This window comes from Pseudomonas gingeri (genome assembly GCF_013386115.1).
In the GTDB taxonomy this organism is placed as follows: Bacteria; Pseudomonadota; Gammaproteobacteria; order Pseudomonadales; family Pseudomonadaceae; genus Aquipseudomonas; species Aquipseudomonas gingeri.
In genome coordinates this window covers 84,343-311,034 of sequence record NZ_JACAOR010000001.1, presented here as the reverse complement: position 1 = coordinate 311,034, position 226,692 = coordinate 84,343, and the positions used below count along the sequence as shown (strand labels likewise).

Sequence of the window (226,692 nt, the reverse complement as noted above, 5' to 3'; positions counted from 1 at the left end):
ACCGAACTGCGCAGCACGTAGTACGGCGCCCCGGTCTTCTCGTCGAGCAACTGGTCGGCGGAGATCAGGCTGACGGCCCCGGCGACCCGTGGCGTGCGGTTCTGGTTGAAGGCGGTGAAGAGAATGTCCACCGGCAATGCGCTACCCACCTTGTCCACCAGGTGCACCGGCAGATGCCCTTCCACTTCCAGGCGCTCGCCCTGCGGCACGATTTCCAGCAGGGTCTCGCCGGCCCGGACCACCGCGCCCTCGGTGTGCACACCGAGGTTGACCGCGATGCCCTCTGCCGGCGCGCTGATTTCACTGTGCTGCAGGTCGAAGCGGGCTGAAGTCAGTTGCTGCTCCAGGGTCAGGGTTTTCAGCTGGGCATCGGCCAACTGGCTGCGCACCTCCTTCTGGTACTCCTCGGCGTGCTGCGCCAGCTTGAGTCGCGACTCGAGGATCCCCTGCTCGACCCGACCGCTTTCGCCGGTGTTCTGCGCCAGGTCCTGTTGCACCTGGGATAGCTGGCGCTCGTACTCCATCAACCGGTTGCTGGGGATATAACCGTTGTCCGCGAGAGGCTTGAGGTTTTCCAACTGACGACGCAGGGAATCGGCACGGGCAGTCATGTCGGCACGGGCCCGGCGCATGCCGGCCAGTTGCGCGATGGCCCCCTCGATCCCGGCGCGGATACCGGCCTGCTCGCGGGCAAAGGCTTCGCGACGGCTACTGAACAACTGCCGCTGGCCTTCGAGCACCAGGCTCAGCTGCGGATCAGGATCGCCGCTCAGTTCCACCGGGAAATGCACCTGCGCCAGATTGTCCCGTTCGCTCTGCCAGCGCGCCTGACTGGCCCAGGCCATGCGGTACTGCGCCCGCAGGGACTGGACATCGGCCGAGCGCTGGGTCTGGTCGAGGCGAAACAGCGGCTGCCCCTGGTGCACCCGTTGTCCTTCACGCACCAGGATCCGCTCGACCACGCCGCCGCCCAGGGACTGCACGGCCTTGCGCTTGCCGGAAACCACCACGGTGCCCTGCACCGCGATGCCCTGGTCCAGCGGCGCGAGGGCCGCCCAGGCAAAAAAGCCGCCGGCGCCCAGCAGCGCCAGCCACCAGCCGGCCCGGGCAAAAAACCGTGCGTCCCGCTCGGGACGCTCCAGGGTGTCGTCGTGCTGCATCAGGCTGTCCGGGCTCATGCTCCGCTACTCCGTGTCGGCGCGCTGTATTGTCGGCTCAGGGTCAGCCCGGCCGGTGCCGGGGACACTTCACGAACCGGTTGCGGAGCTGTTTGAGGAGCTTGAGGGGTAGCGGCCTGCGCGGTGGCGGACAGTGCCTTGAGCACCTCGGCACCGGGTCCGAAGGCCTGCATCCGCCCCTCGTTGAGCACCAGCAGCTTGTCCGCCTGGACCAACGAAGTGGAACGGTGGGTCACCAGGATCACGCTGCTGCCCTGGGCCTTCAATTGCGCGATGGCGGCGGTCAGGGCCGCCTCGCCCACGGCATCGAGGTTGGAGTTCGGCTCATCGAGGACCACCAGCCGCGGGCCGCCATACAGTGCCCGGGCCAGTGCCACCCGCTGTTTCTGTCCGCCGGACAGACCGCTGCCATCGTCGCCGAGCACGGTGTCATAGCCCTGGGGCAGGCGCAGGATCAGGTCGTGCACCCCGGCCTGGACCGCCGCCGCGACCACCTTCTGCGGATCGGCATCGCTGAAGCGGGCGATATTCTCGGCGACCGTGCCACTGAACAGTTCGATCGACTGCGGCAGATAACCGATATGCGGGCCGAGTTCGTTGCGGTCCCAGCGATGGATATCCGCCCCGTCCAGGCGCACCACTCCGCCCAGGGTCGGCCACACGCCGACCAGCACCCGTACCAGAGTCGACTTGCCGGAGCCCGAGGAACCGAGGACGCCGAGCACTTCGCCGGCCTCCAGGCGGAAACTCACCTGGTGCAAGGTCGCCCCGCGCCTGTCCGGCGGCCCGGCGCTGACCTGCTCGAACGCCACCTGCCCCCTGGGCTCGGGCAGGCTCATGGGCGATGCACCTTCGGGAAACTCGCGCAGCAGATCGTCCAGGCGCCGATAGGCCAGCTTGGCCGTACTCCACTGCTTCCATACGGCGATCAACTGATCGATCGGGCTCAGCACCCGGCCCATCAGGATCGAACCGGCGATCATCATCCCGGCGCTCATATCGCCCTTGATCACCAGCAGCGCCCCCAGACCCAGCACCAGCGATTGCAGGCACAGGCGCAGGGACTTGCTCAACGAAGCGACGATTGCCCCGGTGTCGCTGGCCTGGTTCTGCCGGGCGAGAAAGCGCGAATGGATCTGGAACCAGCGCTTGCGCAGGGCGCCGAGCATGCCCATGGCCTGGATGGTCTCGGCGTTGTGCAGGTGGCTGGTGGCCAACTGGCTGGATTTCTGCGAGTAGCCGCTGGCTTCGCCCAATGGCTTTTTGGTCAGCGACTCGTTGAGACAGGCCAGTGCGATCAACAGCAGCGCGCCAACGCTGGCGAAGACCCCGAGCCAGGGGTTGAACAGGAAGATCACCAGCAGGTAGATCGGAAACCAGGGGGCATCGAAGAACGCGAACAACGCCGGTCCCGTGAGAAACTGGCGGATATGGGTCAGGTCGCCCAGCGCCTGGCCGGCGTGGCCTTCGCCACGAAACAGGTTGCGCTCGAACGCTGCCTGGTAGACCCGCAGGTTGAAGCGGCGCTCCAGCGCGCTGCCGATGCGGATCACGATAAAGCTGCGGATCGTTTCCAGCAGCCCGATAAAGGCAAAGAACCCGACCACCATCAGCGTCAGCATCACCAGGGTGGTTTCATTCTGCGAGGTCAGCACCCGGTCATAGACCTGGAGCATGTAGATCGAAGGAACCAGCATCAACAGGTTGATCAGGGCGGTGAAACAACCGACGCTGACCAGAATGCCCTTGTAGTCACCGAGCACTCGGACCAGTGGGGTGCCGGGCGTCATTTTCAACACTTTCATTTATCTTCCCTGATGTATTTACAGTTACCAACGGCCTGATCGGCCGTGCACCACGGTATTTCCGAAGAGCATCTTCAGAAGCCATGAGGGCGAAACAATTTGAAATAGAGCAACGGATAGCGGCGCGAATTAAACAGGTCGCGCCGAAGAGCGACTATAAGATTGCGCCCATCTTCCGGACCGTCCGACAGGGGTTCATGGTCATTGCACCTGAACATCCCCGATGAATAATCCGATGATTCTTTTCTTATATTGACTGACATGACTTCACAGCAGAACAGTTCCTTGTTCCCGCCTTGTTTTCCGACAACGTCCCTCTATCCCGGCGCAGTACGCAAGATCGTCGGCACTCGGACCGATCAGGGTTGCAGTCGCTCCAGCACCAGGACAACGCCACTCGCCAGGCGCGCCTGGTACAGGTCGTTCCCCTGCCGGTTCAGGTGCACGATACCGCTGCCCTCGACGCCATACAGCCAGAGACCATCGGGGGTCGGTTCCCAGCGCGCGGGACGCTCGCCAAGCCAGCCGGCCACGCACTCGAGGTCACCACCCAGGCTCGGCGCCTGGACCGCCAGCACCAGCTCGCAGGCCTGGGCGCGATCGTCCTCGCGATACAATCGCCAGCTCCCGGCCAGGGTTTCGGGACTTGGAAGAATCAAGCTTCGTGCCATGCAAAGTGCTCCAGATGCCATCAGCAATGCGGCCATCAGCCACGTCATGAATACACGGGGGAAAAGTCTGTCGATCATGGGCCCTCGCAACAAGACCGGGAAGCAGCGCTTGCGCGCTGCTCGTGAACATCGACTCAGGCCACGATATCCGTGACTGCCGCCTGCCCCACCGTGGTGACCAGGAAATCAGCCACGCCATGCCCGGAGAAGTCGATCGCCAGGGTGCCCAGGTTGGTGCCCGAGGCATAGGTCAGCACCGCATCGCCGGCATGCCCGGTGAAGGCATTGACGAAGTTCAGCGCCGAACCGTGGGTGATCCCCGACAGATCGATCTTGTCCTGGCCGCTGACAAAATCCATGATCCGGTCGGCAGCCTGCGGTTTCGAGTCGGAAACGGCCGCGAACACAAAGGTGTCGTTGCCCGCACCACCCCACAGTTTGTCCGCACCACCGGCGCCGTAGAGGATGTCGTTGCCGGCACCGCCACGCAGCTCGTTCGCCCCGTCGTTGCCGATCAGCAGGTCGTTGCCCGAACCGCCGATGGCATTCTCCACCGTGACGCCCTGGGCAATGGAGACGTTGCCGACCATGCCACCCACGTCGGAGAACGAACCGGCATGCAGGTTGATCTTCTGGTTCTGGGTGAAACCGGAGAAGTCCAGGGTGTCGTTGCCGCCCCCGTCCCAGACCGAGAACACCAGCTTGTCCGAGGACGAAGTGGCACTCAGGTAGTCGCGACCGGCATTGGCGTTGAAACCGTAGGTGGTATCACCGGCACGGGTGCTGTAGTTGGCGCCGTAGAGCTTCTGGATCGCCGCGATATCGTCCATCAGCGGGCCGGATGAGTAGGCCTCGACACCGCCCTTGCTGAAGTTCTGGCTGGTGTTGCTTTCGCTCCAGTAGCTCATGACGCTGTAGCCGCGGGTGTCCTGCCCGTAGGAGGCGTCATTGTAGGTCGGGTTGCCTTCGCCGGCGTTGTAGTCACCGGGATGGGACAGGCCCAGGGTATGGCCGATCTCGTGGGTCAGGGTCTGGCGCCCGTAGTTGTTCAGGCCCGGTGTCTTGTTGACGTTGTAGCCGCTACCGGTCAGGTACCAGGACTGGCCGTCGTAGCCAGGCTCGGTGCCCGGCAGGAAGGCGAACGCTGCCGCGCCTTCCTGGCCGCCGCTGTAGTTACCGAAGGTCATGTGACCATCGCCGCCCCTCGCTGCCTCGGTGAAGGTCACGTTGGCGACATCTGCCCAGGATTGCATGGCAAGGACCGCCTGTGACTTCTGCAACGCACTGAACTGGCTGAAACCGGTAACCCCCAGACCGCTGAAGTTCGAGGTCGGCGATGTCAGGAAGGTATAGGTCAGTTCGATCTTGCCGCTGCCGTTCAGATCGTGCCAGGCGGCACCGTCACGCAGCAATTGCGTGGCGGCCTGATCGACGGAGTAGGAGGGTTTGCCATTGACCGTGAGGTTGCCGCCACGATCATATTGATGGCTGAAGCTATCGATCTGGTTAAAGGCGGAACTTGTCCCGTTGGCCGCCAGTGCCGATTCCGAAGAAACAATAGCTTTCGCTTTGACTTTCGACATAAACACACTTCCTTGTTTGCAAGTGAAACAGTTTTTGTCCGATAGCGACAATCCCTTGGCGAGATCATCCTATCACTCGCCCTTTTTGAAGGCAGCGAGAAACTGACACATTTTGAAATCAATCGTCCAGCGCTTTTTTGATATCAAAGTGCTGTTTTTCGGAAAGATCCCGCAAACATTGCTTATGCACCTGAAAGTTTTTTCTGACAGTTTTATTCCTCACCAACAAGCAGACTTTCAGGAATATTCAAGCCGGAAAAACGCATAAGCGAAGTGCATCAATAAATGACCGACCAGTCATCCATGACTGCCTGGTTTTTATTGTCGCCCGCTCGTTCTTAGTGCATCCAGGGCAACTTCGCCCGTCAGGGCCGGAACCCGCACGCCGTCCGCGGTGGTCATGTCTTCGCCGGCGAGCAAGGCGTTGATGATCGCCTCCTCCACCGCTTCGGCCGCCGCGAGAAACAAGGGCGAGATATGGTCGTTGTTGACCATCGTCAGCGGGCTGCTGAACGGCAGGTCCTTGCGACCGTAGTCCGCCGGCGCGATCTGCTCGTTGCCGGTGGCGAAGGCAAGGAAGATATCGCCGCTGGAATCCTCGGTCCCGCCCCCAGTGCGAGCGATCCCGATCGACGCCCGTTGCGCCAGACGCTGGCATTGATGCGGCAGCAACGGTGCGTCGGTGGCGATGACCACCACGATCGAGCCCATGCCCGGAGTGCCACGCCGGGCGAAAGGCGAAGGGATGCCGGTCAACTGGCGCCCCACGGGATAACCGTCGATGCGCAGTTCCTGGCGTTTGCCATGATTGGCCTGGACCAGCGCGCCGACGGTCCAGCCCCCCTGTTCCGCCGGCAAGCGCCGTGACGAGGTGCCGATACCGCCCTTGAACTCATGGCAGATCATCCCGGTACCGCCGCCCACCGCGCCTTCGCGAACCGCCCCGGAGCGGGCATCCGCCAGGGCTTCCTCGACCTGGGCGGGACCGACGTGCTGGCCCCAGATATCGTTGAGCACCCCGTCATAGGTTTCCATCACCACCGGCATGCACCAGTACACCGCGGGGTCCTTGAGGCTGTCGCGCTCCTGCGCCACCAGGGCATCGCGAACCACCCCGACGCTGTGGGTGTTGGTGATCGCGATCGGCGTGGTCAGCAACCCGGCTTCGCGAACCCACTCCAGGCCCGTGGCATCGCCATTGCCATTGAGCACATGGCAGCCGGCGAAACAGGGCTGCTGACGCGCGGCAACGGCGCGTGGCTGGATCACCGTCACCCCGGTGCGCACCTGCTTGCCATCGATTTCGGCCTTGAGGGTGCTGTGGCCGACCCGGACTCCGGGGACATCGGTAATGGCATTGAGTGGGCCGGGGGTACCCAGGCCCAGAGTGATACCCCATTCACGTGCGCGCATAAAAACTCCAGATAAGCAAAATCGGTTACAGACAGGATTCGACGCCAGGTCGACCACAGTGGCACAGAAACGTCGCCCTATCTGCCTATAGTGCTATCAGACCACGATGTCGCCCAGGGTGATCTGGCCTACCGCCGTGATCAGGACATCGGCCTGGCCATTGCCGCTGACGTCGATGGCAAGGTGGCTGTCGCCAGTGGCTTGGGAATAATTCAGGAGCGCTTCGCCCGCGACACCCGTGAAGCTCTCGACGATGTTCAGCCCGACGCCACGGGTGATGCCGGAGAGATCGATCTTGTCCTCGCCGCTGACAAAATCCATGATCCGGTCGGCAGCCTCCGGCGCCGAGTCGGAAGCGACCATGAACATGAAGGTGTCGTTGCCCGCATCGCCCCACAGTTGGTCCGCACCACCCGCGCCATACAGGACGTCGTTGCCGGCACCGCCCCGCAGTTCGTTGGCCACGGCGTTGCCGATCAGCAGGTCGTTGCCCGAACCGCCGATGGCATTCTCCACCGTGACGCCCTGGGCAATCGAGACGTTACCGACCATGCCGCCCACATCGGAGAACGCGCCTGTGTGCAGGTTGATCTTCTGGTTCTGGGTGAAGCCGGAAAAATCCAGGGTGTCATTGCCGCCACCGTCCCAGACGCAGAACACCAGGGCATCCCACGATTGAAAGGCACTGAGGAAGTCCCGTCCGGTGTTGGAGTTGAAGCCATAGGTCGTATCGTCGGAACGGGTGCTCCAGTTGGCGCCATAGAGCTTCTGGATGGCCGCGATATCGTCCATCAACGGGGCGGAGGCATAGAAGGCCGCGTCATTGCGGGTGAAGTCCTGGCCGCTGGCGGTTTCGCTCCAGTAGCTCATCACGCTGTAACCCAGGGTGTCCTGCGCATAGGTGGCATTGCTCGCGTAGCTCGCCCCCGCACCGTTGTAGTTGCCGGGATGTGGCAAGCCGAGGACATGCCCGATTTCATGGGTCAGGGTCTGGCGGCCATTGTTGTTGAGCCCCGGACTCTTGTTGTCCTCGTAACCGTCGGCGATGCTGTACCAGGACTGCCCGCCCAATCCCGATATGTCTCCTGGCCGGATGGTCTGGGCCGCTCCGCCTCCCACCTTGTAGTCGCCAAAGGTGATATGGCCATCGCCGCCCTGCGGCGCTTCGGAAAACGAGATATGGGCGGCGTCCGACCAGGATTGCATGGCCAGCACTGCCTGGGCTTTCTGCAAGGGACTGAACGCCTGGAGCCCGGCGAGCCCCAGCGCATAGTAATCATCATTGGACAACAGCTGCGATGCGTTGGGGAAGCTGTAGGTCAGCTCTATCTTGCCGTTCCCGTCGGTATCTGCCCAGGGCGTCGAGCCGTTCGACAGATTTGTCGCGGCCTGCTCCACCGAGTAGAACGGCTTTCCATTGGCTGTCACGCCCCCGGCGCGCTCCGACTTTGCACTGAACTCACGAACGAGCGGAAGCAGAAGCTGATGGCTGCTTTCAACATGACCTACCTGCGGATTGACGACTTCAATGACTTTCGACACTTTCATACCCTATCAATGGAGGAATCCGGGAACTTGAAACGTTTCCTCAGACACCCCATTGAACGCCGCCACGGGTCCGCGGGCTTTTAAATACCGCCCGATACCCTCCTCCTTCCCGGCCCGCGAGCGGATTACCCCTTCGTTGCACAGATCTTCTAGACTTGGCCCTGGAAACCGGCGCTAACTGTCACCCTGCACTAATGCCCAACACCCCCAGGTACAGCATGTCCAGCAACGCCGACAACTGGATCGACCTGACTCAGGATCAGGACACCGGTATCGAAACCCTCCGCGCCCATTTCAAGGGGCACGCCTACGACGCCCATTGGCATGACAGCTACCTGGTGGGGGTCACCGAACAGGGCGTGCAGCAATTCAACTGCCAACGTACCCGCTACCACAGCGTGCCGGGCAATGTGTTCCTGCTCGAACCGGGCGAGATCCACGACGGCGATGCCCCCACCGAAGGCGGCTTCACCTACCGCACGCTCTACCTCGATCCCCACTGGCTGGAGCGGGAGCTGAGCGCGCTGTTCGAAGAAGCGCCGGCCAACAGCCAACTGTCCTTTGCCACGCCACTGGCAACCGGCGACAGCCGCCTGGCCCAGGCCACCAGCGCCGCCTTCGAGGCGATCCACAGCCAGGAACTGCGCATCGTCCGGCAAAGTGCCCTGGACCAGATGTTCGACGCTCTCACCCGCCATCTGCACTGGCGTACCCGCTATCGCGAAGACCCGCGCCTGCCGCGGGTGGCGCAGCTCGCCCGGGAATACCTGCATGCCCACCTGCAGCATGACCTGAGCCTCGACGACCTGGCGGCGGTGACCGGGGTCGATCGTTTTCGCCTGACCCGTGCCTTCAAATCGGCCTATGGCCTGCCGCCGCACGCCTATCTGGTGCAACTGCGCCTGGCCAAGGCGCGGCAGATGCTGGCTCGCGGCGAACAACCGGCAACGGTGGCCATGGCCCTCGGTTTCGCCGACCAGAGCCACCTCGGGCGCTGGTTCCTGCGGGCCTATGGCCTGACCCCGGCAGCCTACCGCAAGCGTTGCTCAAATCTTCCAGACGCCTGAAGCGGCAGCCGCGAAGATCGTCCCATCGATCTCTACGCGGAGCCCCTGCCCATGTTGTCCACCTTTCCGAGCCTGCTGCCCTTCCTGCTCTTTGCCTTTGTCGCCTCCATCACCCCGGGACCGACCAATATCCTCGTGCTGAGCAACAGTGCCCGCTACGGCCTGGTCGCGGCGCTGCCGATCATTCTCGGTGCCTGCGCCGCAGCCGCGCTGATCGTGCTGCTGGTGGGCAGCGGCGTCGGCCAGTCGCTGACCGGCATGCCCCTGGTGCAGGTCGCCATGCAATGGCTGGGCATCGCCTGGCTGAGCTACCTCGCCTGGCAGATTTTCAGCGCCCCGGCGAGCGTCATCGACGGTGGAGCGGAACCGGCAAGGCGCCTCGGACTGCTGGGTGCGGCCAGCCTGCAACTGATCAACCCCAAGGTGTGGATGATGGCCCTGGCGGTGGTCGGGGTGTTCGCCGGCAGCGGCGCCGAACGCCAGGCCCATGTGCTGTCGCTGTCCCTGGTGTTCTTCCTGGTGTCGCTGCCCTGCATGGGCCTGTGGGCCGTGCTGGGGGTCGGCTCGGCCCGGCTGTTTCGCTCGCCCCTGGCGATGCGGCGTTTCAACCGCTGCATGGCGTTGCTGTTGCTGGTTTCAGCCTGGCTGAGCCTGTGGGTATGACTTGCTGATATAACGGCAGGGAGTCGCTGCAGTGCAAAAGCCGGTCGCCCTGGTGCGCTTTTGCCAGCTAACGGCTGCGTAACGTGGCCGGACGGTGCATGAAGACACCGGCCTCGACAATAAACGACCTGCCGCGAGACCTTCCAACATGAAAAGACTGTTCACCAGCTGTCTGTTCCTCTGCGGTACCGCACTCCTGAGCAACCCGGCATTCGCCAGCGACGACGCCTCCTGCAAGAGCGTGCGCATGGGTGTCGTCAACTGGACCGACGTCATCGCCACCAGCGGCATGGCGGACGTACTGCTCAACGGCCTGGGCTATGAAAGCAAGCAGACCAGTGCCGTGCAGCAGATCATCTTTGCCGGTATCCGCGACAAGCGCCTGGATATCTTCCTCGGCTACTGGAAGCCGGCGATGGACAAGAATATCGAGCCGTTCGTGGCCGCCAACCAGGTCAAGGTCATGGCCAAGCCGAGTCTGGCCGACGCCCAGGCGACCCTGGCCGTCCCGCAGTATGTCGCCGACGCCGGACTGAAGACCTTTGCCGATATCGCCAAGTTCAAGGACCAGCTCAAGGGCACCCTCTACGGGATCGAACCGGGCAGCGGCGCCAACACCACCATCAAGACTATGATCGACACCGATCACTTCGGCCTCAAGGGATTCAAGCTGGTCGAGTCCGGTGAAGCCGGGATGCTCGCGGCGGTACAGCGGGCCGTCAATCGCAAGGAGTTCGTGGTCTTCGTCGGCTGGACGCCGCACCCGATGAACATCAACATGAAGATCGCCTACCTGACCGGCAGCGAAGATGTCTATGGTCCCAACGAAGGCGCCGCGACAGTCTCCACCGTCACGGCCCCGGACTACGCCGAGCGTTGCCCGAACGTGAACAAGCTGCTGGAAAACCTGACCTTCACCGCCGCCCAGGAAAGCCAGTTGATGGTGCCGATCATGGAGCGCCAGACACCCCAGGACGTGGCGAAGAAATGGTTGCGTGATCACCCCGAGGATCTGCAGCGCTGGCTGGCCGGTGTCACCAGCATCGACGGCAAGGATGGCGTGGCGACCGTGCAGGCCAGCTTGAAATAACCATCGGCACGGACATTGTGGGAGCGGGCTTGCCCGCGAATGAGGACCTTGAGACTTGCAGCGCCCATGATGGCCTCTTCGCTGGCAAGCCAGCTCCCACAGGGCCGGTTGGCTGAGCACAGGATTACAACCCGGCACGGACATTGTGGGAGCGGGCTTGCCCGCGAAGAGGACCTTGAGACTTGCAGCGCCCATGATGCCTCTTCGCTGGCAAGCCAGCTCCCACAGGGCCGGTTGGCTGAGCACAGGATTACAGCCCGGCACGGATATTGTGGGAGCGGGCTTGCCCGCGAAGAGGACCTTGAGGTTGCTGGAGCTTCGCGGGCCAGCCCGTTCCTGCATGAACCGCACTCCTACAGGCTTCGCGTCCTGTAACCATGGAACCCCAATGAGCAATTACCCCCTTTCTCCCGAACTGAGCGCCTTTGTCGACAAGACCCTCGGCTTCGGTTACCCGGACAGCAGCATCCAGGGCCTGCGCATCGGCTACAGCGAGATGTGCAAGGCCTTTACCCCTCCACGCCCGGCCGACATCGCGGTCAGCGAGCAGCGGATCGCCGGGGTGCCCGTGCGCCAGTACCGGCCCACCTCCCCTCGTCCAGCAGACGGCTGGCCTTGCGTGGTCTATCTGCACGGTGGTGGCTGGGTGGTGGGCGATCTCGACTCCCATGATTTCATCACCGCCGAACTGGCATCGCTGCTCAAGGCCGTGGTGGTCGCGGTCGACTACCGGCTGGCACCGGAACAGCCCTTTCCGGCAGCCTTCGACGATTGCCTGGCCGTCTGGCGCAGCTTGCGCAACGACGCCGAAGACTGGCAACTGGACCGCAACCGCCTGGCGATTGCCGGCGACAGCGCCGGCGGCAACCTCGCCGCAGCCGTGTGCTTGGCCTTGCGCGATGCCGGGGAGCCCCAGCCGCTGGTACAGGCCCTGATCTACCCGGGGCTGGGCGGTGATGACGGACTGCCGTCACGCAGCGAGTGCGCGGATGCGCCGTTGCTCAGCGCCAGCGACGTGCATTGCTACCACACGCTGTACCTGCCGGGCCCGGGCAAACCCTCGGCCTATGCCATGCCCTTGCAGGCCACGGATTTCCACGGCCTGGCCCCGGCCTTTATTGCCGTGGCGCAATACGATCCGCTGCGGGATGACGGGGTGTGTTATTTCGAGCGGTTGAAGCAGGCCGGCGGCACCGCCAGCCTGCATCTGGGCCTGGGACTGGTCCACGGCTGCCTGCGGGCACGGGGAATGGCCCAGGAAGTGGATCTGCTGTACGAGAAGCTGCTGGCGCAGTTGCGGCGCTATCTGAGCCTTTAGCGCACGCAGGGCGAGGATGGGATCGTTCCTACGCTCTGCGTCACGGATCAAAGTTTCGCGGGCAAGCCCGTTCCCACAAGAGCGTGGGAACGGTCCATCATCCGGCGCTTAGATAACGAAACGCGCCACCATCGCATTCAGGTCCACCGCCAGACGTGACAGCTCATGGCTGGCCGCACTGGTCTGGTTGGCCCCGGCGGCCGACTGGGTCGCCAGGTCGCGGATATTCACCAGGTTGCGGTCGACTTCCCGGGAGACTTGCGCCTGCTCTTCCGAAGCACTGGCGATCACCAGGTTGCGCTCGTTGATCAGGTTGATCGAGTGGGTGATCTGTTCCAGGGCGACACCGGCGGCGCGGGCCATTTCCAGAGTGGTCTGGGTCCGCTGGTTGCTCTGCTGCATCGATTGCACCGCCTCGCCGGTGCCGTTCTGGATCCCCGCCACCATCTGTTCGATTTCCCGGGTCGACTGCTGGGTACGATGGGCCAGGGCCCGGACTTCGTCGGCGACCACGGCGAAGCCACGACCGGCCTCACCGGCACGGGCCGCTTCGATGGCGGCGTTGAGCGCCAGCAGGTTGGTCTGCTCGGCAATCGCCCGAATCACGTCCAGTACCTGGCCGATATCCCGCCCCTGCGTCGCCAGGCCTTCGATCAGCACGGAAGTGTTCTGCACGTCCTGGGTCATGGCCTGGATCGCGCCGACGGTTTCCACCACCCGGTCGCGGCCTTCGCGCGCCGCCAGGTTGGATTGCTGGGACGCCTCGGACGTCGAGACCGCATTGCGCGCCACTTCTTCAACGGCACTGGTCATTTCGTTGACCGCGGTGGCCGCCTGTTCGATTTCGTTGTTCTGCTGCTGCAAGCCCCGAGAGGCCTCTTCAGTCACCGCGCTGAGTTCTTCCGCCGCGGAGGCAAGCTGGGTGGCCGAGCCGGAAATCTGTTCGATGGTCTTGCGCAGGCTGCCCTGCATGGCCGCCAACGCCGTGAGCAAACGCGCCGGTTCGTCCTTGCCGTCCACCTCGATCGGCTTGGTCAGGTTGCCACCGGCAATGCTCTCGGCCGCGGCCAACGCCCTGTTCAAGGGAGTGACGATGCTGCGGGTCAGCAGCCAGGCGAGCAGCACGGTCATCAATGCCGCGACGACCGAGACACTGATAATGCCCAGGCTTGCGTTGTCATACTGCTGGCCGGCTTCTGCCGAGGCAGCCTTGGCCCCGGCCTTGTTGATGTCCATCAACTGGTTGAGCTGCGCGCCCATCAGATCGGTGCCGGCCTTGATCTGGTTGTTGATCAGGTTGCGCATGTCATCGATCCTGTTCTGCCGCGACAGTTCGAGCATTTGCCCCTGGTCCCTGAGATAGGTATCGAGGGTGGCGGCGAACTCCTTGTACTTGGCCAGCTCCTCGCCCGCGGAAGGCAAATCGGCATAACTCTTCTGATCCTTGCGGATCTTGTCCGTGAGGAAGGTGATACGGGTGTCGGCTTCCTGCAAGGCCGCGGGCTCGCGATTGATCAGCACGCGAAACGACAGGATGCGCAAGCGCAGGACCCCTTCGATCACATTGCTCAGATAACCGACGCTCGGCAACTGGTTGGTGTTCATATCGACCGAGGCCTGACGGATGACCGTCATGCGCGTTTGTGCAAACACCCCCAACACCACCACCAGCAATGCGATAAAGGCAAAACCGAGAAAGGCCCGAGGGGCGATATTCATATTACGTAGGGACATGGGAAGCTCTCTCTGAACATTGGGGGCTGCTAGCGTCCATGCCATCTGTCCACCAGGTGGGAACACGACGATGCTCCGCCCGACGGTTAACGCCACGTCTGTGAAAAACTCGCGGGCTTATTACCGATATCGGCAGGACTTTATGTTTTATTCAGGGCGACGGGTAAAAATATTTTAAATAATTACAAGCGGTTGAGAAGTTATCTCTATGACGCCAAAAAGATGGCTATTTAATATTAGTCAACCGTTTCAGCAATGTAACTCTATAACGCATTAAACACTGTTATGGATCCAATAAATGCACCGCCAATAAAAAAGCGGGAACGGATCCAGTCCACTCCCGCCCTTTTAGGCAATGACCCGATACCGCGATAATTATTCGCCGGTCTTGATCTTGTTCCACAACCGGGTACGGATCCGGTCGATATTCAGCGGCATGGCCTCCAGCGCGAACAGCTTGCCCATCATCTCCGGGCTCGGATACACCTTGGTATCCGCCTTGAGCGCCGGGTCCACCAGGCTGTCGGCCGCCGAGTTGCCGTTGGCGTACTTCACATAGTTGCTGATACCGGCCATGACCTCCGGACGCAGCAGGTAGTTCATGAAGGCATAACCGGCCTTTTCATCCGGTGCATCGGCGGGCATGGCCACCATGTCGAACCAGATGGCCGCGCCTTCCCTGGGAATCGAATAACCGATATTCACGCCATTCCTGGCCTCCGTGGCACGACTGGCGGCCTGCAGGATATCGCCGGAGAAACCCACGGCAACGCAGATATCGCCATTGGCCAGGTCCGAGGTGTATTTGGATGAATGGAAATACGCCACGTAGGGCCGCACTTTCATCAACAGATCCTCGGCCTTCTTGTAGTCCGCCGCATTCTTGCTGTGGTGCGGCAGGCCCAGGTAATTAAGCGCCGCCGGCAGCAACTCGGGACCATTGTCGAGAATCGCCACGCCACACTTCTGCAACTTCTTCATGTTCTCGGGCTTGAAGATCAGGTCCCAGGAGTCCACCGGTGCATTGTCCCCCAGCACCGCCTTGACCTTGTCGATGTTGTAGCCGATGCCGGTGCTGCCCCACAGGTAAGGGAAACCATGTTCGTTGCCCGGGTCGTTGACCTGCAGCGCCTTGAGCAAGGCCGGATTGAGATTCTTCCAGTTCGGCAACTGGCTCTTGTCGAGCTTCTTCAGCGCACCGCCCTGGATCTGCCGGGCCATGAAGTGGTTGGAAGGAAACACCACGTCGTAACCCGATTTGCCGGTCATCAACTTGCCGTCCAGGGTCTCGTTGCTGTCATAGACGTCATAGCTGAAACCAATCCCGGTTTCAGTCTGGAAGTTCTTGGTGGTGTCCGGGGCGACATAGTCCGACCAGTTGTAGATCTTGACGGTTTCGCCCGCCTGGGCGAAGGACGCCACCAGCATCAAGGGAGCAATGGACATGCGGATCATGAGTGGATTCCTGTGTATGGTTTTTTTGTTGGCAGGCTCAAGTGATCAGGGATCAGAAAATCAGGACGTAAGTCTTGCGCACGGTTTCCTGGATATCCCAGATTCCGGTACTGTTTGCCGGCAACATCAGTGCATCGCCGGCTTCTATGTGCAGGGTTTCGCCGTTGTCCGGGGTGAAGGTGCAGCGGCCCTGGATAAAGTGACAGAACTCCTGGGCGACGATCTGCCGCCGCCAGCGCCCCGGGGTGCACTCCCAGATGCCGGTCTCGACACCGTCGTTGCGTTCGACACAGGTCACCGACGCCACGGAAACCTGCTCGCTGAGGGGCACCGCGACCGGGTTGGAGACTTCGAGGGTGGCCGTGGCGGTGTTCTTGAATTGCGTAATGCTCATGGGATCAGTCCTGCGGGTGGATGACCCGGCGCAATCGCGCCGGTTATTTCATGAAACCTTCCATGAACCCGGCCACGCCGCTGGCCAGCTTGCGGCGCCACGGCGGGGTGTTGGGATTGGCCAGGGTCTGGTCTTCATGGACAAAGCTGCGAATGATCGCGTTGTAGCCCAGCCAGCGGCAGGGCTCGGGCTCCCAGGCCCTCAGCGCCGCCAGGCCGCCCTGCGGGATCACCCAGGGCTGGTGGACCCGCTGGGTATCCCGCTGCAGGATCAGGTCGGCCAGGGTGCGCCCGCCCAGGTGACTGGCGCCGACGCCCTCGCCGCCGTAACCGCCGGCCAGGGCGATACCGTTGGCGCGGTCGCAGAGCATGTGCGGCTGGAAACGCCGCGACATACCGAGGTTGCCGCCCCAGGCGTGGGTGATACGGACTTTTTTCAACTGCGGGAACAGTTCGCCGAACAGATAGCGGCGCAGTTCGATTTCCTGCTCGGTCAGGTTGAAGTCATGCCGTAGCTGGCCGGCGAAGCGATACCCGCCACGGGCACCGAACACCAGGCGATTATCGGCGGAGCGCTGGCCGTAGGTGACCTGGCGACTGCTTTCGCTGAACGCCTGGCCCTGGCTCAGGCCGATTTCGTCCCAGGTCGCCGCCGACAGGGGCTCGGTCGCCACCAGCAGGCTCTGTACCGGCAACTGGTAGCGCCCCAGGGGGGGCAAGGTCACCGAGTAGCCTTCGACCGCCGGCACCACCCAGTGGCTGCGGACCTGGGCCCTGGCCGTGCGCAGGCCGCCGGAACGCCAATCGGTCACCGGGCTGTTTTCATAGATCGGCACGCCAAGGCGCTCCACCGCCCGGGCCAGCCCGCGCACCAGCCTGGCCGGCTGCACGGTGGCGATATGCGGCGCGAAGATCCCGCCGTAAGGTCGGGCAACACGGATCTGCCGGGCCAGTTGCTCGGGGCTCAGCCAGACATAGTCGGACTCGTTGAGGCCCTGCTTGTACAGCTTGTCCAGATAGGCGCGCAGGCTGTGTTCCTGCTCGGGGTAACGCGCGGCGCAGTACAGCACTCCGCCCTTGCGATAATCGCAGTCGATGCCCTCCTGATCGAGGACACTCTTCACCTCGTCGGGAATGCCGTGCAGCAGATCGAAGGAAGCCCGGCGCTGTTCCGGTGACAGGCCGGCGAGCAGTCGATCCTCGCCCAGCAGGTTGCCCATCACCCAGCCACCGTTGCGCCCGGAAGCACCAAAGCCGGCGGTCTGCGCCTCGACGATCACCACTTTCAGCTCAGGCGCCTGGCGCTTGAGGTAATAGGCGGTCCACAGCCCCGTGTAACCGGCGCCGATAATCGCCACGTCGACGTCCAGGTCCTGTTCCAGGCTGGCCCGCGGCGTCAGCGGCTCATCGAGCTGATCCATCCATAAACTGATATTTCGCCACACCGGCATTCCAGACTCCACAACCTGTAACAGATGGTGGTGATCCTAGTACCGCTGCTCAGAAGGTGTCTTGCGCGCGTGCACGCAGAGAAATTTGCCGGGCATAGGCCTTGGGCGACAGGCCCGTGTGCTCGCGAAAGCACTTGTAGAAGGCCGAGAGAGAATTGAACCCGGCGGCAAAGGCCAGTTCGTCGATACGCGCCGGCTGCTCCGCCTTGTCCAGCGCCGCCAGCAGATGTTGCAGTCGCGCCTGGTTCACATAGCGATAGAAACTCTGGCCGAGCACCTGGTTGAGCAGGTAGGAAATCTGGTTGCGGCTGTAGCCGCACTCCTTCGCCACCCGTTGCAGGTCCAGTTCGGGATCGAGGTAGGCTTGCTGGCGCTCGAAGTACTGCTGCAGATCGTCGGCCATGAAGCTCAGTTGCCGTGGCGACAGCCCCAGGCGACTGACCGCCGGCCGCAGCACGCCGGTCGCCGAACGGGCAGGCTGCTCATGCACCAGGGAAGCGTATTCGTTGACCCGCCAGATCAGCCCGTCACGCACGGTGATCGCCTCGCTGGAGCGAAACGACACCAGTCCCTCGCCGCCGCGCAGGGTGATCCTGTATTGAATGAAGGCCGTGTTGCCGTCCAGGCGGATACGGTCGCTGTGTTCCAGTGCCTCGTCGGACTCCCGGGGCATGCTGACCCGCACGTATTCACGCAGGTCCGCCAGGCCCAGCAGGCGGTTCTGGAAGAAGTCGTGGTACTGGATGTCCGGATGATAGAGGGCCATGACCCCGTCCAGGTCACGGTGTTTCCAGCACAGGTGGTAACGCAGGACAGTTTCGCCGGTGGCCCGGGTCTGGGCGGGGCCGTCATCGTCTTCGGACATGGAGCGCTCAAATGAGGGTGAGTTATGACACAGATCAAATTACACGAAAACAATCGCCGAACGGCCTGAAAAAACTCTCCTGTCCGTTGCGAACGAGTGCTATTTTTAGCACTCGGCCAGGTCGGACCATGAGGTCCTTCCGTTCCTACCCGCGAGCAAAAGGAAGCGCTCAATGAAACAGGTGGGCACCATGAGCAAAATCTTCAGCAAGGTCACCTTCCCCAATGCCTGCCAATTGATGCGCTGGCATTTTCACCCCTTGGGTTTCGAAGCCACCATGGACGCACCGGGCAGCCTGATCGCCCGTCTGTTCGACCGGGCCAGTGGCGAAACCCTGATCGCCATTGCCGGGATCCCCTGCGCCACGGTGATGAATGCCGCCGATGTGGAACGCATCATCGAGGCGGTCGAGGCCGAACTCGAGTCCTTTGTGCCCCCGCAGAGCCTGAAGGCGCTGGCCTGAAGCCATGATCTGCAAAGGGACCATGGGGACTGGCGTGGGAATTGGTGACAACCCTTCCCCATTCATGACCTGACGCGCAAATCGGCAAAGAACGCCTTGCCTCCGGCAATCCGATCGGATGCCTTGGGCGCGTTCGCCGCCTGGGCATCCTGCCCATCCAGATACCAATAGCAGTGCTTCACCGCCCGGGTGATCCCGACATAGGCCAGGCGCAGGATCTCGTCTTTCTGCGCGTTGTCGTACGGCTCGGCATCGCCATCCCTGCCCAGTCCCGCCATCCGGTAAACCTGGTTCTTGTAGGGTGAGCGGGTCAGGTGCAGGCAATCGCCGAGCAGGAACACCGCATCGGCTTGCAGGCCCTTGGAGCTGTGATAGGTCAACTGCTTGAGCCGGCGCTGCTCGAAAGGCAAGCTAGAATCAACATTAACTGTTGACTGAATATGCTCTTCAATCAATAACTTATCGCTACTTTTTCGAAATAGCATCAAGATACTGTCGCCATTCCGATAGTGCTCTGCCAGGCGCCGGCCCAGCGCCGCATCGTCCCGATCGAGGATATTCACCGGCAACACGTCCTTCGACGCTCCCGCAGCCCTGGCCTTTTTCCCGGCGATGGCCGGGGCCGCCCGCACGATATGTTCGGCCGCGTCGATGATGTGCTGGTGACTGCGGTAGTTGTCGCTGAGCATCACCCGGGTGGTCGCCGGCGACGGAAACTCCTTGCCGAACTCCATGAAGTACTTGGGCGAGCTGCCCCGCCAGCCATAGATCGACTGCCAGTCATCGCCCACGCACAGCAGGGATGAATGCTGCGCCCCACGCCCGACATGCAGGGCCGGGCCGCGTCGACGGATCTCCCGCAGGCTGGCCCGCAGCCAGGAGACGATCTGCGGTGAAACATCCTGGAACTCGTCGATCATCAGGTGCGACAACGGTCGCAGCAGCTCGTCGCTGAGCAAGGCCTGGTTTTCCGGGCTGTTCTCGCCGAACAGCGAGAACATCCGGTTATAGGTCATGATCGGCGGCGATTGCGCAAGCAGATGCGCCTCCAGGGCCTTCCAGAACAGACTCAGGGCTTCGAAGAAGAACCGGTCCGGGTCATCCTGGGCAAAACTCATCTGCCCCACGGCAACATTGACGTCCAGGCCAAGGTTCTCGATAAACCCGGCTGCCATGACAAAACAATCGAGCAAAGGCGCCGAGGCAAGCTCACCCTTGACCTTGTAATCGAAGCCGGGACCGGCCGTGGCATCGCCACCCAGGGAGGACAAAACCCGCTTTGCCGATTCGTAACTATCAAGCCATATCAAAGGCTTACGACAGAAAGCTTGAAACAGGGTGCGCTTCACCGCCCACTCCGCGCGCACCGTCAGGCGTGAGCCCGGACGCGTGATCTGCGGACTTTCCCGCGGGTCGAAACCCAGGACCACCCAGGCATCCAGCTCCGGGATATAGCCATGGCAATGAAAGGGCGAGCCATTGATATCGACCGTCTCGCGATTCGGCTCGATCCCTTCGATCGGCCAGGCACCAGCGCGAAACCACAGGTCCTCGACGGTATCGCACAGCTCCTCGTCGCGCCTGGAGGCGAGCTCGGTCACCGCCATGCGCTTCTGTACGTCCGGGTGATCCTGCTCCAGCTCCTTGAGTTGCAATGCATGCTTGTACAGCGGCACCAGGATTTCGCGGAAACGGGGTTCATCGCGATACAACCGGTGGTAGCAGGCATTGAGCTGCTGGCGCTGGGCGTCATTGATCCGCAGGTCGAAGGGATTGCTGTCGGCGCCCTCGTCCTCGAACAGCGTGCGCGCACTGAGGTTCTCGAACGCCTGCAACTGGGCAAAACCCGGCAGGCTGCGGACCATCGGCAGGATCCGCGAATGAAAGGTGCGCACCACGTCCCGGGCTTCCCTGAGGCTGAGGGAACGCCCCCATAACGCAAAGACCTCGATCAGCTTGGCAATGAAGTCCTTGCGTGACTCACGGGTAAAGGTCACCACGGTCAGCGAATCGAGTTCGAAACCCAGGTAGTGGGTCAGCAAGAGAATACGCAGGACCAGTGACGTCGATTTCCCCGCGCCGGCCCCGGCGATCACCGAAGTTGACGGCGTGTCGCTGAAGATCATCTTCCATTGCGCCGTGCTCGGCTGCGCATGGGCCGGCAACAGGCGGGCAACGTCCGCCTTGATGAGCTTCTTCAGCTCGGCCCCCAGCGGCAGGCGCCAGTCGTCGAACAGGTTGCCGTCGACCCCGGGCGCGCGGTGTTCCGCAGGGCGCGTATCGCGGATCAGCAACACCTGCCGCCCCTCTTCCAGGCCGTCGGCGCGCCCTTCCTGGTAACCGTATTCCACGCCGGCACTGTGGCCGCTACGGAAGCCATCCGCCTGCCCCTGCAACCAGGACGCCACGTGCTGCGCCCGCAGCCGGCTCAGGCCACTGCCCAGCAGGCGGGCCATCAGGCGCTTGAGCAGCGGCAACTGGGCCAGGGAGGAAAGTTCGGCGGGCGGTTCGGGGGTGTATGACGACACGCTGACTCCAGGTCTGAGGCTGTCCGGACGGGAGGCCTATGGTCGCTCCATTACGCCTGGAGTTCTAGTCAATTGCTTGTCTATCAGCTGTTTAGGCGACGAATTGAAAGTGGAGACATCATTGGAGGCACGGAAACACATCAACTATATCGATTGTTTTGAAGCATTATTTACGCTTTTTATCGATATTGGTTTGATCGATCATAGGACCATCATCAACCGGTCACCGTCCTGCCCTGGCCCGCGCCAGCCCACGACGAACCTGAACAGGAGAAGACTCATGCTGCAACTCAGGCCCTTCAACACCCTGGGCGGCGCTCACCACGGCTGGCTGGATGCGCACCACCACTTTTCGTTCGCCGAATACCATGATCCGCAGCGCATGAACTGGGGCAACCTGCGGGTCTGGAACGACGATGTGATCGCCCCTGGCACCGGTTTTCCGCAACACCCGCACCGGGACATGGAAATCATCACCTATGTCCGCGAAGGTGCCATCAGCCACGAGGACAACCTTGGCAACAAGGGTCGCACCGAAGCCGGCGATGTCCAGGTGATGAGCGCCGGCACCGGGATAGCCCACAGCGAGTACAACCTGGAATCGACACCCACCAGGATCTTCCAGATCTGGATCATCCCCAACGAAGCCGGCTCGGCTCCCTCCTGGGGTGCCAAGCCGTTTCCCAAGGGCGAGCGTGGCGAAGGTTTCGTCACCCTCGCCAGTGGCAAGGCCGGCGACGACCAGAGCCTGCGGATTCGTGCCGATGCCCGCCTGGTCGCCGCCAACCTGAAGGCCGGTGAAAGCGCCGAATACCGCCTGGACGGCAAGCGCCGCGCCTACCTGGTGCCGGCCACCGGAGTGATCGAGGTCAATGGCCTGCGCGCCGAAGCACGTGACGGCGTGGCCGTGGCCGAGGAAGAGGTGCTGCGGATCACCGCCGTGCAGGACAGCGAGATCATTCTGGTGGACCTGGCATAGAAGCCCTGATCGTTCCCACGCTCCAGCGTGGGAATGCCTCATCGGAGGCTCTGCGTCCGCTTTGTGACGCAGAGCGTCACGGGCTGCATGCCCACGCAGAGCGTGGGAACGATCAAAAATGCTCAAAAAAAAGGGGTGGGCGACGCAGGTCGCTCACCCCTTTTGCATGGCAGATCAAGCCTGGATCAGTTGGCGGAAATAGCTCCGTCCACCAGCACCTGGGCCTCTGCCACCAGGCGCTTGAGGTGATCGTCGCCGATAAAGCTCTCGGCGTAGATCTTGTAGATATCCTCGGTACCCGAAGGCCGCGCGGCGAACCAGCCGTTCTCGGTCATGACCTTCAGCCCACCGATCGCCTGATCGTTACCCGGCGCATGGCTGAGAATCTGTTGAATCGCTTCGCCGGCCAGTTGCGTCGAGGTCACCTGCTCCGGCGACAGCTTGCTCAGCAGCGCCTTCTGCGCCGGCGTCGCCTTGGCATCGACGCGCACGGAGAACGGTTCGCCCAGTTCGTCGGTCAGGCCACGGTAGATCTGGCTCGGGTCGCGCCCGGTACGCGAGGTCATTTCCGCCGCCAGCAGCGCCGGGATCAGGCCGTCCTTGTCGGTGGACCAGACGCTGCCATCCTTGCGCAGGAACGACGCCCCGGCACTCTCCTCGCCACCAAAGCCGAGGGAGCCGTCGAACAGGCCGTCGGCAAACCACTTGAAGCCCACCGGCACTTCGTACAGGCGCCGCCCCAGGCGTGCCGCCACGCGGTCGATCAGACCGCTGCTGACCACGGTCTTGCCGACCGCGGCATCGCTGCGCCACTGCGGACGATTCTGGAACAGGTAGTCGATGGACACCGCCAGGTAGCTGTTCGGCGCCAGCAGGCCACCGGACGGAGTGACGATACCGTGGCGGTCATGGTCCGGATCGCAGGCGAAGGCCACGTCGAAACGCTCCTTCAGGCCGATCAGGCCCTGCATCGCATGGCTGGAGGACGGGTCCATGCGGATCTTGCCGTCCCAGTCGACGCACATGAAACGGAAGGTCGGGTCGACCTCGGTATTCACCACCTCCAGGTTCAACCGGTAGTGATCGGCGATCGCCGACCAGTAGCGCACGCCGGCACCCCCCAGGGGATCGACGCCCAGGCGCAGGTTGGCGCCACGGATGACGTCCATGTCGATGACATTGACCAGGTCGGCGACATAGCTGTTGAGGTAGTCATGACGGTGCGTGGTGTCGGCCTTGAGCGCCTTCTCGTAGCTGATGCGCTGCACGCCGGCCAGTTGGTTGCCCAGCAGTTCGTTGGCCTTGGCTTCGATCCACTTGGTGATGTGGGTATCGGCGGGACCGCCATTGGGCGGGTTGTACTTGAAGCCACCGCTTTCCGGCGGGTTGTGGGACGGGGTGATCACCACGCCATCCGCCAGGCCGGAAGTACGGCCACGGTTGTAGCAGATGATGGCATGGGACACCGCCGGCGTCGGCGTGTATTCATCCCCCTGGGCAATCATGGTGTGCACGCCGTTGGCGGCAAAGACTTCCAGGGCACTGGCACCGGCCGGGGTGGACAGCGCATGGGTGTCGATGCCGACGAACAACGGACCATCGATCCCCTGGGACTGGCGGTACAGGCAGATGGCCTGGCTGATGGCCAGGACGTGCCATTCATTGAAACTCAGCTCGAACGAACTGCCCCGATGCCCGGAGGTGCCGAAGGCGACACGCTGGGTGGAGATCGCTGCATCGGGCTGGCCGGTGTAATAGGCCGATACCAGTCGCGGGATATCTACCAGCAGCTGTGCCGGTGCCGGTTTGCCCGCAAAAGGACTGAGTGTCATGCAAAACCTCTGGAAATCAAGAGTACGAGGGGGAAAGCGCGCAGTTTACTGGCAGTTCGACACTGGCGTTAAGGTATCTATCCCAGGGCGGGAAAGATTTTCTGCAGGCGACGCCCCCTGCCTGCCGGGGGCGTCGGCAAAGAAGAAGATGAAGTCAGCCGGGGTGTTTCAACGAGCCCGCGCCCGCGCCTCGCCGTAATGACCGTCCTGGCCATGTTCAAGGTCGTAGCGCAGTTCGGCGATCAGTTCGGAAATGGCCCGATTGCTGTCCAGCTTCGAGGCGCAGATCCCGGTCACCACCAGGTCCACCCGTTCGGATTTCTTGTCGAACACTTTCACGGTCAGGGACTCATCGGCCCCCAGGGTGCATTGGCAGCGCATCGGCAGGAAACTGCTTTCAATGATGTTGCGTAACTCCAGCGTTGATAGCGATAGCATGGCGACTCTCTCCGTTCTATGAGGCTGCCAGATTTTATTGTGGCAACGGCCAGTGGCCGTCTTACAACCCACGATTGGCCCGCTCCGCCCTATCCTGGACAACGAAACCACCTTCAAGACTAGGCCGTTTTTTTCCGACTGTTAAGGTTATTCGTCCGACAATCGGGCCGGTGGGTGTCTTTCCAATACAGCAGGAAACATGCCCGTCGAGATGAATAATTGTTTGCTGGAAAAACAATGACTTTGACCCACTAATAGCAAAGTGACGCTATGCAGAATGCAAGAAAAGTGCTTTGGCATAGTGCAATTTGCCCTTATCTTGGCAACTTGATCGGGGCACCCGGACAGAAACCACCGCAGCCCTCCGGCATACCGCCCGGACTGCGCCACTCACACGAGGGATAGCTCCCTCCTGACAGGGCAAGAGAGCTCATGAATTCGACGACTATCGCCGCCACATTCCTGCTGGCCTTGACCACTGCCGCCAGCGCGGTCGCCGCCGACAAATCGGACCTGGCCCCCTTCCCGAAAGCGGAAGACGGCTTCACCCGCACGGTCATCCGGGTACCGAAGATGACCAAGGACTCCGATCACCGGGTGGAAATCATCGCCGGCAAGACCCTGCCCGTCGACTGCAACCAGAAACGCCTGGGCGGCAATCTCGACGAGAAGAACCTGGAAGGCTGGAGCTACTCCTACTACCGCCTGGAAAGCGTCAGCGGACCGGTATCCACGCTGATGGCCTGCCCGCCCGGCGCCAAGGCCAAGAAAGACTTTGTCCCGGTGATCGGCACCGGCTACATGCTGCGCTACAACAGCAAGCTGCCGCTGGTGATCTACGCCCCGGACGACGTGGAAATCCGCTACCGCATCTGGACCCCGTCCAAGCTGACCAAGAAAGCCGTCAGTGAATAACCGCCAGGGAATGCCTGCATGATCACCTGCCACGTCAAGTACGTCATTGATCCATATCAACTGGCCGACTTCGAAGCCTACTCCAGGGCCTGGATCCGTATCGTCGAACGCCTGGGCGGTACTCATCACGGCTACTTCCTGCCCTCGGAGGGCGCAAGCAATATCGCCTACTGCCTGTTCAGCTTCGCCTCCCTGGCCGACTACGAAAGCTACCGCCATATCGCCCTGACCGACCCCGAAAGCGCCGCCCTGGTGGCTTCGGTGGTGGAGAAGAAGTTCATCCTCAGCTACGAGCGCAGCTTCATGCGCCCGTTGCTACCCTGACCAGCACCGCTCAGCTCAGCGCTACCCGCGGCTCGCAATGGGCCGCGCGTTCCGCGACATGACGCAGGCTGTCGAAGTTGATATTGGCGCCGGAGTTGATCGCCACCAGCGTCTGGCCCGTGAGCCGATTGAGCGTCACATACTTCCTGATACCCGCCACCGCCAATGCCCCCGAGGGCTCGGTGATGGACCGGGTATCGTCGTAGATATCGCGGATGGCACCGCACAGCTCGTCGTTGCTGACGGTGATGACTTCATCGACATGCCGGCGACAGACCTCGAACCCATGCGCACCGATCTGCGCGACCGCCACGCCATCGGCGAAAGTCCCGACCCGGGGCAGGACCACCCGCTCCCCTGCCTGCAACGCCAGTTGAAGGCAGTTGGAATGTTCCGACTCGACGCCGATGATCCGCACCTGCGGGCGCAGGTATTTGACGTAGGCGGCGATCCCGGCGATCAGGCCGCCACCGCCGACCGGAACGAAGATCGCATCCAGCGCCCCCTGGTGCTGGTTGAGCAACTCCATCGCCACCGTACCCTGGCCGGCAATCACCTCGGGATCGTCGAACGGCGAGACAAAGGTGCAGCCGCGCTCCTGTGCCAGGTTCAAGGCATGGGCCAGGGCGAAAGGAAAGCTCTCGCCGTGCAGGACCGCGATGGCATCGCGGCTGCGTACACCCTTCACCTTGAGTTCGGGAGTACTGGTGGGCATGACGATGGTTGCCTGGATACCCAGTGTCCGCGCCGCCAGCGCCACACCCTGGGCATGGTTGCCCGCCGAGGCGGTGATCACGCCACAACGGCGCTGGGCTTCGTCGAGCTGCACCAGTTTGTTGTAGGCACCGCGGATCTTGAAGGAAAAGGTCGGTTGCAGGTCTTCGCGCTTGAGCAGGATCTGGTTGCCCAGCGCCAGGGACAGCGCCGGGGCCGGCTGCAACGGCGTACGGATCGCCAGGTCGTAGACCGGGGCAGCAAGAATCTTGCGCACATAGCTGCCCAGCAACAGGGATTCGCTACTCGGTGATTCTCTACTCGATAGTTGACTGGCGGTGTCGGTACTCATGGGACTCTCCGGGTGATCGCTTGGCCTCGGAGACAGAAACAACAAACCCGCCTCGGAGGCGGGTTTGGGTAACAGATACAGGTCAGCCCGCCAGATAAGGAATGGCGGTAATAATGCTTGGCTGAGGAAGAACGTGGGTGCAGGTCATGGGTCGAAATTAGCCGGGAGCGCCGGGCAAGTCAATGGGGAGCGCCGACGCCTGCTTGCCTGGAATATATGAAACATATACGATTCATATATTACCAATCCGAGAGAAGCCCATGGGTATCGTCAAGATCTCCGATGAACTGCACGAACAACTGCGCATGGCCAGTGCCGCCATGGATCGCTCGATCAACGCCCAGGCCGAGTTCTGGATCAAGCTGGGCCTGCTGGCCGAGCTCAATCCACAGCTGGGCTACAACGATCTGGTCAACCGCCTGCTGCTGAACCGGGACGACCTGATCCGAGGGCGCAGTTGATGGCGGTCGGCCTGATCAAGACACCCGCCGAACTGGCGCTGATGCGTGAGGCCGGGCGCCTGCTGGCCCAGGTGTTCAACATGCTCGACGGGCTGGTGGCTCCGGGCCTGTCGACCCTGGAGCTGGATCGCCGGGTCGAGGCCTTTATCCGCCAGGAACTGCTGGCCCGTCCGGCCAGCAAGGGCCAGTACGACTACCCCTACTCCATCAATACCTCGATCAACGAGGTGGTCTGCCACGGCATGCCCGATGCCCGGGCAATCCTGGCGCAAGGCGATATCGTCAATATCGACATCACCCTGGAAAAGAACGGCTTTATCGCCGACTCCAGCAAGATGTACCTGATCGGTGAAGTCAGCGCCAAGGCCCGGCGCCTGGTGGACAAGACGTTCGAGGCGCTCTGGGCAGGTATCGGCGTGGTCAGGCCAGGGGCCCGGCTTGGGGATATCGGCCACGCGATCCAGAAACACGCCGAAGCCAATGGCTACAGCGTGGTCCGCGAGTATTGCGGGCATGGTATCGGCCGGCAGATGCACGAGGAACCGCAGGTCCTGCATTTCGGCCGGCCGGGCACGGGGCTGGTGTTGCGCGAAGGCATGGTCTTCACCATCGAGCCGATGCTCAACCAGGGCAGTGCCCGGGTGCGCGACCTGAAGGACGGCTGGACCGTGGTGACCCGTGACGGCAGTCTTTCTGCGCAATGGGAACACACCGTGGCCGTCACCGCCGATGGCTTCGAAGTCCTGACCCTGCAACCCGCTCCCACCCTACCCTTGTAGGAGCCGAGCTTGCTCGCGAACCGGCGAAGACGGCCATTCACTTCCATCTTGCGGCGCGCGCGCAGCGGTATTCGCGAGCAAGCGCGGCTCCCGCGCGGATCGGCGGCTCAGGTGGCCCGGTCGGTGTTCCCGGCCATCCGCTTGAGCCCGAGCACCATCAGCCCGGCTCCGGCAAGCATCGCCGCCAGGAACAACGGATAGGACACCCACCACGGCGTACCGGCGGTCATCATGCTGTATTCGGACATGCCACCGATGCTGGCAATCAGGTTGAGCGGCAGGAACACCACGTTGATCAGCGTCAGCTTGCGCAACAGGCCGTTGGTGCTGTTGTTCATGAGGTTGCCACGGGCATCGATCAGCGCGGAGAACACGTTGGAATAGATCTCCGCCTGCTTGTAGCACTGGTTGTTCTCGATGATCAGGTCGTCGATCAGGCCGATCGCCTGCTCGCTGAAGGCTTCCTTCTGGGCGTGGTTGCGCAGCCGCGTCAACACCGCGCCGTTGCTGTGCAGGGCGTTGATGTAATAGATCAGGCTTTCGCTGAGGTTGAACATCTGGATCAGATGACGGTTTTCCATCGACGCATAGAATTTCTGCTGCAGCTCGCGGGCGACCATCTTGATCACCTTCAGGTGCCCGAGGTAGTGATGGATATTGTTGAAGAGCATCTCCAGCAGTACATCGAGCGGTGTGTGCAGGGCCTTGCGGGTACCGAGGCTGTCGAGCTGGGCATCGTCGGTGGCGATCACCAGCAGGCGGTCGGCGCAGAACAGCAGGCCGCAGGACGACACCTCGAAGGACAGGCTGCCGGCCCCCGAGTAATTCAGCGGCCGCTTCCAGATCAGAAACAGGTTGTCGGGGTGGAACTCGATGCGCGACACCTCGTCCGGGTCGAGGGCCGAGGCCAGGGCGTGTTCGTCGAGCTTGAAATGGCTGTGCAACAGATCCCGTTCCGCCGCGTCGGGATTGCTGAACAGCATCACCCCGGCATCCAGGCGCTCGACCGCGCGCAGCGCGCCATGCTGCAACTCGAAGCTCTTGATCATCGCCGCCTCCCTACCAGGCCTGGCCGCGACGCTTGAGCTCCAGGCGCCGGACAAACTCCTCGAGCACCAGCCCATACAGGTCGTCCTGCAGGTAGGCGTCCTCGATCCCGGCATCCATGTTCGGGTTGTCGTTGACTTCAATCACCACCACCTTGTCGCCGGACTGCTTGAGATCCACCCCATACAGCCCGTCGCCGATCAGGTTGGCGGTCTTCACGGCCAGTTCGACCACCGCGCGCGGTGCTTCGTGAACCGCCAGGGTCCGGCATTCACCGTTGACATCCTGGCCCTTGGCCTTGTGGTTGTAGATCTGCCAGTGGCCCTTGGACATGAAGTACTGGCAGGCGAAGATCGGCTTGCGGTTGAGCACCCCGATGCGCCAGTCGTATTCGGTGTAGAAGAACTCCTGGGCCAGCAACAATACCGAGTGCTCGAACAGTTCGGCGGTGGCTTCCAGCAGCGCCTGCTGGCTTTCGACCTTGATCACGCCACGGGAAAAACAGCCGTCGGGGATCTTCAGCACCAACGGGAAGCCCAGGCGGTCGCCGACCCGCTCGAAGTCTTCCGGTCGTTCCTTGTAGAGAATCTCGGTGGCCGGCATGCCCAGCTTGTGGCTCTTGAGGAGGTCGGTCAGGTAGACCTTGTTGGTGCAGCGCAGGATCGACGCCGGATCGTCCATCACCACCAGCCCCTCGCTCTCGGCCTTCTTGGCGAAACGGTAGGTGTGGTTGTCGACGCTGGTGGTCTCGCGGATCAGCAGCGCATCGTATTCGGCGATCCGTCCATAGTCCTTCTTCTCGATCAGCTCGACGTCGATGCCCAGGCCCTTGCCGACCCGGATAAAACTCTCCAGCGCCTTGGCATTCGAAGGGGGCAGCGCTTCCTGGGGGTCGTGCAGGATCGCCAGGTCATAACGGGCCAGGCGACGCGAACGTGGCACCCGCCAGATCTTGCGACTGAAACTGTCGAGGGACTGGGCGAAGTGATCTTCCTGGTCTTCGCGCAACTTGTGCAAAGTTCCAGCCTTGACCCCTTCGATATGCCAACTGTTACTCTTCTTGAACTCCACCAGCAATATCGGACAGGGAAACACTTCAAACAACTGCCGGGCAAGTTCCTGCAGTGGCTCGATAACAGTAGTGCCAAAGTAAAGGGTCAGGGTAAACCCCTCGGTGTCCCGATAAAGATGATCGCCAAGGGCCTTGCCCAGGGTCTTGTCGAGGTCATCCAGGGCCAGCCCGTACAGCGCCTTGCGTGTCAGTTCGCTGATGGTCCGGACCGAGGGAATGACCTTGTGCCCACGGGCCTCGGCCAGCAGCGAACAGTAGTAGCCATGCCCCAGGTACTTGTAGCTGCGGCACAGGTTGATCACCTGCACGCGCTTGCCCGGCTCATTGACACGGGACTGCTCCAGGTACTCCTGCGCGGTGACGATATCCTCGCTGGGAAAGTACGACGCCCAGTCTTCCTTGCGCTCGACAATAATAACCAACTGACTGCCTGGATTGCTCGCCGGAGATAAATAAGTTGCCGTGGATATTGCTGTCGGCAAACTTTGCCCGGATACTTCGCGCCAATGACCTTGTACCGCTGACATAGAGATCGATCCGTTGAACAAGATGCTTTCTATTAAGCACGAAGTTTTCAGAAAGTCCCGTTCCGTTACGCAACTTTTACGGTGGTTATATGGATCTCGTCTTTCGCCTTGCGACAACCGATGACCTGGCTGCACTGCTGCAGCTGGAAGAGCATTGTTTCACCACCGACCGCCTGACCGCCCGCAGCTTCCACTGGATGGTCAGTCGGGCCCACGCCCGGCTGATCGTCGCCCAGCAGGTCGACGGGCAACTGGCCGGCTATGCCCTGGTGCTGTTTCACCGTGGCACTTCGCTGGCACGCCTGTATTCGATTGCCATCGCGCCCCACGCACGCGGCATCGGCCTCGGTAAACAGCTGCTGCAACGCAGCGAAGCCTGTGCCCTGGAACATGACTGCGCGTACCTGCGTCTGGAGGTACGCACCGACAACCACGCGGCCATCGCCCTCTACGAACACAACGGCTATCGCCGCTTCGGCCTGATCAACGACTACTACGAGGACCATGCCGATGCCCTGCGCCTGGAAAAACGCATCCTGCAGCATCACGCCAACCGTGAGGCGCAGGTGCCCTACTACGCCCAGACCACCGAGTTCACCTGCGGCCCGGCCTGCCTGCTGATGGCCATGGGCGCGTTGCAGGCCCAACGCCAGGCCTCGCGACGGGAAGAAGTACAGATCTGGCGCGAAGCAACCACCGTGTTCATGACCTCCGGGCACGGCGGCTGCAGCCCCCAGGGCCTGGCGCTGGCCGCCTGGCGACGGGGCTTCGGGGTGCGCCTGCAAGTGAGTATCAGCGGTCCGCTGCTGCTCAATGGTGTCCGTAACGAGCATAAAAAAGCCGTCATGCGCCTGGTGCATGACGGCTTCGAAGAAGAGTTGCGCCAGACCGATGTCGAGCAGGTGCTCGGAGGCGCCCTGGATCTGCCGCGCCTGCTGGCGGCCGGCGGCCAGCCGCTGGTGCTGATCAGCAGCTACCGCCTGACCCGCTCCAAGGCGCCGCACTGGGTGATCGTGACCGATTGCGACGAGGAATTCGTCTACCTGCACGACCCGGATGTCGACCACAGCCAGCACCGGCAGCCGCTGGACTGCCAGCATCTGCCGGTCAGCCACGGCGAATTCGACAAGATGAGCGCCTTCGGCAACAGCAAGCTGCGGGCGGCGGTGATCCTCTACTCCAGGCCCACCTTGTAGAGCGCGCCGTTCTCGGCATCGGTCAGCACATACAGGTAGCCGTCCGGCCCCTGGCGGACATCGCGAATCCGCGACTTCAGTTCGCCCAGCAGGCGCTCTTCATGGATGACCTTGTCGCCATCGAATTGCAGGCGGACCAGCTCCTGGGCCACCAGTGCACCGATAAACAGGTTGTGCTGCCATTTCGGGAAGCGATCGGCATCATAGAACGCCATGCCGCTGAGACCGGGGGATTTTTCCCAGACATGATGGGGCGCCACGGTGCCTTTCACCGTCTTGCCCTGGGCCTCGGGGATCGGTTGCAGCGAATAGTTGATGCCATGGGTTGCCAGCGGCCAACCGTAGTTCTTGCCGCGCTCGATGATATTGATCTCGTCACCGCCCCGCGGCCCATGCTCGTGGGTCCACAAGGTCCCGGTCCAGGGATTGAGCGCCGCTCCCTGCTGGTTGCGATGGCCGTAGGACCAGATCTCCGGGCGCACGCCCTGCTGGCCGACAAAGGGATTGTCGTCGGGAACCCGGCCGTCAGGAAAGATCCGCACCACCTTGCCTTGCAGCTTGTCGAGATCCTGGGCGGTCGGCCGTTCGTTGTTCTCGCCCAGGGCGATGAACAGGTAGCCGTCGCGGTCGAACACCAGGCGCGAACCGAAGTGATTGCCCACCGACAGCTTCGGCTCCTGGCGGAAGATCACCTTGAAATCGGTCAATTGCCCGAGGTCGGCCGACAGCTGCCCGCGCCCCACCGCCGTACCGGCCTTGCCGCCCTCGCCCCCGCCCTCCGCATAGGAGAGGTAGACCAGGCGATCTTCCTTGAACGATGGCGACAGCACCACGTCGAGCAAGCCGCCCTGGCCCTTGGCCCAGACCTGGGGCACACCGCCCAGGGGTGCCGACAGCTTGCCGTCGGGGCTCACCACCCGCAGGTTGCCCGGACGCTCGGTCACCAGCATGCCCTGCCTGTCGGGCAGGAACGCCAGGGCCCAGGGGTGCTTGAGCCCGTCGACGATTTCGCTGACGGCCACCGGCCCCGATTCGGATTGGAAGGTCTGCACAGCCGTATTGGCCGCCAGCGCGGGGAGGCTCATCAATGAGCCGGTGCACAAAGTCGCCAGGAGTGTTTTCAGCAACATGGGCATTTCCTTATGGAGGGAGAAAAAAACACTGCCGCCCACCCGCCTCAGCGGCGCTGGTTCGGATCGGCACGGGTCCCGGGCTGGATCGGCACCGCCATCGGCGCCTGCTGGTCACGCGGGTAACCATTGCGGATCGCCCCGTTCTCGATCGTCGAAGGGCGCGGCGTCGGTTGGGTACCGGGGCCGCGTACAGGCGGCGTGGCTGACTCGGAGCCTTGCCGGCTGTTGGGATTGGCGCGGCGAATCGGGCTGTTATAGGGGTTGTCGCTGTTGGGCAGGTTCTGCGCCAGCAGCAAGGTGGCAGGCGGTGCCGGATCCGCCACCGCGCCGTCGGCGGGGACGGCGACGACCAACAGGCCGATGACCAGCAAGGGGGTCAGACCGAAGACAAGTCTGTTCATGACGCCTCTCTCGAAGGATGAATTCATTATTGGCTGCAAACAGCCCATCAAGAATTGGATAACACCCTACGCCCGAGGTTCGCGCCACGGAAAAATTTCATATGACAGAATGCTTCAACAAATCGGCGGCAACATCGCGAAAAAGCTGGCCTGGCGGTGTCCCGACGAAAAAAGCACTGGACCAAACCTCTCACATTACGCCTGTTTTGCCACGGGCATAACCTGTCAACTTTGACAGTTATGCGCAGGTCTTTTTTACGTTATAACCCCCCACAAACACCCATGTTGAGCGCGTAGGGCCCTCAACATGCGCCGTGGTGGCTACGCCCTATCCTTGAAAAAAGGATAAATGCGATGCCTTATTTCCTGTTTCGCCCTCTCTGCGTTGTGTTTCTCTTCCTCCTGACCCTGCAAGGCGCTCGCGCCGCCTGCACCTTCGCTCCTCCCACCGCCGGCAACGATGACTACACCTGCGACAGCGGAACCGCCCCGACACTCGTCGACAACGCCGGCAACAACAGCCTGACGATGCCCACCGGCGGCACCGGCAGCATCACCGGCCCCGTGGTCTTCGGCACAGGCAACGATCGGGTCGTCATCGGTGGTGGCACGATCCACGGTGATGTCGATGAAGGCAGTGGAATCGACAATTTCACCATGACCGGCGGACAGATCCAGTCACTCCACCAGGGGGACGGCCTGGACACCTTCGAGATGAGCGGCGGGGTCATCGTCGATGAGTTCGAGGATGGCGACAGGGCTCACATGACGGGCGGGTCCATCGGGCGCGTCGACATGAAACTGGACGACAACCTGTTCGACATGGAAGGCGGCACGATCGTCGGCAACCTGGTGACCGGCTTCGGCAAGGACACCATCCTCGTCAAGGGCGGAACCATCGGCGGCAACATCAGTGTCAGCGGTGGCGACGATCAGATCCTGGTCAGCGACGGGACAATAAACGGCGAAATCCGCATGAGCGCCGGCGCGGACTTCTTCAACTGGCGCAACGCCGGCATCATCCGCGGGGCCATCCTGATGGGGCTCGACAATGACCGGGCGCTGCTCGACGGTCTCTCGGATGCGACCCTCTCCTCCAACCCCTCGGTGGATGGCGGAGAAGGCACCGATCAGTTGACGTTCCAGGCCAGTACGCCGATCAATGGCGCGCGCTACGTCAACTGGGAAACGGTGAGCCTTACCCAGGGCAGCCAGATGACCCTCAATGACAGCCTGGTCCTGGGAGACACCGGCACCGGCACGGGCACCCTGGATATCGATGCCAGCAGCAGCCTCAGCTCCCACAGCGGCGTGCTCAGGGCCTTCACCGCCGGGCAGAATGTCACCCTGACCAACGCCGGTACGATCAACCTCACCAGCGGCGGCGCGCAGGCCGACGACCGTTTCACGGTAGTCGGCAACTATGTCGGCAACAGCGGCCACCTGAAACTGCACAGTATCCTCGCCGGCGATGACTCACCCTCCGACCGGCTGGTGGTGTCCCAGGGTACGCTGTCCGGCACGACCGCCATCGAGGTCAGCAACCTCGGCGGCGGCGGTGCCGAGACCCTGCAGAACGGTATCCAGGTGGTCGAGGCCAACCAGGGCGCCACCAGCAGCGCCAATGCCTTCAGCATGGCGAGCCCGGCATCCGCCGGTGCCTTCGACTACTACCTGTTCAAGGGCGGGGTCACCGCCGGCACGGAAAACAACTGGTACCTGCGCTCCGCCGTGACCGGGCCGAGCCCGGAAGGGCCGGTCACGCCGCTGCCGACCCCGGTCTTCCCCGGCCTGCCGACGCCCGAACCCGGAGAAACCATTCCCTTCTACCGTCCCGAGGTGCCGATCGACGCAGTCGTCACCCCGGCCGCCGCGCTACTCGCGCAGACCACGCTGGGCACTTTCCATGAGCGCCAGGGCGAGCAGGACCTGTTGCGCGAAAACGGCGACCTGCCGGCCGGCTGGGCGCGCACCTTCGCCAGCCGTTCGCGGCAGAGCTGGTCGGGGGATGTGAACCCGAGCCTCGACAGCACGATCTGGGGCTTCCAGGCCGGTCACGACCTCTTCGGGTCGACCAGCGCGGACGGCTACCGGCAACATGCCGGGCTGTTCGTCAGCCATGCCCGCCTGGACGGTGACGTACGGGGTTTCACCGGTGGTTTCCAGGATCGCGAAGCCGGCGACCTGCGCCTCAACGGCGACAGCCTGGGCGCCTACTGGACCTTGATCGGCCCCACCGACTGGTATGTCGACACCGTCGCCATGGGCACGCGCTACAACGGCAAGGCCCGCTCCGACCGCGGTGTCAAACTCGACCTCAAGGGGCATGCCGTGACGCTCTCCGTGGAAAGCGGCTATCCGCTGCCGGTATCCGAGCGCTGGGTCATCGAGCCCCAGGTCCAGCTGATCGGCCAGAAGGTCTCGATGGACAACGATGACGACGGCATCTCGCGGGTCGGCTTCGACACCCAGGAATATCTGAAAGGTCGCGTTGGCGTGCGCGCCAAAGGCTCGTACGTCGCCGGCGAGGTGCCCCTCGAACCCTATGTACGCGGCAATCTCTGGCACGACTTCAAGGGACGCGATACCGCCACCTTCGACGGTTACCCGATCAAGACCGACCATACCGGCAGTACCCTGGACTTCGGTGCCGGCGTGGTGGCGAAACTGAGCCGCGATGTCAGCCTCTACACCAGCGTCGAGTACGGCAGCAATATCGATGCCCGCCAGCAGGAAGCCGTCTCCGCGACTATCGGTGTGCGCATGAGCTGGTAAGCCGCGTGCCTCGCCGCGCACAGGCGCTGTCACGAACGCAGAAAACCCCGGCGGTGCCGGGGTTCAAGCGCGTCAACGCATCGGTTATCGGCTGTTTTTCGCCGGCCGCACCTTGTGCATCGGCAGCGACACCACATAGGCCATGGCTTCTTCCCGGGTGCCGAACGAACTCAACCGATCCGCCTGGGTGCGCACCTTCCAGGGACCGCCGCTGGCGTGGATTACTTCATAGCCGTTGACATGCATCTTCGAGAGCAGAGAAACGCTCATAGCCACCTCCCTTCACGTAGAGATATCCGAGGATTGCCGCCCCACCATACACCCGGTCGAGGCCGATTGACCGGCCGTACGTCGCCGGACGCCCCGCCGGCTACCCACCACCAGACCCGAAAACCGCGTGCCCAGCCGCGCCATCGCGCACAAAAGCGCCGAATCAACGATCAGCCGCCATATAACTGTCGTCTCGCGTATGCGACAATAGGCGAAATGTCTGGCACCCACCCCGCATTCACATCACGGCAACTCGGCCCTCACGTGCGTAGCTTGCTGTCGACTTATGCCCGCTGGATAACCTCACGCTCCGGTTGGAGCGAGCTGGAAACGTTGCAAACGGATATCGAACGGGTATCTGCAGCCTCCGGCCACAGTTCAGTTATTGATAGGTAAGCTCCTTGATCTCCACAGCTAACATCACCAGTCGGTATAAAATGCATTCTGGTGATCAGTATTTGCTGGATGAAGGCAACGTGAGTAACCATCAATAGCGCACAAAAATGCACCCGCGAAGTCCAAGACTGGTCCCAGTAGGGAAATTTCTACACATGCCGAAACTGCATAACCAGCCCTCCCGGCGTCCTGCCGAACGAACACCACCACTTCAAGTGATACATCTCGTCGCCTCAACCTCGCTGAAACCCATGGCCTCGATTACTGTACATAAACCAGTTCAAAATAGGTCATGCGTCTGAACAGGCAGTTTTCCCAAGCCGTAAGAACACCGAAAAGCTGGTCAATATGGGCGCCCTAGTATTGCCGGAGCGTGATCAGGCTCGACACCAACTTCAGGTCAAATGCGAACGAGTGAACGTCCTGGGCCACCGCCAGAGCGGCGCCGATCAACGCCTGCGGCATACAGCTAAACCTCTGCCGGACGAACACGTTTTGAAAAAAACTTCATGGAGTCACTGTAGGCCCACAAGGAGGGAGTTTCCGGTGTTTACAACATAGCGGCATACCTTCCAGACGTCAGAGAATGATGCAGTGGTATGCGGATGACTTAGACGTGCTTGTTGCTGGAATCACACCTGATATCCGCTCAACCTTTGCAGATGGCGCGGGCGCTAGCCAGTGCCACCGGCGCCGCCTCCGGAATCAGCCAGGGTACTCACCTTTGATATTGTCGCCTTTCGAAGCTGCAGCGGTGCTGCCAGCTGTACTGAAGAAGCTTTTGAAGTGAGTAATGAAGGTCTCAGTCAAGTGGCCGTGATAATACGCATACACATAATCACTGATGGGCTCACCCTTCGGTGCGCGAATGTTGAAAATCAAAGCGTTGTCACCCACCGTTGGGCACATCCAAGCCTGCTTAGACACTTGGCTGGCCTTATGCGTGAAGTTGCCTTGCTTGTTTTCCTCCCAGGTCGTGATCTTGTCCTTCTGCGCATCCTGATTTACGCGTTTTTTGAAGGTATCAAGCAACGCTTGGGGTTTGCTCGTTGCAAAAGAAACGGACATTTCGAGCCTCCTGGCTTAGGGGTGAAGCCAACGTGATATCACCCGAAACTAAAGCGAATCAAGCTCTACTTAGTTGCAAGACTTTGCTGCAGCCTCTAGCGCTCTCTCGAACTCGATCCTCTGCCGGCGCTCCGCCAAAAGTGCCCTCACCTTCACTTCCAGGCTGTCGGATGTGGTACAGCTCTGCTCGACCAAGGCACAGAAGTCGGTGTCACTGCACTAGGCGCAGTAGTCAGCAGCCAGGGTGATGATGAAAGCCGGCACGTCGCCGAACCAATCACACATCTGCTGCTCCATCCGGGTTTTCTGCTGGCCACCTGCACGGAAAGCCACTAACTCGACCTGGCCCAGGATTGTGCGACCCTGCTTGTTGAAGCTCGACGATGCCCACATGACCCGGATGTCTGCATCCAGTAGGTGGGCGTGGTCTTCGTTGTGAATGCTGCCAGTGTCGACAAGGACCTCGGCGTGTAGCCATTCCCAAACCTCAGGCGCAGGAGTCAGGTGGATGCCGAAGTCGGATAGTTCGGACAACTCAAGTAACGATTTTGGCGGAAGCGGCCTTTGCACTTTTCGCCCTCTCGCTTGAAATAGTGGAGCGTTGCCGGTATTGGTAAGGATCAATTCACAGCAAGGAAGATGGTATGTCGGATCTTTACAAAGATTTGGTCGTTACTGATTTCAACGGGTACCCTGACCCGGTAAAAGCTCGCGAGGCAGCAGTAGCAGCTGCGCTGAAACTCATTGAGGCCAAGGTTTTGAATTCCAGTGGTGCGAATCAACTTCAATGGGAACTGAACAACTTGTCGGGATATGCCGACCTGATACAAGATGCACTGAAAGCTGAATGATCGATACGTGCCGCACTCACCTGTGGCACACCTATCCCGCCGTGACCAGTTCAATGATCACGGTGCTAACTGCGCCGCCAGTGCAGATATCCCATTTCATCGCAACGCGCACCGTATCCTCTGCGCTTACCCCCCTGTCCATTGCAGCAATGGCATATTGGGCGCCACTACCGATGGCGTCAGGGTTTTCCGGAGCGAGATTCTGCTTCCAGATGCCTGTCTTGTCGTCATTACCGACCATCATCAGCTTGCCGCCATCAACGACATAGCCTGAGCACTCAACAGGAACTGAAGATAGAGTTCCGAAAGGCGGCGATCAAAGCCTTATCATCGCATACGGCGCCTGATAGGAAGACGCTGCCCCCCCCCCCCCCCCCCCCCGACGATTTAGCACGTTGGTGCACTGTCAGAAACGATGTGATCGTTTCGGGTCTGGCGCGAGTCACAGGCAATCACGCCGTCTTTTTAGGTAATGGTCGTTATAGAGGTTTCAGCCTGGGCTTGAAATTTCGGCTTTATGTCAGTAAGTGATGTGGGATACTCAAAAGGGGTTACCCACTTATGGATATCGTATTCATCGTTCAACAGAGACCGCGAGTAAAGGCTCTGATACAGGCAAAGCGCCCCGGTCAGCCGGTAGATCCCCTTCCCCTTCCTGCGCACTGCTTTAAGGCAGTCGACACTAGGACCGGCGACTACCTTGGCGAGTTTGATACCGAGGCCGACGCCCAAGCCCTTTGCAACCGCCTGAATTCCCAGCTACCCCAAAACCAGCCACGATAGACGCAAAAAGTGACGTCACGATTTGGCGCATTCAAAAACGTGGCGCGGGTTATTAGGTTGCCTGGTTGAGGGCTTCATCCGCCTTGTCCGCAGCCTGGACCGCAGTGGTCGGGGTCTTGGTTACCTTGTCAGCGGCAGTGCCGGCCCTGCGGGTCAGCTCTTCCAGGCGCTTATCCCGCTCGTTCATCGCGGTGTCGTAGGCCTTGCGTATGTCGGCGATCTAGTTGCTCTGCTTTTCGGCGAGCGACCAGTACGCGGCTTGATAACCCAGCATCAACCCACCGCCCACCAACCTAACGGCGATGGCCCAGATATTAGTCCGGCGCCCCCCAGCGGCGTGCGATGAATTCCAATGCACATCTGTCCATCAGGCAATTCCTCCCTGCTTAGTGTGCAGGCGAGTTATCTCGTCATTCTGCTGTCACCCGATCAGTGAGTTGGGCGACCTGACTGGTCAGCGCTTCGATCTTGCCTTCCATACGGCCAACGGCAGCGGCAGGGTCGTTCCGTGGCGAGCAGATCAGCACGGGCCTCGGCCTCTTTGCACGCGGAGCGCTCCTGGTTCAGCAGTTTGTTCAGTCGCCTCAAGGTGCCTATGTCGGCACTGTACATGGCCCGCTCGGTCGCATCCTTCGAAAGGAACCTGCACAGCCAGAGCAGGCCGCCTAACACAACGGTGGCGCTACCGCCTAACTAGGTAGCGGTTCCTGGGCCGAGGTCTGTAGGATCCACTTTTTTCCCCAAAAAGCCCGCGAATGCGGGCTCTCGGGGCTTATGGGTAATTATTAATAACCTTCGTCATCAAATAACAGTCCTAGCGTAGGGGAGCCGACGATGATCGCTGATACTAAGGTGTCACCTTTAAACGCTCCAAGAATATACAGAGAAACCGCACTGCTTTTACGGAAGGCATCTTGTATATCGTCAAAAACCCTATCCGTCTCTTGGTTTTTATATAGATCAACTTTTATATAACCATATTTATCATGCTGAAAAAGAATCTTCCACTTTGTATCTGTAGCTTGAAGCTTTTTGACTAGAAAAAAATCATCAATACGACGTTTTTCTGTCGAAGATCTTTTCCTTTTGGAAAGGCTTTCGATCTCCGCTCCGTCAAGAGTAATTCCGCCAATGCGCATAAAATTTGCGTCGTGAGCACCCTTAATCACGGCGAGCATTGCTTTATTCAAATCAGAGCTCACCTGACTTAGTTTTACATTTTTCTCGACTATATCTTTCGCGAAGTCGTACTTAAGCTTTTCAGATGCAAGCTCCGCATTATTTTTAAGCTTTGAAAGCCCTATTTTTGTAAGACCTATGATCAACGCCACACCGAGCACAATTACAACCAACTCAGTTCCAGACATAGTTAACATTGCCTGCTCCGCAATTGCCCAAAGCTGATCGGGAATTAAGCTAGATATATCAGAACTGCCCTCAGAGACCTCAAACACAACTTCAAGATTTTGACGCTCACTTTCGGAGATGGATTTTGCTGATGTGTGATCGCCCAAGAGAGCAAAAGCTCGATTAATCACTCCCTGATATTCGATTAGGCCTTTCATGACGCCTGTGGGAAGAGTGCTTTTGTAGCGATCGCCCTTAATATTTATATCAAGACGCGGCCAGTTGTTGAACTCGAAGGATACGTCCTTCCCCGCGAATTCGCCTTTGCTCGCGAGCATCAGGTAGTGAAACGCATCTTCCTCCGAGCTAATCACCAGCTCCACTTGGTCTTTGTCTTCCATGATCGCTCAAAATTTATTTTAAAGAGGCCGGCAAATATCAAACCATTTGATTCGATGTCGCTTATGCGATAATTACACGCAAAATCGACATAATTGATAAATGCTCTCTCACTTTCTCACTCTTTGCAATGGCTTTTTGCTATGCCAGATAACTTTCGATTAAACCCTCTGCATCCAGCACCTCCTGAGCGGAAATAAGCACCTCGTTTACGTCATCCAGCGCCTTGCGGATCGACGAGCGCCATCGAATTGGTGATGCCGTTTCAGGCGGCCGGCAGCACTGCGGCGGAGCGCTTGCCCTCGGCCCCCACCACTTGCGGAATGGCCCGAGTCAGTACGGCACATTCACGAAAGCGTTTCGGCGCGGGCGTTTTTACCGAGTTCAGCAAACCCAGAATGGCACCGTGCTTGCGCTCCTGGTGCGTCGAGTACTTCACCGCCACGCCGCTCCGCCGGATCATGGCTTCCAGGGAGTGGAAGTCGCCAGGAGTGAAGCGCAACGCCATCTCGAAGCTATCGACAATCCTGAACTCCGCTGTGTCCGAGGAACTGATCCCGAAGGACCCGGCGGCGATCCTGGAGCTGTCCAAGCGCAACAAGAAAGAAATCGCCCCGTTCACCCTGGACGAGGCGAACGAGATCATCGCCAAGATGTACGAGCATGAACATTGGTCCAGCATGATCTATGCGACATTTTTTGAGTTTGTGTTTTTTACAGGAATGCGTCTGTCCGAGGCCCTGGCGCTACGCTGGGATGCTGTTGACGAAGAGAAGAAGACGGCCCATGTGTGTCGCGGGATAGCCTTGGGGGAAGTGGTGGAGCGCACGAAAACGGGCGGAGAGCGCTTCGTTTTGCTGAATGACCGCGCCATGCACGTGCTGCAATTTGCAAGGGAGTACGCGGAACGCCGGAAGAAAGGGAAGGGAGAGTGCTGGAGACGCCTTTCATTTTCCCGCCCTCGAAGAGCCCGGCGTGCGTGAAACAGACGCCCGACCTGCACAAACAGCGGGTCCCGACGCTGAAGGCGCTGAATATCCGTCGTCGGCCGCCATACAACTGTCGTCACACCTATGCGACAATATGCATTATGTCTGGCATGAACCCCGCCTTCATCTCCCAGCAGCTCGGCCACAGTGTGCAGATGCTGCTCTCGACTTATGCGCGTTGGATCAACTCAAGCTCAGATTGGGGCGAAATGGAAAAGCTCCAAATTGGTCCCAAATTGGTCCCCGCTCAAATAAGCGCACCCTAAGCTATTGATAGGTAAAGTAATTGATCTCCACAGCTAACATCACCATGCAGTTCGGCGCCAAGCCGCTCTTCGAGAACGTTTCGGTCAAATTCGGCAGTGGTAACCGCTACGGCCTGATCGGCGCCAACGGGTGCGGCAAGTCCACGTTCATGAAAATCCTCGGCGGCGACCTCGAGCCGTCCGGCGGCCAGGTCATGCTGGAGCCGAACGTGCGCCTGGGTAAACTGCGCCAGGATCAGTTCGCCTACGAAGAATTCAGCGTGATCGACACCGTGATCATGGGTCACGAAGAGCTGTGGAAGGTCAAGGCCGAGCGCGACCGCATCTACTCGCTGCCGGAAATGACCGAAGAAGACGGCATGGCCGTGGCCGAGCTGGAAACCGAGTTCGCCGAGATGGACGGCTACACCGCCGAATCCCGTGCCGGCGAACTGCTGCTGGGCCTGGGCATCGGCATCGAGCAGCACTTCGGCCCGATGAGCGAAGTGTCCCCGGGCTGGAAGCTGCGGGTACTGCTGGCCCAGGCGCTGTTCTCCGATCCGGAAGTGCTGCTCCTCGACGAGCCGACCAACCACCTGGACATCAACACCATCCGCTGGCTGGAAAACATCCTGACCCAGCGCTCCAGCCTGATGATCATCATCTCTCACGACCGTCACTTCCTGAACAGCGTGTGCACCCACATGGCTGACCTGGATTACGGCGAGCTGCGCCTGTTCCCGGGCAACTACGACGAGTACATGACCGTGGCGACCCAGTCGCGCGAGCAACTGCTGTCGGACAACGCCAAGAAGAAGGCGCAGATTTCCGAGCTGCAATCGTTCGTCAGCCGCTTCTCGGCCAACGCCTCGAAAGCCAAGCAGGCCACTTCCCGCGCCAAGCAGATCGACAAGATCCAGCTGGCCGAGGTCAAGCCATCGAGCCGCGTCAGCCCGTTCATCCGCTTCGAACAGACCAAGAAGCTGCATCGCCAGGCGGTCATCGTCGAGCATATGGCCAAGGGCTTTGACGGCGTCACGCTGTTCAAGGACTTCAGCTTCACCGTCGAAGCCGGCGAGCGCGTGGCGATCATCGGCCCGAACGGCATCGGCAAGACCACCCTGCTGCGCACCCTGGTCAACGAACTGACCCCGGATGCCGGCACGGTGAAATGGACCGACGCCGCCGAGCTGGGCTACTACGCCCAGGACCACGCCCATGACTTCGAAGACGACGTCAACCTGTTCGACTGGATGGGCCAGTGGACCCAGGGTGGCGAGCAACTGGTACGCGGCACCCTCGGCCGCATGCTGTTCTCCAACGACGAGATCCTCAAGTCGGTCAAGGTGATTTCCGGTGGCGAGCAAGGCCGCATGCTGTTCGGCAAGCTGATCCTGCAAAAACCCAACGTGCTGGTGATGGACGAACCGACCAACCACCTGGACATGGAATCCATCGAGGCGCTCAACCTGGCGCTGGAAAACTACCCGGGCACGCTGATCTTCGTCAGCCACGACCGCGAGTTCGTCTCGTCCCTGGCCACCCGCATCATCGAGCTGAGCCCGAGCGGCGTGATCGACTTCAGCGGCACCTATGACGACTACCTGCGTAGCCAGGGCGTGGTCTTCTAACCCCGCCCTCCTGTAGGAGCCGGCTTGCTGGCGATGGCGTCCGGACGGACGATGCAAGGCGTTGAGGCCTCATCGCTGGCCAGCCAGCTCCTACAGGGATCGTGCTGAACCTCCAGCTTCGCAGATCCAGAATAATTAGTTAGCCTGCTTTCTTTTATCTCGCCACCCCGCCATGATGAAGCTCTCCAACCGCCCGCCCGCGAACGAGCCCTCATGTCCGCCCAGCAACCTCCCCGCCAGCCCGGCAACCTGACTGTCACCCTGCAAATCGTTTCCATCGTCTTCTACACGTTTGTCGCCTTTCTCTGCATCGGCCTGCCGATCGCGGTCTTGCCCGGCTATGTGCATGAACAACTGGGCTTCAGCGCGGTGATCGCCGGACTGACCATCGGCTCGCAGTACCTGGCCACGCTCCTCAGCCGCCCCATGGCCGGGCGCATGGCCGATAGCATCGGCACCAAGCGTTCGATCATCTATGGCCTGTCGGGGATTTTCCTCAGCGGCGGACTGACCCTGCTGTCGACCCTGGTGCAACACCTGCCCCTGCTGAGCCTGGGCATCCTGATTGCCGGACGCCTGCTGCTGGGGGTCGCCCAGGGCCTGATCGGCGTGGGCACCATCAGCTGGGGGATCGGCCAGGTCGGCGCCGACCAGACCGCCCGGGTGATTTCCTGGAACGGTATCGCCTCCTATGGCGCCATCGCCATCGGTGCGCCACTGGGTGTACTGATGGTCGCCGAACATGGCTTCGCCAGCCTTGGCATCGCCCTGTCGACGCTGGCCGCCGGCGCCCTGCTGCTGATCCGCAACAAACCCTCGGTGCCGGTGGTGCGCGGCGAGCGCCTGCCCTTCTGGGCGGTGTTCGGACGCATTGCGCCCTATGGCGCGAGCCTGACCCTGGCGTCCATCGGCTACGGCACCCTGACCACCTTTATCACCCTGTTCTACATCAGTCGCGGCTGGACCGGCGCGGCCTATTGCCTGACGGTCTTCGGCACCTGCTTCATCCTCGCGCGGTTGTTCTTCATCGGCAGCATCAACCGCTTCGGCGGCTTCAAGGTGGCGATCGCCTGCATGAGCATCGAAACCCTGGGCCTGGCCCTGCTCTGGCTGTCGCCGTCCACCGCGGTGGCCTTGACCGGGGCCGGGCTGGCCGGATTCGGCCTGTCGCTGGTCTACCCGGCCATTGGCGTGGAAGCCATCCGCCAGGTGCCGAACTCCAGTCGTGGTGCGGGGTTGAGCGCCTATGCGGTGTTTTTCGATCTGGCGCTGGCCATCGCCGGCCCGGTGATGGGCGCGGTGGCGCTGAACCTGGGCTATGCGTGGATTTTCTTCACCGCGGCGCTGCTGTCGATCACCGGCCTGTCCGTCACCGTGCTGCTGGCGCGTCGCCCGACAGCACGCTGAGTCACTGGTCGGCGGTCTGCATACCGCCGCGGTTCGGCACGCTGAGGGTCTTGCTGAAGAAGCGTCCGGCCTCGGAGATCAGGTCGCGATGGATATCCACGCGGTTGACCCCTTCCGGATCGGTGCACAGGCCCGGCGTGGCCTTGAGCTGCTCTTCGCTGCAGGGTGCCATGAACACGAAGTGCCCGGCCCCGGCGATCATCTTGAACTGCGGTGCCACCGGCAGCTTGCGCGCCAGGGCCGCGGCATTCTTGTCGGGGAACACCAGCTTGTCGCCGTCGCCGCTGTACATCAGCACCGGCACATGCACATCGGCCAGGGTGTGGCGCCCGAACATCAGCCCCAGGGGCGCCATCAGCATCAATGCATGGACGCGCGGATCGGAAACCGGCTGCAGGTCGTCGCGATCGACGATCAGCTCACCCTTGGTGTTGCAGGCGTCCTTGTCCTCCGGACGCTCCTGGCAATAGCGCCGCAGGCGATCCAGGTTCGGTTGCGCACCGGAAAGAATCAGCGCGGTCTCGCCGCCGGCGGAATAACCGATCACCCCGACCTGCTCCGCCTCGACGTAAGGCGACAGCATCGGGTCGCCGAGGGTGGCGGTGATGGCTTCGGAAATCTGCATCGGCCGACCATAGAGGTTGCTCAAGGTCCCCAGGCGGCTGTGATCCTTGTAGTTGTCGCCCGGATGCAGCACTGCCACGACGATAAAGCCCTTGCGCGCCAGCGAGGTCGCCAGGTCATGCAGGGCCAGCGGCGTACCGGTATTGCCATGGGACAGCATCAGCAGCGGATAGCGGCCGATGGCGATGCGCGAGTCTTCGCTGGCCTGGATGGTGTAGCCGCCGATCTTGCTCGGCTGTTCGCGCCCGGTGGACGGATAGAAGGCAATCGCCTTCATCGGCTGCAGATCCAGCGGATCAAGAAACGTCAGGCGATGGAAACCCACGCTCCAATGAGCCGGGGGGGCTGCCTGCACCGTCATGAGGCTGCCGGACAAACAGATCAGTAACACTGCACAAAGACGCATCATGGGGATGCCCACCTTTGCTGCGTAATTAGCACACCAATTTCTCTGCCATTCCCTGAAACTGAAGCTCCACTTGAGACTTCGACTGACTGTTCGAGGTTTTTCAGAGCGCCTATGCCGAAGAGCAATCATCAGATTGCATAAGTCGCGCCAAACCATGATCACCAGACGCAAAAAACTCCGTACCTGATCATTCACATGATCAGAGTACAGAGTTTAGTGTTTGTTACCGGAAGTTTCTTGCCCGTTTACAAAAGCTTTACGCGGCGGCGAACAACGTGTCGTTGATCAGTGCCTGGGCGTCGCTCATGGCCTTGGCGCGAACCTCTTCACCGTAGCCCAGGCCGTGGGCGCGGACGAATTCGATGTCGGTGATGCCGAGGAAACCGAACAGCACCTTCAGGTAGTCTTCGTGAGCCACACCGGTCGGCTGGCCGACGTGCAGGCCACCGGAAGTCGACACGATCACCAGCTTCTTGCCACCGGCCAGGCCTTCAGGGCCGTTTTCGGTGTAGCGGAAGGTCTTGCCGGCGACGGCGATGCGATCGATCCAGGCCTTGAGCTGGGTCGGGATGGTGAAGTTGTACATCGGCGCGGCGATCACGATGGCGTCGGCGGCGAGGAATTCCTCGATGGTCGAAACGCTGAGCTCGGCTTCATGGCGCTGGGCCGCGTCACGCAGCTCGGCGGCGGTGCCACCAGCGACCAGGGTCAGGCTGGAAAAGTGGCTGATGGCGTCGTTGGCCAGGTCACGGTAAGTCACCACGCTCGAAGGCTCGGCGGCCTGCCACGCTTCAACCACGCGACGGCTCAGCTGGCGCGAGGCCGAGTTGTCACCGAGGATGCTGGAATCGATATGCAAGAGTTTCATGTGGGATCTCCAAGTGAGGATCGCCACCCGGCGATCAAGTTGAGATAATCCTACTTGTGAAACCAATGGCTGATTAGTCGGCTAAAATGCGATAGTTTGTCCCACTCATAGAACAACCGAGTAACGATCATGCAGGACCTCAACGATCTCTACTACTTCGCCAAGGTGGTGGAAGCAGGTGGCTTCGCCGCCGCCGGGCGTTTGCTGGGGATTCCCAAGTCGCGCCTGTCGCGACGCATCGCCGAACTCGAGGACCGTCTCGGCGCACGCCTGCTGCAACGCACCACGCGGCAATTGAAACTGACCGCCGTCGGCGAACGCTACCTGCGCCATTGCCAGGCGATGCTGCTGGAGGCGGAAATGGCCGACGAGGCCGTGGCCAGCATGTCCAGCGAACCCCGCGGGCGGCTGCGGGTATCATGCCCGGTGGGACTGGCCCAGGAATTCATGCCGTGGGTGATTTCCAGCTTCCTCGCGGCGCACCCGCTGGTCCAGCTGGAAGTGTTGATGGTCAACCGCCGCGTCGACCTGGTCACCGAAGGTATCGATGTGGCCCTGCGGGTCCGCGAACACGGCGACGAAGACCCGTTGCTGGTGACCCGGCGGCTGCGCCAGGCACAGACCTTCATGCTGGCGACGCCGGCCTTCCTGCAGGAACACCCGGTCAACAGCCTGGAGGATCTCAAGGACGCGCCGATTCTCGGCGCCCTCGAGGCGGACCGGCTGGTCCACCTGAGCCTGCTGGACGAGGATGGACACAAACGCGAGTTGAGCCTCGAGGCCCGTCTGGGAGTGGACGACTTTGTCGTGCGCAAGGCCTGCGCACTCGCCGGCCTGGGCTTTACCGTGCTGCCCATGTTGTACTGCGAGGAAGAGCTGGCCAATGGTACGTTTGTGCGGATCCTGCCCCAGTGGTCGTTGCCCGGCGGCTGGTTGCAGGCGGTCTACCCCCATCGACGCGGGGTATTGCCGGCCGTGCGGGCCTGGATCGATCACCTGGCCGAAGTATTCAAAGGATGCGGAGACAAGACCCTGTGAAAGAAGCAACGATGAACGCGGAGGCAGTGGCGCGTTTCTGCCTTGACCTGCCCGGAGCCCGGGAGGACTACAAATGGGGCGGCGTACGGGTGTTTTCCATTGCCGGGACCAAGATGTTCGCGCTGCTCAACCTGAGCGGCGACACCCTGTCATTCAAGGTCGACAAGGATCTGTTCCTCGGCCATATCGACCGTCCGGGCATCCGCCCCGCACCTTATCTGGCCCGTGCCTACTGGATCACCATGACGGCGCCCTACCCCCTGGGCACCGGGGAACTGCAGGAATTGCTCAAGCGCTCCCATCAACTGGTGGTCGGCAAGTTGCCCAAACGCACCCAGGTCGGCCTGCTGCTCTAGGCCTGGCGCTATAGAAAGGACAAGTGGGCCAGGCTGGCGCCAAGAAACAGCCGGTCGATCCAGAACACCTGGTGCAGCAGCACGATGGCCCAGAACACCAGTTGGAAGGACAGCTTGCGGGTCTTGTGCCGGAAGGCCTGCTGGGCGATCAGCGCTCCCGGCCAACCGCCCAGCAACTCGACGCCGTGCAGGACCTTCTCCGGCGTGCGCCAGGTGTCGTTGCGCGCCTTGCGCTTGTCGCTCCAGTAGAGGAAGAACGCCAGCAGGCTCGCGACGCCATAGCCCCACAATGGCCAGGAAACACCACCGGACAGCCACATCTTCAGCGCGCCGAAGCCCGGCAGTACGCAGAGCGCCAGCCAGATCGCCCATTTGAGCCTGAGGTGCTGCAGGCGGCCAGCGGACGCCGGGCGGTTGCGTTCCGGGGTCTGCGGGCCCCTCATCCCTTGGTCGACCAGTCGACCCAGCCGAACTGCCAGGTGGCCAGGATCACCAGGCCGAACACGATCCGATACCAGGCGAACGCCGCGTAGCTGTGGCTGGCGATGAATTTCAGCAGGCCACGCACGGCGATCATCGCGAACACGAAGGACGTCACGAAGCCCACGGCGAATACCGGCAGGTCGGCCATCTGGAACTGGTGGCGGAAGCCATAGCCGGAATACACCGCGGCGGCGACCATGGTCGGCATCGCCAGGAAGAACGAGAACTCGGTGGCGGTCTTGCGCGACAGGCCGAACAACAGGCCGCCGATAATCGTCGCCCCCGAGCGTGAGGTACCGGGAATCATCGCCAGGCACTGGGCGAAACCGACTTTCAAGGCATCTTTCCAGGTGATTTCATCGACGGTCTCGGCACGCACCACATGCTCCCGGCGCTCGGCCCAGAGAATGACCAGGCCGCCGACCACCAGCGCCGTGGCGACGGTAATCGGGTTGAACAGATAGGTGGCGATGACCTCCTTGAACAGCACCCCGAGAACCACCGCCGGCATGAATGCCACCAGCAGGTTGACGGTGAAGCGTTGTGCCGTGCGCTGGCTCGGCAGATCGCGCACCACGGTGAAAATCTTCTGGCGAAACTCCCAGACCACCGCCAGGATCGCCGCGAGCTGAATAATGATATTGAAGGCAATCGCCCGCTCACCGCCAAAACCGAGCAGATCCGCCACGATGATCTGGTGTCCGGTGCTGGAAATCGGCAGGAATTCGGTCAAGCCCTCGACAATACCCAGTATCAACGCCTGTGCGGCGGTCCAAAGATCCATCATTCCCCCTCAAGGCCCGCCCCTGCGGGTCCTTACAAAAATCGAAAGCCGCGGATCGGCCACTGGCGTCATTCCGCGTCGAGCCTGTCTCACCACCTGTCGCCAAACCGTGAAAAATGCCTGAAAAATCAGACATGAACTCAGGTTTGGCGGTTTCGGGCCGAAATCCTATCAGACATGCCTGTTTGTCGCTGCCCCGATAGTAGCCATAAGCAGGCTGGGCACCGCGGGGAAAACCTGCTGGTATGGACCCCGCGATGACACAACAACAAGAAAAGGGAATGGTGGTCTTATGAAAAGCTTGCGCAGTGTGTCGATCAGTCGACGCTTGTGGCTCATCCTGATTGTGGCGGTGGTGATGCTGCTGACCCTGGGCCTGTTGATGCTCAAGCAGATCCACGACGACCTCTATCACGCCAAGGCGCAGAAGACCCAGCATGTGGTCCAGACCGCCAGCGGGATCCTCGATTATTTCCACGGCCTGGAAACGGCCGGCACCCTGACCCGCGAGGCGGCGCAGAAACAGGCGCTGAGCGCGGTACGGGGGCTGCGTTATGACCAGAATGACTATTTCTGGATCAATGACCTGCGGCCGGTGATGGTCATGCACCCGGCCAATCCCAAGCTCGAAGGCCAGGACCTGTCCGGGATCAAGGACCCCGACGGTTATGCGCTGTTCAACGAGATGGTCATCCTCGCCAAGGCCAAGGGCGCCGGCATGATCGACTATCGCTGGCCGAAACCGGGGGCCAGTGCCCCGGTGGAGAAGACCTCCTACGTGCAGTTGTTCCAGCCCTGGGGCTGGATCATCGGTTCCGGCGTCTATATCGATGACATGCAGGCCGAATTCTACGGCCAGGTCCGCAACGCCTCGCTGATCGGCATCGCCATTGCCGCGCTCATGGCCCTGCTGGTGCTGTTGATCGGTCGCAGTATCGTGCGCCCGTTGCAGGAAACCGTGGATGCCATGGCCAATATCGCCAGCGGCGAAAGCGACCTGACCCGCAGCCTCGATACCCACGGCCAGGACGAAGTGACCCAGCTGGCCCGACACTTCAATGCCTTTACCAGCAAGTTGCGCGGCGTCGTCAGCCAGTTGCAGGACTCGGCCGGCGCCCTCGGGCAGTCCTCCAGCGACCTGGGCAACAATGCGGTCCAGGCCCAGGCGCGCAGCCAGCAGCAATCGCAGCAGATGGAGATGGTCGCGACAGCGATCAACGAAGTCACCTATGGCGTCCAGGATGTCGCCAAGAACGCCGAACAGGCCGCCAGCGAAATGCGTGACGCCGAGGCCCAGGCCCGCCAGGGCCAGTTGAATATCGATAACAGCCTGCAACAGATCGATCACCTGTCCGTCACCATCGACCAGGCGGTCGAGGTGATCCGGACCCTCGCCGCCGAGAGCACGCAGATCGGCAGCGTCCTGGAAGTGATCCGCTCCATCGCCGAGCAGACCAATCTGCTGGCGCTGAACGCCGCCATCGAAGCGGCCCGCGCCGGAGAGCAGGGCCGCGGTTTCGCCGTGGTGGCCGACGAAGTACGCCTGCTGGCCCAGCGGACACAGAAGTCCACGGCGGAGATCCAGTCGATGATCGAGCGCCTGCAGAACCACTCCGAAGCGGCGGTCAAGGTGATCGGCGACAGCAGTCGCGCCTCGCAACTGACCATCGAGCAAGCCGGGCTGGCGGGAGAAAGCCTGAACGCCATCGGCCAGGCCCTGCGCAACCTCAACGGCCTCAATGCCTCGATTGCCAGTGCCACCCTGCAGCAGGCCCATGTGGTCGAGGACATCAACCAGAACGTCACCGAGGCCGCGGGACTGTCCCACAGCACAGCGCTGGCCGCCGAGCAGTCGAGTGTCGACAGCAGCCAGCTCAAGGCCCTGAGCGAACAGCTCAACGGCCTGCTGAGGCAGTTCCGGATCTGATTCCTCTCGGGCAAGTCCCTGATGGCTTCCATGCACCTGTACGGAAGCCATCAACCCACTCCCCACTCCCCACTCCCCACGCCACTTCCCACTCCCTTCCCCACGACAGTCTGGTTACAATCCGCCCCCTCTTTTTCGATTCAAAGGAATCCCCATGTCCGGGCTTGAACTGTTTGCCGCCGCGCTCGGCGTGATCGCCGTCTGGCTGACGGTCAAGCAGAACCCCTGGTGCTGGCCGATCGGCCTGGTCATGGTGTTGCTCTACAGCTGGATCTTCTTCGACGTGAAGCTGTATTCGGACATGCTGCTGCAAGTGGTCTACGCGGTGCTGCAGCTCTACGGCTGGTGGCAATGGACCCGTGGTGGCGCGGTCCGCCACGGCCGCCAGGTCAGCACTCTGGGCGTGCAGCCCCTGCTCGCGGGGCTCGCCGCCGGTGCCCTGGGCAGCCTGCTGCTGGGCGCCGCCATGGCCCACTGGACCGACGCCGCGCAACCCTGGCTGGATGCCGCGCTGACCGCCTTCAGCCTGGTGGCACAGCTCTGGATGGCGCAGAAGCGTATCCAGTGCTGGCCGCTATGGATCGCGATCGACGTGATCTTCGTCGGCCTGTTCATCTATAAGGACCTGTACCTGACCGCCGCGCTCTATGCCCTGTTCACCCTGCTGGCCGTGCAGGGCTGGCGTGAATGGCGGACCGACCCGGCGCTGCGGGCATGAAGGTGGTGGTCCTGGCCGGCCCCGAGTCCAGCGGCAAAAGCTGGCTGTCGGGCGAGTTGCAGGCACGCTTTGGCGGCCTGCTGGTGGGCGAGTACGTGCGTCACTTCATCGACCTGCACCAGCGCGACACCTGCCTGGCCGATATCCCCGAGATCGCTCGCGGACAACTGGACTGGGAAGATGCAGCGCGTGCCCGGCAGCCAGCGCTGCTGATTCTCGACACCCACCTGCTGAGCAATATCCTCTGGAGCCGGGCCTTGTTCGGCGATTGCCCGGCGTGGCTGGAACCGGCCCTGCTGGCCCGGCAGTATGACCTTCATCTGCTGCTCAGCCCCGATGGCGTGGCCTGGACCGACGACGGCCAGCGCTGCCAACCGCGGCTGGACGAACGTCGCGACTTCTTCGCCGCCAGCCTGGCGTGGCTGACAGAACACCAGCAGGCGGTCCGGGTGATCGATGGCGATTGGCAACAGCGACGCCAGCAGGCAATGGCCGCGGTCGAACAGCTCCTGGGAAGCCACGGAAAAACCACGCCGGAAAGCTGAAAAGCCCCTGTTCAGGTAGCCGGGTGTCCGCTCATGTAACACCTGGCCGCGCCGCAAGCGACCAGAATCAACACTTGCGGGCCGGCACCGGATGAACTGTAAAGCGGCTGATACACCTCTCCCCCGGCCCCGGAATACGGGGCTGCGCCCACCTTCCTCGCTCACCCGGCCCTCGACCTGTCTCACCCTTGAAACAGGTCAAGCCATGCCTCGTTCAAGAAACTGCCCAATCCGTTGTTTTATAAATAAAAATAAAAAGCGGCACAGCTTCTGCTCTTTCCTTCACAACGCTGAACAGGGCCAGCGCACTGAAGAAGGAAAGCCACCGTGGGGACTCTTACAACAACAGGTTTTACCCGCACCTTGCTGATCGGCTGCGCTCTCGGTTCGCTGCTCAGCCTCACGGTCCAGGCCGACGGTAATGGTGTGATCGTACTCAATCGCGACGTACAGCCCCAGGCTTATGGCCGCCCTGCTCTGAAACCGGATCCGAATCCAACCACTGTCAACGCCAACCCTTCAGGTCGTATCAATTCGCTGACCAGCAACATGGAATTGAGCGACGGCGATATCGCGGGTATCAGCACGGGTGCCAATGTCAGCCGGGTGATTACCGTCCATACCACCAACATGCCTGGCCTGAGCAACCCGAATGGCATGCCTGGCATGGCGGCCGGACACGGTGGCGGCAGCGGCGCCAGCATCGCGAACACCGTCAACCGTGGCTTGTCAGCCGGCATGGGCGCACTCAATGCCATCGGCAAGGGGCAATGAGATGAATCGCTCGGTACTTTTCCTCGCCATGTTCAGCAGCTTCGCAGCCCTCGCCGATACCGGCGTGACCACCATCGACACCGCCGTGATCGACAACTCCGGTCAGCAGTACAAGGGCAGCGTGATGGTCAACCAGGCCGCCGGCGATCGGCAACAGCAGATCAACAGCCGCGCCATCGCCATTGGCACCAATGCCAGTGCGTCGACCGCCCTGACCCAGAAGATCAATACCGCGGCCAGCACGGCGATCGACGCCAAGGCGGCCATCCAGGGCAACTCTTTCAGCAATGGCACCGGCATGGTGGGCGTCAACCAGGCCGCCGGGGCCAACAACCAGATGATCAACGCCGTGCGCCTCAGCATCAGTGCTGCGCCGCAAAGCGTCGATGACAGCGCTCTGTCGCAACAGAACGTGGCGCTGTTACCAAACTCGGGTTCACCCTCCACCCAAGGCAGTCGCCAGGTCGTTACCAGCGACCAGGCCTTCACCGGCAGCCGGGGCGTGATTCAGGTGAACCAGAGCGCGGGGGTGGGGAACCGTATGGCTAACACCCTCAGTATCCGGGTCGCTGACTGACCCGTGCAGTGCAATTAGAAAGTACCAACACTTAACCAACTAATAAGCACGGAGATACACCATGAAACCTACAATGGCTCTTAAACCACTGGTGTTTGCACTGGCCGCCGTCATGGCAATGGCTGCACAGGCAGGCGGGAACGATAACCACGGCAATGGCCATGGCAACGGTCACGGTAACAACCATGACCCTAAAGGCCCTGACCTCAGCACCCTGCTGCAAATCACCGCCGGCGCCGGCGCCGCAGTGATCGATACCCAGTACAGCCACAACAACGCCGTAGTCAACCAGGGCACCAAGAACAACGCCAGTGCCAATGACTCGCTGAACCACTCCAGTGGCAACATGGGCGCCAACGTGGCAGCCGGCGATGGCAACCAACAAGACAACGCCGCCGCCCTGGCAACCGCCGATGAAAGCTTCATCTTCGGCACCGCGGTCGCCGCCAGCAGCGCCACCCAGACCAACACCAGCAACATCGTGCTCAACCAATCGACCAAGAACAATGCGTCGATGAACAACTCCGGCAACAACGGCTCCGGCAACATGGGCGTCAACATCACCGCCGGCAACTTCAACCAACAGAAAAACAACCTGGCTATCGCCGTCTCCGGCGGACGTGTAGCCACCGCCGCCGCCGCCGCCAACCAGACCGAAAGCGGCCTGCTGGTGACCAACAGCGGCGTGCAAGCCTATGAGAAAGAAACCCTCAAAGGCACCATCAACGTCAAAGGCAGCTACAAAGGCACTGGCTACGGCACCATCCAGGGTGACGACGATCACCATGGTGGCAACGGCCACGGCAACAAAGGCGGCGGTCATGACAACGATGACCAGAAGTTCACCTTCAAGGAACAAGGCTCTGTTGAGCTGGCCGGCTACTGGACCCAGCAAGTGCTGACCCCTGATGGCTGGAAAAACGTTGTCACCAACAACGCCAGCCTGAACAACTCGGCCAACTTCATGTCCGGCAACGCTGGCATCAACGTCTCGGCCGGTGTGGGCAACCAACAAAGCAACTCCCTGTCCATTGCTGCCGGTTGCAAAGCCTGCATGTAATCGCGACAGAACTGAGAGCCCCGGAAACGGGGCTCTTTTTTCCGCACCCGAAGGCGTATCGACCATGCGTATTCTTCCTCTTGCTCTGATGCTGTGCCTGTCCGGCCTGACCGAAGCTGCAACCATGGCAGTCCCCGGCCTGCCCGGCGCCGCTGTCATCTACAAGCAAGTGCAAAGCATCCGTGAACGGCGCTTTGCCGACCTGGTCGAGCAGAAAACCGATTTCAGCTGTGGTGCAGCCGCTCTGGCAACCGTGTTGCGTCAGGCCTACTGGCTGGACGTCAACGAGGAACAAATCATCAAAGGCATGCTGGCGACCTCTGACCTGAACCTGGTCAAGACCCAGGGTTTCTCCATGCTCGACATGAAACGCTACATCGAAAGCATCGGCATGCGCGCCCGCGGCTACCGGATCCCACCGGACAAGCTGACCAGCGTGACGATTCCGGTCGTGGTGCTGATGGACATTCGCGGCTACAAGCATTTCGTGGTGATGCAACGCGCGGACAAGGACTGGGTATATATCGGTGACCCGGTACTCGGCCATAAGCGTTACACCATGGCAGACTTTGAAAAGGGCTGGAATGGCATTGTCTTTGCCATCGTCGGCCCCGGTTATGACAAGACCAACGCCTTGTTGGACCCGCCGGCTCCGCTCACGGCGAAAAACAAGCTGGATACCTTCAACCCGGTCAAAGATGCGGAATTGATGGACTTCGGCTTTATCCAGAGCGATTTCTTCTGAGGTGCAATAACGATAAGGAGCAGGAAGCTCCGGGAGCAACAGATGAAAACTCCACAATGGCTGGTAGTGAGTTGTCTGGCAGTCGCCTGTTTGCCCGCGCACGCGGCGTTACCCTTCAAGCCTGTCGAAATAAAAGATCAGGAACTGTCCGAACTGCGTGGCCGTTATGTCATGCCCGGACGCATCATCAGCTTCGGTATCGTGATGGAAAGCAGTTGGAAGAACGCCAGCGGCGATGTCATCGGCGCAACCACTTCACTGCAAATCCAGCAATCGACCATCAAGCCGCAGTTCTATGTATCCACCTACAGTACCCAGGGCAACGGTTCCACTTCCGCCCCAGGCTCGGGCACGGTGACCGGTGGCGCGGGCTTCAGTACCTCCGCCGGGGTAACCCAGGTGGTCAGGGCTGCCGGCGATGGCAACAGCGCCTACAACAACGTCGCGATCAACGTCAGCGAAGCCAACCAGGCCCCTGTCAATGGCCAGCAGGTCGGACAGATCCTCAACAGCGGCGGCAGCATCAGCGGCTCCAGTGCCGCCGGCAATGTCACGGTTTCCGCCGTCTCCGGCGGCATTCAGATGGCCATCGCGGCCAGCAACAACCAGGGCAACTCATTGCAGCAGATCGCCCAGGGCGGCGTGCTGCAATCCACCGCGCTGTTGGGTGGCGGCAACCTGGTCAACAGCATGACCCAGCTCAACGTGGTGCTGCAAAACAACCTGGCGACCGTAGGTGCACTTGACTGCAACCTGACTCAGCTTAAAGGACTACGCAATATGGGATTCTGAACTACGCTCACCCTCGACCATTGGAAGTTAGTAAGGGACGGCTTATTTCATGCGATCGTTTTCTCTGCGCGCAGCAATATGTGTGGGCACCTTATTTCCGGCAGCGATGTTGCAAGCAGCGCCCGATGCCGAAGTAGAGGCCTTAAAACAAGAACTTCTGGAGCTGAAACAACGTTACGTTCAACAGCAACAGGCCCTCTCGGTGCTGGAGCAGCGTGTTCGACAGGTTGAAGACCAACCGCCGGCACCGCAACCCAAGCGCCTGGTCAAGTCCCCGGCGGACTTGAGAAAGGGTCAGGCGGTGGCGGGGGCCAGCGCAAATGCTTCCGGGGCGGCGGCAGGCACCTCCGGGGCGTCGTATGGTCAGTCGCTCAAGGAAGATTCGGCACCGGCCCAGAGTGTCTCCGACCTGTACAACGAAGCCAGCGGTTTCTTCGGCAATGGCAAGTTCAGTTTCGAGACGGGTATCACTTACTCGCGCTATGACACCAGGCAACTGACGCTTAACGGCTTCCTCGCCCTGGACTCGATCTTTCTCGGCACCATCAACCTCGACCGGATCAAGGCCGACACCTGGACCCTCGATCTGACCGCGCGCTACAACTATGAAAACCGTTGGCAGTTCGACATTAACGCACCCGTCATCTATCGCGAATCCACTTATCAATCCGGGGGTGGCAACGGTGGCAGCGCGGCGTCGACCGTGGAAGACACCGTCACCCGCGATCCGATCCTGGGCGATGTCAACGTCGGGGTGGCCTACAAGTTCCTCGATGAAACCGAAAGCCTGCCGGATGCGGTGGTCAGCGTCAGGCTCAAGGCACCTACCGGCAAGGACCCCTTCGGTATCAAGTTTGTCCAGTCCCCCAAAAGCAGCAGTCTGTTCGTGCCTGAAGACCTGCCGACCGGTAACGGTGTGTGGGCCCTCACCACGGGGCTTTCGCTGGTCAAGACGTTCGATCCGGCCGTGCTGTTCGGGACCCTGGCCTATACCCACAACTTCGAGGATTCCTTCAGCGATATCAGCGCCCAGCAAGGGGCCACGCAGCCGGGCAAGGTCAGTATCGGCGACAGCTTCCAGATCGGCGCCGGCGTGGCCTTTGCGCTGAACGAAAAGATGAGTATGTCGTTCTCCGTTTCGGACCTGGTCCAGCGCAAGAGCCGGCTCAAGCCTGATGGCCAGGATTGGCAGAGTGTTGTCGGCAGCGACGCCAACGCCGGTTACTTCAACGTCGGCATGACCATCGCCGCCACACCGAACCTGACCATCGTGCCGCAACTGTCCCTGGGGATGACGCCCGATGCCCCGGACTTCTCCTTCAGCCTGAAATTCCCCTACTACTTCTGACCCCCTGTCCATGGAAAAGGCCCGCAGCGTGCAAGCGCTGCGGGCCTGTGGGAGCGACTTGCCCCGGAAGCGCCCGGAGTCCTAGCGGATCTGGTGCTTGTGCAGCAAACGGTAGAAAGTCGGCCGGGAAACCCCCAGCACACGCGCGGCCACGCTCATATTGTCGCTGTGGCGATTGAGCACATCGCACAGGGCCTGGCGCTCGGCCTGATAGACATAATCCTCCAGGGTCCCCATCGGTGCGTTCGCGCAAGGCTCGCTGACCAGCCCGAGATCACGGGCCTCGATCTGCCGCCCTTCGGCCAGTACCAGCCCGCGCCGGACCCGGTTGGCCAGTTCGCGGACATTGCCCGGCCAGCCGTGACTGCCCATGGCAACCAGGGCTTCCTCGCTGAAACTGCGTGGGCGCCGTCCGGTTTCCTGGCTGTAGAAATGGGAAAAATGGTTGGCCAGCATCCCCACGTCGCCGTGCCGGTCACGCAACGGTGCCGTGACCACCTGCAGCACGTTCAGTCGATAATAGAGGTCTTCGCGAAAACGCCCGGTGCAGATCGCTGCCTCGAGGTCGACGTGGGTGGCCGCCAAAACCCGCACATCCACCGGGATCACCTGGCTGCCACCGACCCGCTCGATATGTTTCTCCTGGAGGAAACGCAGCAGATTGGCCTGCAACTCCAGCGGCAGGTCGCCGATCTCATCAAGAAACAGGGTGCCGCCATGGGCCTGCTCGATCCGCCCGACCTTGCGCTGGTGCGCGCCGGTAAACGCGCCCTTCTCATGCCCGAACAGCTCGGACTGGATCAGATGCTCGGGAATCGCCCCGCAATTGATCGCCACGAAGGGCTTGGCATGGCGCTGGGACTGGCGGTGCAAGGTGCGGGCGACCAGTTCCTTGCCGGTGCCGCTTTCGCCGCGGATCAATACTGGCGACTCGGTCGGCGCCAGTTTGCCGAGCAACTTTCGCAGTTCGCGGATCGAACGGCTGTCACCCAGCAATTCGTGTTCCGGCTGGTCGACATGAATGGAGCCTTGTCCACGCAGGCGCGCCATGCCGAAGGCGCGACCCAATGTCACCTGTACGCGGGAAACATCGAAGGGCAAAGTATGAAAGTCGAAGAACCACTCGCAGACAAAGTCACCGACATTCTGCAAACGCAGCACTTCCTGGCTGAGTACCGCGATCCATTCGGTGCCGCTGCGACTGATCAGCTCCTTGACCGCCTCGGGGCGCTCCAGGTGAAACGGTTGCAGGCGCAACAGGCCGACATCGCAGGAACGATCGGCGGCAGCCTCGAGATTGCAGCTGTCGACGTCCCAACCGACGCTGCGCAAGCCGGGAAGCAACTGGTGACAGTCGTCACAGGGATCGACGACAAGGAGACGTCTGAGCGGTGCGGCTTCTTGCATGACTGTTCCCTGGCGCCGGAATTATAAAATTTTATTAGAAACAGTAATTTGGCAAACCTGGCTGTAACACTAGCAAGAACTTGACGCAGACTTGTACCGTTTGATTATAAGGTCGATAACCAACTGCCCATGGCGTACATAACCGGGACAGCGGTTTTGTATCCCCGGCCGCGCAATAGAGCGTTATCGAATTATATGAACAAAAATGAAAAAAACTTTATTTCTTGTGTGACCTGATGCCCCTCAGCGGACATCAGTACAAGTAACCAGCCGCGACGGTGCGCCCAACCGACGGCTTACAACATCATTATCGGGCAACCTTGAGAGAAGACCCCATGAACGCCCCGCTCCGTTTCAACGAAGCACTCCTGATGGCCGGCAACGCATTCAAACCTTTCCAGTGCGTGGCCTGGACGGCACAAGACAAAGGCGACCTGAGCCTGACGGTGATCGATCGCACCAACAACAGCATCGGTCGCCAGCAGATCTCCTGCAGCGACTATTCGGACCCGGCGCAGCTGAAATCCCTGCTGGAGCAGGCCCGTGCCGAACTGAGCGAAAAAGGCTACGACCTGCAGCCGTGGACCATGTCCGCCTGAGCAACCCGTCGTTCAGGGTGATCGTTCCCGCCCTCGAGCCGGGAACGATCAGCACCTGATCCGGATTATTTGCTGGCGCTCAGATCGGTATTGCCGTCCCAGCCACCACCCAGCGCGGCAATCAGCTGCACGCTGGCGATCAGGCGGCTTTGCAACAGGCTCAGTACGCTGCGCTCGTTGCTCAGGGCGGTGGTCTGCACCGTGACCACATCCAGGTAGGCAATCAGCCCGGCCTTGTACTGGTTGTCGGTCAGGCGCAACGATTCGCGGGCCGCATCCAGAGCCTGCTGGCGGACCGCCGCCTCGTCCTCCATGACCTTGAGCTGTACCAGGTAGTTTTCCACCTCGCGGAAACCATCGAGCACGGTCTGGCGATACTTGGCGACGGTCTGGTCATACACCGCCTCGGTGCGTTCGACTTCCGCCGAGCGCTGCCCGCCATCGAACAGGGTCATCGCCAGTTTCGGCCCCACCGACCAGAAACGGTTCGGCAGGCTGATCCAGTCGGCATAGGTACTGCTGCTGTAGCCACCGGACAGGCTCAGGCTCAGGTCCGGGTAGTACGCTGCCTTTGCCACGCCGATCTTGGCGTTGGCGGCAATCACCGAGCGTTCCGCCGAGGCGATATCGGGGCGTCGCTCCAGCAGTTGCGAAGGCAGGCTCAACGGAATCCGTGGCAACCCCGGTATGTCGTTGGTGGCCGCCAGCTTGAACTCGGCCGGCGGCTGGCCCGTCAGGACGGCAATCGCATTTTCGAACTGGGCGCGCTGCCAGATCAGATCGATCAGGTCGCCCTGGGTACTTTTCAGCTGGGTCTGCGCCTGGGCGATCGCCGCCTTGCCGGAAACCCCGAAACGGTACTGGCTCTCCGTGTTTTTCAGCGAGCGCTCGTAGGCCTGGACCGTGGCTTCGAGCAAGCGTTTCTGCTCATCGATTACCCGCAATTGCAGGTAGTTCTGCACCAGCTCCGACTGCTGGCTCAAGCGCATGGCCGCGAGGTCGGCGAAACTCGCCTGGGCGCTGGCCTGGTCAGCTTCCAGGCCGCGGCGCAGCTTGCCCCAGACATCCGCCTCCCAACTGACTCCGAGCTGGGCGTTGTAGGTATCGCGAATCCCGCTCGCCGAACTGCTCAGGCTCGAGTTGCTGCTGCCGGTGCCCTGGCTGGAGCGGGTCTTGCCGGCGCTCAGGTCGACACTCGGAAAGAACGCCCCGCGCGAACTGCGCACCAGGGCCTGGGCCTGACGAAATTGCGCCTCGGACTGGGCCACGGTCTGGTTGCTGCTGTTGAGCTTCTCCACCAGTTCGTTGAGGGTGCGGTCGCCATACAACTCCCACCAGGCACCACGGCCCAGCGAATCGCTGGGCTGGGCCTGGCGCCAGCCGGCGGCTTCCTTGTACTGCGCCGGGGTCTCGGCGTCCGGGCGTTTGTAGTCCGGGCCGACGGCGCAGGCGCTGAGCAGCAGCCCGCACAAGGCCAGGCTCAGCAGGCGCGAGCCGCGCGCCGTCTCCAGACGTTGGGCAGCCAGTACGGGCGCATTGCAGTGTGAACGGTCTGTCATAGCGGAGTTTCCAGAGCACCATCGGTACGTACGCCGCGCCAGGCGTTGAAGCGATGGCGCAGGCGGTCGAGATAAAGGTAAACCACCGGAGTGGTGTAAAGCGTCAGGATCTGGCTGAAGATCAACCCGCCGATGATGGTCAGGCCCAGCGGCTGGCGCATTTCCGCGCCTTCGGCGCTGCTGAGCAGCAACGGCAGCGCACCGAGGATCGCCGCCAGGGTGGTCATCAGGATCGGCCGCAGGCGCAACAGGCAGGCGGCACGGATCGAAGCCAGCGGTTCCAGGCCGGAATGGCGCTCCAGTTGCAGGGCCAGGTCGATCATCAGGATCGCGTTTTTCTTCACCACCCCGATCAGCAGGAAGAGCCCGAGCAGGGAAATCAGGCTGAACTCGCCCCCCAGCAGGTAAATGCTGAGCAAGGCGCCGACACCTGCCGAAGGCAAGGTCGAGAGAATGGTCAGGGGATGGATGTAGCTCTCGTAGAGAATCCCCAGCACCAGGTAGACCGCCACCAGCGCCCCGAGAATCATGAACGGCTGGCTTTTCTGGGTCGCGGCGAAGGCGTCGCTGGTCCCGGCCATCTTGGCGATCACCGATTCCGGCAGGCCGACCTTGGCGACCGCCCGCTCGATCGCGGCGGTGCCCTGCTCCACCGTCACCCCGGGCGCCATGTCGAACGACAGGCTTTCCGAAGCGAACTGGCCTTCATGGTCGACCCGGTCGTCCTGCAGGCTGTTCTCGTAATGGGCGATGGCCGAGAGCGGTATGCGCTGCCCGTCGCTGCCGATCACCTTGACCTGGTTCAGGGTTTCCGGGTCCTGGGCATATTTCGGGTTGACCTCCATCACCACCTGGTACTGGTTCAGGCTGTCATAGATGGTGGAGATCTGCCGCTGGCTATAGGCGTTGTTCAGCACCGCCGTGACCATGTCCATATCCACCCCCAGGCGCTTGGCGGTGTCGCGGTCGACCACCAGGGTGGTCTGCTGGGCGCCACGGCCCTCCCGGGCATCGATGGCGGTGAGTTCCGGCAGGGCCTTGAACGCGGCGACCACCTTCGGATACCACTCGCGCAAGGCCGCCAGGTCGTCGCTCTGCAGGATGTAGGAATATTGCGAGGTGGTCTGTTCACGACCACCGCCGAACTGCAGGTCCTGGTCGGCCATCAGCATCAGCCGCGCACCGGGGACCTTGGGCATTTCGGTGCGCAGGCGCTCGATGACCTTCTGCGCCGAGACATCGCGTTCCTTGATCGGCTTGAGCCGCACCAGCATGAAGGCGTTGTTGGTGCCGTTGTTGCCGCCGATGAAGCCGGCCACGCTCTCCACCGCCGGATCGGCCAGGACCGCCTTGCGGAAGATTTCCATCTTCGGCTGCATGATGCCGAACGACAGCCCGTCGTCGCCACGCACGAAACCGATCAGTTGTCCGGTGTCCTGCTGCGGCATGAAGGTTTTCGGCACCACCACGTACAGGGCGACATTGACCCCGATGGTGACGAACAGGCTGAGCAGGGTCAGGCGCCGGTGACGCAGCACCCAGTCGAGGCTGACGGCATAGCCGGCGACCATCCGTTCGTTGACCTTCTCGCTCCAGCGCTGCAGGCGGGTCTGCCGGCCCTGGGCATGGGGCTTGAGCCAGCGGGCACAGAGCATCGGGGTCAGGGTCAGGGAAACCACCAGCGACACCACGATGGACGCCGCCAGGGTGATGGAAAACTCGCGGAACAGGCTCTCGATGATCCCGCCCATGAACAGGATCGACAGGAACACCGCCACCAGCGACACGTTCATCGACAGCAGGGTGAAACCGACTTCCCTGGCCCCCAGGTACGCCGCCTTCATCGGCGCGACACCCTCGTCGATATGCCGGGAGATGTTCTCCAACACCACGATCGCATCGTCCACCACCAGCCCGGTGGCGAGGATCAGTGCCATCAGCGACAGATTGTTCAGGGAGAACCCGTAGAGGTACATGACGGCGAACGTGCCCACCAGCGACACCGGCACAGCCAGGGTCGGGATCAGCGAGGCGCGGAAGTTGCCGAGGAACAGATAGACCACCAGTACCACCAGGGCCACGGCGATCAGCAGGGTCATCTCGGCTTCATGCAGGGTCGCCTTGATCACCGGCGAGCGGTCCATGGCCAGGTTCAGCTTGACGCTGGCCGGCAACACCGCCTGCAGGGCCGGCAACTGGGCCTTGATCTCGTTGACCGTCTGGATGATGTTGGCCCCCGCCTGGCGGTTGATCACCAGCAGCACGGCCGCGTCATTGTTGAAGAAACCGCTGTTGTAGCGGTCCTCGACACTGTCGTTGATCTTCGCCACGTCGCCCAGGCGCAGTGCCGCGCCGTTCTGGTAGTGGATGATCAGCGGTTCGTAGTCCTTGGCCTTCTCCAACTGGTCGTTGGCCTGCACCTGCCAGTTGCGCTGGTCGTCCTCCAGCGAGCCCTTGGGCCGGCGCACGTTGGCGTTGGCGATGGTGGTACGCACATCGTCCAGGGCCACGCCGTACTGGTTCAGGGCCTGGGGTTCGAGCTCGATGCGCACCGCCGGCAGCGAGCTGCCGCCGATCTGCACTTCGCCCACACCCGGCACCTGGGACAGGCTCTGGGACAGGATGGTCGAGGCCAGGTCGTAGAGCTGGCCCTTCTGCAACACATCGGAGGTCAGCGACAGCACCATGATCGGCGCCTGGGACGGGTTGACCTTCTTGTAGGTCGGCATGCTGCGCATGCCGCTGGGCAACAGGTTGCGCGAGGCGTTGATGGCCGCCTGCACCTCCCGCGCCGCGCCGTTGATATCGCGGTCGAGATCGAACTGCAGGATCACCCGGGTCGAACCCTGGCTGGACCGGCTGCTCATGGTGTTGACCCCGGGGATCACCCCGAACGAGCGCTCCAGCGGCGTGGCGACGGTCGAAGCCATGACTTCCGGGCTCGCCCCGGGCAGGCTGGCCTGGACCACGATCACCGGGAAGTCCATCTGCGGCAGCGGCGACACCGGCAACAGGCCGAAGCTGACGCCACCGAGCAGGACAATCGCCAGGCTCAGCAGCATGGTCGCTACCGGCCGGCGGATAAAGGGGCCGGAGAGGTTCATGTGTCCGCCTGCTCCAGGCGGCTGGGGTGCCGGCCCCAACGCCGTCCGAGACGGTCGAAGAACAGGTAGATCACTGGCGTGGTGAACAAGGTCAGTACCTGGCTGACCAGCAGGCCGCCGACCATCACCAGGCCCAGGGGCTGGCGCAGCTCGGCGCCGGAACCGGTCGCCAGCATCAGCGGCACGGCGCCGAACAGCGCTGCCAGGGTGGTCATCAGGATCGGCCGGAAGCGCAGCAGCGCCGCCTGGTAGATCGCCTGCTCGGGCGGCATGCCCTGGTTGCGTTCGGCGTCGAGGGCGAAGTCGATCATCATGATCGCGTTCTTCTTGACGATGCCGATCAGCAGGATGATCCCGATGATCGCGATCATGCCCAGGTCATTGCCTGTCAGGATCAGCGCCAGCAAGGCACCGACCGCGGCCGATGGCAAGGTCGAGAGGATGGTGACCGGATGGATATAGCTCTCGTAGAGCACCCCGAGCACGATGTACATGGTCACCACCGCCGCCAGGATCAGCAGCAAGGTACTCGACAGCGACGCCTGGAAAGCCTCGGCGGCGCCCTGGAACTGGGTCTGCACGCCCACCGGCATGCCGATTTCCTGCTTCACCTGGTCGATGATCTCGACCCCCTTGCCCAGGGCGATGCCCGGCGCCAGGTTGAACGACATCATCACCGCCGGGAACTGGCCGATATGGGTGATTGCCAACTGTGCCTGGCGTTCCTCGACACGGGCCAGGCTCGACAGGCGTACCTGGCCGCCACTGGTGGTCTTCACATGGATCTGGTCCAGGGCCGCCGGGCCGATCTTTTCCCCGGCCTGGGCCTGCAGCACGACGCGGTACTGGCTTGCCTGGGTGTAGATGGTGGAAATCTGCCGCTGGCCGAACCCGTCATACAGTGCATCGGTGATATCGGCGACCGATACCCCGAGTCGCGAAGCGGCGTCCCGGTCGATCACCAGGTACACCTGCAGCCCCTTGTCCTGCAGGTCGCTGGCGACATCGGTCAGCTCGGGACGCTGGGCCAGGGCCTCGACCAGCTTGCCGCTCCATTCGGCCAGCAACTCGGCATCCGGGGACGACATGCTGAACTGGTACTGGGTACGGCTGACCCGGTCCTCGATGGTCAGGTCCTGCACCGGCTGCATGTACAGGCGGATGCCCACCAGCTTGTCCAGGTCAGGCTGCAGGCGGGCGATCACCTGCGTGGCACTCAGGTCGCGCTCGCGATGGGGCTTGAGGTTGATCAGCAGGCGTCCGCTGTTCAGCGTGGCGTTGTCGCCGTCGACACCGATATAGGACGACAGGCTTTCCACCGCCGGATCGGCGAGGATCACCTTGGCCAGTTCCTGCTGGCGCTGGCTCATGGCCGCGAACGATACCGACTGCGGCGCCTCGGAAATGCCCTGGATCACCCCGGTGTCCTGCACCGGGAAAAAGCCCTTGGGCACCGCCAGGTAGAGGAACACGGTCAGCGCCAGGGTGCCGACGGCCACCAGCAGGGTCAGCGGCTGGTGCTTGAGTACCCATTGCAACTTGCGCCCGTAGGACTCGATCAGCCAGTCGATCCAGGCACCGCTGGCACGGTAGAACCGCCCCTGCTCCGCTTCCTTGGGTTCGCGCTTGAGCAAGCGCGCGCACATCATCGGGGTCAGGGTCAGGGACACCACCAGGGAAATCAGGATCGCCACCGCCAGGGTAATGGCGAATTCGCGGAACAGCCGCCCCACCACATCGGCCATGAACAGCAGCGGGATCAGCACCGCGATCAGCGACAGCGTCAGCGACACCAGGGTGAAGCCGATCTGTCTGGCGCCCTTGAGCGCCGCCTGCATCGGACTGTCGCCTTCCTCGATGAAGCGCGAGATGTTTTCCAGCATGACGATGGCATCGTCGACCACGAAACCGGTGGCGATGGTCAGGGCCATCAGGGTCAGGTTATTGACCGAGAAGCCCGCCAGGTACATCACGCCGAAGGTCCCGATCAGCGACAACGGCACGGCCACCGAAGGAATGATGGTGGCGCTGGCCCGGCGCAGGAACAGGAACGTCACCATTACCACCAGGGCGATGGCGATCAGCAGTTCGTGCTGCACATCGGTGACCGAGGCCCGGATGGTCTGGGTACGGTCGGTGAGCACGGTGACATCGATACCGGCCGGCAGGTTGTCGGTGATGCTCGGCAGCAGCGCCTTGATGCGGTCGACCACCTCGATCACGTTGGCCCCTGGCTGGCGCTGGATATTCAGCAGCACTGCCTGGTTTTCATTGGCCCACGCCGCCAGGCGTTCGTTTTCCGCACCGTCGACGATCTGCGCCACATCCTTCAGGCGCAGTGGCGCGCCATTCTTGTAGGCGAGGATCAGCTCGGCGTATTCCTTGGGCGAACGCAACTGGTCGTTGGCATCGAGCATCGACACCCGGGTCGGGCCGTCGAAGTTGCCCTTGGGCTGGTTGACGTTGGAGGCGCCGATCAGGGTGCGCACATCGGACAGGTTCAGGCTGTTGGCCGCCAGGGCCTCGGGATTGACCTTGATCCGCACCGCCTGGCGCTGGCCGCCGGCGATGCTGACCATGCCGACACCGCTGATCTGGGCGATCTTCTGCGCCATGCGGGTATCGACCAGGTCATTGAGCTTGGGCAGCAACATGGTCTTGGAGGTGATCGCCAGGGTCAGCACCGGGGTGTCCGCCGGGTTGACCTTGTTGTACACCGGCGGTGCCGGCAAGTCCTTGGGCAGCAGGTTGGTCGCGGCATTGATCGCCGCCTGGACCTGCTGCTCGGCGACATCCATGTTGATGTCGAGATTGAAGCGCAGGGTCAGCACGGACGCGCCGCCGGAGCTGGTGGACGCCATCTGCGTCAGCCCCGGCATCTGCCCGAACTGGCGCTCCAGCGGCGCGGTCACCGCACTGGTCATCACATCCGGGCTGGCGCCCGGGTACAGGGTCATGACGCGAATCGTCGGGTAGTCGACCTGCGGCAGCGCCGAGACCGGTAACAGGCGGTAGGCGATCACCCCGGCCAGGACGATCGCCAGCATGCTCAGGGTGGTCGCTACCGGGCGGAGGATAAACAGCCGCGAGAGATTCATGCGCCGACCTTTTTCGCCTTGCCGGCGCCAGCCGAAGCGTCATCACCCTTGGATTTCGAGCCGTGCAGGTGTTCGGCAGGCGTGCCCGGCACCTCCTGGCTGTCGTTGACCACCTCCACTTCGCCGCCGTCCTTGAGGCGATCGGTGCCTTCGAGGACCACGCGGTCGCCGGCGGCCAGGCCTTCGGTGACCACCGTGACGTTGCCGTCGCTGGCGCCGACTTTCAGCGGCCGGATCTTGACCTTCTTGTCACCGTCCATGGCGTAGACGAAGGTACCGTCATTGCCGAACTGGATTGCCGCGCTCGGCGCCAGCACCACGTTCTTCAGGGTGTCGGCGAGCAGGCGCACATTGACGAACTGGTTGGGGAACAGCGTCTGTTCCTTGTTCTCGTAGAGCGCCTTGAACTTCAGGGTGCCGGTGGTGATGTCGATCTGGTTGTCCAGGCTCTGCAACACTCCGGTGGCCTGCAGCTTCACGTCGCCGCGATCCCAGGCTTCGGCGGGCAGGTGCGCGCCGCTGCGAAAACGCGGCAAGACGACTGCCAGGTTGTTTTCCGGCAGGGTGAACGCCACGCTGATCGGCTGGGTCTGGGTGATCACCGCCAGCGCCTGGCTGTCATTGGCCGCCAGCAGGTTGCCGACATCCAGTTGGCGCAGGCCCAGGCGCCCGGCGATCGGGGCGCGGATCTTGGTGAACTCCAGGTTCAGCTTGGCCGCGTCGACCGCCCCCTGGTTGTTCTTGACCGTGCCCTGGTACTGCAGCACCGTCGCCTCGGCGGTGTCCAGGGTCTGCTTGGCGATGCTGTCCTCGGCATACAGGCCGCGATAGCGTTGCAGGTCGACCTGGGCATTCTTCAGTTGCGCCTGGCTCTGCAACAAGGTGCCCTGGGCCTGCAGCAAGGCGCTTTCGTAGTTGCGCGGGTCGATCTCGGCCAATACATCGCCGGCCTTGACCATCTGCCCTTCCTGGAAGTTGATCTTGACCAGTTGCCCCGCCACCTGCGTGCGCACATTGACCGTGTTGAGCGCCGTCACCGTGCCCAGCGCCTTGTAGTAGAGCGGGAAGTCGCCGACGGTGGCCGGGGCCACGCGCACGGGTACCGGCCCGGCCGCGGCGCCGAAACCGGGGCGCATCATGCCGCTCTTGCCGGTACGCCCGGCGGGATTGTGTTCGGTCTTGTGGTCACCGGCCGGCCAGAAATGCCAGCACAGCGCTGCGATGATCAGCAGGGTCAGCAGGCCGAACAGCCAGCGACGGGATTTGCGAGGAGCAGAGGATTGCATGGAATGATCAACCATTATGTGCGAGAGCTTCTTCCCTAGGAGGCTGAAAGATAAGCACTCAAGTGTTTCAAGCAAAGCGCCTTTACCGGCAATTTACCTTCGCATGACGTTCTTCAGCCTTCGACTAAGGCACTGAAGCACAAATAAAAACGGCCTGGACAGAGGCAGGCCGTCAATAATTGTAAAGGCGCTTACCGCAGTGCCGCGAGAGCCGCGGCGTAGTCGGGTTCCTGGCCGATATCGGCGACCAGTTCGCTGTGCAGCACCTGGTCCTGTTCGTCGAGGACCAGCACTGCCCTGGCGGTCAGGCCGGCGAGCGGACCATCGGCGATGGCCACGCCGTAATTTTCCCTGAATTCACCGCTACGCAGGGTCGACAGGTTGAGCACCTGGTCCAGGCCTTCCGCGCCGCAGAAACGCGCCTGGGCAAACGGCAGGTCGGCGGAGATGCACAGCACCACGGTATTGGCCAGTTCATTGGCCCGGGCATTGAAGGCCCGCACCGATCTGGCACAGGTGGGGGTATCGACGCTCGGGAAGATATTCAGCACTTTGCGCTTGCCGGCGAAGTTGCCCAGGGTGACATCCGCCAGGTCCTTGTCCACCAGGGAAAATGCCGGCGCCCGGGTCCCGGGACGTGGCAGTTCACCATCGACCCGGACCACCACGCCCCTGCGCGTCACTTGTGCCATGAACTGAATCCCCCTGAACGGTGTATGAAATAAAGTCGAAGTTAACCACGATACGGTGCGGCGACCTATGTGCAAACACAATTTGTCACACCAGCAGCCGGGCGGACTTGGCCGAAAAGCCCACGACAGAGCGCCGCACAACGAAAAACGGCCTGGACAAAGCCAGGCCGTCGGGCATCACCGCCGCCGTTACTTCAGAACAGCCAGGGCTGCTTCGTAGTTGGGCTCTTCGGCGATTTCCTTGACCAGTTCGCTGTGCAGGACGTTGTCGTTTTCATCCAGGACCACGACAGCACGAGCGGTCAGGCCGGCCAGCGGACCTTCAGCGATAGCCACGCCGTAGTTCTCGATGAACTCGCGACCACGCAGGGTCGACAGGTTCTGTACGTTTTCCAGGCCTTCGGCGCCGCAGAAACGTGCCTGGGCGAACGGCAGGTCAGCCGAGATGCACAGCACCACGGTGTTGGCCAGGTCGTTGGCCTGGGCGTTGAACTTGCGCACGGAAGTGGCGCAGGTCGGGGTATCGACGCTCGGGAAAATGTTCAGCACTTTGCGCTTGCCGGCAAAGCTGCTCAGGGTGACGTCGGCCAGGCCGCCGCTGACCAGGGAAAAGGCTGGCGCCTTGGAGCCGACTTGCGGCAGTTGACCGTTGACTTGAACCGGATTGCCTTTGAGGGTGACTTGAGCCATGAACGAAATCCTTCCAGACGTTTTTTTGAAGAGGCCGAAGTTAAACACGAAAGTGCCGGGCGACCTATGGGGACGCACAAATTGTCATACGATGCCTTGTTCGGCAAACCTGAAAAACAGCTTTTCAGTGTAGGATCGGGCGCGAAACACCGCCACCCTTCTCTGCGCCGGCAAAACTCGATACAGATCGACCTCTGCTCTGAAAAACCCTATCAGAATCCAGCTCATTCAATGCCAATCGGCGAAATATCTGATCCGTATGAATGAGCTTTTTCTGAGTCTGTTTTGTCCCGTCCTCCATTCCTACAGTTCACGGCATGCCAGGCCAGGGTGGCCTGGCGCGATTTTGCAACCGTGGAAGACTTGACCATGAGCACAGCACCAAACGGACAGGCCTACAACTACAAGGTGGTCCGGCAATTCGTCGTGGCAACGGTATTCTGGGGCGTGATCGGCATGGCAATGGGCGTGCTGATCGCCTCGCAACTGGTCTGGCCGGAAATGAACCTGGACCTGCCCTGGACCACCTTCGGCCGCCTGCGACCGTTGCACACCAGCCTGGTGATCTTCGGTTTCGCCGGCAGCGCCCAGTTCGCCGCCAGCTATTACACCGTGCAACGTACCTGTCAGGTGCGGCTGTACAGCGACGCCCTGGCGGCGTTCACGTTCTGGGGCTGGCAATCGGTGATCGTGGTGATGTTCATCAGCCTGCCGCTGGGCTATACCACCACCAAGGAATACGCCGAAATCGAATTCAGCGGCGCGGTGTGGATGACCGTGGTCTGGATCGCCTACGCCATCGTGTTCTTCACCACCGTGGTACGACGCAAGACCCGGCATATCTATGTCGGCAACTGGTTCTTCGGAGCCTTTATCCTGGTGATCGCCATGCTGCACGTGGTCAATCACCTGTCGATCCCGGTGAGCTGGTTCAAGTCCTATCCGGTCTACTCCGGCGCGACGGATGCCATGGTGCAGTGGTGGTACGGGCACAACGCGGTGGGTTTCTTCCTGACCACCGGTTTTCTCGGGATGATGTACTACTTCGTGCCCAAGCAGGTCGGGCGTCCGGTGTATTCCTATCGGCTGTCCATCGTCCACTTCTGGGCGCTGATCACCCTGTATATCTGGGCCGGCCCCCACCACCTGCACTACACCGCCCTGCCGGACTGGGCGCAGTCGCTGGGCATGGCCATGTCGCTGATCCTGCTGGCGCCGAGCTGGGGCGGCATGATCAACGGCATGATGACCCTCTCGGGCGCCTGGCATAAGCTGCGCACCGATCCGATCCTGCGTTTCCTGGTGCTGTCCCTGGCGTTCTACGGCATGTCGACCTTCGAAGGACCGATGATGGCGATCAAGACCGTCAACGCCCTGTCCCACTACACCGACTGGACCATCGGCCATGTGCACGCCGGCGCCCTCGGCTGGGTGGCGATGATTACCTTCGGCTCGCTGTATCACATGATCCCCAAGGTCTTCGGGCGCGAGCAGATGCACAGCGTCGGCCTGATCAACCTGCATTTCTGGCTTGCGACCATCGGCACCGTCCTCTATATCGCCTCGATGTGGGTCAACGGCATCACCCAGGGACTGATGTGGCGCGCGGTCAACGAGGACGGCACCCTCACCTACTCCTTCGTCGAGGCGCTGCAGGCCAGCCATCCCGGCTTTATCGTGCGATTTGCCGGAGGGGTATTCTTTCTCAGCGGCATGCTGCTGATGGCCTACAACACCTGGCGCACCGTGCGGGTGGCGGATGCCGCCGTGGCCCGGCAAGCAGCGCAGATCGCCTGAACGCACCGGTCATGGAACGCAGGGTGGCCTGTAGCCGGCCACCCGCCTGCTCACACGCGTTCGCGGGGGATCAAGCTCTGCAATTGCACGGCGAGGAAGTCGGCATCGAATGCGAAGATGTCCGGGTCTTTCAGGCCATTGGTCTTGCGCCACTGCCAGTCCCCGGTACCCGGCACGCCCACCAGTGAAACGCTGCCATGGCGTGCCGCTGTCAAGCCCACCACCGCCAGGGAAATCGCACCACCGGCGCCCATCACTTCCGGGACGAACTCCACCGGTTTGCCGGCGATATGAATGCTCAGTTTCTGCGTCTTGAAGGTCGAGGTTTCCACCGCGACGCCAGGGCCGAAGGCCACGTAATCCTCGCGCCGCACTTCCAGCAGGCCCGGTGCCTTGACCGGCTCCAGCCAGCGCTCGATATGATCGAACAGCTCGACGATCCGCGCCGTCCAGTGGGCCGACTGGCTGTCGAACAGTTGCTGCTTGTGCGCTTCGCTCTCGGCGTAGTGCCGAAGCATTTCCCCCAGTTGCCGTACATCGTCCATTGAACTGCTCCTCGGGTGAACCTGAATCGAAGCCACGATCATGGCAGATCGCATCCAGGGGCGTACGACTAACTCATGCAGAGCTTTTGCAAGAGAGTCGCCTGCGGTACTCGCCGGGTGTCACGCCCAGCACCTTGCGAAAGGCGCTACCCAGGTGCGACTGATGGGCGAAGCCGCAGTCCAGGGCGATCTCCGCCAGTGCCAGGTCGGAGTTCTCGATCAGTCGTCGCGCAGCCTGAACCCGGACCTCAAGCAGGTAGGCATGGGGAGTCATGCCGATGGCACGGGTGAAATCCCGCAGGAAACGCAGTTCCGACTGCCCTTGTTCGGCCGCCAGCCGCGCCAGGCTCAAGGGCTGCGCAAAGGCTTCGGCAAAGCGTTGCAGGATCGGCCCGAAATCACCTGATCGACGGATCGAAACCGGAGCCGTGTCACACAGCCCGACAAAGTCCAGTGCAGCGGCTTCCAGGGCCAGCGGATCGGTGTGCGGATCCAGCAGCAAGCGGCGCAGTTGCCGTCCGCAGGACAGGCCCCGGGCATGACCGGGAATCTCCAGGCGGCGCTGCGTCGGGGCCTGTTCATCCTCGAGCCGCCAGCGCGCCAGCAGGTATTCGCCGCCCCTGGCCGATTCGGAAAACACCTCGACGCCGGGCGGCGTCAGTGCCAGGGTGCCGGGCCAGGTGTCGAAATCCATACGCCGGTCGGAATTGATCGCGTGCACGCCCTGCTGGTGTTCCAGGGCAATGCCCAGGGTCTGCCATTGCACCGGGTCGCGGCCGCTGTAGGCCGAGCGCGGCAGCAACTGCAGGCACAGCCGCCCGTCCAGCAGATGCCGGGGAGGAACTGGAAGCACTGCAGGCCGTTGCCCCGGCATATGAAATTTCCTGATAGATGGGAACTGATGCAGCCGCGCAGACTGCGCAAGGCACCCTTTATCGACACCTTTTATCGACAGGAGCACCACATGCGTACCATCGGCCTTATCGGCGGCATGAGCTGGGAATCCAGCGCCGAGTACTACCGGATCATCAACCAGCAGGTCCGCGCGCGGCTCGGCCCGTTGCGCTCGGCGTCGCTGCTAATGTACAGCGTCGACTTCGGACCTGTCGAACAGGCCCAGCACGCCGGGCGCTGGGACGATGCCGGGCTGATCCTGCAGGACGCCGCGCGGCGCCTGCAGGCCGGTGGCGCCGAGTGCGTGGTGCTCTGCACCAACACCATGCATCGGGTCGCGGAGCAGATCCAGGCCGCGGTAGACATCCCCTTCCTGCATATCGCCGAGCCGGCCGGACACGCCGCCCTCGCGGCCGGGGCACGGACCGTGGGGCTGCTCGGCACCGCGTTCACCATGGAGCAGGACTTTCTCAAGCAGCGCCTGGTCGCCCAGGGCCTGGAGGTGCTGGTGCCTGAAGCCGACGAGCGCCAGGCCGTGCACCGGATCATCTACGATGAACTCTGCGTCGGCATCATCAGCGAACATTCGCGCCAGGTGTACCGGCAAGTGATCGCCGGACTGGCCGCCCGCGGCGCCCAGGCGGTGATTCTCGGGTGCACGGAAATCAGCCTGCTGATCAAGCCGGAGCACAGCGACCTGCCGTTGCTCGACACCACCGAGTTGCATGCCCTCGCGGCGGTCGATTTCGCCCTGAGCACCTGATATCGCCCCCATGGCGGATGCACCTTGCCAGAGCCGGCTTGCTGGCGATCGCGACGCATCCGTCAGCACGGATGTCGACCGGCAGATCGCTATCGCCAGCAAGCCGGCTCCCACGGTGACCCTGCCAGACGTCTGTCTTGCGCAGACCGGAATCCCGCTGATCGTTCCCCCGCTCTGCGTGGGAACGCCCTTCTGGACGCTCTGCGTCCGGGCAGCCCCCTGCCGTTCAGCCCAGGTTCAGCTATTGTCAATGAAAGCTGTTTAGTAATGAGTATCATTATGTTACAAATTACCATCCACTTTGTAACGGACGCGATTGCCGAATGCTGGTTCCCTTTCTGATCATGTTGCGCGAAGGCATCGAAGCCGCGCTCATCGTTGGCATCATTGCCAGCTACCTCAAGCAGACCGGCCGCGGTCAGTGGATGCCCGCCGTCTGGATCGGGGTCTTTCTCGCCGCCGCCCTCGCCCTGCTGGTCGGTGGCGGCCTGGAACTGATGAGCGCCGAGTTCCCGCAGAAACAACAGGAACTCTTCGAAGGCATCGTCGGCCTGATCGCCGTCGGCATCCTCAGCTCTATGGTGTTCTGGATGCGCAAGGTCGCCCGGTCCATCAAGCATTCCCTGCATGTTTCCCTCGATCACGCCCTGGCCGGTTCCAGGCACCAGGTCTGGGCGCTGATTGCCATGGTGTTCTTCGCCGTGGCCCGCGAAGGCCTGGAAACCGTGTTTTTCCTGCTGGCGGTGTTCCAGCAGAGCGAAGGCCCGGGCGCGCCGATCGGTGCCCTGCTCGGCCTGATCCTGGCGATTTTCGTCGGCTTCGCCATCTACACCGGCAGCATGCGCCTGAACCTGAGCCTGTTCTTCCGCTGGACCGGCCTGTTCATCCTCGTGGTCGCCGCCGGCATCCTGGCCAATTCGGTACAGGCACTGCATGAAGCCGGGCTGTGGAACCACCTGCAAGCCGTGGTCTTCGATATCAGTGCCACGCTGCCGATGGACGGCCCGACCGGTTCGGTGCTGGCCGGCATGTTCGGCTACCAGGATGCCCCGACCGTCAGTGTCGTAGGCGCCTACCTGCTGTACCTGGTGATCGCGCTGGTGATGTTTTTCATCCCCGCCGCACCACCGGCAACCAAGCAAACCTCTTCCGTTCCCAACCAGTAAGGTTACCCATGTCCAACCCTGCAACTGGCAAACCGCCCCAGGCCTTGCGCTGGGCGGTAGCCGGCTCGGTGATCGTGATGATCGCGGCCGGTGGACTGTTCTACTACGCCTCGCAACTGGCAGCGAGCAAACGCCAGGGTCATCACAACGAAATCACCGTCAGCATCCTGGCCCATAGCTGTGAACCGAATGCACTGACCGTTCCAGCCGGGCTGAACAGCTTCCGTATCCTCAACAAGTCGGATCGCGCGGTGGAGTGGGAAATCCTCGACGGCGTGCTGGTGGTCGAAGAACGCGAGAACATCGCCCCCGGCTTGAGCCAGGTGATCAACGCCAACCTCGCCCCTGGCGACTACGCGATTACCTGCGGCCTGCTGAGCAATCCCCGTGGCACGCTGCACGTGACCCCGACCGCTGCCTCTGATGCGGCCGCCCAGGCGCGTCCGTCGATGACCGCCTTTATCGGACCGCTGTCGGAGTTCCGCGTCTACCTGAGCACCCAGGGCAGCGCCCTGATCAAGGCGGTCGACGCCCTGCAACAGGCCATCGCCGCCGGCGACCTGAGCCAGGCCCAGGCGCTGTATGTGCCGGCCCGCGCCGCCTATCAGCGCCTGGCACCGGCCGCCCAGCGCTTTTCCGAACTGGACAACGGTATCAACGCCCGCGCCGACTACTACGAAAAGCGCGAGCAGGACCCTGGCTTCGGCGGCTTCCACCGCATCGAATACGGCCTGTTCCAGCAACGCAACCTCGATGGTCTGATGCCCACCGTGCAGCGTCTGCAGGCCGATGTGATCAGCCTCAAGCAACAGTTGCTGGCCCAGTCGCTGCCCCCGGAACAGTTGGTCAGTATCGTCGCCCGCAGCATGCACAGCATCGCCGAGACCCGCGGCAGCAGCGGCGAGGAAGAACGCTACAGCCATATCGACCTGAATGGTTTCGCCGCCAACCTGCAAGCCACGCGCAAGGTCATCGACCTGCTGCGGCCATTGCTGGCGAAGTCGGCCGCCGACCTGCTGCCCAAGCTCGACAACGCCGCCGTTGCCCTGGATGCCGAATTCAACGGCCTGCGCACCGCCGACGGCTATGTCGCCTATGACACCGTCAGCGCCGAACAGCGCAAGCAGCTTGCCGACAAGGCCAAGGTCCTGGCCGATGCACTCGATGGAATCGATCCCGCCCTTGGCCTTTCCGGCCTGTAATCAGCAGACGACCCGAACATGAGCGATTCATCACAGCGTAACAACGAGTTTTCCGCCGACCGCCGCCGCGTTCTGCTGGGCATGGGCGTAGCCGGCGCGGCCATTGCCGGCAGCGCCCTGAGTTGTCCGGCTATGGCGGCGTCACAGGGCCAGGCCAGTCAGGGCCAGGCCACTCAAGCCCAGGCAACTCAAGCCCAAGTAACGCAGGCCCCGAGCAGCGACAAGACCCAGGACCGCCACGATTTCCATGGTCAGCACCAGACCGGCATCGTCACGCCGCGTCCGGCAGCCGGCATGATCGTCGCCTTCGACGTCCTCGCCAGCGACCGCAAGGACCTCGAGCGCCTGTTCCGCACCCTCAACCAGCGCATCGCCTTCCTGATGACCGGCGGCGCGGTGAAGCAGGTCGACCCGAAGCTGCCACCGGTGGACTCCGGGATCCTCGGCCCGGTCGTCACCCCGGACAACCTGACCATCACCGTCTCCGTCGGCGACTCGCTGTTCGATGAGCGTTTCGGCCTGGAGGCCGCCAAGCCCAAGCGCCTGAGCCGGATGGTCGGTTTCCCCAACGACGCCCTGCAGCCGGACCTGTGCCACGGCGACCTGAGCATCCAGTTCTGCTCCAACACCCCGGACACCAACATCCACGCCCTGCGCGATATCGTCAAGAACACCCCGGACCTGCTGCTGGTGCGCTGGAAGCAGGAAGGTTCGGTACCGCCCCAGGCCCCGGCCAAGCCCGGCGAACCGGCCCAGAGCGCGCGCAACTTCCTCGGTTTCCGTGATGGTTCGGCCAACCCGGACTCCAACGACGGCAGCGCCATGGACCGTATCGTCTGGGTCCAGCCCGGCAGCGACGAACCGGCCTGGGCCGCCCATGGCAGCTACCAGGCGGTGCGGATCATCCGCAACCTGGTGGAGCGCTGGGACCGCACCCCGCTGCAGGAGCAGGAAAGCATCATCGGCCGGGTCAAGAGCTCGGGCGCGCCCATGGACGGCCAGAAAGAAACCCAGGTACCGGACTACGCCAAGGATCCCGAAGGCAAGCTGACCAAGCTCGATGCCCATATCCGCCTGGCCAACCCGCGTACTGCCGAAACCCAGCGCAACCTGATCCTGCGCCGGCCGTTCAACTACTCCAACGGCGTGAGCAAGAACGGCCAGCTGGAAATGGGCTTGCTGTTCATCTGCTACCAGGCCGACCTGGAGCAAGGTTTTATCGCGGTCCAGACACGACTCAACGGTGAGCCCCTGGAGGAATACCTCAAGCCGATCGGCGGCGGTTATTTCTTCACCTTGCCGGGAGTCACCGGCGATCAGGATTTCATCGGTCGCTCGCTGCTATCTGCAACACCACAAAAAACCACTGCTTAACCCTTAACTCACGGAAACGTCCCATGAAGAAGTCGCCTCTTGCTTTGTTGTTGGCCGTCGGCCTGCTGCACACTCCGCTCTCGGCTTTTGCGGCCACCGCGCCCCTGGACCTGGTGGGGCCGGTTTCGGACTACAAGATTTACGTGACTGAACAGCTCGACGAGCTGGCCAGCAAGACCCAGCAGTTCACCGACGCCGTGAAGAAAGGCGACCTGGCCACCGCCAGGAAGCTCTACGCACCGACCCGCGTCCACTACGAGTCGATCGAGCCGATCGCCGAACTGTTCAGCGACCTCGACGCCGCCATCGACTCCCGTGTCGACGACCATGAGAAAGGTGTCAAGGCCGAAGACTTCACCGGTTTCCACCGCCTGGAGTACAGCCTGTTCTCCGAAAACTCCACCCAGGGCCTGGGTGACCTGGCCGATGGCCTGGACAAAAACGTCAAGGACCTGCAGGCCCGCGTCGCCGGCCTGACCTTCCCGCCGGAGAAAGTCGTCGGTGGCGCCGCCGCCCTGCTCGAAGAAGTGGCCGCGACCAAGATTTCCGGTGAAGAAGACCGCTACAGCCACACCGACCTGTACGACTTCCAGGGCAACATCGACGGCGCGAAGAAAATCGTCGACCTGTTCCGTCCGCAGATCGAGAAGCAGGACAAGGCCTTCGCCGCCAAAGTCGACAAGAACTTTGCCGCTGTGAACAAGATCCTGGCCAAGTACAAGACCAAGGACGGCGGTTTCGAGACCTATGACAAGGTCAAGGACGCTGACCGCAAGGCTCTGGTGGGTCCGGTCAACACCCTGGCCGAAGACCTGTCGACCCTGCGCGGCAAGCTGGGCCTGAACTAAGTAAACAGAAAACAAACCCAGTAACCAACATCGGTTACTGGGTGTTCCAATTGCGTCTCAGGATCAAGGATACACGCCAACAGGAGCAGTGACGGACCTGGCATAAGACGACATCGCTTCTGCTCTTTCGCCCCATACCCTCACCATATCCGCGGTTCTCGCATTACCGAGCGGACGGCCACCGCTATCCAAGACAAAAGGTGTCGAATAATAATTGACATTATTCCCACACAGAAAAGTTGCCGACACCCCATTACTAAATCCAAACTTGTAATTATCAGTCCCTTCAGTATTGCAGTGCCCTCCACCAGCGTTATGCCCGATCTCATGACGAAATGCGGCTGGCTGGGCGGTTCTCTGAATGCTGTAGCGGCCAGGCGCATATGCAAAACCTCCGGCTGCATCACCCGTAGGCATATTAAAATACCCGGCAACCATATCGGCCCCGGACTCAGCAATACCATTCCTGAATATATTCGCTACCAAACCAAGGGTTGTCCCGGTCACCGGATAGTCCTCGTTGACAATCTGCGTACCTACCAATCTGAGCCGCACTGTATCGGCTCTTGAATTTCGCAATCCCAGGTTGGCACTTTCGACTTGCGCAAGGGCAAAAGCTGTCGAATCACCGACCCGGTCAGCGGCAGACCTCGAGAACCCAGCCAATACATCAACAATAATCCGTCCATTGCAATCATGATCGACCAGGCTATTAATCGACTTGGAATCAACAAAAGACACACCCTCATGCCGCGTATCAGACTCAACGGCATCCGGCGTGAGATAGTCATATTTCTCCTCCTTGATCCAGGTTTGCGCCCCGTCGGAACGCCCAATGACAGTTCCACGATTTTCCGGTGTATCAAGAAATGCAACAAAACTTCCGTCAACACGAAGAGCAACAACCAGTTCCCCAAAATCGCCATTGCCCTTCATCAAAGGCGCACTACTTACCTGATAATCTTCATAGACGTTTCTCAGTTGCAACATTGAGGGGCGCACGCCCTTCAACAACGGAGAGCTCTCCGCCGTAGGCGACTTCGAGAGTAATGATTGAATATCCAGAAAACGTCCCGCAGGCACTTTGCCCCGCCGACTCGTATCAGTCATTGCCAAACCGCCTATCGACACCACTGGCCCATTCCCTGTCCAACATCCGGTTGCTGCGGTACGCCACCAGGCATTCTCCCGCTCGTTGGTTGGATAATAATGGGCAGGCTGGGCAACACCATTGAATTTTGAAATAAAGCGCTTTGTATTGCCAAGCCCATGTACTGCGCCGATATAGGAGTACTCGCTCCAGGATTTCGGATCGTTGAAAGTACCGGCATGTATCCCACGAAAGAACCACCAGCCATTATCGACTCCAGCAGGCGGATAGTAACAGGTCGAACATGCACTACCGTTGAACCGGGCCTCATAGAAACCAGTATTCCCCCGATGTATCGCTCCTGTATAGGTTATTTCACTCCAGGACTTGGGATCATCAAAGGTGCCGGCATGTAGCCCACGAAAAAACCACCAGGAATTATCGGCCCCGGCAGGTGGATAGTAACATGTCGAGCATGCGCTACCGTTGAACCGAGCCTCATAGAAGCCATTTCCGCCCCGATGTATTGCCCCTATGAAAGTTGGTTCACTCCAGTGCTTTGGATCTGCATAAGTGCCAGCCGCCCTGACTCCGCCTGGGCCGTTTTCAGGCGTCGCCGTTTGCAACTCATGCGCGGATGAATCTGACAACGAAGAATCGGTGGATAGAGAGCAGCCCTGGCACAAAATCAATATTGCAAACGCACAAGAAATACCGACTTGCATAGTAACTCTCCAAGGGCTTTGAGCCTCTGTCACTTGGCTCTCTCGGAATCGTGCAGCGTTGGAGAGAAAGCCCTGTGACTGAAGTTACATACGCGTACGGTAATCATCTACTGTCAAAATTAACAGGTTTTTATATCATTTAATAATAACACTTAGCATCTTTGATGCACTCCGCTTAGCCAGATAACTCACCAGACAATCAAAGCATCCGATACAGCAGTCGCTCGATCTTCACCCGACTGACCCGCCGCAGGAACTTGCTCACCGCCTCCGGGTATTCCACCAGGGTATCCAGCTCCTTGAAACTGTCGATACGCCGCGTGTTCTCGAAAATCAGCTCCAGCTCCCGGGCCCTTGGCTCCAGCAGTTCGCTGCGCGGATCGTCGATCAGCAAGGCGTTTTCCAGGTCCAGGCGGAAGGCCCGTGGATTGAGATTGTTGCCGGTCAGCAAGGTATAGCGCTGGTCGATCCACATGCCCTTGAGGTGGTAGGTATTGTCACCGTCACGCCACAGGTGCAGGTTCAGCAGGCCACTGTCGATGGCCGCCTGATGACGCTTGGCGAAGCGCCGCAGGCTGATCTCGTACAGGTACGGCAGAGCGGCGATGACCTTGAACGGCTGGCTCGGCGGGATATAGAAGTCGTTGGCGGTCTTGTCGCCGACGATGATATCGATCTTCACCCCTCGCTCCAGGGCCCGGTTGATCTCCCGGGTCACCGCCAGCGGCAGGTTGAAGTACGGCGTGCAGATGGTCAGTTGCTGCTGGCTGGCGGCGATCAGTTCGCAGATCACCCGGCTCAGCGGGTTGTTCTTGCCCAGGCCCAGCAGCGGGCTGACCGACAGGCTGAAACTCGGTTCGGCGCCGGCCTGAGTGTCGTACTGGGCCTTTTTCAGGCGGCTGCGCAGATCACCGATACCGCCGCGCAGGCTGCGGGTGCTCGGCAGGCTCGGCAGGTCCAGGCGGCAGACCGCATGGGAAGCCAGCAGCTCCTTGCGAATCAGCCCCTGCATCGAATCGGCCAGGGCGCGGTTTTGCAGCAGGTGATAGCGGTCGAAGCGGTACTTGTCGAACTTGTGCAGGTAGACGTTGTTCAGGCTCGCGCCGCTGTAGATCACGCAATCATCGATCACGAAACCCTTGAGGTGGAGCACGCCGAACAACTCGCGGGTCTGCACCGGCACGCCGTAGATCGGTACTTCGGTGGTGTGGTCGCGGGTCTGCGCCTGGTACCAGGCGCTGTTGCCCGGCTGCTTGCCCGCGCCGATCAGGCCACGCTGGGCGCGCAGCCAGTCGACCACGACGACGATCTCCAGCGCCGGATGGGCCGATTTGGCCGCATGCAGCGCATCGAGAATCTCCTGCCCCGCCTCGTCTTCCTGCAGGTACAACGCTACCAGGGTGATGCGTTGCCGTGCCCCGGCGATCTTCTCCAGCAGGCAGCGACGGAACTCGGCGGCCGACGGCAGGATGGTCAAGGCATCGGCAGTCAACGGAAAACTGCGCAGTTTGGGCAACAGGGAGCGTTTGAAGAGCGACGGCATAGGGCTCGCTAAGGGTCGAATGCGAAGGACTCGAGAGCTTACACCATGCATCGCTTTTTGCGCTCGCCTTCCAGGAGGGCGTTGCTGCCAACCTCGAGATATTCAGCCCATTGCCCTGATAGGCAAAAACAAATTCCGACTGGCCCTTGTAACGGGCTACAAGTTGGCCCATCTAATGGCTCTCTGATATCAATCCTGCGTTTACGCTAAGGAAACCTGAAATGACCCGCTCTCTGACAATCGCCAAACGCCTTGGATTGGGGTTTGGGCTGGTACTTTCGCTGTTGATTCTGGTGACCCTGATCGGGGTCAATCGCGTGGGGTTGATCGACTCGACCCTGACCAACGTCAGTGACGACAGCGCGGTCAAGCAACGCTACGCCATCAACTTCCGCGGCAGTGTGCATGATCGCGCCATCGCCATTCGCGATGCGGTGCTGGTCCGCGACGGCGCCGGCCTGGACACCCACCTGCGCAACATCGAACGGCTGAACGCCGATTACCAGGCCTCGGCCCAGCCGATGGATGCGATCTTCTCCCACATGGGGGCCTCCGATGCCGAACGGCGCCTGCTCGATGACATCAAGAGCAGCGAGCGCACTACCCAGGCCCTGACCGCCCGCCTGATCGAGCTGCGCAAGCAGGGCGACATGGACAAGGCCCAGGCTTTCCTGCTGTCCGACATTTCCCCGGCCTACAAGGAATGGCTCAAACGCATCAATGCGCTGATCGACTGGGAGGAAGCCTCGATCGGCACGCAACTGGCCGACGTGCGCGCCACCGCCAGCCACTTCGCCACCCTGATGCTGCTGGCCACCTCCATCGCCGTGCTGCTCAGCGTACTGGTCTCGGTGCTGATCATCCGCAACCTCAAGTCGACCCTCGGCGCGGAACCGGAAGCGGTCGCCGACTCGATCCGCCAGCTGGCCAACGGCCAACTCGACGGGGTGATCGATACCCGCTACCCGGACAGCGTCATGGGCGCCCTGAAGACCAGCAACCGCCACCTGGCCGAAACCATCACCCAGGTACGAGCGGTGGCCCACGACCTGATGGGCTCGTCCACGCAACTGCTGGCCAGTTCCGACAGCAACAGCGAGCAGATGCGCGTACAGACCGGGGAAACCCAGCGCATGGCCACCGCCATCAACCAGATGGCGGCCACGGTCCACGAAATCGCCGGCTACGCGCAGAAAGCCGCGCTGGCCAGCAACGCCGCCGACCAGGCGGTGGAAAGCGGCAAGCAGATGGTGCAGACCACCTCCAGCGAGATGCAGCGCCTGTCCCTGGTGCTCGACGGCGCAGCCGAGTCGGTGGACCAGGTGTCCCACGACAGCCAGGCCATCGAAAACGTGGTGGCGGTGATCAATTCGATTGCCGAGCGCACCAACCTGCTGGCCCTCAACGCCGCCATCGAGGCCGCCCGCGCCGGCGAGGCAGGACGCGGCTTTGCCGTGGTGGCGGACGAAGTGCGTTCCCTGGCGACCCGTACCCAGGATTCGACCCGGGAAATCCGCGAAATGGTCGCCCAGTTGCAGTCCGGTGCCGGCAAGACCGCCGAGATCATGCGCAACAGCCGCGAAATGGCCCAGCAGACCGTCGAACGCACCCGTGTCGCCGAAGGCGCGTTGATCCGGATCCGCGAGGAAGTCGGCGCGATCAACGACATGAACGCACAGATCGCCAGCGCCTCCACCCAGCAAGGCGTCGCGGCCCAGGAAGTGAACCAGAACATCAACCGCATCCACGATGCGGCCATGGAGACTTCGGTCGGCTCCAACCAGGTGGCCCTCTCCAGCCGCGAACTCTCGGTACTGGCCGACAGCCTGACGCAGAAAGTCAGCTTCTTCAAAGTCTGATCTCCCCGCCATCACGGTTGCCAGGGACGGCAACGCAGCTCCCGACGGTTTATTTCGAGAACAGGGATTGACCATGGAGAACGATCGTTCTACCATCTCTCCCATGAACGAAAATATTCCGAATCAAACCCGCGACACCCTTCTGGATACCGCCGAGCGGTTGATCTACCAAAGTGGCATCCATGCCACCGGGATCGACCTGTTGGTGAAGACTTCCGGCGTGGCGCGCAAAAGTATCTACAAGTACTTCGGCACCAAGGATCACCTGACCGTCGAGGCCTTGCGCCGGCGGGACGTGCGCTGGATGCAGTGGTACCGCCGCGAAGTCGACAAGGCCGCCACCAGCGGTGAACGTCTGCTCAACCTGTTCAGTGTCCTGACGGGCTGGTTCACCTCCGAAGGCTTCCGTGGCTGCGCCTTCATCAATACTGCGGGCGAGACCGGCGATCCACAGGATCCGGTGCGTCTGCTGGCCAAGGAACATAAACAGAAACTGCTCGACTATCTCGTCGAGCTCTGTGAAGCACATGGCATCGACGACAAAGAAGCAGTTGCCCGGCAATTGCTGATATTGATCGACGGAGCCATTACCGTTGCACTGGTCATGGGCGACCACGGTGCAGCCGATAATGCGCAATGCATGGCGCGGAAGTTATTGGCGCTCTGACGGCGTCATGCCCCGGGAATAACCGCTCAATCTGGATGACGACTTCCCGGGCGTGACACCTTTCGCTTGAACACAGCGCGACAACTGGTCTGAACTCAACCTCATTGGAGACATTGAAATGTCATCTAACGCAGACGCTCGCCCGCCACTTCCGCCTTTCACCCGTGAATCGGCGATTCAGAAAGTTCGCCTCGCCGAAGACGGCTGGAACTCCCGCGACCCGGAACGGGTGTCCCTGGCCTATACCCTGGACACCAAATGGCGCAACCGCGCCGAGTTCGCCAACAACCGCGAAGAAGCCAAGGCCTTCCTCAGCCGCAAATGGGCCAAGGAGCTCGATTACCGGCTGATCAAGGAGCTCTGGGCCTTTACCGACAACCGTATCGCGGTGCGTTACGCCTATGAATGGCATGACGATTCGGGCAACTGGTTCCGTTCCTATGGCAACGAAAACTGGGAGTTCGACGAGAACGGCCTGATGGCCCACCGTTTTGCCTGCGTCAACGACCTGCCGATCAAGGCCGAGGAGCGCAAGTTCCACTGGCCGCTGGGACGTCGTCCCGATGATCATCCGAGCCTGTCGGACCTGGGCCTCTAATCGATTATCACCGATCGTTCCCACGCTCCGCGTGGGAACGTCTCCGTGGACGCTCTGCGTCCGCTTTGTGACGCCGAGCGTCGCCGAACGGGGTGACGATCTCAGGGCTTGAAATTATTTCGCCCACGAATGAATAAACTCCAGATATCGCGTGTTCAATCCACAACGCCACCGAGGATTGTCCATGCACACCGTCTCCCTGCCCCCGGGCAACGCGCCCACGCACCGCCATGACCGCCTGACCATCGGCCTGCACTGGCTGACCGCGGCACTGGTGATCTATCTCTTCGCCAGCTCGCAGATCTGGGCCCAGCTGGAGCGCGGCACGCCATGGCGCAAGGGCCTGCAATCGTTGCATATCTCCTGCGGCATCCTGCTGGCGCTGATCGTCATCGCCCGGATCCTCTGGCGTCTGTTCGCCGCACGCCGCCTGCCGGCATTGCATCGCGGCGCCATGAATACCCTGGCCAAACTCGCTCATCTGGCGCTTTATGGATTGCTGCTGGCACAGATCGGCCTGGGTTTCGCCTTTCGCTGGGCCCAGGGCGAGCCCTTCAGTTTCTTCGGCCTGGTGGACATTCCGACGCTGGTCAGCCTCGACCGTTCGCTGCGCCCGGTACTGGCCGGCCTGCACGAACAGGTGGCGTGGGTTATCGTGATCCTCGCCGGCCTGCACGCGATCATGGCCCTGGTGCATCACTACGGCCTGGGCGACGACACCCTGCGGCGCATGCTGCCGGGCGGCCGCCTGAAATAATTTTCAGATCCACCGAATAAAACCCGACGCCCAGGCGTTCTCCTTGTTGCCGACCCCGGAGCAGTACCCATGAGCCTTCGTAAAAGCACTTTCGCCGTTCCCTTCCTGATTGCCAGTTGCCTGGCGGCTTCGCTGTCGAGCAGCCTGGCGTTCGCCTCCGGCGAAGAACCGGCCACGCCGCCGAAAAAGTGCACCGAGCAGCAAATCTGGAACCCGAGAGAAAACAAGTGCGAGCCCAAGGTGACCAGCACCGCCACCGACGACGAACGCGCCGACTACGCCTACGTCCTGGCCAAGGACAAGCAGTACCAGGCAGCGCTGGACGTACTCGACACCCTGAAGGACCAGAATACCGCCAAGGCCCTGAACTATCGCGGCTACGCCACCCGCAAGCTGGGTCGCACCGACGAGGGCATCGGCTATTACTTGCAAGCCGTGGAACTCGATCCAAACTATGCCCAGGTCCGTGAATACCTGGGCGAAGCCTACGTGATCAAGGGCCGCCTGGACCTCGCCCAGGAGCAGTTGCAGACCATCAAGTCGCTCTGCGGCACCCAGTGCGAAGAATATGAAGACCTGGCAGACGCCATCGCCCATCCTACCCAGAGCTGATAATCGATAGACGCGGAGGTTGCCATCGCCAGCGACAAGGAAATACGAGCCGAGTTGGGCCAGCACCTGGCACGCCTGTGGCGTTATGCCCTGGTGTTGTCCCGACAACGACATATCGCCGAGGACCTGGTGCAGGCCACCTGTGTCCGGGCGCTGGAGCGTGGCGACCAGTTCGTCGCGGGCACCCGCATGGATCGCTGGCTGTTGAGCATCCTGCATTCGATCTGGCTCAACGAAGTCCGCTCCCAGCGCGTGCGCCGGGGCCAGGGACAGGTCGATGCCGACGAGGTGCTGTCCTTCGACGGCGAGCAGGTGGTGCAGACCCATGTGCTCGCCTCGCAGGTCATCAAGCGCGTCGACGCCCTGCCCGAAGCGCAACGCGAAACCGTGTTCCTGGCCTATGTCGAAGGCCTGTCATACAAGGAAGTGGCCCATGTTCTTGAGGTGCCGATCGGCACGGTCATGAGCCGGCTCGCCGCCGCGCGCATGAAACTGGCGGAGCACCCGCCCCTGCGTGCCGTGCCCACCTCAACCAGCGGAGAACGGCGATGACTGATCAGCTTTCTCACTACACGCCTTCCGATGAACTTCTGGTGGCCTTTCTCGATGACGAACTGGATATCGAGGAACGCACACGCGTGGAAATCGCCATCGCCGAAAACGAGGCCGTCGCCGAGCGCATCGAATGGCTGATCCGCAGTGACCTGCCGTTCCAGGACGCCTATGGCGAACTGCTCGAACAGGCTCCCCTGGCCAGGCTCGAAGCCATGCTCGACTCACTGCCGTCGGAACGCGCCAGGCCGCCCATGAGCCGACGCAGCTTCCTCGCGGTCGCCGCCAGCTTCATGGTGGCCGGGATCGCCGCCGACCGGCTGTTCCAGGTCTGGCAGGCGCCGGCACCACAGAGCGAAGTCAGCTGGCGCAGCGTGGTGGCCGACTATATGACGCTCTATACCACGCAGACCCTGGACAACCTGCCGGGCGACGAAGCCTCGCAGCGGGCGCAGTTGCAGAACCTCGACAAAGGCCTGGGACTGGCCCTGGAGCCCAGCCAGGTAGCCTTGCCCGGACCGCAGCTCAAGCGCGTGCAAATGCTGGAATACGAGCATGTGCCGATTGCCCAGATGGCCTACCTCGATCCGCAGCACGGCCCCCTGGCGCTGTGCATCACCCGTTCGAAGAACGGCGTGAAGCCGGTGACCGAGGAAGTCCGGCACGGGATGAACGTAGTATTCTGGGCTGGAAAGACCCATGCCTACATGCTGATCGGACGCAACTCCGCCGCCGAGCTGCAAGCCATGGCGAATGTGCTGCGCGAGCGTTTCGCTACCTAACCTGCGCCAGGTCGGGCAGCAGCCGTTTCACCCGGGAACAGCTACCCGGGGGAAACGGCGACCGGCCAATCACCTACCCTGTCCGGCGCCGAGTGCTGACAACACGGCGCACCTCCTGCGCAAGCCGGAAGAACTAGAGTCATCCTTGTATGCTTTACCCCGTGAAATTCAGCATCCGAGGACATTTGAATGCCCCACACTGACAGCCTGTTGCCCCTGAACGACCCACGTTGCGCGCTGATCGTGATCGACGTGCAGAACGACTTTATCCCCGGCGGCCAGTTGGCCGTTGCCGGTGGCGACGAGATCGTGCCGCTGATCAGCCGCCTGGCGAGCCGTTTTCGCAATGTCATCATCGCCCAGGACTGGCACCCCGCCGGTCATGCCTCGTTCGCCAGCAGCCATCCGGGGCGCGTGCCGTTCGATACCGTGCAACTGGCCTATGGCACCCAGGTGCTGTGGCCCGACCATTGCCTGCAAGGCAGCCGTGGCGCCGAACTGCATGCCGACCTGCACCTGCCCCATGCCCGCCTGGTGATACGCAAGGGCTGCAACCCGGGCATCGACAGCTACTCGGCGTTTGTCGAGGCCGACCGCAAGACCCCTACCGGCCTGGCCGGATACCTCAAGGAATGCGGGATCGAGACGGTGTACCTGACCGGCCTGGCCCTGGACTACTGCGTCGCCTGGTCCGCGCTGGACGCCAGGGCGGCAGGCTTCACCACCTTCCTGATTCCCGACGCCTGCCGTGCCATCGACATGGACGGCTCATTGCAACGGGCCATGGAGGAGATGGAAGTGGCTGGCGTCCGGTTCATCGACTCACTGAGCCTGGCGGCACTGAATCAGCAGTGCTGAGCCCACTGTCGACTGCCTGCGCCTGCTGCACCACGGCATAGACGCTCAACTCACTGAGAGTGACCCTGGACAGGACCTCCTGCGGTAACGCCAGCAAGGCCTGATGGGCCTCGTGCTTCAGGCGGGCAAACAGCAGGTCCTGGTCCCCGGCCCGGAAACGCCGGATAAAGTCCTGCAGCGCCTCGAGGCTGGTGCCATCCAGGTCAGGGGACTCTTCCAGGCTGAGGATCACCGCCTTTACCCCCGGCCCCTGCTGTCGGGCCAGGCGCTGGACACTGCCGAGAATGCGCTCGGCATTGGCGAAGAACAGCGGCTCCCCCGGCCGCAGGATCAGCAGCCCCGGCACCTCGCGGGCCTGCGGGTGCAGCTGGCAATCGACAAAGTCATGGCCGTCAGCCAGATGCCCCAGTACCTGGACCGCCGCCGAGGACATCTGCCGCAGCATCAGCAACAGGCTGATCGCCACCGCCGCCAGCAAGCCGTCCAGTACCCCGAGCAACAGGACCGCGCCTACCGCGCAGATCGCCAGGAATCGATCGCGACGCCAGGCGAAGTAACGCTGCAAGGGTTCCAGGCTGACCGCCCGGGTCAAGGCATGAATGACAATCGCCGCCAGCACCGGCTCCGGGGTCAACGCGATCAACGGCAGCAGCGTCGAGACAATAAGCAGCACCACCAGCGCGGCGACCACTCCGGCACAGCGTGACGTCGCCCCCGCGGCCTCATTGGCCGAAGTCGCCGAATACCCGGCACCGGCCGGCATGCCATGAAACAGCCCGGACAACAGGTTGGCACCGCCCAACACCAGCAGGTCGCGATTGGAACTCACCCGATCGCCATGCTTGAGGGCGAAGGCGCTGATGGAGCCATAGGATTCGGCATACAGGATCATTACCAGGGCAAAGCCCAGCTCCACCAGCTTCAACCAATCGGAGAAGCCCAGGCGTGGCAGCGACGGCACTGCCAATTGCAGGTCGATGACACCGATCAGGCCGACCCCATGGCTCGGCAGGTCCAGCCATTCGCCCGCGGCGACACCCAGTATCACCACCAGCAGGCCCCCCGGCAGGCGTCGGAAACGCCCGAAAGCCCACAGCAGCACCAACGCCACGCCGGCCACTGCCGCGCCGGCCCAGTTCCATCGGGGCAATTGCCCGAGCAGTTCGGGAATGAAGCGGATCAGGTCACTGTGCTCCGGATGGACATCGACGATGCTCGCAACCTGCTTGAGGATGATGGTCACCGCAAGGCCGAAGGCAAAGCCGCGCAACACCGGCTTGGCGATAAACGAGGTCACGCTGCCCAGCTTGAACAGCCCGGCAAGCAGGAACATCAGGCCGGTGATCAGCACCAGGCCGATGGCCATGGTCAGGCGCAGGGCGATGTCCGTTCCGGCCACCGACAGCGTCGCCGCGGCCAGTACCGCGGCGGACGACGAGGTGGCCGAGACGATCGCAAAGCGACTGGTACCGAACAACCCGTAGCAGAGCAGCCCGGCGAAGAGCGCGATCACCCCGGCCTGGGGCGGCAGATTGGCGATGGTCGAATAGGCCACCGCCTCGGGCAGCAGCAGGCCGGCGATCGACAGGCCGGCGATCAGGTCAGCCCCGCTACGACGAGGCTGGGCGGAAGGTGCAGCGGTATTTCCGGGTGAAGGTTCACGCATCGATGGGCCGGTCCGTCCTGGCAGGTAGCGGGCATCCTGGCTTCGCGCCAGTTGCAGGGCGGTCTCACGCTCCTTGTGCGCAAGCTTAGCGCTGAATCGTCCGGCAGACACTATCTCGCCACAAGGAAGAGGGTGTCGCTCAGCGCGCTGCCGCCAGCTTCCACACCCGGGCGATATCCCGCGCCCGCGCCGACAGCAGGGACGCGGCCTCGGCACACGCCTGTTCCAGGCTCATCGGTCCGGACGCCAGGGCAAACGCCGCATCGACACCGTGCTGGTACATTTGCTCATAGCCTTCGCCCAAGGTGCCGGCCAGCACGATCACCGGCACGCCATGCTGCCGGGCAATCCGCGCCACGCCAAAGGGCGTCTTGCCACGCAGCGTCTGGGCATCGAAGCGCCCTTCGCCGGTGATCACCAGATCAGCACCTTGCACCGCCTGCGCCAGGCCCACCAGTTCGGCGACCACTTCCACCCCCGGGCGGAACTGCGCGGCGAGGAAGGCCTTGGCGGCGAAGCCCAGGCCCCCTGCCGCACCGCTGCCGGGCTCGTCGCGGACATCATCGGGCAGCACCTCGGCGCACAGGTCGGCAAAATGCCCGAGGGCGGCATCCAGCTCGCGGACCTGGACCGGTGTCGCGCCTTTCTGCGGGCCGAAGATCGCCGAAGCCCCGTGCTCGCCGCACAGCGGGTTATTCACGTCGGCGGCGATTTCGAAACGCACTTCGGCCAGGCGCGGGTCCAGCCCGGCCTGCTCGATACGCTGCAGTTGCGCCAGGGCCCGGCCGCCTCGCGCCAGCGCCTGTCCCCGGGCGTCGAACAAGCCCAGGCCCAATGCCTGCAAGGCACCGGCACCGGCGTCGTTGGTGGCGCTGCCGCCGATGGCCAGGATAATCCGCCGGGCCCCGGCATCGAGGGCCGCGCCAATCAGCTGGCCGGTGCCGAAGGTACTGCTGATGCAGGCATCCCGTTGGCCGGGCGGCACCAGTTGCAAACCACTGGCCTCGGCCATCTCGATAATCGCGGTGTGGCTGTCCGGCAACCAGCCCCAATGGGCCTGCACCGGCGTTCCCAGGGGCCCCTGGACCGTCGCGTCACGCCGCTCGCCATTGCAGGCCGCCAGCACCGACGCCACCGTCCCCTCGCCACCATCGGCCATCGGGCACTGGATCAGTTGTGCCTGCGGCAGGACTTCGGCCAGCCCTTCGGCAATGGCCTTGGCCACGGCGTCGGCACTCAGGCTGTCCTTGAAGGAGTCAGGGGCGATGATGATTTTCATGGGGGCGTTCTCCGGTTCTTATGGCGTCCATGCTGCCAGTTGAAACTGGGAATGACGCCTGTCTGCTGCACAAGCATTGGCGGGCTTTATTGTTCATTTCTACAAACCCGGCTCGTCGTGCGGCAGCAACTGCACGCCCAGGTACAACGCCAGCATCCCGTCCAGGCGCAACGGATCGACGCCGCTGAGTTCGGCGATACGCTCCATGCGATAGCGCAGGCTGTTGCGATGGATGCCCAGGGCTTCGGCGCACGCATGGCTCTGGCCATCGTGCTCGCACCAACTGCGCAAGGTCGAGAGCAACTGGCCGTTGCCATCCTTGGCGATCACCCTGCGCAAGGGCTTGAGCAGTTCCTCCAGGGCATCGTCGTCACGATGCCGCCAGAGCATCACTGGCAGACGATAGCGGTTGAGCTGCAACACGCGGGTCAGCGGCACCACATCGCGACCGTAGGCCAGCAGGTCGCTGACCCGCCGGTAACAACGGCGCAACCCCGCCAGGCCATCGGCCTGTCCGCCCTGGGCGAGTCGCAGGACTTTCCAGCCCTGGCCGTCGAGCTTCTCCAGCAACCGCAGCTCATCCAGTGCCACCGTCGCCGGACGGCACCAGAGCAATGACGACTCCGAGGCACTGACACACCAACTGTCGGGGTATCGCGACTGCAGCCAGGTAATCAACGCGTCGACGTTCTGCCCCGGCTCCAGTTCGAACAGGCACGGAATGCGCGGCAACTGCGGCTTGAGCCCCATCTGCCGGGCTTCGTCGACCAGCCGCGGCGAATCCCCGGCATCGCCCAGGAGCAGGGCCAGCAGGTCATCGCTGCGCTGGCGCCGCCATTGCTGCTCGGCCTGCTGATGGCGCTGGCCCACCAGCATTTCGGCGGTCATGCGTACCAGCTCGGCGTAGGTGCGCAACTGATCCGGGTCGCCGGTGATACCCAGCACGCCGATCAGCCGCTGGTCGTGCAGCAGCGGCAGGTTGATCCCCGGTTGCACGCCCTTGAGGTGCTTGGCCGTCTGTACATCGATCTCCACCACCCGCCCATTGGCCAGTACCAGCTGTGCCCCTTCGTGCCGGGTGTTGACCCGCTCCTTCTCGCCACTGCCGAGAATCAGGCCCTGGCTGTCCATGACATTCACGTTGTAGGGCAGGATCGCCATCGTGCGGTCGACGATATCCTGCGCGAGGTCATGGTCCAGTTCGAACATGGGGAGCGGGTCCTTGGTCTAGATTGTTCAGTGGCACAGGGTACACCGGCAAACCCTGTGCACCGGCACAAAGACAGCAGGCCCCGGGGTGGCCGAGACTCACAGGGCGATCAACGTTACCCTTGCATCGCAAAAAATCATAATAAAGAGAGACCGCCATGTCACAGAGCGCCGCGTTGCCCCAGGCCACCGCTGACTTGAAAAATGCCGTATACAAGCGCATCACCCTGCGCCTGATCCCCTTCATCTTCATCTGCTACCTGTTCAACTACCTCGACCGGGTCAACGTTGGATTCGCCAAGCTGCAGATGCTCGACGCCCTCAAATTCAGTGAAACCGTCTACGGCCTCGGGGCCGGGATCTTCTTTATCGGCTACGTGCTGTGCGGCGTACCGAGCAACCTGGCCCTGAACCGCTTCGGTCCACGGCGCTGGATCGCACTGATGATGATCACCTGGGGCCTGTTGTCGACCTGCCTGCTGTTCGTCACCACGCCAACCCAGTTCTACACCCTGCGACTGTTCACCGGTGCCGCGGAAGCCGGGTTCTTCCCGGGCGTGGTGCTGTACCTCTCGCAGTGGTTCCCGAGCTTCCGGCGCGGTCGCATCATGGCCCTGTTCATGTCGGCGATCCCGGTTTCCGGCCTGCTCGGCAGCCCGTTTTCCGGCTGGATCCTCAACCACTTCGCCGCCGGCCAGGGCGGCCTCGCCGGCTGGCAGTGGATGTTCCTGCTGCAGGGCATCCCCACCGTACTGCTGGGTGTCGCGGCGTTCTTCCTGCTGGCGGACAAGTTCGCCAACGCCAGGTGGCTGACCGCCGAAGAGCGCGCGGTGCTCGAAGCCGACCAGGCGATCGATGCCGCCAACAAGCCGAAAACCATCAGCGACTCCCTCGGCGAGGTGTTCAAGAACCCGGCCATCTGGGCGTTCGGCCTGATCTATTTCTGCATCCAGAGCGGCGTCTACGCTATCAACTTCTGGCTGCCGTCGATCATCAAGAACCTCGGTTTCAGCGACAACCTGGTGATCGGCTGGCTCAGCGCGATTCCTTATCTTTTGGCGGCGGTGTTCATGCTGCTGGTGGGACGCTCCGCCGACCTGCGCAAGGAGCGTCGCTGGCACCTGGTGGTGCCGATGCTGATGGGCGCCATCGGCCTGCTGATCGCGGTCAACTTCGCCACCCACCCGGCCATCGCCATTCTCGGCCTGACCATCGCCACCATGGGCGCCCTCACCGGCCTGCCGATGTTCTGGCCGGTGCCGACCGCCCTGCTCAGTGCCGGTGCCGCCGCCGGCGGGCTGGCCTTGATCAACTCGATGGGCCAGATGGCCGGTTTCCTCAGCCCGTACCTGGTCGGTTGGGTCAAGGATGCCAGCGGCTCCACCGACGCCGCGCTGTATGTGCTGGCGGCCGTGATCGTCGGCGGCAGCCTGCTGGCCCTGCGCATGACCCGCGGCCTGCGCGCCCAGTAATCCCCACGCCATGAAAAGGACCTGGTAACCGGCATCGCCCGTTATCAGGTCCACACACCGTCAGATATTGGCAAGATAATTGAGGGATTGCCCGGCGACGGGCTTCTGGTATCTGATTGAGACTTTTCCGTCAGCGCAAAAGGACGACAATCATGAGTTATCGCACCCTCGGCCAGTCCGGGCTCAAGGTTTCCACGCTGACCCTGGGCAGCATGATGTTCGGCGAACAGACCGATACCGAAACCTCCCTGCGGATCATCGACAAGGCCTGGGACCAGGGCGTCAATTTCATCGACACCGCCGACGTCTACAACGCCGGGCGTTCGGAGGAAATCGTCGGTGAAGGGGTGGCCCGCCACCGGCACGACTGGATCATCGCCTCCAAGGTCGCCATCGGCCCGGCGGATGGCGTACCGAACCGCAGCGGCCTGAGCCGCAAGCACATCTTCAATGCCATCGAGGCCAGCCTCACCCGCCTCGGCACCGATTACCTGGATATCTACTACCTGCACCGCGAGGACCACAATACCCCGCTGGAGGTCACCGTATCGGCCATTGGCGACCTGCTGCGCCAGGGCAAGATCCGCCATTGGGGCCTGTCGAACTATCGCGGCTGGCGCATCGCCGAAGTGATCCGCGTGGCCGAACGGCTCGGGGTCGACCGGCCGGTGATCAGCCAGCCGCTGTACAACATCGTCAACCGCCAGGCCGAGACCGAACAGATCACCGCCGCCGCGGCCTACGGTCTCGGCGTGGTGCCCTACAGCCCGCTGGCCCGTGGCGTGCTCAGCGGCAAGTACGCGCCGGATGTCGCGCCGGACGCCAACAGCCGCGCCGGCCGCCAGGACAAACGGATCCTGGAAACCGAATGGCGACCGGAGTCCCTGCGCATCGCCCAGCAGATCCAGCAATACACCCAGGACCGCGGCGTGGGCATTGTCGAATTCGCCATCGCCTGGGTCCTGAACAACGCGGCGGTCAGCTCGGCGATTGTCGGTCCGCGCACCGAAGCACAGTGGGACAGCTACACCAAGGCGCTGGCGGTACAGATCAGCGCCGAGGATGAAGCCTTTATCGATTCGCTGGTGACGCCGGGGCATGCCTCGACGCCGGGCTTCAACGATGTCAGCCACTTCGTTTCCGGACGCAAGCCGCTGAATCAGTAGCCTGTCCGGGCGAGCCGGCTACTGGGAAGTCGGCATCGCGAATTCGGCCCCCTTGGCGATGCTGTTCGGCCAACGCTGCATGATCGATTTCTGCCTGGTGTAGAAGCGCACGCCTTCTTCACCATAGGCATGCATGTCACCGAACAGCGAACGCTTCCAGCCACCGAACCCGTGCCAGGCCATGGGCACCGGAATCGGCACGTTGATGCCGACCATGCCGACCTGGATCCGCCGGGCGAACTCGCGGGCGACATGACCGTCGCGGGTATAGCAGGCCGTGCCGTTGCCAAACTCGTGGGCATTGATCAGTTCCACCGCGTCGGCAAAGTCCTTCACCCGTACACAGGCGAGCACCGGGCCGAAGATTTCCTCCCGGTAGATCTTCATCTCGGGTGTGACGTGATCGAACACGGTGCCGCCGAGCCAGAAACCGTTTTCACAGTTGTCGCCGGCTTGCCGGCCATCAAAGCCACGACCGTCGACCAGCAACTGCGCACCTTCCCGGATGCCCTGCTCGATGTAGCCGGTGATACGCTCGCGCGCCACCTGCGAGACGATCGGCCCCATTTCGGCGGCCAGGTTCATGCCATCGAGGATCTTCAGCGTCTCCGTGCGCTCGACCAGTCGCGGCATCAGCCCGTCGGCAACATCTCCCACCAGCACGGCGACCGAGATGGCCATGCAGCGCTCCCCCGCCGAACCGAACGCCGCACCCATGAGCGCATCGATGACCTGGTCGATATCGGCGTCGGGCATGACCACCATGTGGTTTTTCGCGCCGCCCAGGGCCTGGACACGCTTGCCGTGGCGCGCGCCGGTCTCGTAGATATGGTTGGCGATCGGCGTCGAGCCGACGAAGCTCAAGGCCTTGACTTCCGGATGCTCCAGCAGCGCGTCCACCGCTTCCTTGTCGCCCTGCACCACGTTGAACACGCCGTCCGGCAGCCCGGCCTCCTTGAACAGCTCGGCGATCAGCAAGGCGGGTGTGGGATCGATGGGGCTGGGCTTGAGGACAAAGGTATTGCCGCAGGCAATGGCCACCGGGAACATCCACATGGGCACCATCACCGGGAAGTTGAAGGGCGTTATGCCAGCAACCACGCCCAGGGGCTGGCGCACGGTCCAGTTATCGATGTTGGTGGAGACCTGCTCGGAGTAATCGCCCTTGAGCAGTTGAGGGATGCCACAGGCGAACTCGACCACTTCGATACCGCGGGTGACTTCACCCTGGGCATCGGTGAAAACCTTGCCGTGTTCGGCGGTGATCATCCGGGCCAGCGTGTCGCGGTTCTTGTTGAGCAGGTCGAGAAACTTGAACATGATCCGCGAACGACGCAGGGCCGGCAGATTCGACCAGGCCGCAAACGCAGCGGCCGCGGACCGCACCGCGGCATCGACCTCTTGCGACGAGGCCAGGGCCACCCTGCCGGTCACCGATCCGGTGGCGGGGTTGGTGACGTTTTGCGTGCGCCCGGAAGTACCTGGCATCACGCGACCATGAATGTAATGGGCGATATCGGCTGGCTGATTGCTCATGACGGGAGTCCCCTGTGTGGTGGTTTCTTGTTGGAAACAGCGAGGCGGTCTTCCGGCGAAACGCCCGGTCAATGGCGACCTGGTTCGTCGGAGTGCCCCGCGAAGACAACATAGGAGCCACGCCAGATCATGTAAAATGATGATTAATGATCCATTCGATCACTTATCATGAAGTCTCTGGCCCAGCCATTTCGCCCTTTCGGCCAACCGTCGCTGCCAGTCCCCGGCCAGCCCGGGAATCGCGGCCAACGCCAGCAACTCCTCTATCAGCGGCCGATGAGACAGTTGCACTTCCCAGAACCTGTCGATGGAAAACCGATCCGTTTGCCGCTGCACAAGTTCGATCACGTCGCCTTCGCGGATAATCCCGGGTTCGAGCACCCGGTAATACCAGCCGGTAATTCGCTCATGGGCCACAAACATCGACATCTGTTCGACGCCAAAACGATGATTGATCTTCCAGCACGGACTGCGCGGTTGCGACACCTGCAAGACTGCACCGCCCATCTGGAAAACATCGCCGATATGCACATTTCTTTCGCTCAGTTCCACCGCACAGATGTTTTCTCCCAGACTGCCGGGATTCAACTCCTCCACACTTTGCGGATAAGCCAGTGCCAATCGTGCATAGTTTTCCATCGCATATTGATGAACGGCCTTTTCCGGCCCGCCATGCACCCGGGTATCCGCGTGCTCGTCACCCACGATGCCCTGGATATCCACGCGGACCGGGCCCGTCACTCTTCGTTTGAAGATTCCGCTGCGCTGCCCTTCGGGCTGTAAAGTCCCTGTTCCGCCGGCAAAGATACTTTCGATTTTCGAAGTCAGTTTCATCTTTTAACTGCCCGCCTCGCCCCTGTTTTCCGGCACTTTACTAATCACCATCAATCTAGTAAATTGATGGATAGTGATGACATCCATCACTTCTAATAATAGGTGACATTACTTATGGAAATGCGCCAGCTGAAGATTTTCTGTGCGGTTGCGGAGCTTGGCAGTTTTACCGCGGCGGCAATCAACGTGAATACCGTCCAGTCCAATGTCACCATGCGGGTGAAAGAACTTGAAACCGAACTTAATCGGGATCTGTTCATTCGCAAGAAAAGTGGTGTAGTCCTGACTTCAGCCGGTGAAACATTCCTCGGTTATGCCCGACGCATATTGCAACTCACGGATGAAAGTCGCAGCGCCCTGATGGATACCGGCGTGCCGAGCGGAATGCTGCGACTGGGATCGATGGAGACCACCGCGGCGATCCGCCTGCCGCAAGTCCTGACCCGCTACCGCGAGCGTTTTCCCGAGGTACGGCTTTCCCTGCTGACCGGCACAACCGCCGAGCTGATCAAGGCCATCGAGACCCATCGGCTCGACGGCGCTTTCGTTGGCGGGTTCCACCAGAATTCGGCCCTGGCACAGGACGTCGCATTCGAAGAGGAACTGGTGCTGGTCAGTAGCAGCCACTTCGACTCGCTGGCAACGCTGATCGAACAGATGCCCCAGCAAACCGTGCTGGTTTTCCGCACCGGCTGTTTCTATCGCTCGACCCTGGAGAACTGGTTCTATCAGGTCGGCCTGGTGCCCAACCAGATCATGGAGCTGGGCACACTCGACGGCATCCTCTCATGCGTGGCGGCGGGCATGGGCGTGACCCTCCTGCCCAGGGCCATCGCCGAGAGCTGCAGCGTGCGGCATGCCATTCACTGCCACACGCTGCCGGCCGAATTCGCCAACGTCTCGACGGTCTTCATCCGTCGCAGCGATACCATGCTCACCTCTGCCCTGAGCGCCTTTATCGAACTGGCGCAGGAGCACATCAACCGGCCAACGATTCAGTAAGCCTGACCGGCGCCTGATCAGCGGGCGCCAGCCCCTCGACCAGCACGGCCATGCGATCCGCCGCCGGCCCGACACGATGGATTTTCCCCACCCCCTGGCCGGCATACAGCGATAGCTTCCTGGCCATGCGTGGCGGATCGATCTTGCGGGCGCCCCCGCCCATCAGGCGCAACGGATTCCATTTGTCACGATTGGCAATGACCCGGTGCGGTGTCCCGTACGTCCAGCCAAAGGAATAGCCGGTGCGGTACTCGGTATCATCCGCGGTCGCCTCGACAATCTTCTGCTTGTAGAGCTCATGGGCATTGGACTCGTTACAGGCGACAAAAGCCGTGCCGACGACAACCCCCGCCGCGCCCAGCGAGAGCATGGCGCGGACATCCTCGCCGGTGACGATCCCCCCGGCGGCCAGTACCGGCCGCCCCTGCGCGACGGCAACCAGCGCCGGCAACAGCGACATGATCCCGACCGTGCCCCGATTCAGGTGCCCGCCGCTTTCGCTGCCCTGTGCCACGATGATGTCAGCCCCTTGCTCGATGGCCTGCCTGGCCAGCGCTATCGAGCCCACCTGCACCATCACCCGCATGCCGGCGGCCTTCGCCCGGGGGATCATATCGGCAGCGTAGTCCTCGGCATAAAACAGCGACAGCAGCCGGGGCCTTTCCTGCAGGAGCACCTGGAACTGCGCTTCGAATACGTCGGGGCCACCAAACTGCGGGACGAGATTGACGCCAAAAGGCCGGTCGGTCAGTGCGCGTGTCTCATGGATCCAGCGACGCAGGACCGATGGCGCCAGCCTGAGTCCGCCAAGAACCCCCATCCCGCCGGCATTCGCCACCGCGGCAACCAGTTCGGGGCCGGAAATAGCCGCCATGCCACCGAGAAAGATCGGATAACGAACGCCGCAGAGTTGGGTGACTGCATTGCCGGAAAAATCAAAGTCGACTTTATTCATGATTCACAACTCCACCTTTTTTCCAAGCATCCGCTTCAGCGTATTGTTTTTCAGCTGGATGTGATTCTTGACCGCGCCGAAGACATGCAATGCCAGGCCCGCAAGAAACGCCGACGCGCCGATATTGAAGAGCACATCGATGACATGCCTGACTTCTTCATTGACGGGAATAAGTGCTGGAATCGAGAAGCCGCCAGGCAAACCGACCACTTCTCCCGCCGCTGATCGACTTGCCCAGACGGCGATCGGCAACAACACCATCGCCAGGGCCAACGCGACGGCCACCGATCGACTGATGATCAACTCGATGGGATTGGGTGTACCCGTGGGCAGAGGATGATAGGACGTGATTCTGGCCCAGAAGCGATAGAGCGATACCAGGAAAAGAACCAGGCCCAGCAGGTTCTGAACCCGGACAAGTTCCACTTGCAGCGCACTGTCGGATACCCGGGAAATAGTCAGGCCCAGGCACAGGATCAACAGCAGCGCTACCGCCACCACCCAGTGCAGAACGATTGTAATGGGCGAAAACCTCAGGCCATTGTCGCGCAATTGCATGACCGACTCCTTATTGTCAGTTGTATGGATAACCCACAGGCGGTCCGGATAACGGCACAAACCGCCTGGTCCGTGCCTTAGTGGCTGACTGCCCTGGTTGCGCCGATGCCGGTCTGGGCGCGAACCACCTGATCGTCGAACAGCCCCCGCTCGATGACGGCCCCGGCACTGCGATCGGTGACCGAGCCGAACCAGGTGAAGAAGAACGCGACGTTCATGGAAATGATCGCGGGATAGTCGAAGGGGAAGATCGCCGTGGGATTGCCCAGCACCTTGACCCAGACCGCCGGAGACAGGATCACCAGCCCGACCGCGCTCACCAGGCCGGCCAATCCGCCCATCAGCGCACCACGCGTCGTCAGGCCCCGCCAATACATCGAAAGCACCAGGATCGGGAAGTTGACCGACGCCGCCACCCCAAAGGTCAGGGCGACCAGGAAGGCGATATTCTGGTCCTTGAACACGATGCCCAGCACCACCGCAACGATGCCGATGCACACGGAGGCGATCCGCGAAACGCGTCGTTCATCGACGGCATCCGCGCGGTTGTTCTTGAACACCATGACATACAGGTCGTGGGAGATCGCCGAAGTGCCGGCCATCGTGAGCCCGGACACCACCGCCAGGATCGTGGCGAAGGCCACGGCAGAGATGAAACCGAGCAGCAGGTCGCCCCCCACCGCCCTGGCCAGGTGCATCACCGGCATGTTTCCGCCGCCGATGAGTTTCCCGGCCAGGTTGCCGTTCTCGAAGAAAGCCGGATCCTGGCCGACGATCACGATGGCAGACAACCCCAGCAACGCCACGATCACGTAGAAGAAACCGATGAAACCCGTGGCGACAAACACCGACTTGCGGGCCTCCTTGGCATCCGGAACGGTGAAGAAACGCATGAGGATATGCGGCAGGCCGGCGGTGCCGAAGACCAGTCCGACCGCCAGGGAAACAAGCGCGAGGGGATCCGCGACCAGTTTGCTGGGCAACAGGATGTGCTCCCCCTCGCGATGAGCGGCAACAGCTTGCTGGAACAGCGTTTCCAGGGAAAATCCGAACCGGCTCAACGCCAGGCCCGCCAGCACGACCCCGCCCAACAGCAGCAGCCCGGCCTTGACGATCTGCACCCAGGTGGTGGCGACCATGCCGCCAAAGGTGACGTACACCGCCATCAGCAAGCCGACGGCGATGACCGCATAGTGATAGGGAAGACCGAAGAGCAACTGGATCAATTGCCCGGCCCCGACCATCTGCACCACCAGGTAAAAGCACACCACGGTCAGCGAACCAAAGGCCGTCAACGTGCGGATGCGTCGCTGATCCAGCCGGAAGGAGGCAATGTCGGCAATGGTGATGCGCCCCAGGTTCCTGATGCGCTCGGCAAACAGAAACAGCAGCAGCGGCCAGGCCACGAAGAAACTGATGGAGTAGATCAGACCATCAAAGCCGTTGAAGTAGATCATGCTGGTGACCCCCAGCAACGCCGCCGCCGACATGTAGTCACCGGCCAGCGCCAGGCCGTTCTGGAACCCGGTGATGCCGCCACCGGCGTTATAGAAGTCATCCATGGACCGGGTCTTGGTTGACGCCCAGTAGGTGATCCCCAGCGTCGCGACGACGAAGACCAGGAACATCGCAATGGCGGTGAGGTTGACCGGCTGCCTGTCGACGCCCTGCAACGCGTCCGCCGCATGGGCACTGCCCGCCGCGCACAGAAAGCTCATCAGGCCCAGAGACTGCAAGAGGCGGCTCATTGCTCGGCTCCCTGGCGAATCTCGGCGGTCAGCTCGTCGAACTCGCCATTGGCCCGCAGGATATAGAGGCCTGTCAGCAACCAGGCCCCCACGATAAACGCCAATCCGAGCGGCCAACCAATGTTGATGATGCTGGTGGCGGAAATCTTCCTTGCGAGAAGTTGTGGCATAAAAGCCGCCACGAGGATGAACAGACAAAAAGGGACGAGCGTGGCCGTCGTGAGAGAAACCAGGAACTTTCGCCGCCGTGATACCAAATCCTTGTAACGAGGGTGGTTCCGAATTCTTATTGATTCAGTCTGGATATTCACGTTGACTCCGGGGTGCTGTGGGAAGTTATTGTTCCGCAGCCTCGGACTCGATGACTCGATCCGCCACTGGCTACGGTTTATCTGCCCGCTCAACATAGGACCCGGCGGCAAATCATGTAAAATGATTATTCATGATGGCTTTGATCGTTTTCAGTGAAACAGAACTTTAAAGTTCCGTGATTGCTTACACCAAGTATCAACTCATGTTTCAGTACCAACATTTATCCAGATTCCAGCCATCAATATAATTTGCCCATGAAAACGCCTGCGCTGTTGCGGTGACCGTTTTATTCATGAGGTAGATCTGCATGGCGCGTACCCTCGATATTCTGCAATCGGCCTTGTCCGCCTTCCCCCGCGTGACGCTGCTCGATGGCCCCACCCCGATTCAGAAGCTTTCACGGCTGAGTGCGATGCCGGCGCTCAAGGGCTGCAATCTCTATGTAAAACGCGATGACCTGATGGGCCTCGGCGGTGGCGGCAACAAGCTGCGCAAACTCGAATTCCTGCTGGGACAGGCGCTTGCGCAAGACGCCGACACGCTGATCACCTGGGGCGGAGCGCAATCCAATAACGCCAGGCTCACCGCGGCGGTCGCCGCCCGCCATGGGCTGCATTGCGTACTGATCCTGAGCCCCTCCCAGGTTCGCGGGGACGACGATTACCAACTCAATGGAAACGTGCTGCTGAACGATCTCTTTGGCGCGACTGTCCAGCCTCTGCCCGCAGGAGCGACACCTGCAACCCATGCCCGGGAACTCGCCGAACAACTCCGGCGCCAAGGCAGAAAGCCCTTCCTCATGCCCCTCGGCGGCTCCAGCCCCGTGGGCTGTCTCGGCTACGCCGCAGGCGCGGCCGAACTGCTCGCGCAGAGCCATGCATTCGGGGTCGAGTTTGACCAGATCGTTGTCCCCAACGGCAGCAGCGGCACCCATGCCGGTCTGCTGGCGGGTCTTGTCGTCGCCGCTTCGCCGATCCGCGTGAAGGGATACTCGGTGCTGGGTACCGCGGAACAATCGCGCGAGACGACCCTGGAGAAAACCCGCCAGGTGCTCGAACTGCTCGACAGCGATGCCGATCTGCCCCGCAACGCGATTCATATCGATGACTCGCAAAGAGGCGCCTCATACGGCGCCCCGACCCAGGCGATGCAGGCAGCAACCCGGACCCTGGCGACCCGGGAAGGCTTGCTGGTCGATCCGGTTTATGGCGGCAAGGCATTGGCCGGACTGCTGCAATCGGTCGCCGACGGCGAGCATTCGCCGGGCAGCAATATCCTATTCATCATGACCGGCGGCATACCGGGCATTTTCGCCTACCGCACAGCCTACGGCTGACCCGCGGCGCTCCTCAGCGGTAAAGTCCCGGTCTGCGGTGCTGGATAAATTCTGCCGAAAGCGCCATCCTGCGCGCCTTTTTCCAGCGCGGCGCCGGCTTTACCGCGCCCGACACGCCAAGGACACGCCCCATGCACGACCTGCCACTGAACGACGCCGACTTCGAATTTATCGAGGACACCCTGCTCAAGTACGGCGACGATCACAGCGTACTCAATCCTTCCGAGCTCGACGGCTACCTCACCGCGCTGGTCTCCGGCCCGACCCGGGTGGATATCGCCGAATGGTTCCCGGCCATCTGGGGTGGGCAGAACCCGGCCTGGGAGAGTCCACAGGAGTGCAAGCAGTTCATCGACCTGAGCGTGCGCCACATGAATGCCCGGGCCACCCAACTGGCGACAGATGCCGCAGCCTTCAAGGCCCGCTTCGAAGAAACCGAACACCAGGGGCAACCGCTGGTCCTGGCCGAAGAGTGGTGCTTCGGCTACCTGCGCGGCATCGGGGTCAGCCAATGGCCCGAATTGCCGGCCGCCCAGGCACAGTGGCTGGACGCGATCAGTTTCTGCGCGGAACAGGATAATTTCGAACTGCCGGCCAACTTCGATGTGCCGCTGCACCGCCAGCGCGTTGCCGCGATCGAACCGGCAGCACGCGGACTGCATGACTACTGGGCCGGGCGGCGCTGAGCAGATTTCCTCACCCATACTGGCCGCCGGCCAGCGAACAGCCTGCAGGTGCCCTCAGGCATTCTTTTTCTGCAGGCTTCTCATTTGCAGTTTCGCCCTCTGAACGGCGGCCATCTTCTCCGGCCGCTTCATGCGCTTCCATTTGCGGATGTCGTCCTTGGTGCGGCCACAGCTGACGCACAGCTCGCCGCTGAGCTGGCACACTGAAATACAGGGATTATCGATCTCCTTGGCCATGCCTTAGCCTCGCCCGGGACGCTTGCGCGCCAGGCGCGGCCGCCAGCTTCCGGCATTGTCGCGCGGGCAGGCTGCAGTCAGGGTGGCGACCAGCAGCCCCTCGGTACGGGCCTGGTCGCGTTTACTCGGCAGCATCGATGAATCCTTGTGGCGAACGACATCAAAACGCCCATCATACGCTACCGACAATCGTCATGGCGCCACGCCACCTGTGGAATGCCTTGCTGCGCCATTTCCAAATATCAAAACCACGTAGATCGCAACAATCCCACCATTACTAAATATTTCTTCATGTCATCAGAAAGAAATATTTCAGGCATTAAATCGCTATCAGTCTGACTTATGAACCCTTTCACCCAACCCTGTGCATCGAGGTATTGCCGTGATTTTGCTGACAAAAAAACGCCTGTCGGTCCTGCTGGCTTCTCTCTGCCTGAGCGGCGTTGCTCATGCCACCGACGTGACCGGTGCCGGCTCCAGCTTCGTCTTTCCGGTGCTGTCCAAATGGTCCCAGGACTACAGCAAGACCTCCAGCAACCGCATCAACTACCAGTCCATCGGCTCCGGTGGCGGTATCGCCCAGATCAAGGCCGCGACCGTGGACTTCGGCGCTTCCGACGCCCCACTGTCGGCTGACGAACTCAAGGCCGGTGGCCTGGGCCAGTTCCCCAGCGTGATCGGCGGCATCGTGCCGGTGATGAACATCGAAGGCGTCGCTGCCGGCCAACTCAAGCTCGACGGCGAAACCCTGGCGAAGATCTTCCTGGGCACCATCAGTTCCTGGAACGACCCGGCCATCGTCGCCCTCAACCCGGGCCTGAAACTGCCTGACGCGAAGATCACCGTCGTGCACCGCTCCGATGGCTCGGGCACTTCGTTCAACTTCACCAACTACCTGGACAAGGCCAGCGCCGACTGGAAAGCCAAGATCGGCTTCGGCACCACCGTGCCTTGGCCGGTCGGTGTGGGTGGCAAGGGCAACGAGGGTGTCTCGGCCTACGTGAAGCAGATCAAGAACTCGATCGGCTACGTCGAATACGCCTACGCCCTGCAGAACAAGATGACCCACGCGCAGCTGAAGAACGCCTCCGGCAAATTCGTCCAGCCTAACGCCAAGGCCTTCCAGGCCGCCGCCGATACCGCCGACTGGTCCAGCGCCAAGGACTTCAACCTGATCATGACCAACGCTCCGGGCGACGCCGCATGGCCGATCACCGCGACCACCTGGATCATCATGTACAAGCAGCCGAAGAATGCCGAGCAGAGCGCGGCCGCCTTCAACTTCTTCAAGTGGTCCCTGGAAAACGGCCAGCAACAAGCGGCCTCGCTGGACTACGTAGCCCTGCCCGATTCGCTGGTCAAGCGCATCGAAGGCTACTGGAAATCCGACTTCACCCATTGATCCAGCCCGCCTGAAACCTCTCGTCGTCCGGCCGCCAGCGGTCGGATGACGGGACTTGAGCAGAGTAATAATGAACGACACCGTCCAGCCCCTGGCCCTGTCCACCTACAGCAGCGATACGGCCAGTGATGGCCGGGCCGCCCGCGACCAGCGTCATGACCTGTGGTTCAAGCGAACCATGTTCGGCGCCGCCATGCTGGTGCTGGTACTCCTGGCAAGCATCGCGGCTTCGACCCTGTGGGGCGGCAGCCTCGCCTTCAAGACCTTTGGTCTCGACTTCCTGACCAGCACCGAATGGGATGCGGTCAACAATCACTTTGGCGCGCTGGTGCCGATCTACGGCACCCTCGTGACCTCTTTCCTGGCCTTGCTGATCGCGGTGCCCGTCAGCTTCGGCATCGCGATATTCCTCACCGAAGTCGCGCCGCCCTGGCTGCGCATGCCCGTGGCCTCCGCCGTCGAGCTGCTGGCCGGGATTCCCTCGATCATCTACGGCATGTGGGGTCTGTTCGTGTTCGGCCCGTTCATGGCCGATCACCTGTCACCGTGGATCAACGACTACCTCGGCGCCTTGCCGGGCATCGGCCCGCTGTTCCAGGGCCCGCCCCTGGGCATCGGCATGCTGACCGCCGGCATCGTCCTGGCGATCATGATCATGCCCTTCATCACCTCGGTGATGCATGAGGTGTTTCGCAGCGTTCCCACCACCCTCAAGGAGTCCGCTTATGCCCTGGGCGGCACCACCTGGGAAGTGGTCTGGGACATCGTCCTGCCGTACACCCGTTCGGCGGTGGTCGGCGGGGTGTTCCTCGGCCTCGGCCGGGCCCTGGGCGAAACCATGGCGGTGACCTTCGTACTGGGCAATGCCCAGCAGTTCTCGGCCTCGCTGCTGATGCCGAGCAGCTCCATCGCATCGATCATCGCCAACGAATTCAGCGAAGCCTATACCGACCTGCATCGCTCGGCGCTGATCGCCCTGGGCTTCCTGCTGTTCATCGTCACTTTTATCGTCCTGGCATTGGCGCGACTGATGCTCATGCGACTCTCACGCAAGGAAGGTCTATGACGGGCAATGAGCGTCTTTACCGGGCCCGCGCCTTCAAGAACCGTCTGGCGATGGTCCTGAGCTGCGGCGCCACGCTGTTCGGCCTGACCTGGCTGGTGTGGATCCTGCTGACCACCATCATCAACGGCTTCCAGGCCCTCAACCTGCGTCTGTTCACCGATATGACACCCCCGCCGGGCAGCGAAGGCGGCCTGGCGAATGCCTTCTACGGCAGTGCCCTGATGTCGGCGATCGCCCTGCTGATCGGCACCCCGATCGGCCTGATGGCCGGGGTCTGGCTGGCCGAGTTCGCCCGGCACTCGCGCCTGGGCAGCATCGTGCGTTTCATCAACGACATCCTGCTCTCGGCGCCGTCGATCGTACTCGGCCTGTTCGTCTACACCGCGGTGATCCTGCCGTTGAACCTGCTGACCAACCACCAGGTCGGTTTCTCCGCCATTGCCGGGGCCCTGACCCTCGCCCTGCTGGTGATTCCGGTCGTGGTGCGGACCACCGACGAAATGCTCCAGCTGCAACCCTCGACCATGCGCGAGGCGGCCCTGGCCCTGGGCGTACCGCAGTGGAAACTGACCCTGCAGATCGTCCTGCGCGCGGCCAAGGCCGGCGTCGTCACCGGGGTGCTGCTGGCCCTGGCGCGCATCACCGGCGAAACCGCCCCGCTGCTGTTCACCGCCTTCGGCAACCAGTTCTGGAGCAGCAACCTGCTCAAGCCGATCGCCAGCGTGCCGGTGGTGATCTTCCAGTACGCCATGAGCCCGTTCGAAGACTGGCACTCCCTCGCCTGGGCCGGCGCCCTGGTGCTGACCCTGTTCGTACTGCTGCTCAGTTTGCTTTCCCGATTGATCCTTTTGCGCAATAGGCTGACCTGATGAAGACCCGTGACCTTGCCAGCGAGAACACCAAGATCCGTGTTCGTGGCCTGGAGTTTTTCTACAACAACCAGCGGTCGCTGAAGTCCATCGACATGGATATCCCGGAGAAACGCATCACGGCGATCATCGGGCCTTCCGGTTGTGGCAAATCGACCCTGCTGCGGGTGTTCAACCGTATCTACGCGATGTACCCGAAGCAGGAAGCGCGTGGCGAAGTGTTGCTCAACGGCGAGAACATCCTCGCCCCCGGCTATTCGATGAACCGCCTGCGCAGCCATGTCGGCATGGTGTTCCAGAAGCCGGTGCCGTTTCCGATGTCGATCTACGAAAACATCGCCTACGCCGTGCGCCACCACGAAAAGCTGTCGCGCCACGAAATGGATGAGCGGGTCGAACAGGCCCTGCACGGCGCGGCGCTGTGGAACGAGGTCAAGGACAAGCTCAAGCAGAGCGCGCAAGGTCTCTCCGGCGGCCAGCAACAGCGCCTGTGCATCGCCCGCACCATCGCCCTGCGCCCGCAGGTGCTGCTGCTGGACGAACCGACCTCGGCCCTCGACCCGATTTCCACCGGGCGCATCGAGCAACTGATCACCGAGTTGAAAGAGCAGTACACGGTGATCATCGTCACCCACAACATGCAGCAGGCAGCCCGGGTATCGGACTACACGGCGTTCATGTTCATGGGCGAACTGATCGAGCATGACGAGACCGATTCGATCTTCACCCACCCGAAAATGAAACAGACCGAGGACTACATCACCGGTCGGTTCGGATAATCGGTCATTCTCACATTCGAAATAAAAATGGCACATGGATAAAGAATAATTCGGCCACCGACAACTCCAGACCATTGCCCTCTGAGGGCAATGGTTGCATCTGAGTAAAATCAAACATATGAATAATCTATGTAACCATCAGATTGGCAATTGGGGTTGTTGACTCGAACACAGCCAGGATCAGAAAGCCTCCGGCGTACTGAGGCGCTGTAAACTCATATTCGCCGTTGCCTAGAGGGACAACGGGTACAGTTTCATACTTGTCGTTCGCTTGAAACCTCAACCCAGTGAGGCCGCGAAGATGCGGACTGCTGACTTTGGCTCGACTGCCGGCGGCAGGTCTTGGTGGATCAAAGGTTAGTGTTGGAGCGATTTGTTCTGATTTACTCATGACATGAATCTCCATTGTTTTTTTAAAATTCGACTTTCTGTTGCTCAGCACGATGCCACCGATCCAGTTCATAGCAACTGGCCAGATATCAATCCACTTTCGCATTTCCAAGTATCTTGAGAGGGGCACCTGTATTGAGGCTATGCCATAAATACCAGGGTGACTACTGTCAGAAATGACAGGTCTGTATAAGTGGAAACTTTAAAAGTTGCTCAACACTCGCATGTTCGCAACGGCCAAAGGCTGCTTTAATGAGTCCATTCCAGGCCCAGTCGATTCGCGCCGCGAGGCGGCGCGGATCGGTTCCTCGATCCACTCGAAAGGTAGCGCACCGATGGCACGTCTCACCGCGAAGGACTTTGCCCCTGAACTGCTCGAACTCTACGATTACTACGTCCACGGCAGGATCAATCGCCGGGAGTTTCTCGACCGCGCGGCAAAATTCACCCTTGGCGGCATGGCGGCCGCCAGTGTGCTGGCGGCGCTGAGCCCGGACTATGCGCTGGCCGAGCAGGTGCCGTTTACCGATCCGGATATCGTCGCCGAATACATCACCTACCCGTCGCCCAAGGGCCACCAGCAGGTCCGCGCCTATATGGTCCGGCCGGCCAAGGCCACGGGCAAGGTACCGGCGGTGGTGGTGGTGCATGAGAATCGCGGACTCAACCCCTATATCGAGGACGTCGCCCGGCGTGTCGCCAAGGCCGGCTTCGTCGCCCTGGCGCCCGATGGCCTGTCATCGGTCGGTGGCTATCCCGGCAACGACGAGAAAGGCGTGGCCCTGCAAAAGAGTGTCGACCCCGAGAAACTCATGAACGACTTCTTCGCCGCCATCGAGTGGTTGATGAGCCATGGCGCGACCACCGGCAAAGTCGGGATCACCGGGTTCTGCTACGGCGGCGGGGTTGCCAATGCGGCGGCCGTGGCCTATCCCGAGCTGAGTGCGGCGGTGCCCTTCTATGGCCGTCAGCCCAAGGCCGAGGACGTGCCCAGGATCAAGGCGCCGCTGTTGCTGCACTACGCCGAATTGGACAAGGGCATCACCGACGGCTGGCCGGCCTACGAACAGGCCCTGAAGGCCGCCGGCAAGACCTATGAAGTGCATATCTACCAGGGAGTCAATCACGGTTTCCACAACGACTCGACCCCCCGCTACGACGAAGCGGCGGCCAAGCTCGCGTGGGACAGGACAGTGGCGTGGTTCCGTCGCTACCTGGCTTGAGGCGCCGGCCGCTCAGCCGGCGCGCGCCTGATCAAAGACGAAAGCGATCCACCGATTGCGAAAGCTGCCCGGCCAGGGCGGACAGCTGATCGGTGGTCGCGGCGGTCTCGCCGATCACCCGGCTGTTGCCCACCGACATATCGGCAATCATTTCCACCTGATGGGCAATTTCATTGCTGGCCAGGCTCTGCTCGCCAATCGTGCGGGAGATATCGTTGACCAGTTGGCTGGTATTGAGCGTGGCGTCGAGGATCTCGCGGATGGCGCGTTCGACATCGGCGGTCACGGCCATGCCCCGGTCGACCTGGGCAACACCCGCCTCCATGCTGGTGACCGCCTCGCGCGTGCTTTGCTGGATGCGCGCGACCATGCTGGCGATTTCCTGGGTCGAAGCGCTGGTGCGCCCGGCCAGGCTGCGCACCTCGTCGGCGACCACGGCGAAGCCGCGACCCTGTTCACCGGCCCGGGCGGCCTCGATGGCGGCGTTGAGCGCCAGCAGGTTGGTCTGGTCGGCAATGCCCTTGATCACCTGGATGATGCTGAAAATCCCCTCGGACTCCTTGTCCAACGTACGGATCACCTGGGCCGACTGCTGCGCCGAACGGGCGATCTCGTCCATGTCGCTGACCACCTGGTGAATCACCCGGCCACCGTCCTTGGCCAGCGCCTCGGCCTGGTTGGCCATGCCCAGGGCCCGCTCGGCATGGCGGGTAATCTCCTCGATACTCGCGGTCATTTCACTGGCCGCCGCCGCCATGGTGCTGGCCGCATCGCTTTGCTGCTGGCTGCTGCCCGCCACCTGGTGGCAGCCATTACTCAGTTGCTGGCTCATGCCGCTGACGCCATGGGCGTTGCCGCGGACCACCTCGATCATGCTGCGCAGGTCCCGCTGCATGGTCGCCAGGCTGCGAATCAGCAGGCTGGCTTCGTCCCGTTGCTGGGGTTCGACAATGGCTTCGCTGAGGTCGCCATGGGCAATCCGCTCGGCAATCCGGCTGGCGGACTGCAACGGCCCCATGATGCTGCGAATGACCCAGTAACCCTGGACAAGCAGCAACAGCAAACCAGCGACCAGGACACCGGCGAGGGTGAGGTTGGCGTGGCTGATCGTCCGCTGGGTGCCCTCCCCGGTCGATTGCGCATTCGACTCGATCAGGCCGCTGAGGCTGGACATCTCGTCCTCCAGCTGGCTGAACGCCGCGTTGAACGAAGCCAGTTGCTGCTGGGCGCTCTGCGGGTTGTCGAGCGCCAGCCCGACGATATGCTCGGCGGCATTGATATAGGTTTCAAGGCTCGGCTTGATCTTGTTCAGAGCCGCCTTGAGGCTGTCGTTGACCGGCAGCTTGAGGTTTTCGTCGAGCACTTCGCGAAAATGCGTGGCGTGCTCGGCGATGGAACTGCGCACCTCGGCCTTGCTACTGGTGCTTTTTTCCAATCCGACGAGCATCGCCGACAGGACATCGGCACGCAGGGCGTCATGCATCATGTCGCCTTCGAGGTGATTGCGCAGGGCCGTCATGCTGACCTGGCTGTCATCCGTCGCGCTCGCCATCCGCACATTGCCCAGGTAGCTGGCCAGGCTCATGACCAGCACGGTGAGCAGGCTGGTGCCGATCAGCAGGAACAAGCGCAATTTTATGGACATGGTAAAACTCTCCGTGAGGCAACCCACCAGCGACGGTCGCCGACTACCTGCGTGAAAAGGTTATCGGCCCCGCCTGTCGCTTATTTAAGCCTATTTCCACGGATTGGCCGCCGTTATCGAGGCGGCGGAAGTCATTTCGCCTTGTCGTCCCGGGGTTTGTAGAACAGGAACTTGTCGGTCTCGGCGGTCTTGATGTACTGCTTGACCCAGTCCGGGGTCACGCTGCGGTCATGAAAGTACATGGCGCCGTGGGTGCGATCCTTGAGTTGCTGATTGAGGGCCTTGCGCGCGATTTCCTTGGCGACCGTGTAGCGGTCCTCCTCCTGCACCTCGTCCGAACGCCCGTCGCACCACCAGGAAAACTGGCAGGCTTTCTTCTCGGAACCCTGCTTGACCACCTCGCAGATCGTCCCGGGAAAGCCTTCATGGCCCAGGCGGTTCAACACCACGCTGGCGACTGCTTCCATATCGGCCGGCTGACCGCCCTTGGCTTCCCAGTAGATGGTCCGCGACAGGCAGGTAATGGTGTCGGCCACCGCCGCGTCGCCCGCCGGGTCCACGACTTGCGCCTCGACCTTGGTCAGGGTCGGCGCCTTGGGCTCCGCCGCCGGGCTCTCCTTGTCGGCAGCTTTCTGCTCCAGGACCTGCGCCTTGTCGATGGCGACTTCCGGTTTCGGTTCCGGCTCGGCCGCGATGACCGATCCCGTGGCAAGAGCCGTCGCGAGACAGCCGGCAATCCAGATAGGGCGCATGGTCCGATCCTGTTGAATGAACCCTGCCCAAGGAGTGTCGCCGCGCCGCGGCCGGGCAGATTATCCGAGGCTGGCTGGCCGATTTGACCTCGGCGCGGACAAATCATTCCCCGCTCCGCCCGAGATAAAAGGCCTTGCCTGCCATGGGGCACTATCGCGCATCATGTGCGCAGTCCGTTCGAGGGAAATATCCATGCGCGTCCTGTTTTCCACCCTGCGTTCTGCCGTACCGCCTGCCGGCCTGGTGCTTGGCCTGACCCTGGGCCTGACGCTGAGCAACAGCGCCCTGGCCAGCGAAGAAACGCAACTGCTGCAGTCGATCAACAGCTACCGTGGCCAGGTACAACGCTGCGGCAACCAGGCCTCCCTGGAGTTGCCCCCGCTGGCCGCCGACCCGCGCCTGATCCTGCCGCCCGACAGCGCCGGCGACCTGCAACAGGCGCTGGCGCGTGCCGCGTACCCGATGGTCAATGTACAGGCAATCAGCCTGTCCGGGCCCCGCGATGCCAGCGCGGCCATGAAGGCGGTGCAGGAAAGCTTCTGCCGGGTGGTACTGGACCCGCAATTCGTCGATATCGGTGTCAGTCGCCAGGGCAACGAGTGGCGGATCGTCCTCGCCCGCCCGCTGCTGACCGCCCGCCTCGGCGATACCCAGGCCGAAGGCCAGAAGCTGCTGGAGCTGATCAACAGTGCCCGCGCCCAGCCGCGCCAATGTGGCGCCCAGGCCTTCGCCGCGACCACGCCGCTGGTGTGGAATGCACTGCTGGCGACGGCCGCCGAAAGCCATAGCCGCAACATGGCCAACAACAACTTCTTCGATCACCAGGATCGCGACGGCCATACCCCGGGCGACCGGGCCGAACTGGCGGGCTATATCGCCCAGCGGATCGGCGAGAACATCGCCGCCGGACAGGACAGCGGGCGCAAGGTGGTCGACGGCTGGCTCGCCAGTCCCGGCCACTGCGCCAACCTGATGAATCCGCAATTCCACGACCTGGGCGCCGCCTACGCGGTCGACCCGAAGAGTGACTCGGGGATCTACTGGACCAGCCTGTTCGGCAGCCAGTAGGCCCGCGGCCTAGCCAAGACGCTCCAGCACCAGGGCGCGGGCCTGGCGTGTCATCTGGTCGAGGTGGCGGTCGCGCTTTTTCTCCGCCTCCGCCATCGCCTTCCGGCCGTGCTGCTGCAACAGGTAGGCATGGATCTGCCGCACCTCCAGGGTGTTGTAGATCGGGGCCACATCAAGCACCGCCACCAGCCCGTCGGTGCCGTGGTCACGGGTGTTCATCACCACCTGCGGCCCGCGCGCGGCCAGGACCTGGAAACCCATTGCCTCGAAATACGGCACCTTGCCCACGGCGCAGGCCAGTTCGGCATGGGGGTAATGGCCGACCATCTGCCGCAACATCGCCCGGGCGATACCGCGTCGACGCCGGTCGGCCTGCACCGCCATGTAGGCCACGGCACAGGCCTCGGCATCGTCCCTGACCGGCAGGTACAGCAGGAAACCGAGCACCCGCGACGGATCCTCGTCATCCAGCGCCACGATCAACTCCGCCGGAATCCCCTTCGACCCGTCCATCGCCTCCAGATAGAGATGCACTTCGTAGCCGACCCCGTATTGATACAGGTTGTACAGCGGGTTGCTCGGCGTCAGGGCGACCATGCTGATATCGGTGAAGTAATCCACCACCATCTGCAGGATCTGGCTCTTGATCGATTCGGGCGGCGGGGTTTGCAGGCGGGTAAGCGTGTACATCGACAATCGGGCTCCGGGCAAAGGCGTGTCCGGGCGGAAGGGTCGAGGCCCGGACGCGGGCATTGTAGCGCGTCCTGAGCCAGGGCATTAACGCCGCGGCAAACCGCCAGAAAAACAGCATATTCAAAAAGTATCAGGATTGGCTTTTCAGGATATTTTTATTATGGAAATCCGCCTGCTAGCATCGGTTCCACAACAACAAAGAACCGCTGCATTGCGAAGGTTTGCCAGACTTATGCCCACTCGCCTCACGACCCTGCTACGCGTCCTCGTGCCCGCTGTCGCCATTGCCGGCACCTTGATGACCGGTGGTTGCGCCTCCCCGGAGACCGGGCAGAGCAACCGCTCCCAGCAAACGATCCAGATCGGCCCCCAGGGCGCCCGTTATCCGTTCGTGGTCTTTGCCAATCACGACCTGCAGGCATCCGAAGCGCAGATCGAACAGGCGGTGGTGATCCTTCACGGGGTCAAGCGCAACGCCGATACCTACTTCGCCACAGGCCGCAAGCTGCTCAAGCTGGCGCAACTGCCGAACCGGCAGACCTTGCTGCTGGCCCCCAACTTCCTCACCGAAGCCGATCGCCGCGCCAGCAATGACCTGCCCCTGTGGCGCAAGGACAACTGGATGCAGGGGGAACCCTCGGGCTTCGGCCTCGGCGGTGTCAGCTCGTTCCAGGCGCTGGACGATGTGGTGCGCTACCTGGCCGATCGCCAACGTTTCCCGGCGCTCAAGCGCATCACCCTGATCGGCCACTCCGCCGGTGCCCAGTTGATGCAGCGCTATGCCGTGCTCAATCCCCAGGACGAAGGCCTGCGCCAATCCGGCATTGCCATCCGTTACGTGATTTCCAGCCCGTCCACCTATGTCTATTTCGACGCCAACCGGCCCCAGGCCCAGGGCTTCGCCCCGGTCGTGTCGATCATGTGCCCCAGCTACAACCGCTATCGCTACGGGATCGACGCCGCCCCCGCCTACCTGCAGGTCCAGCACCTGAGCGCCGAGCAGCTGTTCCGCCGCTACGCCGGTCGCGACGTCACCTACCTGGTGGGCTCGAAGGACAATGACCCGGCCAACCGGATCATGGACAAATCCTGCGGCGCCGGCATGCAGGGCGCGACCCGGGTCGAGCGGCAACTCAACTACCTGGCCTACGAGCGCTTTCTCGGCCAGCACTGGAACATCGCCGTGCAGCATCCGCAATTCCAGGTGCCGGGCATCGGTCACAGCGCCAACGGCCTGTACACCTCGCCCCTGACCGCCGAGCGACTGTTTCCGGCGCGCTAGGGAGCGGGCGGCAGGGCCGCCCCCGTTCCCCTGAACATCCCGTTATCTCCCAAAACAATTAAAAAATCCGGGAACCACCCTCATCATGAAACGGATACGTGCTTCTGCCCCTGCGCAGCCGATCTGCCGTGGTCGTCATCTGACGCTGCTGGCCGCCACCCTGCTCACGCTCCATGCCCAGGCCGAGACGCTGCCCTCGTCCGGCACCCTGTTCGATGCCAACCGCTCGCAGCTCAGCCCTTCCGAGCGCGTTCCCGCGCCGGCCCGGCAGCGTGTGCAGATCGAGGCGCCGGCCACGGAGCCGAATCGCCCCGCCGCGGCCGCTTCCAACCTGAAGGTCAAGGTCAGCCATTTCACCCTGAGCGGCAACCAGGCATTCAGCGATGCGCAGTTGCAGGCGCAACTGAAACCCTTCCTGAACCGGGAACTGGACCTCGACGGCCTGCGCGACGCTGCCGCCAGCATCACCGCCCTGTACCGCGAAAACGGTTACCTGGTGGCCCGCGCCTACCTGCCGCCACAGAATATCCAGGCCGGCAGCGTAGCTCTCGCCGTGCGCGAAGGCGTGATCGGCCGGGTCCGCGCCGAACCGGCGCCCGATGTCCGCCTGAGCGCCGGCATGCAGCAACGCTTTGTCGACGACCTGGTACCCGGCACCGTGATCCGTGAAGCCGATCTGGAACGGGTGCTGTTGCGCCTGTCGGATATCGCCGGGGTCTCGGTGCGGGCGGTCCTCGCCCCATCGGCCCAACCGGGGGCCGCCGACATCGTGCTGAAGATCACCGAGATGACCGCCTGGACCACCCGTGCCAGCATCGACAACTACGGCAACTACTACACCGGCGCGAACCGGATCTCGACCAGCGTCAGCCTCAACGACGCCCTCGGCCTGGGCGAAAGCCTGTCCCTCAATACCCAGAACTCCCTGGAAGGCCTGAGCATCCGCAGCATCGGTTATCTGCAACCGCTGGGGGCCAGTGGCGTCTCCCTCGGGCTCAACCATGCCACCCTGGACTACCAGATCGGCAAGGAACTCAAGGACGCCCAGGCCAGCGGCTCGGCGGATATCGACACGATCTACCTGACCAGCTCGTTGCTGCGTAGCCGCAACAGCAATATCAACCTGTCCCTGGCGGACGAATGGCGGCGCTTCGAAGACCGCACGGCGGCGACCCAGGTCAGCAAATCAGCCAATTTCCGCAGCATCACCCTCTACGGCGACTGGCGCGACGGCTGGCTGGGCAGCAACCTGTGGAGCCTGCGCTACGGCCGCGGGACCCTGGACAAGGACACCGCCGCCGACGCCGCCCTCGACCGGGTCACGGCCCGTGCCGCCGGCGACTACACCAAGGCCAATGTGTCCTTCAGCCGCCTGCAGCAACTGGGCAACGGCTTCTCCCTGCTCGGCTCGATCACCGGGCAATACGCCGACAAGAACCTCGACGCGTCGGAAAAGCTCAGCCTCGGCGGTCCCGACGGCGTACGCGCCTACCCGGTGGGCGAAGCCGCCGGTGACGAAGGCGTGCTCGGCCGCCTGGAACTGCGCAAGTACCTGGGCCGCTTCGCCGATTCGCAGGTCGAAGCCGCGCTGTTCGCCGACGCCGGCCGGGTCACGGTGAACAAGCAGCCCTGGGACAACAGCGAAAACCAGCTCAGCCGCTATGGCTACGGTGTCGGCCTGAACGTCTACCACAAGGACCTGGTGATGAACGCCAGCCTGGCGTTTTCCCCCGGTGCCACGCCCACCGCCGACCCGCATGAGGCACGACGTTTCTGGCTGTCGATTTCCGGTTCGCCCCAGGCCTTTGTCGGCCTGGCCAGCGATATCGGCGGCAAGGGCGAGGATTTCGAAGAACCCTCGACCGACTTCATCCTCTACGGCTCCGTCGGCCTCGTGCCCGAATACGTCGACCGCCATGGCGCCACCCCGGCGGCTGCGGCCGACCAGAACAAACTGGCGACCGCCAACGGTCGCAACATGGCGAGCTTCACCCGCGTGCGCGACAACGTCTCCTATATCGGCGCCCACAGCGGGATTCCCCTGGCCTACGACTGGGACTTCCTCTGGCAACTGGAATACGGCCTGTCGCTGAACTATGCCGACCACAGCGACGTGTCCGTGCCGGACGACAGTTCTTCCCACAACCAGTTGCGCAATACCGGCGTGGCCCTGGCCAACCCGGACAGCGGCACCTTCCTCTACGGCATCTGGGACATGCCGATGAAGGAAAGCATGACCGGCCTCGACCCCTTTCACGGCCGGACCAGTGCCGCTCACTACAACATCATCGGTTCGCCCGGCTTCAGCACCAGCATCACCCGCAACAGCGGCCCGGTGGGCACCGCCTCGGAATCGAACAACGACGACGCCGCGTTCAACCGTCGCCAGTCCGGCGTATTCGCCTACTGGACACCCCAGTGGCACGGCCTGCAGATGAAACTGGCGTATTCCAACAACGGTGAAAAAGCCGCGCCGGACGTGGACGAAGGCTACATCTACGGCGGCAGCCTGACCTACGAGAACGCCGGTTTCACGGCCATCGCCGCCTATGAAAAACACGTCAACTACTTCGGTATCGCCAGCATCGGACGCAATGCCCGGGGCGTGGGCAGCAATACCCATGTGACCGCCAACACCTCGTCCGACGACTTCAGCCTGCGCTATGGCCTGGCCTACGACTTCGGGGCGACCAAGGTCTCGCTGATCGCCGACGACCTGTCCTACTCCGAGGATGGCGTGGTCAATACCAGCAACACCTCCAGCGATGTGTCGCGCTATCGCCGCCAGGCCTGGATGGTGGGCCTGACCCACGACGTGACCCGGCAACTGCAGTTGCGCGCCAGCTACGCCAAGGCCCTGCCGGGCGAGTGCACGATGATTTCCGGGAACAACCGCGAATGCTCCACCGCCGGCATGGGCGCCACCCAGTACGCCGTCGGCTTCTCCTACAAGCTGAACAAGCAGACCGAGCTGTTCAGCCAGTACGTGCTGCTGCAGAACAACTCGCTGGCCAACTACAACTTCGCGATTTCCGGAGTCTATGCGGCCAGCGGTTATTCCCCGGGTACCGGGACCACGATCAGTGCCCTGGGCACCGGCATCAACTATTCATTCTGAGGAGGCGACCATGAAGACGCACAAGACCCCAGGAATGACCCGCCCGGTGCTCAACCCACTGAGCTGGGCGATCTTCGCCGCCGTCTACAGCCTGGTGCCCCTGTCGGCCTGGGCGCTGGACCCCAACGCGCTGCCGAGCAACGGTCATATCACCGCCGGCAGTGGCAGTATCAGCAGCAGCGGCAATGTGCTCAACGTCAACCAGAGCAGCGATCGCCTGTCCACCACCTGGGACACCTTCAATATCGGCAGCGCCGCCCAGGTCAATTTCTACCAGCCCGGCGCGTCGTCGGTGGCGTTGAACCGCGTGCTGTCCAGCGACGCCTCGCAGATCTTCGGCAAGCTCAACGCCAATGGCCAGGTGTTCCTGATCAACCCCTCCGGCGTGTTGTTCGGCGCCGGCTCGGCGGTGAATGTCGGGGGCCTGGTGGCCAGTACCCTGAACCTGTCCGACGCCAACTTCATGGCCGGCAAGAACCTCTTCGAAGGTAACGCCGGCAGTGGCACGGTGATCAACCAGGGCCAGATCAAGGCCGCCGACGGTGGCTACGTCGCCCTGCTCGGGGCCCAGGTACGCAACGAAGGCACGGTGGTCGCCAGGCTCGGTTCGGTGATGCTCGGCGCCGGGGAAAAAGTCACCCTGGACTTCAACGGCGACGGCCTGATCAACATGGCCGTGGACAACCCGGCACTCAACGCCAGCGTGATCAACAGCGGCGCACTGCAAGCCAACGGCGGCCGGGTGATGCTCTCGGCCAGGGCCAGCAACTCGATGCTCAACGAGGTGGTGAACAACAGCGGCGTCATCGAAGCCACCAGCCTGCAGCAGCGCAATGGCACGATCATCCTCGACGGTGGCGACAGTGGCGTCGTGGCCAACAGCGGCAGCCTCGACGTGTCCGGGCGCAACCCGGGGCAAACCGGCGGCAACGTGACCCTGACCGGCCAGTATGTCGGCCTGTACGACGGCGCCCGTATCGACGCCTCGGGGGCTGCCGGCGGCGGCCAGGTGCTGGTCGGTGGTGATTTCCAGGGCACCGGCCCGCTGCACCAGGCCGACGCCACCTACATGGATGGCAATGCCAGCATTCATGCCGATGCCTTGAACAGCGGCGACGGCGGCAAGGTGATCCTCTGGTCGAAGGACAGCACCCGCTTCTACGGCAATATCAGTGTCACCGGCGCCGGCCAGACCGGCAAAGGTGGCCTGGCGGAAACCTCGGGGCATGCCCTGGACGCCTTTGGCGTGGTCAACCTCAGCGCTGCCTCCGGCATCGGCGGCACCTGGCTGATCGATCCGTTCAATATCAATATCACCAGCGGCGCCAGCTCCGGAGCCACCAGCAGCAACCCGTTCACTTCCAGCGGCTCGGCCAGCTCCAACCTGAGCTCGGCCACTCTCAATGCATCGCTCTCGGAAGGCGCGAACATCCTGGTCTACACCACGTCGGTGGGCGGCACGTCCGGCGATATCAACGTGCTGGACAACGTCAAGGCGGTCGGCAACGCGAGCCTGACCCTGCAGGCCCATCGCAATATCGTGATGACCAACACCAGCATCAGCAACGCCAGCGGCAAGACGCTGAACGTCTCGCTGCTGTCGAACTTCAACAACAGCGGCAACGGCTCGGTGCAACTGAGCAACGCCAGCATCCGCACCAACGGTGGCAACCTGACCATCAGCGGCGCGGCCTCGCCCACCGGGTCCTTTGCCAGCACCAACGTCAGCAATGGCTTCGGTGTGTCGCTGAACAACAGCCAACTGCTCACCAGCGGCGGCGACATCCTGATCCGCGGCGCCACCTCCTCGACCCTGGCCAGCGGTTCCACCGCCGGTGCGGTACAGATCGGCGGCGCCAGCCTGCTGGACGCGGGCGGCGGCAGCATCGCCATCGTCGCCAACCAGGCCAGCACCAGCGGCACCGGCGATGCCTTCGTGCTCACCGGCGGTAGCCAGATCGTCACCAGCGGCGCCGGCTCGATCCGTATCGACAGCAGCAACCTGGGCAGCGGCAACGGCACGCGGATCTTCAGCACCAGCAACACCATCGCCGCCACCGGCTCGGGCAATGTCACCCTCAACGGCAGCGCGACATCCGGCCAGGGCGTGCTGATCTGCTCGACAGCCGCCGGCTCCACCCAGAACGTCCGGGTCGGCAGCGGTACCCTGACGGTCAATGGCAGCAGTACCAGCGGGCGCGGGGTCAACCTGTCGGCCTCCGGCAACGGCGTGGTGAACCTCCAGGCCACGGCCGGCGGCAAGCTGCTGGTCAGCGGTGACAGCGGCGGCTCCTATGGCACGATCCTCAACGCCACGGGGGTCGGCTCTTCGATCAACCTGCTGAGCGACGGCGATATCAGCCTGTCGGGCAACACGTCCGGCGGCACCACGCCGGCATTGGCCCTGGTCAGCTCCGGTAGTGGCAGTGCCGCGACGCCGGGCTCGCGGATCAATATCGGCAGCAGCGCCGGCAACGTCACGCTGTCGGCCAACAGCACGGTGATCAACAACACCAGTGGCTCGTTCCGGGCGATCTTCTTCGATGCCAGCGGTGCCTATGGGGCGATCAACGTCAGCACGCAAAGCGGCCGGTTGACCCTGGACGGCACCAGCGCCTCGGGACGCGGCATCGATCTCGCCCCCTCAGGCAGTAACGCCAGCGTCAACCTCTCGACCACCACTGGCGATCTGCTGCTCAGCGGCAACAGCACCAACAGCTTTGGCGGCTACGGGATCTTCTTCAACTCCACAGGCGCTTCCCAGGGCGTCAACGTCTCCACCACCACGGGCAATATCACCCTGCGCGGCGACTCGGTGGGCACCTCGGACGCCATCGCGCTGGGCGGCAGCGGGATCGCCTCGACCAACAGCATCACCTCGCAGAGCGGCAACATCAGCCTGCTCGGCAACTTCCACTCACCCAACAGCGGCGAGCTGGATCACGGCATCGCCATCCTCAGCGTGACCAACATCATCCAGACCCACGGCAACGGTAATATCACCCTCGACGGCCGTGCCGCCGACCAGGGCAACGGCATCGACTTCTACGGCAACGGCCGGGCGCTGGTCAGCGTCGACGACGGCCAACTGACCCTGCGCGGCAGCAGCGGCTACGCCGACGGCATCGGCATGGCCACCGGGATCAACCGGATCCAGGCCACCGGCAGCGGCTCGGTGGCGCTGACCGGCAGTTCCACCTACGGCAACGGCATCAGCCTCTATCCCTCCGGCAACGCCAGCTCGGCGACCCTGTCGACCGTCAGCGGCGACCTGACCCTGACCGGCACCAGCGGCGCCGCGGGCAAGGCCGGGATCCTCATCCGCGCCGCATCGGCGGGTCCGGCCAACGGCGTGAGCCTGCTCTCGGGCAGCGGCAACCTGCGTCTCAACGGGCGTACCGACGGCGGCAACTCGGGCATTGCCATCGTCGGCAACAGCAACAGTGCCTACACCCTGATGCAGACCGGAGGCAGCGGCCAACTGAGCCTCGACGGCTACAGCGCCGGCGGCTACGCCCTGAGCTTCGATGGCGGCAACAACAGCCTGCTGGCCGCCGACGGCGGCGTGCTGGTCAGCACCGAATCACCCGCCGGACGCTTTATCAGCCATACCACCGACGTCACCACCTTTGCCGCCAGCGGCAGCGGCGCCGTGGTGTTCCGCCAGGGCGGCACGATCAGCAACCGCCTGACCGACCCGACGACCGCCTCCGCCAGCGATGCCATGCAAAGAACCATGAACGATGGCTTCTGGGCCCGTCCGCTACAGGACAACAGCCGCCTGACGCCCCTCGATGGCCTGCGTGACCGGCCCGGCATCGACCTGGCCAGCTTCGACCAGACCTCTGTTTCCAATCCATTCGACAACCGTGTAGAGAGACCCCACGACCATGAAGAACCTTAAGCCGACCTGCCCTCCGTTTCGTCTCAGCCGGCTGGCCCTCGGACCGTTGCTGATGCTGGCCATGGGCGCGGCGAATGCCGCCGACGCCAAGGAGCCCCATGACTATTTCTATTTCCTGGGGGAAATGAACAAGGCTTCGACCGTGATGGTGATCGACAACAAGATCGTCCCGCCCGACCTGGGCAAGAAGATCGTCTCGGCCGTCGAGCAGGTCATCAATGAAGGCAACCGGCCGGGGGCCGAGCGGCCGGCCGACTACCTGAAGTACGAGCCGCTGATCCTCGCCATCGCCGGTCCCGACGGTTCGCGCATGCACTCCGGACGCAGCCGCCAGGACATCCTGTCCACCACCCGGCGCCTGATGCAGCGCGAGCGTGTGTTGAGCCTGCTGGACTCGATGAACAAGTCCAAGGCCGTGTTCCTCAAGCTGGCCGCGGAGAACCGCGATACCCTGGTCCCGGCCTACACCAACGGCGTCCAGGCCCAGCCGACCACCTACGCCCACTACCTGCTGGCCTTCAGCGCCGTGTTCGACCGCGATGCCGAGCGCCTGCGCCAGGCCTATGCCCGTCTCAACCTCAGCCCACTGGGCTCGGGAGCCCTGGGCACATCGAGCTTCCCGGTCGACCGCAAGCAACTGGCCGAACTGCTGGGCTTCGACGGTCCCGTGGAAAACTCCTATGACGCCGCGCAACTGGGCGCCCTGGACACCGGCATGGAGCTGACCGGCATCTGCAGCAATGCCGCGACCACCATCGGCAGCCTGGTGCAGGACATGCACACCCAGTACCACCAGCCCTACCCGTGGATCATGATCACCGAAGGCCGCCTGACCGGTACCAGCAGCATCATGCCGCAGAAGCGCAACCCCTACGGCCTGAACCTGCTGCGCCTGCAGGCCAGCGATGTGGTCGGCGGCGCCATGACCTACCAGTTCGAAGCGCACAACGTGACCCCGGGCATGCCGGACTACAAGCGCGACCAGGTGGAAAAGACCCTGGACCTCACCGCCAGCTCGTTCCAGATGCTCGCCGACCTGATGAGCAACCTGCAGATCGACAAGGATCGGGCCCTCCAGGAAATCGACGCCGACTACTCCACCACCACGGAACTGGCGGACGTCCTGCAGCGCGACTCCAATGTGCCGTTCCGCGTCGGCCATCACTTCGCCTCGGACCTGGTGACCTACGGGCGCACCAACAAGATGAAACCGGCGGACATCCCCTTCGCCGAGGTCCAGAAGATCTACGGCGAAGCGCTGAAGGCCTTCGATATGCAGAATGTGCAGTTCCCGCTGACCCAGGCGCAGTTCCGCAAATCCCTGACCGCGCAGAACATGATCGAGTCGAGCAAGGGACTCGGCGGCCCGCAGCGTGCCGAAGTGGATCGGATGCTGGCGGCGGAACAGGCCAGCCTCGGCGTCGACGAAAACTGGGTCAAGGAGCAGAAACAGAAACTGGCGACGGCTTCGGCTAATCTGGACAAGGCGTTTTTTGCGCTGGGCCGTTAAGGGTGGATCGCGGCGCCGGCAGGTTCGGGGGATGATCCTCGAACTTGCCGGCGCCCTTGAGGCCGCCTTCGCGGGCAAGCCCGCTCCCACAGGATTGTTGCGTACCTCTGTGGGAGCGGGCTTGCCCGCGAAGGGCCCCCAAGGAGTCCTGGACCATGCAACAGGTACCTCCACATAAATCCCGTGGGAGCGGGCTTGCCCGCGAAGAGGCCCCGGCAGCCACCACAGCACCGGCAAATACACGCTCTTTCACCAAAGGCCCATTCGATGCCCGAAGACAACTATTCGCTGGAGCACTTCGAGTTCCTCTGCTACTCCCGCAACCATGAAGCCGCGGCGCGCGAGCTGGTGCGCCTGCTGCTGTTGATCGATCGCCACTACGGCAAACTGTCCAATACCTTTTCCCTGGCGGTATCGCCGGCCCTGCCCGCCGCGGAACTGGAGGCCCACGCCCTGACCCGCCTGACCAGCGCCATCTCGGCGCTGTTCTCCGATCCCGGCTTTCGCATCAGCCCGGATGGCTTCGGCCAACTGATCCATTTCCAGCGCTGGCTGTCGTCACTGTTCGCCGCCAGCGCCTTCGTCAACGCCGACCACCTGCTGCAATCGTTGAATACCCTGGGGCCGACGGCCGAGGACTTCCAGGTCAGCAGCACCGACCTGGTGAAGTTCTGCGTGCTCTACTCGGCGGAATCGGAAGTGCCGCTGGATGTCGAACTGCTCTGGCGGCAGAACCGCGATATCGCCGCGGCGTTGTTCATGGCCTTGCTCTCCCCCCGACTGATCGGCACCCAGGCCGCCCACTCCAAGCGCGAGGCGCTGCTGGCCTGGCTGCCGCGCCGGCTGGAGGAAATCGACAGCCTGGACACCCTGCCCGTGGGCATCCTGCACGATGCCTACATGCACTGCAGCTACGCCGACCTGCCCCAGCGCCATGACATCAAGGCCTCGATCAACCGCCTGGTGGAACGCAAGCTCGCCGCCGCGGATATCCTCGACCTGCCGACCGCGGCGCCACGTCCCGCCACCTCCGGCAAACCGGTGATGCTGGTCCTGCTCGAATGGTTTTCCGCCGGACACTCGATCTATCGCACCCACTCCAGGACCCTGGAAGCCGCCCGCGCGGATTTCCAGCTGGTCGCCATCGGCTACCAGGCCAATGTCGACGATGCCGGCCGCGAGGTCTTCGAGCACTTTGTCGCCTTCGACGAGCCTGACGACCTCTATGCCTGCCTGCGCCAGCTCAGGAACGTCGCGCAGGCATGGGCGCCGCAGGTGTTCTACATGCCCAGCGTCGGCATGTTCCCGATCACCCTGTTCGCCAGCAACCTGCGCCTGGCGCCGTTGCAGGTCGCCGCCCTCGGGCATCCGGCGACCACCCGCTCGCGGCATATCGACTACATCAGTGTCGAAGAAGATTTCATCGGCGACCCGGCCTGCTTCAGCGAACGGCTGTTGCGCCTGCCCGCCGACGGCCAGCCGTATCGCCCATCGGCCCATGCGGTGCCGCTGCCCAAGCGTCAACGCCAGGACTCGCCGCTGGTGCATATCGCCATCGCGGCGACTACGATGAAGCTCAACCCGCGCTTTCTCCTGGCCTGCCAGAAGATCGTCGAGCTGACGCCGCGACTCCATGGTCGCGAAGTGCGCCTGCACTTCCTGATCGGCCAGGCCCAGGGCCTGCTCTATCCGCAGGTGCTCCGGCTGATCCAGCGCTACGTGCCGCAGGCGGTGGTGTATGCCCACCAGCCGTACCAGGACTACCTGGCGATCTTCAACCAGTGCGACCTGTTCCTCAGCCCCCTGCCCTTCGGCAATACCAACGGCATCATCGACGCCCTGACCGTGGGTCTGCCCGGGATCTGCAAGACCGGGCCGGAAGTGTTCGAGCATATCGACGAGGGCTTGTTCCGCCGGGTCGGCCTGCCGGACTGGACCATCACCCATACCCTGGAAGAGTACATCCGCGCCGCCTGCCGTCTGGCCGGCAACTTTGCCGAGCGCGAGGCGCTCTATCGCCAGCTGGAGCGCCCCGAAGCGCTGCAGAGGCTGTTCAGCGGCCGCCCGCAGGCGCTCAGTCAGGCGCTGTCGGCCCTGCTGAAAACGGCGCCTTGAGTTCACGCCGCAGCACCTCGCGGTCAAGGGCGTTATCCCAGCGGGCAATGGCCACGCAGGCCACGCAGTTGCCGATGGCGTTGGTCAGCGAGCGGCATTTCATCAGCCGCTCGACGCCCAGCAGCAGGACCACGCCTTCGGTGGGCAGGAACGGCAGCGCACCGAGGGTGGCGGTCAGGGCGACAAAGGCCGAGCCGGTCACGCTGGTGGCGCCCTTGGAAGTCAGCGAGGCCACCAGCACCAGCATCACCAGTTGGGCCAGGCTCAAGGGAATCTCCTGGACCTGGGCCAGGAAGATCACCGCCACCGCCAGGTACAGGTTGGTGCCGTTGAGGTTGAACGAATACCCCGCCGGCATGACCAGTCGCACCACCGCCGGCGAACAGCCCAGGCGCTCCATCCTGGCGATCAGGCCCGGCAGCGCGGCAATCGACGAGGTGGTGAACAGCACCAGTGCCAGCTCGTCCTTCACATACAGCAGCAGACGCCAGAGACTGACGCCCGCGAGCTGGCTGACCAGTCCCAGGACCAGCACGATAAAGACCACGCTGGCCAGGTACAGGGTGGCGACGAACTTGAGCAACGGCACCATCGAGCCGACCCCGTACCGGCCGATGGTGAAAGCGATGGCGCCGAAGGCCGCCAGGGGCGCCAGCTTGAGAATCAGGTTCATCAGGCTGAACAACAGTTCGAGCAACAGCTCGATCATCTGCCGTACCGGTGCCCCGCGCTCGCCGCTCCAGGCCAGGGCGACGCCGAACATCAGGGCGAGCAACAGCACCTGCTGGATATTGCCCTGGGCGAAGGCGCCGAAAAAACTGCCCGGGATGGTTGCCAGCGTGGCCTCGGAGAACTGCCACTGCCGCCACTGGGCGAGGAAATACTCGCTCGACGAGGTCAGGCTCGACAGCTCATCCAGGGGAAATCCCGGCCCCAGATCGTTGCCCGGATGCAGCAACAACGCCGCCGCGACACCGATCAGCAGCGATAACAGGGTCATCAGGGCGAAAAACAGCAAGGCCTTGCCGCCGATCTTGGCCGCTTCGGCCTGGCTGCGCATGCCGGCGATACCCGAGACCACCAGGGCGAACACCAGCAGGCTGATGGGCATGCCGATCAATCGGACGAAACCGTCGCTGAGGGGTTTCATTTCCACCGCCAGCGCCGGATGCCAACGCCCGAGGGCGATGCCGCAGGCGACCGCGATCAGAATCTGTACCACGCCCCGCTTGAAGAACCCCAACCCCATCCGCCGCACCGTCGCCTGTCGATCCTCGCCCATGGTACTGGCATACGGGCCAGCACTCACGCCCGATTTCGCACATGGCCGCGCGACAGGCCTGCCGTTACAATCGAGGCGGTTCGAAGGTACTGGCAACAACAGCCCCTCACACTAAAAGAAGCCCCATGGAACTCCGACACCTGCGTTACTTCCTGATGGTCGCCGAAGAACTGCATTTCACCCGTGCCGCCGCACGCCTGAACATGCAGCAGCCGCCCCTGAGCAACCAGATCCGCCTGCTGGAAAAGGAACTGGGCTTCGACCTGTTCAAGCGGCATCCCAAGGGCGTCGACCTGACCGCCGGCGGGCAGGTGTTCCTGCAAGAAGCCCGGGCCATTCTCAATCGGGTCGACGAGGGTTCGAAACGCGCGGCACGGGCGGCCCAGGGCCTGGAGGGCAAGCTGTCGATCGGCTTCACCAGCTCGGCGGCCGCCCACCCGCTGATTCCCGGGATGATCCGCGCCTATCGCGGGCTCTACCCCAACGTCGAGCTGCTGCTCAGCGAGGGCAATGCCGGGGAACTGACCGACGAAGTGAACCTGGGGCGCATGGACCTGGGTATCCTGCGCGCACCGGTGAGCCGCCCCCGGGGCGTGACCCTGTACCGGCTGCTCAACGAAGAAATGCTGCTGGTACTGCCGGTGGGACATCGCCTGCTGCCGGCGGACGTCCAGGTCAACGGCCTGAGCCCGGACGAAATCGACGCCATGCCGGTGATTGCCATCGGCGACCTGGCCGACGAGTCGTTTATCCTGGTGCGCCGCCACGGCGCGCCGGGCATGTACGCCAAACTGGTGGAGGCTTGCGAGCGCGCCGGCTTCACCCCGAAGATCGCCTTCGAAATCGAGCGCATGCTGACCAACATCAACCTGGTGGCCGCCGGTGCCGGAATCTCGGTGGTACCGGCGTCCATGCGCAGTTTTCATCGCCACAGCGTCGTCTACTGCCGGATCGGCGAAGCCAGTCCACGGCTGGTGGCCCCGATCACCCTGATCGTGCGGACGGAGGACCAGGACCCGACCCGGCAGAACTTCATCGAGCTGGCCCAGGACCTGGGGCGACAGTTCCGCCGCGAACAGCTCCCCCGCCCCTGAGTCGCCCTACAGCGTCAGGAACAACGCCGACGTCCAGACCCGCGACTGATCGCGCTGCCGCGCACAGATGAACAAGGGATGCTCGCGGCCCGGTTCCAGTTGCAGCTCCGCCAGATCGATACGCCCTTGCAATTCGCGGGGCAGCGGCGCGGCGGTGGTCCGCTCCAGGGAAACCTTCAGTTCGGCCCCCGGCAACTCCTCGATCACCTGCGACTGGGCCAGCAGCGTTTCCCCGGACACCTGGATCAGTACCGAAGGCGCGTGCACATAAGGCTGCGGCTCGGACGGGTCGCCGACCTTGATATAGTTGTCGATGCGACTGCGGATCTCCAGGGTCGCACCGGCCAGTTGCGACAAGTCGATTTCCAGGCTATCGGTGTCGCCGTTGGTATCGGTGCGAAAGGCCAGGACCGTCGCGTCCTTGCGCCACACCGTCTGCTCCGGATGATCGAGCCCCAGGGCGCGAAAGCCGTTGATGACCGCCCCGGTGATGCGGATTTCGCCGCTCCAGTAGGCACCCCGGTAGCGATCCTTGATCCGCGCACCGCCCAGGCGCAGGCGAATGCGCTGGTCGGAAAAGCCCAGTTCCTGGTGCAGGTTGCGCGACCAGATCAACTGCTCGCCATCGAACAGGTCGACCTGCTCCCAGCCCGCCTCACCCAGCAGGCGGTAGTCGAGCAGCGCATCGGCCGGCGCCTTGAACACCTCGCCCATGAAGTTCTCGCCCTGGCGCAGGCTGGCAAACGAGCGCTCGCCGGTGGTGGCAAAGGTCCGCCGGGCGCGCAGCGCCTTGCCGACACTGGCACGGTCGAAACGCTCGGCGAGCACGCCGGTCAGGCCGCCGCGGGAACCGAACACCGCGGTGGCCGGGACCCCGCCACCGCAGCGCCCCTGATGCTCGTCGCTGTTGGCCGCCGCACCGACCCGATAACCCCGCTGCAACGCCTCGGCATATACCCAGTGGAATTGCCCCCAGGCCGAGCCGACTTCGATCAGCCGCTCCAGCTCCGGATGGTGCCAGTCGAGGTTGCAGCGGCGCCCCCCGACATGGGGCATCATCAGGTGGCCTTCGGGGTCCTTGGCATAGGCGGCGTAGAGTTCGTCCACCGGCCAGGCGCCCGGCTTGATGGTGCCGGCGGTGAACTCGTTCCATTCGAAGGAGCGCACCAGCCGCCCCTGGTTGTCGAAGGGGAATTCAGGCTTTCGATCGTGCAGGAACACCACGTTGCGGTCGCCTCCGGCGCAGGAGTTGCCGCACCATTCGGTTCCCGGATAGCAGACAAAGCGACCCGTTTCGTTGAGTTCGTGAATCAGCCTCACTGCCTGGTCCCAGCGCTGCTCGGTGATATTGAAGTCATTGGCGGTGTAGCCGAGCACGTCGAGCCCGGCGACATCGCGGCCGTAGCTGAGGTTGTAGAGCGTGTCATTGGTGCCCACGGTGTCATCGGAATGCACATGCAGGTCGGCATACAGCGGACGCAATGCGCTGCCGGCCGGATCGACCGTGACAAAGGCCTGGGCCCCACGAACAAAAGGGGCATGCACCGCGGCCGACAATCGCCACTCACCCACCGCCTCGAACGCCACGCCCTGCAACCGGGCAATCGCCCAGCCTTCGCTCGCCAGGCGGAACGCTTGCTGGCGCTGCTCGCCGTCCGGACCGCTCAGGGTCAGCAGGCCATCGAGCGGCAAGCCGCGGCAGGTATTGCCCCAGGCATCGTCGACCCGCAGCAACACGTCGAACGCCTCACCGGCACCGACCAGCCGCGGCACGATCAGTTGTACGCCATGGGCCGGCCCCGGGACGATATCCAGCAACGGGTCGCCCGGCACCTCGGCAAACTTCGAACTGCCCAGCGGGTCGATGAACAGGCGAAAACGGAAGTCCTTCTCGACGAAGCTCTGCACCCGCGTGCCGGCCCCGCCCTGGCGGCGATCGCCGAGGCGGATGATGACCCGGTCGCCGGGGTTCAGGTAGCCGTCGACGATATCGATGATGATCGCCTTCTGGAACGGCCGCTCGTGGCCCTTCTGGTCGAAGCGCACCTTCAGGTGCTGCACCGTGGCCCGGCTCTGGCCCGGCACCAGCTCGCCGGCCTGGTACTCGGCGCTGACGTAGTTGGGGCCGGTCGGATTCGAGGTCTGGAACAAGGCCCAGTCGGAGTAGAACTTGAAGGCCAGCTTCAGCCAGGCGCCGTCGGCCAGGCCGCTGCCGCCGACCTCGTAGACCAGGGTGATCTCGTCCCACTGGCCGGCCACCAGGGTGTTGCGGTCACAGCTGACATGACCCAGGAACGGGCGCTGCTTATTGCGTTCATACAGGCCTTGCGGGGCAATGTAATGCCCGGCTTCGCGGGGATCGAAAACGTTGTTCACATGACACCTCGTACGGGTCTTCGCGGAATCTTCAATAGGGACTGGCACGCTCTATTGCACGCGCCATTTCTGGTAGTGACGCTCGATGCGCCGGAACACGAAACTCTCCATCAGCCAGGCGATCAGGCCGATCAGCACGATGCCCAGCAGCACCTGGCTGCTGTTGCCGATCTGCCCGCCGGTGGCAACCATCCAGCCGATCCCCTGGGAGGCGCCGATCATTTCCGCCGCCACCAGCGCCCGCCAGCCCTGGCTGAAACCGATACGCAGGGCGGCCGTGACAAACGGCAGCGACGCCGGCAGGTAGACATGGGCGAGCAGTTGCCAGGGATTGGCCCCCAGGGTGCGTGCCGCGCGGACTTCGCCGCCGCGAATGCTCTGCACGCCCTCCTGGATGGTCACGGCCATGGGAAACACCGCGGCGATAAAGATCACCAGGACGATGGACACATAGCCCAGGCCGAAAATGATCATGATCAGCGGTGCCCAGGCGATGGGCGGGATCGCCATGAACAGGCTGTTGAGCGGCGATATGAAGTCGCGAAAACGCGAAGACAGACCGCCCGCCGTACCCAGCAGGACCGCGACCAGCACCGCGGCACAGAACCCGCCCAACTCTTCGAGCACACTGGCCCGCAGGTGCTGCCACAACGAACCGTCGCCCAGCCAGCGCAACGTTTCGCGGGCCACGTCCCAGGGCTGCGGCAGGATGTAGGTGGGAAAACGGCTGGCCAAGGCCACCCAGATCAACAGCAGGACGGGCAGCGAAGCCCAGCCCCAATTCGGTTTTGGCAAGGACATGACAGACTCAGCGCGAGGCTTTTTCCAGGTAGGTGGTGTCGACGATCTGCTCGGTCTTGAGCGGTGCATCGATAAAGCCCAGGTCAAGGGAGTAGTTCATCAGGCGCTGGATAAAGCGGATATCGGCGTCCTGCAGATCCGCCGACCAGCCGAGCCGGCTGCGGGCCTGGGCAACGATGGTTTCCGGGGCGATGGTGCTGCCGTCCGGGCCCTGCACCGCTTCGAGCTTGAACGCCTCGGCGATGATCCGGTTCGACTCGGCCGGATGCTCGTTGAGAAAGGCAATTGCCTTGCGATGGGCCCGTAGCAGCCTGACCACATCGTCAGGGCGTTCCTGCAGGGTTTTCGGCAAGGCGATCACCACGTACCAGGGGTATTCGGGCAAGGCCTGGTTGACATCGAACAGCACCCGGCTCGAACCGCGCAGCAGCGACTGGCTGACGAAGGGCTCCCAGGAAAAGGCCGCGTCGACGATGCCACGCTCAAGGGCGGCATTCATGTTGCCCGGCGGCATGTCGATGATGTTCAGGTCGGCATCGGGATTCAGGCCGGCCTTTTCCTTGAGCACATAGCCCCTGAGCAGCACGTCCATGCCGCTGCCCTTCTTGACCCCGGCGAGCTTCTTGCCCTTGAGTCCGGCCAGGGAGGTGATCGGGCTCTTGCTGTCGACGATCACCGCCGCCTGGCCGTAGTTGACCTTGGCCAGGATGCGGCTCTGCAAGCCGCGGGAGAACCACTGGTACACCGGGGGCGTGCCGACGTAGGCGACATCCAGCTCACCGGCCGCCAGGGCCTGCTGGATCACCGGCCCGTCACCGAGGGCCCTGAGGTCCACCGTCAGGCCTTCCTCGCGGTAGTAACCCTGCCTGTCCGCGATCAGCGCCGGCGCATTGGCCATGGCAAACACATAGCCCACCCGCAACGGCCGGCTCTCATCGGCAACGGCCGACAGACTGCCGGCCACGGCGACCACGGACAATGAAAGGGCAAGCAGGGTACGTTTGATCATTGGATCGACTCGATTTCAGGGGAGAGGGAAACAGCGGGGCAAACACGGGCCTCGGACAGCGCCATGACCTGGGAAATACGCTCCATCAGCTCATTGCGGTAATCGAGGAAAGCCGGCAGCCGACGAGTGTTGCGATTGGAGCGCGGGCGCGGCAGGTCGATCCGCAGTTCGCTGTGGATGCCGCCGGGGGCGATATTCAGGACAATCACCCGGTCCGCGAGGAACACCGCCTCGTCGATATCATGGGTAATGAACAACACCGTCTGGCCCAGTTCGGCCCAGATCCGCAGGGTTTCCTCGTTCATGCTGTTGCGACTGATCGCATCCAGCGCGGCGAAGGGTTCGTCCATCAGCAGGACCTCCGGCTCCAGCGCCAGGGTGCGGGCCAGCGAAACGCGCTGCTGCATGCCGCCGGACAACTGATGGGGCAAGCGCTGGGCGGCCTGCTCCAGGCCGACCAGGCGCAGGTACTGCATGGCCTGTTCGCGCTGCCGCGCCTCGCTGGTATCACCGGCCATGCGCAAGCCGAAGCGGACATTCTCCAGGGCGGTCAGCCAGGGAAACAGTTGCGGCGCCTGGAACACATAGCCGAGTTCCGAACGCTCCGGGTGCACCGTGGTCTGGTTCAGGCGGATCTGCCCCGCCTGCGGCCGGACAAAACCCGACAACAGGTTGAGCAAGGTGGTCTTGCCGCAGCCGGAAGGCCCGAGGATCGCGACGAACTCGCCAGGGGCGGCACTCAGGCTGAAGGAGGAAAACACCCGATGACCGTTGGGATAGCTGAAACTGATGTCATCGACCATCAGCGCCGCGGCCGACCGCGGGGCACAAGGAAAGAGTTCTGGCATGGCAAGTGTCGTCAGGTCGTTTACAATGGGAATGCCTGACATAATACGTATTAATACAAGTCATCCCAATAACCTGTTTTTATAACCTTAGAAGCGAAGTCTCGGTCCTCGCTTCTCCGGCCATGGAATCACTCAGTGTCTACGTCCATTCTTCGCGACAGCACGACCTCGCTCTACGAACAGATCGCCCACCAGCTACTCGGGGAGATCCAGCGCGGCGACTACGAACCCAGCGGCAAGCTGCCCTCGGAGGCCGAACTGGGCCAGCGCTTCGCGGTGAGCCGCGTGACCATCCGCCTGGCCGTGGGCAAACTCAGCGACGATGGCGTGGTGGAGCGCAAACAGGGCAAGGGCACTTTTGTCGCGGCCAAGCAGGTGCGACATGGCCTCGATGCCCTGCGCAGCTTTCATGAAGCCCTGCTGTTGCAAGGACTGAAGCCGAGCATGCGGGTCCTCGACCATCACCTGCAGGCGGTTCCCGAGGCGTTGCGCGGGCTGTTCGGCGCGGCACAGGATTGCCTGCTGCTGGAGCGCCTGCACTTTGTCGACGACGAACCCATTGCCCTGGGCCGCAGCCACCTGCCCGCCGAACTGGCAAGCGTGGTCTGGAGCGAGGTCGAGCACCGGCCGATCTACTCGATCCTCGAGTCGATCACCGGCTCGCCGGTGACCCGTGCCGACATGGCGATCCGCGCCCAGGAGGCCGACAGGCACCTGGCCAATGCCCTGCACGTCAAACGCGGCGCGGCACTGCTGGTGATGGAGCGCACCTCGTATTTCGCCGATGGTCGCTGCTGTGACCGCACGACCTTTTTCATTCGTCCGGAGCGCTACGCGTTTGTCCTCAGCGGCGTGTTCAAGTCCAGCCCGGGCGCCTGATCACGACCACCCGCCAGGTCCGCTCCCGGGCCTGGCGACAGGCTTTCGACGGAGCCGCGCACTAAGACCCAAAAAGAATTAATAAATAAAAAATCAGTATTTATCGTTATTAAAACAACCACGTACTCTCCCCTCATACCGACACTGGAGAGTCCCCATGCATCCGACCGATACCGTTATCGACCTCGCCCGCTATCGCAAACGCAAGCAGGCGCAGCAACTGGCCCGGACCCTGTGGGAAATGTATGCACGCAATGCCGGCTACCAGGCGTTCCAGTGGGTGCAGAGCGCCCGTGCCACCGAGCCCCGTCACGCGTGAATGCGCAGGAGCCCTCGCGGTTTCTGGCGAGCGCCGACGAACCGCCGCTGGACCTGAACAACCTGCAGGCGCTTGAAGAAGACCCGATCTGCGCACGGGTCGCCCAGAACCTGCAACGCCTGCGCGGCAAGCATCATCTGTCCCTCGATGCCCTCGCCCGTCAATGCGGGGTCAGCCGGGCGATGCTGGCGCAGATCGAGTCCGGCCGCAGTGTGCCGTCGATCAAGGTGCTGTGCAAGATTGCCAAGGGCCTGAAAGTATCCGTCGCGGCCTTTCTCGAACATCGTGCCTTCGAGGGTGTGGCGGTCCTGTCGGCGAACAAGAGCAAGCGCCTGGTCAGTGCCAACGGCGCCTTTGTCAGCCGCGCCCTGTTCCCGTTCGATGTGGCGCGCCAATCGGAATTCTACGAACTGCGCCTGAGCCCGCTGGGCGAGGACGAGTCCGAGGGACATGGCCCCGGAGTCCAGGAAAACCTGGTGGTGGCCCAGGGTGTACTGGAGATCAGTGTCAATGACCAACGCTACCTGCTGTCCACCGGCGACTCGATCCTGTTCTACGCCGACCAGCCGCATCGCTATCGCAATCCCGCCGACAGCGAAGCCGTGGCGTACCTGGTGGTGACCTACCCCGAACGCCTCGACTGACCCACCGACAGCCACGAAAAAGCCCGGCGAGGATCACTCCAGCCGGGCTTTTTTTACTGCCGGATCGATCAGCAGGTGCAGCACATCATCGGCATGCCGTTGCAGCTCATCATCATCGGCATGCTGCAGTCGTTCATCAGCTTCATCATCAGGGCGCAGCAGCTTTTCATCATGTCCATGTTCATGCCGGCCATCGGCATGATCTTGCACTGCATGCCGTCGGCCAGCATCGAGCATTCCATCACGCATTTCATCGACGGCATCGGCATGCCCATCATCGGCATCGGCATCATGCTGCCCATCATCGGCATGGCCATGGCCGCTTGGGACATGCACATCATGCTCATGTTGGCGCAATGCATCATCATCGGCATGCCGCAGTCCATCATCATCTGCATCATTTGCGCGCTGTTCTTAAACATGGCCATGTCCATGCCCGCCGCCGGCATCATCTTGCACAGCATGCCGTCGCCCATCATTTCGCAGCTCATGGTCGCCATCATCATCGGCATCCCCATGGCCGGCATCATCGGCATGGTGTTCATCGGCATTTGCATCTGCATGGCATTCATCATGGTGAAACTCCCTGATAGTTCGATAGTTGGACGAAGCTGATGGGGCGGATTCTAGGGAATGCCAGGCGCACGGCAAGACGGCGATCCAGCAGCCGGAACGGATGTCGGAGCGAGTTTTATGCTGCCCTTTGCGGGCCGATATCCGTCCTGGCGGTCATATCGCTTTCAAAGCAGACAGACAGGCAGTTTCAACGGCGGATTACCCGCTTTGGATATGCCCGTACGAGCTATTCAAATAGCCGAAGGAAATAATCAATCTAAACAGCTCGAACTTTTCCGGTTTCCTCAGCGCCGATGGGCCAGGGAACGCACCAGTCGATCCCCGAGGCTTTGCACACCCTGCACCAGAATCACCAGGACGATCACCGTGGCGACCATCACCTCGTTGTTGAAACGCTGATAGCCATAGCGGATCGCCAGGTCCCCCAGGCCGCCCCCGCCGATCACTCCGGCCATGGAGGAGAAGCCGATCAGCATCACCAGGGTCAGGGTAACGCCCGCCAGCAAGGCCGGCAGCGACTCGGGCAACAGGACCTTGAAAATCACATGGCGGATATCGCCGCCCATGGATAGGATGGCCTCGATCCGTCCCTTGTCGACCTCATCCAAAGCGTTTTCCACGATACGGGCGAAGAATGGAAAGGCGCCGATGGTGATCGGTACCACGGCGGCGGTGCTACCCAGGGTGGTGCCGACAATCAGTCGGGTCAGCGGGATCAGGGCGATCAGCATCACCACGAATGGCAACGACCGCCCGAGGTTGACCAGCGCGCTCAGGCCGCCATGCAGGCGCGGCAGCGGGTACAGGCCATGGCGACGGCTGATGAACAGCAGGACCCCGAGGGGCAGGCCGATCAACAAGGTGAAGAGCCCCGCCAGCAGCACCATGTACAGGGTCTCGCCGGTGGCGTTGAGCAACAGCTGGAAAATCTCGTTCCAATCGATGGTCCGGGTCATAACTGGGCCAACCTCAAGCGCGGGATCCGCACCTCATCGTCGAAGCGCGGCTGCGGGGCCGGTAGCAGCGAGCGTCCCAGGGCCGAGTCCGGGTCGGCCAGCAAACGCGCCAGCGGACCGGACTCCAGCAGTCGCCCCTGAGCCAGGGAAGCGGCGTGGTCGCAGATCGATCGGATGACATCCAGCTCATGGGTGATCAGCACGATGGTCAGCCCCAACCGGCGATTGATATCGCGCAGCAATTCGAGAATCGACGCCGTGGTTTCCGGATCGAGGGCACTGGTGGCCTCATCCGAAAGCAGATAGGCCGGGCGTGCCGCCAGGGCCCGGGCAATGCCGACCCGCTGTTTCTGCCCGCCGGACAGTTGCGAGGGAAAGGCCTCGGCCTTGTCCGCCAGGCCCACCAGTTCCAGCAGCTCGCAAACCCGGGCCTGCCGTTCAGCCTTGCCGGTGCCGGCGATTTCCAGCGGCACGGCGATATTGTCGAAGACATTGCGCGAGTGCAGCAGGTTGAAGCCCTGGAAAATCATGCCGATACGTTGGCGCTGGCTGCGCAGGTCCCGATCGGACAGGGTCGTCAGGTCCTGGCCGTCGACCACCACGCGCCCGGCGCTGGGGCGTTCGAGCAGATTGAGGCAACGCAGCAAGGTCGACTTGCCGGCACCGCTGCGACCGACGATGCCGTAGATCGCCCCGTCGGGGATGTCCAGGGACACCCGGTCCAGTACCGGCGCCCCTTCGCCATAGCGCTTGCTCAACTGCTCGACGCGGATCATGGCTTGCGGTCCGCGACGGTCACCGGAATCACCGAGCCCGAATAGGTATCGGTGATGAATTTCGCCACCTGGGGTGAGTTGAGGTCCTTGGCCAGTTGCCTGATCCGTGGGTCATCCTGCAACTTCGGCGTCGTCACCAGGATATTCGCGTAGGGATTGTCGACGGCCTTTTCCAGGCCAAGGGCGTCCCTGGCCGGCGACAGGCCCGCCTCCAGCGCGTAGTTGCCGTTGATCACCGCCAGGTCGACATCGTCCAGGGCGCGGGGCAATTGCGGCGATTCAATCTCGAGAATCTTCAGCTGTTTCGGGTTCTCGGCAATGTCCCTGGGCGTTGCCTGGTCGGTAGCCGGGTTGTTGAAGCCGGGCTTGAGCTTGATCAGGCCGTTATCCTGCAGCAGGTACAGGGCACGACTGAGATTGGTGACATTGTTCGGCAACGCGACGGTGCCCTTTTGCGGCACCTGGTCGAAGCTTTTATGTCGGTGCGAGTAGATTCCCAGCGGCTCGATATGCACGGTCGCCGCCACCGCGAACTTCTGGCCGAGGGCCTGTTCCTGGGAATTGAGATACGGCAAGTGCTGGAAGTAGTTGGCGTCGACGTCGCCATGGGCCAGCAGTTCGTTGGAGTTCACGCCGTTGGGAATCTCGATGACCTTGAGGTTCAGTTGCGGATCGATTTTCTGTACATAAGCGAGGATCTGCGCGTGGGGGACCGGGTCGGCCGCCACTCGCAACGGTTCCGCGGCCAGGGCGCCGAATGAAGCGAACAGGCCCGCCACGACCGCCAGGGTCAATCCGGTTTTTTTCAACATGCTGGTAATCCTTGAGCTGATGACAGGGTCAGGCGCTGACGGCCTTGGGGGCCAACACCTTGGGCGTGGGGGCATCGGCGTAGAAACTCCGGGCGACATCGGGGTGCGAACGCAGGCGACCCTTGAGGTAGTTCCAGCCGACATCACGCAACAACGGGTTGTCGGGATCGCTGGCCGGGCCCCGTGCCTCGCGCAGCAGCGCGGTCGGCAAGGGATACAGCGGCACCACCGCATCCAGTTGCGCACCGAGGAAGAAGGCAATCGACAGGCGCTCGCTTCCGGCCGGCGGTGACTGCACGCGATGCACCGTGGCCCGCAGATAACCGTTGGTGGCCAGTTCGAGCAATTCGCCGATATTCACCACCAGGGTGTTTTCCCGGGGCAGCGCATCGATCCAGCGGCCCTCCTCGATCTCCACTTGCAGGCCAGCCTGCCGGTCCTGCAGGAGGAAACTGAGGAACCCGGAATCCTTGTGGGCACCGACGCCCTGGTTGCTTTCGTGCGCGGTACGACCGGGGTAGCGGATCAGCTTGATATGTTCATTGGGCTTGTCGCCGTAAAGCGGATCGAACGCCCCTTCCGGCAATGACAGCGCCTGGGCAAAGGCCCGCAACAGGCGCAGCGACATCCGGGTCATGGCCTGCTGCCAGTCGAGCAACAGCGGCTTGAGCTGGGGCAGCGCCGCCGGCCACAGGTTCGGCCCTTGCAGGCGGGCCCAGGTCGGCGTGTGTTCATCCAGTGCCAGGGCTTCGCGTTCGGCGCCGATATCGAACTGTTCGCGCAGATCCGGTTGACCGCGGGTGATCTCCGAGGCCGCGCGGTTGTAGCCGCGAAAGTGCGGTGAATGGATCATGCCGACGGCCTGCTTGTCCTCGTCGGGCAAGGCAAAGAACTGCCGGGCATGCTCCTGGACCTGCTTGAGCAGATCGCTGTCGATGCCGTGTCCGGTCAGGTAGAAAAATCCGACATCGCGTGCGGCGTGACGCAGTGCGTCGAGAAAATCCTGGCGCTGCCCGGCGCTGCCATCGAGCGCTGAAAGGTCCAGGAGCGGCAACGCGGTGATATCCAGCGGCTGCGGCATGGTTCACTCCCTGTGGTCTGCAAACATTCGTCCTGATATCCGACACCCCGCCGCGAAGACTTGGGCAAGGCGTTGAAATCCCGTTGCCGACAAAACTATCCGATCTTAAAAAACCGCAATAAATATCTTTTTCGCATTAGCTTAGGTTCACCCCGACTTGCCCGTTACTGGCACGGAAACGGCCTGCCACTACCGACACCACCGCGTCCAAAGGCTCTGGAATGCCGGTTGTAGAGAGCGCCTGAAAAAACCACTTATTCATAAAAAGAATAAAATCATTCTTTTATATTCTTTTGTTGTTTATTCATCGTGCTGCAAGACTCGGCGCCAGAATCATCCATCAAGTGTTGAGATCACCATGAAAAAATTGACTGCCCTCACTGCCCTCACTCTCGCCGTTCTCTCGGGCCTGGCCCATGCCGACCGCCTGGAAGACATCAAGAAATCCGGCGTCCTGCGCGTCGCCTCGTTCGACAGCAACCCGCCTTTCGGCTTCATCGATGCCAAGAGCAAACAGATCGAAGGCCTGGATGTCGACTACGCCAAGGCCATTGCCGATAAGCTCGGGGTCAAGCTCCAGTTGCAACCGACCAACCCGGCCAACCGCGTGCCCCTGCTGGTGGCCAACAAGGTCGACCTGGTCCTGGCCAACTTCACCATCACCCCGGAGCGCGCCCAGCAGGTCAACTTCAGCATTCCCTACTTCAGCTCCGGCCAGCAGTTCCTCATCAAGAAAGGCACCCTCAAGTCCCAGGACGAGCTGAACAAATGGCGCGTGGGCGTGGACAAGGGCACCGTCAACGAAGGCGTGCTGCGCGAGAAATTCCCGGGAGCCAAGGTGGTCGCCTATGACGACACCCCGTTCGCTTTCACCGCCCTGCGCAACGGTAACGTCCAGGCGATCACCCAGGACGGCCCGAAGCTGATCGGCCTGCTGGCCAACGTACCGGACAAGGACAAGTACGAAGTTCCACCCTTCACCATCTCCAATGACCTGATCGGCGTCGGCCTGCCCAAGGGCGAGACCGCCTTGACCGAGCTGGTCAACCAGACGCTGGTGGAGCTGGAAAGCAAGGGTCAGGCCCAGAAGATCTACGACGCCTGGTTCGGCCCGGATACCAAGACCCCGCTGGCCCGCCTGTACAAGATCGGCGACAAGAGCTGATCGCCCTCCCCGCCGTACACCCACAGCCCGCGCGGTTCTCCGCGCGGGCTCTTTGTATTCTGGATGGACACCGTGATCGATGTTTGGTGAATTGCTCGGCCCGCAATACCTGAAATGGCTGTTCGATGGATTTGTCCTGACCGTGGCGTTGTCGGCCGTGGTCTGCCTGGTCGCCACCGGGCTGGGTTTCCTGGTCTGTCTGGCGCGTCTCGGCCGCTCGCGGCTGATCGCCTGGCCGGCGCGCGCCTACCTGGCGTTGTTTCGCAATACGCCGCTGCTGGTGCAATTGTTCTTCTGGTATTTCGGCGTCAGCGCCCTGTTGCCCGAAGACCTGATGATCTGGCTGAACCTGCCCCACGAAGCGACCGTGGCCGGCGTGGACATCAGCTGGCCGTCGTTTGAATTCATCGCCGGTTTCTGGGGACTGACCCTGTATACCTCGGCATTCATCGCCGAAGAGTTTCGGGCCGGCGTCGCCTCGGTACGCCCGCAGCAGCGCGAAGCGGGTATCGCCCTGGGTCTGCGGCCGGCCCAGGTGTGGCGTTATGTGGTACTGCCGCAAGCCTTGCGCACGGCGCTCGGTCCCTTGCTGGGACAATACATGAACGCACTGAAGAACTCCTCGCTGACCATGGCCATCGGCCTCGCCGAACTGTCCTATGCCTCACGCCAGGTGGAGACCGAGACCTTCAAGACCTTCCAGGCCTTTGGTTTCGCCACCCTGTTGTACATCCTCGGCATCGTGCTGATCGAAACGGCCGGACAATGGATCCGCCAGACCAGGCGCTATCGTCAGGGAGCGGCATGAGCCATGGACTTTTCCGTTATCAGCGACAACCTCGACTACTTCCTGATCGGCGCCTACCCGGAAGGCCCCCTCGGCGGCGCGGCGCTGACCCTGCTGCTGAGCGTGCTGTCCGGCACTGCCGCCGCGATCCTCGGCCTGGTGCTGGGCATCGCCCTGAGCACCCTCAAGGGCTGGCCGCGGGGGATACTGATCACCGTGCTGGGTTTCCTGCGGGCGATCCCGGTACTGATGCTGATCTTCTGGAGTTACTTCCTGCTGCCGATCGTCTTCCATGTGGACATACCGGCGCTGTTCACCGTGGTCTGCGCCCTGTCGCTGATCGGCGGTGCGTACCTGGCGTACTCGGTCCACGCCGGTATCCAGAGCCTGCCGGCCGGCCAGTGGGCGGCGGCCCGTGCCCTGGGCATGCGTCCCGTCCAGGTCATGCGGCTGATCATCCTGCCCCAGGCCCTGCCGATCATGCTGCCATCGTTCCTCAACCAGTGGATCTCACTGATCAAGGACACCTCGCTGGCCTATGTGATCGGCGTGGGGGAACTGTCCTTCGTGGCCACCCAGGTCAGCAACCGGGTGATGGTCCATCCCACGGAGATTTTCCTGTTCGTGGCGCTGGTCTACTTCCTGATCTGCTCCAGCCTCGATCTGCTGGCCGGTTTCGCCACCCGCAAACAGCAGGTGAAACGCAGCTGACTCGAGTGTTCCCGGAGCGCAGCCCGGGAACGATCACCCCTTGCCCTGTTGTGTAGCCGGCGACTCCCGAGCCGGCTCCTTGGGACCGATCAAGCACCAGAGCAACAGGCCCAGCAGCGGCACATAAATGATCACGACGATCCAGAGTCCCTTGGTGCCTGCCCCCTGCCCACTTCTCCAGACACTCCTGATGGCCCACAACTCGACCAGCAGCAACACCACCGCCAGGGCGATCCAGACATATTCGATTTGCATGGTTTTCCTCCCGTATGTCCTGCGTTAGGTAGGAGGCGCTGGCGAGGGTTCATTAGTTTTTTGTCCGATATCGGGCACGTCCTGGGTATTCAGGAACTGCGTCAGCGACGCTCCCAGCTCGTCGAACACCCGTGCGATGCGCTGGACCCGTCGCATGTCCTGGTGCATGGCGATCCACACATCCACCAAAAAATCCACCTGTGCGGGCAGCACACGGACCAGGCCATGACGCCGCGCCAGCTGGCTGGAACAGACGCCGATCCCCAGTCCCGCACGCAATGCCGCCAGTTGCGCAAGGTGGTCGTCGGTGCGAATCAGCGTGCGCGCCGGCATGCAGTCGAAGCCACGTTCACGCAGAAACTGCAGCTCCACCAGATTGCGGTCCGGTCCGATCAGCGGGTAGTGATCCAGCTGCGCGACGCTCTGCGGAGTGCCCTGCTCGGCCAGCAGTTCGGCTGTGGCATACAGGCCGACCCGCAGGTCGCCGACCTTGCGCGTGACCACGGCGGCCTCGGTCGGACGGCGGATACGCACCGCCACATCGGCCTCCTGCCGGGACAGGGCCTGCAAGCGGTTCGACACGCTGAGCTCAACGGCCAGTTGCGGATGGGCCCGCCGCAGCGTGCGCAACATCGGCGGCAGGACCTCGACGCCCAGCAGCTTGCTGCTGGTCAGGCGCACCGTGCCACCCGTCACGTCGGCATCCGCCGACGCCGCGCGGTTGAAGGCGTTGGCCGCCATGGCCATCGCCTCGACATGGCCGATCAGGTCCTTGGCCATGTCCGTCGGCAACAGCCCGGCCGGCGAGCGGATAAACAGGCTGACACCGACGCTCTGCTCCAGCGCCTCGATCCGCCGCCGGGCGGTGGCCTGCGCGATTCCCAGCAAACGAGCCGCTCCCGACAGACTGCCGGTTCGCAATACCGCCAGAAAGGCCCGCTGGGTTTCCCACTGTAGTTGAGGCGTGTTCATACATTTCCTGTGAGCCGCTGGGCAATTTTGGCTGATTTTCTTTCGTGAGGCGCGGCCTCATGCTGGTCAAGCATATCCCACGGGGCTTATACCCCAGCGCTCATGCCTCGTCCGCAACCTGAATACTGAAGGAGTTTCCCCATGTCCCTCGCTGGCCATTGCCGCTGTCGCGCCGTGAGCTATACCCTGGCTGCCGATACTCCACTGGCGGTCTACGCCTGTCATTGCCGTGATTGCCAGACCTGGAGCGGCAGTGCCTTTACCCTGCACGCGCTGCTGCCGGGAGATGCCCTGCACTTCAGCGGCCCACTCGGCGAATATGCCTATGACAGCAACGGCGTGCACTCGCGCCACTACCTCTGCGGCGTGTGCCATACCCGCCTCTACAACACCACCAGCGCCGCACCGGGCCTGCACGTATTGCGCGCCGGCACACTGGACAACAGCCCCGCCCTGCAGCCCGTAGCGCATATATGGGTGCAGCACAAGCAAGCCTGGCTGACGCTGCCCGAGGGCATTCCGAGTTGGCCCGACAGCCCCACGCCAGAGGCATTTGCAGCGGCGCTGAGCCAGTAACGCGCATGCCCGCCTTGTGTGGTTGAACGATCCACGACGGGAAAGGGTGATCAAGCGGGAATAAATGGGCTGGGCCGCGTATTTCCTTGTCCAGGCAGCATGCCGCCCTTTCAGCCCTGCCAGCCCAATCCCAGCGCCTTGTGCAACGAGGCAAAGTCCTTGAGCAGTTCGCTGTCGCCACTGACGCGGTTCTGCTCGGCATCGAAGCGCGTGCGCTCGGCATTCAGCCAGTCCAGGGTACTGGCGGTGCCGGCGTCGTAGCGTTCGCGGGTCAGGCTGGCCGCACGGGCGGAGGATGCTTCGATGTCCCGCAGCAGCACCACGTTTTCACGCTGATGGCCGTAACGGGCCAAAGCCACATCGGCGTCCCGCAGCGCACCGAGGACCACGCCACGGTAATGCGCGCGGGCTTCGTCGAGGCCACCTTCGGCACTGTCGACATTGGCCGCCACGCGACCGAAGTCCAGGGCATTCCAGGTCAATCGCGGGACCAGCAGCCAGGTGGCGCTGTCCTTGCGCATCAGGTGCGAAGGCTCGGCGGCGCTGAAGCTCAGATCGCCGGTCAGCGACAGCTTGGGAAACCAGTCGGCCTTTTTCTCGCCGACCTGGGCGCTGCTGGACGCCAGTTGCCGCTCGGCGACGCGGATGTCCGGGCGGGACTTGATCAGCGCCGCCGGATCGGCCACCGGCACGCTCGCGGGGATACTGGGAAGCCCGCGCGGCTGGCCGAGGCGGCTGTCCAGCTCGCCCGGCTCGAGGTCACAGAGCACCGCCAGTTGATCCAGCGACTCGATGATCTGCGCCTGCAACGGCAGGCGCTGGGCACGGGTGGTCTGCCACTGGGTGGTGACTTGCTCCAGTTGCAACTGCGAAGCGACGCCACGGCTGCGGCGCTGCCGGGTCAAGTCGACCACTTGCGCCTCCAGGCTGGCCGAGGCGTCGACCAGGGCCAGGCGGGTTTGCTGGTCGCGCAGGCCGACATAGGCCTGCACGACTTCCGCAGCCAGTTGCACCTGGGCATCGGCCAGGGACTCGGCCGACGCGTCGGCGCTGGCCGAGGCCGCCTCGATGGCGCGACGCGTACCGCCGAACATGTCCACTTCCCAGCTGGCATCGAAGTCCGTCAGGTACAACGACAGCGGCCCACGCCCGCCCCCACTCTCCTGCCCCGTCAGGCCGGACAGATCGGGGGAACGCAAGCGGACCGCGGTGGCATTGGCACTCAGCTTCGGTTGCCCGGCCGCCTGCTGGCCGTGCAACCCGGCCCGAGCCTGGCGCAGACGTGCCTGGGCGACGTGGATATCCGAACTGTCGTTGAGCGCGGTTTCCACCAGGCTGTCCAACTGCGCATCCCCCAGGGTCCGCCACCAGTGGGCGACAGCCGGAGCCGTGGCGGCACCTGGGTCCGCATGGGCGAAACGCCCGGCCGTCTGGGTCTTTTCCGCCACCGCGGGCGCACCGTGGTAATCGGGGCCGACGGTGCAACCGGCAAGCAGGCCCATGACCAGGGCCGAAATCAGGGTTCTGTCGATCATCGTGCGGGGCTCACCGGAAGAGGTGGTTTCTTGAGGAAAAGGGCCAGGGGAATACACAGCGCCAAGGCGATACCCAGCAGGTAGAAACAGTCGCTGAAGGTGATCACCGAGGCTTGCAGGGCAATATCGCGACTCAACTGGCCGACCGTCTGCACTTGCGCCAGGGCCTGGTCACCGGTCTGGCCCATGAACGCCGCGGCCTGTGCCGCCATATGGTCCTGGCCCAGGGTGCTGTTGGCCGTCAGCGATTCGCGGATCATCGCGTCGTGATAGCTGTTGCGCCGATCGATCAGCACACCGGTCAGGGCCAGGCCGATGGAGCCGCCGATATTGCGCGACATGTTGTAGAGCCCGGCCGCCTCGCCCTTTTCGTTGACCTGCACCGCCGCCATGCTGAGCTGGTTGAGCGGCATCATCGCCAGTATCTGGGCGAAACCGCGTACCAGTTGCGACGCATCGAAATCATGACCGACGCTGTCGGCCGTCAGGTTCAGGCTCATCATGCAACTGATCACGAACAGCACCAGGCCGGTGCCGACCAACCAGCGACTGTCATACCGCTGCATCAGCCGGGGCAGGAACGGCATCAGCAGAAAGGCCGGTATGCCGGACAGCAGCATGATCGAGCCGGACTGCTGGGCGTTGTAGCCGGAAATGCTGCCGAGAAACTGCGGCAACAGATAGGAAACGCCATAGACCGCCGCCCCCACCGTCGACACGATCAGGATCACGCTGGCATAACGCGGGTTGCGCATCAGTTCGAGCTTGACGATCGGCTTGGCCGCACTGAACTGGCCGAAGGCGACCAGGACAAAGCCCAGCAGCATCAGCAGGCTCAGGCCGACGATCAACGAGGACTCGAACCAGTGTTCACGCTGGCCCTCCTCGAGGATCACCGTCAGCGCGCTCAAGCCCAGGGCCAGGCCGAGAATACCCAGCCAGTCGGCCTTGATGAACTGCTGGAAGTCGGCTTTTTCCGGGCGGATGCCGGTCCACAGCAAGGTGACCAGGGCCAGGCTGATGGGCAGGTTGAGAAAAAAGCACCAGCGCCAGCTGGCGTTCTCGGTCAGCCAGCCACCGAGCACCGGCCCCAGCAACGGTCCCAGCAGTACGATCAGGCCGAACATGGACATGCCGATCGCCATCTGGTGCCTGGGCAGTCGCGTACCGATGATGGTCTGCGCCGTGGGAATCATCGCGCCCCCGGCAAAGCCCTGGCCGACGCGCGCGAGAATCATGCCCGTGAGGCTGGTGGACATGCCGCAGAAAAATGAAAACAGCGTGAAGGTCATCGCCGTGCCCATCAGGAACCGGCGCAGGCCAAAGACCCGGGTCAACCAGGCCGCCAGCGGGATCATGACGATCTCCGACATCAGGTAGCCGGTGGAGATCCAGGTGCCCTCCGTGCCCGAGGCACCGATCTGGCCCTGGATCTGCGGCAGGGCCGAGTTGGTGATGGAAATATCCAGCGTGGCCAGCAAGGCGCCCAGGGCACCGGCTGCGACCGCGATCCAGTCGGTCACCGAGGCATTGGCCTCCAGGGCCGGCTCGGGCGTAGCCGCGACCGTCGCGCTGTCAGCCATGGTGGCGGGTGTCCACGTCGACGGTCACCGACAGGCCCGGCATCAGCACGGCACGCGCCGAATCCGGGACATCCAGCTGGATCCGCACCGGGACCCGCTGCACGATCTTGGTGAAGTTGCCCGTGGCGTTCTGTGCCGGCAACAGCGCGAACTGCGAACCGGTGCCGGGCGAAAGACTGTCGATATGACCGCTCAGGTCTTCGCCACCCAGGGCATCAACGTGAACCGTGACCGCCTGGCCGGGTTGCATATGGTGAATCTGGGTTTCCTTGAAATTGGCCGTCAGGTACAGCGCCTGCACCGGCACCACGGTCAGCAGGCGCGTACCGGGCTGGGTGAACTGACCGACCCGCACACTGCGGTCGGCCACCCGGCCGGACAGGGTGCTGACGACGGTGGTGTCATCCAGGTCCAGCTGCGATTGCCGGGCACTGGCCTGGGCCACCGCCAGTTGGGCGCGGGTCTGCTGCAACTGCGCCTTGAGTGTGCCGATGCGGGTTTCGGCCGCCTGCAACGAGGCCTGGTGCGCGACCAGGCCGGTGCTGGCCTGGGCCAGTTGATTGTTGAGATCGGCCAGGTGCTCTTCGGTCTCGGCCCCGGAGCGGGCCAATGGCGCATAGCGCTTGACCTGGGTCTGGGCGTGCCGCAGGTCGGCGTTGGCACCCTCGAGCTGGGCACGGACCTGGGCAATGCTCGCCGCCTGCTCCACCAGTTCGGCCTCGGCCCTGGCCACATCGGCCTGGCGCGAGGCCACGGTGGCCTGGGCCTCGTCCAGCGCCGCCTGATACTTGCGGTTGTCCAGGCGCACCAGCGGCTGGCCGACGCTGACGGTTTCGTTGTCGCTGACCAGTACCTGGGCGACATAACCGCCGACCTTGGGCGCCACGGTCATGCTGTCGGCCTGCAGGTAAGCGTCATCGGTGGTTTCGACGAAACGCCCGCTGAACCACCAGTGCGCGCCCCAGCCGAGCAGCGCCGCCACCGCGAGCACAGCGAGTCCGATCAAGGCCCGTGGTGGCTTGGCCCGGCGCCCGGGAGGGTTGTTTTCAGACACGGGTTCGAGGCGGTCAAGCTGACCGATAGGTTGATCGACGGACATGCCGCGCTCCAAAATATTCCAGTTGGTAAAAAATGCGGCGATGGCGAATTTATGTCAAGTGATATAATTTGTCCGGGCATTCTTTTTTCAGGCTTACCCATGGCACGACATCGACCAGCAAAGGAAGGCGGCTACCAGCGCGGGGAAGACACCCGCCTGCGGATTATCGAGGCCGCCGTGGACCAGTTCGCCACCCACGGCTTCGAAAGCGCATCGACGCGCCAGATCGCAGCGGCTGCGGGGGTCAATGCGCCGGCGTTGCAATACTATTTCGACAACAAGGAAGGGGTTTACCTGGCGTGCGTCGAGCACATCCTCGCGCAGCTCTGGGCACAACTGACGGACGAGGTTTCGGCCGCCGAGGAAGCGCTGGAAGATCCCCACGCCGATGACCGCACCTTGATTGAGCGTTACCTGGATGTTCTCGGCGTCTTCCTGTCGTTCATTCTCGAGACCCCGGAATCCGCCGACTGGCGTCGCTTCATGGCCTGCGAGCAGGCCGGCATGGGCCCGCCGTCGGCCGCCACGCTGATGGAGCAAGGCCTCAACCAGCGCCTCTCGCACGTTACCCGCTCCATCGTCGCCCGCCTGACCGGGCGACCCGTCGATGACGAAATCACGATAATCCGGACGATGGCCTTCAACAGCCAGAGCATCGTCTTTCGTGTGAAGCGGGCGCCCATTCTGCGGGCCCTGGGTTGGGACACCATCGACCAGCAACGCATGGAAACCGTGCGCGAGGTGATGCTTTCACAGAATCGCCTGACGTTGCTGGCGCTGGTCCACGAGCGCGACGCGCTGGAGTGATCTTCACTTCACCCACCGTGGCCCATTGCTGGTGGTGTTCAAGCGAACTCGACAGACACCTCCGACCAGAGGCTGACCAGGCGCCCACGCTGCCTGAAGAACTCGATCTCGCGCTGAATCCCCGAACTGAGTTCCCAGCCCGGCAGGTCGAGGACGATCAACTCCCCCATCATCTCCATGAACAGCGCATCCACCGGAGCCCACAGCTTGCCGATCGCCTGGCTGTCCTTGCCGACAAACGCCAGGTTGATCGGATGGGACATGGACACCTGGCTGAATACCGCGTGCCCGGCGTCGATGATCTGGGCGGCGACCCGGTTGCACTGGATAAAACGCTCATGAACCACGGTGGCCTCGGCATGGCTGTACGGACAGGCCAGGAAAATCTTGCGCATGAAAAATCTCTCGTCTGATGAATGAATGGCCGAAGCAAGGTGTCGGTAGAACAGGCTTCAGCGACCGGATATCCATCACATCCCATGCCATTTCTTGGTTTTCATGTTGATTTGAAAGACACTCCCACTTAAATTGGTCACTTTCATCGACACACCCGTCGGCGCGAACCCGCTGGCCGGAGCCAGCGTCGCGTGGAGACGATTGTGCATTTCCCCGTTCCCGTGCCGCCGCTCGGCGCCCCTTGCCAAAGGCCTTTCCGGAGGCTGGCCGGCAACGTGTGCAGCGGTAACAACCCGCGCCCATCCAGGTAGCAACCGGAGCCCGCCATGCGCCCCAACGAAAGACGACAACACATCCTCGAACTGCTGCGCCAGCGCGAACGGATTTCCGTGGATGAGCTGGCCAGGACGCTGCACACCTCCCAGGAAACCATTCGCCGTGACCTCACCGAACTGGCGGAAAATGGCCAGGTCACCAAGTTCCATGGCGGCGCTTCCCTGCCCCCCAGCGGTGAACACGAAAACGCCTTCCAGACCCGCATGAACGAGTTCTCCCAGGAGAAGCGCGCGGTAGCCCGCTACGCCGCCGGGCTCTATGCCCCGGGCGACAGCATCCTGATCGATACCGGCACCACCACGCTGTTCTTCGCCAGGGAACTGGCTCGCCTGAACCGCATCACCGTGATCACCAACTCGTTGCTGATCGCCGAGGCCATGGGCGTCAGCGGTAATCGGGTATTCATGATCGGCGGCGAATTCCGTCCCGAATCCAACCAGAACAGCGGCTCCCTGGCGCTGGAACAGATCGCCCGCTTCAACGCCGAACATGCGGTAGTGACCATCGGCGCCCTGAGTGCCGACGGCGCCTTTGACTTTTCCATCGAGGAAGCCGAGATCGCCCGCGCCATGATTGCCCGGGCGCGCTACCTCACGGTGATTGCCGACTCGTCGAAACTGGGCCGTCGCGCCCTGTTCCAGGTGTTCCCGCTGGAGCGTATCGATCGGTTGATCATTGACCGCAAGCCGGTCGGCGAATTGGGCGAAGCCCTGGCCAGGGCCCAGGTGGAAGTTCACGAAGCACCGCTGTTGCAGCGCACGGAATGGATCTGAAAGTCTGCATCGATCCCTCTTGTCCCCTGTCCTGTATATGGACACAAGAGGGATCGAGCAGCTTTATCGCGGTCAGCCGAATCCGTGGGTCTGACAATGCCAGTCCCGGAATGACAACTTCACGTATTGACGGTTTCAACTAACCTGGGGCGAGAAACAGCAAGTCCGACTGGTCTCGTTCAATGCAGGGGCGGCATCCGCTCCAACTGTCTGCGACGGGTCATCCATACAATCGCAAAGATCACCGCGCCCACCGCCATCGACGCCAGCACATACATCTGTGCCACGCGGAAGTCGCTCGGAATGATGAACACGCACAACTCGACAGCGAGCCAGACGCAGGCCCCGATCACCACCGGCCACTCCCACTTGCCCAGGGTGAAATCATCGGCGTGATGGACATGCTTGTGCCGTGTGGCGATATACAGGATCACTGTCCCGCTGTAGAGCAAGGCCGGGAACAGGGTGGCGGCGCCTAGCATCTCGGTCAGGGCATCGGGGCTGTTGTAGAAGCTCAGGACCACCAGCACGCTGACCAGCGTGACAAACACCGTCGCCCACGACGGCCCGCCCGTGGCGCGCGGCACCCGGCTCAACTGCTCGGAAAACGGCAGGCGGCCATCGCGGGCCATGGAGTGCACCAGACGGCTGTTGCTGGTCATGATCACCAGGCCGCAGGCGAAGATGGCCACGCAGACCACCACCAGGATCAGCTTGCTCATGGTCTCGCCAAGGGTGATACGGATCACATCCGCCACCGGTGCCGAGCTCTTGGTCAGCTCGGCGACCTGATCACCCAGGCCCATGCTGATCACGATCAGGAAGAAGGTGCCCATCACGCCACTGATCAGCACCGCGTTGGCCATGGCCCGCGGCACCACCTGCTTGGGATTGTGGGTCTCCTCGGCCATGTTCGCCGCCGCTTCCCAACCCACCAGGGTAAAGGCACCGAGCAGCCCGGAAAGCATGAACGGACCCAGCCAGCCGTAATAGTGGTCGCTATGGACGATACCGGTGGAGAACAGATTCGACAGGTTGCCCTTGCCGAAAAAGCTCACCGCCACGCCGATGCCGACGATCAGGCCGATCACCGCGATCACCTCGGCGGCCACCGCCATGTTGTTGATCCTGGTCAGCAGCGGTGTCGACCAGATGATCAGCGCGCCCTGGATCAGGAACACTACCGCCGCCGTCAAGGCTCCGGCCTGTGGCGTGTAATCGAGCCCCAGCAAGGGGAACAGCGCCACCTGCGCCAGCCCATAGTCCACCGCCACGGCCACCATCATGGTGAACGCAAAACTGGCCCAACCGAACCACCAGCCCACCACCGGATTGACCAGGCGACTGGCCCACTGGTAACTGAACCCCGACAGCGGGATCTTGCTCGCCAGCAGGCCGAATACCAGCGCCACCAGCAAGGTGCCCAGGGTCACGATGGGCCAGGTCCAGATGCCGATGGGCCCGCTGGAAACCAGGACCGAGCCATAGGTTGAAAACAACCCGGTGGTGATCGAGATAAACGAGAACGCCACGGCAAAGGATTCAAACTTGCCCAGCGAACGTTCGAACTGCGCCTGATAGCCGGCGCCTGATTCCAGTGAATGGGTCGCCCCAGCGGCCACAGCTTCCTGTGACCTTGATATAAAGTCAGACATTGGAGTGTCTCCTCAAAGTGTCTTATTGATGTACTTCGCCCTGTTCGACAGGCCGTTCGTATAACGCGGCAGTTGCTCGACAGGAGCTGAAACGGACGACGCACTTCGCATGCCATTATCTTTTTTGTTGTGGTTTTGCCTCTTTCAAAACAACGATGTGGTCACTTACTTGTGGGAGATCTCCATGAGTTCGGGCAGCACTTTCCTGGGCAACCTGCCTGCGCAGGTCGCCAGGGGGCTTGTGGTTCACTCAGCGCCAGTTACGACAGCGACTGACCGCGTCGGCAAAGGTCTCGCGCCAGGCCAGCGCGGTGTCGACGCCAACCCTGGGGTGAAACTCGGTACAGGTGTTGCGCGGCGCAACCAATTCGCGGCCGAGGCCACGGGCCGCCAATGCCGCGCAGCCGAACGCGGTCAGCTCATCGAAGCGCTGGGTGACGATGCACCGCTGCAGGGCATCGGCGAGGAACTGGGCAAAATAGGGGCTGCGGGCCAGGCCGCCGTCGATGGACAGGCGATCGGTGACATTGAGGAAGCCGTCCATCGCGCTGATCACCTCGACACTGCGCAAGGCCACGCCTTCCAGCAGCGCCTGGCACATATCCTGGCGTGACGTCCCGGCGTTCATGCCGATCCATTGCGCCGCGGCACTGCGATCCCAATGCGGGCAGGCCAGGCCGGACAGTGCCGGGACAAACGCCAGTTGCCGGGAAATCGCCGGCGGCCGGTCAAAGCCCGCCAGCTCGGAAAAGTCCTCGAACAGACCCAGGCGCCCTGCCCACTCGACCGCCGCGCTGGCGTCATAGACGCCACCGTCCATGGCATACACCGGCTTGCCGTCGATCTGCCAGGCAATGGTCGCCAGCAGGCCTTTTTCCGGCGCGCGAATGATCTGTTCACCGGTCACGGTCAGGGCGAACGCCCCGGTGCCGAAGGTGATTTTCGCGTCGCCCGATTGCCGGCAGCCGTGCCCGTACAACGAGGCCTGCTGGTCCACCACCGAAGCAGTCACCGGCGTGTTGCCGATCTCGCCGAACGAACCGACCGTGTCGCGGATCGGCGGCAGGGTTTCCATGGGCACGCCGAACAAGGCACAGAGCTGCGGGTCCCATTGCCCGCTCGCCAGGTTCATCAACGAGGTGCGCGACGCGGTGGTGACATCCGTGGCGAAGACCCCGGTCAGACGGTCGAGAAAATAGGCGTCCGTGGTGCCCAGGCGCAAACGCCCGGCCGCCAGCGCCTGCTGGGCGGCCGGCAGGTGCGTGAGGATCCAGCCCAGCTTGCTCGCGGAAAAATACGGATCCAGCGGCAACCCGGCACGCTCCAGGGTCAACGCCTCGCCCCCCTCGCGGCGCAACTGCTCGATCTGCGCCGAGGTGCGGTTGTCCTGCCAGACGATCACCGGTGACAGCGGCTGTCCACTGAGGGCATCCCAGGCCAGGCAGCTTTCGCCCTGGTTCGCCAGGCCGATGGCGTCCACCGGACCGGTGGCCTCCAGGCAGCGTTCGATATTGGCCAGCAACTCCAGCGGGTCATGTTCGACCCAACCCGGTTGCGGATGATGTTGCTGGTGGCGCAGCGACAGGAGGATGTCGGCGGCACCATTCTGGTTGACCACCAGCACGCGGGTGCTGGTGGTTCCCTGGTCCAGGGCGGCAATTCGCATTGTCATGCTTTCCTCGGTAATGCGTTCAATCATGATCGACGACATCGACGTCCAGGTGCTGGACGCCCGTCGGCCACTTCAAGTGAGCAATCGGAATCAGTACCCGACGCTCGGGCAAACTGGTCAATGAACGGGCCCAGATTTCCTTGCCGTCGGCCAGCACCCGCAAGCGCCCCTGCGCCGCCTGGCTGACCCGCAACTGCAAATACTTGAGGCCGCGGGTGGTGCCGGTCGCCAGGCGTTGCGGCACGCAGAGCTTGAGCGGGCCGTGCACGACAATCGCCACCGAACCGCCGGGAACCGGTAGCTCGCCCCGCAAATCCCTGGCCAGCAGTTCGGCAACCCGTCGGCCTTCTCGGTATGACCAGCCGGCGGTTTCAATCGGACGCAGCAGGTTGCCGGCGGCGAAATAGGCCGGGTCGGAACAGCGGGCAAACTGGTCGATCACCGGCCCGCCGCTGCTGCGATCGAGCTTGAGATGACTCAGGCGCACCAGGCTCGCTTCCGGCACAAAGGCACCGGTCAGCAGGACACCGTCACAGGCAAAGGTCCGAACGCTGCCGTCGGCCAGTTCCACCCGCGCCGACTCCACGCGTCCGGTGCCCTGGATATCCAGCAGCCGCGCGCCGAAATGCATCGGTACAGCGCACAACAGAGGGAACAACGACAGCGGCCAGCGTGCCGTCGCCCGGCTATTGGCCTCGATCATCGCCACTGGCCGGATCCCGGCGCGGCGACAACTGAGCACCGCCGACAGGCTGACCAGTTCGGTACCGATGATCAGCGGACGTTCGAACGGCTTGAGCTGCTCCAGGTAGAGGTAGGACTGCAGGGCGCCGGTGTTGATCACCCCCAACGGCCGGTCACCACCGAGCAGACGGGCCGAGCGCGGCGTCTCCCGGGCGCCGGTGGCCAGCAGCACGCGGCGGGCCTGGAGGCGCAGGGAACCCTGCGGGCTGACGATCTCCAGCAAACCACCGTGTCCCAACCGCGTCACCGTGTGCTTGAGACGGATCTCGACACCGGCCGTCAGTGCCTCGCGGATATTGCGCCGGGCGTAATCCGGTCCGGACAGGATCCGGCCGTACTCCCGCAGACCGAAGGGCGGATGCCCGCAGTGTCGCGGAATGCCCCCGGCCTCGGCTTCGCGCTCGATGATCACCACGCGCTGGACACCACGGCGCTTCAAGGCCACCGCCGCCGCAAGCCCCGACGGCCCGCTGCCGATGATCGCGACATCGACCGTTTCAGTCTCACTGAACATGAATGCAACTCCCCGTGGACAGTGGCACGGCGAGTCGACCCTCGCTCAATTGCGCCACCCGTGCCGAACAATAGAATCCCTGGCAACGCCCCATGCAGGCCCGCGTGCGGCGCTTCAACCCGCCCAGGTCGCCAGGCGGCAGGAGGCTGTTCAGGGCCGTGGTGATTTCCCGGGCGGTGACCAGTTCGCAATGACAGACCATCTCGCCATAGCCGGGGCTCTGGTAGTCCCGCGGCAGGTGTTCCGCCAGGTTCGGCAGCCGCGGCCAGAGCACGGTCGCCGGTGGGCGATGGGAATGCGTGCTGCCATACAGTTCGAAGACATGCCGGGCTATACCCAGCGCCGCGGTCAGGCCGGTGGAACGGATCCCGCCGACGGTAATCCAGTTGCGTTCGGCCACCTGGCGAATGCGGTATTCCTTCTTGTCGCTGGCCGGGCGCAGGCCGGCATAAGTGGCGGTCACCGGCATGCCGGCCAGCGCCGGAATCCGCTCGACCGCCGCCGCGACCAGTTCCGCCAGCATCAGCCCGTCGAGGCCGGCATGGATACGGTCGTCCTGCTCCTCGGCGGTCGGCCCCACCAGCAGGTTGCCGAAGACCGTGCGGGTCAGCACGATGCCCTTGGTCCGTTCGTTGGGGACCGGCAGGACGATGGTCTGCAGCAATCGCGCGGCGGCCTTGTCGAAGACCACGAACTGGCCCTTGCGCGGATGGATGCTGAAATGACTCTCCCCCAGCAGGCGCTCTTCCAGGCAGTCGCCGAACAGGCCCGCGCAATTGATGACAGACGTTGCCCGCACAGGCCCGCGACTGGTCTGCAGTTGCCAGGCCAGGCCGTCGAAGTCGCCACCTTGGACCTCGGTCCCCAGAACCACCCTGGCGCCGTGCAACAGGGCCTGTTGCAGGTAACCCAGGGGGGCCGACCAGGGATCGATGAGGAACTCCCCCGGCACCTGCACGGCACCGAGCGCCTTGTGCGACAGCTCGGGCTCCAGTTGGCGGATCCGTGCCGGCTCCAGCAACTCCACATCATCGACGCCATTGTCCCGCGCCTGCCGGGCAATGCCGTCGAGCTTACCCAGGTCATCCGCGGTCCAGGCCACGACCATGGCGCCGGTCCTGAGCACAGGCAGGTTCATCTGCTGGTGGATATCGAGGTACTCGTGGTAACCGGCCTGCATGCAGGCCAGTTCGAGGCTGTCGCGGGGCGCGTCGAACCCGGTGTGCAGGATCGCGCTGTTACCTTTGCTGGCCCCCGACAGAATATCGCTGGCCTTTTCCAGCAACAGTACCCGGGCCCCCTCCAGGGCGAATCGGCGAGCCATGGCACACCCCACCACGCCGCCACCGATCACCGCGACGTCGTAGGTATCTGCCTTGCTCGGGAATGCATCAATCATTGTCTTGACCTGTCTCGTAATGCGGCATCTTCAATGAGCAAAACAGGTGCAGTGACTATGCCACCCTCCGTTTTTTTGTGGTTTTGTGGAAAGCAGGCGGTTTTATTCGGGCATCCCTGTGCCACTGGAGAGGCCGGTTCTTCATGCATTGAAAAAATCGGGGGTGATAACAATCGGTCAAAACCACTTGTTTCGACTATTTCTTCCTTTATAGGCAGGATGACCCGAACTCATCGAACACCCTTTCTGTGGCTGTTTCGCTCGATCAAAGCTATTCGGGCAGTTCTTTTTATGGTCAATCATTTCAACAAAACAGTCACTTATCAGTCATCCGCTACGTTGTTACCCAAAAATGCACAGCGTTGTTACGAGCGCACCCATCCAGTGCGATTTTGTCTGCATACCCTCGAACGGCAAAGGTTTACCGGTATCCAACCTGCGGTTTCAGGACGGCGGCATCCACACACCTTCGAGCATGGCCTGTTCGGTTGATCGGTCATATCACAGCCAATCAATGACCGAATCAGGTAAAAGATAGCGGCAATTCAACGCCGCAAAAAAACACTGGCACAGTCCCTGCGATTTCCCCCTCCGCGAACAACAAACAGGAGGAACCACCATGCGCAACTTTGCAATCATCGAAGCCCCCTCGGTCCTGGGGCATATCTCGACCCACCTGGGCGTCGCCCATATGCCCGAGGCACTGCTCAATGCCGGTCTGGCCAAGCGCCTGAATGCCCGCCTCGCCGGCCGGGTCGAGTCGCCGCCGTGGCGGATCGAGCGTGATCCGCAAACCCAGATCATGAACCCCCATGCCATCAACGAGTATTCGATCACCCTGGCCGATGCGGTTGGCAAGGTGATGGACAATGGCGAGTTCCCGGTGGTGATCGGTGGCGACTGTTCGATCCTGCTCGGCACCATGCTCGCACTCAAGCGTCGCGGTCGTTATGGCGTGCTGTACCTGGACGGCCATGCCGACTTCTATGAAGCGGACAACAACCCGATCGCCGGGGCGGCCTCGGCCAGCGACCTGGGTTATGCCACCGGTCGCGGCCCGGCGGTGGTTGCCGATATCGAAGGCCAGCGGCCTTTGCTGCGCGACGAGGATGTCGTACTGTTCGGTTATCGTGACGGAGCGATCCAGGCGCGCAATCGCGGCCAGCAGTTGCCCAGGGACCTGATGGCGCTGAACCGCCAGGAAGTACGCATTCTCGGCACCGAGAACGCCGCCGAGGAAGCCGTGGCCCACCTGACCCGCGAAGACGGACCGGAAGGCTTCTGGATTCACGTCGACGTCGATGTGCTGGACCAGGGCATCATGTGGGCCGTGGACCATCCGCAGCCGGACGGTTTCTCCTGGGAGGACCTGGGCACCACCCTGCGCACGGCCATGAGTTCACCCAGGGCCATCGGCATCCAGTTCACCATCTACAACCCCGAGATGGACCCGGGTGGCTTGAGCGGTCGCGGGCTGGCCGCGACCATTGGCAAGGCCCTCGGCCAGTTCGCCAACCGCTGACGGCCTGTACGGCAGAGGCGGTGGCATGGGCCGGGTCGCAGATCACAGGACAACACCATGACCACCGCCGACCGCAGCAATACCGTGCACTACTGGCGCTCGCCGATCCTGCCGGGCGCCGACATGCTCACGGCCCAGTACCATGACCAGCGCTTCGCCCCCCATTGGCACGATGCCTATACCCTGTCGGTGATCGAAGACGGCGCCCAGCGTTATGACTATCGCGGCAGTCGATGCGTGGCCGAGGCCGGCGCCGTGCCGGTACTCAATCCTGGCGAGGTGCACACCGGTTCCGCCGCCACCGAATCCGGCTGGCGTTATCGCGTGTTCTACCTGCCCGTCCCCTTCGTGCAATCGGTCATGGACGCCGTGGCCGGGCGTACGACGCCTCTCCCCTGGTTTCGCGAAGACATCATTCGCGATCCCGACCTCACCCTGCTGATGGGCGCGGCACACCGCGCCCTGCAGGCCAACGTCGATCCGCTGCAGGCCGAGCACCAGTTGCTCCAGGCGATCTCCACCCTGCTGCTGCGGCATGCCGGACAACGCCCGGTGCTACCGCACCTGCCGCGCGACGGGCAGCGTGTGGCCGCCATGCAGCAGCGTCTGCTGCAAGACCTGACCGAACCGGTGTCCTTGAGCGAGCTGGCCCGGGAAGTCGGCTTGTCGACCTTTCATGCCGCCCGCCTGTTCACCCGGGCAACCGGCCTGGCCCCCCATGCCTGGCGCAATCAGATCCGCCTCAACCGGGCGCTGGAAGGCTTGCGCAAGGGCATCGCCGCCACCGACGTGGCGACCGACAGCGGCTTTGCCGACCTGAGCCATTTCACCCGGCATTTCAAGAAAGCCTTTGGTGTGCCGCCCGGGCGCTGGCGCTGAAGTATTTTTTTCATAATCGCAAGAACGTTCAATCCCACGGCTCGCCCGCTCCCTAGCATTTCGTCAAGACAGGCCATCACGCACAGCCTTCGTGCATGACCTCGATCCCTCACACGAAAGCTTGGAGAACGCGGCGTGAACAGCCCCCGAACAGCCCATTGGCAAACCACCTTGCTGGACCCGGCCCCCCAGGCCCCGAGCGGCTTCAAGTCCCTGAGCACACCGACGTACCGCGGCTCGACCACGCTCTTTGACCGTGCCCGCGATGTCCGCGACGACTGGTGCCCCGAGCGCGTGCCCTATGCCTACGGCTTGCACGGCACCCCGACCACACTGGAACTGGCCAGACGCATTGCCGCACTCGAAGGTGCCAACCACTGTTTCATCACGCCTGGCGGCCAGGCCGCGCTGGCCCTGATCTACTTGGCCTTCTGCAAGAGCGGCGATCATGTCCTGGTGCCGGAAAGCGCCTATGGCCCGAACAACGACCTGGCCCGCGACCTGCTCGCCCGCCTCGGCATCGAAGTACAGCCCTACGATCCGCTGATCGGCGCCGATATCGCCGGCCTGCTGCGCGCCAATACCGCGCTGGTGTGGTGCGAAAGCCCGGGCTCGGCAACCATGGAAGTCCAGGACATCCCGGCCATCGTCGCCGCGGCCCGGCAAGTGGGGGCCGTGGTCGCGCTGGACAACACCTACTCGGCCGGGGTGCTGTTCGACGCATTCGGGCACGGCGTGGATGTCTCCACCCAGGCCCTGACCAAATACATCGGCGGTCACAGCGACCTGTTGCTGGGCTCCGTCAGCACTTGCAGCCCCGAGCACTACCAGGCCCTCGGCAATGCCCGTTCGCTGCTCGGCCTCGCCGCCTCCCCCGACGACTGCAGCCTGGCCCTGCGTGGCCTGCAAACCCTGGCCGTGCGCCTGACCCATCTGGAGCAGGCCACCCTCGCCGTCGCCCGTTGGCTGGGCACCCGCCCGGAAGTCGAGCGGGTCCTGCACCCGGCCCTTCCCGACTGCCCCGGACATGAACTCTGGAAACGCGACTTCAGCGGCTCCAGCAGCGTGTTCTCGGTGGTCTTCAACGAAGCCTTCAGCGGCGAACGTCTGCTGGATTTCATCGATCAATTGCGCCTGTTCCACATCGGCTACAGCTGGGGTGGCGTGACCAGCCTGGTGGCACCGCACTTCAACCTGCGACGCGAACACCGCACCTACGGCGAACGACTCGTCCGTTTCAACATCGGCCTGGAAGCCATTGACGACCTGATCGCAGACCTGGAACAGGCATTCGCGACGCTGCACCTCTGATAGCTGCCATTTGACCCGACCCCAAGGCGCTTTCCGGCCCGCATTCGCTGGCCGGACCCACGGCGCCCGTACAAGAAAAACACCTCAGGAGGTTTGAATGAACACGTTGAAATCCACCCTCGGCGCCCTGGTCGCCGCCTCGATACTCGGCACCTGCGGACTGGCCCAGGCGGGGGCGACCCTCGATGCGATCCAGAAGAAAGGTTTCCTGCAATGCGGCGTCTCCGACGGCATTCCCGGATTCTCGGTGCCCGACAAGAACGGCAAGCAGACCGGCCTCGATGTCGACTTCTGCCATGCTCTCGCCGCCGCCGTGTTCGGCGACGCGGCGAAAGTGAAGTTCACCCAGCTCAACGGCAAGGAACGCCTGGCCGCCCTGCAATCGGGCGAGATCGACGTGCTGTCGCGCAGCACCACCTGGACCAGTTCCCGTGACAGCGCCATGGGCCTGGTGTTTACCGGCGTGTCCTATTACGACGGCGCGGGCTTCATGGTGAACAAGAAGCTCGGCGTCACCAGCGCCAGCCAGCTCGACGGTGCGGCCCTGTGCATCCAGGCCGGGACCACCACCGAGCTGAACGCCTCGGACTTCTTTCGCAGCCATGGCCTGAAATACACCCCGATCACCTTCGACACCTCCGACGAAACCGCCAAGGCCCTGGAGGCCGGGCGCTGCGATGTGATCACCGCCGACAAATCCCAGCTCAACGCCCAGCGCAGCCAACTGACCACGCCGGCCGACTACGTGATCCTGCCGGAAACCATCTCCAAGGAGCCCCTCGGCCCGTCGGTGCGCAAGGGCGATGAAGACTGGTTCAGCATCGTGCGCTGGACCCTGTTCGCCATGCTCAATGCCGAGGAAGCCGGTGTCACCTCGAAGAATGTCGAACAGGAAGCCAGGTCCACTAAAAATCCGGATGTGGCCCGCCTGCTCGGTGCCGATGGCGAGTACGGCAAGGACCTCAAGCTACGCAAGGACTGGGTGGTACAGATCGTCAAGCAGGTGGGCAACTACGGCGAGGTCTTCGAACGCAATTTCGGCAAGGGTACGCCGCTGGCCATCGACCGCGGCTTGAACGCCCTGTGGAACAACGGCGGCATCCAATACGCCCCGCCAGTGCGCTGATCGAATCAGCGCCTGGCGAGCCTATACCTCTTGCCGTTAATCGGCCTGGAGCTCTGCTTCTGATGGGAAGTCGAGCACGATACCGAGCTTGGAAAGCTGCTCCGTTGTCATGCTGTACGTCGGGCTTTCTTTACCGAGCAAACGATCCAACGCCTGGAGGCAAGCAGTATAGGCCGGCTTGATTTCATCGGGGACGTAATGGAAGCCACCTTTGGCATAGTCGCGAAGTATTTCTTTGCCGACGTCTTTGTGTAGTTGCTCGACACCGTCCTTCGGAAAAACAAGTCCGAAGTCCACAGGAACGATGTCCCCCTTCTCGGTCTTGATAAAGTTCGAAGGGTGGGCATCGCCCATCATGAAGCCTTTGTCGTACAGGCCTTTCACCACTTGGCGCGTTTCCGATGAGTTGGGAGACTTTCCTTGCACAAATGGCATTCGTATACAGTTGCCAGCACGCGTGGCTACCGCGGACTCACCTGCTGTCTGCCAGTAGCTGTTGCACATATCGACTTCATGCCGCGCCGCCCCCGGATTGAACGGTGTCACTTCCTTGATGATCATGTCGCCGCTACGGTACACCCGCCCTCTTGATCCCTGCCCTATCAGTTGAGGCTTGTTGTTGTCGTGCCTATCCAGAGGAGTTGTTCCTGGCGCCTGTCGCTCCAGTACATGCCGCTGGCCGTGCTGGAGCATCTGCTCCTGGCCGGTCTTGCGCTCGCTGAGGGGGATCGGCGAAACCGGAATACCTGTAGCGCCGACAGGGTGTGAATCGGCTTTCTTGCGCAGAGCAAGGCCTGTCCTGTGCAGCTTGCAAGGGTGTGGATCATTTTTCACTCTTGATACATTGGCGAAGCCCTTCCGCGGACCATGGTTTTCCTTTTGTTTTTCCGCAGCGTTTTGCAGAGAAGTTGCATAGCCGATTATTTTCTTGATATCGCCGAACATGCAGTACTCACAATTGAAAGAGGTTGTATCGGCGCCATGAAAATACAAAGTCCGATATCCCTCTTGCAGAAAGCGCCAATGGCCTGGCCCTTTTCCCGCACAGGCAAGTGACTTTTCGTGAACGTCGTCCAGCCCGTCACGGGCAATATTTTCTTTGGGGAAAGAAAGGAATATCTGTCTCGCCAGCCGCCCGCGTCGGCGTCACCCTTTGTGCCGCAAGCCCACTTATTGCAGAGGTTATCGGCATGCTCAACGGTAAAACCGCATTGATCACCGGCGGCTCGTCAGGCATCGGACTGGCGACCGCACGCCTGATGCTCGCCCATGGCGCCCGCGTCGCCATCACCGGCCAGGACCCCGAACGCTTGCAGGCAGCGCTCGGTTCGCTGGGCCCAGGCGCCCTGGCGATCCGCGCCGATGTTCGGCGCAAGGTCGACATGCAGTCGGTGGGTACACAGATCGAGCACGCGTTCGGCAGCCTCGACATCCTGTTCGCCAATGCCGGCGTTGCCTATGGCACACCGCTGGCGAGCACCGACGAGGCAATGATCGACCAGCTGCTGGCGGTCAATGTGAAGGGGGTCTATTTCACCGTGCAGTCCCTCGTACCGCTGATGCCCAAGGGCAGCTCGATCATTCTCAACACCTCCTGGCTCAACCAGATCGGCGCCCCCGGACGCTCGCTGCTGTCAGCTTCCAAGGCCGCGGTCCGCTCTTTTGCCCGCACCCTGTCCGCCGAACTGCTGGACCGGCAGATCCGCGTCAATGCCGTCAGCCCTGGTTCCATAGCGACCCCGCTGCATCGCCAGGCCGGGCAGACGGAACAGGAGTTCGAGGCCTATGCGACAAAGGTCGGCGACCAGGTGCCCGTCGGCCGCATGGGGCGGCCGGAGGAAATCGCCGAGGCGGTCTGTTTCCTCGCCAGCGACCGTTCGCGCTACATGCTCGGTGCCGAGATCGTCGTCGACGGCGGCCGGGCGGAGTTGTAGTCCATGGGGCAAGCCAGGCTCAAGCGTCGATACCTGGGGATACCTGCCCGAGTAGCCAGTCGCGAAACGCCTGGATCTTCGCCAACCCCTCCACTTCCGGGCGATAGACGATGTAATAGGCGAACGCCAGCGGATGGCTGGCCTCGCCAAAGGGACGGATCAGCCGCCCCGCCGCCAGGTCCTCGCGCAACATCACGCTGCGCCCCAGGGCCAGTCCCTGTCCGTCGATGGCGGCCTGCAGGACCACCGCCGAATTGTTGATGCGCAGCCCGTGCTCGGCATTGATATCGCCATATCCCGACGCATCGAGCCAGGTGCGCCATGTCGGATAGGCCGGGTCGCCGGCCATCGACAGGTCGTGGATCAGTGTCGCCTCGGCCAGGCGTCGCGGCGGTAACAGTCCGGCTTCCAGCAACGGATAGCCGGGCGCACACACCGGGTACATCTCTTCGTCCATCAGTTTGATCGCGGTCAGCCCGGGCCAGCGCCCGGTGCCATAACGAACGCCGATATCCATGCCTTCGGCTATGAAGTCCACGGGGCGCAGGTTGGTGTCCAGCAGCACATCGGTCTGCGGGTAGGCCAGCTGGAAACCCTCGATACGCGGCAACAGCCACTTGGCGGCAAACGCCGGGCTCACCGTCACCGTAAGGCAGGCGCTGAGGGAGCCCTCTTTCAAACGCGCCAGGCCGACGCCCAGGCGCTCGAAGCCCTCGCGAATATCCGGCAACGCCTTGCGCGCGACATCGGTCAGCACCAGGCGTGCCGAACCGCTCGAGGCGCGATTGAACAGCGCCACGCCCAGCCAGGACTCCAGGGTTCGTACCTGCTGCCCCACCGCGGCGGAGGTGACATGCAGTTCGGCGGCGGCCGCCGAAAAGCTCTGGTGCCGGGCCGCCGCTTCAAAGGCCCGGAGTGCGTTGAGGTAGGCAGGAGCGCTCATAGGATAAAGATTTTCTTTAATGACTGAAAAAAACTTCTGGTTTGTGAGTGCTGTCGGCAAAGCGAAGAATAGCCACCAGGCCAAGGCATCTCGGCAACCAGGTGCAAGAGTAGAACGGTCAAGGCTATTCCACCAACCCAGCACGGGGCAACAACATGAAAAGATTTTCTTCCAAAGTAGCCATTATCACCGGCGGCGGTTCAGGCATCGGGAAAGAAGTCGCCCGACGCCTGGTGGCCGAAGGCGCCAGCGTGGTGATCGGCGGCCGTGACGCGGCGAAACTGGAACAGGCCGCGGCACAGATCGATCCTACCGGCAAACAAGTACGCTTCCTCGCCGGCGATATCGCCAGGCCCGCCACCGCCAGGGACCTGGTCGAGCTGGCGAGCGCCGAGTTCGGCGGCGTCGATATCCTGATCAACAACGCCGGCGTGTTCAATCCCAAGCCCTTCCTGGAACTGGACGAGCAGGAATACGACGGTTTCGTCGACATCATCCTCAAGGGCAAATTCTTCATGGCCCAGGCCGCGGCCAAGGCGATGCAGCAACGTGGCGGTGGCGCCATCGTGCAGACCGGTTCGCTGTGGGCCCTGCAAGCCATCGGCGCAACCCCCTCGGCCGCCTATTCGGCAGCCAACGCGGGTGTCCATGCCCTGACCCGCAACCTGGCCATCGAGCTGGCGTCGTCGAACATCCGTATCAACACCGTGGCCCCTGCCGTGGTAGAGACGCCGGTGTACAACACCTTCATGGACAACGAGCAGGTCAAGGCCGTGCTCCCGACCTTCAACGCCTTCCACCCGCTGGGCCGCAACGGCCAGCCGGGGGACGTCGCCGAGGCGATCCTGTTCATGGCCTCCGAGCAGGCGTCGTGGATTACCGGCACCGTGCTGCCAGTCGATGGCGGCGTCACTGCCGGCCGTATCTGAGCCAGGCACCTGAGCCAACGACCAGAACAACGGGAGAACACCATGCTCGACTGGAATGAATACCGCGAAACCCTGCTGGGCCGCGTGGGCGACCTGGCGAAACTGTCCCCCGATACCGTGCGCGGCCTGCAGGTGCTGGATGGTGCCGGCGCGAAGACCGGTCACCTGGACGCCAAGACCCACGAACTGATCGCCCTGGCCGTGGCCGTGACCACCCGCTGCGACGGCTGCATCGCCGTGCATACCAGGACGGCGGTCAAGCATGGCGCTTCCCGCGAGGAGATCGCCGAGGCCCTGGGCGTAGCCATCGCGCTCAATGCCGGCGCGGCGGTGACCTACTCCGCCCGGGTGCTCGACGCCTACGCGGCCCTGGAAAACAGCTGACGGCAGCCTGCCGACACCCGCCCGTATCGCCCCGGCATCATGGGGCCATGCGGGCTTTCTGGTTCTTGACCCGGAGCAGCGCAATGAACAGCGGCAAGGTGGCGATTATCGGCGGTGGCCTGGGCGGCCTGTATACGGCTTATCGATTAGCGCGCATGAAGGGGACGACTCGGCATTGCGCCATGTCCTTTAGGCGATACTCATGGACTTATTGGCGTTAGTCGGCAATCGTCAGACAGGTTAAAGTCCGTGTCATGTTTCTTGCTCCCGGACAACCCAGCCGATGACCCGCCCTCGTTTCCTCCCCGACAACTTCACCCTGACCCTGGTCAGCGTGGTGATTCTCGCCAGCCTCCTGCCCGCCAGCGGCCAGGTCGCCGTCGGTTTCGGCTGGCTGACCAATATCGCCATCGCCCTGCTGTTCTTCCTGCACGGTGCCAAGCTGTCGCGCGAATCGATCATCGCCGGTGCCGGCCACTGGCGCCTGCACCTGCTGGTGTTCGGCCTGACCTTTGTCCTGTTCCCGCTGCTGGGCCTGGCGCTCAAGCCGCTGCTGTCGCCGCTGATCGGCGACAAGCTGTACATGGGCATGCTCTACCTCTGCGCCCTGCCGGCCACGGTGCAGTCGGCAATCGCCTTTACCTCCCTGGCCCGGGGCAACGTACCGGCGGCGATCTGCAGCGCGGCGGCGTCGAGCCTGTTCGGCATCTTCCTCACGCCGTTGCTGGTGACCCTGCTGCTGAATGTCCATGGCGACGGCGGCTCGACCCTCGATGCGATCCTGAAGATCAGCGTGCAACTGCTGCTGCCGTTCATTGCCGGACAGATCGCCCGGCGCTGGATCGGTGCCTGGGTGGGACGCAACAAGAGCTGGCTGAAATTCGTTGACCAGGGTTCGATCCTGCTGGTGGTCTACAGCGCCTTCAGCGAGGCGGTGAACGAAGGCATCTGGCATCAGATCCCGCTCTGGGACCTGGGCGGTCTGGTGGTGGTCTGCGGCGTGATACTGGCCCTGGTGCTGCTGGCGTCCACCGTGCTGGGCAAGGCCTTCGGCTTCGACCAGGAAGACCGTATCACCATCCTCTTCTGCGGTTCGAAGAAAAGCCTGGCCACCGGCGTGCCGATGGCCCAGGTGCTGTTCGCCGGCAGCACCATCGGCGTGCTGATCCTGCCACTGATGCTGTTCCACCAGATCCAGCTGATGGTCTGTGCGGTGCTGGCGCAGCGCTATGCCAAGCGTCCGGAGTCGGTCAGCGAACTGATGGGCCAGGTCGATCCTTGACGCCTGGCAACCGCCATAAAGCCCGACCGAATGGCCGGGCCCGGGTGGAACGGCGCGATCAGGCCGCCCCGGCCTCTTGCCTGAGGCTGTTCATGTCGATCACGAAGCGGTATTTCACATCACCCTTGAGCATGCGCTCGTAGGCCTGGTTGATGTCCTGGATAGCGATCATCTCGATATCCGAGACAATCCCGTGGCGGGCACAGAAGTCCAGCATGTCCTGGGTTTCACGGACCCCGCCGATCAGCGAGCCGGCCAGGCTGCGGCGCTTGAAGATCAGGTTGAAGACCGTCGGTGACGGATGCGGGCTGTCCGGGGCGCCGACCAGGGTCATGGTGCCGTCACGCTTGAGCAGCGCGAGAAAGGCGTCCAGGTTGTGCGGCGCGGCCACGGTATTGAGGATGAAGTCCAGGGAATTGGCGACCTTGGCCATCTCGTCCGGGTTCTTCGATACCACCACTTCATCGGCGCCCAGGCGCAGGCCGTCTTCGCGCTTGTTCGGCGATGTGGTGAACAGCACCACGTAGGCGCCCATGGCGTGGGCGATCTTCACCGCCATATGTCCCAGGCCGCCCAGCCCTACCACCCCGACCCTCTTGCCGGGGCCGACTTTCCAGTGGTGCAGCGGCGAATAGGTGGTGATACCGGCACACAGCAGCGGTGCGACAGCGGCCAGACTGGCATCGCCATGGGAGATGCGCAGGACGAACTTCTCCTTCACCACGATGTTGTCCGAGTAGCCACCAAAGGTGTTTTCCCCACCGAACACCGGGCCGTTGTAGGTGCCGGTAAAGCCGTTCTCGCAATATTGCTCCTCGCCTTCCGCGCAGGACGCACAGTGCTGGCAACTGTCGACCATGCAGCCGACACCCGCCAGGTCGCCGACCTTGAACCCGCGCACGTTGGCGCCCACGGCCGTTACGCGGCCGACGATTTCATGCCCCGGCACCGAGGGGTACAGGGTGTTGTTCCACTCGTTGCGCGCCGTGTGCAGGTCGGAATGGCAAACGCCGCAATAGAGGATATCGATCTGTACGTCATCCGCGCCCGGCGCGCGACGTTCGAAGGTGAATGGCTTGAGCGAATCCTTCGGGTCCTGAGCGGCGTAGCTGTAAGTCTTGACCATCGCGATCACCTCTTGATTCAGACGTTGAACAGGAGTTGACCAGCATAGACGCTGGACCGTTCAGGTGAATTTGCCGCGCGCCAAGGCCACGACCAATCGGACCGTCGGTCGCCCTGGCGCGCGGCAGGCAAGCCCGCGATGGCCGCTTTCCAGCAGCTCTCCCGGGACATACCGGCCTATTCCTCGAAGATCGCCACCGCCCGCACGAAGCCGGCCGAGGCATGCCTGATCTTGTAGGGGAAGCAGGACACTTCGAAGCCATGGGCCGGCAGGGACTCCAGGTTGGCCAGTTTCTCCATCTGCCCGTAGCCGATCTCGCGCCCGGCCTTGTGCCCTTCCCAGATGATCGAACTGTCGCCGCTGGCGGCAAAGCGTGCACGGGTATGGCTGAAAGGTGCATCCCAGCTCCAGGCATCGGTGCCCACCACGCGGACACCGCGTTCGAGCAGGTACAAGGTCCCCTCGCGCCCGATGCCGACGCCCGCCTCCAGGTAACCGGGCTGGCCGAACAACGCCCCGGCCCGGGTATTCACCAGGACGATATCCAGCGGCTGCAACGTGTGGCCGATACGCGCCAGTTCCGCCTCTATCTGCGCGGCGCTGACCACATCGCCGTCCGGCAGGTGCCGGAAGTCCAGTTTCACCCCGGGACGCAGGCACCATTCCAGTGGCAGCTCATCGATACCGTACGCGGGTTTGCCGCCATCGGTGGTCGAGGCGTAGTGCCAGGGCGCGTCCATATGCGTGCCACTGTGGGTGGTGATGGTCAGGCGCTCGGCGGCCCAGGCTTCCTGTCCCGGCAGCTCTTCGAGACGCAGGCCGGGAAACATCGCCAGCAGTTCCGGAGCGCCGGCCTGGTGATCGGTGTATTCGATCTTCGGCAACAACGGCGGCGGATCCGTATAGGGATTGTTTTCCAGGGTCACCGAGAGGTCGACCAGGCGTCGTTTACGCGGTGTCATGGCCGCACCTCCCCGGCCGGCAAGGTGGCGTCGACAATACGCTGGTCGATGGCACCGAACACCGAGTCGCCGGCACGGTCGTAAGCCTCGATGCGGATACGCTCGCCAAAGCGCATGAAACCTGTCTGCGCCTGCCCCTGTTCGATCATCTCGATGGCGCGGCGCTCCGAGATACAGGCCGAACCGACCGCCCGGTCGACGTTGGATACCGTACCGGAACCGATGATGGTGCCGGCTCGCAGACGCCGGGTCCGCGCCGCATGGGCGATCAGATCGGCAAAGCTGAAACTCATCTCGGCACCGTCCGGCTGGCCGAACCATTTCTGGTTCCAGGTCACCGTCAGCGGCAGGCACACCCGCCCGTCACGCCAGGCACTGCCCAGTTCCTGCGGGGTCACGGCCACCGGCGAAAAACTCGAGGAAGGCTTGGCCTGGAAAAAGCCGAAACCGGTGCTGACTTCGTGCTGGAGAAAGCCGCGCAGACTGACATCGTTGACCAGCATGATCAGCCGTACATGTTGCAAGGCCTCATCGACCGGGCAGCCCATGGGGACCTCGTCGACAATGACCGCGAACTCTCCCTCGAAATCGATGCCGTGGGCCATGTCCGGCAGCGGGATATCGTCGCAAGGGCCGAGAAAATCGTCACTGGCGCCCTGGTACATCAGGGGAATGCGCTCATCGGCCAGCGGTGGCAGGTTGAAAGCCTTCTGCAGCAGATGGGCATGATTGAGAAACGCCGAGCCATCACACCACTGATAGGCACGAGGCAAGGGCGCGCTGACCTGCCTGGGGTCGAACGCAAGGCACTCGAGCGCCTCGCCCCGGTTCAGCGCCTGATATTGCCGGCCCAGGACCGGCGCTGCCTCGGCCCAGTTTTCCAGCGCCTGCTGCAAGGTGCCGAAGCCTTGGGCAAGCACCGCCTGGCGCAGATCCCTGGAGACGACCAGCAACTGGCCGTCCCGACTACCATTGTTCAAGGTAGCGAGTTTCATGGAGCAATCCTCGATGGAGTGAAAAGGCTGGATGCAACAGCCCGCCTCCGGTCCGCCGGACGCGGGCGACAAAAACTCAGTGCAGGGCCATGTCGTCCGGCACCTGGATCGGGTCCAGCAGCCGCAGGCCGGCCAGGAAGGGCGCGATCAAGGCAAAGGCCGCCGCGAGCAACAGCCCCCAGCCGATCATCGCCACCGCCCCCACCCGCCCATCGGCCAGGCCGGTCAGGGAGATGACCAGCAAGGGACTGACAAACTGCCCGCCGAAAAAACCCGCATTGAACAGGCCGGTGCCCTTGCCCCGGTGTTCGAAACTCAAGGTCGACAGCGCCCAGCTGAGTACCGTGGGCAGCGCCAGGCCACCGCCCAGGCCGTTGATCAGTACCGCGATCACCACGGTGCGGTAGTCCACGGCATTGACCAGCAGCAACAGGCCGACCGCGGAAATCAGGAAGGCCAGGGCCAACAGCATGCCCGGTCCGAAACGGCTCAGGCGGCGAAAGCACAGGGCACCGACAAACACCGCCGAATGGCCAAGGCCGATCGCCATGCCGATGCGTTGCGGCGAGTCGATCCCGATATGCTCCAGGAGAAACCCGGTCTGGACCGGTACGATGAAGAAGCCCAGCGAGGCCAGCAGGGTCATCAGGCAAATCACCGACAGCGAACGCCAGGGGAAACCCTCGCCCTGTGGCCCGGGCCGGGCCTGTGCGGCCTCGGCCCGAGCCTGCAGAGGCGCCCTCAACGCCAGGTGCATCAGGGGCGCCAGCAGCAGGCCGACGATGTACACCGCAAAGGGCACGCGCCAGCCGTGCTCGCCGATAAGGCCGCCGAGCATGAAAAAGGCGGTGGCCGACAAGGACGTGACAATGGTCTGCCAGGAGAGCAGTTGCACCCGCTCACGGCCGTCGTAGTAGTCGCCGATCAGCGCCGTGCAGCAGGTCATGATCGCTGCCTCCGCCAGTCCCAGTCCGGCCCGGCTGAGCAGGATCGCATCAAGGTCGTCGAGCAGCATGGGCAACGGACCGCAGATGCCATACAGCAGCATCGCCAGTACCAGCAGGCGCTTGCGTCCGAGGCGGTCGGAAACCCACCCGGCGAACGGTGAAAACAGCGCGATCATCAGGGCCGGCAAGGTCAGCACGATCGGCACCAGCACGCCGACATTGGCGTTACCGGCAAAATGCCCGGCGATACGCGGCAGCACCGGCGCGATCAGCACGCCACCCAGCACCGGCAGGCAACTGCCGAGCAGCAGCAACACGCCCGATCCGGTCCGGCGTGGAACGGCTTGCGACGAGAGCAGACTCATAGGTTTTTTCCTGTTGTTGTTATCGATGAATCGGACAAAGGCCGTGGTAACAGAAAGTGCGCCAGCGCCGGCAGCAGCACCAGGGCACCGATCATGTTCAGCAGGAACATGAAGGCCAGCAGAATGCCCATGTCCGCCTGGAACTTGATCGGGGAAAAGGCCCAGGTCGCCACGCCGACCGCCAGGGTCACGCCCGTCAGCATCACAACTTTGCCGGTGAACAGCAGTGCGTGGTAGTAGGCCAGGGACAGGCTCTCGCCGGCCCGCTGGCGCGCCAGCAGGATGCTCATGACATACAACGCGTAATCCACGCCGATGCCCACGCCGAGGGCGATCACCGGCAAGGTGGCGACCTTGACACCGATGCCCAGCCAGACCATCAGGGCCTCGCAGAGAATCGACGTGAGGGCCAGTGGCAGGATCACGCAGACCACCGCCCGCAGCGAACGGAAGGTCAGCAGGCAGAGCAGGATCACCGCGCCATAGACCCACAACAGCATGTCGTGGTTGGCCTGCCTGACGACGATATTGGTGGCCGCCTCGATACCGGCGTTGCCGGCGGCCAGCAGGAAGCGGACCTGCGCGTCGTTGTTGGCCTGGGCGAAGGCCTCTACCTCGTTCACCAGCCGGGTCAGCGTCACGGCCTTGTGATCGCTCAGGTAGGTGTACAGCGTGAGGGTATTGCAGCTCTGGTTGAACAGTTCCCGCGGCGCCCGCCCGGTGATGGAGTTGAGCAGCGCCTGGTTGCGGGTCAGGTCATACCATTTCGGATTGCCCTCGCTCATGCCCACCAGCAGGCTGCGATTGAGACTGGCCAGCGAAGCCGTCGACTCCACGCCGGGCAACTGGCGCAGACGCCACTCCAGGGCGTCGAGGCGCATCAGGGCCGCGTAGTCGGAACAGGTGCCGTCGGGCGTGCGCACGATCACCGCGAACACATCGCTGCTGGCGCCGTAATGGGCGACCATGAAGCCGTTGTCGCGGTTATAGCGCGAATCCGCTCGCAGTTCGGGGGCCCCGGCATCGAGGTCGCCGACCTGCAGTTGCAGGCTGACCCAGTAGCCGCCAACGGCCAGCAGCCCGCTGACCAGCAGTGTCGCCGTCGCCCAGCGACGCCGGGTAAAGCGATCGAGGAACACCCATAGCGGCTGCTTGCGCCCCTGCTCCGCCAGCGCTTCACTGCGCAGGCTGCGGGCCGCGGCGCGGGGACTGACACCGCAGTAGCTGAGCAGGATCGGCAACAGGATCAGGTTGGTGAACACCAGCACCGCGACACCGATGCTGGCGATCAGCGCCAGGTCCTGGATGACCTTGATATCGATCAGCATCAACACCGCGAAGCCCACGGCATCACACAGCAGCGCCGTGAGTCCGGCCAGGAACAGCCGGCGAAAGGTAAACCGCGCCGCCACCTGCCGATGCATGCCGCGCCCGATATCCTGCATGATGCCGTTCATCTTCTGCGCGCCGTGGCTCATGCCGATGGCCAGGACCAGGAACGGCACCAGCACCGAGTAGGGATCAAGCTCGAATCCCAGCAAGGCCACCAATCCCAGTTGCCAGGCCACCGCCACCAGCGAACAGCTCATCACCAGCAACGTGCTGCGCAGGCAGCGGGTAAACCCGTAGAGCATCGCCGTGGCGATCAGGATGGCAATGGCGAAGTACAACAGGACCTGTTGCAACCCCTCCATCAGGTCGCCCACCACCTTGACGAAACCGGTGATGTGGATCTGCAGGCCCTGGGCCTGGAACTCGCCGCGCAATTGCTCCAGCTGCCGGGAGAGCGCGGCATAGTCCAGGGCCTTGCCGGTGTTCGGATCGTTCTCCATCAGCGGCACGAAGATCAGGCTGGAGCGTGCATCCAGGGCGATGGTCTGGCCGATCTCCCCGGAGCGCGCGGCATTGCGGCGTACGTTTTCCAGGCTGGCCGCCGAACCGTCGTAGTCGTCGGGAATCACTCGTCCGCCTTCCACGCCCTCCTCGGTCACGGCCATCCAGCGCATATTGGGGGTCCACAAGGATTTCATGAAGGGCCGGTCGACGCCGGGCAACAGGAACACCTTGTCGTTGAGGCGGGCCAGCAGATCCAGGTAATGCGCGTCGTAGATGGAATCGCCCGGGGCTTCGACGGCAATGCGCACGGCGTTGCCCAGTCCGGTGAGCTCCTGCTGATTGGCGAGGTAATTGGCAATATAGGGGTGACCCGTGGGAATCATCTTGTCGAAACTGGCGTTGAGCCCGAGGCGGCTGCTGGCGGCCCCCAGCCCCAGGGTCAGCAGCAGGCACAGCCACAGCACCAGGCCACGGTGATTGAACAGAGCACGCTCGATCAGCGAGCCGGAGCGGCTGTCGAAGGTCGCCAGATCATGCTCGGCGGCGCTGAGGCCTGCGACGGGTTTGGAAAGACACGTCATTGCAATTTCACCTGTTCCAGTCGTTTGATACCCCGGGCCCCGACCACGACCCAACGGCCGTCCGGCGCACGGGTCAAGGACGCGACAGCCATGCCCGCCGACGGCGACTGCTCATGCAGCGGCCCGCCTTCTGTAGCGGACAGCAGGCGTCCGGACTGATCGGCCAGCACCACGCCGCCGCTCTCCAGCGACCGCGCCGCCACCAGGCTGCTGCCGAAAGGGTTATCCAACGGCGTCCAGTGCTGTCCCTGGTCGCTGCTGCGCCAGGCGTTGCCGCGCAGGCCGGCCACCAGCACATCGCCGTCGGCGGCCAGGTTCAAGGTGAAAAAGCTGCCCTCATAGGGGCTGGGCAAGCGCACGAAATGCGCCCCGGCGTCTTCCGACATCAGCACCAGGCCTTGCTCACCGGCGAGATAGATACGCCGGCCCTGGCCGGCAATCGCATACAGATGATTACCCGCCGGGTTATCCAGGCGATCGACCCAGGACTGCCACGTGACGCCGCCATCCACGGTATGCAGGATCAACCCGAAGGCACCGACCACAGTGCCCTGCCGTTCATCACTGAAATGCACCGCCAGCAACGGCTTGTCGGCACCCTCGGCGACAAGACCCCGGGCCACCTTGAGTTGTCGCTGGTACTGCGGGTTGTCGCCCGACGGGTCCGCCACGGCATCGAGCACCCGTTGCGCAGCCGCATTGCCGTCCAGTTGCACGCTCCAGCTTTCGCCGCCATCGGCGCTATGCAGCACCATCCCCGCATGCCCCACCGCCCAGCCCTGCTCTGCCGTCGGAAAACTCACCGCGGTCAGGCTGACGCTCGTCGGGACGGCCGCCTGGCGCCAGTGCTGGCCGCTGTCATCGGAGAGCAGGATCAGACCGTGCTCGCCCACGGCCACCAGACGCTGTCCGGCCCGGGCGATATCGATCAGCACCGCCCGGGTCGGTGCACTCACCGACAGGGCCGGGCGCAACAGCACATCGCTGACCGGTGCTTCGCCGGCCCGGGCGGCCAGGCTGATGCCCAACATCCCCAGCGCCAGCCAATGGAAAGGCCCGGTCATCAGCGCACACCGTCGGCCGCCAGGCCGTCCGGGCTGAAGTCGCTGTCGGGAAACGGCTTGACCACTTCGTTATGCACGCGCTTTTCCGTGACCACGTTGTGCGCCATCCAGGCGCCGGTCTGCAGGTCGTACTGACCGTAGAGGCCGCGCACCAGCCCCGGCAATTCCGGCATCAGGTAAGGCAGTTGAAAGTAGGTGCGCCAGAGCTTCTGGTTGGCATCCCAGCTGTCGCCCAGCACTGCCATCCAGGTGTCTTCGTCCACATAGAAACGCCGCTTGGGCATGCTGTGGCGCTTGCCGGCCACCAGGTTGCCCTCCACCACCCAGACGCGGTGCAGCTCCCAGCGCATGTAGTCGGGATTGAGAAAACGCTCGCCGAGAATCGCCTCGTCCCGCGTCGGTTGCAGGATCATGTTGCTGTTGTAGGGAATCAGCATTTCCTGCTTGCCGACGATCTTCCAGTCGTAGCGATCCAGCGGTCCGGTGAACACCGAGACCTCGTCGAAGTTGGCCACGCCGGAACTGGTCGGGGTCGGCGTGTCATAGGACGACACCGGCAGTTTGCGCACCCGCCGCTGGCCGGCCAGGTAGACCCAGGACTGCGGTCCGCCACTGGCATAATCCAGCGGTTCGCGCCCCAGCAACGCCTCGCCCGCCCGCTGCGGTGGCCCGAGGTTGACCAGCCGGGTCATCCAGTAGACGCCCTTGTATTCGGATTTGCCGTTCTCGAAGTAATACGGCATTTCCCGTTGCGCCTGGACGGTGCTGGACAGGATGCGCTGGCCGCTGGCGGTGATGACGTAGACGTTGTAGTCGTTCTTCCAGGCGACTCCGCGCCAGCTCAGGTGATGGTTCCAGATCACCTCGGCGCCGGACTTGGGAATCGGGAACGGGATCCCGCCGCTGGCACCTTCCAGGGTATTGCCTTCATGGGTCAGATGGGCGCTGGTGGCATTCTTCAGGGTATTGTCGTAGACCCACTGCGGCGCCGCCGCCGTGCGCCGGGAAGGATAGACGTCGATCCGGTAGTTGGGGTACTTGGCGAACAGGGCTTTCTGCCCATCGCTGAGCTTGTCGGCGTACTGTGCCAGGTTCTGCGCGGTCACCGAATACAGGCGCTTGTCGCTGGCGAAATAGTCCGGGATCCGCGGCCCCGGGCTGATACCGGCCGGGACCTGGTTGAAGCCGTGCTCCCAGGCCGGAATGCTGCCATCGGCATTGCCGGCACGCTCACCGCCCAGGGGCGTCAGGCTGGACCTGAGCAACTGGGCCTCGGTATCGCTGGCCGCCCAGGACGCGGGCGCGACGGCCAGCAGCAGGCCCGACAGCAGCCACGGATGCAAGGAATCGAGTTTCATGAAACGCACCTCTGGTTATTGTTGTTCTGGAGCAGTCGTTCAAAACGAACGCTGGACGGTGAACGCGAGAAAGTCCCGGTCCTTGAGCGGCTGTCCATAGGTGTTGGCGTTGTTCGCGTCGAGAAAGTTGTCGCTGCCGCCGATGTAGTGCGTGTAGTTGAGGCCGGCCTTCCAGGTCTGCAGGTATTCCAGTTGCAGACCGATGCTCAGGTCGCCGCCCTTGTCGCCCACGCCATTGTTGAACTTGCTGATCACCGACGAACGCCCCTTGGGGTTGTAGCCCAGCCCCAGCGGCACACTCAGGTCGACACCGGGATAGACCTGGAAGAAGTTCGGCGTGAAGCTCATGCGCAGGCCCCAGGCATCGCGCTCGCTGTTGGGGTCCAGCGCGGCGGCATTCCTGGTGATGCTGGTGCGCCGATGCCAGGCCACTTCGCCGGCCAGGCTGGCCGAGTCCCAGAAGCCGTTGCTGTTGAACGAGTAGAGGCTCGAGAGTTGCGCATGCAGCGAGTTGCCCACGGCATACAGGGCGTGGCTGTCGTTGTCGCCAAGGCCGCCCGGGTTGGCCTGCGACAGGCTGACCAGCGGTGTATTGCGACGCACCGAGACTTCGCCGGCGACGTTGGCATCGCCGACCGAGGTGCTGAAGCTGGCGCCAAAGGCACTGATCCCTTCGGCGTATACCAGCTGGTACTCACCCAATTGGCCGGTCAGCACGTTCGGTCCGCCACTGTTGGCGCGGGTATAGAGCATCGGGTCCTTGGCGTGATAGCGGATCGCGTACAGGCCAAAATCGGTGTTCCAGTCCTCGGGCGAAAAACGCAGTGACAGCCCGTACTGGCCGCGATCGCTGGCCTTGATGTCCTTGCCGTGGAAGAACGCCAGGGGCTGCCGGTTGGGACCGATGGGCCCACCGACGATCAGCCGCTCGCCACCTTCGCCGACCACGTCCGAGGTCGAGAAGTAACTGCCCACGGCGGGGATACGGTTCTCTTCCCATTCGAACTGGTAGTAGGCCGCCACGGAAACATTGGGCCGCAACTGGATCTGCCCGGAGAACTGGTTGACCGGGCGGATCAGTTCCTTGAAGGGGGTATTGGGCACCGACGTGGCCTTGATGATGTCCACCGGTGCCTGCCCGCCGGCGATGCCATTGGCGCCGAAGAACAGGCTCTCGCCCCACAGCACCGTGTGTCGTCCGAGCCGGAAGCTGCCGGGCAGTTCGCCCAGGTTGCCCTTGCCGAAGACAAAGGCATCGAGAATCTCGGCGTCGCTGCCATGCAAGGTGCGGGTGTCATCGGTAAAACGGTCGTAGGCGACCGAGCGCTGGTTGGCGGTGGCCGGCGAATCGTTGTCGTTGCGCCCTTCGTAGACGCTGTCATACCAACCGGCACCGCTGATCCGCGCACCGAAATTGTTGTAGCGCGCATCGAATTCGGACAGCACGTTCAGGCGATTGGAAATCAGGCCCTTGTTGAAGTTGCGGTCGCTGTCGTCCTGGTTGACCGACCCGACCAGCTTGCTGTCACGCTCCTTCAGGCGCCAGGCGGCGTTGTACTTTAGGGTGTTGTCCCAGCGCAGATGCAGGTCGGAATCACCGGTATCGATCTCAAACGCCGTCGCATGGGGCGCGACACTGATGGCGGCGAACGCCGCAGCCATGGCAGCCAGCTGCCGGGGCGGCCAAGCGCCCGTCAAACTCTTGCGGTTCATCATGCCAACCTCTGACTTGTTATTTTTGTCGTGAAAGGTCTTTGCGAACCTGCATTCCCTGCAGTTCTCGAGGCGATGATAGGGAGCGCGGAGGAATCCGAACAATCGATTATCGGGATGCCATCCATCTAAAAAAAGTGATACAAAGCGGCGTGCTCAAGCGGAGGAATACCGATGCGCTTTCATCACCTGGACCTGAACCTGCTGGTGGTTCTCGATACCCTGCTCACCGAACAGAACATCACCCGCGCGGCCTCGCGCCTGAATGTCAGCCAGTCGGCCGCCAGCGGCCTGCTGGCACGGCTGCGGGAGTATTTCGACGATGAGTTGCTGGTCCAGGTGGGACGCAAGATGCTGCCGACGCCCCTGGCCCAGGGACTGGCCGAACCGGTGCGGCGGGTGCTGCTGGATATCCAGTCGAGCATCGTCAACAAACCCGAATTCGATCCGTTGACCTGCAAGCGGCATTTCAAGCTCATCGCCACCGACTTTGTCACCACGGTGATCCTCAGCCCGCTGGCGCAGCGCCTGCAACAACGCGCGCCGCACATCTCCATCGACATCCAGCCGGCCGCCGACAACTACAACCAGATGCTGACCCAGGGCGAAGTCGACTTCGTGATCATGCCGGACCTCTATCTGTCGGACCTGCACGCCAAGGAACTGCTGTTCGAAGATGACTACCAGTGCGTGGTCTGGCGCGACAACCCGCTGGTGGGCGAGACATTGAGCCTGGAGCAGTACCTGCAACTGGGCCATGTCGCCGTCAACTTCGGCAACAACCGCGAGCCGAGCCTGGGAGAACGGACCCTGCTGCGCTACGGCAAGGCCCGCCGGGTGGAACTGACCACCAGCAGTTTCAATACCGTGCCGCACCTGTTGGTGGGGACCCACCGCATTGCCGTGATGCACCGGAGCCTGGCGACCCTGTACGCCGGTTTCCTGCCCCTGAAAATACTGCCGCTGCCCTTCGAATTCCCGTCCCTGCGCGAATTCACCTTGTGGAACAAGATCCTCGACAACGATCCGGCCCACCGCTGGATGCGCTACCTGCTCCAGGAAGTGGCCGCGCAATATTTCCAGTCCGTGACACCGGTGCCGGGCGAGAGCCGGCCAGTGTAAAGATTGCCTCGATATCCCGGGCGATGACTCAGCGCAGACTCACCTGACGCACGAGAAGGCAACCCTGCGGCAAACGCTCGCGAAAGGAAGTTGCCGGTCACGATCAGCGCCGTGGCGCCGAGGTGGACCTGCTACTGCGGCAGCGCGACACCTGACAATTCAGCGCAGGCCGAGAGAAAGCGCTCCTGCACCTTGAAATCCTGGGCCGCTTTCATCGCCGTGGCGGGTCGCTGGTGGTAGAAATAGCCGCCGGTCACCTGGGTCTCGGGGTCAATGCCGGCGGCCAGCCAAGCTTGCGTGCGCGGCGCCAGGTCAAGGTCATCCGGGGCATCGGGCCCGCCCATCTTCGTCGGGACCCAGCCGGGCTCAAGGCTGTTGGACAGCACATCGGGCCAGCGGCGGGCCACCGCGAGGGCCAGCAACACGTTGTGCAGCTTGGAGTCGGAATACGCCTGGGTGCCGTTCCACGGGCGCTTCTTCCAGGTCAGGTCCTTCAGCGACGGGTCGCCACAGCAATGCAGCCGCGAACTGACATAGACCAGTCGCTCCGGGCGATTCACCAGTGCCGTCAGGATGTAGGGGGCCAGGGCGTTGATCGCGAAGACATGCGGCAGACCGTCGACGGTGGCAAGGCGCCTGGGCTCCTGGTAGCCGACCGCGGCGTTATGGATGATGGCGTCGAAGTCTCCGAGTGCATTGATACGCCCGGCCAATGCCTTGGTTTCGGCGATGCTCGACAGGTCGGCACAGAGTACCGTTTCGGCACCCGGCACCTGTGCCAGGGCATGTGTCCCACGCGCCTCGTTGCGAGCGTGCAGCACGACCCTGTGGCCCTGCTCCACAAGCAATCGTGCGGCCATCTGGCCGAGTCCGTCGGAAGAACCGGTGATCAGGATGCGTGCCATGTTCATTACTCCTCTGTGTACGAATTCAGCAGTGTTCCGGTGCGGGGCAGCGGTACAGGAGCAATTCTGGAGTTCCGGTCATGGACTTGCGATAGCATGAAAGACATATTACTGATGCTGGCGAGTCACCAATGATTACCGGGCAAACAGCTTGACCACGCTGGTCATGTTGAGCTCACCCAGGCCTTGTTGACTGGCCGAGCTGAACACCTGGCGCGCCGCCTCGATGGTCGGCGCAGCCGCCGCCCCGCCCGCCGCGCTCACCGCGTAGCCAAAATCCTTTTCGATCAGGGCCACCGGGAACTGCGGCGCGAAATTGCCGGCCGTCATCGACGCCGCGCTGCGTTGGGACGCGACGCTGGAGACAGACGTGGCGCCGACCGCCTCGAACGCCTTGCCCAGGTCCACGCCATGGGCGCCAAGGATGCCGAAGAGCTCGGCCAGGGTGGTCACCTGCACGCCGAGCAGCGCATTGGTCGCCAGCTTGACCAGCGCGCCGGCACCCAGTGCACCGACATGATGAATCGAAGAACCCATGGCCTGCAGGACTTCCCGGGCAGCCTCAACCGCGGCGGCTTCGCCACCGACCAGAAACACCAGTTGCCCGGCCTCGGCCTGGGGACGCGAACCGGAGACCGGCGCATCGATCAGCGACAACCCCCTGGCCCGTGCCGCCTGCCCCAGGTCCAGCACCCACTCGTGGGAAACCGTGGAGCTTTCAATGGCGATGCTCGAAGCGTTCATCCCGGCAAACGCCCCGTGTTGCGGGTGCAGCCAGACATCACCCGATGCCGCGTCATCGCGCACCATGCTCAGGACGATGGCGGCGCCCGTCGCGGCCTCTTTCGGCGTCGCGGCAAAAGAGGCGCCGGCCGCGACCAGTTCTCCGGCCGCCTTCTCGGTGCGGTTCCAGACGGTGACGGTGTGCCCGGCCCGCAGGAGGTTCAACGCCATGCGCGAGCCCATGACCCCAAGGCCCAATACAGCGATAGTGGTCATTACCTGATCTCCGATGTTTGCTGGACGCCAGTTCCCTGGAGCCTCTGCATCAGTACGGTTGAAGTTTCCCGGATATGGTGGGTGATCAACTCGACGGCGGCGTTCGCATCCTTGGCCAACGCGGCATCGCGCAGCGCCTGGTGTTCACCGTCGAGGTTCCTGGAGGCGGCCGTCATGGCCACCGACAACGCCCGATAACGCGAATATTGCTCGAACAGCATGGTGCGCATGCGCAGCAGCCAGATGTTGGGACAGGCGCTGACCAGGGCCTCATGAAACGTCTTGTGGACGTCGTGCCAGGCCCTGGCGTCGTAGTGACTGCCGGAGTCGGGACCGGCCGCCCTGGAGAGTCCGTGGTAAGCCGACACCAACCGTGTCTCCCAGGCGACATCGCCGTTTTCGATGGAGTGGCGCAGGCAGCTGCCCTCCATCTCGATGCGCGCCTGTGTCAGGTCGGCCAGGTCGTCAAGGGAGACCGGCGCAATGCGAAAGCCCTTTTGTGGCTCCGCGATCACCAGTTCCTCGGCGGTCAACCGCGACAGCGCCTCGCGCACCGCGCCACCGCTGGCCTGGTAGTGCTCGGCCAGTTCCTTGACGTTCACCCGGTTGCCCGGCTGCAGCACGCAGGACAAGACGTCCTTGCGCAGCTGTTCGTAAGTCGCCTGGGTCAGGCTTTTCGCTGGGTTTTCTACAGACATGGAACCTGGGCTCTCGACGAGTGGGCAATCTTCTTTATTGCATAAAATATATTTTTATCCATAAACTGGATTTTAGCAAGCACCCGTCACCCCACCCTGCAACTGACAGTCGAGGTAATTCATGAAGCTTTGCCGTTTTGGCCTGCCCGGCCAGGAGCGTCCCGGCCTGATAGACGCCGAGGGACGCATCCGCGATCTCTCGGCGCATGTCGTCGATATCGACCCCGCGGTACTTTCCCCGCAATCACTGGAGGCCCTCGCCAGGCTGGATATCAGCGCATTGCCACTGGTGGAGCCGGGTGTCCGTTATGCAACCCCCGTGGCCCAGGTGCGCAAATTCATCGCCATCGGGCTGAACTACCGCGATCACGCCGAGGAAGCGGGCATGGCGATCCCCGCCGAACCGATCATCTTTCACAAGGCCATCAGTTGCCTCAGCGGGCCGAATGACGACATCGTCCAGCCGCCCCACTCCACCCAACTGGACTGGGAACTCGAATTGGGCGTGGTCATCGGCAGCGAAGCCCGCTATGTATCCGAGACCGAGGCGCTGGACCATGTGGCCGGCTACTGCGTGGTCAATGATGTTTCCGAGCGGGCCTTCCAGCTGCAATCCACGCAGTGGGACAAGGGCAAGGGTTGCGATACCTTCGGTCCGGTCGGTCCCTGGCTGGTGACCCGCGATGAAATTGCCGATCCCCAGGATCTGCGCATGGGGCTTGAGCTCAACGGCGAGCGGCGCCAGACCGGTCATTCGAAAACCATGATCTTCAGCGTCGCGCAGATCGTCTCCTACTGCAGCCGCTACATGACCTTGCAGCCCGGCGACGTGATCTGCACCGGCACACCACCCGGCGTGGCCATGGGCATGAAACCCGAGCCCCGCTGGCTGCAACCCGGTGATGAACTGCACCTCTGGATCGAAGGACTGGGCGAGCAACGTCAGCGCGTGGTTCGCGCCTGATCCGGCAGTCGCCCGCCAGCCCCGCGAACGCTGGACAGCTTCCCTCTGAAATGGCTGTATTGCACAACCATTTCAGAGAAGGCCGTCAGATGAGCAGCGATCCATCCCTGGTCACAACGATCCGGCCCACCGCTGGATGCGCTACCCGCTCCATGAAGTGGCCGCGCAATATTTCCAATCCGTGACACCGGCGCCTACCCCATCGGCACCGCAATGAGCAGGATCGCGCTGCCGTGGGTCGCCGTCGAGGCCACGACCCCGTAGCGCATGCGCACCAGCGCGCAGGCCAGCCCTTCGAGCAGGGTAAAGAGCAGTACCGGCCAGCCGAGCCGGGTGACGGTCAGGGCGAGGAACGAATGGCAGGCCGAGAACGCCACGGCACTGATCAGCGCCGCTCGCAACGCCGTCACATGCTGTTCGAGATAGCCCTGCAGAAAACCGCGAAACAGCACTTCTTCCAGGGCGTTGGCCCCATAGGCCAGCACCGCCATGCCGATCAGCCAGTGCCAGTAACCCGGGATCGCCACGGCTTCGATCTCCTGGTAGAAGCGCAGCGGCAAGCCGATCAGGCAGCCGGCCGCGATCCCCACAGCCAGGCCTGCGGCTCGATTGCCCTTGAAGACCACCAGCAGTCGCCACAGCTCGGGCGCCAGACGCGCGAGCAGGCCAACCAGCCCCAGCGACAAGGCCCCCAGCACCGCCAGTACCCACGGATTGGCGATAAATCCGATCTGCAAGCCGGCGCTGAGCGACCACAGGCCCAGCGGCGTCATCGCATCGCGCATCAACACGAAGGCCAGCAGCAGGACCACGATACGCAGGCGCGGCAGGCTCCCGGGTATCAGGCCGAACCAGAGGCCACAGAGAACCAGGCCCGGAATCAGGTAGATCCCATAGTCGAGCAGTACGGCAAGACCCTCGTAGAACATTCGGCTATCCCTGGCGTCGGTGTTGGGCGAGAGCCCGCCAGTGTAAACGATTGCCTCGATGCGCGACGCTGCCGCCACTCCCCCCGCCTGCCCCGGTAACGCTGGACAGCTTTTCTCCGAAATGGTTGTATTGCACAACCATTTAAGAGGAGGCCGTCAGATGAGCAGCGATCCATCCCTGGTCGAAGCGATTCGCTCCGCCTCGCGGACCATGGTCCGCGAGTTGGGCTTCATGCGGGCCACCTTGGCCGGCACCGACTATTCGGCATCGGCGGTCCATGCGCTGCTGGAGATCGAGGCTGCCGGCGCGATGACCGCGGCCCGGCTGGTCCAGGTGCTGGGCCTGGAGAAATCCAGTGTCAGTCGGATGATGGGCAAGCTCATCGACGCCGGCGAACTGCGGGAAGCCGTCAGTGACGAAGATGCCCGCGCCAAGCAACTGTTGCTGACCGGGCAAGGCCGGCAGACCGTCGCCCATATCCACCGCCATGGTCGCCAGCAGGTCATGTCGGCACTGGAGCACCTGAACCCGTCAGAGCAGCAAGCCGTCGCCCAGGGCCTGGCGGCCTACGCCCGGGCGCTCGGCGCATTCCGCCTGGACAACGGCGGGGCCGCGCCCCGTCCAATCACCCTCAGCTCGGGCTACAGGCCGGGCCTGCTGGGACGCGTGGCTGAAATGCATGCGGCCTTCTACTCCCGGCACTCCGGCTTCGGGCAGTTCTTCGAAAGCCAGGTCGCCCAGGGCGTTGCCGAGTTTGCCGGGCGCCTGGAGCAGCCCTGCAACGAAGTGTGGGTGGCCCTGCACAACGAACGTATCGTCGGCTCGATCGCCATTGACGGGCAGGACCTCGGCAACAACGAAGCCCACCTGCGCTGGTTTATCCTGGACGACGGCTGCCGGGGCAGCGGGATCGGCCGACAGTTGCTCGGTGAAGCCCTGGCCTTCTGCGACCGCTTCGGTTTCGCCGCCACCCGCCTCTGGACGTTCAAGGGCCTCGATGCGGCACGACGGCTCTACGAAGCCCATGGCTTCCAACTGACCCAGGAAGAACCGGGCAGCCAGTGGGGAAGCACGGTCACCGAACAGCAGTTCACCCGCTACCCGATCCCGGTAGCATCCCGATAGCGCCCGGCCCTGCGAAAATTCCGCTCCAGGGCTTACAATCGAGGGACTTCACCGCACACCAGACAGGCTAGTCCGTATATGGCGCTCGACCCTCCCACGTTGTTGACCCTCTCGATCGCCCTGGCCGCCGCCGCCGCGCTGTACCTGGCCATCGAATGGCGCAGCATTCGTGAACCCTCGCTGTTGTTCTGGAGTGCCGGGTTTGCAACGATCACCGTGGGATCGACCCTCGCCCTGCTGCGCGGCAGCGGCCTCCTGCTGATCGGCATCTGGTTCGCCAACGGCCTGCTGGTGATCGCCCACGGGCTCTTCCTGATGGGGGTCGCACGTTTTACGCAGGCACGCCTGTCCCGTGCCTGGTACCTGGTCTTCGCTGTCTGGCTGGCCCTGCTGTTGTTGCCGGAAGAGCCGTCCTGGTCGAAAGTCATGTTGCTGGTCAACTCGCTGCTGGTCGCGCTGTTGACGCTCAGGGCCAGCTTCCTGCTGCGCCCCCATGGCCGATCCCTGAGCGTGGGGGCGGTCCAACTGCGTTATGTCCTGCTGGTTCATGGGCTGTTCTATCTCGCCAAGGCGATCTCGGCGGTCATTCCGGGCACCCTGATCGATCTGGCCGCCTTCCGGGGCGAGATCATCCAGATTTCGCTGGTCGAGGGGGCGATGGCGATCATGCTGATTGCGCTGTCGATGACCGGCACCGAGCGTTACCGGCGGGAGAAGCGCATCGCGCGACTGGCGGCCCGTGACCCGTTGACCGCGCTGTACAACCGCCGCGCCCTCGAAGTGCGCGCACCGCGCCTGCTGGATGAGGTCTCCGGGGCTCGGCCGGGCGCCTTGCTGCTGATCGATATCGACAACTTCAAGCTGGTCAACGACCTGTATGGCCATACCGCGGGCGACCGACTGCTGGTCACGCTGAGCGAGATGATTCTTTCGGCGTTGCCCGACGGTGCGCTGGCGGCGCGCCTGGGCGGTGACGAATTCGTCATCCTGCTGGGCAACGCCTCGAATGAACGCATCGTCGAACTGGGCAGCAGGCTGCGGGAGCAGTTCCACCAGACAGCCTCACAGACCTTCGCCACGCCCGCGGCGGTCACCCTGAGCATCGGCGCCAACCTGTTCGACCAGGCGCCCGCCAGCCTGACGGCCCTGATCGAGCAAAGCGACGCCGCGCTCTATGAATCCAAGCGTGGCGGCCGTGACCGCATTCGCCTGGTCGACCAGACGCTGGCGAGCAGCGGATTGCTGCGCACGCTCTGACTCGCTGCCTGCGGGAAGGGCTGCGCCGGCTCTGCGTCCTGCGAATGCGCGTCAGGCAAAACGCGCCTGGTCAAGGTCCGCGATCAGCCCGGGGCCCGTCGGGTGCCAGTCCAGGCGGCTTTGTGTCAGGACGCTGGACGCTGGCATATCCAGGCCGACGAACATCTCCAGCCAGCCAAAATGCGTCACCGCCTCCAGGGCCGTGATCGACACCACCGGCACCTTCAGACCCCGGCCAATCGACTCGGCTATTTCGCGGCTGCTGACCCCTTCTTCGCCGACAGCGTGATAACGCGCGCCCGGCTCGCCTTTCTCCAGGGCCAGTCGGTACAGACGCGCCACATCCAGGAGATGACAGGCCGCCCAGCGGTTGCGCCCCGCTTCCACGTAGGCCGAGACGCCCTTTTCGCGAGCGACGGCAACAAGGGGGGTGATCAACCCCTGCCGGAATGGATTGTGGACCTGCGGCAAGCGCACCACCGAGATATTGAGACCGGCGTCCAACAGCACATTTACAGTCAGTTCGGACCCGGTGCGCGGATTGGCGTGGCGGGTATTGCAAACGTCCTCGGTCGCCAGTTGACCGGGCGCAGCACTGCCCAGCGATGCCACGGAGGTGATGATCAGGGGACGGTCGGAGCCGGACAGGGCCGAGCCCAGGGCCTCGATCGCTCGCCGGTCCTTGGCGCAATTGGCGGCAAACCTCGAAAAATCGTGATCGAACGCCGCATGTATCACGCCATCGGCTTCAGCGGCACCGGCACGCAGGCTCTCGGGGTCCTCCAGATCACCACGGTGCACCTGGGCCCCCGCCTCGATAAGCGCTTGTGCTCCGACTTCCGAACGGGCCATGCCCGTGACCTCGTGCCCGGCCCGGATCAACTCGGGGACAAGGGCCGAACCGATAAAGCCGGTCGCACCGGTGAGAAATATTCGCATGACAGCTCTCCTGGGTGGTTTCCCATTCACTATCGGAGCATTCTTTATCCCGTTAAAGTAGTGACATTATCCTATTAAAATGATTAACAGGTTCCCCTATGCCCGTCAGTGCAAGCAGTTCTCTCGGCGAGTTCCTGAGAAACCGGCGAACCCGCCTCGATCCGGCAAGCCTGGGGTACTCCGGACGCAGGCGCACTCCCGGACTGCGCAGGGAAGAAGTTGCCCAGCGCGCCAACATCAGCCCGACCTGGTACACCTGGCTGGAGCAAGGCCGTGGTGGCGCGCCATCCGCCGCGGTGCTGAACCGGATATCCGGGGCCCTGATGCTGACGGATTCGGAACGCGAGCACCTGTTCATGCTGGCGCTGGGACGACTGCCCGAAGTTCGCTATACGCCCGTCGAGGGTATCAATCCCAGGCTTCAGCGCCTGCTCGATGCATTTCCCGTCAGCCCGGCGATCATAAAGAGCGCCACCTGGGATGTGATCGCCTGGAACCGTGCCGCCGCCGTCGTGCTGACCGACTACGGCACGCTACCCGTCGGCCAGCGCAATATCCTGCGGTTCCTGTTTTGCAATCCGGCAGTGCGCGCCAAACAGCATGACTGGGCGAGCGTCGCCCGTTTCGTAGTGGGTGCGTTCAGGGCGGATGTGGCGCGAGCCGGGCTGGCCTCCGAGGCCGGTGAACTGGTGGACGAGCTTTGCAGTATCAGTGCGGAGTTCGCCGACCTGTGGCATCACCACGAGGTGCATGGTCACGGCGACGCAGAAACCGTCAAGCGCCTGCTGCACCCTGAGTTGGGACCGATCGAGCTGGAGTACTCGGCGTTTTCCATCGATGGCCGGCCGGACCTGGGAATGATCGTCTACACCCCAGTCGATCGCACGACGGCCGAAAAGATCATGGGGCTGGTCGACCGGGCCCTGGCAAACTGAAACAGCATCGTCACGACCGTGACCTTGAGTGTCGCAGGCACTGATTGCCCGCATCCGGTTGCGGCCGGGGCGATACCGACCTATGTTCCAAGCGACAGGTTTTCTGCAACCTGCTCCCCTCATCCGCTGTCCATCCACTACGAACTTCCCGTAATGAGGTGACCCCATGCCGAACAACTCCCGCCCCGCCGTCCTCGAACTGATCGGCAATACGCCGCTGGTACGCGTCAGCCGTTTCGATACCGGTCCGTGCACGTTGTTCCTCAAGCTCGAATCCCAGAATCCCGGCGGCTCGATCAAGGATCGTATCGGCCTGGCGATGATCGACGCCGCCGAACGCGATGGCCGCCTGCGCCCCGGCGCGACCATTGTCGAAGCCACCGCCGGCAACACCGGCCTGGGCCTGGCGCTGGTCGGCCGGGCCAAGGGCTACCGGGTGGTGCTGGTGGTCCCGGACAAGATGTCCACCGAGAAAGTCCTGCACCTCAAGGCCATGGGCGCCGAGGTGCATATCACCCGCTCCGATGTCGGCAAGGGCCATCCCGAGTACTACCAGGATGTCGCCGCCCGCCTGGCCAGGGAGATTCCCGATGCGTTCTTCGCCGACCAGTTCAACAACCCGGCCAACCCCCTGGCCCACGAAACCAGTACAGGCCCCGAAATCTGGGCACAGACCCAGCACGATGTCGACGCCATCGTCGTCGGGGTCGGCTCGGCCGGCACCCTGACCGGGTTGACCCGCTTCTTCAAGCGCGTACAGCCCGACCTGGCCATGGTCCTGGCCGATCCGCTCGGCTCGGTGATGGCCGAATACAGCCGCAGCGGCGTCATCGGTAGCGCGGGTTCCTGGGCCGTGGAAGGCATCGGCGAGGACTTCATTCCATCGATCGCCGACCTGTCCAGCGTGCGCCAGGCCTACTCGATCAGCGATGAAGAAAGCTTCGACCATGCCCGCCAGTTGCTGCGCGCCGAAGGCATCCTCGGCGGCTCGTCCACCGGCACCCTGCTGGCCGCGGCACTGCGCTACTGTCGCGAGCAGACCGAGCCCAAGCGCGTCGTGACCTTTGTCTGCGACACCGGCACCCGTTATCTGTCCAAGGTCTACAACGACCAGTGGATGAACGATCAGGGACTGCTGCAGTACAAACGCTACGGCGACCTGCGCGACCTGATCGCCCGACGCTTCGAGGACGGCCGGGTGATCAGCGTGGGACCGGACGATACCCTGCTCACCGCCTTCCAGCGCATGCGCCTGGCGGATGTCTCGCAATTGCCGGTACTGGTGGACGGCCAACAACTGGTGGGCGTGATCGACGAATCGGATATCCTGCTGGGCATGCATGACGATGCGACACACTTTCGTTTGAGCGTGTCCAGCGTCATGACCAACAAACTGCAAACCCTGGCCCCCGCCGCCAGCCTCGCCGAACTGCAGGCCGAGCTGGCCCGCGGGCTGGTGGCGATCATTGCCGACGCGTCGGGCTTCCATGGCCTGATCACCCGCGTCGACCTGCTCAATCACTTACGGAGATCCCTTGCATGAGTCAGCACGACAAGTCCGCCGCACCCCGCGCCTTCGCTACCCGGGTCATCCACGCCGGGCAGTCGCCGGACCCGACCACCGGGGCGCTGATGCCGCCGATCTATGCCAACTCCACCTATCTGCAAGACAGCCCTGGCGTGCACAAGGGCTTCGACTACGGGCGCTCCCACAACCCGACGCGCTTCGCCCTGGAGCGCTGCGTGGCCGACCTCGAAGGCGGCAGCCAGGCCTTCGCCTTCGCCTCCGGCCTCGCAGCGATTTCCACGGTGCTCGAACTGCTCGACGCGGGTGCCCATGTGGTCTCCGGCAACGACCTCTACGGCGGCACCTTCCGCCTGTTCGACAAGGTGCGCCAGCGTAGCGCCGGGCATCGTTTCAACTTCGTCGACCTGACCGACCTGGCTGCCTTCGAGGCGGCGCTGCGGGACGATACGCGGATGGTCTGGGTCGAAACGCCGAGCAACCCCCTGCTGAGCCTCACCGACCTGGCCGCCATCGCCCGCCTCTGTCGCGACCGCGGCATCATCTGTGTCGCCGACAATACCTTTGCCAGCCCCTGGATCCAGCGCCCGCTGGAGTTGGGTTTCGATATCGTGGTGCATTCGACGACCAAGTACCTGAACGGCCACTCGGACGTGATCGGCGGCATCGCGGTGGTCGGGCACAATGCCGAACTCGCCGAGCGCCTGGGGTTCCTGCAGAACTCGGTGGGCGCCATTGCCGGGCCATTCGATGCTTTCCTTACCCTGCGCGGCGTGAAGACCCTGTCGTTGCGCATGGAGCGCCATTGCAGCAACGCCCTGGAGCTGGCGACCTGGCTGGAGCGCCAGCCACAGGTGGCGCGGGTCTATTACCCCGGCCTGGCGTCGCACCCGCAGCATGAACTGGCACGCCGGCAGATGCGTGGCTTCGGCGGGATGATTTCCGTCGACCTGAAGAGCGACCTGGCCGGCGCCCGGCGCTTCCTCGAAAGCGTGCAGATCTTCGCCCTGGCCGAGAGCCTGGGCGGCGTGGAAAGCCTGATCGAACATCCGGCGATCATGACCCACGCGACCATTCCGGCGCAGACCCGCGCGCAACTCGGTATCGGCGATGCGCTGGTGCGCCTGTCGGTGGGTGTCGAGGATGTCGAGGACCTGCGGGCCGACCTGGCACAGGCGCTGGCCCGGATCTGAGCCCCGCCAGGCCGCCCTGCCGGCAGGGCGGCCGTCGCAAAAACGGGACGGCCAAGTGTCGTCGGCTAGACTCCACGTGTCCCCCCTCTCGTGGAGAACCCGGATGATCAGCAAAAACACGATTTGTCTCTGGTACGACGGCACTGCCCTGGAGGCCGCGACGTTCTACGCCGGGACCTTCCCGGACAGCGCCGTGAAAGCCGTCCACCGAGCCCCCGGCGACTACCCCGCCGGCAAACAGGGCGATGTCCTGACCGTCGAGTTCACGGTGCTGGGTATCCCGTGCCTCGGCCTGAACGGCGGGCCGGCGTTCAAGCACAGCGAAGCGTTCTCGTTCCAGGTGGCCACCGACGACCAGGCCGAAACGGACCGCTTGTGGAACGCCATTGTCGGCAACGGTGGCCAGGAAAGCGCCTGTGGCTGGTGCAAGGACAAGTGGGGGCTGTCATGGCAGATCACCCCTCGCGTGCTGACGGCGGCGGTCACCCACCCCGACCCGGCGACCGCCAAGCGTGCCTTCGACGCCATGATGGGCATGGGCAAGATCGATATCGCGAAGATCGAAGCGGCGCTCAAGGGATGACCGTCGTGGCCTGGGGCCGGGTGCCAGGGCAATAACGGCAGCATCCGGACGCCGGGTTCTCACCTGCATATGACAACAACCCGATCCGTACCCATACTATGCCGGGACCAGGTCCCCTTACCTCAAAAGCCCGCCGCCAAGGAAGCTCAATTGCACGACTCAAGCTATCTGGAAACTCTGCGCGCCCGCTTCAATTGCGCAGAGAAACTCGACTATGTCTTTTTCTGGGGACACCAACGAAGCAAGAGTGGCATCACCGCTTCCTGCTTCAGCCAGTGGTATCCGGCCGAGTTCATCGTCGACGGGCAACGCTACCTGACGGCCGAACATTTCATGATGGCCGAAAAGGCGACCCTGTTCGGCGATGAGGAGATCCGTGCCCAGGTCCTCCTGGCGCCCACCCCCAATGCCGCCAAGGCGCTGGGCCGCAACGTTCGCGGCTTCAACGAGGAAGTCTGGCTGCAACAGCGCTATGCAATCGTCGTCCGCGCCAACCAGGCCAAGTTCACCCAGAACCCGGAGCTGGGGGCGTTTCTCGAGCAGACCGGCTCCGCGATCATTGTCGAGGCCAGTCCGGTCGATCGCATCTGGGGGATCGGGCTCGCCCAGGACGACGAAAACGTGAACAACCCCAATCTGTGGCAAGGCCTGAATCTGCTGGGGTTCGCGTTGATGCAGGTGCGCGACGCACGCTGACGGTGTCCATGGGCAGTCGGAGACGACAAAGCCCGGCCATACCCCGAGCATCGGCACCAGACGAATCACCGGCTCTGTATCACAGTGTGTCTGAACCACCTTGCGATACCGGGGCTTTCATCCGGCCCCGGATTGGACACAGGCCAGATACTTCACGGCGTTCAAATGCAGGCAAGGTTTGAAGGGGTCGATCCGAACCCCTGGCCGAGACTTGCAACGGAGACGTCACCATGAAGATGGCACTGCACAACCACCCGACCGATAAATCCCGCCGCCGTCTGGCCGGTTCGTCGATCCTTGCCCTCGCCCTGCTCGGCACGTTCGGCGTGGCCCACGCACAAACGAGCGACGCCGTCCAGCCAACCGCCCCCCGTGCTGGCACCACCTATGCCGCCCCCTCTCCATTCGGCCCGCTGAAACACGTCAACGCCGGGCTGCTGGACGTGGCCTACGCCGAGACGGGTCCGGCCAACGGCCCGGTGGTGATCCTCCTGCACGGCTGGCCCTATGACATCCACAGCTATGACGAAGTCGCGCCCCTGCTGGCGGCAAAGGGTTATCGGGTGCTGATGCCGTATGCCCGTGGTTATGGCGATACCCACTTCCTCTCCGACAAGACCCTGCGCAACGGCCAGCCGGCCGCGCTGGCCAGTGACGTCATCGATTTCATGGATGCCTTGAAAATCAAGCAGGCCGTGCTCGGTGGTTATGACTGGGGCGCACGTTCGGCCGACATCGTCTCGGCACTGTGGCCTGAACGGGTCAAGGCGCTGGTCTCGGTCAGCGGCTACCTGATCGGCAACCAGGCGGCCGGCAAGAACCCACTGCCGCCCAAGGCCGAGCTGCAATGGTGGTATCAGTTCTACTTCGCCACCGACCGCGGCCGTGCCGGGTACGAAAAGAACACCCACGATTTCGCCAAGCTGATCTGGCAACTGGCTTCGCCGAAATGGGCGTTCGATGACGCCACCTACGACCGCAGCGCCAAGGCCCTGGACAACCCCGACCACGTCGATATCACGGTCTTCAACTACCGCTGGCGCCTGGGCCTGGTCCAGGGCGAGAGCCGCTACGATGCCCTGGAGCAGAAACTGGCGACGGCACCGTCCATCGGCGTGCCGACCATCACCCTCGAAGGCGATGCCAACGGCGCACCGCACCCGGCCCCCGAGGACTACGCCAAGCGTTTCACCGGCAAATACGAGTTCCGCCTGATCAGCGGCGGCATCGGCCACAACCTGCCGCAGGAAGCGCCGCAGGCGTTTGCCAAGGCCGTGATCGACGCGGATCATCTCTGACCCCCATGTGATCCGCTGCGTGATCCCTCAGCTTGCGGCATCGCAAGACCGGACGGCACACCCGCCGTCCGGTTTCGTTGCAGCTTGCGGGGTTGCCGGGGCACAGGTGGATGGCCGGATCTCTTTGAGCCGCAGACATGGATTGTCCTGCGGCAACTCGCTGAACAGCCATGAGGGATCGATCAGCAGATAGCCGTTGAGACGCCTGGTCCTGCGCGGCTCCTGCATCTCGCAGGCCCAGATATTCAGGCCATCCGCTCGCTTGCGGTGCAGCTCCAGCCTTTCGAAACAACGCTGGATCCACTGCCAGTCCCCTACGCCCTGCTCCTTGGCTATTCGCCCGACGTCGGGATGCTCCCGGGCATAGCGCTGAAAGATCTTCGGTGTCACCAGCAAGGCCGTGCCGGCCACGCCGTGGACCTTGGCGTTGGCCTCGTTGACGGCAATCGCCCCGCTCTGCACGCCTTGGCGGAGCCACGTCATGAAGACCTGCCCCAGGTCCTCGTCGCTCACTCCCTCATCGGTCGATTCCAGGCGAGGCAAACGCTCGGGAGGCGCCGACGGCCTCGGCCCCCCCGGCTCCCGGGCAGGCGTCACGGCCTGCTCCAGGGCGCGCGAGGCCTGGTCGGCCTGGACGAGTATCTCCGAGAGAATGCCCGCCTGTTCGCAATGCCCGCTCAGGGCATGGATCAGCGCGGCCAGGGGTTCGGGGTAGGCGCTCAACCAGTCGAGGATCGTGACGGGCAGCACCTGCGCATACAGCAGCGCCGTCGCCGCACCGTGGAGCATCTGCGAGTGCGCCTTCGAATACCTGAAACGATACTCACGCCGGATGGGACCATTCCAGGGATGCCACACCGCCCCATCCGCCAGATGCACGTCCATGTCGACGACGATCCTGCCGACGTCGTGCAGCAGCGCCACATACGCGATGCTGGCGCTCCAGGCTTCGGCTTGCAGCGCCTGGGTTTGCGGATCGGCCCCCACCGGCAACAGATGCGACTGGCGGATCTTCAGGGCATAGGCCATGGTTTCCAGGCCGTGATCGAGCATCCCACCGAGGTAGGCATGGTGGCGGCTTTGCGAGGCCGGTAATTGCTGGACCAGCTCGGCATAGCGCTCGATGGGGCGCAGGTAGAGATCGGCAAACTGATTGCGCGACAACGAGGTGCGCTGCCAGATGTGCTCCAGCAACTGGCGTCGGCGAGGCGTTGACAACAACTCGGCGGCCGGCTTCGGCACAAGATGGCCAGGCGTGGAGATGGCCCCGGAAGTGGCCGCCTTTTTCGACTTCGATCGCCAGAACATTCGGCGCGTTATCCCTGTTGGAGAACCAACCCGTCTTTTGCCCCTCAGCAGGGCCGGGTTCCAGGGCAAAACAGATCTGCGCCGGCGTGGTTTATCAGCGCAGGGCAAGCGAACGGCACCACGCCAGGGTCTGCCTCAAGCCACCGGGGCCGATAGATCGGCAGTTGGCGGCGTGTCCTTGGGCATGACCTGCGCCAGGGCCTCGCGCAATTGCAACTGGTTATAGGGCTTGAGGATCCGTGGCAGTTGCAGGGCCATGCCCTCCAGGTGCTGGGCATATCCGGTGACCAGGATGATCGGCAGCGCGGGATACAACTGGCGCACCGCCTCGGCCAACTGCGCCCCATCCATCTGCGGCATGGCCACGTCGGTGATCATCAGGTCGATATCCGGGTGTTGCCCGAAGCACTGCAGTGCCTGGACACCGGAAACCGCACAGATCACCCGGTGCCCCAGGTCCTCCAGTAGCAGCATGGTGCTGTTGAGGACCAGACTGTCATCGTCGACCACCAGGACCGTCAGGGACTTGAACACAGGGCCGTGCGGTTTCTCGGGCAGCAATGGCAGCCGCGTGATGCCATCGGTCGCCATCGGCAACCAGAGTTCGGCAGTGGTGCCCTGGCCCTTGCTGCTCTTGAGCACCAGCCGCCCGCCCAGTTGCTCCGCCAGGCCGTGGACCATCGACAGTCCCAGGCCGGTCCCCTTGCCCACCCCCTTGGTGGTGAAGAACGGATCGGCCGCGTAGGCCAGGGTCTGCTCATCCATGCCTTCGCCATCATCGATCACCGACAGGCACACGTAGTCATCGTGGGGCAGCGTACCGGTCCTGCCGCGTACCTCGGCGTTGATCCGGATAGTGCCGCCCGCCGGCATCGCATCGCGGGAATTGCTCACCAGGTTGAGCAATGCCAGCTCCAGCTGGTTGACATCGACATCCACCGCCGGCAGTTGCTCGGGCAGTCGGGCCTGAACCACCACCTGCGGCCCCACCGAACTGCATAACAGTTCGAGGAGATTGGCCACCAGTTGCGGCAGGTGCACGGCCTCGGTCTTGAGTTCCTGGCGCCGGGCGAAGGCCAGCATGCGCTGGGTCAATGAGACGCCACGGGCAGTGCCGAGCAACGCGTTGTCCACCAGCCGCAAGAGTTTCGGATCGCCGTCGACACGCTTGTGCAACAGTTCGAGGTTGCCCTGGATGACGGTCAGCAAGTTGTTGAAATCATGGGCGATACCGCCGCTGAGTTGGCCGATGGCCTGGAGCTTTTGCGACTGGAACAGCGCCTCGCGCGCCAGTTCCAGCTTTTTCTGCGCCTCGACCGACTCACTGATATCGCGGGTGATTTTGGCAAAGCCGATGATCTCGCCGGTATCGGCGCGGATCGGGTCGAGTATCACATGGGCCAGGAACCGCGAACCGTCCTTGCGGACCCGCCAGCCCTGCTTCTCGAACCGCCCTTCGCTCGCGGCGATATCCAGGGCCCGCCGGGGCTCGCCGTTGGCGCGATCCTGCTCGGTGTAGAACAGCGAGAAATTCTGGCCGATGACTTCCTGCGGCGTATACCCCTTGATGCGCTGCGCGCCGAGATTCCAGCTACTGACCCGCCCTTCGCGGTCAAGCATGTAGATGGCGTAGTCGGTAACGCTTTGCACCAGCAGGCGAAATTGCTGCTCGCTCTGTTTCAGGCTTTGCTCGGCGAGCTTGTGGTCGGTCAGGTCGCGGGTGATTTTCGCGAAGCCCAGCAGGCCGCCCCGTGGATCGCGAATCGGATCGATCACCACATGGCACCAGAAGCGTGTGCCGTCCTTGCGGACCCGCCAGCCCTCGCCTTCGAATCGACCCTCACGCAGGGCAGTGTCCAGGGCCCGCGCGGGAAGTCCGTCGCGGCGGTCTTCAGGGGTGTAGAAGCAGGAGAAATGCGCACCGAGGATTTCCGTCTCCTGATACCCCTTGAAGCGCCTGGCCCCACTGTTCCAACTGACGATAATGCCCTGGGGATCGATCATGTAGATCGCATAGTCGATCACCGCATCGACCAGCAGACGGAAACGATTATCATCGAACTCGTTTCGAAACGCAGGTTGATCGGACATGGGGGGCTCCGCCGTTATTTTCCGATACATTACACCGGCCCCGCCGACCTGGCCTAAAAAACCGCATCGGCCTCACAGCCGGACAAGATGCCACCGCGCCGGCCTGCTCCTGAAAATGCCGCCCTCTGCGATCCAGTTTCCTTGCGGCACCCACCGCCCTGATTTGCCACCGTGTCCTTATCACTGCGTGAGGACACCTGGATGTTTTGCTTTTCTACCCGGCCATTGGTCGTCGCTGTAACACTCGCTTTTCCGTTGACCGCCGTGCTGTCGGGCTGCGCATCGCCCGAGATCCCGGATGCCCGGCCCGCGCCGGAGGTGTCCGAGGAGCGGGCGTTGCGCGCCGAGAGTGCGGGCTTGTTGCGTATCGATCGCTATACCCTGGCCGACACCAGGCCACGCAGCGATCAGCTGGATCTGCTGAGCCAGGTCATCGATATCCGCATCCCCGAGGGGGCGAAGCCGACGGTCCAGGAAGCCATGGGCCATGTGCTGCGCCAGTCGGGATATGGGTTGTGCCCGGCGCCCGCGGGGGGCGCCGGCGATATCCGGGTGTTGTATGCCCATCCGCTGCCCGCCGCGCATTACCGGCTGGGACCGGTCACGGTGCGCAATGCCCTGCTGACATTGGCGGGCCCGGCCTGGCGACTGGAGGTGGACGAGTACGCCCGCCGGATCTGCTTTGTACGCCTGACACGCTTGCCGACAAGCGCAATGCCCTTGTCCGCGGCGTTACCGGCGGGAGATCGATAATGGCGCGCCCTTGCCGAAACGCACTTGTTCAAGGCGCGACCCTGGCCCTGCTGGCGGGCATCGCGCTGTATCTGGGCGGCAAGCTCTCGACACTGTCGACAGAGGTGCATTCGCGCCCCTCGACCGGTCATCTGGAAAGCCTGCAGCAGCAGTTGCAAACGGTCGACGCCGAGCTGGAGGCCTTGCGGCAATCGAGCGCTGCGTTCCAGGCCGAGTCCCGACGCGCTGAACAGGTTCTCCTCAAGCGCCTCGGCGCACTGGAGACGGGCAACCGCTCCGTCGATACCCTGGCCTCGGGCCTGGCCGCGCTGGGCGCCCGGATGGAAAACAGCGAAGGCACCCTGCTGACGCTCAAGGCCCGCCTGGAAAGCCGCCCGGTGGCTTCCGCTCCCGCCCTCGCCACGGCCTCAGTGACATCGGCCGGTGGCGAACCCGCAGCCCGCTCGAAGGCCAGGCCACGCGCAAGGAAAACCACCGCCGCCGTACAACCGCCTTTCACCATCGTGGGCCTCGAGTCGCGTGGGGGCGAATCCTTCCTGGCGGTGGCGCCCAGCGGGCAGCCGCAGCTTGCCGCCATCGAGCTGCTGCGACCGGGCATGGCCTTTTCGGGTTGGCGCCTGAATACCCTGGAGTCGGGCAAAGCCCTATGGCGCCGGCCTGATGGCAGTTCCCTGAGCGTCTCGATTCAATGAGGGCCACAGCATGAACGTGAACACTTTCGTGGCTGTATTGAGCGCAGCCTATCTATTGCTACTGCCCGTGGTAAAGGCCGAAACACGGGTACGTCAGGCCGTCGAAAGCGACCGTCACCAGGCAAGCGAGGTGCGCCAGCTGGAGCTGGAACGGGCCGCCGACTGGGGACTCAAGCAGGAGGAATGGCAGCGTTTCCGCCGTGTGATGGAGGGCCCCCTGGGCATCTACTCGCCCAACCTCGACCCGCTGACCGCGCTGGGCATCGAAGCGCGGGACAGCGCCGAACAGCAGCGCTACGCCGAGTTGCAGGTACAGGCCGAGGTGACGCGACTGCAAAAGCTGATGGCCTACCAGAACGCCTACGACCAGGCCTACAAGCGTCTTTACCCCGACCAGTTGCCGGTCAACCTGATCGCTGCCAACCCGCCGCCGCTGATGTCGCCCGTCGTGCCGGCGGGACGACTGGCGGTGTTCGTCACCACGGACTGTCGGGGCTGTATCGAGCGCGTCCGCCAGCTTCAGCACGACCGGCAGGCTTTCGATCTGTACCTGGTCGACAGTCGGGGCAATGACGCGCTCATCCGCGAATGGGCGAGAACGGCCGGGATTGAACCGCACAAGGTGCGCCTGCGGGAGATCACCCTCAACCATGATGCCGGACACTGGCAGCGCCAGGGCGACAACGGGACATTTCCGGCCGTCATGCAGGCCGCCAATGGCCGATGGCAGCGGCGATGAACCCTGGTCGCCTGGTCTTGCTCGGCGCCCTGGCGGGCGGCTGCCTGCTGGCGTTGCCGGTGACCGCCACGTCGTTGCCCCCCCTGGCCTACCGGTGGGCCACCCAGGGCACGCCGGTACCGCCGCAAGTACTGTACGCATTGGCCCTGCAGGAAAGCGGCGCCTCGCTGCGGGGTCGCTTGCGGCCCTGGCCCTGGACCCTGAATGTCGCCGGCCTGCCCTATCGCTATGCCGACCGGCAATCGGCCTGCCACGCCCTGCTCCGGGCCATCGGCCAGGTCGGGGCGAAGCGGGTCGATGCCGGCCTGGGGCAGATCAACCTGGGCTGGAATGGCGAGCATTTCGCTCATCCCTGCGAGGCACTGGACCCCTACCGCAACCTGAGCGTCGCCACCGCACTGCTGCTTGAGCACAAGACCGCAGAGATCGACTGGGTAACGGCGGCCGGCCGTTATCACCGTCCTGCTGGCGGCGCACCCGCCGAACGCTATCGCAAGACCTTTGCCCGTCATCTGGCCCGAGTCACCCTCGGCGCCGTTCAAGGAAGATATACACCATGAAATCCCCCCATCTGGTGAGCGCCATGGCGCTGCTGCTGGCCCATGGCACACAGGCCGGGCTGAAGGTTGTCGAAGACCTGGGCGCAGACTCTGCCCTGCCCTATTACCGCTCGCTCAATCCGTCGCCGTCCGCTCTGTCGGCAAAGGCGATGGCGCTACCGCCCGTTCGCCTGGCGGCCTATGGCGAGGCGGACATGCTGCCGGTGCAGTCCGAATCCCTGGTCCCCGGGCACCTCGATCCTCGCGTGCACCACGTACCCGGATTGCAGCCGGTTTTCCTGGTGGGCGATGACGAGCTGTCACGACGCTGGTTGCAGCAGCGGGCAGCGGTCCTGCGTGATCTCGGCGCGGTCGGCCTGGTCGTCAGTGTGCAGCGGCTACAGGCACTCGCCGAGCTGCGCCAGCTGGGCGCGGGCCTGACGATGGTGCCGGCCGCGGCGGATGACCTGGCACGCCGGCTGGGGCTCGAACACTATCCCGTGCTGGTGACCGCCACCGGTATCGAGCAATAGCCATGACCCACTCCCATACCATCGAAGCGCTGCTGCGTCCGGCCGTGGAGCTGTACACCGTGGCAGTCTGCGTGGCCGGCGCCGGCCTGGGCCTGCTCGCGCCCTGGTCGCTGGCGTTGACCCCCCTGTTCGGGGCGGTGGCGTCCCTGTTCTTTCTCCTGTTCGGCTGGATTCGCCTGCGCCAGGCATTGCTGGTGTTGCGCTATCGCCGCAATATCCGCCGGCTGCCACGCTATGTGATGACCAGCAGGAAGGTGCCCGTCAGCAACCGGCGACTGTTTATCGGCAGCGGTTTCAAGTGGGAACAGCGGCACACCCAGCGCCTGCTGCAGACCTACCGTCCGGAGTTCCGTCGCTACGTGGAGCCGCCGGCCTTGTTCCAGCAGGTCCGCAGGCTCGAAGAACGCCTGGAAAAAGCCCCCTTCCCGCTGAGCCTGATCCCCGCCGTCAGCGCCTGGGACAGCCCGCTCAACCCGTTCCGCCCATTGCCGCCGGTAGGCGGTTCGCCCCGGCTGCATGGGGTCGAGCCCAATGAAGTCGAGGTCTCGCTGCCGCTCGGCGAGCGCGTCGGTCACAGCCTTGTGCTCGGCACGACCCGGGTCGGCAAAACCCGGCTGGCGGAGCTGTTCATCACCCAGGACATCCGTCGCAGGAGGGACGCCGGCGATCGCTGTCACTTCGAACCGGTGATCGTCTTCGACCCCAAGGGCGACGCCGACCTGCTCAAGCGCATGTATGTCGAAGCCCAGCGGGCCGGGCGTGGCGACGAGTTTTATGTGTTCCACCTGGGGTGGCCGGACTTTTCCGCACGCTACAACGCCGTTGGGCGTTTCGGGCGTATCTCCGAAGTCGCCAGCCGGATCTCCGGGCAGCTCTCGGGTGAAGGCAGCAGCGCCGCCTTTCGCGAGTTCGCCTGGCGCTTCGTCAACATCATCGCGCGGGCGCTGGTGGCCCTGGGGGTGCGCCCGGACTACCTGAAGATCCAGCGACACGTGATCAATATCGACGCCCTGTTCATCGAGTACAGCGGACACTACTTTGCCCAGCGTGATCCCGGGGCCTGGGACATCATCGCGACCCTCGAAGCCAGCCTCAACGACAAGAACACGCCCCACAACATGCGCGGCCGACAGAAACGGGTGACGGCGATTGACCAGTACCTTTCCCGCACACGGGTGGCCGATCCGGTGCTGGACGGGCTGCGTTCGGCCGTGCGCTACGACAAGACCTACTTCGACAAGATCGTCGCCTCGCTCCTGCCCCTGCTGGAAAAACTTACCACCGGACGCATGGCGGAACTGATCTCGCCCGACTACAGCGACCTTGACGATCCCAGGCCGATTTTCGACTGGATGCAGGTCATTCGGAAGCGGGCGATCGTCTATGTCGGGCTCGATGCCCTGTCCGACCCGGAAGTGGCGGCGGCAGTGGGCAATTCGATGTTTTCCGACCTGGTGTCCGTGGCCGGCCATCTCTACAAGTTCGGCCTCGACGATGGCCTGCCGGACAGCGCCCGGGAACAGAAAACCCCGATCAACCTGCATGCCGACGAATTCAACGAACTGATGGGCGACGAGTTCATCCCGATGATCAACAAGGGCGGTGGCGCGGGCATCCAGGTCACCGCCTACACCCAGACCATCAGCGACATCGAGGCCAGGATCGGCAACCGGGCCAAGGCCGGGCAGGTGGTGGGCAACTTCAACAACCTCTTCATGTTGCGGGTACGGGAAACAGCCACCGCCGAGTTGCTGACCCGCCAGTTGCCCAAGGTCGACGTGTACTCGACCACGCTGGTCAGCGGCGCCACCGACAGCTCCGACCCGGCGGGCGGCACCGACTTCACCAGCAACACCCAGGACCGGGTCAGTTCCACCAGTGTCCCGCTGATCGAGCCCGCCCACATTGTCAGCCTGCCCAAGGGACAAGCCTTCGCCCTGATCGAAGGTGGCAACCTGTGGAAGATTCGCATGCCCCTGCCGGCCCCGGACCCCGATGAACACATGCCCGGAGATCTGCAAGCCCTCGCTGCGAACATGCGCCAGCGTTATGTCGATGGCGGTGGCGAATGGTGGACCACCACCGGCACACAGGACGTGGGAGCGCCATTGCCGGCGGATCTGCCGGACGATTTCCTCACTGCCCATTGAAGGGAACGACAACATGGCGACCACCGGCGAAACCGCAAGAAACCAACAGGTCTATCGAGAAAAAGGCCTGTTCGGCACACTCCTCGGGCTCCCCTTCAGCCTGCTCGGCATCCTGCTGGCGGCGTTGTTTTTCAGCGTGGCGAGCGAGTGGCTCGGCCTGTTCTTTTTCTGGCCGGACGAGGGCTGGCACCACTCGCGGGACATGTTGAACAGTGAGCTGGCCTGGATCTCGACCGGCTTCAACCAGAGCTGGCTGCTCGATCAGCCGGAACAGAACGCCCGCCGGATCATCGCCCTGGCTTACGAGTGGGGCTTCGAGAAGACCGGACTGATCAACGGCATCAACCTGCCGGCAGAGTCCCCGAGGATGAACGAACACCGCGGTACGGGATTGCAGTACTACCTGGGACAGGCCCGGGTACGCACGCAGGACTATGGATTGGCGGCGGTCTATGCCGTGCTGACCTTTCTCGCGCGGATACTGATCCTGCTGCTGACCCTTCCGCTGATGCTGATGGCGATCTTCACTGGCGTGGTGGATGGCCTGGTGCGCAGGGATCTGCGCCGGTTCGGTGCCGGCCGGGAATCGGGGTTCATCTACCACCGGGCGAAGATGTTGATCACCCCCCTGGCGGTCGCGCCCTGGATCCTCTATCCGGCGCTGCCCATGAGCGTAAACCCGTTATTGATCCTGTTGCCCGCCGCGGCCGCCCTGGGCCTGGTAGTGAGCATTTCGGTCGGCAGCTTCAAGAAATACCTGTGATGGGCCTGAGCGTAAAACCCACCGCGTCCAATCCTGTTTTCCGGCTGCCATCGCCCTCTTCCTGCGGCACGCTCGTTGAACTTTCTTCGAGTGGATCGCCTTTATGCCTATTGCCTTGAGACCCCTTCGATATATCGCGTTGGCAGCGAGCCTCGGCATTCCCCTGGCACTGGCCGAGCCAACGGCCCATGAACGCACGCACCTGGCCGGACTGCTGCGCCAGCTCGACGCCGCCAGCCGGCAGGCGAACGCCAGCGCTGCGCTGCCGAGGGATGAACAGGCGCGCTTCAGCTTCGACTACCGCCGCCTGTCTGCCGACCTGGAACTGGTACGCCAAGGCATCGAAGGCTATCTCAGCCCGTCCCGGGCCCAGCCCCGCGCCCTGCCCGAGCTGACCGGTCACTACACCCGTTCCGGCGGGGTTGCGCCATGAGCATGAGTGCATCGCAGCTCTCGGCTTTTCAGGCCATGGGCGGCTTTACCCCCCAGCAGAGCACCGGCTTGCTGACCGGCCTGGTGTTGGCCATCGCGCTGATCTTCGCCGCCTGGGCCCTGGTCAGCGGCTACCGCGGCTGGGCCGGCGGACAACTGTCCCAGGGCAAGTTCGCCGGCCTGGCGACCAAGGTGGCGCTGATCTACATCCTGCTCACCCTGCTCTTGCTGCACTGATTATTTCCCGTTTCACACACCGCCATTGGAGGCACCCGATGAACATCCTTTCCCTCTTCAAACAGCTCTTGCGCCCGCTTTCGCGAGTGGCGCCCGCCGCCGGCGCATGGTCGGCAGCGCCGGTGTCCGCCGCCCTGCCCGAGATGGAGGCGCCCAGCCGCGGCGAAGGCAACGGCATCATCCAGACCCTGCAGAATCACGGCTATGACATCGTCGCCCTGATCGCCCTGGCCATCGCCGCCGCCGCGTTCTGCGGCGTCGCCTATCACGCCTACTGCTGTTACTCCGAGGTGCAGAACGGCAAGAAGACCTGGGGGCAGTTCGGCCTGACCTGCGGCGTGGGTGCCCTGTTGCTGGTGATCATCATCTGGTTGTTGACCAAGGGCACGGAAGTACTGTGAGGATGATCCAGCGATGAATCACGACCCGGATCACTTCCTGGCCGACGGCACCATCCGCTTCCTGCCGTCGCGTCTCAATCACCAGCCGGTCATCGTGCTGGGCCTCACCGCCGATGAAATGTGGCTCACCGTCACCGTGGCGGCGCTGGCGGGCACCTGCCTGGGCAGCGCGGCAGCGGCGCTGTCGCAGAGCATTGCCCTGGTCCCCTCGGGGATCGTGCTCTGCATCGGCCTGGGCCTGTTCGTTGGCGGCAACCTGCTGCGTCGTCACAAGCGCGGCAAGCCCCAGACCTGGTTGTATCGGCACCTGCAATGGCAACTGGCGACCCACTGGCCGCTGCTGGGCTCCTGGATCGGTGCGGCCGGCCTGGTGACGCGCGACGGTCTCTGGAGCACACGCCGGAGCCTGCGCCCATGAGCCGCTTCAAGAATGAAATCGCCCGGCTGGAGTCCCATGTCAAGACGCTGCGCGCCGGCTGCGGGCTGCTGTTCGGCACCGCCCTGCTCATGGGGCTGGGATGGTGGGAGGCGCCACGGAACCTGACCATCAATATTCCGCCCGACCTGCGCTCGGGCAGCACCCGCAAGTGGTGGGAGGTCCCGCCGGAGTCGGTCTATACCTTCGGTTTCTACATCTTTCAACAGCTCAACCGCTGGCCCGTCGATGGCGAAAAGGACTACCCCCGGGCCATTCACAAACTCTCCGCGTACCTGACACCCGCCTGCAAGTCCCAACTGGAAAGCGACTTCCAGCAACGCCAGATCGCCGGCGAACTGCGCAGTCGCACCCGGGGCGTCTTCGAGATCCCCGAAAGGGACTACACCCAAGCGCCCGAGCTGCGGGTCAAGGTCCAGGGCCGGGACCAATGGCTGCTGAACCTCGACCTCGCCACCGAGGAGTTCTACGGATCGGAGCGGGTCAAGCAGGCCTTCGTGCGTTATCCCCTCAAGGTGGTGCGCCGGGACGTCGACCCGGAGAAAAACCCCTTCGGCATGGCCCTGGACTGCTACGACGGTGCGCCGCAACGCATTGCCACCTCCTCGCGGCCCGCCGGCGACCCCGCTTCTCCCGTGCAAGGAGATGACTGATGCCCCGGTTGAACCCCATGCTCGCCCTCATGCCGGCCTTCTGGCTGGGCTGCGGCGCGGTCCAGGCCGTCGAATTGATGACCTGGGAACGCCTGCCACTGGCTGTCCCGTTGCAGGTCGGCCAGGAACGGATCCTGTTCATCGACCAGAATGTCAGGGTCGGTGTCCCGCGTTCACTGGGCGACAAGCTGCGTATCCAGAGTACCGGCGGTACCCTCTACCTGCGCGCCAATGCGCCGATCGAACCCACCCGCCTGCAACTGCAGGACGTGCAGACCGGTGAAATCATACTGATCGACGTCGCGGCAAGGGCTGCCCAGGCCGCTACCGCCCTCGAACCCATCCGGATCGTCAAGGGTCCCGGCAGGCCCAGACGCTACGCCGACACTGTGGCAACGACTTCATCGAACAACAATGTGCCGACAGCGCCGGGCGACCCCGCCGCACAGCCACGCGGCTCAAGGGAAACACCGATACCGGTGGTCCTGACCCGCTACGCCGCACAAAGCCTTTATGCCCCGCTGCGCACCATCGAGCCTTTGCCCGACGTGATCGCGCTGAAGGTGACGCGTGACCTGGATCTCTCGGACCTGATGCCCGGCCAGCCGCTGACAGCCCGTCTGCTGGGCGCCTGGCAACTGGACGACTACATCGTCAGTGCGGTCGGCTTGCAGAACCTCTCGCAGCGGATACTCAACCTCGACCCACGCGAGTTGCAGGGCGACTTCACCAGCGCCGCCTTCCAGCACCCTTACCTGGGCCCGGCACACCAGGCCAGCGACACCACCGTGGCTTACCTGGTCACCCGCGGTCGCGGCCTGGCGCAGTCACTGTTGCCCAACCTGAGCCCGGTGGATGCCGGTCGTCCTCTTTCCCTCGCGGATGGGGGTGACCATGCACAGTAGCGGCCTGCTCAAATGGCTGATCCTGCCGTTGGTGCTGTTGGTGTTCTTCGGAATGATCAAGGCCTGCTCCAGCAAGGACGCCTCCGGCGCGAACCCCGAGCACGGCGGCCATCGCCTGACCGCGGAGGAAATGAAGCAACTGGGCATCGACGGTGATACCCCCCATGACACGGTTGCCACGCTGGTGGCCCAGACCAAGGCCATGCGCGAGGAATTGAAAGCCCTGCTCTCTGAAAACAAGGATCAACAGCAGGAAAACACCCGCCTGCGACGTCGTGACAGCGAGATCGACCAGCGTATCCAGCAAATTATCGGCGCCGAACTGGAGAAGGCGCAGCACAAGGCCCCAACCGGGCTGAGCGCCCAGGAGACGCAAAGCCTGCTGGACGATCTCCAGCAGAAACTGTCGATGCAATTCACCGCCAGCCGCGGGGCGGACCTGCCCATTGGCCTGGGACTCGAGCCCGGCGACGAGGGGCAGTTCGCCGGCGGCGACGATGAGCTGGTCTGGACCGAACCCCAGGACGCGACCGCCGTCGATGCCCGGGGCAAACCCCTGCCCGCCGGTTCCGGCAAACCGGCACAGGGCCTGAGCTTCCCTACGGCCTTCAGTGAAGGGGCAGCCCAGCGCAAGCTCGACGCCAGCGCGCTGGACAGTCGACCGAAGACTGAAGACAAGGCCCCCGCCAGGCCCGTCTATACCCTGCCGGAGAATAGCACCCTGACCGGTTCCATCGCCATGACCGCGCTGATCGGTCGGGTGCCGGTGGACGGCGTGGTCAACGATCCCTACCCGTTCAAGGTGCTGATCGGCCCGGACAACCTCACCGCCAATGGCATCGACCTGCCGGATGTCGCGGGAGCGGTGATCAGCGGCACTGCCGCCGGAGACTGGACCCTCTCCTGTGTGCGCGGGCAGATCGTCAGCCTGACCTTTGTCTTCAACGACGGACGCATCCGTACACTGCCCGCGCCGAAGAAACTCACCGGTCGCCAGGGCAACGGTCAGACAGCCAGCACCTCGACCGGCAGGATCCAGGGCGGCATCGGCTGGCTCAGCGACCCGTACGGCGTGCCCTGCATCGCCGGCGAGCGGCGCTCGAACGCCCAGCAATACCTGGGCACCAAAAGCCTGATCACCGCCGCGGGGGCCGGTGTGGCCAAGCTGCTCGAGGCCGACAAGGCCGACGCCAGTACCGTGCTCACGCCCGGCGGAGCGACCGTGGGCGCCGGGCCCTCGGCGCTCAACAGCATCCTCTCGGGAGGCGTGAAAGATATCGGTGACTGGGTCAACAAGCTCTATGGACAGGCCTTTGCTGCCGTCTACGTGCAACCCGGCGCCCAGGTGGCCGTGCACCTGGACCAGCAACTGGAGATCGATTACGAAACCCTCGGCCGCCAGGTGCGGCATGTCGCTGGAGGAACCCATGCGCCTACCCTCGATTGACCCACTGCCCTGCCTGCTTTCGGGCGCCCTGCTGATCGCCGGCTGCAGTACCGACAAGGACCAGCTGCTGCCCCATGGCCCGCAGACCATGGCGGATATCTGGAACCGGCAATCCGCCCAGGGCGCCCGCGGCCCCGGCAATAATCCGCTGCAAGAGGTGCGTCTGGCCCTGCGCCGGCCTCTCGCCGACGGCGCCTCCGAGCAACCGGCCTACACCCGCACCGCCCGTAACGAGATACACAGTCAGTTCAGGCGCCTGCCCAACCCGGACCTGGTGATGTACGTCTTTCCCCACCTGGCGGGCTCCGATCCGGTACCGGTGCCCGGCTACAGCACGGTCTTTCCGTTCTACCAGCGGGTGCAGTACGCCCTGCCCGGCGAGCGGACGGAGAATTACTGATGAAACCCCACGAGAACCCACGCAAGCGTCCCGCCACCGTGGCCGATGAACAGGCGCTCTATGCAGCGACACCCAGCTTCGTCGATTTGCTGCCATGGGTGGAGTTCCTGCCTGACTCGCAATGCCTGTTGCTGGAGGACGGCGAGTCGGTGGCGGCGTTCTTCGAGCTGACGCCCATCGGCACCGAGGGTCGCGAAGCGAGCTGGTTGCGCACGGTCCGCGACGCCCTGGAAAATGCCTTGCAGGACAGTTTCGACGAGCTTGAGGAACAACCCTGGGTGCTGCAGCTCTATGCCCAGGACGAGACCGACTGGGGCGGCTATCTGCACAGCCTCGGCGACTATGTGCAACCCCGCGCCCGGGGTTCGGCATTCACCGAGTGCTACCTGCGGATGTTTCAACAGCACCTCGAGGCCCTGTCGCAACCCGGCGGGCTCTTTGAAGACACCGTGGTGACCCAGCTGCCCTGGCGCGGGCAAAGCCGCAAAGTGCGGCTGGTGGTGTACCGCCACGGCAAAGGCACGCCGCCCCAGCGTGGCCAGACCAGCGAAGAGGCCCTCAACAGCCTCTGTGAGCGCCTGAGCGGTGGGTTGGGCAACGCCGGCGTGAAGACACGGCGCCTGGACGGTGCGCAGATCCACCGCTGGCTGCTGCGCTGGTTCAACCCCGACCCGAAACTGCTGGGCAATAGCCCGCAGCAGCGCCAGGACTTCTACCGACTGGCGGACTATCCGCCGGACACCGCCGACGAGGAACTGTCACTGGCCAGCGGCAGCGACTTCGCCCAGCGCCTGTTCTTCGAGCAGCCGCGCTCGGATGTGCAACAGGGACTCTGGTACCTCGACGACATGCCCCATCGCGTGGTGGTGCTCGATCGCCTGCGCTCCCCGCCCATGACCGGTCACCTGACCGGCGAAACCACCAAGGGCGGCGATGCCATCAATGCCCTCTTCGACCAGATGCCCGAAGACACGGTGCTCTGCATCACCCTGGTGATCACCCCGCAGGACACCCTGGAGGCGCACCTCAACCACCTGGCGAAAAAGTCCGTCGGCGACACCCTGGCGTCCGAGCAGACCCGCGACGACGTGCAGCAGGCTCGCGCGCATCTTGGCAGCGCGCACAAGCTGTACCGGGGCGCGGTGGCCTTCTACCTGCGCGGTCGCGACATCAGGGAACTCGACAGCCGTACCTTGCAGCTCAACAACGTGATGCTCAATGCCGGATTGCAGCCGGTGCGCGACGAGCATGAAGTCGCCCCGCTCAACAGCTACCTGCGCTGGCTGCCCTGCGTGTTCAACCCGGGCATGCGCCAGAGCGAGTGGTACACCCAGCTGATGTTCGCCCAGCACGTGGCCAACCTGGCGCCGATCTGGGGGCGCAGCGAAGGCACCGGGCATCCCGGCTTTACCTTCTTCAATCGCGGTGGAGGCCCGTTGACCTTCGATCCCCTCAACCGCCTGGACCGCCAGATGAACGCCCACCTGTTTCTCTTCGGGCCGACCGGTGCCGGCAAGTCGGCCACCCTCAACAACCTGCTCAACCAGGTCGTGGCGATGTACCGCCCCCGGCTGTTCATCGCCGAGGCCGGCAACAGCTTCGGCCTGTTTGCCGACTTTGCCCGGCGCCTGGGCCTGACAGTCAACCGGGTCAAGCTCGCGCCCGGCTCCGGTGTCAGCCTGGCGCCCTTCGCCGACGCCTGTCGCCTGGTGAACAGCCCCGCGCAGGTCCTGACCCTGGATGCCGACGACCTCGATGACAACGACAGCCCGCAAGAGGACGAACGCGATGTACTGGGAGAGCTGGAGATCACCGCGCGCCTGATGATCACCGGTGGCGAGGAAAAGGAAGAACAGCGCCTGACCCGCGCCGACCGCAGCCTGATCCGCCAGAGCATCATCAACGCCGCGCACGACTGCGTGAACCGGGACAGGACCGTCCTCACCCAGGACGTTCGCGACGCCCTTCGTGCCATGGGCCATGACACCGGCCTGCCGGAGCAACGACGCCTGCGCCTGCTGGAAATGGCCGACGCCATGGACATGTTCTGCCAGGGCGCCGACGGCGACCTGTTCAACAGCGACGGCACGCCCTGGCCGGAGGCCGATATCACCCTGGTGGACCTGGCGACCTACGCCCGCGAGGGCTACAACGCGCAGCTCTCCATCGCCTACATCTCGCTGATCAATACCGTGAACAACATCGCCGAGCGAGACCAGATGCTCGGTCGGCCGATCATCAACGTCACCGACGAGGGGCACATCATCACCAAGAATCCGTTGCTGTCGCCCTACGTGGTGAAGATCACCAAGATGTGGCGCAAGCTCGGTGCCTGGTTCTGGCTCGCCACCCAGAACGTCGACGACCTGCCTAGGGCCGCGGAGCCGATGCTGAACATGATCGAATGGTGGATCTGCCTGAACATGCCGCCGGACGAAGTCAACAAGATCGCGCGGTTCCGCGCGCTCACCGACGCCCAGAAGACCCTGATGCTGTCCGCCCGGAAGGAGTCCGGGAAATTCACCGAGGGGGTGATTCTGTCCAAGTCCATGGAGGTGCTGTTTCGCGCGGTACCGCCCAGCCTCTACCTGACCATGGCCATGACCGAGCCGGAGGAAAAGGCCGAGCGGTTCGAATTGATGAAGGCCCGGGGCATCAGTGAACTGGAGGCGGCGATGGAGGTGGCGCGGCGGATCGATGGCAAACGCGGGATTTCCACCGCCACGCTCGACAGTACCCGCGAATGACGGCCGCGATCCGTGCTAGACCGGCAACACCACCACGGCCGCCAACCCACCGCCCTGGCGATTGGTCAGCGTCAGCGTGCCGCCATGCTCCAGCACGATCGCCCGCGCGGTCGAGAGTCCCAGGCCAACCCCTCCGGTGCTTTTGTTGCGCGAGCCTTCCAGGCGGAAAAACGGCAGGAACACCTGCTCATGCAAGTCGACGGGAATCCCCGGGCCGCGGTCGAGCACGCGGATGATCACGTCGTGCGGGTGTTGCTGCAACTCGATCAGCGGCTCGCGACCGTAGTGAATGGCGTTGTCCATCAGGTTGGTCATCACCCGCTTGAGCCCCAGCGGACGACCGAAGTACACCAGTCGCGGCGGGCCGTTGAAGTGGATGTCGATGGACTGGTCGCGGTAGTCATCCACCAGCGTCTGCAGCAGTTCCGCCAGGTCCAGCTGGGTCCCCTGCTCCAGGCGCGCATCATCGCGGAAGAACGCCAGGGCCGTGTTGATCATCGCTTGCATCTCGTCGACATCGCGGAACAGGCGCTGCTGCTGCTCGACATCCTCGATGAATTCCCCCCGCAGGCGCAGGCGGGTCAAGGGTGCGCGCAGGTCATGGGAAATCGCCGCGAGCATCTGGGTGCGATCCTGGATGAAGTGTCGCAGTTGCGCCTGCATGCCATTGAAGGCCAGGATCGCCTGGCGGATTTCATGGGGGCCGACCGGCTCGATGGCCGGGGCCCGGAAATCCGCGCCAAAACGCCGGACACCCTGGGCAAAATCTTCCAGGGGCCGGGCCAGGCGCCGCGTGGCGATCAGGGTGACCAGGGCGGTGGACACCAGCACCAGGAGCAGGATGACCAGGCTGCGCGGCCCCTCCGCCATGCCCCAGCTGCGCGACGGTGCGGTGAACAGCAGCCAGGAGTGATCGACCAGTTCCACCAACAGCGCATAGTGCCCACCAGGGCCCGACCAGTCGGAGGGCTCGTAGGCCTCCATGTGCCGTGGCGGCCCCTTGAGCGTACGCTTAAAAATCTTCTCGGAACTGAAGCCGGCATCGGCGAGCACCGGCACATCAATCGTCTTGCGATCAGGCAACCAGACGACCTTGAAGTCGGCATCGTCCACCGCCTGGGTCAGGCGCAGCCGCTGGTCCGCGGCGGTCGCCTCGGTCACCTGGACAACCACGGCCACCTTGTCCAGCAAGCCGGTTTCGCTCAACGGCGGGCGCGCCCAGACGCCCGCCAACTGGACAAACAGCGCGTTGAAGGCCAGCGCGGTGAACATGGCGATCAGAATGGTCAGGGCAATCCAGCGGGCCACGGTATCGCGGCGATGACGGCCGCTCATGAGCGGGTCACGCTGACAGTGAACTGGTAGCCGCCATTGCGTACGGTGCGAATCATCTCCGGACGCTTGGTGTCGAACTCCAGCTTGCGACGCAGGCGACTGACCTGGACGTCGATGCTGCGATCGAACGCGTCATGGCTATGGCCGCGCGCCAGGTTCAGCAACTGCTCGCGGGTCAGGACGCGCTGGGGGTGTTCGACGAAGACCAGCAGCAGATCGAACTCCCCGGACGACAACGGGATCATCACCTGGTCCGGCGAGCGCAATTCGCGGCGTGTCAGGTCCAGCTGCCAGCCGGCGAAACGAATCAACGGCCGCGAAGCATCGCCAATGGGCGGCCGGCTTTCCCCGGCCCGGCGCAACACCGCCCGTACCCGGGCCAGCAACTCGCGGGCATCGAAGGGTTTGCTCAGGTAGTCATCGGCGCCCATTTCCAGGCCCACCACGCGATCGCTGAGTTCGCCCATGGCGGTCAGCATGATCACCGGCGTCGCGTACTGCTGGCGCAGGCGTTGGCAGAGCAACAGGCCGTTGTCCCCTGGCAGCATCAGGTCGAGGATGATCAGGTCAGCGGGGTTCAGCGCCATGGCCGCCCACAGCTGCGCTCCGTTGGCCGCGGTCTCGACCGCATAGCCATGTTGCAGAAAGAATTTCTTCAGCAGCGCGAGGACTTCAAGGTCATCGTCCACGATTAAAAGATGGCTCACCGGCGGGTATCACTTGGTTTTGTCGATGCGCCATCTAAAACCATTCGACGCGGCCCGTCATATATTTCAATCATGCAATAAAGCGTCAATGGCGCAATAAAGCAGACATCTTCGGGCAAGGGAGCAATGCCAGCATCGGCCTCCCTTTTCCGGAGACTGGACTGTACCTATGCGCTCGCTGACGTATTCCCCGACCCTGGCTCGCCATGCCGCGCTGCTGTTGACCCTATCCTGCCTGGCCGGCTGCACGAGCCCCCCGGCCAGGCCCGGCGAGACACAGTGCGCACCGGCTTCCGCCGCGGTGTACGACCCGGCCGAACCGCTCAATCGTGGCGTGTTCGCGTTCAACCGTGCCGTCGACGACTATGCCCTGGCCCCCGTGGCACGCGGTTATCGGCGCCTGCCGGAGTTCTTCCAGCAGGGCGTGCACAACTTCGCCAGCAACTTCAGCGAGCCCAAGGTGTTTATCAACGATCTGCTGCAGGGCAATCCACGCCGCTCCATCAACACCCTGGGGCGCTTCGCGGTGAATACCACGGTGGGCATCGTCGGCCTGATCGACGTGTCCGATCCAATCGGTATCCCCCGGCACACCGCCGACTTCGGCCAGACCTTTGGCGTGTGGGGGATCGGCAACGGCCCCATCGTCGAGCTGCCATTGCTGGGCACGGGCAACAGCCGCGATGCCGCCGGGAAAGTACTGAGCTTCCTGGTCTCACCACTGGGGGACAGCGATACCGTGCAGACCCTCGGCACCATCAACCTGGTGGGCGGCACCGTGGATACCCGCGCCTCGCTGTTGCCGCTCACCGACAGCCTGCAGCGCCTGCCGGACTACTACAGCGCCCTGCGTAATGTGGTGGCCGAACACCGCGCTGCGTTTGTGCTGGAAGGCAAGGAAGGCGCCACCACGCCTCAGGCGAGCCATTGCCCGGGAACCGATGAATTCTGAGTCCGCCTGCCAACGGGGCTGTCGCACCAGTCGAGTGCGACCCGCCCCAACTCGGAGCGAACGCCGGGAATGGCGCCAGGGCAAAACGGCAGGGTCCCTCCCCGACAGACCCGTTCTATCCCCGCTCCAGCCGCGAATGAAACAAAAGATACCGATCTGGCACGCCTCTGGCATTACTCCGGATGTGCAGGAGTAGCGCGAGCCAAGTGCACCACAATTTGCGCAACACAATAGTTGGCTAGGGTTCCGGCTCGCTGCAAGGCGAGTGACTGGTCCGAGAGCCAACGACCTCCAGTTGAGGTTACACGGCGGGATAAAAGCCCGGGAGACAGACCACCCATCGATACGGGTGTCGCGCTGCTCCCTGTCCGTCCACCCTCAACTGGAGTCCTACCATGCGAAAGCCCCGTCTATCCGCTTTCCTCGCCGCAGGCGTCGCCCTGTTGTTCAGCCTGTCTTCCCACGCCGCCGCCAAGACCGATTTCAATGTCTGCTGGACCATCTATGCGGGCTGGATGCCCTGGGAGTATGCCGCGGCCCAGGGCATCGTCGACAAGTGGGCCAGCAAGTACGGCATCCACATCAAGGTCACCCAGATCAACGACTACGTCGAGTCGATCAACCAGTACACCGCCGGCCAGTTCGATGGCTGCACCATGACCAACATGGATGCCCTGACCATCCCCGCCGCCGGTGGCGTGGACAGCACGGCGCTGCTGCTCAGCGATTTCTCCAACGGCAACGACGGTATCGTCATCAAGGGCAGCGGCAAGACCGTCGCCGACCTCAAGGGCATGAACGTCAACCTGGTCGAGCTATCGGTTTCCCACTACCTGCTGGCGCGCGCCCTCGATAGCGTCGACCTCGTGGAAAAGGACCTGAAAGTCGTCAATACCTCCGACGCCGACATCTCCGCCGCGTTCAACACCGACGCGGTCCAGGCCGTCACCACCTGGAACCCGATGCTGGCCGACATCAGGGCCAGGCCAGGAGTCACCCAGGTGTTCGACTCCAGCAAGATCCCCGGCGAGATCATCGACATGATGGTGGTCAACACCCAGACCCTCAAGGACAACCCCGCCCTGGGCAAGGCCCTGACCGGCGCCTGGTTCGAGGTCGTGGCCCTGATGAACGGCAAGTCCGCCGCCAGCGACGCGGCCCTGGAACACATGGCCAAGGCTTCCGGTACCGACCTGGCCGGTTTCAAGGCGCAATTGGCGACCACCCAGTTGTTCCATACCCCGCAACAGATGCTGGACTTCGTCGGCAGCGCGCAGTTGCCCAAGACCATGGACAAGGTCGCCGGATTCTCCTTCGAGCACGGCCTGCTCGGCGAAGGGGCCAAGGACAGCAGCGCGGTCGGCATGAGCTTCGCCCACGATGTGACTCGCGGGGACAAGGGCAATCTCAAGCTGCGCTTTGATCCGAGCTATGTGCAGATGGCTGTCGACGGCAAGCTGTAAGCGGAGGACGCGCCATGCGCCTGATCAATCGTCATCCCGACCGTCCCACGCGGCTGTTGCTGGTGATCCTGCCGTTCGTGCTGTTGTTGTGCGCCTACTTCCTGGGCTCGGCGCAACGACTGACGGACAATCCCAACGACAAGCTGCTGCCCAGCGCCGTGCAGATGGGCGATGCGGTCAAGCGCATGGCCTTCACCGAGGACAAGCGCAGCGGCGGCTACGTGCTCTGGCAGGACAGCGCGTCGAGCCTGCGGCGCCTGGCCATCGGCCTGGGCATCAGCGCCGTGGCGGGCTTGTGCCTGGGCATCGCCGCGGGTGTGCTGCCGTTGTTCGGTGCACCGCTGTCACCGTTGCTGGTGGTGCTGTCCATGGTGCCGCCGCTGGCGATCCTGCCGATCCTGTTCATCGTCCTTGGCCTGGGCGAGTTGTCCAAGGTGATGCTGATCGTCATCGGCATCACCCCGATCCTGGCCCGTGACCTGGAACAGCGGGCACGGGAGATTCCCGTCGAACTGCTGATCAAGGCCCAGACCCTCGGCGCCTCGACCTGGACCCTGATCCTGCGGGTGGTCCTGCCGCAACTGCTGCCACGCCTGCTGATTGCCCTGCGGCTGGTGCTCGGGTCGGCCTGGCTGTTCCTGATCGCGGCCGAGGCCATTGCTTCCGAGGATGGCCTGGGCTATCGGATCTTCCTGGTCCGGCGCTACCTGGCCATGGACGTGATCCTGCCCTATGTGGTGTGGATCACCCTGCTCGCCTGGCTGATGGACTGGGGCTTGCAGCACCTGACCCGGCGAGCCTTTCCCTGGTACGAAGGGGCGCGGCCATGAGCTTTATCCAGGTCAACAACCTGTGGCAGCAATACGGTGACCATGTGGTGCTCGAGGGCCTCAACCTGAGCATCGCCGAAGGCGAGTTCTGCACCCTGGTCGGTACGTCGGGCTGCGGAAAATCGACCTTCCTGCGCCTGCTGCTGGGCCAGGAACGGGCCAGCCGCGGCGAAATCCTGCTCGACGGCCAACCGCTGTCCAGCGAACCGGACCCGAGCCGTGGCGTGGTGTTCCAGCGTTATTCGGTGTTTCCCCACCTGAGTGTGCTGGACAACGTCGCCCTGGGCCTGGAGTTGCCCCGGGCACCGCTGCTGGGGCGGCTGTTCGGCCCACGTAAACGCGCCGCACGCGAACAGGCGGCGGTGCTGCTGCACAGGGTCGGCCTCGGCCACGCCCTGGACAAATACCCCGCACAGCTTTCCGGCGGCATGCAACAACGCCTGGCCATCGCCCAGGCGCTGATCATGAAGCCACGGGTGCTGTTGCTGGACGAACCCTTCGGCGCCCTCGATCCCGGCATCCGCAAGGACATGCACGTCCTGCTGCTGGAGCTGTGGAGGGAAACCCGATTGACCGTGTTCATGGTCACCCATGACCTCAGCGAAGGCTTCAGCCTGGGCACCCGCCTGATGGTCTTCGACAAGGTCCGCATCGATCCCCATGCGCCCAATGCCTATGGCGCGCGCATCACCTACGACTTGCCGCTCAACAGCCGGCGTGGCGAGGCCCGCGCGACGCCGCTGCCGGACGCACTCCAACCGAACAAGGAACTTCCCCATGAATGACCTGCCTGTCTTTGCCGATGAACGCCTGCCAGGTGGCGGCCACCTGTCCTTCGTGCTCAAGCGCGGCCAACTGCTGCGCCTGAGCGATGTCCAGGGCGGCGCCAACGTCAGCCTGATGCTGTTCAACGCCCATGAGAAAACCGAGCGCCTGAACCTGCCTGACAGCCTCAAGTGCCAACACACCGCCAACCTCACCGCCGGCCATTGCCTGTACTCGGACATGGGCCGGGTACTGGCCGCCATCACCCGCGATACCCGTGGCTGGAACGACAGCATCGGTGGCGTGCTCTGCGCCGGGGAAGTCGAGGAAAAATATGGCCGGGGCCGCTACCAGGAGCTGCGCAACGGTTTCTATCGCAACGGTGCCGACAACCTCCTGGTGGAAATGGGCAAGTGGGGGCTGGGGCTGTCCGACCTGTCCATGACCCTCAACCTGTTCAGCCGGGTCGATGTCGATGACCACGGCGGACTGCACTTTGCCCAGGGCCACTCCAGGGCCGGCGATTGCATCGAGCTCTACGCGCCGATGGACACCCTCTTCATCATCACCGCCCTGCAACACCCCATGGATCCCGCGCCGGAGTACGCCCCCAAACCGGTGCACCTGACCTTCATGAATGCCGACGCCGGCGTTGCCGAGCACTGCCGCACCTCGCGCCCCGAGAACGTGCGCGGCTTCATCAATACCGATCGCCTGTTCGCCTGAGGAAGACGCCATGACCACGCACCTGCACCCTGAATCGGCCCGCTATCGCGCCACCGTCCCGGCGGGCGAACCCTGGCTCACCGAAGTGAAGGCCGGGCAGACCCTGCGCATTCTCGACCTCGAAGGCAACCAGGCCGTCGATACCCTGTTCTACAGCGCCGCCAACCCGCGCGAACGCTACGACGTGCAACGCACCCTGCGCCGCCAGAACAACGTCTACCTGGGCACCGGCAGCGTGTTGTACTCGAACCTCGGCCGCCCGCTGCTGACCATCGTCGAAGACAACTGCGGTCGCCACGACACCCTCGGCGGCGCCTGCGCCCAGGAAAGCAACACCGTGCGTTATGCCCTGGACAAGGGCCATATGCACAGCTGTCGCGACAACTACCTGCGCGCCTGTGCCCACGATGGCCGACTGGGCAAGCGCGATATCGGCCCGAACATCAACTTCTTCATGAACGTGCCGGTGACGCCCGCAGGCGCCCTGACCTTCGAGGACGGTATTTCCGCCCCCGGCAAGTACGTGCAGTTGCGGGCCGAGATGGACGTGATCGTGCTGATTTCCAACTGTCCGCAACTGAACAACCCGTGCAATGGCTACAACCCCACTCCGGCGGAGTTGCTGATATGGGACTGAAGACCTGGTGCAAGCCCCTGCGGCAGTGGCTGTTCATCCTCTGCCAGAGCCGTTCGGGCCAGACCCTGCCGCGCAAGCGGGCCTGATCGCGGTCTGGGGACGACCCCGGGACCCTTTCGAAAAACTGCGGGACGACCCGCACCCCAGCCGAGGCGGACTCCTGCCGCCTCCAGGGAACCTGTCATGTTCGACACACTGCTGATTGCCAATCGCGGCGCCATCGCCTGCCGCCTCCTGCGTACCTTGCGCGAACTCGAGGTCAAGGGGATCGCGGTCTATTCCGAAGCGGATATCACCAGCCGCCACATCCTTGAAGCCGACCTGGCCCTGAGCCTGGGTGAAGGCGCCGCCGCCGACACCTACCTGGCGACGGACAAGATCCTCGCCGCCGCCAGGGCCAGCGGCGCCCAGGCCATCCATCCGGGTTATGGTTTCCTCTCGGAAAACGCCGACTTCGCCGAAGCCTGCGAGACGGCCGGGATCGCCTTCGTCGGCCCGACGCCGGAGCAACTGCGGCTGTTCGGCCTCAAGCACACCGCCCGCGCCCTCGCCCGCCAGCACGGTGTGCCGCTGCTGGAAGGCAGCGACCTGCTGGACAGCCTCGACGATGCCCTGCACGCCGCCGCACACGTGGGCTACCCGATCATGCTCAAGAGCACCGCCGGCGGTGGCGGCATCGGCATGCGCGTCTGCCGCTCCGCCGAGGCGCTGCGGGAGGCCTTCGAGACCGTCAAGCGCCTGGGCCAGAACAATTTCAGCAACGCCGGGGTATTTATCGAGAAATACATCCAGCGCGCCCGCCACCTGGAAGTCCAGGTATTCGGTGACGGTGCCGGCGAAGTCCTGGCCCTGGGCGTGCGCGATTGCTCGGTGCAACGGCGCAACCAGAAGGTGCTGGAAGAAACCCCCGCGCCCAACCTGCCCGAAGGCATGCCCGAAGCGCTCTGCGCCGCTGCCGTGCAATTGGCGAAAGCGGTCCGTTACCGCAGCGCCGGCACCGTCGAATTCGTCTTCGACAGCGACGAGCGACGCTTCTACTTCCTGGAAGTGAACACCCGCCTGCAGGTCGAGCACGGCGTTACCGAACAGGTCTGGAACGTCGACCTGGTACGCTGGATGGTGCAACTGGCCGCCGGTGACCTGCCGCCGCTCGCCGAACTGCGCGCCGGCCTGCAACCGCGCGGCCACGCGGTGCAGGCCCGTCTGTATGCCGAGGATCCGGGCAAGGACTTCCAGCCGAGCCCCGGTCTGTTGACGGCGGTCGAATTCCCGCCGGCCGATGGCAAGGCACTGCGTATCGATACCTGGGTCGAGGCCGGTTGCGAGATACCGCCCTACTTCGACCCGATGATCGCCAAGGTCATCACCTGGGCCGAAAACCGTGAACAGGCGCGCCTGCGCCTGCACCAGGCCCTGGGTGCCAGCCAGCTGTACGGCGTCGAGACCAATCGCGACTACTTGCGGCAGATCCTCCTCGATGCCCCGTTCGCCAGCGGTCAACCCTGGACCCGCTGCCTGGAAGGCCTGGCTTATCATGCGCAGACCTTCGAAGTGCTCGCTGGCGGCACCCAGACCAGCGTCCAGGATTATCCCGGACGCCAGGGCTACTGGGCCGTGGGCGTTCCCCCTTCAGGCCCCATGGACAGCCGCGCGCTGCGCCTGGGCAACCGCCTGCTGGGCAACCCCGAAGGTTGCGCGGGCCTGGAAATCACCATGAGCGGGCCAAGCCTGCGCTTCAATGCCGATGCCGTGGTGGCGGTGACCGGCGCAGTGTTGCCGGTGCTGCTCGATGGCGTGGTGATGGCGATGAACACCGCGCTGGCGGTCAAGGCCGGTTCGCTGCTGAGCCTGGGCACCATCGCCGGGGCCGGTGCCCGCAGCTATCTCTGCCTGCGGGGGGGCGTGCAGGTGCCGGACTATCTCGGCAGCAAGAGCACCTTCACCCTCGGCCAGTTCGGCGGTCATGGCGGCCGGGCCCTGCGGGCCGGCGATGTGCTGCACCTGGCCGCGCTGACGGATACCAGCGTCGGCGCGGTGCTCCCCGCGCAACCCGCCCTGGAGGCGTTACGCACGATCCGGGTGATCTACGGTCCCCATGGCGCGCCGGAATACTTCACCGAAAACTACATCCGCACCTTCTTTGCCACCGACTGGGAAGTGCATTTCAACTCCAGCCGTACCGGCGTGCGCCTGATCGGCCCCAAACCCGAATGGGTGCGGGCCGACGGGGGCGAGGCCGGGCTGCATCCGTCGAATATCCACGACAATCCCTACGCCATCGGCGCGGTGGACTTCACCGGTGACATGCCGGTGATTCTCGGCCCTGACGGCCCGAGCCTGGGCGGATTCGTCTGCCCGGTGACCGTCATCGAGGCCGATCTGTGGCAACTGGGGCAACTCAAGGCCGGCGACAAGGTGCGCTTCGTGCCGTGTGACCTCGTTCAAGCACGCCAACTTGCCACGGCCGCGCTGAATGCCGAAGCCGTCGCAGCCCCCCGGCCCGCGCCTGACCTGACCCGGCTGCCATCGCCGATGGTGCTGGACCTGGGCCGGGACGACACGCGCCTGGTGGCACGCCTGGCCGGCGATACCCACCTGCTGCTGGAAATCGGCGCCGCCGAACTCGACCTGGTGTTGCGCTTCCGTGGTCACGCCCTGATGCAGGCGCTCGAAGCCAGGCAATTGCCCGGAGTCATCGATCTCACACCGGGGATCCGCTCGCTGCAGGTGCACTACCAACCCGAGCAACTGCCCCTGGAGCAACTGCTGGAGATCGTCACGGGCGAGTGGGACGCGGTCTGTGCCGCCCGCGACCTGCAGGTGCCCTCGCGCATCGTGCACCTGCCACTGTCCTGGGATGACCCGGCCTGCCAACTGGCTATCGAGAAATACCAGACCACCGTGCGCAAGGACGCGCCCTGGTGCCCCAGCAACCTGGAGTTCATTCGCCGCATCAACGACCTGCCCGACCTGGATGAAGTGCAGCGCACGGTATTCGATGCCAGCTACCTGGTGATGGGCCTGGGCGACGTCTACCTGGGTGCCCCGGTGGCGACGCCGCTGGACCCCCGGCATCGGCTGGTGACCACCAAATACAACCCGGCACGGACCTGGACCGCCGAGAACTCGGTGGGTATCGGTGGCGCCTACCTGTGCGTGTATGGCATGGAGGGCCCAGGCGGCTACCAGTTCGTCGGCCGTACGCTGCAGATGTGGAACCGTTATCGCGAAGTGGCGGCATTCGACGGCAAACCCTGGCTGTTGCGCTTCTTCGACCAGATCCGCTTCTACCCGGTCAGCGCCGGGGAGTTGCTGCGCATCCGCCGCGATTTCCCCCTGGGGCGCTTCGACCTGAACATCGAGCACAGCCAATTGCGCCTCGCCGACTACCAGGCCTTCCTCGCCAACGAGGCGGATAGCATCCAGGCGTTCCGTGACCACCAGCAAACGGCCTTTTCCGCCGAACGCCAGCGCTGGATCGACAGCGGCCAGGCGCATTTCGAAAGCAGCGAAGCCGTCGTCGAGGCCAGCGAAGAAGCCGCCCTGCCGGCTCATCAGACCGGCGTGGAAAGCCCCATCGCCGGCAATCTCTGGCAGGTCCGGGTGGCGGTCGGCGACTGGGTCGCAGCAGACACCGCACTGGTCGTGCTGGAGTCGATGAAGATGGAAATTCCGCTGCTGGCACCCTGTGCCGGCATCGTTCGTGAAGTACGCGTGCAGCCCGGCTCGGCGGTGCGTGCCGGGCAACGGGTGGTGGTGATCGAGCCCGCCGCCATGACAGGAGAAAAGCCATGAAAAACGATCTGCAACTGGATGTTCTGCGTGCCCGCTACGTGAGCGGCGAATGCTCGCCACGCCGCCTGATCCTGGCCCTGCGGGAACAGGCCGAAGCGTTGAACCCCGAGTTCAACCTGTTTATCCATCTGCTCAGTGTCGAAGAGCTGGAGCCTTACCTGGCCGCCCTCGAGTCCGCCTCGCTGGATAACCTGCCGCTATATGGCGTGCCCTTTGCCATCAAGGACAACATCGATCTGGCCGGGATCCCCACGACCGCGGCCTGCCCGGCGTTCGCCTATACCCCGTCGCGGTCGGCAACCCTGGTCCGGCAGTTGATCGACCTCGGTGCGGTGCCGCTGGGCAAGACCAATCTCGACCAGTTCGCCACCGGCCTCAACGGCACGCGTTCCCCCTATGGCGCCTGCCGCAACAGCGTGCTCGCCGACTATCCTTCCGGCGGCTCCAGTGCGGGATCGCCGCTGACCGTGGCCCTGGGCCTGACCAGCTTTGCCCTGGGCACCGACACCGCCGGCTCGGGCCGGGTGCCGGCGGCGCTGAACAATCTGGTGGGGCTCAAGGCAACCAGGGGCCTGCTGTCCACGGCGGGCGTGGTTCCGGCCTGTCGTACCCTTGATTGCGTGACCACGTTCACCGCCACGGCCGCCGAGGCCAGCCGCTTGCTGGCGCTAACCGCGCAAGCGGACCCCGAGGACGACTACAGCCGCGCCAATCCGGCCTGGAACGATGGTCTGGCATTCGGTGCCGTGCGGCCCTTCCGCTTTGGCCTGCCCCGTCCCCAGGACCTGGAGTTCTTCGGCTGCGACGAGGGGCCCGGGCTGTTTGCCGCGGCGGTCGAGCGTTTGCAGGCGCTAGGTGGTGAAGCGGTCAGCCTCGATCTGTCGCCGTTTCTCGAAGCCGCGCGACTGCTCTATGAAGGCCCATGGGTCGCCGAGCGCTACAGCGTCGTCGGCGAACTGGCGCAGACCCGCCCGGAAGCGGTGCTGCCGGTGATCCACGCCGTGCTGGCGAAAGCCCCGCAGGTCAGCGGCGTGCAGACCTTTCGTGCGCAGTACCGGCTACAGGCACTCAAGGCCGAATGCGACCGCCTGATGGCCGGACTCGATTGCGTCCTGACGCCCACCATCGGCCGTCCGGTGACCCTGGCCGAGCTGGCCGAGGAACCGGTCCTGCGCAATGCCGAACTGGGCTACTACACCAACTTCATGAACCTGCTGGATTATGCCGCCGTGGCCGTACCCAGCGGCTTCATGGACAACGGCCTGCCCTGGGGCGTGACGTTGTTCGGCCGCGCCTTCACCGATCAGTACCTGCTGAGCCTCGCCAATGCCTGCCAGGACGGCAAGGCACCCGCGCAGCCGGCCCGCAATGACCAGGCCCGCCTGGTGGTGTGCGGTGCCCACCTGGATGGCCTGGCGCTCAACGGGCAGTTGCGCCAGCGCGGCGCGACGCTGCTGGAAAGCACCCGCAGTTCCGCCGACTACCGGCTGTATGCCCTGGCCGGTGGCCCGGTACAACGTCCGGGCATGGTCCGGGTCGCCGAGGGCGGCGTGGCCATTGCCGTCGAGGTCTGGCAATTGCCCAGCCGCGAGCTCGGCTCCTTCCTGACCGGCATCCCGGCCCCGCTCGGGCTGGGTAAGGTGCAACTGGAGGATGGCCGCTGGGAGACCGGCTTCATCTGCGAGGGCCATGGTCTCGAAGGGGCCACGGATATCAGCGCCTGGGGCGGCTGGCGAGCCTGGTTGTCCGCTCAGGCCTGAGGCAAGCCACCACCGGCGCCCCGATACGACTTGAGCGGATACGCAAAGCCAACCGCTCAGGGTGTCAGGATGATCGACCCGGTAATCCGCCGCGCCGCGATATCCGCGTGGGCGCGGCTGGCCTGCTCCGGAAGGCAGCGGGTGTTCATCACCTGGCCGGTGACGGGCTGGACATAATGCGTCGACGAGGTGTTGATCGGCGTACGCCCCGAGCGAGAACCAATAGCCGAGCGGATGGTGGAGATATTCAGGGCGCTGTCGGAGGAACCGGAAACCCCGTGATCGAGCCGGAAAAGATCACCTATACTCGCCTCGCCCCTACCCTCCAGGCGAAAAAACATGGACATTTTTCCCAATATAAAATCGGTAAAATTACTCTCTCTGACTCTCATATCAGTTTTACTCAGTAGTTGCGCATCGGTAAATCCTGCACCTGCCCCTACGCCTGTTGTGGAACCTGTCGCCCCTGTCACAATCGACCAGACACCACTCCACTACAGCCTTGAAGAATACACTGCCGTCAAAGTCAAATATGCAACGAACCGAAGAGGCAATGGAAACGGAGATTTCCTGCCTGAAATCAATCTATCCAAAGACGCCCTATCCTATGGCCAGGAAGTCGTGTTGATCCCCTTCAACAGAGAGCGAGGAAGCTTTAAGGATTCCCACAGCGCTTTTTTCAAGATCCTGATGAAAATGGGATTCAAAGATGAAAAAGACGACCCGATCATTTCAATCGCAAAGAATCAGTCCCAGGTACTATCCGAGAAAGAGTTCTTCGAAAGCCTCAAGACCGAAAACATGTTTTCCAAAGGCGATATTTTTCTATTCGTACATGGCTTCAACGTCAACTTTGAGAGTTCTATCAAGCGCGCCGCGCAAGTATCCTACGATATTGACTTGAATCTTCAGCCCATCGTATTCAGCTGGCCATCCATTGGAGAGATGCTGAAATATGAGCGTGACTCTGGCAGAGCCAATGATTCAGCCATTGACTTCAAGGAGTTCGTTTCAAAACTGGTAGCGTCAAACAGCGGCAAGAAAATACATATCCTGGCTCACAGCATGGGATCAAAAGTTGTCATACCTGCCCTTGCGAGTCTTTACTCTGAAAATCCAAGACTTTTCAGAAAGCGCTTTGGAAACATAATACTGGCAGCACCTGACTTCCCACGGGAAACGTTTTTCAAGACCTACAAGGATTCATTTGCAAATTTTGGTCGCACAACCATCTACATGTCGTCAGATGATGAGGCGCTCAAACTCTCATCAAGCTCCTACCTGGCAGACCGAGAAATGCTCGGTTTCAGCGGTTCCAAGGGATTTTTTTATCCTGGCATCGACTCCATCGATATCACCCGGGCCCTGGCCATAGATGACATCCTCGGGCATTCGAGATACGGAAACTCAAGCAAAGTGCTCGGCGATATGCATCATATGATCGGAAAGAACCTGAGAGCCAACAAGCGCAATGGCTTCAGCGTTATTCCGCCAACCGAGTACTGGGTTCTTCAGCCGTAAACTGCAAAAGCCGCCTCGGTCGAGCCAGTCGTCATTCTGGCTCGGCCGAGGCAGCAGGGCTCAATCTCTTTTCAACTAGCGCAGATCCCCGGGCAACAGCCCCTGCGGGATATTCTGATAGCTGACCATGCGCAGGAAACGGCGGATCGCCATGGTGCCGACGGACGTTGCACCGAAGTTGGTTGACGCAGGATAAGGGCCGCCATGGACCATGGCGTCACACACCTCGACACCGGTCGGGAAGCCGTTGGCAAGGAGACGTCCGGCCTTGCGTTCGAGCACCGGCAGCAGGCGCGACGCGACCTCGGTATCGGCTTCGTCCATATGGATCGTGCAGGTCAGTTGCCCCTCGAGCGAGCGCGCCACCAGCAACAGCTCGTCCGTATCCGCCACTGTCACCACCAAGCCCAACGGGCCGAAGACTTCGTGCCCCAGCGTGGCGTTGGCCAGCCATTCCCGGCCTGTCGTCACGAAGAGACAAGGCGTCGCGTTACGCCGGTCACAGGATGAACCGAGGACTTCACGCACGCCCGCCGTGCCCGCCACCCGCTCACGTCCCGCACGATAGACGACTGCCATGGCATCGCTCAGCATCACCTGCGCGCCCACCGGTTCAAGGGCCCGGACCGTCGC

The 226,692-nt window shown here is 63.1% G+C and carries 208 protein-coding genes, 5 pseudogenes and 1 riboswitch (2 of these 214 cut by a window edge); of the genes and pseudogenes, 112 read left to right on the top strand and 101 right to left on the bottom strand.

Annotated features, from left to right (window positions below):
- From HX881_RS01425 to HX881_RS01400, 6 genes are all read right to left on the bottom strand, one after another.
- A protein-coding gene (locus HX881_RS01425) for an HlyD family type I secretion periplasmic adaptor subunit (protein WP_177082286.1) crosses the window boundary here: on the bottom strand, positions 1–1,178 show its 5' portion. Its footprint begins 151 nt before the window's first position; the window shows 1,178 of its 1,329 coding nt (coding positions 1–1,178); its start codon is at positions 1,176–1,178; its stop codon lies off the left edge, out of view.
- The gene (locus HX881_RS01420; protein WP_177082283.1) at positions 1,175–2,983 is read right to left on the bottom strand and encodes a type I secretion system permease/ATPase; all 1,809 of its coding nucleotides are present in this window, start codon (positions 2,981–2,983) and stop codon (positions 1,175–1,177) included. Before HX881_RS01420 ends, HX881_RS01425 begins: the two co-directional genes overlap by 4 nt.
- 359 nt (positions 2,984–3,342) lie before the next feature.
- Entirely contained in the window at positions 3,343–3,654 is a 312-nt protein-coding gene (locus tag HX881_RS01415) for a protease inhibitor Inh/omp19 family protein (RefSeq protein ID WP_103032697.1), read from the bottom strand.
- Positions 3,655–3,788: 134 nt separating this feature from the next.
- On the bottom strand, positions 3,789–5,237 hold the full coding sequence (locus HX881_RS01410) for a serralysin family metalloprotease (protein WP_017127334.1): 1,449 nt from the start codon (positions 5,235–5,237) through the stop codon (positions 3,789–3,791).
- A 318-nt stretch (positions 5,238–5,555) separates the two neighbouring features.
- Positions 5,556–6,650 (bottom strand): DmpA family aminopeptidase, encoded by a 1,095-nt coding sequence (locus HX881_RS01405; RefSeq protein WP_017127335.1) that lies wholly within the window; start codon positions 6,648–6,650, stop codon positions 5,556–5,558.
- 96 nt (positions 6,651–6,746) lie between these two features.
- Complete coding sequence (locus HX881_RS01400; protein WP_177082281.1) at positions 6,747–8,198, bottom strand: serralysin family metalloprotease; 1,452 nt, start codon at positions 8,196–8,198, stop codon at positions 6,747–6,749.
- Positions 8,199–8,416: 218 nt separating this feature from the next.
- On the opposite strand from HX881_RS01400, the gene HX881_RS01395 reads away from it, so the two are divergent.
- The 4 genes from HX881_RS01395 (at position 8,417) to HX881_RS01380 (ending at position 12,336) form a co-directional block, all read left to right on the top strand.
- Positions 8,417–9,265 (top strand): AraC family transcriptional regulator, encoded by an 849-nt coding sequence (locus tag HX881_RS01395; protein WP_177082279.1) that lies wholly within the window; start codon positions 8,417–8,419, stop codon positions 9,263–9,265.
- A 51-nt stretch (positions 9,266–9,316) separates the two neighbouring features.
- On the top strand, positions 9,317–9,928 hold the full coding sequence (locus tag HX881_RS01390; protein ID WP_017127337.1) for a LysE family translocator: 612 nt from the start codon (positions 9,317–9,319) through the stop codon (positions 9,926–9,928).
- 148 nt (positions 9,929–10,076) lie between these two features.
- The gene (locus HX881_RS01385; protein WP_177082277.1) at positions 10,077–11,018 is read left to right on the top strand and encodes a choline ABC transporter substrate-binding protein; all 942 of its coding nucleotides are present in this window, start codon (positions 10,077–10,079) and stop codon (positions 11,016–11,018) included.
- Positions 11,019–11,406: 388 nt separating this feature from the next.
- Positions 11,407–12,336, top strand: coding sequence for an alpha/beta hydrolase (locus tag HX881_RS01380; RefSeq protein ID WP_017127339.1), 930 nt, complete (start codon positions 11,407–11,409; stop codon positions 12,334–12,336).
- A 108-nt stretch (positions 12,337–12,444) separates the two neighbouring features.
- Here the strand turns inward: HX881_RS01380 and HX881_RS01375 are convergent, their stop codons facing one another.
- The 5 genes from HX881_RS01375 to HX881_RS01355 form a co-directional block, all read right to left on the bottom strand.
- The gene (locus tag HX881_RS01375; protein ID WP_177082275.1) at positions 12,445–14,070 is read right to left on the bottom strand and encodes a methyl-accepting chemotaxis protein; all 1,626 of its coding nucleotides are present in this window, start codon (positions 14,068–14,070) and stop codon (positions 12,445–12,447) included.
- Positions 14,071–14,445: 375 nt separating this feature from the next.
- Complete coding sequence (locus HX881_RS01370; protein WP_177082273.1) at positions 14,446–15,525, bottom strand: polyamine ABC transporter substrate-binding protein; 1,080 nt, start codon at positions 15,523–15,525, stop codon at positions 14,446–14,448.
- A 52-nt stretch (positions 15,526–15,577) separates the two neighbouring features.
- The gene (locus tag HX881_RS01365; protein WP_017127342.1) at positions 15,578–15,919 is read right to left on the bottom strand and encodes a cupin domain-containing protein; all 342 of its coding nucleotides are present in this window, start codon (positions 15,917–15,919) and stop codon (positions 15,578–15,580) included.
- 43 nt (positions 15,920–15,962) lie between these two features.
- The gene (locus HX881_RS01360) at positions 15,963–17,369 is read right to left on the bottom strand and encodes an NAD(P)/FAD-dependent oxidoreductase (RefSeq protein ID WP_177082271.1); all 1,407 of its coding nucleotides are present in this window, start codon (positions 17,367–17,369) and stop codon (positions 15,963–15,965) included.
- A 49-nt stretch (positions 17,370–17,418) separates the two neighbouring features.
- Positions 17,419–18,234 (bottom strand): helix-turn-helix domain-containing protein, encoded by an 816-nt coding sequence (locus HX881_RS01355; protein WP_177082269.1) that lies wholly within the window; start codon positions 18,232–18,234, stop codon positions 17,419–17,421.
- A gap of 172 nt (positions 18,235–18,406) precedes the next feature.
- Here HX881_RS01355 and HX881_RS01350 point away from each other — a divergent pair, with 172 nt between their 5' ends.
- Positions 18,407–18,697, top strand: coding sequence for a DUF1652 domain-containing protein (locus HX881_RS01350; RefSeq protein ID WP_017127345.1), 291 nt, complete (start codon positions 18,407–18,409; stop codon positions 18,695–18,697).
- A gap of 62 nt (positions 18,698–18,759) precedes the next feature.
- Here the strand turns inward: HX881_RS01350 and HX881_RS01345 are convergent, their stop codons facing one another.
- Positions 18,760–21,225: a UvrD-helicase domain-containing protein gene (locus HX881_RS01345; protein ID WP_177082265.1), complete on the bottom strand. Its 2,466-nt coding sequence runs from the start codon at positions 21,223–21,225 to the stop codon at positions 18,760–18,762.
- 280 nt (positions 21,226–21,505) lie between these two features.
- Here HX881_RS01345 and HX881_RS01340 point away from each other — a divergent pair, with 280 nt between their 5' ends.
- On the top strand, positions 21,506–22,204 hold the full coding sequence (locus HX881_RS01340) for a pirin family protein (protein ID WP_177057055.1): 699 nt from the start codon (positions 21,506–21,508) through the stop codon (positions 22,202–22,204).
- 185 nt (positions 22,205–22,389) lie between these two features.
- On the opposite strand, the gene pgm is transcribed toward HX881_RS01340, so the two are convergent.
- Both pgm and HX881_RS01330 read right to left on the bottom strand, forming a co-directional pair.
- Positions 22,390–24,036, bottom strand: a complete 1,647-nt coding sequence (gene pgm / locus HX881_RS01335) for a phosphoglucomutase (alpha-D-glucose-1,6-bisphosphate-dependent) (RefSeq protein WP_103032694.1) — start codon at positions 24,034–24,036, stop codon at positions 22,390–22,392.
- A gap of 168 nt (positions 24,037–24,204) precedes the next feature.
- Positions 24,205–24,474 carry a DUF1652 domain-containing protein gene (locus HX881_RS01330; protein ID WP_017127350.1) on the bottom strand — a complete coding sequence of 90 codons (270 nt, stop codon included), beginning with the start codon at positions 24,472–24,474 and terminating at the stop codon, positions 24,205–24,207.
- Between the two features lie 432 nt (positions 24,475–24,906).
- Here HX881_RS01330 and eco point away from each other — a divergent pair, with 432 nt between their 5' ends.
- Together eco and HX881_RS01320 are read left to right on the top strand one after the other, a co-directional pair.
- Entirely contained in the window at positions 24,907–25,389 is a 483-nt protein-coding gene (gene eco / locus HX881_RS01325) for a serine protease inhibitor ecotin (RefSeq protein WP_017127351.1), read from the top strand.
- Positions 25,390–25,407: 18 nt separating this feature from the next.
- Positions 25,408–25,713, top strand: a complete 306-nt coding sequence (locus tag HX881_RS01320; RefSeq protein ID WP_177082263.1) for an NIPSNAP family protein — start codon at positions 25,408–25,410, stop codon at positions 25,711–25,713.
- 10 nt (positions 25,714–25,723) lie between these two features.
- Here the strand turns inward: HX881_RS01320 and ilvA are convergent, their stop codons facing one another.
- Positions 25,724–26,779, bottom strand: coding sequence for a threonine ammonia-lyase, biosynthetic (gene ilvA / locus HX881_RS01315; protein WP_083875392.1), 1,056 nt, complete (start codon positions 26,777–26,779; stop codon positions 25,724–25,726).
- Positions 26,780–27,039: 260 nt separating this feature from the next.
- Here ilvA and HX881_RS01310 point away from each other — a divergent pair, with 260 nt between their 5' ends.
- Positions 27,040–27,240 (top strand): ParD-like family protein, encoded by a 201-nt coding sequence (locus HX881_RS01310; RefSeq protein ID WP_017127354.1) that lies wholly within the window; start codon positions 27,040–27,042, stop codon positions 27,238–27,240.
- Complete coding sequence (gene map / locus HX881_RS01305; RefSeq protein ID WP_177082261.1) at positions 27,240–28,019, top strand: type I methionyl aminopeptidase; 780 nt, start codon at positions 27,240–27,242, stop codon at positions 28,017–28,019. Before HX881_RS01310 ends, map begins: the two co-directional genes overlap by 1 nt.
- Positions 28,020–28,126: 107 nt before the next feature.
- Here map and HX881_RS01300 read toward each other — a convergent pair whose 3' ends face one another.
- Together HX881_RS01300 and HX881_RS01295 are read right to left on the bottom strand one after the other, a co-directional pair.
- Entirely contained in the window at positions 28,127–29,068 is a 942-nt protein-coding gene (locus HX881_RS01300; protein WP_017127356.1) for a magnesium transporter CorA family protein, read from the bottom strand.
- A 10-nt stretch (positions 29,069–29,078) separates the two neighbouring features.
- A complete protein-coding gene (locus tag HX881_RS01295; protein ID WP_246356423.1) occupies positions 29,079–30,665 on the bottom strand; it encodes a RimK family protein in 1,587 nt (528 codons plus the stop codon).
- Between the two features lie 89 nt (positions 30,666–30,754).
- Here HX881_RS01295 and HX881_RS01290 point away from each other — a divergent pair, with 89 nt between their 5' ends.
- Entirely contained in the window at positions 30,755–31,861 is a 1,107-nt protein-coding gene (locus HX881_RS01290; protein WP_177082259.1) for a GNAT family N-acetyltransferase/peptidase C39 family protein, read from the top strand.
- On the opposite strand, the gene HX881_RS01285 is transcribed toward HX881_RS01290, so the two are convergent.
- Both HX881_RS01285 and HX881_RS01280 read right to left on the bottom strand, forming a co-directional pair.
- Entirely contained in the window at positions 31,840–32,946 is a 1,107-nt protein-coding gene (locus tag HX881_RS01285; RefSeq protein WP_425503447.1) for a PQQ-dependent sugar dehydrogenase, read from the bottom strand. The two genes, HX881_RS01290 and HX881_RS01285, sit on opposite strands and share 22 nt — an antisense overlap.
- 92 nt (positions 32,947–33,038) lie before the next feature.
- A complete protein-coding gene (locus tag HX881_RS01280; protein ID WP_177082255.1) occupies positions 33,039–33,395 on the bottom strand; it encodes a hypothetical protein in 357 nt (118 codons plus the stop codon).
- Positions 33,396–33,749: 354 nt separating this feature from the next.
- Between HX881_RS01280 and HX881_RS01275 the strand changes: the two genes are divergently transcribed.
- Complete coding sequence (locus tag HX881_RS01275; protein WP_177082253.1) at positions 33,750–36,170, top strand: autotransporter family protein; 2,421 nt, start codon at positions 33,750–33,752, stop codon at positions 36,168–36,170.
- Between the two features lie 84 nt (positions 36,171–36,254).
- On the opposite strand, the gene HX881_RS01270 is transcribed toward HX881_RS01275, so the two are convergent.
- From HX881_RS01270 to HX881_RS01260, 4 genes and pseudogenes are all read right to left on the bottom strand, one after another.
- Positions 36,255–36,440 carry a hypothetical protein gene (locus HX881_RS01270; RefSeq protein WP_017127361.1) on the bottom strand — a complete coding sequence of 62 codons (186 nt, stop codon included), beginning with the start codon at positions 36,438–36,440 and terminating at the stop codon, positions 36,255–36,257.
- A gap of 1,101 nt (positions 36,441–37,541) precedes the next feature.
- Entirely contained in the window at positions 37,542–37,904 is a 363-nt protein-coding gene (locus tag HX881_RS01265) for a hypothetical protein (protein ID WP_177082251.1), read from the bottom strand.
- A gap of 69 nt (positions 37,905–37,973) precedes the next feature.
- Positions 37,974–38,075 (bottom strand): annotated as a pseudogene (locus tag HX881_RS33100) (hypothetical protein); the annotation flags it as partial.
- A 51-nt stretch (positions 38,076–38,126) separates the two neighbouring features.
- Positions 38,127–38,474, bottom strand: a pseudogene (locus HX881_RS01260) (putative metallopeptidase); the annotation flags it as partial.
- A gap of 74 nt (positions 38,475–38,548) precedes the next feature.
- Between HX881_RS01260 and HX881_RS01255 the strand changes: the two are divergent.
- On the top strand, positions 38,549–38,755 hold the full coding sequence (locus HX881_RS01255) for a hypothetical protein (RefSeq protein ID WP_246356422.1): 207 nt from the start codon (positions 38,549–38,551) through the stop codon (positions 38,753–38,755).
- Positions 38,756–38,786: 31 nt separating this feature from the next.
- Here the strand turns inward: HX881_RS01255 and HX881_RS32690 are convergent, their stop codons facing one another.
- The 5 genes and pseudogenes from HX881_RS32690 to HX881_RS32685 form a co-directional block, all read right to left on the bottom strand.
- Positions 38,787–38,999, bottom strand: coding sequence for an Ntn hydrolase family protein (locus tag HX881_RS32690; RefSeq protein ID WP_246356421.1), 213 nt, complete (start codon positions 38,997–38,999; stop codon positions 38,787–38,789).
- A 591-nt stretch (positions 39,000–39,590) separates the two neighbouring features.
- Complete coding sequence (locus tag HX881_RS33095; protein WP_425503431.1) at positions 39,591–39,725, bottom strand: hypothetical protein; 135 nt, start codon at positions 39,723–39,725, stop codon at positions 39,591–39,593.
- A gap of 180 nt (positions 39,726–39,905) precedes the next feature.
- Positions 39,906–40,210 (bottom strand): annotated as a pseudogene (locus tag HX881_RS01240) (chemotaxis protein).
- Positions 40,211–40,323: 113 nt separating this feature from the next.
- Positions 40,324–41,286: a hypothetical protein gene (locus HX881_RS01235; protein WP_177082249.1), complete on the bottom strand. Its 963-nt coding sequence runs from the start codon at positions 41,284–41,286 to the stop codon at positions 40,324–40,326.
- 263 nt (positions 41,287–41,549) lie between these two features.
- Complete coding sequence (locus tag HX881_RS32685) at positions 41,550–41,786, bottom strand: hypothetical protein (protein ID WP_246356465.1); 237 nt, start codon at positions 41,784–41,786, stop codon at positions 41,550–41,552.
- Between HX881_RS32685 and HX881_RS01225 the strand changes: the two are divergent.
- The 3 genes and pseudogenes from HX881_RS01225 to HX881_RS01215 all read left to right on the top strand — a co-directional run.
- Positions 41,722–42,539 (top strand): annotated as a pseudogene (locus HX881_RS01225) (tyrosine-type recombinase/integrase); the annotation flags it as partial. The gene HX881_RS32685 and the pseudogene HX881_RS01225 sit on opposite strands and share 65 nt — an antisense overlap.
- 20 nt (positions 42,540–42,559) lie before the next feature.
- Positions 42,560–44,149, top strand: a complete 1,590-nt coding sequence (locus HX881_RS01220; RefSeq protein ID WP_083875394.1) for an ABC-F family ATPase — start codon at positions 42,560–42,562, stop codon at positions 44,147–44,149.
- A gap of 213 nt (positions 44,150–44,362) precedes the next feature.
- Positions 44,363–45,556 (top strand): MFS transporter, encoded by a 1,194-nt coding sequence (locus tag HX881_RS01215; protein ID WP_017127363.1) that lies wholly within the window; start codon positions 44,363–44,365, stop codon positions 45,554–45,556.
- Position 45,557: 1 nt separating this feature from the next.
- On the opposite strand, the gene HX881_RS01210 is transcribed toward HX881_RS01215, so the two are convergent.
- Complete coding sequence (locus tag HX881_RS01210) at positions 45,558–46,589, bottom strand: alpha/beta hydrolase family protein (protein ID WP_103032569.1); 1,032 nt, start codon at positions 46,587–46,589, stop codon at positions 45,558–45,560.
- A gap of 256 nt (positions 46,590–46,845) precedes the next feature.
- Positions 46,846–47,457: an FMN-dependent NADH-azoreductase gene (locus HX881_RS01205; protein WP_017127365.1), complete on the bottom strand. Its 612-nt coding sequence runs from the start codon at positions 47,455–47,457 to the stop codon at positions 46,846–46,848.
- Between the two features lie 129 nt (positions 47,458–47,586).
- Between HX881_RS01205 and HX881_RS01200 the strand changes: the two genes are divergently transcribed.
- Positions 47,587–48,495: a LysR substrate-binding domain-containing protein gene (locus tag HX881_RS01200; protein ID WP_017127366.1), complete on the top strand. Its 909-nt coding sequence runs from the start codon at positions 47,587–47,589 to the stop codon at positions 48,493–48,495.
- Positions 48,496–48,506: 11 nt separating this feature from the next.
- Entirely contained in the window at positions 48,507–48,851 is a 345-nt protein-coding gene (locus HX881_RS01195; protein WP_177082247.1) for an MmcQ/YjbR family DNA-binding protein, read from the top strand.
- 8 nt (positions 48,852–48,859) lie between these two features.
- Here HX881_RS01195 and HX881_RS01190 read toward each other — a convergent pair whose 3' ends face one another.
- Both HX881_RS01190 and HX881_RS01185 read right to left on the bottom strand, forming a co-directional pair.
- Positions 48,860–49,294, bottom strand: a complete 435-nt coding sequence (locus HX881_RS01190) for a DUF1294 domain-containing protein (RefSeq protein ID WP_177082245.1) — start codon at positions 49,292–49,294, stop codon at positions 48,860–48,862.
- On the bottom strand, positions 49,291–50,118 hold the full coding sequence (locus tag HX881_RS01185; RefSeq protein WP_042935980.1) for an undecaprenyl-diphosphate phosphatase: 828 nt from the start codon (positions 50,116–50,118) through the stop codon (positions 49,291–49,293). Before HX881_RS01185 ends, HX881_RS01190 begins: the two co-directional genes overlap by 4 nt.
- 292 nt (positions 50,119–50,410) lie before the next feature.
- Here HX881_RS01185 and HX881_RS01180 point away from each other — a divergent pair, with 292 nt between their 5' ends.
- The 9 genes from HX881_RS01180 (at position 50,411) to HX881_RS01140 (ending at position 58,604) form a co-directional block, all read left to right on the top strand.
- Complete coding sequence (locus HX881_RS01180) at positions 50,411–52,045, top strand: methyl-accepting chemotaxis protein (protein ID WP_017127370.1); 1,635 nt, start codon at positions 50,411–50,413, stop codon at positions 52,043–52,045.
- A 154-nt stretch (positions 52,046–52,199) separates the two neighbouring features.
- Positions 52,200–52,763 carry a nicotinamide riboside transporter PnuC gene (pnuC, locus tag HX881_RS01175; protein ID WP_177082243.1) on the top strand — a complete coding sequence of 188 codons (564 nt, stop codon included), beginning with the start codon at positions 52,200–52,202 and terminating at the stop codon, positions 52,761–52,763.
- Positions 52,760–53,308 carry an AAA family ATPase gene (locus HX881_RS01170; protein ID WP_177083177.1) on the top strand — a complete coding sequence of 183 codons (549 nt, stop codon included), beginning with the start codon at positions 52,760–52,762 and terminating at the stop codon, positions 53,306–53,308. The genes pnuC and HX881_RS01170 overlap by 4 nt, the downstream gene beginning before the upstream one ends.
- 327 nt (positions 53,309–53,635) lie before the next feature.
- The gene (locus tag HX881_RS01165) at positions 53,636–54,082 is read left to right on the top strand and encodes a hypothetical protein (protein WP_177082241.1); all 447 of its coding nucleotides are present in this window, start codon (positions 53,636–53,638) and stop codon (positions 54,080–54,082) included.
- A gap of 1 nt (position 54,083) precedes the next feature.
- Positions 54,084–54,659, top strand: coding sequence for an adhesin (locus tag HX881_RS01160; RefSeq protein ID WP_177082239.1), 576 nt, complete (start codon positions 54,084–54,086; stop codon positions 54,657–54,659).
- Positions 54,660–54,720: 61 nt separating this feature from the next.
- Positions 54,721–55,719 carry a heme utilization protein gene (locus HX881_RS01155; protein ID WP_177082237.1) on the top strand — a complete coding sequence of 333 codons (999 nt, stop codon included), beginning with the start codon at positions 54,721–54,723 and terminating at the stop codon, positions 55,717–55,719.
- 64 nt (positions 55,720–55,783) lie between these two features.
- Positions 55,784–56,464: a C39 family peptidase gene (locus tag HX881_RS01150; protein ID WP_177082235.1), complete on the top strand. Its 681-nt coding sequence runs from the start codon at positions 55,784–55,786 to the stop codon at positions 56,462–56,464.
- 42 nt (positions 56,465–56,506) lie between these two features.
- The gene (locus HX881_RS01145; RefSeq protein WP_177082233.1) at positions 56,507–57,256 is read left to right on the top strand and encodes a hypothetical protein; all 750 of its coding nucleotides are present in this window, start codon (positions 56,507–56,509) and stop codon (positions 57,254–57,256) included.
- 49 nt (positions 57,257–57,305) lie between these two features.
- Positions 57,306–58,604, top strand: coding sequence for a coiled-coil domain-containing protein (locus tag HX881_RS01140; protein WP_177082231.1), 1,299 nt, complete (start codon positions 57,306–57,308; stop codon positions 58,602–58,604).
- An 81-nt stretch (positions 58,605–58,685) separates the two neighbouring features.
- On the opposite strand, the gene HX881_RS01135 is transcribed toward HX881_RS01140, so the two are convergent.
- Positions 58,686–60,011 carry a sigma-54 dependent transcriptional regulator gene (locus HX881_RS01135; RefSeq protein ID WP_017127379.1) on the bottom strand — a complete coding sequence of 442 codons (1,326 nt, stop codon included), beginning with the start codon at positions 60,009–60,011 and terminating at the stop codon, positions 58,686–58,688.
- A gap of 335 nt (positions 60,012–60,346) precedes the next feature.
- Between HX881_RS01135 and HX881_RS01130 the strand changes: the two genes are divergently transcribed.
- Positions 60,347–60,610 carry a hypothetical protein gene (locus tag HX881_RS01130; RefSeq protein WP_017127380.1) on the top strand — a complete coding sequence of 88 codons (264 nt, stop codon included), beginning with the start codon at positions 60,347–60,349 and terminating at the stop codon, positions 60,608–60,610.
- A 65-nt stretch (positions 60,611–60,675) separates the two neighbouring features.
- Here HX881_RS01130 and HX881_RS01125 read toward each other — a convergent pair whose 3' ends face one another.
- The 6 genes from HX881_RS01125 to tpx (HX881_RS01100) all read right to left on the bottom strand — a co-directional run bounded on the left by HX881_RS01125 (position 60,676) and on the right by tpx (HX881_RS01100) (position 71,039).
- A complete protein-coding gene (locus tag HX881_RS01125) occupies positions 60,676–62,169 on the bottom strand; it encodes an efflux transporter outer membrane subunit (RefSeq protein WP_177082224.1) in 1,494 nt (497 codons plus the stop codon).
- Positions 62,166–65,273, bottom strand: coding sequence for an efflux RND transporter permease subunit (locus HX881_RS01120; RefSeq protein ID WP_177082223.1), 3,108 nt, complete (start codon positions 65,271–65,273; stop codon positions 62,166–62,168). The genes HX881_RS01125 and HX881_RS01120 overlap by 4 nt, the downstream gene beginning before the upstream one ends.
- Positions 65,270–68,371 carry an MdtB/MuxB family multidrug efflux RND transporter permease subunit gene (locus HX881_RS01115; RefSeq protein ID WP_177082222.1) on the bottom strand — a complete coding sequence of 1,034 codons (3,102 nt, stop codon included), beginning with the start codon at positions 68,369–68,371 and terminating at the stop codon, positions 65,270–65,272. The genes HX881_RS01120 and HX881_RS01115 overlap by 4 nt, the downstream gene beginning before the upstream one ends.
- A complete protein-coding gene (locus HX881_RS01110; protein ID WP_177082221.1) occupies positions 68,368–69,672 on the bottom strand; it encodes an MdtA/MuxA family multidrug efflux RND transporter periplasmic adaptor subunit in 1,305 nt (434 codons plus the stop codon). The genes HX881_RS01115 and HX881_RS01110 overlap by 4 nt, the downstream gene beginning before the upstream one ends.
- Before the next feature lie 176 nt (positions 69,673–69,848).
- Positions 69,849–70,349, bottom strand: a complete 501-nt coding sequence (gene tpx, locus HX881_RS01105; RefSeq protein ID WP_177082220.1) for a thiol peroxidase — start codon at positions 70,347–70,349, stop codon at positions 69,849–69,851.
- 189 nt (positions 70,350–70,538) lie between these two features.
- On the bottom strand, positions 70,539–71,039 hold the full coding sequence (gene tpx, locus HX881_RS01100) for a thiol peroxidase (protein WP_177082219.1): 501 nt from the start codon (positions 71,037–71,039) through the stop codon (positions 70,539–70,541).
- Between tpx (HX881_RS01100) and HX881_RS01095 the strand changes: the two genes are divergently transcribed.
- Together HX881_RS01095 and ccoN are read left to right on the top strand one after the other, a co-directional pair.
- A complete protein-coding gene (locus HX881_RS01095; RefSeq protein WP_177082218.1) occupies positions 71,031–71,306 on the top strand; it encodes a hypothetical protein in 276 nt (91 codons plus the stop codon). The genes tpx (HX881_RS01100) and HX881_RS01095 overlap by 9 nt on opposite strands.
- Before the next feature lie 102 nt (positions 71,307–71,408).
- Entirely contained in the window at positions 71,409–72,836 is a 1,428-nt protein-coding gene (gene ccoN / locus HX881_RS01090; RefSeq protein ID WP_177082217.1) for a cytochrome-c oxidase, cbb3-type subunit I, read from the top strand.
- A 50-nt stretch (positions 72,837–72,886) separates the two neighbouring features.
- On the opposite strand, the gene HX881_RS01085 is transcribed toward ccoN, so the two are convergent.
- Together HX881_RS01085 and HX881_RS01080 are read right to left on the bottom strand one after the other, a co-directional pair.
- Positions 72,887–73,381, bottom strand: coding sequence for a hypothetical protein (locus HX881_RS01085; RefSeq protein ID WP_177082216.1), 495 nt, complete (start codon positions 73,379–73,381; stop codon positions 72,887–72,889).
- Between the two features lie 73 nt (positions 73,382–73,454).
- Positions 73,455–74,255 carry a helix-turn-helix domain-containing protein gene (locus HX881_RS01080; protein WP_177082215.1) on the bottom strand — a complete coding sequence of 267 codons (801 nt, stop codon included), beginning with the start codon at positions 74,253–74,255 and terminating at the stop codon, positions 73,455–73,457.
- Positions 74,256–74,345: 90 nt separating this feature from the next.
- Between HX881_RS01080 and HX881_RS01075 the strand changes: the two genes are divergently transcribed.
- From HX881_RS01075 to efeO (HX881_RS01055), 5 genes are all read left to right on the top strand, one after another.
- The gene (locus tag HX881_RS01075; RefSeq protein WP_177083175.1) at positions 74,346–75,038 is read left to right on the top strand and encodes an aspartate/glutamate racemase family protein; all 693 of its coding nucleotides are present in this window, start codon (positions 74,346–74,348) and stop codon (positions 75,036–75,038) included.
- A gap of 323 nt (positions 75,039–75,361) precedes the next feature.
- Positions 75,362–76,204 carry an iron uptake transporter permease EfeU gene (gene efeU, locus HX881_RS01070; protein WP_017127389.1) on the top strand — a complete coding sequence of 281 codons (843 nt, stop codon included), beginning with the start codon at positions 75,362–75,364 and terminating at the stop codon, positions 76,202–76,204.
- Positions 76,205–76,212: 8 nt separating this feature from the next.
- Entirely contained in the window at positions 76,213–77,406 is a 1,194-nt protein-coding gene (gene efeO / locus HX881_RS01065) for an iron uptake system protein EfeO (RefSeq protein ID WP_017127390.1), read from the top strand.
- Between the two features lie 18 nt (positions 77,407–77,424).
- Positions 77,425–78,780, top strand: coding sequence for an iron uptake transporter deferrochelatase/peroxidase subunit (efeB, locus tag HX881_RS01060; RefSeq protein WP_177082214.1), 1,356 nt, complete (start codon positions 77,425–77,427; stop codon positions 78,778–78,780).
- A gap of 23 nt (positions 78,781–78,803) precedes the next feature.
- Entirely contained in the window at positions 78,804–79,628 is an 825-nt protein-coding gene (efeO, locus tag HX881_RS01055) for an iron uptake system protein EfeO (RefSeq protein WP_017127392.1), read from the top strand.
- Between the two features lie 63 nt (positions 79,629–79,691).
- Here the strand turns inward: efeO (HX881_RS01055) and HX881_RS01050 are convergent, their stop codons facing one another.
- Positions 79,692–81,443: a hypothetical protein gene (locus HX881_RS01050; RefSeq protein ID WP_177082213.1), complete on the bottom strand. Its 1,752-nt coding sequence runs from the start codon at positions 81,441–81,443 to the stop codon at positions 79,692–79,694.
- Positions 81,444–81,642: 199 nt separating this feature from the next.
- Entirely contained in the window at positions 81,643–82,986 is a 1,344-nt protein-coding gene (gene pssA / locus HX881_RS01045) for a CDP-diacylglycerol--serine O-phosphatidyltransferase (protein WP_017127393.1), read from the bottom strand.
- A gap of 221 nt (positions 82,987–83,207) precedes the next feature.
- Here pssA and HX881_RS01040 point away from each other — a divergent pair, with 221 nt between their 5' ends.
- The 8 genes from HX881_RS01040 (at position 83,208) to pncA (ending at position 89,671) form a co-directional block, all read left to right on the top strand.
- A complete protein-coding gene (locus HX881_RS01040; RefSeq protein ID WP_177082212.1) occupies positions 83,208–84,845 on the top strand; it encodes a methyl-accepting chemotaxis protein in 1,638 nt (545 codons plus the stop codon).
- 103 nt (positions 84,846–84,948) lie between these two features.
- On the top strand, positions 84,949–85,512 hold the full coding sequence (locus HX881_RS01035; protein ID WP_017127395.1) for a TetR/AcrR family transcriptional regulator: 564 nt from the start codon (positions 84,949–84,951) through the stop codon (positions 85,510–85,512).
- Between the two features lie 118 nt (positions 85,513–85,630).
- Positions 85,631–86,110 (top strand): nuclear transport factor 2 family protein, encoded by a 480-nt coding sequence (locus tag HX881_RS01030; RefSeq protein ID WP_042935887.1) that lies wholly within the window; start codon positions 85,631–85,633, stop codon positions 86,108–86,110.
- 184 nt (positions 86,111–86,294) lie between these two features.
- A complete protein-coding gene (locus HX881_RS01025; protein ID WP_177082211.1) occupies positions 86,295–86,867 on the top strand; it encodes a cytochrome b in 573 nt (190 codons plus the stop codon).
- 69 nt (positions 86,868–86,936) lie between these two features.
- The gene (locus HX881_RS01020) at positions 86,937–87,479 is read left to right on the top strand and encodes a tetratricopeptide repeat protein (RefSeq protein ID WP_177082210.1); all 543 of its coding nucleotides are present in this window, start codon (positions 86,937–86,939) and stop codon (positions 87,477–87,479) included.
- Between the two features lie 54 nt (positions 87,480–87,533).
- Positions 87,534–88,031, top strand: a complete 498-nt coding sequence (locus HX881_RS01015; RefSeq protein ID WP_017127399.1) for an RNA polymerase sigma factor — start codon at positions 87,534–87,536, stop codon at positions 88,029–88,031.
- Entirely contained in the window at positions 88,028–88,813 is a 786-nt protein-coding gene (locus tag HX881_RS01010; RefSeq protein ID WP_042935889.1) for an anti-sigma factor family protein, read from the top strand. The genes HX881_RS01015 and HX881_RS01010 overlap by 4 nt, the downstream gene beginning before the upstream one ends.
- Positions 88,814–89,002: 189 nt before the next feature.
- Entirely contained in the window at positions 89,003–89,671 is a 669-nt protein-coding gene (gene pncA, locus HX881_RS01005; protein ID WP_177082209.1) for a bifunctional nicotinamidase/pyrazinamidase, read from the top strand.
- Here the strand turns inward: pncA and HX881_RS01000 are convergent.
- The 3 genes from HX881_RS01000 to HX881_RS00990 all read right to left on the bottom strand — a co-directional run bounded on the left by HX881_RS01000 (position 89,628) and on the right by HX881_RS00990 (position 93,825).
- The gene (locus tag HX881_RS01000; protein ID WP_177082208.1) at positions 89,628–91,337 is read right to left on the bottom strand and encodes a SulP family inorganic anion transporter; all 1,710 of its coding nucleotides are present in this window, start codon (positions 91,335–91,337) and stop codon (positions 89,628–89,630) included. The two genes, pncA and HX881_RS01000, sit on opposite strands and share 44 nt — an antisense overlap.
- 139 nt (positions 91,338–91,476) lie before the next feature.
- Positions 91,477–92,616 (bottom strand): glycerate kinase, encoded by a 1,140-nt coding sequence (locus HX881_RS00995; protein ID WP_177082207.1) that lies wholly within the window; start codon positions 92,614–92,616, stop codon positions 91,477–91,479.
- Positions 92,617–92,715: 99 nt separating this feature from the next.
- The gene (locus HX881_RS00990) at positions 92,716–93,825 is read right to left on the bottom strand and encodes a sugar diacid recognition domain-containing protein (RefSeq protein ID WP_017127405.1); all 1,110 of its coding nucleotides are present in this window, start codon (positions 93,823–93,825) and stop codon (positions 92,716–92,718) included.
- A gap of 158 nt (positions 93,826–93,983) precedes the next feature.
- Here HX881_RS00990 and HX881_RS00985 point away from each other — a divergent pair, with 158 nt between their 5' ends.
- Both HX881_RS00985 and HX881_RS00980 read left to right on the top strand, forming a co-directional pair.
- Positions 93,984–95,297, top strand: a complete 1,314-nt coding sequence (locus tag HX881_RS00985) for an MFS transporter (RefSeq protein ID WP_177082206.1) — start codon at positions 93,984–93,986, stop codon at positions 95,295–95,297.
- 152 nt (positions 95,298–95,449) lie between these two features.
- Positions 95,450–96,463 (top strand): aldo/keto reductase, encoded by a 1,014-nt coding sequence (locus tag HX881_RS00980; protein ID WP_177082205.1) that lies wholly within the window; start codon positions 95,450–95,452, stop codon positions 96,461–96,463.
- Positions 96,464–96,481: 18 nt separating this feature from the next.
- Here the strand turns inward: HX881_RS00980 and HX881_RS00975 are convergent, their stop codons facing one another.
- Both HX881_RS00975 and HX881_RS00970 read right to left on the bottom strand, forming a co-directional pair.
- Entirely contained in the window at positions 96,482–97,999 is a 1,518-nt protein-coding gene (locus HX881_RS00975; RefSeq protein WP_177082204.1) for a CoA-acylating methylmalonate-semialdehyde dehydrogenase, read from the bottom strand.
- A 159-nt stretch (positions 98,000–98,158) separates the two neighbouring features.
- Positions 98,159–98,833: an MOSC domain-containing protein gene (locus tag HX881_RS00970; protein ID WP_177082203.1), complete on the bottom strand. Its 675-nt coding sequence runs from the start codon at positions 98,831–98,833 to the stop codon at positions 98,159–98,161.
- Between the two features lie 114 nt (positions 98,834–98,947).
- Here HX881_RS00970 and HX881_RS00965 point away from each other — a divergent pair, with 114 nt between their 5' ends.
- Positions 98,948–99,835, top strand: a complete 888-nt coding sequence (locus HX881_RS00965) for a LysR family transcriptional regulator (RefSeq protein WP_042935891.1) — start codon at positions 98,948–98,950, stop codon at positions 99,833–99,835.
- Here HX881_RS00965 and HX881_RS00960 read toward each other — a convergent pair.
- The 4 genes from HX881_RS00960 to HX881_RS32960 form a co-directional block, all read right to left on the bottom strand.
- The gene (locus HX881_RS00960) at positions 99,813–100,790 is read right to left on the bottom strand and encodes an NAD(P)H-dependent flavin oxidoreductase (protein WP_177082202.1); all 978 of its coding nucleotides are present in this window, start codon (positions 100,788–100,790) and stop codon (positions 99,813–99,815) included. The genes HX881_RS00965 and HX881_RS00960 overlap by 23 nt on opposite strands.
- Before the next feature lie 3 nt (positions 100,791–100,793).
- A complete protein-coding gene (locus tag HX881_RS00955; protein WP_177082201.1) occupies positions 100,794–101,348 on the bottom strand; it encodes a cytochrome b in 555 nt (184 codons plus the stop codon).
- Positions 101,349–101,425: 77 nt separating this feature from the next.
- Entirely contained in the window at positions 101,426–103,096 is a 1,671-nt protein-coding gene (gene actP / locus HX881_RS00950; RefSeq protein ID WP_177082200.1) for a cation/acetate symporter ActP, read from the bottom strand.
- On the bottom strand, positions 103,093–103,407 hold the full coding sequence (locus HX881_RS32960; RefSeq protein WP_042935987.1) for a DUF485 domain-containing protein: 315 nt from the start codon (positions 103,405–103,407) through the stop codon (positions 103,093–103,095). The genes actP and HX881_RS32960 overlap by 4 nt, the downstream gene beginning before the upstream one ends.
- A gap of 308 nt (positions 103,408–103,715) precedes the next feature.
- Here HX881_RS32960 and HX881_RS00940 point away from each other — a divergent pair, with 308 nt between their 5' ends.
- Both HX881_RS00940 and HX881_RS00935 read left to right on the top strand, forming a co-directional pair.
- A complete protein-coding gene (locus tag HX881_RS00940; RefSeq protein ID WP_177082199.1) occupies positions 103,716–104,744 on the top strand; it encodes a D-cysteine desulfhydrase family protein in 1,029 nt (342 codons plus the stop codon).
- 131 nt (positions 104,745–104,875) lie between these two features.
- The gene (locus HX881_RS00935; RefSeq protein WP_017127415.1) at positions 104,876–105,430 is read left to right on the top strand and encodes a UPF0149 family protein; all 555 of its coding nucleotides are present in this window, start codon (positions 104,876–104,878) and stop codon (positions 105,428–105,430) included.
- 54 nt (positions 105,431–105,484) lie between these two features.
- Here HX881_RS00935 and HX881_RS00930 read toward each other — a convergent pair whose 3' ends face one another.
- A complete protein-coding gene (locus HX881_RS00930; protein WP_017127416.1) occupies positions 105,485–105,667 on the bottom strand; it encodes a DUF1289 domain-containing protein in 183 nt (60 codons plus the stop codon).
- A gap of 3 nt (positions 105,668–105,670) precedes the next feature.
- Positions 105,671–105,802, bottom strand: a complete 132-nt coding sequence (locus HX881_RS32955) for a hypothetical protein (protein ID WP_281367634.1) — start codon at positions 105,800–105,802, stop codon at positions 105,671–105,673.
- A 247-nt stretch (positions 105,803–106,049) separates the two neighbouring features.
- Between HX881_RS32955 and pstS the strand changes: the two genes are divergently transcribed.
- The 4 genes from pstS to pstB all read left to right on the top strand — a co-directional run bounded on the left by pstS (position 106,050) and on the right by pstB (position 109,783).
- The gene (gene pstS, locus HX881_RS00925; RefSeq protein WP_103032562.1) at positions 106,050–107,069 is read left to right on the top strand and encodes a phosphate ABC transporter substrate-binding protein PstS; all 1,020 of its coding nucleotides are present in this window, start codon (positions 106,050–106,052) and stop codon (positions 107,067–107,069) included.
- A 178-nt stretch (positions 107,070–107,247) separates the two neighbouring features.
- The gene (pstC, locus tag HX881_RS00920; protein WP_370591028.1) at positions 107,248–108,135 is read left to right on the top strand and encodes a phosphate ABC transporter permease subunit PstC; all 888 of its coding nucleotides are present in this window, start codon (positions 107,248–107,250) and stop codon (positions 108,133–108,135) included.
- Positions 108,132–109,004 (top strand): phosphate ABC transporter permease PstA, encoded by an 873-nt coding sequence (gene pstA / locus HX881_RS00915; protein WP_017127420.1) that lies wholly within the window; start codon positions 108,132–108,134, stop codon positions 109,002–109,004. The genes pstC and pstA overlap by 4 nt, the downstream gene beginning before the upstream one ends.
- A complete protein-coding gene (gene pstB / locus HX881_RS00910; protein WP_017127421.1) occupies positions 109,004–109,783 on the top strand; it encodes a phosphate ABC transporter ATP-binding protein PstB in 780 nt (259 codons plus the stop codon). Before pstA ends, pstB begins: the two co-directional genes overlap by 1 nt.
- A 127-nt stretch (positions 109,784–109,910) precedes the next feature.
- Here the strand turns inward: pstB and HX881_RS00905 are convergent, their stop codons facing one another.
- A complete protein-coding gene (locus HX881_RS00905; RefSeq protein ID WP_177082197.1) occupies positions 109,911–110,279 on the bottom strand; it encodes a hypothetical protein in 369 nt (122 codons plus the stop codon).
- Positions 110,280–110,508: 229 nt separating this feature from the next.
- On the opposite strand from HX881_RS00905, the gene yghX reads away from it, so the two are divergent.
- Positions 110,509–111,396 carry a YghX family hydrolase gene (gene yghX / locus HX881_RS00900; protein WP_177082196.1) on the top strand — a complete coding sequence of 296 codons (888 nt, stop codon included), beginning with the start codon at positions 110,509–110,511 and terminating at the stop codon, positions 111,394–111,396.
- A gap of 31 nt (positions 111,397–111,427) precedes the next feature.
- On the opposite strand, the gene HX881_RS33090 is transcribed toward yghX, so the two are convergent.
- From HX881_RS33090 to HX881_RS00890, 3 genes and pseudogenes are all read right to left on the bottom strand, one after another.
- On the bottom strand, positions 111,428–112,153 hold the full coding sequence (locus HX881_RS33090; RefSeq protein WP_377652115.1) for a methyl-accepting chemotaxis protein: 726 nt from the start codon (positions 112,151–112,153) through the stop codon (positions 111,428–111,430).
- 132 nt (positions 112,154–112,285) lie between these two features.
- Positions 112,286–113,041 (bottom strand): annotated as a pseudogene (locus HX881_RS33085) (HAMP domain-containing protein); the annotation flags it as partial.
- 131 nt (positions 113,042–113,172) lie between these two features.
- Positions 113,173–113,793 (bottom strand): cell wall hydrolase, encoded by a 621-nt coding sequence (locus HX881_RS00890; protein WP_177082194.1) that lies wholly within the window; start codon positions 113,791–113,793, stop codon positions 113,173–113,175.
- 193 nt (positions 113,794–113,986) lie between these two features.
- Here HX881_RS00890 and HX881_RS00885 point away from each other — a divergent pair, with 193 nt between their 5' ends.
- Entirely contained in the window at positions 113,987–114,862 is an 876-nt protein-coding gene (locus HX881_RS00885; RefSeq protein ID WP_177082193.1) for a CAP domain-containing protein, read from the top strand.
- A gap of 9 nt (positions 114,863–114,871) precedes the next feature.
- On the opposite strand, the gene HX881_RS00880 is transcribed toward HX881_RS00885, so the two are convergent.
- Positions 114,872–115,552 (bottom strand): GNAT family N-acetyltransferase, encoded by a 681-nt coding sequence (locus HX881_RS00880; RefSeq protein WP_177082192.1) that lies wholly within the window; start codon positions 115,550–115,552, stop codon positions 114,872–114,874.
- Positions 115,553–115,787: 235 nt separating this feature from the next.
- Between HX881_RS00880 and HX881_RS00875 the strand changes: the two genes are divergently transcribed.
- The 5 genes from HX881_RS00875 to HX881_RS00855 all read left to right on the top strand — a co-directional run bounded on the left by HX881_RS00875 (position 115,788) and on the right by HX881_RS00855 (position 127,484).
- Entirely contained in the window at positions 115,788–116,837 is a 1,050-nt protein-coding gene (locus HX881_RS00875; RefSeq protein ID WP_177082191.1) for an alpha/beta hydrolase, read from the top strand.
- An 85-nt stretch (positions 116,838–116,922) separates the two neighbouring features.
- Positions 116,923–119,955 carry a ShlB/FhaC/HecB family hemolysin secretion/activation protein gene (locus HX881_RS00870; protein ID WP_177082190.1) on the top strand — a complete coding sequence of 1,011 codons (3,033 nt, stop codon included), beginning with the start codon at positions 116,923–116,925 and terminating at the stop codon, positions 119,953–119,955.
- 10 nt (positions 119,956–119,965) lie between these two features.
- Positions 119,966–123,859, top strand: a complete 3,894-nt coding sequence (locus HX881_RS00865; protein WP_177082189.1) for a beta strand repeat-containing protein — start codon at positions 119,966–119,968, stop codon at positions 123,857–123,859.
- Positions 123,846–125,369 carry an argininosuccinate lyase gene (locus HX881_RS00860; protein ID WP_017127429.1) on the top strand — a complete coding sequence of 508 codons (1,524 nt, stop codon included), beginning with the start codon at positions 123,846–123,848 and terminating at the stop codon, positions 125,367–125,369. The genes HX881_RS00865 and HX881_RS00860 overlap by 14 nt, the downstream gene beginning before the upstream one ends.
- 267 nt (positions 125,370–125,636) lie before the next feature.
- Positions 125,637–127,484 (top strand): peptide transporter, encoded by a 1,848-nt coding sequence (locus HX881_RS00855; protein WP_177082188.1) that lies wholly within the window; start codon positions 125,637–125,639, stop codon positions 127,482–127,484.
- On the opposite strand, the gene HX881_RS00850 is transcribed toward HX881_RS00855, so the two are convergent.
- Positions 127,444–128,793 (bottom strand): cation:dicarboxylate symporter family transporter, encoded by a 1,350-nt coding sequence (locus HX881_RS00850; protein WP_343054602.1) that lies wholly within the window; start codon positions 128,791–128,793, stop codon positions 127,444–127,446. The two genes, HX881_RS00855 and HX881_RS00850, sit on opposite strands and share 41 nt — an antisense overlap.
- Positions 128,794–128,891: 98 nt before the next feature.
- Between HX881_RS00850 and HX881_RS00845 the strand changes: the two genes are divergently transcribed.
- A complete protein-coding gene (locus HX881_RS00845) occupies positions 128,892–129,860 on the top strand; it encodes a LysR family transcriptional regulator (protein WP_177082187.1) in 969 nt (322 codons plus the stop codon).
- A gap of 6 nt (positions 129,861–129,866) precedes the next feature.
- Here HX881_RS00845 and HX881_RS00840 read toward each other — a convergent pair whose 3' ends face one another.
- From HX881_RS00840 to HX881_RS00825, 4 genes are read right to left on the bottom strand one after another with little or no spacing between them, the layout of a single operon-like run.
- Positions 129,867–132,236, bottom strand: coding sequence for a hypothetical protein (locus tag HX881_RS00840; RefSeq protein ID WP_177082186.1), 2,370 nt, complete (start codon positions 132,234–132,236; stop codon positions 129,867–129,869).
- Between the two features lie 51 nt (positions 132,237–132,287).
- On the bottom strand, positions 132,288–133,037 hold the full coding sequence (locus HX881_RS00835) for an ABC transporter permease (protein WP_017127432.1): 750 nt from the start codon (positions 133,035–133,037) through the stop codon (positions 132,288–132,290).
- Positions 133,038–133,044: 7 nt separating this feature from the next.
- On the bottom strand, positions 133,045–134,046 hold the full coding sequence (locus HX881_RS00830; RefSeq protein ID WP_017127433.1) for an ABC transporter substrate-binding protein: 1,002 nt from the start codon (positions 134,044–134,046) through the stop codon (positions 133,045–133,047).
- Positions 134,043–134,894, bottom strand: coding sequence for an ABC transporter ATP-binding protein (locus HX881_RS00825; RefSeq protein ID WP_177108982.1), 852 nt, complete (start codon positions 134,892–134,894; stop codon positions 134,043–134,045). Before HX881_RS00825 ends, HX881_RS00830 begins: the two co-directional genes overlap by 4 nt.
- Before the next feature lie 135 nt (positions 134,895–135,029).
- Between HX881_RS00825 and HX881_RS00820 the strand changes: the two genes are divergently transcribed.
- The 3 genes from HX881_RS00820 (at position 135,030) to HX881_RS00810 (ending at position 136,736) form a co-directional block, all read left to right on the top strand.
- On the top strand, positions 135,030–135,773 hold the full coding sequence (locus HX881_RS00820) for a UTRA domain-containing protein (RefSeq protein ID WP_177082184.1): 744 nt from the start codon (positions 135,030–135,032) through the stop codon (positions 135,771–135,773).
- Positions 135,774–135,930: 157 nt separating this feature from the next.
- A complete protein-coding gene (locus HX881_RS00815; protein ID WP_177082183.1) occupies positions 135,931–136,092 on the top strand; it encodes a hypothetical protein in 162 nt (53 codons plus the stop codon).
- Positions 136,093–136,145: 53 nt separating this feature from the next.
- Entirely contained in the window at positions 136,146–136,736 is a 591-nt protein-coding gene (locus tag HX881_RS00810; protein ID WP_167331648.1) for a helix-turn-helix domain-containing protein, read from the top strand.
- A 68-nt stretch (positions 136,737–136,804) separates the two neighbouring features.
- On the opposite strand, the gene HX881_RS32675 is transcribed toward HX881_RS00810, so the two are convergent.
- The 5 genes from HX881_RS32675 to HX881_RS00785 all read right to left on the bottom strand — a co-directional run bounded on the left by HX881_RS32675 (position 136,805) and on the right by HX881_RS00785 (position 140,937).
- Positions 136,805–137,311, bottom strand: coding sequence for a hypothetical protein (locus HX881_RS32675; protein ID WP_083875397.1), 507 nt, complete (start codon positions 137,309–137,311; stop codon positions 136,805–136,807).
- Between the two features lie 285 nt (positions 137,312–137,596).
- Positions 137,597–138,268: a methionine ABC transporter permease gene (locus HX881_RS00800; protein WP_177082182.1), complete on the bottom strand. Its 672-nt coding sequence runs from the start codon at positions 138,266–138,268 to the stop codon at positions 137,597–137,599.
- Positions 138,265–139,044 (bottom strand): methionine ABC transporter ATP-binding protein, encoded by a 780-nt coding sequence (locus HX881_RS00795; protein ID WP_177082181.1) that lies wholly within the window; start codon positions 139,042–139,044, stop codon positions 138,265–138,267. The genes HX881_RS00800 and HX881_RS00795 overlap by 4 nt, the downstream gene beginning before the upstream one ends.
- Positions 139,041–139,856 carry a MetQ/NlpA family ABC transporter substrate-binding protein gene (locus HX881_RS00790; protein ID WP_177082180.1) on the bottom strand — a complete coding sequence of 272 codons (816 nt, stop codon included), beginning with the start codon at positions 139,854–139,856 and terminating at the stop codon, positions 139,041–139,043. Before HX881_RS00790 ends, HX881_RS00795 begins: the two co-directional genes overlap by 4 nt.
- A 28-nt stretch (positions 139,857–139,884) precedes the next feature.
- A complete protein-coding gene (locus HX881_RS00785; RefSeq protein WP_177082179.1) occupies positions 139,885–140,937 on the bottom strand; it encodes an isopenicillin N synthase family dioxygenase in 1,053 nt (350 codons plus the stop codon).
- A 358-nt stretch (positions 140,938–141,295) separates the two neighbouring features.
- Between HX881_RS00785 and HX881_RS00780 the strand changes: the two genes are divergently transcribed.
- The 3 genes from HX881_RS00780 (at position 141,296) to HX881_RS00770 (ending at position 143,600) form a co-directional block, all read left to right on the top strand.
- Positions 141,296–142,102 carry an ABC transporter substrate-binding protein gene (locus tag HX881_RS00780; RefSeq protein ID WP_017127441.1) on the top strand — a complete coding sequence of 269 codons (807 nt, stop codon included), beginning with the start codon at positions 141,296–141,298 and terminating at the stop codon, positions 142,100–142,102.
- Positions 142,103–142,181: 79 nt separating this feature from the next.
- On the top strand, positions 142,182–142,910 hold the full coding sequence (locus tag HX881_RS00775; RefSeq protein WP_177082178.1) for an amino acid ABC transporter permease: 729 nt from the start codon (positions 142,182–142,184) through the stop codon (positions 142,908–142,910).
- 3 nt (positions 142,911–142,913) lie between these two features.
- Entirely contained in the window at positions 142,914–143,600 is a 687-nt protein-coding gene (locus HX881_RS00770) for an amino acid ABC transporter permease (RefSeq protein ID WP_177082177.1), read from the top strand.
- Between the two features lie 33 nt (positions 143,601–143,633).
- Here the strand turns inward: HX881_RS00770 and HX881_RS00765 are convergent, their stop codons facing one another.
- The gene (locus HX881_RS00765; protein ID WP_017127444.1) at positions 143,634–143,855 is read right to left on the bottom strand and encodes a hypothetical protein; all 222 of its coding nucleotides are present in this window, start codon (positions 143,853–143,855) and stop codon (positions 143,634–143,636) included.
- A gap of 24 nt (positions 143,856–143,879) precedes the next feature.
- Positions 143,880–144,827 (bottom strand): LysR family transcriptional regulator, encoded by a 948-nt coding sequence (locus HX881_RS00760; RefSeq protein WP_177082176.1) that lies wholly within the window; start codon positions 144,825–144,827, stop codon positions 143,880–143,882.
- Positions 144,828–144,968: 141 nt separating this feature from the next.
- Between HX881_RS00760 and HX881_RS00755 the strand changes: the two genes are divergently transcribed.
- A complete protein-coding gene (locus HX881_RS00755) occupies positions 144,969–145,403 on the top strand; it encodes a GFA family protein (protein ID WP_177082175.1) in 435 nt (144 codons plus the stop codon).
- 110 nt (positions 145,404–145,513) lie between these two features.
- On the opposite strand, the gene HX881_RS00750 is transcribed toward HX881_RS00755, so the two are convergent.
- From HX881_RS00750 to HX881_RS00740, 3 genes are read right to left on the bottom strand one after another with little or no spacing between them, the layout of a single operon-like run.
- Positions 145,514–146,938 (bottom strand): efflux transporter outer membrane subunit, encoded by a 1,425-nt coding sequence (locus HX881_RS00750; RefSeq protein ID WP_177082174.1) that lies wholly within the window; start codon positions 146,936–146,938, stop codon positions 145,514–145,516.
- Entirely contained in the window at positions 146,935–148,521 is a 1,587-nt protein-coding gene (locus tag HX881_RS00745) for an MDR family MFS transporter (RefSeq protein WP_177082173.1), read from the bottom strand. The genes HX881_RS00750 and HX881_RS00745 overlap by 4 nt, the downstream gene beginning before the upstream one ends.
- Positions 148,514–149,620: an HlyD family secretion protein gene (locus tag HX881_RS00740; RefSeq protein ID WP_177082172.1), complete on the bottom strand. Its 1,107-nt coding sequence runs from the start codon at positions 149,618–149,620 to the stop codon at positions 148,514–148,516. Before HX881_RS00740 ends, HX881_RS00745 begins: the two co-directional genes overlap by 8 nt.
- Before the next feature lie 99 nt (positions 149,621–149,719).
- Between HX881_RS00740 and HX881_RS00735 the strand changes: the two genes are divergently transcribed.
- Entirely contained in the window at positions 149,720–150,427 is a 708-nt protein-coding gene (locus HX881_RS00735; protein ID WP_017127449.1) for a CerR family C-terminal domain-containing protein, read from the top strand.
- Positions 150,428–150,465: 38 nt separating this feature from the next.
- On the opposite strand, the gene HX881_RS00730 is transcribed toward HX881_RS00735, so the two are convergent.
- Positions 150,466–150,822: a DUF1937 family protein gene (locus HX881_RS00730; RefSeq protein WP_177082171.1), complete on the bottom strand. Its 357-nt coding sequence runs from the start codon at positions 150,820–150,822 to the stop codon at positions 150,466–150,468.
- 75 nt (positions 150,823–150,897) lie between these two features.
- A complete protein-coding gene (locus HX881_RS32950) occupies positions 150,898–151,032 on the bottom strand; it encodes a hypothetical protein (protein ID WP_256261920.1) in 135 nt (44 codons plus the stop codon).
- Between the two features lie 117 nt (positions 151,033–151,149).
- On the opposite strand from HX881_RS32950, the gene HX881_RS00725 reads away from it, so the two are divergent.
- Positions 151,150–151,932, top strand: a complete 783-nt coding sequence (locus tag HX881_RS00725; RefSeq protein WP_017127451.1) for a DeoR/GlpR family DNA-binding transcription regulator — start codon at positions 151,150–151,152, stop codon at positions 151,930–151,932.
- 179 nt (positions 151,933–152,111) lie between these two features.
- On the opposite strand, the gene HX881_RS00720 is transcribed toward HX881_RS00725, so the two are convergent.
- From HX881_RS00720 to HX881_RS00705, 4 genes are all read right to left on the bottom strand, one after another.
- Entirely contained in the window at positions 152,112–153,587 is a 1,476-nt protein-coding gene (locus HX881_RS00720; RefSeq protein ID WP_177082170.1) for an amino acid permease, read from the bottom strand.
- 250 nt (positions 153,588–153,837) lie between these two features.
- Complete coding sequence (locus HX881_RS00715) at positions 153,838–155,253, bottom strand: glycerol kinase (protein ID WP_085983791.1); 1,416 nt, start codon at positions 155,251–155,253, stop codon at positions 153,838–153,840.
- A gap of 25 nt (positions 155,254–155,278) precedes the next feature.
- Positions 155,279–156,517: an NAD(P)/FAD-dependent oxidoreductase gene (locus tag HX881_RS00710; protein ID WP_177082169.1), complete on the bottom strand. Its 1,239-nt coding sequence runs from the start codon at positions 156,515–156,517 to the stop codon at positions 155,279–155,281.
- Positions 156,507–157,916, bottom strand: coding sequence for an NAD(P)/FAD-dependent oxidoreductase (locus HX881_RS00705; protein ID WP_177082168.1), 1,410 nt, complete (start codon positions 157,914–157,916; stop codon positions 156,507–156,509). Before HX881_RS00705 ends, HX881_RS00710 begins: the two co-directional genes overlap by 11 nt.
- Before the next feature lie 619 nt (positions 157,917–158,535).
- Between HX881_RS00705 and HX881_RS00700 the strand changes: the two genes are divergently transcribed.
- The 4 genes from HX881_RS00700 (at position 158,536) to HX881_RS00685 (ending at position 162,754) form a co-directional block, all read left to right on the top strand.
- Entirely contained in the window at positions 158,536–159,438 is a 903-nt protein-coding gene (locus HX881_RS00700; RefSeq protein ID WP_017127456.1) for an arginase family protein, read from the top strand.
- A gap of 57 nt (positions 159,439–159,495) precedes the next feature.
- Positions 159,496–160,317, top strand: a complete 822-nt coding sequence (locus HX881_RS00695; protein WP_177082167.1) for an AraC family transcriptional regulator — start codon at positions 159,496–159,498, stop codon at positions 160,315–160,317.
- Between the two features lie 135 nt (positions 160,318–160,452).
- The gene (locus tag HX881_RS00690) at positions 160,453–161,628 is read left to right on the top strand and encodes a cystathionine beta-lyase (RefSeq protein ID WP_177082166.1); all 1,176 of its coding nucleotides are present in this window, start codon (positions 160,453–160,455) and stop codon (positions 161,626–161,628) included.
- Positions 161,629–161,725: 97 nt separating this feature from the next.
- Positions 161,726–162,754: an amino acid ABC transporter substrate-binding protein gene (locus HX881_RS00685; protein WP_177082165.1), complete on the top strand. Its 1,029-nt coding sequence runs from the start codon at positions 161,726–161,728 to the stop codon at positions 162,752–162,754.
- A 36-nt stretch (positions 162,755–162,790) separates the two neighbouring features.
- Here the strand turns inward: HX881_RS00685 and HX881_RS00680 are convergent, their stop codons facing one another.
- The gene (locus tag HX881_RS00680) at positions 162,791–163,699 is read right to left on the bottom strand and encodes a hypothetical protein (RefSeq protein ID WP_177082164.1); all 909 of its coding nucleotides are present in this window, start codon (positions 163,697–163,699) and stop codon (positions 162,791–162,793) included.
- A 245-nt stretch (positions 163,700–163,944) separates the two neighbouring features.
- On the opposite strand from HX881_RS00680, the gene HX881_RS00675 reads away from it, so the two are divergent.
- A complete protein-coding gene (locus tag HX881_RS00675; RefSeq protein WP_177082163.1) occupies positions 163,945–164,688 on the top strand; it encodes an SDR family oxidoreductase in 744 nt (247 codons plus the stop codon).
- Positions 164,689–164,707: 19 nt separating this feature from the next.
- Here HX881_RS00675 and gcvA read toward each other — a convergent pair whose 3' ends face one another.
- A complete protein-coding gene (gcvA, locus tag HX881_RS00670) occupies positions 164,708–165,631 on the bottom strand; it encodes a transcriptional regulator GcvA (RefSeq protein WP_177082162.1) in 924 nt (307 codons plus the stop codon).
- A gap of 155 nt (positions 165,632–165,786) precedes the next feature.
- On the opposite strand from gcvA, the gene HX881_RS00665 reads away from it, so the two are divergent.
- The 3 genes from HX881_RS00665 (at position 165,787) to HX881_RS00655 (ending at position 168,226) form a co-directional block, all read left to right on the top strand.
- Complete coding sequence (locus HX881_RS00665; RefSeq protein ID WP_177082161.1) at positions 165,787–166,560, top strand: SDR family NAD(P)-dependent oxidoreductase; 774 nt, start codon at positions 165,787–165,789, stop codon at positions 166,558–166,560.
- 42 nt (positions 166,561–166,602) lie between these two features.
- Positions 166,603–166,944: a carboxymuconolactone decarboxylase family protein gene (locus tag HX881_RS00660; protein ID WP_177082160.1), complete on the top strand. Its 342-nt coding sequence runs from the start codon at positions 166,603–166,605 to the stop codon at positions 166,942–166,944.
- Between the two features lie 283 nt (positions 166,945–167,227).
- The gene (locus HX881_RS00655) at positions 167,228–168,226 is read left to right on the top strand and encodes a bile acid:sodium symporter family protein (RefSeq protein ID WP_017127464.1); all 999 of its coding nucleotides are present in this window, start codon (positions 167,228–167,230) and stop codon (positions 168,224–168,226) included.
- A gap of 58 nt (positions 168,227–168,284) precedes the next feature.
- Here HX881_RS00655 and HX881_RS00650 read toward each other — a convergent pair whose 3' ends face one another.
- The 8 genes from HX881_RS00650 to HX881_RS00615 form a co-directional block, all read right to left on the bottom strand.
- A complete protein-coding gene (locus tag HX881_RS00650) occupies positions 168,285–169,352 on the bottom strand; it encodes an NAD(P)-dependent alcohol dehydrogenase (protein ID WP_177082159.1) in 1,068 nt (355 codons plus the stop codon).
- Between the two features lie 176 nt (positions 169,353–169,528).
- Positions 169,529–170,314 carry a cyclase family protein gene (locus HX881_RS00645; RefSeq protein ID WP_017127466.1) on the bottom strand — a complete coding sequence of 262 codons (786 nt, stop codon included), beginning with the start codon at positions 170,312–170,314 and terminating at the stop codon, positions 169,529–169,531.
- A complete protein-coding gene (locus HX881_RS00640) occupies positions 170,311–171,309 on the bottom strand; it encodes a fumarylacetoacetate hydrolase family protein (protein ID WP_017127467.1) in 999 nt (332 codons plus the stop codon). Before HX881_RS00640 ends, HX881_RS00645 begins: the two co-directional genes overlap by 4 nt.
- Before the next feature lie 76 nt (positions 171,310–171,385).
- The gene (locus HX881_RS00635; protein WP_017127468.1) at positions 171,386–172,621 is read right to left on the bottom strand and encodes an MFS transporter; all 1,236 of its coding nucleotides are present in this window, start codon (positions 172,619–172,621) and stop codon (positions 171,386–171,388) included.
- Positions 172,618–175,038 carry an efflux RND transporter permease subunit gene (locus HX881_RS00630; RefSeq protein ID WP_017127469.1) on the bottom strand — a complete coding sequence of 807 codons (2,421 nt, stop codon included), beginning with the start codon at positions 175,036–175,038 and terminating at the stop codon, positions 172,618–172,620. The genes HX881_RS00635 and HX881_RS00630 overlap by 4 nt, the downstream gene beginning before the upstream one ends.
- Positions 175,035–176,102 carry a WD40/YVTN/BNR-like repeat-containing protein gene (locus tag HX881_RS00625; RefSeq protein ID WP_177082158.1) on the bottom strand — a complete coding sequence of 356 codons (1,068 nt, stop codon included), beginning with the start codon at positions 176,100–176,102 and terminating at the stop codon, positions 175,035–175,037. The genes HX881_RS00630 and HX881_RS00625 overlap by 4 nt, the downstream gene beginning before the upstream one ends.
- A complete protein-coding gene (locus HX881_RS00620) occupies positions 176,102–177,460 on the bottom strand; it encodes a DUF1329 domain-containing protein (RefSeq protein WP_017127472.1) in 1,359 nt (452 codons plus the stop codon). The genes HX881_RS00625 and HX881_RS00620 overlap by 1 nt, the downstream gene beginning before the upstream one ends.
- Positions 177,461–177,499: 39 nt before the next feature.
- Positions 177,500–179,176 carry a DUF1302 domain-containing protein gene (locus HX881_RS00615; protein ID WP_177082157.1) on the bottom strand — a complete coding sequence of 559 codons (1,677 nt, stop codon included), beginning with the start codon at positions 179,174–179,176 and terminating at the stop codon, positions 177,500–177,502.
- A gap of 171 nt (positions 179,177–179,347) precedes the next feature.
- On the opposite strand from HX881_RS00615, the gene HX881_RS00610 reads away from it, so the two are divergent.
- Positions 179,348–180,295 (top strand): LysR family transcriptional regulator, encoded by a 948-nt coding sequence (locus HX881_RS00610; RefSeq protein ID WP_017127474.1) that lies wholly within the window; start codon positions 179,348–179,350, stop codon positions 180,293–180,295.
- A gap of 131 nt (positions 180,296–180,426) precedes the next feature.
- Here the strand turns inward: HX881_RS00610 and HX881_RS00605 are convergent, their stop codons facing one another.
- The 3 genes from HX881_RS00605 to HX881_RS00595 form a co-directional block, all read right to left on the bottom strand.
- Positions 180,427–181,200, bottom strand: coding sequence for an SDR family NAD(P)-dependent oxidoreductase (locus HX881_RS00605; protein WP_177082156.1), 774 nt, complete (start codon positions 181,198–181,200; stop codon positions 180,427–180,429).
- A 135-nt stretch (positions 181,201–181,335) separates the two neighbouring features.
- On the bottom strand, positions 181,336–182,199 hold the full coding sequence (locus HX881_RS00600) for an NAD(P)-dependent oxidoreductase (RefSeq protein ID WP_177082155.1): 864 nt from the start codon (positions 182,197–182,199) through the stop codon (positions 181,336–181,338).
- Positions 182,199–182,897 (bottom strand): GntR family transcriptional regulator, encoded by a 699-nt coding sequence (locus HX881_RS00595; RefSeq protein WP_017127477.1) that lies wholly within the window; start codon positions 182,895–182,897, stop codon positions 182,199–182,201. The genes HX881_RS00600 and HX881_RS00595 overlap by 1 nt, the downstream gene beginning before the upstream one ends.
- Positions 182,898–183,018: 121 nt before the next feature.
- Between HX881_RS00595 and HX881_RS00590 the strand changes: the two genes are divergently transcribed.
- Positions 183,019–183,861, top strand: coding sequence for a fumarylacetoacetate hydrolase family protein (locus tag HX881_RS00590; RefSeq protein ID WP_017127478.1), 843 nt, complete (start codon positions 183,019–183,021; stop codon positions 183,859–183,861).
- A 194-nt stretch (positions 183,862–184,055) separates the two neighbouring features.
- Here the strand turns inward: HX881_RS00590 and HX881_RS00585 are convergent, their stop codons facing one another.
- On the bottom strand, positions 184,056–184,790 hold the full coding sequence (locus HX881_RS00585) for a CPBP family intramembrane glutamic endopeptidase (RefSeq protein WP_177082154.1): 735 nt from the start codon (positions 184,788–184,790) through the stop codon (positions 184,056–184,058).
- Between the two features lie 160 nt (positions 184,791–184,950).
- Between HX881_RS00585 and HX881_RS00580 the strand changes: the two genes are divergently transcribed.
- Complete coding sequence (locus HX881_RS00580) at positions 184,951–185,916, top strand: bifunctional helix-turn-helix transcriptional regulator/GNAT family N-acetyltransferase (RefSeq protein ID WP_177082153.1); 966 nt, start codon at positions 184,951–184,953, stop codon at positions 185,914–185,916.
- A 78-nt stretch (positions 185,917–185,994) separates the two neighbouring features.
- Positions 185,995–187,173, top strand: a complete 1,179-nt coding sequence (locus tag HX881_RS00575; RefSeq protein WP_177082152.1) for a GGDEF domain-containing protein — start codon at positions 185,995–185,997, stop codon at positions 187,171–187,173.
- A 51-nt stretch (positions 187,174–187,224) separates the two neighbouring features.
- Here HX881_RS00575 and HX881_RS00570 read toward each other — a convergent pair whose 3' ends face one another.
- On the bottom strand, positions 187,225–188,112 hold the full coding sequence (locus HX881_RS00570; RefSeq protein ID WP_017127483.1) for an SDR family oxidoreductase: 888 nt from the start codon (positions 188,110–188,112) through the stop codon (positions 187,225–187,227).
- A gap of 98 nt (positions 188,113–188,210) precedes the next feature.
- On the opposite strand from HX881_RS00570, the gene HX881_RS00565 reads away from it, so the two are divergent.
- The 6 genes from HX881_RS00565 to HX881_RS00540 all read left to right on the top strand — a co-directional run bounded on the left by HX881_RS00565 (position 188,211) and on the right by HX881_RS00540 (position 194,342).
- Positions 188,211–189,047, top strand: a complete 837-nt coding sequence (locus tag HX881_RS00565; protein ID WP_177082151.1) for a helix-turn-helix transcriptional regulator — start codon at positions 188,211–188,213, stop codon at positions 189,045–189,047.
- A gap of 166 nt (positions 189,048–189,213) precedes the next feature.
- Entirely contained in the window at positions 189,214–190,590 is a 1,377-nt protein-coding gene (locus HX881_RS00560; RefSeq protein ID WP_017127485.1) for a pyridoxal-phosphate dependent enzyme, read from the top strand.
- Complete coding sequence (locus tag HX881_RS00555) at positions 190,587–191,765, top strand: cystathionine gamma-synthase (RefSeq protein ID WP_177082150.1); 1,179 nt, start codon at positions 190,587–190,589, stop codon at positions 191,763–191,765. Before HX881_RS00560 ends, HX881_RS00555 begins: the two co-directional genes overlap by 4 nt.
- A 103-nt stretch (positions 191,766–191,868) precedes the next feature.
- The gene (locus HX881_RS00550) at positions 191,869–192,348 is read left to right on the top strand and encodes a VOC family protein (protein ID WP_017127487.1); all 480 of its coding nucleotides are present in this window, start codon (positions 191,869–191,871) and stop codon (positions 192,346–192,348) included.
- 150 nt (positions 192,349–192,498) lie between these two features.
- The gene (gene ybiA, locus HX881_RS00545; protein WP_177082149.1) at positions 192,499–193,044 is read left to right on the top strand and encodes a riboflavin biosynthesis intermediates N-glycosidase; all 546 of its coding nucleotides are present in this window, start codon (positions 192,499–192,501) and stop codon (positions 193,042–193,044) included.
- A gap of 230 nt (positions 193,045–193,274) precedes the next feature.
- Positions 193,275–194,342 (top strand): alpha/beta fold hydrolase, encoded by a 1,068-nt coding sequence (locus HX881_RS00540; protein WP_177082148.1) that lies wholly within the window; start codon positions 193,275–193,277, stop codon positions 194,340–194,342.
- Positions 194,343–194,369: 27 nt separating this feature from the next.
- On the opposite strand, the gene mobH is transcribed toward HX881_RS00540, so the two are convergent.
- Positions 194,370–195,650, bottom strand: a complete 1,281-nt coding sequence (gene mobH, locus HX881_RS00535) for a MobH family relaxase (RefSeq protein WP_177082147.1) — start codon at positions 195,648–195,650, stop codon at positions 194,370–194,372.
- Positions 195,651–195,785: 135 nt separating this feature from the next.
- Positions 195,786–197,741, bottom strand: a complete 1,956-nt coding sequence (locus HX881_RS00530) for a hybrid sensor histidine kinase/response regulator (RefSeq protein WP_177082146.1) — start codon at positions 197,739–197,741, stop codon at positions 195,786–195,788.
- Positions 197,742–197,942: 201 nt separating this feature from the next.
- On the opposite strand from HX881_RS00530, the gene pilL2 reads away from it, so the two are divergent.
- From pilL2 to HX881_RS00450, 16 genes are all read left to right on the top strand, one after another.
- On the top strand, positions 197,943–198,494 hold the full coding sequence (gene pilL2, locus HX881_RS00525) for a PFGI-1 class ICE element type IV pilus protein PilL2 (RefSeq protein WP_177082145.1): 552 nt from the start codon (positions 197,943–197,945) through the stop codon (positions 198,492–198,494).
- Positions 198,494–199,186, top strand: a complete 693-nt coding sequence (locus HX881_RS00520) for a hypothetical protein (RefSeq protein WP_177082144.1) — start codon at positions 198,494–198,496, stop codon at positions 199,184–199,186. The genes pilL2 and HX881_RS00520 overlap by 1 nt, the downstream gene beginning before the upstream one ends.
- A gap of 10 nt (positions 199,187–199,196) precedes the next feature.
- Positions 199,197–199,925 (top strand): TIGR03759 family integrating conjugative element protein, encoded by a 729-nt coding sequence (locus HX881_RS00515; protein WP_177082143.1) that lies wholly within the window; start codon positions 199,197–199,199, stop codon positions 199,923–199,925.
- Complete coding sequence (locus HX881_RS00510) at positions 199,910–200,485, top strand: lysozyme family protein (protein WP_425503429.1); 576 nt, start codon at positions 199,910–199,912, stop codon at positions 200,483–200,485. The genes HX881_RS00515 and HX881_RS00510 overlap by 16 nt, the downstream gene beginning before the upstream one ends.
- On the top strand, positions 200,482–200,997 hold the full coding sequence (locus tag HX881_RS00505) for an integrating conjugative element protein (protein ID WP_177082142.1): 516 nt from the start codon (positions 200,482–200,484) through the stop codon (positions 200,995–200,997). Before HX881_RS00510 ends, HX881_RS00505 begins: the two co-directional genes overlap by 4 nt.
- A gap of 2 nt (positions 200,998–200,999) precedes the next feature.
- Positions 201,000–203,147, top strand: coding sequence for a type IV conjugative transfer system coupling protein TraD (traD, locus tag HX881_RS00500; protein WP_177082141.1), 2,148 nt, complete (start codon positions 201,000–201,002; stop codon positions 203,145–203,147).
- Positions 203,148–203,160: 13 nt separating this feature from the next.
- Positions 203,161–203,910 (top strand): TIGR03747 family integrating conjugative element membrane protein, encoded by a 750-nt coding sequence (locus HX881_RS00495; protein ID WP_177082140.1) that lies wholly within the window; start codon positions 203,161–203,163, stop codon positions 203,908–203,910.
- A gap of 139 nt (positions 203,911–204,049) precedes the next feature.
- Positions 204,050–204,343 (top strand): integrative conjugative element protein, RAQPRD family, encoded by a 294-nt coding sequence (locus HX881_RS00490; protein ID WP_246356419.1) that lies wholly within the window; start codon positions 204,050–204,052, stop codon positions 204,341–204,343.
- Positions 204,340–204,579 carry a TIGR03758 family integrating conjugative element protein gene (locus HX881_RS00485; protein WP_042935940.1) on the top strand — a complete coding sequence of 80 codons (240 nt, stop codon included), beginning with the start codon at positions 204,340–204,342 and terminating at the stop codon, positions 204,577–204,579. Before HX881_RS00490 ends, HX881_RS00485 begins: the two co-directional genes overlap by 4 nt.
- 38 nt (positions 204,580–204,617) lie before the next feature.
- Positions 204,618–204,980 (top strand): TIGR03745 family integrating conjugative element membrane protein, encoded by a 363-nt coding sequence (locus tag HX881_RS00480; RefSeq protein ID WP_177082138.1) that lies wholly within the window; start codon positions 204,618–204,620, stop codon positions 204,978–204,980.
- Positions 204,981–204,993: 13 nt separating this feature from the next.
- A complete protein-coding gene (locus HX881_RS00475; RefSeq protein ID WP_177082137.1) occupies positions 204,994–205,398 on the top strand; it encodes a TIGR03750 family conjugal transfer protein in 405 nt (134 codons plus the stop codon).
- Positions 205,395–206,069, top strand: coding sequence for a PFL_4703 family integrating conjugative element protein (locus HX881_RS00470; protein WP_177082136.1), 675 nt, complete (start codon positions 205,395–205,397; stop codon positions 206,067–206,069). Before HX881_RS00475 ends, HX881_RS00470 begins: the two co-directional genes overlap by 4 nt.
- Entirely contained in the window at positions 206,069–206,974 is a 906-nt protein-coding gene (locus HX881_RS00465) for a TIGR03749 family integrating conjugative element protein (RefSeq protein ID WP_425503428.1), read from the top strand. The genes HX881_RS00470 and HX881_RS00465 overlap by 1 nt, the downstream gene beginning before the upstream one ends.
- Complete coding sequence (locus HX881_RS00460) at positions 206,964–208,421, top strand: TIGR03752 family integrating conjugative element protein (RefSeq protein ID WP_177082135.1); 1,458 nt, start codon at positions 206,964–206,966, stop codon at positions 208,419–208,421. Before HX881_RS00465 ends, HX881_RS00460 begins: the two co-directional genes overlap by 11 nt.
- Positions 208,402–208,821: a TIGR03751 family conjugal transfer lipoprotein gene (locus HX881_RS00455; protein ID WP_177082134.1), complete on the top strand. Its 420-nt coding sequence runs from the start codon at positions 208,402–208,404 to the stop codon at positions 208,819–208,821. Before HX881_RS00460 ends, HX881_RS00455 begins: the two co-directional genes overlap by 20 nt.
- The gene (locus HX881_RS00450) at positions 208,821–211,568 is read left to right on the top strand and encodes a conjugative transfer ATPase (protein WP_177082133.1); all 2,748 of its coding nucleotides are present in this window, start codon (positions 208,821–208,823) and stop codon (positions 211,566–211,568) included. Before HX881_RS00455 ends, HX881_RS00450 begins: the two co-directional genes overlap by 1 nt.
- A 15-nt stretch (positions 211,569–211,583) precedes the next feature.
- Here HX881_RS00450 and HX881_RS00445 read toward each other — a convergent pair whose 3' ends face one another.
- Together HX881_RS00445 and HX881_RS00440 are read right to left on the bottom strand one after the other, a co-directional pair.
- Entirely contained in the window at positions 211,584–212,903 is a 1,320-nt protein-coding gene (locus HX881_RS00445) for a sensor histidine kinase (protein ID WP_017127507.1), read from the bottom strand.
- Positions 212,900–213,610, bottom strand: coding sequence for a response regulator (locus HX881_RS00440; RefSeq protein WP_177082132.1), 711 nt, complete (start codon positions 213,608–213,610; stop codon positions 212,900–212,902). The genes HX881_RS00445 and HX881_RS00440 overlap by 4 nt, the downstream gene beginning before the upstream one ends.
- Before the next feature lie 169 nt (positions 213,611–213,779).
- Between HX881_RS00440 and HX881_RS00435 the strand changes: the two genes are divergently transcribed.
- The 8 genes from HX881_RS00435 to atzF all read left to right on the top strand — a co-directional run bounded on the left by HX881_RS00435 (position 213,780) and on the right by atzF (position 224,538).
- Entirely contained in the window at positions 213,780–214,562 is a 783-nt protein-coding gene (locus tag HX881_RS00435) for an MlaA family lipoprotein (RefSeq protein ID WP_177082131.1), read from the top strand.
- Positions 214,563–214,789: 227 nt separating this feature from the next.
- A riboswitch (guanidine-I (ykkC/yxkD leader) is annotated at positions 214,790–214,892 on the top strand.
- A gap of 65 nt (positions 214,893–214,957) precedes the next feature.
- The gene (locus HX881_RS00430; protein ID WP_017127510.1) at positions 214,958–216,025 is read left to right on the top strand and encodes a putative urea ABC transporter substrate-binding protein; all 1,068 of its coding nucleotides are present in this window, start codon (positions 214,958–214,960) and stop codon (positions 216,023–216,025) included.
- A gap of 14 nt (positions 216,026–216,039) precedes the next feature.
- Entirely contained in the window at positions 216,040–216,855 is an 816-nt protein-coding gene (locus tag HX881_RS00425) for an ABC transporter permease (protein ID WP_017127511.1), read from the top strand.
- Positions 216,852–217,640, top strand: a complete 789-nt coding sequence (locus HX881_RS00420; protein WP_177082130.1) for an ABC transporter ATP-binding protein — start codon at positions 216,852–216,854, stop codon at positions 217,638–217,640. Before HX881_RS00425 ends, HX881_RS00420 begins: the two co-directional genes overlap by 4 nt.
- Entirely contained in the window at positions 217,633–218,346 is a 714-nt protein-coding gene (locus tag HX881_RS00415; protein WP_017127513.1) for an urea amidolyase associated protein UAAP1, read from the top strand. The genes HX881_RS00420 and HX881_RS00415 overlap by 8 nt, the downstream gene beginning before the upstream one ends.
- A gap of 10 nt (positions 218,347–218,356) precedes the next feature.
- Positions 218,357–218,983: an urea amidolyase associated protein UAAP2 gene (locus HX881_RS00410; RefSeq protein WP_017127514.1), complete on the top strand. Its 627-nt coding sequence runs from the start codon at positions 218,357–218,359 to the stop codon at positions 218,981–218,983.
- A 183-nt stretch (positions 218,984–219,166) separates the two neighbouring features.
- A complete protein-coding gene (gene uca, locus HX881_RS00405; RefSeq protein WP_177082129.1) occupies positions 219,167–222,778 on the top strand; it encodes an urea carboxylase in 3,612 nt (1,203 codons plus the stop codon).
- Positions 222,775–224,538, top strand: a complete 1,764-nt coding sequence (gene atzF, locus HX881_RS00400; RefSeq protein ID WP_177082128.1) for an allophanate hydrolase — start codon at positions 222,775–222,777, stop codon at positions 224,536–224,538. The genes uca and atzF overlap by 4 nt, the downstream gene beginning before the upstream one ends.
- Positions 224,539–224,594: 56 nt before the next feature.
- On the opposite strand, the gene HX881_RS00395 is transcribed toward atzF, so the two are convergent.
- Positions 224,595–224,879, bottom strand: coding sequence for a hypothetical protein (locus HX881_RS00395; RefSeq protein WP_085983787.1), 285 nt, complete (start codon positions 224,877–224,879; stop codon positions 224,595–224,597).
- Between HX881_RS00395 and HX881_RS00390 the strand changes: the two genes are divergently transcribed.
- Positions 224,878–226,059, top strand: a complete 1,182-nt coding sequence (locus HX881_RS00390) for an alpha/beta hydrolase (protein WP_177082127.1) — start codon at positions 224,878–224,880, stop codon at positions 226,057–226,059. The two genes, HX881_RS00395 and HX881_RS00390, sit on opposite strands and share 2 nt — an antisense overlap.
- Before the next feature lie 75 nt (positions 226,060–226,134).
- Here HX881_RS00390 and HX881_RS00385 read toward each other — a convergent pair whose 3' ends face one another.
- Positions 226,135–226,692, bottom strand: partial view of an aldehyde dehydrogenase (NADP(+)) gene (locus HX881_RS00385; RefSeq protein WP_177082126.1) — the end only. 957 nt of this gene lie beyond the right edge of the window; the window shows 558 of its 1,515 coding nt (coding positions 958–1,515); the start codon falls outside the window, past its right edge — the gene reads right to left on this strand; the stop codon is at positions 226,135–226,137.

What these genes read in the sequence shown, in the direction of transcription:
- HX881_RS01420 (WP_177082283.1), bottom strand. Translation starts at nt 2,983, where the DNA reads ATGAAAGTGTTGAAAATGACGCCCGGCACCCCACTGGTCCGAGTGCTC.
- HX881_RS01415 (WP_103032697.1), bottom strand. Translation starts at nt 3,654, where the DNA reads ATGGCACGAAGCTTGATTCTTCCAAGTCCCGAAACCCTGGCCGGGAGC.
- HX881_RS01410 (WP_017127334.1), bottom strand. Translation starts at nt 5,237, where the DNA reads ATGTCGAAAGTCAAAGCGAAAGCTATTGTTTCTTCGGAATCGGCACTG.
- HX881_RS01405 (WP_017127335.1), bottom strand. Translation starts at nt 6,650, where the DNA reads ATGCGCGCACGTGAATGGGGTATCACTCTGGGCCTGGGTACCCCCGGC.
- HX881_RS01400 (WP_177082281.1), bottom strand. Translation starts at nt 8,198, where the DNA reads ATGAAAGTGTCGAAAGTCATTGAAGTCGTCAATCCGCAGGTAGGTCAT.
- HX881_RS01395 (WP_177082279.1), top strand. Translation starts at nt 8,417, where the DNA reads ATGTCCAGCAACGCCGACAACTGGATCGACCTGACTCAGGATCAGGAC.
- HX881_RS01390 (WP_017127337.1), top strand. Translation starts at nt 9,317, where the DNA reads ATGTTGTCCACCTTTCCGAGCCTGCTGCCCTTCCTGCTCTTTGCCTTT.
- HX881_RS01385 (WP_177082277.1), top strand. Translation starts at nt 10,077, where the DNA reads ATGAAAAGACTGTTCACCAGCTGTCTGTTCCTCTGCGGTACCGCACTC.
- HX881_RS01380 (WP_017127339.1), top strand. Translation starts at nt 11,407, where the DNA reads ATGAGCAATTACCCCCTTTCTCCCGAACTGAGCGCCTTTGTCGACAAG.
- HX881_RS01375 (WP_177082275.1), bottom strand. Translation starts at nt 14,070, where the DNA reads ATGTCCCTACGTAATATGAATATCGCCCCTCGGGCCTTTCTCGGTTTT.
- HX881_RS01370 (WP_177082273.1), bottom strand. Translation starts at nt 15,525, where the DNA reads ATGATCCGCATGTCCATTGCTCCCTTGATGCTGGTGGCGTCCTTCGCC.
- HX881_RS01365 (WP_017127342.1), bottom strand. Translation starts at nt 15,919, where the DNA reads ATGAGCATTACGCAATTCAAGAACACCGCCACGGCCACCCTCGAAGTC.
- HX881_RS01360 (WP_177082271.1), bottom strand. Translation starts at nt 17,369, where the DNA reads ATGCCGGTGTGGCGAAATATCAGTTTATGGATGGATCAGCTCGATGAG.
- HX881_RS01355 (WP_177082269.1), bottom strand. Translation starts at nt 18,234, where the DNA reads ATGTCCGAAGACGATGACGGCCCCGCCCAGACCCGGGCCACCGGCGAA.
- HX881_RS01350 (WP_017127345.1), top strand. Translation starts at nt 18,407, where the DNA reads ATGAAACAGGTGGGCACCATGAGCAAAATCTTCAGCAAGGTCACCTTC.
- HX881_RS01340 (WP_177057055.1), top strand. Translation starts at nt 21,506, where the DNA reads ATGCTGCAACTCAGGCCCTTCAACACCCTGGGCGGCGCTCACCACGGC.
- pgm (WP_103032694.1), bottom strand. Translation starts at nt 24,036, where the DNA reads ATGACACTCAGTCCTTTTGCGGGCAAACCGGCACCGGCACAGCTGCTG.
- HX881_RS01330 (WP_017127350.1), bottom strand. Translation starts at nt 24,474, where the DNA reads ATGCTATCGCTATCAACGCTGGAGTTACGCAACATCATTGAAAGCAGT.
- eco (WP_017127351.1), top strand. Translation starts at nt 24,907, where the DNA reads ATGAATTCGACGACTATCGCCGCCACATTCCTGCTGGCCTTGACCACT.
- HX881_RS01320 (WP_177082263.1), top strand. Translation starts at nt 25,408, where the DNA reads ATGATCACCTGCCACGTCAAGTACGTCATTGATCCATATCAACTGGCC.
- ilvA (WP_083875392.1), bottom strand. Translation starts at nt 26,779, where the DNA reads ATGAGTACCGACACCGCCAGTCAACTATCGAGTAGAGAATCACCGAGT.
- HX881_RS01310 (WP_017127354.1), top strand. Translation starts at nt 27,040, where the DNA reads ATGGGTATCGTCAAGATCTCCGATGAACTGCACGAACAACTGCGCATG.
- map (WP_177082261.1), top strand. Translation starts at nt 27,240, where the DNA reads ATGGCGGTCGGCCTGATCAAGACACCCGCCGAACTGGCGCTGATGCGT.
- HX881_RS01300 (WP_017127356.1), bottom strand. Translation starts at nt 29,068, where the DNA reads ATGATCAAGAGCTTCGAGTTGCAGCATGGCGCGCTGCGCGCGGTCGAG.
- HX881_RS01295 (WP_246356423.1), bottom strand. Translation starts at nt 30,665, where the DNA reads ATGTCAGCGGTACAAGGTCATTGGCGCGAAGTATCCGGGCAAAGTTTG.
- HX881_RS01290 (WP_177082259.1), top strand. Translation starts at nt 30,755, where the DNA reads ATGGATCTCGTCTTTCGCCTTGCGACAACCGATGACCTGGCTGCACTG.
- HX881_RS01285 (WP_425503447.1), bottom strand. Translation starts at nt 32,946, where the DNA reads ATGAGCCTCCCCGCGCTGGCGGCCAATACGGCTGTGCAGACCTTCCAA.
- HX881_RS01280 (WP_177082255.1), bottom strand. Translation starts at nt 33,395, where the DNA reads ATGAACAGACTTGTCTTCGGTCTGACCCCCTTGCTGGTCATCGGCCTG.
- HX881_RS01275 (WP_177082253.1), top strand. Translation starts at nt 33,750, where the DNA reads ATGCCTTATTTCCTGTTTCGCCCTCTCTGCGTTGTGTTTCTCTTCCTC.
- HX881_RS01270 (WP_017127361.1), bottom strand. Translation starts at nt 36,440, where the DNA reads ATGAGCGTTTCTCTGCTCTCGAAGATGCATGTCAACGGCTATGAAGTA.
- HX881_RS01265 (WP_177082251.1), bottom strand. Translation starts at nt 37,904, where the DNA reads ATGTCCGTTTCTTTTGCAACGAGCAAACCCCAAGCGTTGCTTGATACC.
- HX881_RS01255 (WP_246356422.1), top strand. Translation starts at nt 38,549, where the DNA reads ATGTCGGATCTTTACAAAGATTTGGTCGTTACTGATTTCAACGGGTAC.
- HX881_RS32690 (WP_246356421.1), bottom strand. Translation starts at nt 38,999, where the DNA reads ATGATGGTCGGTAATGACGACAAGACAGGCATCTGGAAGCAGAATCTC.
- HX881_RS33095 (WP_425503431.1), bottom strand. Translation starts at nt 39,725, where the DNA reads ATGAACGAGCGGGATAAGCGCCTGGAAGAGCTGACCCGCAGGGCCGGC.
- HX881_RS01235 (WP_177082249.1), bottom strand. Translation starts at nt 41,286, where the DNA reads ATGGAAGACAAAGACCAAGTGGAGCTGGTGATTAGCTCGGAGGAAGAT.
- HX881_RS01215 (WP_017127363.1), top strand. Translation starts at nt 44,363, where the DNA reads ATGTCCGCCCAGCAACCTCCCCGCCAGCCCGGCAACCTGACTGTCACC.
- HX881_RS01210 (WP_103032569.1), bottom strand. Translation starts at nt 46,589, where the DNA reads ATGATGCGTCTTTGTGCAGTGTTACTGATCTGTTTGTCCGGCAGCCTC.
- HX881_RS01205 (WP_017127365.1), bottom strand. Translation starts at nt 47,457, where the DNA reads ATGAAACTCTTGCATATCGATTCCAGCATCCTCGGTGACAACTCGGCC.
- HX881_RS01200 (WP_017127366.1), top strand. Translation starts at nt 47,587, where the DNA reads ATGCAGGACCTCAACGATCTCTACTACTTCGCCAAGGTGGTGGAAGCA.
- HX881_RS01195 (WP_177082247.1), top strand. Translation starts at nt 48,507, where the DNA reads ATGAACGCGGAGGCAGTGGCGCGTTTCTGCCTTGACCTGCCCGGAGCC.
- HX881_RS01190 (WP_177082245.1), bottom strand. Translation starts at nt 49,294, where the DNA reads ATGAGGGGCCCGCAGACCCCGGAACGCAACCGCCCGGCGTCCGCTGGC.
- HX881_RS01185 (WP_042935980.1), bottom strand. Translation starts at nt 50,118, where the DNA reads ATGGATCTTTGGACCGCCGCACAGGCGTTGATACTGGGTATTGTCGAG.
- HX881_RS01180 (WP_017127370.1), top strand. Translation starts at nt 50,411, where the DNA reads ATGAAAAGCTTGCGCAGTGTGTCGATCAGTCGACGCTTGTGGCTCATC.
- pnuC (WP_177082243.1), top strand. Translation starts at nt 52,200, where the DNA reads ATGTCCGGGCTTGAACTGTTTGCCGCCGCGCTCGGCGTGATCGCCGTC.
- HX881_RS01170 (WP_177083177.1), top strand. Translation starts at nt 52,760, where the DNA reads ATGAAGGTGGTGGTCCTGGCCGGCCCCGAGTCCAGCGGCAAAAGCTGG.
- HX881_RS01160 (WP_177082239.1), top strand. Translation starts at nt 54,084, where the DNA reads ATGAATCGCTCGGTACTTTTCCTCGCCATGTTCAGCAGCTTCGCAGCC.
- HX881_RS01155 (WP_177082237.1), top strand. Translation starts at nt 54,721, where the DNA reads ATGAAACCTACAATGGCTCTTAAACCACTGGTGTTTGCACTGGCCGCC.
- HX881_RS01150 (WP_177082235.1), top strand. Translation starts at nt 55,784, where the DNA reads ATGCGTATTCTTCCTCTTGCTCTGATGCTGTGCCTGTCCGGCCTGACC.
- HX881_RS01145 (WP_177082233.1), top strand. Translation starts at nt 56,507, where the DNA reads ATGAAAACTCCACAATGGCTGGTAGTGAGTTGTCTGGCAGTCGCCTGT.
- HX881_RS01140 (WP_177082231.1), top strand. Translation starts at nt 57,306, where the DNA reads ATGCGATCGTTTTCTCTGCGCGCAGCAATATGTGTGGGCACCTTATTT.
- HX881_RS01135 (WP_017127379.1), bottom strand. Translation starts at nt 60,011, where the DNA reads ATGCAAGAAGCCGCACCGCTCAGACGTCTCCTTGTCGTCGATCCCTGT.
- HX881_RS01130 (WP_017127380.1), top strand. Translation starts at nt 60,347, where the DNA reads ATGAACGCCCCGCTCCGTTTCAACGAAGCACTCCTGATGGCCGGCAAC.
- HX881_RS01125 (WP_177082224.1), bottom strand. Translation starts at nt 62,169, where the DNA reads ATGACAGACCGTTCACACTGCAATGCGCCCGTACTGGCTGCCCAACGT.
- HX881_RS01120 (WP_177082223.1), bottom strand. Translation starts at nt 65,273, where the DNA reads ATGAACCTCTCCGGCCCCTTTATCCGCCGGCCGGTAGCGACCATGCTG.
- HX881_RS01115 (WP_177082222.1), bottom strand. Translation starts at nt 68,371, where the DNA reads ATGAATCTCTCGCGGCTGTTTATCCTCCGCCCGGTAGCGACCACCCTG.
- HX881_RS01110 (WP_177082221.1), bottom strand. Translation starts at nt 69,672, where the DNA reads ATGGTTGATCATTCCATGCAATCCTCTGCTCCTCGCAAATCCCGTCGC.
- tpx (WP_177082220.1), bottom strand. Translation starts at nt 70,349, where the DNA reads ATGGCACAAGTGACGCGCAGGGGCGTGGTGGTCCGGGTCGATGGTGAA.
- tpx (WP_177082219.1), bottom strand. Translation starts at nt 71,039, where the DNA reads ATGGCTCAAGTCACCCTCAAAGGCAATCCGGTTCAAGTCAACGGTCAA.
- ccoN (WP_177082217.1), top strand. Translation starts at nt 71,409, where the DNA reads ATGAGCACAGCACCAAACGGACAGGCCTACAACTACAAGGTGGTCCGG.
- HX881_RS01085 (WP_177082216.1), bottom strand. Translation starts at nt 73,381, where the DNA reads ATGGACGATGTACGGCAACTGGGGGAAATGCTTCGGCACTACGCCGAG.
- HX881_RS01080 (WP_177082215.1), bottom strand. Translation starts at nt 74,255, where the DNA reads ATGCCGGGGCAACGGCCTGCAGTGCTTCCAGTTCCTCCCCGGCATCTG.
- HX881_RS01075 (WP_177083175.1), top strand. Translation starts at nt 74,346, where the DNA reads ATGCGTACCATCGGCCTTATCGGCGGCATGAGCTGGGAATCCAGCGCC.
- efeU (WP_017127389.1), top strand. Translation starts at nt 75,362, where the DNA reads ATGCTGGTTCCCTTTCTGATCATGTTGCGCGAAGGCATCGAAGCCGCG.
- efeO (WP_017127390.1), top strand. Translation starts at nt 76,213, where the DNA reads ATGTCCAACCCTGCAACTGGCAAACCGCCCCAGGCCTTGCGCTGGGCG.
- efeB (WP_177082214.1), top strand. Translation starts at nt 77,425, where the DNA reads ATGAGCGATTCATCACAGCGTAACAACGAGTTTTCCGCCGACCGCCGC.
- efeO (WP_017127392.1), top strand. Translation starts at nt 78,804, where the DNA reads ATGAAGAAGTCGCCTCTTGCTTTGTTGTTGGCCGTCGGCCTGCTGCAC.
- HX881_RS01050 (WP_177082213.1), bottom strand. Translation starts at nt 81,443, where the DNA reads ATGCAAGTCGGTATTTCTTGTGCGTTTGCAATATTGATTTTGTGCCAG.
- pssA (WP_017127393.1), bottom strand. Translation starts at nt 82,986, where the DNA reads ATGCCGTCGCTCTTCAAACGCTCCCTGTTGCCCAAACTGCGCAGTTTT.
- HX881_RS01040 (WP_177082212.1), top strand. Translation starts at nt 83,208, where the DNA reads ATGACCCGCTCTCTGACAATCGCCAAACGCCTTGGATTGGGGTTTGGG.
- HX881_RS01035 (WP_017127395.1), top strand. Translation starts at nt 84,949, where the DNA reads ATGAACGAAAATATTCCGAATCAAACCCGCGACACCCTTCTGGATACC.
- HX881_RS01030 (WP_042935887.1), top strand. Translation starts at nt 85,631, where the DNA reads ATGTCATCTAACGCAGACGCTCGCCCGCCACTTCCGCCTTTCACCCGT.
- HX881_RS01025 (WP_177082211.1), top strand. Translation starts at nt 86,295, where the DNA reads ATGCACACCGTCTCCCTGCCCCCGGGCAACGCGCCCACGCACCGCCAT.
- HX881_RS01020 (WP_177082210.1), top strand. Translation starts at nt 86,937, where the DNA reads ATGAGCCTTCGTAAAAGCACTTTCGCCGTTCCCTTCCTGATTGCCAGT.
- HX881_RS01010 (WP_042935889.1), top strand. Translation starts at nt 88,028, where the DNA reads ATGACTGATCAGCTTTCTCACTACACGCCTTCCGATGAACTTCTGGTG.
- pncA (WP_177082209.1), top strand. Translation starts at nt 89,003, where the DNA reads ATGCCCCACACTGACAGCCTGTTGCCCCTGAACGACCCACGTTGCGCG.
- HX881_RS01000 (WP_177082208.1), bottom strand. Translation starts at nt 91,337, where the DNA reads ATGCGTGAACCTTCACCCGGAAATACCGCTGCACCTTCCGCCCAGCCT.
- HX881_RS00995 (WP_177082207.1), bottom strand. Translation starts at nt 92,616, where the DNA reads ATGAAAATCATCATCGCCCCTGACTCCTTCAAGGACAGCCTGAGTGCC.
- HX881_RS00990 (WP_017127405.1), bottom strand. Translation starts at nt 93,825, where the DNA reads ATGTTCGAACTGGACCATGACCTCGCGCAGGATATCGTCGACCGCACG.
- HX881_RS00985 (WP_177082206.1), top strand. Translation starts at nt 93,984, where the DNA reads ATGTCACAGAGCGCCGCGTTGCCCCAGGCCACCGCTGACTTGAAAAAT.
- HX881_RS00980 (WP_177082205.1), top strand. Translation starts at nt 95,450, where the DNA reads ATGAGTTATCGCACCCTCGGCCAGTCCGGGCTCAAGGTTTCCACGCTG.
- HX881_RS00975 (WP_177082204.1), bottom strand. Translation starts at nt 97,999, where the DNA reads ATGAGCAATCAGCCAGCCGATATCGCCCATTACATTCATGGTCGCGTG.
- HX881_RS00970 (WP_177082203.1), bottom strand. Translation starts at nt 98,833, where the DNA reads ATGAAACTGACTTCGAAAATCGAAAGTATCTTTGCCGGCGGAACAGGG.
- HX881_RS00965 (WP_042935891.1), top strand. Translation starts at nt 98,948, where the DNA reads ATGGAAATGCGCCAGCTGAAGATTTTCTGTGCGGTTGCGGAGCTTGGC.
- HX881_RS00960 (WP_177082202.1), bottom strand. Translation starts at nt 100,790, where the DNA reads ATGAATAAAGTCGACTTTGATTTTTCCGGCAATGCAGTCACCCAACTC.
- HX881_RS00955 (WP_177082201.1), bottom strand. Translation starts at nt 101,348, where the DNA reads ATGCAATTGCGCGACAATGGCCTGAGGTTTTCGCCCATTACAATCGTT.
- actP (WP_177082200.1), bottom strand. Translation starts at nt 103,096, where the DNA reads ATGAGCCGCCTCTTGCAGTCTCTGGGCCTGATGAGCTTTCTGTGCGCG.
- HX881_RS00940 (WP_177082199.1), top strand. Translation starts at nt 103,716, where the DNA reads ATGGCGCGTACCCTCGATATTCTGCAATCGGCCTTGTCCGCCTTCCCC.
- HX881_RS00935 (WP_017127415.1), top strand. Translation starts at nt 104,876, where the DNA reads ATGCACGACCTGCCACTGAACGACGCCGACTTCGAATTTATCGAGGAC.
- HX881_RS00930 (WP_017127416.1), bottom strand. Translation starts at nt 105,667, where the DNA reads ATGGCCAAGGAGATCGATAATCCCTGTATTTCAGTGTGCCAGCTCAGC.
- HX881_RS32955 (WP_281367634.1), bottom strand. Translation starts at nt 105,802, where the DNA reads ATGCTGCCGAGTAAACGCGACCAGGCCCGTACCGAGGGGCTGCTGGTC.
- pstC (WP_370591028.1), top strand. Translation starts at nt 107,248, where the DNA reads ATGTTCGGCGCCGCCATGCTGGTGCTGGTACTCCTGGCAAGCATCGCG.
- pstA (WP_017127420.1), top strand. Translation starts at nt 108,132, where the DNA reads ATGACGGGCAATGAGCGTCTTTACCGGGCCCGCGCCTTCAAGAACCGT.
- pstB (WP_017127421.1), top strand. Translation starts at nt 109,004, where the DNA reads ATGAAGACCCGTGACCTTGCCAGCGAGAACACCAAGATCCGTGTTCGT.
- HX881_RS00905 (WP_177082197.1), bottom strand. Translation starts at nt 110,279, where the DNA reads ATGCGAAAGTGGATTGATATCTGGCCAGTTGCTATGAACTGGATCGGT.
- yghX (WP_177082196.1), top strand. Translation starts at nt 110,509, where the DNA reads ATGGCACGTCTCACCGCGAAGGACTTTGCCCCTGAACTGCTCGAACTC.
- HX881_RS33090 (WP_377652115.1), bottom strand. Translation starts at nt 112,153, where the DNA reads ATGGCGGCGGCGGCCAGTGAAATGACCGCGAGTATCGAGGAGATTACC.
- HX881_RS00890 (WP_177082194.1), bottom strand. Translation starts at nt 113,793, where the DNA reads ATGCGCCCTATCTGGATTGCCGGCTGTCTCGCGACGGCTCTTGCCACG.
- HX881_RS00885 (WP_177082193.1), top strand. Translation starts at nt 113,987, where the DNA reads ATGCGCGTCCTGTTTTCCACCCTGCGTTCTGCCGTACCGCCTGCCGGC.
- HX881_RS00880 (WP_177082192.1), bottom strand. Translation starts at nt 115,552, where the DNA reads ATGTACACGCTTACCCGCCTGCAAACCCCGCCGCCCGAATCGATCAAG.
- HX881_RS00875 (WP_177082191.1), top strand. Translation starts at nt 115,788, where the DNA reads ATGCCCACTCGCCTCACGACCCTGCTACGCGTCCTCGTGCCCGCTGTC.
- HX881_RS00870 (WP_177082190.1), top strand. Translation starts at nt 116,923, where the DNA reads ATGAAACGGATACGTGCTTCTGCCCCTGCGCAGCCGATCTGCCGTGGT.
- HX881_RS00865 (WP_177082189.1), top strand. Translation starts at nt 119,966, where the DNA reads ATGAAGACGCACAAGACCCCAGGAATGACCCGCCCGGTGCTCAACCCA.
- HX881_RS00860 (WP_017127429.1), top strand. Translation starts at nt 123,846, where the DNA reads ATGAAGAACCTTAAGCCGACCTGCCCTCCGTTTCGTCTCAGCCGGCTG.
- HX881_RS00855 (WP_177082188.1), top strand. Translation starts at nt 125,637, where the DNA reads ATGCCCGAAGACAACTATTCGCTGGAGCACTTCGAGTTCCTCTGCTAC.
- HX881_RS00845 (WP_177082187.1), top strand. Translation starts at nt 128,892, where the DNA reads ATGGAACTCCGACACCTGCGTTACTTCCTGATGGTCGCCGAAGAACTG.
- HX881_RS00835 (WP_017127432.1), bottom strand. Translation starts at nt 133,037, where the DNA reads ATGTCCTTGCCAAAACCGAATTGGGGCTGGGCTTCGCTGCCCGTCCTG.
- HX881_RS00830 (WP_017127433.1), bottom strand. Translation starts at nt 134,046, where the DNA reads ATGATCAAACGTACCCTGCTTGCCCTTTCATTGTCCGTGGTCGCCGTG.
- HX881_RS00825 (WP_177108982.1), bottom strand. Translation starts at nt 134,894, where the DNA reads ATGCCAGAACTCTTTCCTTGTGCCCCGCGGTCGGCCGCGGCGCTGATG.
- HX881_RS00815 (WP_177082183.1), top strand. Translation starts at nt 135,931, where the DNA reads ATGCATCCGACCGATACCGTTATCGACCTCGCCCGCTATCGCAAACGC.
- HX881_RS32675 (WP_083875397.1), bottom strand. Translation starts at nt 137,311, where the DNA reads ATGATGAATGCCATGCAGATGCAAATGCCGATGAACACCATGCCGATG.
- HX881_RS00800 (WP_177082182.1), bottom strand. Translation starts at nt 138,268, where the DNA reads ATGACCCGGACCATCGATTGGAACGAGATTTTCCAGCTGTTGCTCAAC.
- HX881_RS00795 (WP_177082181.1), bottom strand. Translation starts at nt 139,044, where the DNA reads ATGATCCGCGTCGAGCAGTTGAGCAAGCGCTATGGCGAAGGGGCGCCG.
- HX881_RS00790 (WP_177082180.1), bottom strand. Translation starts at nt 139,856, where the DNA reads ATGTTGAAAAAAACCGGATTGACCCTGGCGGTCGTGGCGGGCCTGTTC.
- HX881_RS00785 (WP_177082179.1), bottom strand. Translation starts at nt 140,937, where the DNA reads ATGCCGCAGCCGCTGGATATCACCGCGTTGCCGCTCCTGGACCTTTCA.
- HX881_RS00780 (WP_017127441.1), top strand. Translation starts at nt 141,296, where the DNA reads ATGAAAAAATTGACTGCCCTCACTGCCCTCACTCTCGCCGTTCTCTCG.
- HX881_RS00775 (WP_177082178.1), top strand. Translation starts at nt 142,182, where the DNA reads ATGTTTGGTGAATTGCTCGGCCCGCAATACCTGAAATGGCTGTTCGAT.
- HX881_RS00770 (WP_177082177.1), top strand. Translation starts at nt 142,914, where the DNA reads ATGGACTTTTCCGTTATCAGCGACAACCTCGACTACTTCCTGATCGGC.
- HX881_RS00765 (WP_017127444.1), bottom strand. Translation starts at nt 143,855, where the DNA reads ATGCAAATCGAATATGTCTGGATCGCCCTGGCGGTGGTGTTGCTGCTG.
- HX881_RS00760 (WP_177082176.1), bottom strand. Translation starts at nt 144,827, where the DNA reads ATGAACACGCCTCAACTACAGTGGGAAACCCAGCGGGCCTTTCTGGCG.
- HX881_RS00755 (WP_177082175.1), top strand. Translation starts at nt 144,969, where the DNA reads ATGTCCCTCGCTGGCCATTGCCGCTGTCGCGCCGTGAGCTATACCCTG.
- HX881_RS00750 (WP_177082174.1), bottom strand. Translation starts at nt 146,938, where the DNA reads ATGATCGACAGAACCCTGATTTCGGCCCTGGTCATGGGCCTGCTTGCC.
- HX881_RS00745 (WP_177082173.1), bottom strand. Translation starts at nt 148,521, where the DNA reads ATGGCTGACAGCGCGACGGTCGCGGCTACGCCCGAGCCGGCCCTGGAG.
- HX881_RS00740 (WP_177082172.1), bottom strand. Translation starts at nt 149,620, where the DNA reads ATGTCCGTCGATCAACCTATCGGTCAGCTTGACCGCCTCGAACCCGTG.
- HX881_RS00735 (WP_017127449.1), top strand. Translation starts at nt 149,720, where the DNA reads ATGGCACGACATCGACCAGCAAAGGAAGGCGGCTACCAGCGCGGGGAA.
- HX881_RS00730 (WP_177082171.1), bottom strand. Translation starts at nt 150,822, where the DNA reads ATGCGCAAGATTTTCCTGGCCTGTCCGTACAGCCATGCCGAGGCCACC.
- HX881_RS32950 (WP_256261920.1), bottom strand. Translation starts at nt 151,032, where the DNA reads ATGCACAATCGTCTCCACGCGACGCTGGCTCCGGCCAGCGGGTTCGCG.
- HX881_RS00725 (WP_017127451.1), top strand. Translation starts at nt 151,150, where the DNA reads ATGCGCCCCAACGAAAGACGACAACACATCCTCGAACTGCTGCGCCAG.
- HX881_RS00720 (WP_177082170.1), bottom strand. Translation starts at nt 153,587, where the DNA reads ATGTCTGACTTTATATCAAGGTCACAGGAAGCTGTGGCCGCTGGGGCG.
- HX881_RS00715 (WP_085983791.1), bottom strand. Translation starts at nt 155,253, where the DNA reads ATGCGAATTGCCGCCCTGGACCAGGGAACCACCAGCACCCGCGTGCTG.
- HX881_RS00710 (WP_177082169.1), bottom strand. Translation starts at nt 156,517, where the DNA reads ATGTTCAGTGAGACTGAAACGGTCGATGTCGCGATCATCGGCAGCGGG.
- HX881_RS00705 (WP_177082168.1), bottom strand. Translation starts at nt 157,916, where the DNA reads ATGATTGATGCATTCCCGAGCAAGGCAGATACCTACGACGTCGCGGTG.
- HX881_RS00700 (WP_017127456.1), top strand. Translation starts at nt 158,536, where the DNA reads ATGCGCAACTTTGCAATCATCGAAGCCCCCTCGGTCCTGGGGCATATC.
- HX881_RS00695 (WP_177082167.1), top strand. Translation starts at nt 159,496, where the DNA reads ATGACCACCGCCGACCGCAGCAATACCGTGCACTACTGGCGCTCGCCG.
- HX881_RS00685 (WP_177082165.1), top strand. Translation starts at nt 161,726, where the DNA reads ATGAACACGTTGAAATCCACCCTCGGCGCCCTGGTCGCCGCCTCGATA.
- HX881_RS00680 (WP_177082164.1), bottom strand. Translation starts at nt 163,699, where the DNA reads ATGTTCGGCGATATCAAGAAAATAATCGGCTATGCAACTTCTCTGCAA.
- HX881_RS00675 (WP_177082163.1), top strand. Translation starts at nt 163,945, where the DNA reads ATGCTCAACGGTAAAACCGCATTGATCACCGGCGGCTCGTCAGGCATC.
- gcvA (WP_177082162.1), bottom strand. Translation starts at nt 165,631, where the DNA reads ATGAGCGCTCCTGCCTACCTCAACGCACTCCGGGCCTTTGAAGCGGCG.
- HX881_RS00665 (WP_177082161.1), top strand. Translation starts at nt 165,787, where the DNA reads ATGAAAAGATTTTCTTCCAAAGTAGCCATTATCACCGGCGGCGGTTCA.
- HX881_RS00660 (WP_177082160.1), top strand. Translation starts at nt 166,603, where the DNA reads ATGCTCGACTGGAATGAATACCGCGAAACCCTGCTGGGCCGCGTGGGC.
- HX881_RS00655 (WP_017127464.1), top strand. Translation starts at nt 167,228, where the DNA reads ATGACCCGCCCTCGTTTCCTCCCCGACAACTTCACCCTGACCCTGGTC.
- HX881_RS00650 (WP_177082159.1), bottom strand. Translation starts at nt 169,352, where the DNA reads ATGGTCAAGACTTACAGCTACGCCGCTCAGGACCCGAAGGATTCGCTC.
- HX881_RS00645 (WP_017127466.1), bottom strand. Translation starts at nt 170,314, where the DNA reads ATGACACCGCGTAAACGACGCCTGGTCGACCTCTCGGTGACCCTGGAA.
- HX881_RS00640 (WP_017127467.1), bottom strand. Translation starts at nt 171,309, where the DNA reads ATGAAACTCGCTACCTTGAACAATGGTAGTCGGGACGGCCAGTTGCTG.
- HX881_RS00635 (WP_017127468.1), bottom strand. Translation starts at nt 172,621, where the DNA reads ATGAGTCTGCTCTCGTCGCAAGCCGTTCCACGCCGGACCGGATCGGGC.
- HX881_RS00630 (WP_017127469.1), bottom strand. Translation starts at nt 175,038, where the DNA reads ATGACGTGTCTTTCCAAACCCGTCGCAGGCCTCAGCGCCGCCGAGCAT.
- HX881_RS00625 (WP_177082158.1), bottom strand. Translation starts at nt 176,102, where the DNA reads ATGACCGGGCCTTTCCATTGGCTGGCGCTGGGGATGTTGGGCATCAGC.
- HX881_RS00620 (WP_017127472.1), bottom strand. Translation starts at nt 177,460, where the DNA reads ATGAAACTCGATTCCTTGCATCCGTGGCTGCTGTCGGGCCTGCTGCTG.
- HX881_RS00615 (WP_177082157.1), bottom strand. Translation starts at nt 179,176, where the DNA reads ATGATGAACCGCAAGAGTTTGACGGGCGCTTGGCCGCCCCGGCAGCTG.
- HX881_RS00610 (WP_017127474.1), top strand. Translation starts at nt 179,348, where the DNA reads ATGCGCTTTCATCACCTGGACCTGAACCTGCTGGTGGTTCTCGATACC.
- HX881_RS00605 (WP_177082156.1), bottom strand. Translation starts at nt 181,200, where the DNA reads ATGGCACGCATCCTGATCACCGGTTCTTCCGACGGACTCGGCCAGATG.
- HX881_RS00600 (WP_177082155.1), bottom strand. Translation starts at nt 182,199, where the DNA reads ATGACCACTATCGCTGTATTGGGCCTTGGGGTCATGGGCTCGCGCATG.
- HX881_RS00595 (WP_017127477.1), bottom strand. Translation starts at nt 182,897, where the DNA reads ATGTCTGTAGAAAACCCAGCGAAAAGCCTGACCCAGGCGACTTACGAA.
- HX881_RS00590 (WP_017127478.1), top strand. Translation starts at nt 183,019, where the DNA reads ATGAAGCTTTGCCGTTTTGGCCTGCCCGGCCAGGAGCGTCCCGGCCTG.
- HX881_RS00585 (WP_177082154.1), bottom strand. Translation starts at nt 184,790, where the DNA reads ATGTTCTACGAGGGTCTTGCCGTACTGCTCGACTATGGGATCTACCTG.
- HX881_RS00580 (WP_177082153.1), top strand. Translation starts at nt 184,951, where the DNA reads ATGAGCAGCGATCCATCCCTGGTCGAAGCGATTCGCTCCGCCTCGCGG.
- HX881_RS00575 (WP_177082152.1), top strand. Translation starts at nt 185,995, where the DNA reads ATGGCGCTCGACCCTCCCACGTTGTTGACCCTCTCGATCGCCCTGGCC.
- HX881_RS00570 (WP_017127483.1), bottom strand. Translation starts at nt 188,112, where the DNA reads ATGCGAATATTTCTCACCGGTGCGACCGGCTTTATCGGTTCGGCCCTT.
- HX881_RS00565 (WP_177082151.1), top strand. Translation starts at nt 188,211, where the DNA reads ATGCCCGTCAGTGCAAGCAGTTCTCTCGGCGAGTTCCTGAGAAACCGG.
- HX881_RS00560 (WP_017127485.1), top strand. Translation starts at nt 189,214, where the DNA reads ATGCCGAACAACTCCCGCCCCGCCGTCCTCGAACTGATCGGCAATACG.
- HX881_RS00555 (WP_177082150.1), top strand. Translation starts at nt 190,587, where the DNA reads ATGAGTCAGCACGACAAGTCCGCCGCACCCCGCGCCTTCGCTACCCGG.
- HX881_RS00550 (WP_017127487.1), top strand. Translation starts at nt 191,869, where the DNA reads ATGATCAGCAAAAACACGATTTGTCTCTGGTACGACGGCACTGCCCTG.
- HX881_RS00540 (WP_177082148.1), top strand. Translation starts at nt 193,275, where the DNA reads ATGAAGATGGCACTGCACAACCACCCGACCGATAAATCCCGCCGCCGT.
- mobH (WP_177082147.1), bottom strand. Translation starts at nt 195,650, where the DNA reads ATGTTCTGGCGATCGAAGTCGAAAAAGGCGGCCACTTCCGGGGCCATC.
- HX881_RS00530 (WP_177082146.1), bottom strand. Translation starts at nt 197,741, where the DNA reads ATGTCCGATCAACCTGCGTTTCGAAACGAGTTCGATGATAATCGTTTC.
- pilL2 (WP_177082145.1), top strand. Translation starts at nt 197,943, where the DNA reads ATGTTTTGCTTTTCTACCCGGCCATTGGTCGTCGCTGTAACACTCGCT.
- HX881_RS00520 (WP_177082144.1), top strand. Translation starts at nt 198,494, where the DNA reads ATGGCGCGCCCTTGCCGAAACGCACTTGTTCAAGGCGCGACCCTGGCC.
- HX881_RS00515 (WP_177082143.1), top strand. Translation starts at nt 199,197, where the DNA reads ATGAACGTGAACACTTTCGTGGCTGTATTGAGCGCAGCCTATCTATTG.
- HX881_RS00510 (WP_425503429.1), top strand. Translation starts at nt 199,910, where the DNA reads ATGGCAGCGGCGATGAACCCTGGTCGCCTGGTCTTGCTCGGCGCCCTG.
- HX881_RS00505 (WP_177082142.1), top strand. Translation starts at nt 200,482, where the DNA reads ATGAAATCCCCCCATCTGGTGAGCGCCATGGCGCTGCTGCTGGCCCAT.
- traD (WP_177082141.1), top strand. Translation starts at nt 201,000, where the DNA reads ATGACCCACTCCCATACCATCGAAGCGCTGCTGCGTCCGGCCGTGGAG.
- HX881_RS00495 (WP_177082140.1), top strand. Translation starts at nt 203,161, where the DNA reads ATGGCGACCACCGGCGAAACCGCAAGAAACCAACAGGTCTATCGAGAA.
- HX881_RS00485 (WP_042935940.1), top strand. Translation starts at nt 204,340, where the DNA reads ATGAGCATGAGTGCATCGCAGCTCTCGGCTTTTCAGGCCATGGGCGGC.
- HX881_RS00480 (WP_177082138.1), top strand. Translation starts at nt 204,618, where the DNA reads ATGAACATCCTTTCCCTCTTCAAACAGCTCTTGCGCCCGCTTTCGCGA.
- HX881_RS00475 (WP_177082137.1), top strand. Translation starts at nt 204,994, where the DNA reads ATGAATCACGACCCGGATCACTTCCTGGCCGACGGCACCATCCGCTTC.
- HX881_RS00470 (WP_177082136.1), top strand. Translation starts at nt 205,395, where the DNA reads ATGAGCCGCTTCAAGAATGAAATCGCCCGGCTGGAGTCCCATGTCAAG.
- HX881_RS00465 (WP_425503428.1), top strand. Translation starts at nt 206,069, where the DNA reads ATGCCCCGGTTGAACCCCATGCTCGCCCTCATGCCGGCCTTCTGGCTG.
- HX881_RS00460 (WP_177082135.1), top strand. Translation starts at nt 206,964, where the DNA reads ATGCACAGTAGCGGCCTGCTCAAATGGCTGATCCTGCCGTTGGTGCTG.
- HX881_RS00455 (WP_177082134.1), top strand. Translation starts at nt 208,402, where the DNA reads ATGCGCCTACCCTCGATTGACCCACTGCCCTGCCTGCTTTCGGGCGCC.
- HX881_RS00450 (WP_177082133.1), top strand. Translation starts at nt 208,821, where the DNA reads ATGAAACCCCACGAGAACCCACGCAAGCGTCCCGCCACCGTGGCCGAT.
- HX881_RS00445 (WP_017127507.1), bottom strand. Translation starts at nt 212,903, where the DNA reads ATGAGCGGCCGTCATCGCCGCGATACCGTGGCCCGCTGGATTGCCCTG.
- HX881_RS00435 (WP_177082131.1), top strand. Translation starts at nt 213,780, where the DNA reads ATGCGCTCGCTGACGTATTCCCCGACCCTGGCTCGCCATGCCGCGCTG.
- HX881_RS00430 (WP_017127510.1), top strand. Translation starts at nt 214,958, where the DNA reads ATGCGAAAGCCCCGTCTATCCGCTTTCCTCGCCGCAGGCGTCGCCCTG.
- HX881_RS00425 (WP_017127511.1), top strand. Translation starts at nt 216,040, where the DNA reads ATGCGCCTGATCAATCGTCATCCCGACCGTCCCACGCGGCTGTTGCTG.
- HX881_RS00420 (WP_177082130.1), top strand. Translation starts at nt 216,852, where the DNA reads ATGAGCTTTATCCAGGTCAACAACCTGTGGCAGCAATACGGTGACCAT.
- HX881_RS00415 (WP_017127513.1), top strand. Translation starts at nt 217,633, where the DNA reads ATGAATGACCTGCCTGTCTTTGCCGATGAACGCCTGCCAGGTGGCGGC.
- HX881_RS00410 (WP_017127514.1), top strand. Translation starts at nt 218,357, where the DNA reads ATGACCACGCACCTGCACCCTGAATCGGCCCGCTATCGCGCCACCGTC.
- uca (WP_177082129.1), top strand. Translation starts at nt 219,167, where the DNA reads ATGTTCGACACACTGCTGATTGCCAATCGCGGCGCCATCGCCTGCCGC.
- atzF (WP_177082128.1), top strand. Translation starts at nt 222,775, where the DNA reads ATGAAAAACGATCTGCAACTGGATGTTCTGCGTGCCCGCTACGTGAGC.
- HX881_RS00390 (WP_177082127.1), top strand. Translation starts at nt 224,878, where the DNA reads ATGGACATTTTTCCCAATATAAAATCGGTAAAATTACTCTCTCTGACT.
- HX881_RS00395 (WP_085983787.1), bottom strand. Translation starts at nt 224,879, where the DNA reads ATGTTTTTTCGCCTGGAGGGTAGGGGCGAGGCGAGTATAGGTGATCTT.